This is a genomic window from Tepidiphilus margaritifer DSM 15129, assembly GCF_000425565.1.
In the GTDB taxonomy this organism is placed as follows: Bacteria; Pseudomonadota; Gammaproteobacteria; order Burkholderiales; family Rhodocyclaceae; genus Tepidiphilus; species Tepidiphilus margaritifer.
Genome location: NZ_AUDR01000013.1, coordinates 1 through 228018, shown reverse-complemented (window position 1 = coordinate 228018; position 228018 = coordinate 1). Strand labels below are relative to the sequence as shown.

General features: G+C 65.3%; 212 protein-coding genes, 2 pseudogenes and 2 riboswitches (1 of these 216 only partly in view). Of the genes and pseudogenes, 122 read left to right on the top strand and 92 right to left on the bottom strand.

The window, feature by feature from the left end:
- Positions 1–860, bottom strand: the 5' portion of a protein-coding gene (gene cfa, locus H607_RS0101850; RefSeq protein ID WP_028874023.1) for a cyclopropane fatty acyl phospholipid synthase. Its footprint begins 334 nt before the window's first position; the window shows 860 of its 1194 coding nt (coding positions 1–860); it begins with the start codon at positions 858–860; the stop codon falls past the left edge of the window.
- Between the two features lie 54 nt (positions 861–914).
- The gene (locus H607_RS0101845) at positions 915–2381 is read right to left on the bottom strand and encodes a catalase (RefSeq protein WP_028874022.1); all 1467 of its coding nucleotides are present in this window, start codon (positions 2379–2381) and stop codon (positions 915–917) included.
- A 290-nt stretch (positions 2382–2671) separates the two neighbouring features.
- Between H607_RS0101845 and H607_RS0101840 the strand changes: the two genes are divergently transcribed.
- Positions 2672–4561: a potassium transporter Kup gene (locus tag H607_RS0101840; RefSeq protein WP_028874021.1), complete on the top strand. Its 1890-nt coding sequence runs from the start codon at positions 2672–2674 to the stop codon at positions 4559–4561.
- Positions 4562–4624: 63 nt separating this feature from the next.
- Here the strand turns inward: H607_RS0101840 and ahpF are convergent, their stop codons facing one another.
- Together ahpF and ahpC are read right to left on the bottom strand one after the other, a co-directional pair.
- Positions 4625–6205, bottom strand: a complete 1581-nt coding sequence (gene ahpF, locus H607_RS0101835; protein ID WP_028874020.1) for an alkyl hydroperoxide reductase subunit F — start codon at positions 6203–6205, stop codon at positions 4625–4627.
- Between the two features lie 157 nt (positions 6206–6362).
- Complete coding sequence (gene ahpC, locus H607_RS0101830; RefSeq protein WP_028874019.1) at positions 6363–6926, bottom strand: alkyl hydroperoxide reductase subunit C; 564 nt, start codon at positions 6924–6926, stop codon at positions 6363–6365.
- A gap of 272 nt (positions 6927–7198) precedes the next feature.
- Between ahpC and H607_RS0101825 the strand changes: the two genes are divergently transcribed.
- Positions 7199–11095: a DUF3683 domain-containing protein gene (locus H607_RS0101825; RefSeq protein ID WP_028874018.1), complete on the top strand. Its 3897-nt coding sequence runs from the start codon at positions 7199–7201 to the stop codon at positions 11093–11095.
- 38 nt (positions 11096–11133) lie between these two features.
- Here H607_RS0101825 and H607_RS0101820 read toward each other — a convergent pair whose 3' ends face one another.
- Positions 11134–11622 carry a hypothetical protein gene (locus tag H607_RS0101820; RefSeq protein ID WP_169393583.1) on the bottom strand — a complete coding sequence of 163 codons (489 nt, stop codon included), beginning with the start codon at positions 11620–11622 and terminating at the stop codon, positions 11134–11136.
- A gap of 146 nt (positions 11623–11768) precedes the next feature.
- A complete protein-coding gene (gene pyrE, locus H607_RS0101815; protein WP_028874016.1) occupies positions 11769–12428 on the bottom strand; it encodes an orotate phosphoribosyltransferase in 660 nt (219 codons plus the stop codon).
- Positions 12429–12516: 88 nt separating this feature from the next.
- On the opposite strand from pyrE, the gene H607_RS0101810 reads away from it, so the two are divergent.
- Genes H607_RS0101810 through H607_RS0101800 form a run of 3 tightly spaced genes read left to right on the top strand, consistent with a single transcriptional unit; the run spans position 12517 to position 14229 of the window.
- Entirely contained in the window at positions 12517–13311 is a 795-nt protein-coding gene (locus H607_RS0101810; RefSeq protein WP_028874015.1) for an exodeoxyribonuclease III, read from the top strand.
- Between the two features lie 27 nt (positions 13312–13338).
- On the top strand, positions 13339–13896 hold the full coding sequence (locus H607_RS0101805) for a hypoxanthine-guanine phosphoribosyltransferase (RefSeq protein WP_028874014.1): 558 nt from the start codon (positions 13339–13341) through the stop codon (positions 13894–13896).
- 12 nt (positions 13897–13908) lie between these two features.
- Positions 13909–14229 (top strand): DUF1840 domain-containing protein, encoded by a 321-nt coding sequence (locus H607_RS0101800; protein WP_028874013.1) that lies wholly within the window; start codon positions 13909–13911, stop codon positions 14227–14229.
- Positions 14230–14277: 48 nt separating this feature from the next.
- On the opposite strand, the gene murB is transcribed toward H607_RS0101800, so the two are convergent.
- Entirely contained in the window at positions 14278–15321 is a 1044-nt protein-coding gene (murB, locus tag H607_RS0101795) for a UDP-N-acetylmuramate dehydrogenase (RefSeq protein ID WP_037989229.1), read from the bottom strand.
- Positions 15321–15758, bottom strand: coding sequence for a PACE efflux transporter (locus H607_RS0101790; RefSeq protein ID WP_211218433.1), 438 nt, complete (start codon positions 15756–15758; stop codon positions 15321–15323). The genes murB and H607_RS0101790 overlap by 1 nt, the downstream gene beginning before the upstream one ends.
- A 152-nt stretch (positions 15759–15910) precedes the next feature.
- On the opposite strand from H607_RS0101790, the gene H607_RS0101785 reads away from it, so the two are divergent.
- The 5 genes from H607_RS0101785 to H607_RS0101765 are packed head-to-tail and all read left to right on the top strand — an operon-like array spanning position 15911 to position 20515.
- Entirely contained in the window at positions 15911–16684 is a 774-nt protein-coding gene (locus H607_RS0101785; protein WP_028874010.1) for an ABC transporter ATP-binding protein, read from the top strand.
- Positions 16681–17415 carry an ABC transporter ATP-binding protein gene (locus tag H607_RS0101780; protein ID WP_051240557.1) on the top strand — a complete coding sequence of 245 codons (735 nt, stop codon included), beginning with the start codon at positions 16681–16683 and terminating at the stop codon, positions 17413–17415. The genes H607_RS0101785 and H607_RS0101780 overlap by 4 nt, the downstream gene beginning before the upstream one ends.
- 10 nt (positions 17416–17425) lie before the next feature.
- Positions 17426–18292, top strand: coding sequence for a branched-chain amino acid ABC transporter permease (locus tag H607_RS0101775; protein WP_037989226.1), 867 nt, complete (start codon positions 17426–17428; stop codon positions 18290–18292).
- 11 nt (positions 18293–18303) lie between these two features.
- Positions 18304–19266 carry a branched-chain amino acid ABC transporter permease gene (locus tag H607_RS0101770; RefSeq protein ID WP_028874007.1) on the top strand — a complete coding sequence of 321 codons (963 nt, stop codon included), beginning with the start codon at positions 18304–18306 and terminating at the stop codon, positions 19264–19266.
- Between the two features lie 43 nt (positions 19267–19309).
- On the top strand, positions 19310–20515 hold the full coding sequence (locus H607_RS0101765; protein ID WP_028874006.1) for an ABC transporter substrate-binding protein: 1206 nt from the start codon (positions 19310–19312) through the stop codon (positions 20513–20515).
- Here the strand turns inward: H607_RS0101765 and H607_RS0101760 are convergent, their stop codons facing one another.
- Positions 20516–22120: a peptide chain release factor 3 gene (locus H607_RS0101760; protein ID WP_028874005.1), complete on the bottom strand. Its 1605-nt coding sequence runs from the start codon at positions 22118–22120 to the stop codon at positions 20516–20518. It abuts the gene before it with no gap.
- A 50-nt stretch (positions 22121–22170) separates the two neighbouring features.
- On the opposite strand from H607_RS0101760, the gene H607_RS0101755 reads away from it, so the two are divergent.
- From H607_RS0101755 to H607_RS11255, 4 genes are all read left to right on the top strand, one after another.
- Complete coding sequence (locus H607_RS0101755) at positions 22171–23376, top strand: exo-beta-N-acetylmuramidase NamZ family protein (protein ID WP_028874004.1); 1206 nt, start codon at positions 22171–22173, stop codon at positions 23374–23376.
- 175 nt (positions 23377–23551) lie between these two features.
- Positions 23552–25507, top strand: a complete 1956-nt coding sequence (locus H607_RS0101750; protein ID WP_028874003.1) for a diguanylate cyclase — start codon at positions 23552–23554, stop codon at positions 25505–25507.
- Positions 25504–26472 (top strand): ABC transporter substrate-binding protein, encoded by a 969-nt coding sequence (locus H607_RS0101745; RefSeq protein WP_028874002.1) that lies wholly within the window; start codon positions 25504–25506, stop codon positions 26470–26472. The genes H607_RS0101750 and H607_RS0101745 overlap by 4 nt, the downstream gene beginning before the upstream one ends.
- Positions 26473–26486: 14 nt before the next feature.
- Entirely contained in the window at positions 26487–28949 is a 2463-nt protein-coding gene (locus H607_RS11255; RefSeq protein WP_051240556.1) for a putative bifunctional diguanylate cyclase/phosphodiesterase, read from the top strand.
- Here the strand turns inward: H607_RS11255 and H607_RS12825 are convergent.
- On the bottom strand, positions 28940–29596 hold the full coding sequence (locus H607_RS12825) for a hypothetical protein (RefSeq protein WP_051240555.1): 657 nt from the start codon (positions 29594–29596) through the stop codon (positions 28940–28942). The genes H607_RS11255 and H607_RS12825 overlap by 10 nt on opposite strands.
- 111 nt (positions 29597–29707) lie before the next feature.
- Between H607_RS12825 and H607_RS11245 the strand changes: the two genes are divergently transcribed.
- From H607_RS11245 to H607_RS11230, 5 genes are all read left to right on the top strand, one after another.
- Complete coding sequence (locus H607_RS11245) at positions 29708–30346, top strand: TetR/AcrR family transcriptional regulator (RefSeq protein ID WP_051240554.1); 639 nt, start codon at positions 29708–29710, stop codon at positions 30344–30346.
- Positions 30343–31473: an efflux RND transporter periplasmic adaptor subunit gene (locus H607_RS11240; RefSeq protein ID WP_037989223.1), complete on the top strand. Its 1131-nt coding sequence runs from the start codon at positions 30343–30345 to the stop codon at positions 31471–31473. Before H607_RS11245 ends, H607_RS11240 begins: the two co-directional genes overlap by 4 nt.
- A gap of 11 nt (positions 31474–31484) precedes the next feature.
- On the top strand, positions 31485–34607 hold the full coding sequence (locus H607_RS0101720; protein ID WP_028874001.1) for an efflux RND transporter permease subunit: 3123 nt from the start codon (positions 31485–31487) through the stop codon (positions 34605–34607).
- Positions 34600–36072 (top strand): efflux transporter outer membrane subunit, encoded by a 1473-nt coding sequence (locus tag H607_RS11235; RefSeq protein WP_083961868.1) that lies wholly within the window; start codon positions 34600–34602, stop codon positions 36070–36072. The genes H607_RS0101720 and H607_RS11235 overlap by 8 nt, the downstream gene beginning before the upstream one ends.
- A gap of 95 nt (positions 36073–36167) precedes the next feature.
- A complete protein-coding gene (locus H607_RS11230) occupies positions 36168–39260 on the top strand; it encodes an EAL domain-containing protein (protein ID WP_083961867.1) in 3093 nt (1030 codons plus the stop codon).
- 3 nt (positions 39261–39263) lie between these two features.
- Here H607_RS11230 and metH read toward each other — a convergent pair whose 3' ends face one another.
- The 6 genes from metH to H607_RS11225 form a co-directional block, all read right to left on the bottom strand.
- On the bottom strand, positions 39264–42941 hold the full coding sequence (gene metH / locus H607_RS0101705) for a methionine synthase (RefSeq protein WP_028874000.1): 3678 nt from the start codon (positions 42939–42941) through the stop codon (positions 39264–39266).
- Positions 42942–42994: 53 nt separating this feature from the next.
- Positions 42995–43061, bottom strand: a riboswitch (S-adenosyl-L-homocysteine riboswitch).
- 9 nt (positions 43062–43070) lie between these two features.
- The gene (hemW, locus tag H607_RS0101700) at positions 43071–44216 is read right to left on the bottom strand and encodes a radical SAM family heme chaperone HemW (protein WP_028873999.1); all 1146 of its coding nucleotides are present in this window, start codon (positions 44214–44216) and stop codon (positions 43071–43073) included.
- Positions 44213–44824, bottom strand: coding sequence for an RdgB/HAM1 family non-canonical purine NTP pyrophosphatase (gene rdgB, locus H607_RS0101695; RefSeq protein WP_028873998.1), 612 nt, complete (start codon positions 44822–44824; stop codon positions 44213–44215). The genes hemW and rdgB overlap by 4 nt, the downstream gene beginning before the upstream one ends.
- On the bottom strand, positions 44821–45534 hold the full coding sequence (gene rph, locus H607_RS0101690) for a ribonuclease PH (RefSeq protein ID WP_028873997.1): 714 nt from the start codon (positions 45532–45534) through the stop codon (positions 44821–44823). The genes rdgB and rph overlap by 4 nt, the downstream gene beginning before the upstream one ends.
- A 3-nt stretch (positions 45535–45537) precedes the next feature.
- Positions 45538–46455 carry a PP2C family protein-serine/threonine phosphatase gene (locus H607_RS0101685; protein ID WP_028873996.1) on the bottom strand — a complete coding sequence of 306 codons (918 nt, stop codon included), beginning with the start codon at positions 46453–46455 and terminating at the stop codon, positions 45538–45540.
- Complete coding sequence (locus H607_RS11225; RefSeq protein WP_083961865.1) at positions 46452–47396, bottom strand: serine/threonine protein kinase; 945 nt, start codon at positions 47394–47396, stop codon at positions 46452–46454. The genes H607_RS0101685 and H607_RS11225 overlap by 4 nt, the downstream gene beginning before the upstream one ends.
- 50 nt (positions 47397–47446) lie before the next feature.
- Between H607_RS11225 and H607_RS0101675 the strand changes: the two genes are divergently transcribed.
- The 8 genes from H607_RS0101675 (at position 47447) to H607_RS0101640 (ending at position 55085) form a co-directional block, all read left to right on the top strand.
- Complete coding sequence (locus H607_RS0101675) at positions 47447–48310, top strand: YicC/YloC family endoribonuclease (protein WP_028873995.1); 864 nt, start codon at positions 47447–47449, stop codon at positions 48308–48310.
- On the top strand, positions 48307–48933 hold the full coding sequence (gmk, locus tag H607_RS0101670) for a guanylate kinase (protein WP_028873994.1): 627 nt from the start codon (positions 48307–48309) through the stop codon (positions 48931–48933). Before H607_RS0101675 ends, gmk begins: the two co-directional genes overlap by 4 nt.
- Before the next feature lie 4 nt (positions 48934–48937).
- Positions 48938–49156, top strand: coding sequence for a DNA-directed RNA polymerase subunit omega (rpoZ, locus tag H607_RS0101665; protein ID WP_028873993.1), 219 nt, complete (start codon positions 48938–48940; stop codon positions 49154–49156).
- A 5-nt stretch (positions 49157–49161) separates the two neighbouring features.
- Positions 49162–51396: a RelA/SpoT family protein gene (locus H607_RS11220; RefSeq protein ID WP_051240551.1), complete on the top strand. Its 2235-nt coding sequence runs from the start codon at positions 49162–49164 to the stop codon at positions 51394–51396.
- Between the two features lie 83 nt (positions 51397–51479).
- Positions 51480–51932 (top strand): RNA polymerase-binding protein DksA, encoded by a 453-nt coding sequence (gene dksA, locus H607_RS0101655; RefSeq protein ID WP_028873992.1) that lies wholly within the window; start codon positions 51480–51482, stop codon positions 51930–51932.
- 42 nt (positions 51933–51974) lie between these two features.
- Positions 51975–53435 (top strand): cysteine--tRNA ligase, encoded by a 1461-nt coding sequence (cysS, locus tag H607_RS0101650; RefSeq protein WP_028873991.1) that lies wholly within the window; start codon positions 51975–51977, stop codon positions 53433–53435.
- 23 nt (positions 53436–53458) lie between these two features.
- A complete protein-coding gene (locus H607_RS0101645; protein ID WP_037989220.1) occupies positions 53459–53653 on the top strand; it encodes a DUF3460 family protein in 195 nt (64 codons plus the stop codon).
- A gap of 4 nt (positions 53654–53657) precedes the next feature.
- On the top strand, positions 53658–55085 hold the full coding sequence (locus tag H607_RS0101640; protein WP_051240550.1) for an exonuclease domain-containing protein: 1428 nt from the start codon (positions 53658–53660) through the stop codon (positions 55083–55085).
- 7 nt (positions 55086–55092) lie between these two features.
- On the opposite strand, the gene H607_RS0101635 is transcribed toward H607_RS0101640, so the two are convergent.
- The 4 genes from H607_RS0101635 to H607_RS0101620 are packed head-to-tail and all read right to left on the bottom strand — an operon-like array spanning position 55093 to position 58940.
- On the bottom strand, positions 55093–55995 hold the full coding sequence (locus H607_RS0101635) for an AEC family transporter (protein WP_028873988.1): 903 nt from the start codon (positions 55993–55995) through the stop codon (positions 55093–55095).
- 3 nt (positions 55996–55998) lie between these two features.
- Entirely contained in the window at positions 55999–57324 is a 1326-nt protein-coding gene (gene hslU, locus H607_RS0101630) for an ATP-dependent protease ATPase subunit HslU (protein WP_028873987.1), read from the bottom strand.
- Positions 57321–57857: an ATP-dependent protease subunit HslV gene (gene hslV / locus H607_RS0101625; RefSeq protein WP_028873986.1), complete on the bottom strand. Its 537-nt coding sequence runs from the start codon at positions 57855–57857 to the stop codon at positions 57321–57323. The genes hslU and hslV overlap by 4 nt, the downstream gene beginning before the upstream one ends.
- Positions 57858–57875: 18 nt before the next feature.
- Positions 57876–58940 (bottom strand): STAS domain-containing protein, encoded by a 1065-nt coding sequence (locus H607_RS0101620; protein ID WP_028873985.1) that lies wholly within the window; start codon positions 58938–58940, stop codon positions 57876–57878.
- A 78-nt stretch (positions 58941–59018) separates the two neighbouring features.
- Here H607_RS0101620 and ybgC point away from each other — a divergent pair, with 78 nt between their 5' ends.
- The 18 genes from ybgC to H607_RS0101535 all read left to right on the top strand — a co-directional run bounded on the left by ybgC (position 59019) and on the right by H607_RS0101535 (position 74120).
- A complete protein-coding gene (ybgC, locus tag H607_RS0101615; protein ID WP_051240549.1) occupies positions 59019–59459 on the top strand; it encodes a tol-pal system-associated acyl-CoA thioesterase in 441 nt (146 codons plus the stop codon).
- A 20-nt stretch (positions 59460–59479) separates the two neighbouring features.
- Positions 59480–60154, top strand: coding sequence for a protein TolQ (gene tolQ, locus H607_RS0101610; protein ID WP_028873983.1), 675 nt, complete (start codon positions 59480–59482; stop codon positions 60152–60154).
- A gap of 16 nt (positions 60155–60170) precedes the next feature.
- Positions 60171–60605 (top strand): ExbD/TolR family protein, encoded by a 435-nt coding sequence (locus H607_RS0101605; RefSeq protein WP_028873982.1) that lies wholly within the window; start codon positions 60171–60173, stop codon positions 60603–60605.
- Between the two features lie 8 nt (positions 60606–60613).
- A complete protein-coding gene (locus tag H607_RS0101600) occupies positions 60614–61585 on the top strand; it encodes an energy transducer TonB (RefSeq protein ID WP_037989218.1) in 972 nt (323 codons plus the stop codon).
- 74 nt (positions 61586–61659) lie between these two features.
- Positions 61660–62952 carry a Tol-Pal system beta propeller repeat protein TolB gene (tolB, locus tag H607_RS0101595; protein WP_083961888.1) on the top strand — a complete coding sequence of 431 codons (1293 nt, stop codon included), beginning with the start codon at positions 61660–61662 and terminating at the stop codon, positions 62950–62952.
- A 60-nt stretch (positions 62953–63012) separates the two neighbouring features.
- Positions 63013–63537 carry a peptidoglycan-associated lipoprotein Pal gene (gene pal, locus H607_RS0101590; RefSeq protein ID WP_028873979.1) on the top strand — a complete coding sequence of 175 codons (525 nt, stop codon included), beginning with the start codon at positions 63013–63015 and terminating at the stop codon, positions 63535–63537.
- A gap of 14 nt (positions 63538–63551) precedes the next feature.
- The gene (ybgF, locus tag H607_RS0101585) at positions 63552–64334 is read left to right on the top strand and encodes a tol-pal system protein YbgF (RefSeq protein WP_051240548.1); all 783 of its coding nucleotides are present in this window, start codon (positions 63552–63554) and stop codon (positions 64332–64334) included.
- Positions 64331–64981, top strand: coding sequence for a 7-carboxy-7-deazaguanine synthase QueE (queE, locus tag H607_RS0101580; protein WP_028873977.1), 651 nt, complete (start codon positions 64331–64333; stop codon positions 64979–64981). Before ybgF ends, queE begins: the two co-directional genes overlap by 4 nt.
- 40 nt (positions 64982–65021) lie before the next feature.
- Positions 65022–65708: a 7-cyano-7-deazaguanine synthase QueC gene (queC, locus tag H607_RS0101575; protein WP_028873976.1), complete on the top strand. Its 687-nt coding sequence runs from the start codon at positions 65022–65024 to the stop codon at positions 65706–65708.
- A 73-nt stretch (positions 65709–65781) separates the two neighbouring features.
- A complete protein-coding gene (locus H607_RS11215; RefSeq protein WP_037989216.1) occupies positions 65782–67857 on the top strand; it encodes a PAS-domain containing protein in 2076 nt (691 codons plus the stop codon).
- Complete coding sequence (locus tag H607_RS0101565; protein ID WP_028873975.1) at positions 67854–68567, top strand: response regulator transcription factor; 714 nt, start codon at positions 67854–67856, stop codon at positions 68565–68567. Before H607_RS11215 ends, H607_RS0101565 begins: the two co-directional genes overlap by 4 nt.
- A 35-nt stretch (positions 68568–68602) precedes the next feature.
- Positions 68603–69088 carry a VOC family protein gene (locus H607_RS0101560; protein ID WP_028873974.1) on the top strand — a complete coding sequence of 162 codons (486 nt, stop codon included), beginning with the start codon at positions 68603–68605 and terminating at the stop codon, positions 69086–69088.
- A gap of 82 nt (positions 69089–69170) precedes the next feature.
- Complete coding sequence (locus H607_RS0101555; RefSeq protein ID WP_157381255.1) at positions 69171–71027, top strand: hypothetical protein; 1857 nt, start codon at positions 69171–69173, stop codon at positions 71025–71027.
- A 295-nt stretch (positions 71028–71322) separates the two neighbouring features.
- On the top strand, positions 71323–71964 hold the full coding sequence (locus tag H607_RS13025) for a methyltransferase family protein (RefSeq protein ID WP_157381254.1): 642 nt from the start codon (positions 71323–71325) through the stop codon (positions 71962–71964).
- A gap of 208 nt (positions 71965–72172) precedes the next feature.
- Positions 72173–73378, top strand: a complete 1206-nt coding sequence (locus H607_RS11210) for a glycosyltransferase (RefSeq protein WP_083961862.1) — start codon at positions 72173–72175, stop codon at positions 73376–73378.
- A gap of 75 nt (positions 73379–73453) precedes the next feature.
- The gene (locus H607_RS13305; protein ID WP_157381253.1) at positions 73454–73627 is read left to right on the top strand and encodes a hypothetical protein; all 174 of its coding nucleotides are present in this window, start codon (positions 73454–73456) and stop codon (positions 73625–73627) included.
- 8 nt (positions 73628–73635) lie between these two features.
- Complete coding sequence (locus tag H607_RS0101540) at positions 73636–73908, top strand: hypothetical protein (RefSeq protein WP_051240547.1); 273 nt, start codon at positions 73636–73638, stop codon at positions 73906–73908.
- Positions 73905–74120: a DUF2283 domain-containing protein gene (locus H607_RS0101535; protein ID WP_028873971.1), complete on the top strand. Its 216-nt coding sequence runs from the start codon at positions 73905–73907 to the stop codon at positions 74118–74120. The genes H607_RS0101540 and H607_RS0101535 overlap by 4 nt, the downstream gene beginning before the upstream one ends.
- Positions 74121–74210: 90 nt before the next feature.
- Here H607_RS0101535 and H607_RS0101530 read toward each other — a convergent pair whose 3' ends face one another.
- The 10 genes from H607_RS0101530 to scpA form a co-directional block, all read right to left on the bottom strand.
- Positions 74211–74732 carry a GNAT family N-acetyltransferase gene (locus H607_RS0101530; RefSeq protein WP_083961861.1) on the bottom strand — a complete coding sequence of 174 codons (522 nt, stop codon included), beginning with the start codon at positions 74730–74732 and terminating at the stop codon, positions 74211–74213.
- Entirely contained in the window at positions 74704–75024 is a 321-nt protein-coding gene (locus H607_RS0101525) for a type II toxin-antitoxin system TacA family antitoxin (protein ID WP_083961860.1), read from the bottom strand. The genes H607_RS0101530 and H607_RS0101525 overlap by 29 nt, the downstream gene beginning before the upstream one ends.
- A 311-nt stretch (positions 75025–75335) precedes the next feature.
- The gene (locus H607_RS0101520) at positions 75336–75836 is read right to left on the bottom strand and encodes a GNAT family N-acetyltransferase (RefSeq protein ID WP_028873968.1); all 501 of its coding nucleotides are present in this window, start codon (positions 75834–75836) and stop codon (positions 75336–75338) included.
- Positions 75837–76112, bottom strand: a complete 276-nt coding sequence (locus H607_RS0101515) for a type II toxin-antitoxin system TacA family antitoxin (protein ID WP_028873967.1) — start codon at positions 76110–76112, stop codon at positions 75837–75839.
- Positions 76113–76276: 164 nt separating this feature from the next.
- Complete coding sequence (locus H607_RS0101510; protein ID WP_028873966.1) at positions 76277–76555, bottom strand: Txe/YoeB family addiction module toxin; 279 nt, start codon at positions 76553–76555, stop codon at positions 76277–76279.
- Positions 76539–76820 carry a type II toxin-antitoxin system Phd/YefM family antitoxin gene (locus tag H607_RS0101505; RefSeq protein WP_028873965.1) on the bottom strand — a complete coding sequence of 94 codons (282 nt, stop codon included), beginning with the start codon at positions 76818–76820 and terminating at the stop codon, positions 76539–76541. Before H607_RS0101505 ends, H607_RS0101510 begins: the two co-directional genes overlap by 17 nt.
- Before the next feature lie 162 nt (positions 76821–76982).
- A complete protein-coding gene (gene accC / locus H607_RS0101500) occupies positions 76983–78980 on the bottom strand; it encodes an acetyl-CoA carboxylase biotin carboxylase subunit (protein WP_028873964.1) in 1998 nt (665 codons plus the stop codon).
- Positions 78981–79023: 43 nt separating this feature from the next.
- Complete coding sequence (locus H607_RS0101495) at positions 79024–80556, bottom strand: acyl-CoA carboxylase subunit beta (RefSeq protein WP_028873963.1); 1533 nt, start codon at positions 80554–80556, stop codon at positions 79024–79026.
- Between the two features lie 9 nt (positions 80557–80565).
- Entirely contained in the window at positions 80566–81597 is a 1032-nt protein-coding gene (meaB, locus tag H607_RS0101490; protein WP_211218430.1) for a methylmalonyl Co-A mutase-associated GTPase MeaB, read from the bottom strand.
- Positions 81598–81600: 3 nt separating this feature from the next.
- Positions 81601–83766 (bottom strand): methylmalonyl-CoA mutase, encoded by a 2166-nt coding sequence (scpA, locus tag H607_RS0101485; RefSeq protein WP_028873961.1) that lies wholly within the window; start codon positions 83764–83766, stop codon positions 81601–81603.
- A gap of 139 nt (positions 83767–83905) precedes the next feature.
- Between scpA and H607_RS0101480 the strand changes: the two genes are divergently transcribed.
- The 4 genes from H607_RS0101480 to H607_RS0101465 all read left to right on the top strand — a co-directional run bounded on the left by H607_RS0101480 (position 83906) and on the right by H607_RS0101465 (position 86565).
- Positions 83906–84601 (top strand): GntR family transcriptional regulator, encoded by a 696-nt coding sequence (locus H607_RS0101480; protein ID WP_028873960.1) that lies wholly within the window; start codon positions 83906–83908, stop codon positions 84599–84601.
- A complete protein-coding gene (locus tag H607_RS0101475; protein WP_028873959.1) occupies positions 84598–85404 on the top strand; it encodes an enoyl-CoA hydratase/isomerase family protein in 807 nt (268 codons plus the stop codon). The genes H607_RS0101480 and H607_RS0101475 overlap by 4 nt, the downstream gene beginning before the upstream one ends.
- A gap of 85 nt (positions 85405–85489) precedes the next feature.
- A complete protein-coding gene (locus tag H607_RS0101470; RefSeq protein WP_028873958.1) occupies positions 85490–86032 on the top strand; it encodes a hypothetical protein in 543 nt (180 codons plus the stop codon).
- Positions 86033–86034: 2 nt separating this feature from the next.
- A complete protein-coding gene (locus H607_RS0101465) occupies positions 86035–86565 on the top strand; it encodes a FlgO family outer membrane protein (RefSeq protein ID WP_028873957.1) in 531 nt (176 codons plus the stop codon).
- Positions 86566–86629: 64 nt separating this feature from the next.
- On the opposite strand, the gene H607_RS0101460 is transcribed toward H607_RS0101465, so the two are convergent.
- The gene (locus tag H607_RS0101460; RefSeq protein WP_051240546.1) at positions 86630–88075 is read right to left on the bottom strand and encodes a cobyric acid synthase; all 1446 of its coding nucleotides are present in this window, start codon (positions 88073–88075) and stop codon (positions 86630–86632) included.
- 63 nt (positions 88076–88138) lie between these two features.
- Here H607_RS0101460 and H607_RS0101455 point away from each other — a divergent pair, with 63 nt between their 5' ends.
- The 13 genes from H607_RS0101455 to ilvA all read left to right on the top strand — a co-directional run bounded on the left by H607_RS0101455 (position 88139) and on the right by ilvA (position 99275).
- Entirely contained in the window at positions 88139–89056 is a 918-nt protein-coding gene (locus tag H607_RS0101455; protein WP_028873955.1) for a CobD/CbiB family cobalamin biosynthesis protein, read from the top strand.
- The gene (gene cobD, locus H607_RS0101450) at positions 89053–90063 is read left to right on the top strand and encodes a threonine-phosphate decarboxylase CobD (protein WP_028873954.1); all 1011 of its coding nucleotides are present in this window, start codon (positions 89053–89055) and stop codon (positions 90061–90063) included. The genes H607_RS0101455 and cobD overlap by 4 nt, the downstream gene beginning before the upstream one ends.
- On the top strand, positions 90057–91064 hold the full coding sequence (gene thiL / locus H607_RS11205; protein ID WP_425426863.1) for a thiamine-phosphate kinase: 1008 nt from the start codon (positions 90057–90059) through the stop codon (positions 91062–91064). The genes cobD and thiL overlap by 7 nt, the downstream gene beginning before the upstream one ends.
- The gene (locus H607_RS0101440; RefSeq protein WP_037989210.1) at positions 91061–91567 is read left to right on the top strand and encodes a phosphatidylglycerophosphatase A family protein; all 507 of its coding nucleotides are present in this window, start codon (positions 91061–91063) and stop codon (positions 91565–91567) included. Before thiL ends, H607_RS0101440 begins: the two co-directional genes overlap by 4 nt.
- Positions 91564–92067 carry a CinA family protein gene (locus tag H607_RS0101435; RefSeq protein WP_028873952.1) on the top strand — a complete coding sequence of 168 codons (504 nt, stop codon included), beginning with the start codon at positions 91564–91566 and terminating at the stop codon, positions 92065–92067. The genes H607_RS0101440 and H607_RS0101435 overlap by 4 nt, the downstream gene beginning before the upstream one ends.
- Before the next feature lie 64 nt (positions 92068–92131).
- Positions 92132–93199 (top strand): recombinase RecA, encoded by a 1068-nt coding sequence (recA, locus tag H607_RS0101430; protein WP_028873951.1) that lies wholly within the window; start codon positions 92132–92134, stop codon positions 93197–93199.
- A 15-nt stretch (positions 93200–93214) separates the two neighbouring features.
- Positions 93215–93691, top strand: coding sequence for a recombination regulator RecX (gene recX / locus H607_RS0101425; protein ID WP_028873950.1), 477 nt, complete (start codon positions 93215–93217; stop codon positions 93689–93691).
- A gap of 14 nt (positions 93692–93705) precedes the next feature.
- The gene (gene lptB, locus H607_RS0101420) at positions 93706–94428 is read left to right on the top strand and encodes an LPS export ABC transporter ATP-binding protein (protein ID WP_028873949.1); all 723 of its coding nucleotides are present in this window, start codon (positions 93706–93708) and stop codon (positions 94426–94428) included.
- 2 nt (positions 94429–94430) lie between these two features.
- Positions 94431–95936 carry an RNA polymerase factor sigma-54 gene (locus tag H607_RS0101415; protein ID WP_028873948.1) on the top strand — a complete coding sequence of 502 codons (1506 nt, stop codon included), beginning with the start codon at positions 94431–94433 and terminating at the stop codon, positions 95934–95936.
- Between the two features lie 21 nt (positions 95937–95957).
- Positions 95958–96281 (top strand): ribosome hibernation-promoting factor, HPF/YfiA family, encoded by a 324-nt coding sequence (hpf, locus tag H607_RS0101410; RefSeq protein ID WP_028873947.1) that lies wholly within the window; start codon positions 95958–95960, stop codon positions 96279–96281.
- Positions 96282–96330: 49 nt separating this feature from the next.
- Complete coding sequence (locus H607_RS0101405; protein ID WP_028873946.1) at positions 96331–96783, top strand: PTS sugar transporter subunit IIA; 453 nt, start codon at positions 96331–96333, stop codon at positions 96781–96783.
- A gap of 10 nt (positions 96784–96793) precedes the next feature.
- The gene (gene hprK / locus H607_RS11200; RefSeq protein WP_051240545.1) at positions 96794–97756 is read left to right on the top strand and encodes an HPr(Ser) kinase/phosphatase; all 963 of its coding nucleotides are present in this window, start codon (positions 96794–96796) and stop codon (positions 97754–97756) included.
- Entirely contained in the window at positions 97743–99275 is a 1533-nt protein-coding gene (gene ilvA, locus H607_RS0101395) for a threonine ammonia-lyase, biosynthetic (protein WP_037989208.1), read from the top strand. Before hprK ends, ilvA begins: the two co-directional genes overlap by 14 nt.
- Here ilvA and H607_RS0101390 read toward each other — a convergent pair.
- A complete protein-coding gene (locus H607_RS0101390; RefSeq protein WP_051240544.1) occupies positions 99248–99832 on the bottom strand; it encodes a 5-formyltetrahydrofolate cyclo-ligase in 585 nt (194 codons plus the stop codon). The two genes, ilvA and H607_RS0101390, sit on opposite strands and share 28 nt — an antisense overlap.
- 77 nt (positions 99833–99909) lie before the next feature.
- On the opposite strand from H607_RS0101390, the gene H607_RS0101385 reads away from it, so the two are divergent.
- From H607_RS0101385 to H607_RS0101370, 4 genes are all read left to right on the top strand, one after another.
- Complete coding sequence (locus H607_RS0101385; RefSeq protein WP_028873943.1) at positions 99910–101946, top strand: lytic transglycosylase domain-containing protein; 2037 nt, start codon at positions 99910–99912, stop codon at positions 101944–101946.
- Positions 101947–101968: 22 nt separating this feature from the next.
- Positions 101969–102940: a complex I NDUFA9 subunit family protein gene (locus tag H607_RS0101380; protein ID WP_028873942.1), complete on the top strand. Its 972-nt coding sequence runs from the start codon at positions 101969–101971 to the stop codon at positions 102938–102940.
- Entirely contained in the window at positions 102937–104199 is a 1263-nt protein-coding gene (locus H607_RS11195; RefSeq protein ID WP_051240543.1) for a multifunctional CCA addition/repair protein, read from the top strand. Before H607_RS0101380 ends, H607_RS11195 begins: the two co-directional genes overlap by 4 nt.
- 73 nt (positions 104200–104272) lie before the next feature.
- On the top strand, positions 104273–105070 hold the full coding sequence (locus H607_RS0101370) for an alpha/beta hydrolase (RefSeq protein ID WP_028873941.1): 798 nt from the start codon (positions 104273–104275) through the stop codon (positions 105068–105070).
- Positions 105071–105074: 4 nt separating this feature from the next.
- On the opposite strand, the gene H607_RS0101365 is transcribed toward H607_RS0101370, so the two are convergent.
- Positions 105075–106196, bottom strand: coding sequence for a class I SAM-dependent methyltransferase (locus tag H607_RS0101365; RefSeq protein WP_051240542.1), 1122 nt, complete (start codon positions 106194–106196; stop codon positions 105075–105077).
- A gap of 85 nt (positions 106197–106281) precedes the next feature.
- On the opposite strand from H607_RS0101365, the gene H607_RS0101360 reads away from it, so the two are divergent.
- The 6 genes from H607_RS0101360 (at position 106282) to H607_RS0101335 (ending at position 110533) form a co-directional block, all read left to right on the top strand.
- On the top strand, positions 106282–107037 hold the full coding sequence (locus H607_RS0101360; protein WP_028873939.1) for a pteridine reductase: 756 nt from the start codon (positions 106282–106284) through the stop codon (positions 107035–107037).
- 290 nt (positions 107038–107327) lie between these two features.
- Positions 107328–107852 carry an acyloxyacyl hydrolase gene (locus H607_RS11190; RefSeq protein ID WP_037989207.1) on the top strand — a complete coding sequence of 175 codons (525 nt, stop codon included), beginning with the start codon at positions 107328–107330 and terminating at the stop codon, positions 107850–107852.
- Positions 107853–107854: 2 nt separating this feature from the next.
- Positions 107855–108169, top strand: coding sequence for a (2Fe-2S) ferredoxin domain-containing protein (locus H607_RS0101350; protein ID WP_028873938.1), 315 nt, complete (start codon positions 107855–107857; stop codon positions 108167–108169).
- Positions 108170–108171: 2 nt separating this feature from the next.
- Positions 108172–108819, top strand: coding sequence for an alpha/beta hydrolase (locus H607_RS0101345; protein WP_028873937.1), 648 nt, complete (start codon positions 108172–108174; stop codon positions 108817–108819).
- Positions 108816–109748 (top strand): ATP-binding cassette domain-containing protein, encoded by a 933-nt coding sequence (locus H607_RS0101340; protein WP_028873936.1) that lies wholly within the window; start codon positions 108816–108818, stop codon positions 109746–109748. Before H607_RS0101345 ends, H607_RS0101340 begins: the two co-directional genes overlap by 4 nt.
- Positions 109745–110533 carry an ABC transporter permease gene (locus tag H607_RS0101335; protein WP_028873935.1) on the top strand — a complete coding sequence of 263 codons (789 nt, stop codon included), beginning with the start codon at positions 109745–109747 and terminating at the stop codon, positions 110531–110533. Before H607_RS0101340 ends, H607_RS0101335 begins: the two co-directional genes overlap by 4 nt.
- Positions 110534–110563: 30 nt before the next feature.
- Here the strand turns inward: H607_RS0101335 and icmF are convergent, their stop codons facing one another.
- The 4 genes from icmF to H607_RS0101315 form a co-directional block, all read right to left on the bottom strand.
- Positions 110564–113836, bottom strand: a complete 3273-nt coding sequence (gene icmF / locus H607_RS0101330) for a fused isobutyryl-CoA mutase/GTPase IcmF (protein ID WP_028873934.1) — start codon at positions 113834–113836, stop codon at positions 110564–110566.
- Positions 113837–114173: 337 nt separating this feature from the next.
- On the bottom strand, positions 114174–115382 hold the full coding sequence (locus tag H607_RS0101325; RefSeq protein WP_028873933.1) for a porin: 1209 nt from the start codon (positions 115380–115382) through the stop codon (positions 114174–114176).
- A 276-nt stretch (positions 115383–115658) separates the two neighbouring features.
- Positions 115659–116915 (bottom strand): porin, encoded by a 1257-nt coding sequence (locus H607_RS0101320; protein ID WP_028873932.1) that lies wholly within the window; start codon positions 116913–116915, stop codon positions 115659–115661.
- A 289-nt stretch (positions 116916–117204) separates the two neighbouring features.
- Positions 117205–118389 (bottom strand): porin, encoded by a 1185-nt coding sequence (locus tag H607_RS0101315; protein WP_028873931.1) that lies wholly within the window; start codon positions 118387–118389, stop codon positions 117205–117207.
- Between the two features lie 260 nt (positions 118390–118649).
- Between H607_RS0101315 and rpoH the strand changes: the two genes are divergently transcribed.
- The 4 genes from rpoH to recQ are packed head-to-tail and all read left to right on the top strand — an operon-like array spanning position 118650 to position 124291.
- Positions 118650–119549, top strand: coding sequence for an RNA polymerase sigma factor RpoH (rpoH, locus tag H607_RS0101310; RefSeq protein ID WP_028873930.1), 900 nt, complete (start codon positions 118650–118652; stop codon positions 119547–119549).
- A complete protein-coding gene (gene thiD, locus H607_RS0101305) occupies positions 119542–120393 on the top strand; it encodes a bifunctional hydroxymethylpyrimidine kinase/phosphomethylpyrimidine kinase (protein WP_051240581.1) in 852 nt (283 codons plus the stop codon). Before rpoH ends, thiD begins: the two co-directional genes overlap by 8 nt.
- A gap of 45 nt (positions 120394–120438) precedes the next feature.
- The gene (gene thiC / locus H607_RS0101300) at positions 120439–122355 is read left to right on the top strand and encodes a phosphomethylpyrimidine synthase ThiC (protein ID WP_028873928.1); all 1917 of its coding nucleotides are present in this window, start codon (positions 120439–120441) and stop codon (positions 122353–122355) included.
- A 10-nt stretch (positions 122356–122365) separates the two neighbouring features.
- Positions 122366–124291, top strand: a complete 1926-nt coding sequence (gene recQ, locus H607_RS11185) for a DNA helicase RecQ (protein ID WP_083961857.1) — start codon at positions 122366–122368, stop codon at positions 124289–124291.
- Between the two features lie 80 nt (positions 124292–124371).
- On the opposite strand, the gene H607_RS0101290 is transcribed toward recQ, so the two are convergent.
- The 4 genes from H607_RS0101290 to H607_RS0101275 all read right to left on the bottom strand — a co-directional run bounded on the left by H607_RS0101290 (position 124372) and on the right by H607_RS0101275 (position 127109).
- Positions 124372–124599, bottom strand: a complete 228-nt coding sequence (locus tag H607_RS0101290) for a type II toxin-antitoxin system HicA family toxin (RefSeq protein WP_028873927.1) — start codon at positions 124597–124599, stop codon at positions 124372–124374.
- Positions 124600–124602: 3 nt separating this feature from the next.
- Positions 124603–124812 carry a type II toxin-antitoxin system HicB family antitoxin gene (locus H607_RS0101285; protein ID WP_028873926.1) on the bottom strand — a complete coding sequence of 70 codons (210 nt, stop codon included), beginning with the start codon at positions 124810–124812 and terminating at the stop codon, positions 124603–124605.
- Between the two features lie 103 nt (positions 124813–124915).
- A complete protein-coding gene (locus tag H607_RS0101280) occupies positions 124916–125458 on the bottom strand; it encodes a DUF4124 domain-containing protein (protein WP_028873925.1) in 543 nt (180 codons plus the stop codon).
- A gap of 103 nt (positions 125459–125561) precedes the next feature.
- On the bottom strand, positions 125562–127109 hold the full coding sequence (locus tag H607_RS0101275) for a surface-adhesin E family protein (RefSeq protein ID WP_157381251.1): 1548 nt from the start codon (positions 127107–127109) through the stop codon (positions 125562–125564).
- Between the two features lie 149 nt (positions 127110–127258).
- Here H607_RS0101275 and H607_RS11180 point away from each other — a divergent pair, with 149 nt between their 5' ends.
- The 3 genes from H607_RS11180 to aroE are packed head-to-tail and all read left to right on the top strand — an operon-like array spanning position 127259 to position 130907.
- Positions 127259–129172, top strand: a complete 1914-nt coding sequence (locus tag H607_RS11180) for a ribonuclease catalytic domain-containing protein (protein WP_037989205.1) — start codon at positions 127259–127261, stop codon at positions 129170–129172.
- Entirely contained in the window at positions 129169–130071 is a 903-nt protein-coding gene (locus tag H607_RS0101265) for an energy transducer TonB (protein ID WP_088178685.1), read from the top strand. The genes H607_RS11180 and H607_RS0101265 overlap by 4 nt, the downstream gene beginning before the upstream one ends.
- A 2-nt stretch (positions 130072–130073) precedes the next feature.
- A complete protein-coding gene (gene aroE / locus H607_RS0101260; RefSeq protein ID WP_028873922.1) occupies positions 130074–130907 on the top strand; it encodes a shikimate dehydrogenase in 834 nt (277 codons plus the stop codon).
- Positions 130908–130910: 3 nt separating this feature from the next.
- Here aroE and hemL read toward each other — a convergent pair whose 3' ends face one another.
- Positions 130911–132191: a glutamate-1-semialdehyde 2,1-aminomutase gene (hemL, locus tag H607_RS0101255; protein WP_028873921.1), complete on the bottom strand. Its 1281-nt coding sequence runs from the start codon at positions 132189–132191 to the stop codon at positions 130911–130913.
- Positions 132188–132808: a thiamine phosphate synthase gene (thiE, locus tag H607_RS11175; protein ID WP_211218429.1), complete on the bottom strand. Its 621-nt coding sequence runs from the start codon at positions 132806–132808 to the stop codon at positions 132188–132190. The genes hemL and thiE overlap by 4 nt, the downstream gene beginning before the upstream one ends.
- 102 nt (positions 132809–132910) lie before the next feature.
- Here thiE and H607_RS0101245 point away from each other — a divergent pair, with 102 nt between their 5' ends.
- From H607_RS0101245 to H607_RS11150, 9 genes are all read left to right on the top strand, one after another.
- Complete coding sequence (locus H607_RS0101245; RefSeq protein ID WP_037989201.1) at positions 132911–133327, top strand: response regulator; 417 nt, start codon at positions 132911–132913, stop codon at positions 133325–133327.
- Positions 133328–133331: 4 nt separating this feature from the next.
- Positions 133332–133697, top strand: coding sequence for a response regulator (locus H607_RS0101240; protein WP_028873919.1), 366 nt, complete (start codon positions 133332–133334; stop codon positions 133695–133697).
- Between the two features lie 5 nt (positions 133698–133702).
- Positions 133703–134236, top strand: coding sequence for a chemotaxis protein CheW (locus H607_RS11170; protein ID WP_051240541.1), 534 nt, complete (start codon positions 133703–133705; stop codon positions 134234–134236).
- Between the two features lie 35 nt (positions 134237–134271).
- Positions 134272–135957: a methyl-accepting chemotaxis protein gene (locus H607_RS11165; protein WP_051240540.1), complete on the top strand. Its 1686-nt coding sequence runs from the start codon at positions 134272–134274 to the stop codon at positions 135955–135957.
- Positions 135958–135975: 18 nt separating this feature from the next.
- A complete protein-coding gene (locus H607_RS12820) occupies positions 135976–140925 on the top strand; it encodes a hybrid sensor histidine kinase/response regulator (protein ID WP_051240539.1) in 4950 nt (1649 codons plus the stop codon).
- 3 nt (positions 140926–140928) lie between these two features.
- Positions 140929–142752, top strand: coding sequence for an ABCB family ABC transporter ATP-binding protein/permease (locus tag H607_RS0101220; protein WP_028873918.1), 1824 nt, complete (start codon positions 140929–140931; stop codon positions 142750–142752).
- 127 nt (positions 142753–142879) lie between these two features.
- A complete protein-coding gene (locus H607_RS0101215; RefSeq protein WP_028873917.1) occupies positions 142880–143854 on the top strand; it encodes an asparaginase domain-containing protein in 975 nt (324 codons plus the stop codon).
- Positions 143851–144852: a glucokinase gene (locus tag H607_RS11155; RefSeq protein WP_037989200.1), complete on the top strand. Its 1002-nt coding sequence runs from the start codon at positions 143851–143853 to the stop codon at positions 144850–144852. Before H607_RS0101215 ends, H607_RS11155 begins: the two co-directional genes overlap by 4 nt.
- Positions 144849–146519, top strand: coding sequence for an ABC transporter ATP-binding protein/permease (locus H607_RS11150; RefSeq protein ID WP_051240538.1), 1671 nt, complete (start codon positions 144849–144851; stop codon positions 146517–146519). Before H607_RS11155 ends, H607_RS11150 begins: the two co-directional genes overlap by 4 nt.
- On the opposite strand, the gene H607_RS0101200 is transcribed toward H607_RS11150, so the two are convergent.
- Positions 146512–147603, bottom strand: coding sequence for a glycoside hydrolase family 5 protein (locus tag H607_RS0101200; protein ID WP_028873916.1), 1092 nt, complete (start codon positions 147601–147603; stop codon positions 146512–146514). The genes H607_RS11150 and H607_RS0101200 overlap by 8 nt on opposite strands.
- Positions 147604–147693: 90 nt before the next feature.
- Between H607_RS0101200 and H607_RS11145 the strand changes: the two genes are divergently transcribed.
- On the top strand, positions 147694–149103 hold the full coding sequence (locus H607_RS11145) for an alpha-amylase family glycosyl hydrolase (protein ID WP_037989278.1): 1410 nt from the start codon (positions 147694–147696) through the stop codon (positions 149101–149103).
- 9 nt (positions 149104–149112) lie between these two features.
- Positions 149113–149499 carry a DUF2721 domain-containing protein gene (locus tag H607_RS0101190; RefSeq protein ID WP_028873915.1) on the top strand — a complete coding sequence of 129 codons (387 nt, stop codon included), beginning with the start codon at positions 149113–149115 and terminating at the stop codon, positions 149497–149499.
- A 14-nt stretch (positions 149500–149513) separates the two neighbouring features.
- Here H607_RS0101190 and H607_RS0101185 read toward each other — a convergent pair whose 3' ends face one another.
- The 7 genes from H607_RS0101185 to H607_RS13670 form a co-directional block, all read right to left on the bottom strand.
- Complete coding sequence (locus H607_RS0101185; RefSeq protein WP_051240537.1) at positions 149514–150542, bottom strand: peptidoglycan-binding domain-containing protein; 1029 nt, start codon at positions 150540–150542, stop codon at positions 149514–149516.
- Positions 150543–150663: 121 nt separating this feature from the next.
- The gene (locus tag H607_RS0101180; RefSeq protein ID WP_028873913.1) at positions 150664–151260 is read right to left on the bottom strand and encodes a nitroreductase family protein; all 597 of its coding nucleotides are present in this window, start codon (positions 151258–151260) and stop codon (positions 150664–150666) included.
- Positions 151257–151877, bottom strand: coding sequence for a nucleotidyltransferase family protein (locus H607_RS0101175; RefSeq protein ID WP_028873912.1), 621 nt, complete (start codon positions 151875–151877; stop codon positions 151257–151259). The genes H607_RS0101180 and H607_RS0101175 overlap by 4 nt, the downstream gene beginning before the upstream one ends.
- Positions 151861–154044, bottom strand: coding sequence for a xanthine dehydrogenase family protein molybdopterin-binding subunit (locus H607_RS0101170; RefSeq protein ID WP_037989198.1), 2184 nt, complete (start codon positions 154042–154044; stop codon positions 151861–151863). Before H607_RS0101170 ends, H607_RS0101175 begins: the two co-directional genes overlap by 17 nt.
- Entirely contained in the window at positions 154044–154502 is a 459-nt protein-coding gene (locus tag H607_RS0101165) for a (2Fe-2S)-binding protein (protein WP_028873910.1), read from the bottom strand. Before H607_RS0101165 ends, H607_RS0101170 begins: the two co-directional genes overlap by 1 nt.
- 174 nt (positions 154503–154676) lie before the next feature.
- A complete protein-coding gene (locus H607_RS13675) occupies positions 154677–155096 on the bottom strand; it encodes a metallophosphoesterase family protein (protein WP_281168722.1) in 420 nt (139 codons plus the stop codon).
- Positions 155093–155365, bottom strand: a complete 273-nt coding sequence (locus H607_RS13670; RefSeq protein ID WP_051240533.1) for a metallophosphoesterase — start codon at positions 155363–155365, stop codon at positions 155093–155095. The genes H607_RS13675 and H607_RS13670 overlap by 4 nt, the downstream gene beginning before the upstream one ends.
- 145 nt (positions 155366–155510) lie before the next feature.
- Between H607_RS13670 and H607_RS0101155 the strand changes: the two genes are divergently transcribed.
- The 5 genes from H607_RS0101155 (at position 155511) to H607_RS0101135 (ending at position 158613) form a co-directional block, all read left to right on the top strand.
- A complete protein-coding gene (locus H607_RS0101155) occupies positions 155511–155963 on the top strand; it encodes a DUF1931 family protein (RefSeq protein ID WP_028873909.1) in 453 nt (150 codons plus the stop codon).
- Positions 155964–156088: 125 nt separating this feature from the next.
- A complete protein-coding gene (locus tag H607_RS0101150; protein WP_037989197.1) occupies positions 156089–157144 on the top strand; it encodes an NAD(P)-dependent alcohol dehydrogenase in 1056 nt (351 codons plus the stop codon).
- Between the two features lie 14 nt (positions 157145–157158).
- Positions 157159–157923 (top strand): SDR family NAD(P)-dependent oxidoreductase, encoded by a 765-nt coding sequence (locus tag H607_RS0101145; protein ID WP_028873907.1) that lies wholly within the window; start codon positions 157159–157161, stop codon positions 157921–157923.
- A 30-nt stretch (positions 157924–157953) separates the two neighbouring features.
- Positions 157954–158094 (top strand): hypothetical protein, encoded by a 141-nt coding sequence (locus tag H607_RS13295; protein WP_157381250.1) that lies wholly within the window; start codon positions 157954–157956, stop codon positions 158092–158094.
- 6 nt (positions 158095–158100) lie between these two features.
- On the top strand, positions 158101–158613 hold the full coding sequence (locus H607_RS0101135; RefSeq protein WP_028873906.1) for a flavodoxin family protein: 513 nt from the start codon (positions 158101–158103) through the stop codon (positions 158611–158613).
- A gap of 15 nt (positions 158614–158628) precedes the next feature.
- Here the strand turns inward: H607_RS0101135 and H607_RS0101130 are convergent, their stop codons facing one another.
- Together H607_RS0101130 and H607_RS0101125 are read right to left on the bottom strand one after the other, a co-directional pair.
- Entirely contained in the window at positions 158629–159003 is a 375-nt protein-coding gene (locus H607_RS0101130; protein ID WP_037989195.1) for a DUF4870 family protein, read from the bottom strand.
- Positions 159004–159232: 229 nt separating this feature from the next.
- On the bottom strand, positions 159233–160555 hold the full coding sequence (locus H607_RS0101125) for an Nramp family divalent metal transporter (protein WP_028873904.1): 1323 nt from the start codon (positions 160553–160555) through the stop codon (positions 159233–159235).
- Positions 160556–160569: 14 nt separating this feature from the next.
- Between H607_RS0101125 and H607_RS11135 the strand changes: the two genes are divergently transcribed.
- Complete coding sequence (locus tag H607_RS11135; RefSeq protein WP_211218428.1) at positions 160570–161721, top strand: PA0069 family radical SAM protein; 1152 nt, start codon at positions 160570–160572, stop codon at positions 161719–161721.
- Positions 161722–161761: 40 nt separating this feature from the next.
- Here H607_RS11135 and H607_RS11130 read toward each other — a convergent pair whose 3' ends face one another.
- Positions 161762–163687, bottom strand: coding sequence for a sulfatase-like hydrolase/transferase (locus H607_RS11130; RefSeq protein ID WP_037989273.1), 1926 nt, complete (start codon positions 163685–163687; stop codon positions 161762–161764).
- Between the two features lie 217 nt (positions 163688–163904).
- Here H607_RS11130 and rfaD point away from each other — a divergent pair, with 217 nt between their 5' ends.
- Genes rfaD through waaF form a run of 4 tightly spaced genes read left to right on the top strand, consistent with a single transcriptional unit; the run spans position 163905 to position 167985 of the window.
- Positions 163905–164876, top strand: coding sequence for an ADP-glyceromanno-heptose 6-epimerase (rfaD, locus tag H607_RS0101110; protein WP_028873903.1), 972 nt, complete (start codon positions 163905–163907; stop codon positions 164874–164876).
- Positions 164877–164891: 15 nt separating this feature from the next.
- On the top strand, positions 164892–165485 hold the full coding sequence (locus H607_RS0101105; RefSeq protein ID WP_037989193.1) for an SIS domain-containing protein: 594 nt from the start codon (positions 164892–164894) through the stop codon (positions 165483–165485).
- Entirely contained in the window at positions 165470–166936 is a 1467-nt protein-coding gene (hldE, locus tag H607_RS0101100; RefSeq protein WP_028873901.1) for a bifunctional D-glycero-beta-D-manno-heptose-7-phosphate kinase/D-glycero-beta-D-manno-heptose 1-phosphate adenylyltransferase HldE, read from the top strand. Before H607_RS0101105 ends, hldE begins: the two co-directional genes overlap by 16 nt.
- Positions 166933–167985: a lipopolysaccharide heptosyltransferase II gene (gene waaF, locus H607_RS0101095; protein WP_028873900.1), complete on the top strand. Its 1053-nt coding sequence runs from the start codon at positions 166933–166935 to the stop codon at positions 167983–167985. The genes hldE and waaF overlap by 4 nt, the downstream gene beginning before the upstream one ends.
- On the opposite strand, the gene H607_RS0101090 is transcribed toward waaF, so the two are convergent.
- The 9 genes from H607_RS0101090 to H607_RS0101050 form a co-directional block, all read right to left on the bottom strand.
- Positions 167979–168938 carry a glycosyltransferase family 2 protein gene (locus H607_RS0101090; RefSeq protein ID WP_028873899.1) on the bottom strand — a complete coding sequence of 320 codons (960 nt, stop codon included), beginning with the start codon at positions 168936–168938 and terminating at the stop codon, positions 167979–167981. The genes waaF and H607_RS0101090 overlap by 7 nt on opposite strands.
- Before the next feature lie 62 nt (positions 168939–169000).
- A complete protein-coding gene (locus H607_RS0101085) occupies positions 169001–170344 on the bottom strand; it encodes an O-antigen ligase family protein (protein ID WP_028873898.1) in 1344 nt (447 codons plus the stop codon).
- Entirely contained in the window at positions 170341–171093 is a 753-nt protein-coding gene (locus H607_RS0101080; RefSeq protein WP_157381249.1) for a glycosyltransferase family 2 protein, read from the bottom strand. The genes H607_RS0101085 and H607_RS0101080 overlap by 4 nt, the downstream gene beginning before the upstream one ends.
- Before the next feature lie 119 nt (positions 171094–171212).
- Positions 171213–172700 carry an ArnT family glycosyltransferase gene (locus H607_RS11125; RefSeq protein ID WP_051240526.1) on the bottom strand — a complete coding sequence of 496 codons (1488 nt, stop codon included), beginning with the start codon at positions 172698–172700 and terminating at the stop codon, positions 171213–171215.
- Entirely contained in the window at positions 172697–174433 is a 1737-nt protein-coding gene (locus tag H607_RS0101070) for a carbamoyltransferase family protein (protein WP_028873896.1), read from the bottom strand. Before H607_RS0101070 ends, H607_RS11125 begins: the two co-directional genes overlap by 4 nt.
- Positions 174430–175950: a lipopolysaccharide kinase InaA family protein gene (locus H607_RS0101065; RefSeq protein WP_051240524.1), complete on the bottom strand. Its 1521-nt coding sequence runs from the start codon at positions 175948–175950 to the stop codon at positions 174430–174432. Before H607_RS0101065 ends, H607_RS0101070 begins: the two co-directional genes overlap by 4 nt.
- The gene (locus H607_RS0101060) at positions 175926–177479 is read right to left on the bottom strand and encodes an ArnT family glycosyltransferase (protein ID WP_028873894.1); all 1554 of its coding nucleotides are present in this window, start codon (positions 177477–177479) and stop codon (positions 175926–175928) included. The genes H607_RS0101065 and H607_RS0101060 overlap by 25 nt, the downstream gene beginning before the upstream one ends.
- 17 nt (positions 177480–177496) lie before the next feature.
- The gene (gene rfaP, locus H607_RS0101055) at positions 177497–178405 is read right to left on the bottom strand and encodes a lipopolysaccharide core heptose(I) kinase RfaP (protein ID WP_211218427.1); all 909 of its coding nucleotides are present in this window, start codon (positions 178403–178405) and stop codon (positions 177497–177499) included.
- Positions 178392–179543, bottom strand: coding sequence for a glycosyltransferase family 4 protein (locus tag H607_RS0101050; protein WP_028873892.1), 1152 nt, complete (start codon positions 179541–179543; stop codon positions 178392–178394). The genes rfaP and H607_RS0101050 overlap by 14 nt, the downstream gene beginning before the upstream one ends.
- Before the next feature lie 58 nt (positions 179544–179601).
- On the opposite strand from H607_RS0101050, the gene waaC reads away from it, so the two are divergent.
- The 7 genes from waaC (at position 179602) to H607_RS0101015 (ending at position 185008) form a co-directional block, all read left to right on the top strand.
- On the top strand, positions 179602–180594 hold the full coding sequence (waaC, locus tag H607_RS0101045; RefSeq protein ID WP_028873891.1) for a lipopolysaccharide heptosyltransferase I: 993 nt from the start codon (positions 179602–179604) through the stop codon (positions 180592–180594).
- 70 nt (positions 180595–180664) lie between these two features.
- On the top strand, positions 180665–181108 hold the full coding sequence (locus H607_RS0101040; protein WP_028873890.1) for a hemerythrin domain-containing protein: 444 nt from the start codon (positions 180665–180667) through the stop codon (positions 181106–181108).
- Positions 181108–181398: a DUF2249 domain-containing protein gene (locus H607_RS0101035; RefSeq protein WP_051240522.1), complete on the top strand. Its 291-nt coding sequence runs from the start codon at positions 181108–181110 to the stop codon at positions 181396–181398. Before H607_RS0101040 ends, H607_RS0101035 begins: the two co-directional genes overlap by 1 nt.
- Positions 181395–182684 (top strand): hypothetical protein, encoded by a 1290-nt coding sequence (locus H607_RS11120; protein WP_051240521.1) that lies wholly within the window; start codon positions 181395–181397, stop codon positions 182682–182684. The genes H607_RS0101035 and H607_RS11120 overlap by 4 nt, the downstream gene beginning before the upstream one ends.
- 5 nt (positions 182685–182689) lie before the next feature.
- Positions 182690–183073, top strand: coding sequence for a SirB2 family protein (locus H607_RS0101025; RefSeq protein ID WP_028873888.1), 384 nt, complete (start codon positions 182690–182692; stop codon positions 183071–183073).
- Between the two features lie 84 nt (positions 183074–183157).
- Positions 183158–183589, top strand: a complete 432-nt coding sequence (locus H607_RS0101020; RefSeq protein ID WP_028873887.1) for a c-type cytochrome — start codon at positions 183158–183160, stop codon at positions 183587–183589.
- A 24-nt stretch (positions 183590–183613) separates the two neighbouring features.
- Complete coding sequence (locus H607_RS0101015; protein WP_028873886.1) at positions 183614–185008, top strand: cbb3-type cytochrome c oxidase subunit I; 1395 nt, start codon at positions 183614–183616, stop codon at positions 185006–185008.
- A gap of 56 nt (positions 185009–185064) precedes the next feature.
- Here H607_RS0101015 and H607_RS0101010 read toward each other — a convergent pair whose 3' ends face one another.
- Genes H607_RS0101010 through H607_RS0100975 form a run of 8 tightly spaced genes read right to left on the bottom strand, consistent with a single transcriptional unit; the run spans position 185065 to position 192923 of the window.
- A complete protein-coding gene (locus tag H607_RS0101010; protein WP_028873885.1) occupies positions 185065–186609 on the bottom strand; it encodes a nitrite reductase in 1545 nt (514 codons plus the stop codon).
- Entirely contained in the window at positions 186606–187745 is a 1140-nt protein-coding gene (nirJ, locus tag H607_RS0101005; RefSeq protein ID WP_028873884.1) for a heme d1 biosynthesis radical SAM protein NirJ, read from the bottom strand. The genes H607_RS0101010 and nirJ overlap by 4 nt, the downstream gene beginning before the upstream one ends.
- Positions 187746–187758: 13 nt before the next feature.
- The gene (gene ahbB, locus H607_RS0101000) at positions 187759–188268 is read right to left on the bottom strand and encodes a siroheme decarboxylase subunit beta (protein WP_028873883.1); all 510 of its coding nucleotides are present in this window, start codon (positions 188266–188268) and stop codon (positions 187759–187761) included.
- Entirely contained in the window at positions 188265–188732 is a 468-nt protein-coding gene (locus H607_RS0100995; protein WP_028873882.1) for an Lrp/AsnC family transcriptional regulator, read from the bottom strand. Before H607_RS0100995 ends, ahbB (H607_RS0101000) begins: the two co-directional genes overlap by 4 nt.
- Positions 188729–189700 (bottom strand): siroheme decarboxylase subunit beta, encoded by a 972-nt coding sequence (gene ahbB / locus H607_RS0100990; RefSeq protein ID WP_028873881.1) that lies wholly within the window; start codon positions 189698–189700, stop codon positions 188729–188731. Before ahbB (H607_RS0100990) ends, H607_RS0100995 begins: the two co-directional genes overlap by 4 nt.
- Positions 189701–189704: 4 nt before the next feature.
- The gene (locus tag H607_RS0100985) at positions 189705–190907 is read right to left on the bottom strand and encodes a cytochrome D1 domain-containing protein (protein ID WP_028873880.1); all 1203 of its coding nucleotides are present in this window, start codon (positions 190905–190907) and stop codon (positions 189705–189707) included.
- Positions 190844–191191, bottom strand: coding sequence for a c-type cytochrome (locus H607_RS0100980; protein WP_037989191.1), 348 nt, complete (start codon positions 191189–191191; stop codon positions 190844–190846). Before H607_RS0100980 ends, H607_RS0100985 begins: the two co-directional genes overlap by 64 nt.
- A 16-nt stretch (positions 191192–191207) precedes the next feature.
- A complete protein-coding gene (locus H607_RS0100975; protein WP_028873878.1) occupies positions 191208–192923 on the bottom strand; it encodes a nitrite reductase in 1716 nt (571 codons plus the stop codon).
- Between the two features lie 195 nt (positions 192924–193118).
- On the opposite strand from H607_RS0100975, the gene H607_RS0100965 reads away from it, so the two are divergent.
- From H607_RS0100965 to H607_RS0100950, 4 genes are all read left to right on the top strand, one after another.
- Positions 193119–194309 carry an NnrS family protein gene (locus H607_RS0100965; RefSeq protein WP_157381248.1) on the top strand — a complete coding sequence of 397 codons (1191 nt, stop codon included), beginning with the start codon at positions 193119–193121 and terminating at the stop codon, positions 194307–194309.
- Positions 194310–194404: 95 nt separating this feature from the next.
- A complete protein-coding gene (gene cobA, locus H607_RS0100960; protein WP_028873876.1) occupies positions 194405–195199 on the top strand; it encodes a uroporphyrinogen-III C-methyltransferase in 795 nt (264 codons plus the stop codon).
- Positions 195196–195975 carry a CbbQ/NirQ/NorQ/GpvN family protein gene (locus H607_RS0100955; protein ID WP_028873875.1) on the top strand — a complete coding sequence of 260 codons (780 nt, stop codon included), beginning with the start codon at positions 195196–195198 and terminating at the stop codon, positions 195973–195975. Before cobA ends, H607_RS0100955 begins: the two co-directional genes overlap by 4 nt.
- Before the next feature lie 2 nt (positions 195976–195977).
- Complete coding sequence (locus tag H607_RS0100950) at positions 195978–197795, top strand: nitric oxide reductase activation protein NorD (protein ID WP_028873874.1); 1818 nt, start codon at positions 195978–195980, stop codon at positions 197793–197795.
- A 12-nt stretch (positions 197796–197807) separates the two neighbouring features.
- On the opposite strand, the gene H607_RS0100945 is transcribed toward H607_RS0100950, so the two are convergent.
- Together H607_RS0100945 and H607_RS0100940 are read right to left on the bottom strand one after the other, a co-directional pair.
- Positions 197808–198506, bottom strand: coding sequence for a Crp/Fnr family transcriptional regulator (locus H607_RS0100945; protein ID WP_051240517.1), 699 nt, complete (start codon positions 198504–198506; stop codon positions 197808–197810).
- Between the two features lie 6 nt (positions 198507–198512).
- Positions 198513–199388, bottom strand: a complete 876-nt coding sequence (locus H607_RS0100940; protein ID WP_028873872.1) for a lysophospholipid acyltransferase family protein — start codon at positions 199386–199388, stop codon at positions 198513–198515.
- A 301-nt stretch (positions 199389–199689) separates the two neighbouring features.
- Here H607_RS0100940 and metK point away from each other — a divergent pair, with 301 nt between their 5' ends.
- The 6 genes from metK (at position 199690) to H607_RS0100910 (ending at position 206782) form a co-directional block, all read left to right on the top strand.
- Complete coding sequence (gene metK / locus H607_RS0100935) at positions 199690–200856, top strand: methionine adenosyltransferase (RefSeq protein WP_028873871.1); 1167 nt, start codon at positions 199690–199692, stop codon at positions 200854–200856.
- Between the two features lie 67 nt (positions 200857–200923).
- Positions 200924–200989, top strand: a riboswitch (S-adenosyl-L-homocysteine riboswitch).
- Between the two features lie 72 nt (positions 200990–201061).
- Positions 201062–202471 (top strand): adenosylhomocysteinase, encoded by a 1410-nt coding sequence (gene ahcY / locus H607_RS0100930; protein WP_028873870.1) that lies wholly within the window; start codon positions 201062–201064, stop codon positions 202469–202471.
- A 71-nt stretch (positions 202472–202542) separates the two neighbouring features.
- The gene (gene metF, locus H607_RS0100925; RefSeq protein ID WP_028873869.1) at positions 202543–203394 is read left to right on the top strand and encodes a methylenetetrahydrofolate reductase [NAD(P)H]; all 852 of its coding nucleotides are present in this window, start codon (positions 202543–202545) and stop codon (positions 203392–203394) included.
- Positions 203395–203569: 175 nt separating this feature from the next.
- A complete protein-coding gene (locus H607_RS0100920) occupies positions 203570–203818 on the top strand; it encodes a FitA-like ribbon-helix-helix domain-containing protein (protein WP_028873868.1) in 249 nt (82 codons plus the stop codon).
- Positions 203815–204243 (top strand): type II toxin-antitoxin system VapC family toxin, encoded by a 429-nt coding sequence (locus tag H607_RS0100915; RefSeq protein ID WP_028873867.1) that lies wholly within the window; start codon positions 203815–203817, stop codon positions 204241–204243. The genes H607_RS0100920 and H607_RS0100915 overlap by 4 nt, the downstream gene beginning before the upstream one ends.
- A gap of 94 nt (positions 204244–204337) precedes the next feature.
- Positions 204338–206782, top strand: a complete 2445-nt coding sequence (locus H607_RS0100910; protein ID WP_028873866.1) for a sensor domain-containing diguanylate cyclase — start codon at positions 204338–204340, stop codon at positions 206780–206782.
- Between the two features lie 25 nt (positions 206783–206807).
- Here the strand turns inward: H607_RS0100910 and H607_RS0100905 are convergent, their stop codons facing one another.
- The 3 genes from H607_RS0100905 to H607_RS0100895 all read right to left on the bottom strand — a co-directional run bounded on the left by H607_RS0100905 (position 206808) and on the right by H607_RS0100895 (position 210380).
- Positions 206808–208145, bottom strand: a complete 1338-nt coding sequence (locus tag H607_RS0100905) for an alanine/glycine:cation symporter family protein (RefSeq protein ID WP_028873865.1) — start codon at positions 208143–208145, stop codon at positions 206808–206810.
- A 59-nt stretch (positions 208146–208204) separates the two neighbouring features.
- On the bottom strand, positions 208205–209224 hold the full coding sequence (gene dmeF / locus H607_RS0100900) for a CDF family Co(II)/Ni(II) efflux transporter DmeF (protein ID WP_211218424.1): 1020 nt from the start codon (positions 209222–209224) through the stop codon (positions 208205–208207).
- 97 nt (positions 209225–209321) lie between these two features.
- Positions 209322–210380, bottom strand: coding sequence for an NAD(P)-dependent alcohol dehydrogenase (locus tag H607_RS0100895; RefSeq protein WP_037989189.1), 1059 nt, complete (start codon positions 210378–210380; stop codon positions 209322–209324).
- Positions 210381–210568: 188 nt separating this feature from the next.
- Between H607_RS0100895 and H607_RS0100890 the strand changes: the two genes are divergently transcribed.
- Positions 210569–212194: a methyl-accepting chemotaxis protein gene (locus H607_RS0100890; protein WP_037989188.1), complete on the top strand. Its 1626-nt coding sequence runs from the start codon at positions 210569–210571 to the stop codon at positions 212192–212194.
- Here H607_RS0100890 and H607_RS0100885 read toward each other — a convergent pair.
- From H607_RS0100885 to H607_RS0100855, 7 genes are all read right to left on the bottom strand, one after another.
- The gene (locus H607_RS0100885) at positions 212191–213258 is read right to left on the bottom strand and encodes a sulfate/molybdate ABC transporter ATP-binding protein (RefSeq protein ID WP_028873861.1); all 1068 of its coding nucleotides are present in this window, start codon (positions 213256–213258) and stop codon (positions 212191–212193) included. The two genes, H607_RS0100890 and H607_RS0100885, sit on opposite strands and share 4 nt — an antisense overlap.
- Complete coding sequence (gene cysW / locus H607_RS0100880; RefSeq protein ID WP_028873860.1) at positions 213255–214151, bottom strand: sulfate ABC transporter permease subunit CysW; 897 nt, start codon at positions 214149–214151, stop codon at positions 213255–213257. The genes H607_RS0100885 and cysW overlap by 4 nt, the downstream gene beginning before the upstream one ends.
- Position 214152: 1 nt before the next feature.
- Positions 214153–214986, bottom strand: a complete 834-nt coding sequence (cysT, locus tag H607_RS0100875) for a sulfate ABC transporter permease subunit CysT (protein ID WP_028873859.1) — start codon at positions 214984–214986, stop codon at positions 214153–214155.
- Complete coding sequence (locus H607_RS0100870; protein WP_028873858.1) at positions 214983–215984, bottom strand: sulfate ABC transporter substrate-binding protein; 1002 nt, start codon at positions 215982–215984, stop codon at positions 214983–214985. The genes cysT and H607_RS0100870 overlap by 4 nt, the downstream gene beginning before the upstream one ends.
- A 1172-nt stretch (positions 215985–217156) precedes the next feature.
- Complete coding sequence (locus H607_RS13290) at positions 217157–217885, bottom strand: hypothetical protein (protein ID WP_157381247.1); 729 nt, start codon at positions 217883–217885, stop codon at positions 217157–217159.
- Between the two features lie 21 nt (positions 217886–217906).
- Positions 217907–218815 (bottom strand): nucleotidyl transferase AbiEii/AbiGii toxin family protein, encoded by a 909-nt coding sequence (locus H607_RS0100860; protein ID WP_083961846.1) that lies wholly within the window; start codon positions 218813–218815, stop codon positions 217907–217909.
- A complete protein-coding gene (locus tag H607_RS0100855) occupies positions 218812–219411 on the bottom strand; it encodes a type IV toxin-antitoxin system AbiEi family antitoxin domain-containing protein (RefSeq protein ID WP_028873856.1) in 600 nt (199 codons plus the stop codon). Before H607_RS0100855 ends, H607_RS0100860 begins: the two co-directional genes overlap by 4 nt.
- A gap of 177 nt (positions 219412–219588) precedes the next feature.
- On the opposite strand from H607_RS0100855, the gene H607_RS13665 reads away from it, so the two are divergent.
- Positions 219589–219714 carry a hypothetical protein gene (locus H607_RS13665; RefSeq protein ID WP_281168717.1) on the top strand — a complete coding sequence of 42 codons (126 nt, stop codon included), beginning with the start codon at positions 219589–219591 and terminating at the stop codon, positions 219712–219714.
- Positions 219715–219717: 3 nt separating this feature from the next.
- Positions 219718–220038, top strand: a complete 321-nt coding sequence (locus H607_RS0100845; protein WP_028873855.1) for a helix-turn-helix domain-containing transcriptional regulator — start codon at positions 219718–219720, stop codon at positions 220036–220038.
- Between the two features lie 167 nt (positions 220039–220205).
- Here the strand turns inward: H607_RS0100845 and H607_RS13285 are convergent, their stop codons facing one another.
- The 6 genes from H607_RS13285 to H607_RS0100820 all read right to left on the bottom strand — a co-directional run bounded on the left by H607_RS13285 (position 220206) and on the right by H607_RS0100820 (position 225309).
- Positions 220206–220625: a hypothetical protein gene (locus H607_RS13285; protein WP_169393582.1), complete on the bottom strand. Its 420-nt coding sequence runs from the start codon at positions 220623–220625 to the stop codon at positions 220206–220208.
- A gap of 185 nt (positions 220626–220810) precedes the next feature.
- Positions 220811–221575 (bottom strand): ATP-binding cassette domain-containing protein, encoded by a 765-nt coding sequence (locus tag H607_RS11110; RefSeq protein ID WP_051240515.1) that lies wholly within the window; start codon positions 221573–221575, stop codon positions 220811–220813.
- A gap of 19 nt (positions 221576–221594) precedes the next feature.
- A complete protein-coding gene (ssuC, locus tag H607_RS0100835; protein ID WP_037989185.1) occupies positions 221595–222380 on the bottom strand; it encodes an aliphatic sulfonate ABC transporter permease SsuC in 786 nt (261 codons plus the stop codon).
- A 54-nt stretch (positions 222381–222434) separates the two neighbouring features.
- A complete protein-coding gene (locus H607_RS0100830; protein ID WP_037989183.1) occupies positions 222435–223310 on the bottom strand; it encodes a TauD/TfdA dioxygenase family protein in 876 nt (291 codons plus the stop codon).
- Positions 223311–223342: 32 nt separating this feature from the next.
- On the bottom strand, positions 223343–224299 hold the full coding sequence (locus tag H607_RS0100825; protein ID WP_028873852.1) for an aliphatic sulfonate ABC transporter substrate-binding protein: 957 nt from the start codon (positions 224297–224299) through the stop codon (positions 223343–223345).
- Positions 224300–224310: 11 nt separating this feature from the next.
- On the bottom strand, positions 224311–225309 hold the full coding sequence (locus tag H607_RS0100820; RefSeq protein ID WP_028873851.1) for a sulfate ABC transporter substrate-binding protein: 999 nt from the start codon (positions 225307–225309) through the stop codon (positions 224311–224313).
- A gap of 141 nt (positions 225310–225450) precedes the next feature.
- On the opposite strand from H607_RS0100820, the gene H607_RS13660 reads away from it, so the two are divergent.
- Together H607_RS13660 and H607_RS13730 are read left to right on the top strand one after the other, a co-directional pair.
- The gene (locus H607_RS13660; RefSeq protein WP_276607289.1) at positions 225451–225573 is read left to right on the top strand and encodes a hypothetical protein; all 123 of its coding nucleotides are present in this window, start codon (positions 225451–225453) and stop codon (positions 225571–225573) included.
- A pseudogene (locus tag H607_RS13730) lies at positions 225548–225721 on the top strand (type II toxin-antitoxin system YafQ family toxin); the annotation flags it as partial. The gene H607_RS13660 and the pseudogene H607_RS13730, both read left to right, overlap by 26 nt.
- Positions 225722–225798: 77 nt before the next feature.
- On the opposite strand, the gene H607_RS0100810 reads toward H607_RS13730, so the two are convergent.
- The 3 genes and pseudogenes from H607_RS0100810 to H607_RS0100800 form a co-directional block, all read right to left on the bottom strand.
- On the bottom strand, positions 225799–226071 hold the full coding sequence (locus H607_RS0100810; RefSeq protein WP_028873850.1) for a DUF2442 domain-containing protein: 273 nt from the start codon (positions 226069–226071) through the stop codon (positions 225799–225801).
- 34 nt (positions 226072–226105) lie between these two features.
- Positions 226106–226357 (bottom strand): annotated as a pseudogene (locus tag H607_RS0100805) (endonuclease V); the annotation flags it as partial.
- Between the two features lie 37 nt (positions 226358–226394).
- Positions 226395–227950, bottom strand: a protein-coding gene (locus H607_RS0100800) for an IS3 family transposase (protein ID WP_088178290.1) whose coding sequence is annotated in 2 segments (ribosomal slippage) — positions 226395–227518 and positions 227518–227950 — 1557 coding nt in all. Because the reading frame shifts where the segments join, the coding sequence is not laid out codon by codon here.
- Positions 227951–228018 lie beyond the last annotated feature (68 nt).

Genomic DNA, 228018 nt, shown 5'->3' with positions numbered 1-228018 from the left:
CGGCGGTTCTTGCCGATGGTGTGCAGCAGGAAGAGTCCGTCGTCGCGCAGGCTGCGGCGCACCATGGAAAAATACGCCTTGTAGTTGCGCACTCCCACGTGTTCGAACATCCCCACCGAGGCGATGCGGTCGAACCGCTCCTTGCCATCGACGTTGAACGTGCGGTAGTCCGCCAGGATGAAGCGCACCGGCAGACCGGCGCAGCGCTTCTGCCCCCAGGCGGCCTGGTCTTTGGAGATCGTCAGCCCCACGCACTCGACGCCATAGTGCTCGGCGGCATAGCGCATGAGACTGCCCCAGCCGCAGCCGACATCGAGCAGCCGCATGCCCGGCTCCAGCCCCAACTTGCGGCAGATGAGGTCGAGCTTGGCGACCTGCGCCTCTTCCAGCGTCTTGGCGTTGGCCCAATAGCCGCAGGAATAGGCCATGTACGGATCGAGCATCGCCTCGAAGAAGTCACTGCCCAGATCGTAGTGCACCTCGCCCACGTGCCAGGCGCGGCGCACGGATTGCAGGTTGATGAGCCGCGCCTTCAACGCGCGCCACACGAGCGAGGGATTCCTCACGCGATCATCGAGCCGGGCGCGCAGCACACGCGCGAAGAATTCGTCGAGTCGCTCGCATTCCCACCAGCCGTCCATGTAGGCTTCGCCCAGACCGAGGCTGCCTTCGGCGAGCACCCGCTCGAGCACTTTGGGGTGTTTGATCCGAAAATCCCACGGCCGATCGCCGTCCAGTTTCACGTCGGCCTCGTCGAGCCAGGACTGCACCAAGGCCCGTAGCCGGTCGTCGCTGCGTGCCTGTCCCCTCGCCGGCTTTGATCGTTCTTCGACGAAGCCTTGCTGTTGTAGTGTCGGCATACGCCCCTCCAGGATGGAACGAAAGGCGGAGCATTGTGGCCCCGCCTCATTTCATCATAGACGATCGAGCGCGCGCCGTACGCCCGCGGCGTAGGCCGGGTCGATCTGGGCAAAGAGCGCAAGCTGGCGCTCGACGATGAAATCCGGCACGCCTTTCATCGAGCGGGCGAGATTGCCGTAGAGCCGCTCCTTGTGTGCCTCGTCGAAGAGCGCCCATAGCGCGCGCGGCTGCGAGAAATCGTCGTTGCCGTCGCGATGGCTGTAACGGTCGATCATGCCGATGGCCGACAAGGGCGGCTCCTTGACTTCGGGTCGCTCGACCGGGCCGCCGAAGGAGTTGGGCTCATAGTAGGCGTCCGGGTTTTGCTGGAAATTGTCGAAGAAGCGCATCGACCCGTCCTTGTGGTAGTGATGCACCGGACAGCGTGGGCGATTGACCGGCAACGCCTCGTAGTGCGTCCCAAGGCGGTAGCGGTGGGCGTCCGCGTAGGAGAAGATGCGCGCCTGCAGCATCTTGTCAGGCGAAAACCCGATGCCCGGCACCACGTTCGAGGGCGAGAAGGCCGCCTGCTCGATCTCGGCAAAGTAGTTGTCCGGATTGCGATCGAGTTCCATCACGCCCACTTCGATGAGCGGAGCGTCGCGGTGCGGCCAGACCTTGGTGAGATCGAATGGGTTCCAACCGGTACGCTCGCTCCAGGCGTCGGCCTCTTTCTCGCTCATCACCTGCACGTACATCGTCCAGCGAGGGTATTGGCCGCGCTCGATCGCGCCGAAGAGGGCCTCCTGGTAGCTCTCGCGCGTCTTGCCGATGATGGCTTCGGCCTCTTCGTCGGTGAGCGTCTCGTGCCCCTGCTGCGTCTTGAAGTGAAACTTCACCCAGAAGCGCTCGCCGGCTTCGTTCCAGAAGCTGTAGGTGTGGCTGCCGTAGCCGTTCATGTGCATGGGCGAGCGCGGGATGCCCCGATCGGAAAAGAGGATGGTGAGCTGGTGCAGGCTCTCGGGCGAGAGCGACCAGAAGTCCCACATCGCCGTGGGCGAGCGCAGGTTGGTGCGCGGATGGCGCTTCTGCGTGTGGATGAAGTCGGGGAATTTGTAGGCGTCGCGGATGAAGAAGACCGGCGTATTGTTGCCCACGAGGTCCCAGTTGCCTTCCTCGGTATAGAACTTGAGGGCGAATCCGCGCACGTCACGCTCTGCATCGGCCGCGCCCATTTCGCCAGCCACCGTCGAGAATCGCGCGAGCATGGGGATTTTCGCCCCGATCTGGGAGAATACCTTGGCACGGGAATACTTGCGGATATCGCCGGTGATGGTGAGCGTGCCGAATGCCCCCCAGCCCTTGGCGTGCACCACGCGCTCGGGGATGCGCTCGCGGTTTTGGTGCGCGAGCTTCTCGAGCAGCACGTAGTCTTGCAGCAGCGTGGGGCCGCGCGGCCCGACGGTGAGTGAATTCTGGTTGTCGGCCACCGGCGCGCCGGCCGTGGTGGTGAGGTGATAGGGGCATTGCTTCTCGCTCATGGCGCTTTCTCCTTGCAGGGTCGAACGGCCGAACCACGCGGTCTGATGGTTTGAACACAGGCATACCACGGGCTGCGGAACCAGTGAAGGCCCGGCACCTTCGCGCCGCGCCATCGACTTCATCATAGAAGAAGAGCGCCCTGCGACCAATCGTTCCTGCCTATCGACGGGATCAGGGAAAATGCCAGAATCTCGCCGCTTCATTCCCAAAAACCCTGCCGATGACCTAAGATTGGCGAAAATCCACCGGCGTGCGGTAGCAAACGCCGCAAAAATGCAAGGAAGGAGCCATGGAACAACGACCGTCGAACGAAGTCCGCGGCAAGGAACTGGCGCTCTTGTGCCTGGGTGCGCTGGGGGTGGTCTATGGCGACATCGGCACGAGCCCGCTCTACGCGATGAAGGAAGTCTTCGCCGGCAATCACCCCATCGCCCTGGAGCGGGCCAACGTGCTCGGCAGCCTGTCGCTCTTCTTCTGGGCGCTGGTGATCATCGTGGCAGTAAAGTATGTTTCTTTCATCATGCGCGCCGACAACCGTGGCGAAGGCGGCATCATGGCCCTCATCGCCCTGGCGCTGCGCGACACGCGCCCCGGCAGCCGCTCGCAGGCCGTCGTACTCGGCGTCGGCATCCTCGGTGCCGCCATGTTCTACGGCGATGGCATGGTCACCCCGGCCATCTCGGTGCTTTCGGCCGTGGAGGGGCTACAGATCGCTGCTCCGGCACTGCACCACGTGGTGGTACCGATCGCATTGACGGTGCTCTTCTTGCTTTTCTACATGCAGCACCACGGCACGACGCTCGTCGGGCGGGCGTTTGGGCCGGTCATGTTCGTCTGGTTCGTGGTGCTGGCGCTCCTCGGTCTCAATCAGATCATCCATACACCGGAAGTGCTCGCGGCCCTGAGCCCCACCTATGCCATCTCCTTCCTCGTGCATCATCACGCGATGGCCCTGGTGGCGATGGGCAACGTCGTGCTGGCGATCACCGGCGCGGAGGCGCTCTACGCCGACATGGGGCACTTCGGACGCAAACCCATCCGGCGCAGCTGGTTCCTGCTGGTCTTGCCCGCTCTGGTGCTCAACTACTTCGGACAAGCGGCCCTGCTGTTGCGCAATCCGGCCGCAGCCCAGAATCCTTTCTATCTCATGGCTCCCGAATGGGCGCTCTACCCCATGCTGGGGCTGGCGACGCTCGCTACCGTCATCGCCTCCCAGTCCGTCATCTCGGGCGCCTTCTCCATCACCCGCCAGGCGATCCAGCTCGGTTTCCTGCCGCGCATGGAAGTACGCCACACCTCGGAACGAGAGCAAGGGCAGATCTACGTACCGGTGCTCAATTGGGCCCTGATGGCGGCGGTGATGCTGCTGGTGCTCGGATTCCGCTCCTCGAACAACCTCGCGGCGGCCTATGGGCTGGCGGTGACCGGCGACATGGTGATCACCTCGCTTCTGGCCACCGTGGTCGCCGCCCGCGTCTGGGGCTGGGGCTGGGCGCGCGCCGTGGCGCTCTTTGCCTGTTTCCTCGCGGTGGAATTGACCTTCCTTACCGCCAACGTCATGAAAATCCCCGACGGCGGCTGGTTCCCGCTGTGCGTGGGGTTGGTAGTCTTCGTGGTGATGCTCACCTGGAAACAGGGGCGGGAGTTGCTCATCGAGCGCCTCGAGGGCGGACGCATGAGCTTGGCGGGATTCATCGAGTCGCTGAAGGGTGGCATGCCGCTGCGCGTGCCGGGTACGGCGGTCTTCCTCAACGCCCACCCCGACCGGGTGCCACATGCGCTGCTGCACAACCTCATGCACAACAAGATCCTGCACGAGCGCGTGGTGGTGGCAAGCGTCCACTTCGAGGACGTCCCCTACGTGCCGCCCGCCGAGCGGCTCGAGGTGAACGCCCTGCCGGAAAATTTCTGGCAGGTGATCGTGCGCTACGGATTCATGGACGAGCCGGATTTTCCTGCTGCGCTCTCTGGCGCCGCCTCCCTGGGGCTGGAGTGCGAGCCGCTGGCGACCTCCTGGTTCTTGGGGCGCGAGTCGGTCATTCCCCGCCCCAGCCCCGAGATGCGCCTGTGGCGCAAACGGGTCTTCGTCGCCCTGCACCGCAACGCCGGCAGCGTCACCGCCTTCTTCAAGATTCCGCCCAACCGCGTCGTCGAGCTCGGCACGCAGGTGCTGCTGTAGACGAAAAAGCGAAAAAGCCTCCCGTCAAGCGACGGGAGGCGAACCGCGACGCGGAATCGTTCCTTACTGCGCCGGCGCGAGCCGGATCAGATAATCGAACGCCGACAGCGCCGCCTTGGCCCCCTCGCCCATGGCGATGATGATCTGCTTGTAGGGCACCGTGGTGCAGTCACCGGCCGCGAACACGCCCGGAGCGGACGTCGTACAGCGCGCGTCGATCTCGATCTCGCCGAAGCGGTTGCGCGCCACCGCACCCTCGAGCCAGTCGGTGTTGGGCACCAAACCGATCTGCACGAACACACCGGCCAGTTCCACCGTGTGCTCTTCGCCCGTGGCCCGATCGCGGTAGCGCAGGGCGTTCACCTTCGCCCCATCGCCAAGGATTTCCGTCGTCTGGGCATTGGTGACGATGGTCACGTTGGGCAGGCTCCTGAGTTTGCGTTGCAGCACGGCATCGGCGCGCAGCGACTCGCCAAACTCGATGAGGGTGACGTGCTCGACGATGCCGGCCAGATCGATCGCCGCTTCCACCCCCGAGTTTCCGCCGCCGATCACCGCCACTTTCTTGCCTTTGAAGAGCGGCCCGTCGCAGTGCGGGCAGTAGGCCACGCCCCGGCCGCGGTATTCCTGCTCGCCGGGCACGCCCAGCTCGCGCCAGCGCGCCCCCGTGGCGAGGATCACCGCCTTGGCGCTGAGTTCGGCACCGTTGGCGAGCGCCACCTTCGCCGTCTTGCCCGCCTCTGCCGGCACGTCGAGCCGCACCGCGCGCTGATGGTTCATGATGTCTACATCATAGGCTTTGACGTGCTCTTCGAGCCCCGCGACGAGTTTGGGCCCTTCGGTCTCTTTCACCGAGATGAAGTTCTCGATGGCGAGCGTGTCCATCACCTGCCCACCGAAGCGCTCGGCCACGATCCCGGTGCGCAGTCCCTTGCGCGCGGCGTAGATCGCCGCCGCCGCCCCCGCCGGACCGCCGCCGACGATGAGGATGTCGAATTCGCCCTTCTGCGCGAGGCGCGCCCGGTCGCGCGCTTCGGCCTGCGTGTCGACTTTGGCGAGGATCTCCGGCAGTTCCATCCGTCCCTGGCCGAAGAGCTCACCGTTGAGGTAGACGGTGGGCACGGCCATGATCTGCTTGGCCTCGACCTCGGCGGGAAAACTCGCCCCGTCGATCATCACCGCTTGTACGTTGGGGTTCAAAGCCGCCATGGTGTTGACCGACTGCACCACTTCGGGGCAGTTGTGGCACGACAGGGACACGTACACCTCGAAGTGCAGCGGCGCATCCAGGCTCTTGATCTGCTCGATCACGTCCGGCTCGACCTTGGGCGGATAACCGCTCACCTGCAGCAGCGCCAGGATGAGCGAGCCGAACTCATGCCCCAGGGGCAAACCGGCGAAATGCACCCGCGGCGCCTCCCCGGGGCGCGTCACCGCAAACGCCGGGCGACGCCCACCGGCGACTTCTTCACCCACCGCTTCGCGCACCGTCACCTTGCCGCCACCAGCCGCAACGATCTCTTGCACCAATTCGGCCAATTGCCGGGCGCGCTCGCTGTCGTCGAACGCCGTGACGAGCTCGATCGGCCCGGCCAAACGTTCGAGGTATTGCGCCAAAGCGCTCTTCGTTTCTTGATCCAACAATGCCATGACACACCCTCCTTCGTCGAAACTTTGGACGAAAAAAGCCCCCGCGGCCTCTTTCGACCGACGTCTCGTGCTTGGGGAAAGAAGCGCCGCGCGAGGCGGCGCCGAAATACCTGCCGGCCGGAACACCCCCGGCCGGTCTGCACCGGGAAAATCAGATCTTACCGACCAGATCGATCGAGGGTTTCAGGGTCTGAGCGCCTTCGTTCCACTTGGCCGGGCAGACTTCACCCGGATGCTCGGCCACATACTTGGCGGCTTTCACTTTGCGCAGCAGCTCGGAGGCGTTACGGCCGATGCTGTTGTCGTTGACCTCCATCCCCTTGATGACACCGTTGGGGTCGATGATGAAGGTGCCGCGCAGGGCCACGCCTTCTTCCTCGATCAGCACGTCGAAAGCGCGGGCGAGTTTGTGCGCCGGGTCGCCGAGCATGGGATAGCGCACTTTCTTGATGGCAGGAGAAGCCTCGGCCCACGCCTTGTGCGTGAAGTGGGTATCGGTCGATACCGAGTAGATTTCGCAATTGACCTTTTTGAACTCGTCGTACAGATCGGCGAGATCCTCGAGCTCGGTCGGACACACGAAGGTGAAGTCGGCCGGATAGAACACGAACACCGACCAATGACCGCGCAGATCGGCGTCGGTCACTTCAACGAATTTGCCGTCATGATAAGCCTGTGCTTTGAACGGAACGACTTGGGTGTTGATCAAGCTCATAGTGCTTCCTCCTGTCAGGGTAAAACGACTCACGCACCGGCCATTCGACCGGCGGCGGCCCGGCGGCCTTGCTGCCGTCGGTCACCACGCGAACCATTCTAGGTCAGGCTCCGGGCAAAATCCAATCGTCCCTGGCAAACGTCATCATATATAAAAGCTATCAAAAAAGGTGAAGGATTCAAAATCATCCCAATGACCCACACTCCCGTCGTGGGCGACGACCGTGAACACATGCGCTAGAATTGCCCCTCGAACCGTGCCCGGAGAGGATGATGGACCCGCGTCTGCGCGAAATCCCCTACAACTACACCTCCTTGTCCGACCGTGAGATCGTGATCCGGCTGCTGGGCGAGGAAGCCTGGGCGATCCTGGAGGCCCTGCGCGGTGAGCGCGTCACCGGCCGTTCGGCGCGCATGCTCTTCGAGATCCTCGGCGACATCTGGGTGGTGCAGCGCAATCCCTTCCTGCTCGACGATCTGCTCGCCAACCGCAAGCGGCGCCAGGCGCTGGTCGAGGCCCTGCGCCATCGGCTGGACGAAGTGGAGAAACGGCGCGTTGCCAATGCCGCCGCCGATACCGAGCGCGCCGCGCGCGTGGCGCGTCTGGTCGAGCTCACCGCCGCCGCGATCGACGCCTTCGAGCGCTCCTTCGTCGACACCGAACGGCTGCGCAAGGACGTGCTGCGCATCCTTTCGCGCCATACCCGGCGCGACAACATCCGTTTCGATGGACACGCGCGCGTCTCGCACGTCACCGACGCCACCGACTGGCGGGTCGAACTGCCCTTCGTGGTGCTCACCCCGGACACCGAAGAGGAAATCGCCCCCTTGGTGCGCGGCTGCATCGAACTCGGGCTCACCATCATCCCGCGCGGCGGCGGCACCGGTTACACGGGCGGCGCCGTGCCGCTCGATGCGCGCTCGGCCGTCATCAACACGGAAAAGCTCACCTCGCTCGGTCCGGTCGAAGAGGTGAATCTTCCCGGAAGAGAAGGGCCACTGCCCCAGCGCTATCCCACCATCCGCACCGGCGCGGGCGTCGTCACCCAGCGCGTGGCCGATGCCGCGACCGCCGCCGGGCGCGTCTTCGCCGTCGACCCCACCTCGGCCGAAGCCTGCTGCATCGGCGGCAACATCGCCATGAACGCCGGCGGCAAGAAGGCGGTGCTGTGGGGCACGGCGCTCGACAACCTCCTGTGGTGGAAAATGGTCACGCCCGACGGCAACTGGCTCGAAGTCGAGCGGCTCGAGCACAACCTCGGGAAAATCCATGAGCAGGAGACGGTCTACTTCCGCCTGCGCCGCTTCGACGGGCTCACCTACGCGCCCTTGGGCGAGGAGATCATCAGCGCGCCGGGCGCGACGATGCGCAAACCGGGCCTGGGCAAGGACGTCACCGACAAATACCTGCACGGCATTCCCGGCATCCAGAAGGAAGGCACCGACGGCCTCATCGTCGCCGCCCGCTGGGTGCTGCACAAGATGCCGCCGGTCACGCGCACCGTCTGCCTCGAATTCTTCGGTCAGGTGCGCGACGCGGTGCCGGCCATCGTCGAGATCACCGACTATTTCAAACCCGGCGGCGGAGGGCACGCGGCCGGGGTGCAACTGGCCGGTCTCGAGCACCTCGACGAGCGCTACGTCAAAGCCGTGGGCTATACCACCAAGGCCAAGCGTCGCGGTCGCCCCAAGATGGTGCTGGTGGGCGACATCGTCGGTCACGACGAAGAAGCGGTGATGCGCGCCGCCTCCGAAGTGGTGCGGATGTGCAACAAGCGCGACGCCGAAGGGTTCATCGCCGTCACCCCCGAGCAGCGCAAGCGCTTCTGGCTCGAGCGTTCCCGCACCGCGGCCATTTCCCGGCATACCAACGCCTTCAAGATCAACGAAGACGTCGTCATCCCCCTGCCCAAGATGGGTGAGTACTGCGACGCCGTCGAGCGCATCAACATCGAGCTGTCGCTGGACAACAAGCTTGCCCTGTGCGACCGGCTCGAATCCTTTCTGCGTGAACCCAAACTGCCGCTCGATCCGGGCGATGCCGACGTGCCGCCGGAGACGCTCATCGGCGAGAAGCGCGAACACGCGCTCGAGCTCGTCGACGCGGTACGCCGGCGCTGGCGCTGGCTGCGAGACCACCTCGACCTGCCGCTCGCCGAGGCCGAACGGCACTTCGCCGAATACGGCATCGAGGCGGGCGAGCTCACCAACCGGGCCGAAGCGCTCACGCTCTTCCACCGCCTGCAGGATTATTCCATACGCGTCTCCTGGAAGCGCGAGCTGCGTCCGGGGCTCATGCGCATTTTCGACGGCGACGTCTTCCGCCCCACGCGCGAGCGCATCCTCGAGCTCCACCAGCAGGTCAAACGCGGACGGCTCTTCGTGGCGCTGCACATGCACGCCGGCGACGGCAACGTGCACACCAACATCCCGGTCAATTCCGACGATTATGAAATGCTGCAGACCGCCAACCGTGTGGTCGACCGCATCATGGCGGTGGCGAAGTCGCTCGGCGGGGTCATCTCCGGCGAGCACGGCATCGGCATCACCAAGTTCGACTATCTCGACGAGGAGCAGCTGCGCCCCTTCTGGGATTACAAACGCCGCATCGACCCCAAAGGCGCGTTCAACCGCGGCAAACTCATGCCCGGCGGCAACCTCGCGCGCGCCTACACGCCCTCGTTCAACCTGCTCGGGCACGAATCGCTCATCATGGAGCAGACCGAGATCGGGGCGATCGCCGACGACATCAAGTCCTGCCTGCGCTGCGGCAAATGCAAGCCCGTGTGCTCGACACACGTGCCGCGCGCCAATCTCCTCTACAGCCCGCGCGACAAGATCCTCTCCACTTCGCAGCTGATCGAGGCGCTGCTCTACGAGGAGCAGACGCGCCGCGGCGTGTCGCTGGCCCACTGGGCCGAGTTCGAGGACATCGGCGATCACTGCACCGTCTGCCACAAGTGTGAGAAACCCTGCCCGGTCGACATCGACTTCGGCGACGTCTCCATCAAGATGCGGAACCTCCTGCGCAAGCAGGGGAAAAACTCCTTCAACCCGGGGACGAAAGCGGCGATGCTGCTGCTCACGGTCAAGGATCCGACCACGGTCAAACTGGTGCGCAAGACCATGGTCGAGTGGGGCTACAAGGCACAGCGCCTGGCACACCAGTGGGCCAAGCGCCTCGGGCTCATCCAGGAGCAGACGCGCCGCCCGCCGCTCACGGTGGGCAAGCCGCCGATCCGCGAGCAGGTGATCCACTTCGTGAACAAACCGATGCCGGGCAATCTTCCCAAACGCACGGCGCGGCAACTCCTCGACATCGAGGATCAGACGGTGATCCCCGTGATCCGCAACCCGCAGGTGCCGGCGAGCGACTCGGACGCCGTGTTCTACTTCCCCGGTTGTGGCTCCGAGCGGCTCTTCAGCCAGGTGGGGCTGGCCACCCAAGCCATGCTCTATCACGTCGGCGCCACCACGGTGCTGCCGCCGGGCTACCTCTGCTGCGGATACCCGCAAACGGCCGCCGGCAACGACGACAAGGGGCAGCGCATTACCACCGAGAACCGCGTGCTCTTCCACCGGGTGGCCAACACGCTCAACTACCTCGACATCAAGACGGTGGTCGTCTCCTGCGGCACCTGCATGGACCAGCTGCTCGGCTACCACTTCGAGCAAATCTTCCCCGGCTGCCGGCTGCTCGACATCCACGAATACCTAATGGAGAAAGGCATCCGGCTCGACGGCATTCCCGGCGTGCGCTACATGTACCACGAGCCCTGCCACACGCCGATGAAGCAATACGCGGGCATCGAGGTGACGAAAAAGCTGTTGGGCACGGAGGTCGCACTCAACGACCGTTGCTGCGGCGAATCGGGAACGCTCGCCGTCTCGCGGCCGGACGTGTCGACGCAAGTGCGTTTCCGCAAGCAGGAAGAACTGGAGAAGGACGCCGCGCGGCTTCGCGCCGACGCCGCGCCGGGCACACCGGTGAAGGTACTCACTTCCTGCCCCAGCTGCCTGCAGGGGCTGCACCGCTTCAGCAACGACGCAGGGGGGCTCGATGCCGACTACGTGGTGGTGGAACTCGCCAAGCACCTGCTCGGCCCCGATTGGCTCGAGCGCTACGTGGAGGCCGCCAACCGCGGCGGGATCGAGCGCGTGCTCCTGTGAGCTTCGGCGGCCCGTCCCACGGACGGGCCGCGCCGGGATCATCGTCCCTGCTGTCCCTGCTGCTGTGCGCGTAAGGCTTCTTCGAGCTCGCGGCGCTCGGCGGCGAGGCGCTCCGCCGCCGCGCGCCGCTCGTCCAAGAGGCGCTGCAGGGTGGGTGCGAGCGCGTCCGGATCCGCCCCTTCGGCGAGCAGGGCACGTATCTGGGCGATCTGCCGATCGTAGTCGGCCAGCTGCGCGTCGCGCCAGGCATCGAACGCCTGCAGCGTCGGGAAAGCCTGCAGCAAACGCTCCTGCTTGCGACGCACGCTCTGTTCCTGCGGCGAGAGCCCTCCGGCTTCGTTTGCCCCCTGACGCTGCGCCCGCTCGGCCGCCGGATCGATCACCTTGCGGATCATGCCGCTGTCGTCGACCAGCCAGTATTTGCGCCCATAGCATTCGGCGGGCAGAGGGTTGCCGCACACACGTCGGCCGTTGGCATCATCGCAGCATGCCACCCCCGTCTGACCGCCCGCCGTGGCCGCTGTCATGACCGCCGCCAGCGCCCCCATCAAGACTCCACACCAGATCCGCCGCCCCATCGCCTCCGGCCCTCACGGCTCGACCTGCATATGATATGCGATAAGGCCGATCGACGCTACGCCCACCTTGACATGGGCGTGCCGAAAGAGCTTTCTCATGCGCGGCGCGCCGCCTCGCCCTGCACGCCGTAGCGCTCACGATACGCCCGCACCGCCCGCAAGTGCTCGCGCAACCGCGGATCGTCGGCGAGCAGCGCGAGCAGATCTTCGAGCGTGGCCACGGCGATCACGGGGATGCCGAAGCGCCGGCTCACTTCCTGGGCTGCCGACTCGTCGCCCTCGCCGCGCTCCATGCGGTCGAGCGCGATCACGACGCCCGCCGGCTCCGCGCCGTGGGCCCGAATGAGCTCGATCGAGGCGCGCACCGAGGTCCCCGCCGAGATCACGTCATCGATGATGAGGATACGGCCGCGCAGCGGCGCACCGATGAGCCGCCCCCCTTCGCCGTGGTCCTTGGCTTCCTTGCGGTCGAAGGAGAAAGGCTTGTCGAGCCCCCGCTCGGCGAGCCGGATCGCCACCCCCGTCACCAAGGGGATACCCTTGTAAGCCGGCCCGAAGAGGCCGTCGAAGGCGATGCCGTGCGCGAGGATCGCTTCGACGTAGAAGCCGCACAGTGCGCGAAACGAGGCGCCGTCATCGAAGAGCCCCGAATTGAAGAAGTAGGGCGAATGGCGCCCTGCCTTGGTGACGAACTCGCCGAAGCGCAGCACCCCCTTCTCGCAGGCCAGGCGCAGGAATTCCCGGCTAAAATCCACGAAGATTCCCCTTTTCCCTAGATGTGACGGGCGGCAATGGTACGCGCCCACCCGCCACACCGCAAGCCATCCCGGAGACGTCATGACGCTGCGCATCCTCACGCTGAACCTCAACGGCATCCGTTCCGCCGCCGACAAAGGTTTCTTCCGCTGGCTACCGACGCAAGACGCCGACATCGTCGCCATACAGGAGCTCAAGGCGCAGGAACAAGACCTCAGCGAAGAGATGCGCGCTCCCGACGGCTACACCGGACACTTTCATTTCGCCGAGAAGAAGGGCTACGCCGGCGTCGGCCTCTACCTGCGCCAGCCCCCGCTCGAACTCGTCGCCGGCATCGGCGAGCCGGAGTTCGACGCCGAAGGGCGCTATCTCGAAGCCATCTATCCCGGCCTCTCGGTGGTCTCGCTCTATCTGCCCTCCGGCTCGGCCGGCCCGGAACGGCAGGCGTCCAAGTTCCGTTTCATGGACGCCTTCTTTCCCAAGTTGCGCGAACTGCGCCACTGCGGCCGCGAAGTCGTGATCTGCGGCGACTGGAACATCGCCCACACCGAGAAGGACCTCAAGAACTGGCGCAGCAACCAGAAACACTCCGGGTTTCTCCCCGAAGAGCGGGCCTGGCTCACGCGCGTGTTCGACGAACTGGGCTGGGTCGACGTCTATCGCCGCCTCTACCCCGAGGCCACCGAAGAAGGCTACACCTGGTGGTCCAACCGCGGTCGCGCGTGGGAAAAGAACGTCGGCTGGCGCATCGATTACCAGATCGCCACCCCCGGCATCGCCGCCGCTGCCCGCACCGCCCGGGTCTACAAAGACGAGCGATTCTCCGATCATGCCCCGCTCATCGTCGACTACGACTTCGCACTGGCGCAAAATCCGCGATAATTCTCCTTTTTTCTCACGGGACCCTCGATGAACCCCAACGTCGAAGCCATGCGCCGCGTGCTCGCCGAGGCCGAGTGCATCGCCGATTCCAGCCAAGTGCAGCGCGCCATCGATCGCGTCGCCGCCGAGATCACGGAAGTGCTCGCCGAACGCGACCCGCTCGTCTACGTGGTCATGAAAGGCGCCGTCGTCTTCGCTGGCCAGATCCTGCCGCGGCTGCGCTTTCCGCTGGAAGTCGCCTATCTGCACGCCACGCGCTACCACGACACCACTGCCGGCAGCCGGCTGGAGTGGCGGGTGGAACCCACCGCCCCCATCGAGGGACGCCCCGTGCTCGTGCTCGACGACATCCTCGACGAAGGCTATACGCTCGCCGCGGTGATGCAGCGGCTGCGCGACGAAGGCGCTGAGGACGTCTATCTCGCGGTGCTCTGCCACAAACTGCACGAACGCAAAGCCTATCCCGGCATGCGGGCCCACTTCACCGGCCTGGAAATCCCCGATCGTTACGTCTTCGGCTACGGCATGGACTATAAAGGGTACTGGCGCAACGCCGACGGCATCTACGCCGTGCGGGACTCGTAAGGAGGATTCATCATGCTCGTCACCTTCAAATCCGACGCCGACGCCGACATCGTCATGTACCGCAAGCACGCCGAACCCATCCTGCAGATGCTCGGCAAGGACGTCGAACGCGGCATCCTCACGCCCGAAGAGTTGCCGCAGGCCATCGCCAAGCTCGAAGCCGCGATCGAGGCCGACCGCCAGGCGCACCCGGGCCTGGACGAGACCGAGGAAGAAAAGGCCAAGGAAGAAGGCAAGGAGCCGCCGGTGGAATTCCATCGCCGCGCTTGGCCGCTGCTGCAGATGATGAAGCGCGCGCTCGCCGAGAAGAAACCGGTGGTCTGGGGCGTCTGAACCGCCCTGCACCGCCGGCCTCGCCGCCCAACCGGCGAAGGGGAGCGGCTACGTCAGCCGCTGCACCACCCCTTCGCGGCCTACGAGCACCGGTTCCACCTCCAGCCGCACGCCGAAGCGCTCGGCCACCGTCTCGCGCACGCGCCGCGCGAGCGCGAGGAAATCCGCCCCTGTCGCCCCGCCCGCGTTGCACAGTACCAGCGCCTGGCGCTCATGCACCATCGCCCCGCCTTCGCGTACCCCCTTGAGGCCGCAGCGCTCGATCATCCAGCCCGCGGCGAGCTTCACGCGCCCATCCGGCTGGGGATGGCGCGGCAGATCGGGATGGATCGCCGCCAGGCGTTCGGCCACTTCGGGCGAGACCAGCGGGTTTTTGAAGAAGCTGCCGACGTTACCCTGCACGCGGGGATCGGGGAGCTTGCGCGCCCGGATCTCGCGCACCGCCGCATATACATCGGCTGGTGAGACGCGCTGCGCTCGCCCGCCGAACCACCGCTGCAGATCGGGATACTCGAGCCGCGGCGGCTCGTCCCCCGCTAGGCGGAAAACCACGGCCGTGATCACCCGCGAGGATGCCTCCGCCGCCTTGAAGCGGCTCGTTCGGTAGCCGAATCCGCACTCGTTGCCAGAGAACCGCCACGTTTGCCCCGTGTCGCGATCCATCCCTTCGACCCAGGCAATGCGCTCGCTCACCTCCAGCCCATAGGCACCGACGTTTTGCACCGGCACGGCCCCCACGCTGCCGGGAATGGCCGCGAGGTTCTCCAAACCGCCCCAGCCTTGCGTCACGCACCAGCGTACAAACCCGTCCCACGGCTCTCCGGCGGCAGCGCGCACGAACCGTGCTCCGCCCTCCTCGCCCAGCAATTCACGTCCGCGGATGGCCAAGCGCACCACCCGGCCAGCGAAATCTTCGAGGAAGACGACGTTGCTGCCCCCGCCGAGCACGAGCTCCGGCATCGGCGCGGATTCGCGCCGTTCGAACCAGCGGGCGAGATCGGTTTCGTCTTCCAGCACGAGCAGTTCCTTCGCCCTGGCAGGCACCCCGAGGGTGGTCCAAGCCGAAAGGTCGGCCTCTACGAAGCACTGCATCACTGCTCCCCGGTCGGCCCGATGGGGAAGAGCCGGTCGTAACACCAGTTGAAGACGTAGGCATAGACGGTGTAGGCGAGCGCCAAGCCCAGGTCGGCGACGAGCGCCTCGAGCCACCCCATACCGGTCCAAGCGACGATCACCGGCAAGGTAAGGAACAAAAGTCCGCCCTCGAATCCGAGCGCATGGGCGACGCGCCACAGCGGCGGGCGCAGATCGGCACGGCGGTGCAGAAAACGCGCTTCCAGACGGTCGAACACGGTATTGTAGAGAGCATTCCACAGCGCGGCGATGAGCGCAAGGAGCGCCAGCAAACCCAGGGAATCGAGTACCGGTGCACCGCTCGCCCAGGAAAAAGGCGGCGTGATGAGCACCAACCCCCCCGCTTCGAACGCCAGCACCTGGCGCACCCGATCGCGCCAGGTGCGCAGGGCCACGCCGTCCTGCTTTGATTCAACTGCTTGGTTCCGTTCTTCCATCGGCGGCAATTGTACCGCTCCCCCCAGGTAAACCCTAGTTTGCAGGGGGAAGTTTTTCCGCTATCCTGCCCCGCCAAGATCGAGAAATCCTGGGAGAGGAAAGGGTGGCGATGCTCGAATTGGAAGGCATCGTGATGGCCTTCGGTGGCTTTCATGCCGTCGATGGCGTCACGCTCAGCGTCGAGAAAGGGCAAGTCCTCGGGCTCATCGGTCCCAATGGTGCCGGCAAGACGACGCTCTTCAACGTGATCGCCGGAGCCTATACGCCCACGGCCGGCACCATCCGCTTCCTGGGAGAAGACATCACCCGGCTGCGCACCGACGAGCGCTTCCACAAGGGGCTGGTGCGCACGTTCCAGATCCCACACGAATTCCATCGCTTGAGCGTGCTGGAAAATCTCATGGTGGTGCCGCCGCGCCAGCCGGGCGAGAACCTCTTCGCCAACTGGTTCGAATGGGGCAAGGTGCGCCGCGTCGAAGAGGAGGTGCGGCAAAAAGCGATCGAGGTTCTCGCCTTCCTCGAACTCACCCACGTGGCCAACGAGCGTGCCGGCCATCTCTCCGGAGGACAAAAGAAACTGCTGGAACTCGGGCGCACCATGATGACCGACGCCAAGCTGGTGCTGCTCGACGAACCGGCCGCGGGGGTGAATCGTACGCTGCTGCGCAAGCTCGAAGAAAAGATCCAGATCCTCAACCGGGAATGGGGTTACACCTTCATCCTCATCGAGCACGACATGGAGATGATCGCCAAACTCTGCCACCCCGTCGTCTGCATGGCCGAGGGCAAGGTGCTCACCCAAGGGGAGTTCCTCGACGTGCGCAACGACCCCCGCGTGCTCGAAGCCTATCTCGGTGAAACCGTGACGGAGGAACGCGCATGAACGCGACCGCGGCCCGGGATCGGCCCCAGCCCATCCTCATCATGCACCAAGTGCGCGGCGGCTATGGCGACGCCGACATCCTGCAGGGCGTTTCGCTCACGGTGATGCCGCAAGAGATCGTCGTCATCGTCGGCCCCAACGGAGCAGGCAAATCGACGGCGATGAAAGCGGTGTTCGGGCTGGTGCGCATCCGCAGCGGCGCCATCGTCTTCGAGGGTGAAGACATCACCGGCTGGAGCCCGGATCGCATCGTGCGCCGCGGCATCTCCTACGTGCCCCAGGTCGATAACGTCTTTCGCGAGATGACGGTACATGAGAACCTCGAAATGGGGGCCTTCCTCTCCAAGGGAGATCTGAGTGCCGCCTTCGATCGCATCTATGCCCTCTTCCCCGATCTGAAGGCCAAACGCCACGCGCTCGCCGGCGACCTCTCCGGCGGGCAGCGCCAGATGGTGGCCATGGGCCGCGCGCTCATGCTCGACCCCAAGCTCCTGCTGCTCGACGAACCCACTGCCGGACTCTCGCCCAAATACATGCAGCAGATCTTTCAAATCTGCCGCGACGTGCGCGACTTGGGTGTATCGATCCTGCTCGTGGAACAGCACGCCAAGCAGGCACTCGCTTTCTGTGATCGCGGCTACGTGCTCGCCACGGGGGCCAACCGTCATGAAGGCAGCGGCCGCGAACTCCTCGACGATCCCGAAATCGCCCAGATGTTCCTGGGCGGATGAAGAGCCGACCATGATCGAATTTTTCAATTTCTACGTCGTACCCGGCATCGTGACCGGCTCGGTCTATGCGCTCGGGGCGATCGGCATCACGCTCATCTTCGGCATTCTGCGCTTCGGTCACTTCGCCCACGGCGACCTCGCCACCACCGGCGCCTACCTCGCGCTGGGCGCGACGGCGCTGCTGGGGCTCACGCCCTGGGTGGCGCTGCCGGTGGCGATGATCCTCACGGCACTGCTCGCCTACGGCATCCACCGCCTCTTCTATCGCCATCTCGAATCCCGGCCCAAGATCCTGACCGTCATGGCCTCGCTCGGCATCGGCATGATGCTGCGCTCGATCGTGCAGGTGGTCTGGGGCGTGGATCCGCTCGCCTACGGCAGCGGTATCGCCCGGGCCCAATCCTTCGGGGGTCTGATGCTGCGGCCGCGCGAGATCGCCACGCTCGCCCTCACGCTCGCGCTGGTGGCGGCGCTCCTCGCTTTCCTGCGCTACAGCAAATGGGGCAAAGCGATGCGGGCCATGTCGGACAACCCCGACCTCGCGCGCCTGTGCGGTGTCAACAACGACCAGGTCACGCGGCTCACCTGGTTCATCGTCGGCACGCTCGCGGCCGCTTCCGGTTTCTGCCTGGGCATCAACACCGAACTCACGACCATGATGGGCTGGTCGGCGATGCTGTCGATGTTCGCCGCGGCGGTGCTCGGCGGCGTGGGGCGCGTCGAAGGCGCGGTGGTGGGCGGCCTGGTCATCGGCCTTGCCGAAGAGCTCTCGGTGCTCCTCGTGCCCAGCCCTTACAAATCGGCCACCGCCTTCGTCATCCTGCTCGCCATCCTCCTGCTACGGCCGCAGGGCATCTTCAAAGGCAAAGTGCTGTAAGGAGCGACACCATGGCCTCGATCGGTCTCATCAACTACGCCACCTTCATGGGCACCATGATCGGTATTTACGGCATCCTTGCCTTGGGTCTGAACGTGCAATGGGGCGTCACGGGGCTCTTCAACGCCGGCATCGCCGGATTTTTCGCCGTGGGCGCCTACCTCTCGGCGCTGCTCACCGCCCCCCCCTCGCCCGAGCGCATCATGGGCTGGGAACTGCCGGTGGCCTTCGGCTGGCTCGGCGCCATGGCCGGTGCCGCGCTCATCGCCTGGCCCATCGGGCGCATCTGCCTGCGTTTCCGTTCCGATTACCTGGCGATCGCCACCATCGGCGTGGCCGAGGTGATCCGCCTGGTACTGCGCACCGAGGAATCGCTCTCCGGCGGCGCCCGCGGCATCACCGGCGTTCCTCGTCCCTTCGGCGGATTCGAATACTCGCTGTCGCAGTTTGCCTACTTCGCCCTCGTAATCGCCGTGCTGCTTCTCGTTTATTGGGCGCTGGAGCGTCAGCTCGCCGCCCCCTGGGGACGGATGATGAAGGCGATTCGCGACAACGAGCAGGCCGCCGCCGCCATGGGCAAGGACATCGCCAAACGTCGGCTGGAAGCCTTCGTGCTCGGCGCAGCGGTCATGGGGCTCGCCGGCGCGCTCTACGTACATTTCATGCGCGCGATCACGCCGGAAGCCATCGACCCCATGATCTCCACCTTTCTCGTATGGATCATGCTGATCCTGGGCGGATCGGGCAACAACCGCGGGGCCATTCTCGGAGCCGTGATCGTCTGGCTCATCTGGTCGATGTCGGAATTCGTCACCGACCAGCTCCCCGCCGACGTCGCTACCCAAGCCAAGTACATCCGCGTCTTCCTCATCGGTCTCATGCTGCAGCTCATTCTGCGCTTTCGCCCCGAAGGGCTGCTGCCGGAGGAAAGCGGACAGCGTACCTCGTACCGCTCGCCGCCATCATCGCGTTAAACTACACTGCCTCACTACCCCTTCCCACCCAAGGAGACACACCATGAAGAAAAAAATCCTCGCCTCACTTGCCGCCCTCACCTTGGGCGGGATGCTCACGAACGTGCCCGTCATGGCGCAGAACGCCAAAGTCGCTTATCTCGTCGGCATCACCGGGCCAATCGCCGGTCTGGCACCCACCATGGTGCAATCGATGAAGTTCGCCGCCGAACAGGTCAATACCCAAGGCGGCATCGGCAAGGGGGGCAAAATCGACTATTCCGTCTATGACTCCGGCTGCAACCCACAACTCGCCACCGACGCAGCCACCAAGGCGGTCAATATCAACGGTGCGATCGGCATGGTGGGTCCCTCCTGCTCGGGCGAGGTGATCGCCGTGGCCAACTCCGTCACGGTGCCCGCCGGCGTGCTCCTCATCACCTCGTCGGGCACCTCGCCCAAGATCAGCACGCTGGACGACAAGGATCTCGTCTTCCGCACCGTTCCCTCTGACGATTACCAGGGCCGGGCGCTGGCGCGCACCCTCAAGGCGCACGGCACCGACAAGGTGGCTATGACTTACCTCAACAACGACTACGGCCTGGGACTCGCGGAAGCCTTCAGCGACGAGTTCAAGAAACTCGGCGGCACCATCACCGCCAGCCGCGCACACGAGGACAAGAAACCCTCCTATCGCTCGGATCTGGCCGAACTCGCCAAGGGCGGCGCCGATACCCTCGTCATTTTCGCCTACGGCAATTCCTCGGGGCTCACCATCGTTCGCCAGGCGATGGAAAATGGATTCTTCAAGAATTTCATCGGCGCCGACGGCATGCGTGACGAAAGCGTGATCAAGGCTCTGGGTGACGAGAATCTCAAAAACTATCTCGTCTCGGCCCCCGTCGGGGCGACCGGCGCCGGTTTCGAGAAGTTCAGCAAAGAATTCAAAGCTGCCGGCGGCGACCCAAACGGCACCTTTGCCGCCACGAGCTACGACGCTTCTTTCCTGATGGCGCTGGCGATCGAGAAAGCCGGCGGGGACAAGGCAAAGCTCTCCAAGGCACTGCGTGAAGTCGGCAGCGGCCAAGGCGAAGCCATCCTGCCCGGCGAATGGGCCAAGGCGAAACAGCTCATCGCCGAGGGCAAGCCGCTGCACTACCTCGGCGCCTCGGGCGACCTGCACTTCGACGAGCACGGCGACGTGGCGGGGAACTACGCGCTCTACAAGGTCAGCGGCAACGCCTTCGTCGAAGTCGAAAAAATCAAGTAATCAGGCGAATACCTGACGGTGCTCGCGCGTGGCGCGGAACTGCACCGTCGGGTACTTCTCCATCGTCACCTCGAGGTTGTAGCGCGACGAGGCGAGATACACCGGGTTGCCGTCGATGTCGCGCGCAAGGCGCATGGCTTGTTCCCGCTCGAAACGCGCGCGCGTGGCCTCGTCCGGATAGACCAGCCAGCGGGCGGTGTAGATCTCCGCCGGCTCGAAGATCGCCTCCACGCCGTATTCGCTGCGCAGCCGCTCGGCCACGATCTCGAACTGCAGCACCCCAACCGCCCCGAGCAGGAGCTGACCGCCCTCGAGCTCGAACACCTGGATCGCCCCTTCCTCGCCCAGTTCCTTCAAGCCCTTGTGCAGCTGCTTGGCCTTGAGCGGATCGCGCAGCCGCGCCATGCGGAAGAGCTCCGGCGCGAAGTAGGGAATGCCGGTGAAGCCGAGCTTCTCGCCCTCGGTGAGGGTGTCGCCGATCTGCAGCTGACCGTGGTTGTGGATGCCGATGATGTCTCCGGCGAACGCCTCTTCCTGGATCGCGCGCTCGTTGGCCATGAAGGTGATGGCGTTGGCAAGGCGCATCTCGCGCCCGGCGCGCACGTGCCAGGCTTTCATCCCGTTGCTGTAGCGACCGGAGCAGACGCGGAAGAAGGCGATGCGGTCGCGGTGCTTCGGATCCATGTTCGCCTGGATCTTGAACACGAAGCCGGAGAATTTCTCCTCATTGGGCAGGACCAGACGCACGCCGGCGTCGCGCGGCTGCGGCGGCGGCGCCCAGTCGATGAGCGCCTGCAGCACTTCCTGCACCCCGAAATTGTTGATCGCCGAGCCGAAGAAAACCGGCGTCTGTCGCCCGGCAAGGAATTCGCCCAGGGCGAAGGGTGAGAGCGCCTCGCGCGCGAGCGCCACCGCCTCGCGCATCGCCCCCACTTCGGCGGGAAAGCGCGCATCGAGCTCGGGATTGGCAAGCCCTGTGATCACCTCGGCCTCGACGCGCTTCTCCTCGCCTGGGCGAAACACGAGCGTACGGTCGTGCAGCAGGTGATACACCCCGCGAAAAGCCTTGCCGCTGCCGATGGGCCAGGTGATGGGGGCGCAGTCGATTTTGAGCACCGACTCGATCTCGTCGAGCAGCTCGAAGGGCTCGCGCACCTCGCGGTCCATCTTGTTGATGAAGGTGATGATGGGCGTGTCGCGCAGGCGGCACACTTCCAGCAGCTTGATCGTCTGCGCCTCCACCCCCTTGGCCGCGTCGATCACCATCACGGCGCAGTCGACCGCGGTGAGCACGCGGTAGGTATCCTCGGAGAAATCCTGGTGACCGGGGGTGTCGAGCAGGTTGATCACATGCCCGTCGTACTCGAACTGCATCACGGAGGAAGTCACCGAGATGCCGCGCTGTTTCTCCACCTCCATCCAGTCGGAGGTGGCGTGCCGCGCCGACTTGCGCGCCTTCACGGTACCGGCCAGTTGGATCGCCCCGCCAAAGAGGAGCAGCTTCTCGGTGAGGGTGGTCTTGCCCGCGTCCGGGTGCGCGATGATGCCGAAGGTACGCCGCCGTGCCACCTCCTGCGCCAGCCGTTCTGCCAATGCGTCGCCCATGTCCGTCTTTTCTGGGAAAATCGCTCATTTTAGCAGCAGGAACGTCCACCATGATCCGCTTCGGCCTCGACCGCCTCCTCGCAGAACCCGAACTGCGCCGCCCGCTCGCTGGTCGGCGGCTTGCGCTCCTGGCGCACCCGGCCTCCGTCACGCGCGAGCTGGTGCACGCCGCCGACGCCCTCGCGGCCCTGCCGGAGGTGCGGCTCACCGCGCTGTTTGGCCCGCAGCATGGCGCGCGCGGCGACAAGCAGGACAACATGGTCGAGTCGCCCGACGAGTTCGACGCACGCCTAGGCATCCCTGTCTTCAGCCTCTACGGTGCGGTGCGCCGCCCCACCCCGGCGATGATGGACACCTTCGACGTGCTGCTCGTCGACCTGCAGGACCTCGGCTGCCGCGTCTACACCTACCTCACCACGCTGCGCTACGTGCTGGAAGCGGCTGCGGCCCACGGCAAGAGCGTGTGGGTGCTCGACCGGCCCAATCCGCTCGGGCGCGGCATCGAAGGAGGGCTGCTGCAGCCAGGCTGGGAAAGTTTCGTCGGCGCCGGTAGCCTCCCCATGCGTCACGGTCTGACGCTGGGCGAGGCCGGCCGTTGGTTCATCACCACCTTGGGGCTCGACATGGATTACCATGTGGTGTCGCTCACCGGATGGGAACCGGACGCCGCCCCCGGCTACGGCTGGCCGCTGGGGCAGCGCACCTGGATCAACCCCAGTCCCAACGCCCCCACCCCCTGGATGGCGCGCTGCTATCCCGGCACCGTGCTCATCGAGGGCACGACACTCTCCGAAGGGCGCGGCACCACTCGTCCCCTGGAAGGATTTGGCGCCCCTTGGATCGACCCCTGGCGCTTGCTCGCAGAAATGGAATCGCTCGCCCCGCAGTGGCTGACAGGCTGCCGCCTGCGCCCCTTTTTCTTCGAACCGACTTTCCACAAGCACGCGGGCGAGCGCTGCGGCGGAATCATGATCCATGTCGAGGATCCGGCGCACTACGATCCCCGGCGTTTTCGCCCTTGGCGGCTGGTGGCGCTCGCGCTCAAGGCCCTGCGCCGGCTCCATCCGGATCGGCCCCTATGGCATGCCAACCCCTACGAGTATGAATACGAGCGCCTGGCGATCGATCTCATCGACGGCGGGCCGTTCCTGCGACAATGGGTCGAGGACGAAGCAGCCGCGCCAGCCGATCTCGACGCGATGATCGAGCCGGAAGAGCGCGCCTGGGCCGAGATTCGTGCCCCTTTCCTGCTCTGACGCCATCCGCCCTATGCTTCCCCTATAATGAGGGTAACGGTGCATCCCGCGCCCTGGCGAGCGGCCCATTCGTATGTGCGTTCTTTCTCTGATTCTTCGTCGTGCTGCCCCCGCCTGGCCGCGGTACGGCCGGCCCCCAGGCAGCACCAACGAGCTCACGCGGCTGGCGCGGTGCATGTACGTTTTTCTTCTTTTGCTCGCCCTCGTCGCTTCGGCACGTGCCGAGTATCACTTGGGGGTCTTCGGTCATCGTCCCGGCGAAATGCTGCAGCATCAATGGCAGCCGCTGGCCGACGAACTGTCGCAGGCGCTCGGCGAACCCGTCATTCTCGAGGTCCTCACGCCCGAGTCGCTCGATCGCGAAATTGCTGCCCGTCGTATCGATTTTCTCTTCACCAACCCATTGCATTATCTTCAGGAAAAACACCGGCACGCCTTTTCCGGCCCCATCGCCACCCTCATCACGGTCGAGCACGGCATCAAGACCTCGGCCATGGGCGGGGTCATCCTGGTACGCCGAGACGGTCCCATTCGCCGGCCCGAAGATCTCAAGGGTAAACGCATCCTCATTCTTGGGCGCAGCAGCCTTGGTGGCTACCTCGCCCAGGCAGGCTGGCTGCTCGAGCATGGCGTGCGCGTGCCCGACGACGTCACGCTCGTCCCCATGGGCAATCACGACACGGTCGTCCAAGCCCTGCTCGAAGGAAAAGGGGAGGCAGGATTCGTCCGCTCGGGACTCCTCGAGGCGCTCGTCCGCGAGGGACGGCTCTCCGCAGAAGACCAGGATCACCTCATGGTACTGGGCGAGTGGCACCCTGCCGGTTTCCCGTACAAGGTCACGACGTCCCTCTACCCCGAATGGGCGTTTGTCGTCCTCCCCCACGTTTCGCCCGAAATCGCCCGCAAAGTCGCGCTCGCCCTCTACCACCTCACCGACCGGCTCGAAGCAACACCCGATCCGCGTTTCGCAGCCGTGGGCATCGGCGGATTCACCGTCCCCGCCGACTATTCCGGAGTCGAGCGCCTCGCCCAACGGCTGCGCGTGCCGCCATTCGAACACGTGGAAGTGGAATTGCGCGACGTTCTACATCAGTATGCGCTGCCGCTGGTACTGCTCGCCCTCTCGGCCGTTCTGCTCGCCTTGCTCACGCTGCGCCTGTGGCATACGCGGCGCCAGCTCGAGCATCAACGTACCCGCCTCGCCTCGGCGCTCGCTGAGACCCAAACCATCCTCGAGACCGTGGATGAAGCCATCTACGGCACCGACGAACAGGGTCGTTGTATCTTCTTCAATCGCGCCGCCGCCGAACTGCTTGGCTTTGCGCCAGAAGAGGTGGTGGGTAAAGATCCGCACGAGCTCTTCCACGCCCGCCGCCCCGACGGTCAGCCCTATCCCGCCGAGCATTGTCCCCTGCACCGTGCCTTGGCGGCCGCGCAGAAAGTACGCCAGGACGATGTTTTCTGGCGACGCGATGGCCTGCCGGTGCCGGTGCACGTCTCGGCCTGTCCCCGGCTCGAGGATGGCCGGGTGGTAGGCGCCGTCGTTGCCTTCCATGACATCACCGATTCGGTGCGTCTCGTCGAGGAGCTGCGACGGCTCGCGGCCTACGACCCGCTCACGGGCCTGGCCAATCGCGGTCACTTGGAGCAACGTCTGCAAGAGGCCCAATCGGCGGTGCAGCGCAACAAACGCCCGGCGGCGCTCCTCATGTTCGATCTGGACCACTTCAAGAAGGTCAACGATACCTACGGGCATGCCGTGGGCGATCGCATGCTGCAAGCCTTCGCCCGCGTACTGCGCCACAACCTGCGCCCCACCGACTTCATCGCCCGCTATGGTGGCGAGGAGTTCATCGCCATCCTGCCGGATACCTCCCTCGATACCGCCGTCAAGGTAGCCGAGCGCGTACGGCAGGCCTGGGCCCACACCCAGCTGCCCATCGACGATCAAGGCAAAGTCGTCAGCGGTACGGTCTCAGTCGGCGTCGCGCCGCTCGACCCCGATGCCCCTCTCGACGAGAGCCTCGCACGGGTCGATGAGGCCATGTACCGTGCCAAGCGCGAAGGCAGAAACCAAGTCGCCCTGCCCCCGACGGGAAACAAACGACTCGAAGCGGGAGTCTGCTCGTGAGCTCGGCCTGCGACCACGCCCGACGCCGCTGGCTCGCCACCCTCGGCCTCGGCGTGCTCGCGGTCAATGGATTGAGTAGCTGCACGCCCGAGCCCCCCTTGCGTGTTTCCTACCATCTCTGGTCGGGCTATGAACCGCTGCGTCTCTATGTCGATGTCGCTCCCCGGGAAACGGCCGGCTTGCAGCTCATCGAAGTCCCCGATACCGAGGCGCAGCTACAGCTGCTGCGCCTGGGGCGAGTAGAGGCGGCCATGCTCACGCTCGATGAAGTTCTCCTCACCCGGGCACAGGGTATGGATCTGACGGTGATATGTATCCTCGACGTTTCGGCCGGTGCCGACCACATCATGGCACGAGGACCCTGCCGTGACGCCGCTGGATGGCGCGGCGCGCGAGTTGCGGTCGAACGCCTCGGTCCAGGCCGGGTTCTCCTGCAAGCCTGGTGCGAACATCTGGGGCTCGATCCCCAGGAGCTGCAGTCGATCCCCTACTCGCCACCGCATCAACTCGACCCCTGGATGCGGCACGAATTCGATCTGGCCGTGACCTACCAACCCTATGCCGAACGCCTGCGCCGTCTGGGAGCACTATCTTGTTTCGATTCTTCGGCATTACCGCCGATTCTGCTCGACGTCCTGGTGGTGCGCAGCGCCGTCCTCGACAGCCATGAAAAAGCCATCGAACGGCTCGTACGTGCCCACTTCCTCGGTCTCGAGTGGCTGCACGACAATGCGATCGACGCGCGGCATCGCATCGCCCGGCGTTTCGGCCTGACCCCCGAAGACGCGTTCACCCCCTTCGTCGGGCTCGTCTTTCCACCGCTTGCCGAGCAAAAAGATTGGCTCGAGCGCAGACTTTCCGCCTCTCTCACCACTCTCTCCGGCCTGCTGCAGCGCGCCGGTTTGCTCCTTGCCCCGGCCCCTGCGGTTCCGGCCTCGGGCCGATTCCTTCCCCGCGTACCGTAATCAGGACTCCAGCGATGCGCCGCCCGTTTCGCCTCTCTCTCGCCCTGCGCCTCGCTTCGCTCTTCTTGGCTTTGATCCTCGCCTTGCTGGGCGCCGAAGGTTGGCTCGGCTGGCGCAACGCGCGTGAACGGACGCTGGCCGACGCACAAGAACATTTACTGGGGAAGGCTGCCGCCCTCGTGCGCGCTGCCGAACACCATTGGGTCGAACAGCCCGATGAGGTGCGCGCCGACATCGAATTCCAGGCCGCTTCGCCCGGTCATCGCGCCACCCTGCTCACGGATGGACAAGGCCGTATCCTCGCCGCCCACCGGCAAGATTGGGAAGGGCTGACCTTGGCAGACGTTCTACCGGGACTTTCCTTGCCCCTTCCGCCCCCCACACTGGATGCCCTGCGCTGGTACACCCAGGGGGACGCCATGCTCCTGGCGATTCCGTGGATTTTCCCCGAAAAAGGAACCACGGCGACGGGGACGAGGCTTGGTTGGCTGATCCTATCCTACGATTTCCACACGCTCCTTGCCCAGCGCCTGACTGAGCACCGCCGTGCCCTCGCCTGGCACGCCGCCTTGCCGGTGGGCGTGATGCTCCTTCTTGGACTCTACATTCACTATCGCGGTGTCCGTCCGCTCGAAACCCTCACCCGAGCTCTGCGAGCGGCCTCCACCCCGAAGGGCTACCGCCCCCCCGAGCTGGGCAACGCCATCGCCGAAGTGCGCGCCCTGGGGGAAGCGATCGCCCAGGCCATGGCCTCGCTCGCCCGGCAGCAGGAGCGTTTGCGTCAGCTCGACGTCGCCATCGACGCCAGTCCCGCCCAGCTCGTCATCACCGATACCCAGCCCGCCATTGTCTACGTCAATCGCGCCTTCACCGAAGTCACCGGCTACCGCCCTGACGAAGTATTGGGCAAGAATCCGCGCATTCTCCAATCCGGCAAGACGCCGCGCGAAACCTACCTCGACCTGTGGACCCACCTCACGGCGGGCCGCCGCTGGAGCGGTGAGTTCATCAACCGGCGCAAGGATGGCAGCGAATACGTCGAATTTGCCACCATCGCTCCGGTGTTCGACGAAGAGGGGCACACCACGCACTACATCGCGGTCAAGCTCGACATCACCGAACAGCGTCGCATCACCGAACGCCTGTCGCACCTGCTCACCCATGACCCCCTTACGGGCCTGGCCAACCGCTCCCTGCTGCTCGAACGGATCGCGCTGCGGCTCGCCCAAGGGAAGAACGCGGGGCAAAATTTCGCCCTCATTCTCTTCGACATCGATGGTTTCCGTGAGATCAACGAACGCTGTGGCACCCGTGCCGGCGACGAGCTCCTCAAAGAGATTGGCTGCACGCTGGAGCGGACCCTTACGGCCAGCGACACGCTTGCCCGGCTCGAAGCCGACGAATTCGCCGTACTCACCGATGCCCAACCCAACGCTGCCGAAGCCGGAAACTTCGGCTGGCAGCTCGCCCGCACCATCGCCCATCTCCTGGAGAACGAAGTCCGGGCACGCCTCGCCGAGCGTCACCCCATCGAACGGCTGACCGCGGCCGCCGGTATCGCCGTGTTTCCGGACGAATTCGAGGAGGCCGAAGAAATCCTCGCGGCGGCAGCCTTGGCACTCCAGCAAGCCCGCATCGGCCGTCAGCCCGCAGCGGTGCGCGTCTATGAAAGCCTCAGTGCCGATCTGCTCGAGCGACGCTGCGCCATCGAACGAGGATTGCGCGAAGCGCTCGCGGGCCAAGGGTCGCATGTCCTCGAGCTCCACTATCAAGGGCAATTCGACTTCCGGCATCGTCCGCACGGAGCCGAAGCCTTGCTGCGTTTCACGCACGCCACCCTGGGGCGCATCTCTCCTCCGGAATGCATCGCCGTGGCCGAGCGCAGCGAACTCGTCTTCCTTCTGGGCTCGTGGATTCTGGGCACGGCGCTCACCGACGCCATAAATTGGCGGCGCAGCACGGGCTGGGACGGGACGCTCTCGGTGAACATTTCCCCTTTCGGCCTGCGCGATCCCCATTTCACGGAGCGCGTGCTCGAGCTCCTCCGGGCAAGTGGCCACCCGGGCGAGCGGCTCTTGCTCGAGATCACGGAAAGCACCGCCCTCGAGCGCCTCGAAGAAGTCGAGCGCATCATGCGCCGTCTGGCTGCTACCGGGATCCGCTGGTCGCTCGACGACTTCGGCACCGGTTTCTGCGGTCTGCACTACCTCGACCGCCTGCCCGTGGCCGAGATCAAGATCGACCCCTCGTTCGTGCAGCGCGCCCCGAGCGACGCCCGCGCGCGCCATCTCATCCACGCCATGGTCGAGGCTGCCACCGCCTTCTCCTGCCGAGTAGTCGCCGAGGGCGTGGAAGACGAGACCCAAGAGCGGGTACTCGCCGCTTGGCCCGATCTCCTGCTGCAGGGCTGGCATCTCGCCCGCCCCGAACCCGCGGAAGAATTCCTCCGCCGGCTCGGCTCATCCTCTCAGGGATAGCGCCGATTGCAGATGTCCACGCAGATGAGATAGACCTGCATGCAATCCACGGTGGTCTCGCCCACCTGCCCCCCTGCGGCCCGGCAATCGACCATCTGGTCGCCGCACACCTCGACGCAGCGGCTCCAATCGCGCTTGCTCCCTTCCGCGCTCTTGGCGAGCGACTCGACGATGCGCCGATAGCAGGCGGCCACCTCCACACGGCGCGGCTCCTCGGCCACGTAGCGCCAATCGCGGCGGCGCAGACCGTTGAGTGCCTTCTCGATGAGACCGATGTCGTCGGCCCGCACCCGGCCGTTGCGCACCAACCACTCCACCGCCTGGCAATCGAGCGAACGATCCTGCGCGACCGTACGGGGCGAGGGGGGCAAATAACCGGCCTGGATGCGAGCGCATTCATGGGCAAAGAGGAAGAGCCGAGCAGTGGGCCACAGATCGGGAAGCAACTGCGGGTTATGCACGATCACCGGCGTTCCATCGACGAGGCGCGTATCGAAGACGAGGCTGGACGTAGGATCCTCCTGAACCGCTACCGGCTGTCCTTTGGCGTCGGTGCAGCTACCGTATTCCTGGGCCGCTGCCCCCTGGCCCATCAGCGCGACCCACAAAAACGCCGCCGCCACCGCCCATCGCCGAATCGATTCCATCGTTTCCTCTCCATCATTTTGTTTCACTATAGCCACGATCGCCTCACCCCGCTTGTTCGCTACGGCGAAACAGATTAGACTAGACGGCCTAGTCTAACTCAAACCGACTTTGTGAGCGACGACACCCGACGAAAAATCCTCGAAGCGGCCAATGCCGTCTTCGCCGAACGTGGCTATCGTGCCTCGCTCGACGAGATTGCACGGCGCGCTGGCGTGGCCAAACAGACCGTATACCATTATTTCCCGAGCAAGGACGAGCTCTTCGCCCGCGCCGTCGAAACGATGGGGGAAGGGATTTTGGTCGCGCTCTACCCGCTCGAGGGCGAGACGCTGGCCGCTACCCTCACCCGCTTCGCCCGCACCTACCGCGAGCGGGTGCTCGCCGAACCCTGCATCGCTCTACACCGCCTGCTCGTGGCCGAAGCCCCGCGTTTTCCCGAGCTCGCCCGCACGGTTTATGAGGCCGGTGTCGGTGAAACCGTGCGCCATCTCGCCGCGCTGCTCGGCCGCGCCATGGACGAAGGGCAGCTGCGTCGCGACGATCCCCATTTTGCCGCCGAACTGTTGCTCAGCATGCTCACCGGTGCCGAGCGCACGCGCCGGCTCTATGAAGCTCAGCGTCCGGGCAGCAATGCGTCCGCTGCCCAGACCGCCGCGCACATCGTCTCCCTCTTTCTGCGCGCCTACCACCCCGAAGAACCGATAAAATCGGCGGTTTCACCGTCGTCCCCCAGGAGTACGACCCCATGAGAACCCCTTCCATTTTCCGATCGACGCTCCTTGCCGTTCTCGTCTTCGCCGCTGCCGCCTGCAGTCGCGACGGCGCCGATGCGGCCAAGAATCAAGCCGCCGCCCCCCCTCCGCCCGAAGTCGCGGTGATCGAAGCCCGCTACGGCAGCGCCGTGCTGCGCCGCGAACTCCCCGGCCGGCTCGAAGCCTACCGCACGGCCCAGGTGCGCGCCCGCGTCGAGGGCATCCTGGAAAAGCGCTTTTTCGAGGAAGGCAGCGACGTGAAGGAAGGGCAGCTGCTCTACCGCATCGAACCGCGCACCTACCAGCGCGCCTTTGAAGCCGCCAAAGCCGACGTCGCCACGGCCAAACTCCTGGTGGAACGCTACCGTCCGCTGGTGAAGATCAACGCCATCAGCCAGCAGGAGTTCGATTCGGCCGAAGCCGCTTGGAAGCAGGCCGAAGCGAAGCTCGCGCAGGCCGCGCTCGACCTGGAGAACACCCGCGTCCCGGCGCCGATTTCCGGGCGCATCGGCCGCTCGCTCGTCACCGAAGGTGCGCTGGTGGGCAAAGGCGAACCGACGCATCTGGCCACCATCGAGCAGATCGATCCGATCTACGTCAATTTCACCCAGCCCAGCGCCGAGCTGCTCGCCCTGCGTGAGGCGCTGCGCTCCGGGCAGTGGAAGGAGGCCGATCGCAGCAACGTCGAGATCGTGCTCGACAACGGCAAGACCTACCCCATCCCAGCCAAGCTCCTCTTCGAGGACGTCACCGTCGACCCCAACACTGGCGCCGTGCTGATGCGCGCACTCGCCAAGAACCCACAGCATGAACTGCTGCCGGGCATGTTCGTGCGCGTGCGCCTGCCGCAGATGCAGATGGACAAGGTCATCACCATCCCGCAGCGCGCGGTGCAGATCAACCCCCAAGGGCACTTCGTCATGGTGGTCGACGCCAACAACATGGTCGCACCCCGCGCGATCAAGGTGGGCGGCATGAGCGGCACCGACTGGGTCGTGCTCGAAGGCCTTCAGGAAGGCGACAAGGTGATCGTGGAAGGTCTGCTCAAGGTACGCCCCGGCGCTCCTGTCAAGCCCATTCCCTGGCAGCCGAAGGCCGCGCCCGCGCCGGCCGCCGCGAAGTGAGGGGCTGAACCATGTCCGTCAATTATTTCATCGACCGACCGGTCTTCTCCTGGGTCATCGCCCTGGTGATCCTGCTCGCCGGCAGTCTGGCGCTACGTTCATTGCCGATCGCCCAGTACCCGGAGGTAGCCGCACCGGCACTCGTCATCTCTGCCTCCTATCCCGGTGCCTCGGCCGACGTGATCGAGCAAACCGTCGTCACGCTCATCGAAGAGCAGATGAACGGCATCGAACACCTCATCTACATGGACTCCCAATCGGAGCTGGGGCAGGCCACGATCAACCTCACCTTCTGGCCGGGTACCGACCTCGACATCGCTTCGGTGGAGGCGCAGAACCGCATCAAGCAGATCGAGGCCCGGCTGCCGGACGACGTGCGCCGCCTGGGCTATAGCGTGAAGAAGGCGCGGCGCAACTATCTCATGTTCGTCTCGCTCTTCTCGCCGGACAATTCGCTCAACTACGTCGACCTCGCGAGCTTTGCCGCCGCCAACGTGCTCGATCCCGTCCTGCGCGTCCCGGGCGTGGGCGATGCCACACTCTTCGGCTCGGAATACTCCATGCGGCTGTGGGTGTCGCCGGCCAAGCTCGACAGCTACCACCTCACCACGGGCGACGTCGTCAATGCCGTCGCGGCCCAAAACGTGCTGCTGCCGGTGGGCGAAGTCAATGCGCCTCCTGCCATGCCCGGCATGGAATACGCCGCCACCATCGTCACGCGCGGCCGGCTGAAAACGCCGGAAGAGTTCGGTGAGATCGTGGTGCGTGCCCAGCCGGACGGCTCCATCGTCCGGGTGAAGGATGTCGCCCGCGTCGAACTCGGCGCCCAGGATTACAACATCTACTCTCGCCTCAACGGCCAGCCCAACGCCGCCATCGGCATCAAGCTCGCCCCGGGCTACAACGCGCTCGAGACGGCCCAACGGGTGCGGGCCCAAGTGGAGCAGCTCGCCAAGTACTTTCCGCCCGGGATCGACTGGACCGTCCCGTACGACACCACGCCGTTCATCAACGTCTCGATCAACGAAGTGGTACATACCCTCTTCGAAGCCGTGGTGCTCGTCTTCATCGTGATGTACCTCTTCCTCGGCAACCTGCGCGCCACCATCATCCCGACCATCGTCGTGCCGGTGTCGCTCGTGGGCGCCACGGTTGGACTGTGGATGCTGGGCTACTCCATCAACGTGCTCACGCTCTTTGCCATGGTGCTCGCGATCGGGATCGTGGTCGACGACGCCATCGTGGTGGTGGAAAACGTCGAGCGGGTCATGGCCGAGGACAAGCTCCCGCCACGCGAGGCGGCGCACAAGGCGATGTCCCAGATCGTGGGGGCCATCATCGGCATCACGCTGGTGCTCACCTCGGTCTTCATCCCCATGGCCTTCTTCCCGGGGTCGGTGGGCGTGATCTATCGCCAGTTCTCGGTCACGCTCGTGCTCTCCATGCTCTTCTCGGCCCTCATGGCGCTCACCCTCACCCCGGCGCTGTGCGCATCGATCCTCAAGCCGCACGCCGAAGGGCATGGCGAGCGGGGATTCTTCGGCTGGTTCAACCGGGGCTTTCTCGCCACCACCACCGGCTATGTCGCCACGGTGCGCCAGCTCCTCACCCGTCCCTGGCGCCTGATGATCCTCTATTTGATCATCATTGCCGCCACCGGCTGGCTCTTCACCAAGCTGCCCACCGGCTTCCTGCCCGACGAAGACCAAGGCTACTTCATCACCATGGTGCAGCTGCCGCCGGGCGCAACGCAAGAACGTACCCAAGAAATCGTCTCACAGGTCGAGAAGTACTACCTCTCGCAGCCCGAGGTGAAGAATACCATCGGCATCGTCGGTTTCTCTTTCTTCGGTCGCGGTCAGAACGCCGGCCTCGTCTTCACCCGGCTCAAGGACTGGAGCGAACGCAAGGCGCCCGAATCCGCCGCGCAGGCGCTCATCCTCAAGGCCAACCGCGCCTTCTTCCCTCTGAAAGAAGCGATCGTCTTCGCCATCAACCCGCCGGCCATCCCGGAGATGGCATCCATCGGCGGTTTCGACTTCCGGTTGCAGGACCGCGCCGGGCTCGGTCGCACCACGCTCTATGAGGTCAAGGACCAGGCTCTGCAGCTGGCGGCCCAGGACAAGCGGCTCTACAACGTGCGCATGGAAGGTATGCCGCCCGGGCCGCAACTGATGCTCGACATCGACCGTGACAAGGCCGAAACGCTGGGCGTCTCTTCCGCCGTGCTCAACCAGACGCTGCAGGCGATGTTCGGCGTGGCCTACATCAACGACTTCGAGCGCCAGGGGCGCATCCTGCGGGTGCAGATGCAGGCCGATCCGATGACGCGAATGACGCCCGAAGAGATGCTGCAGGTGCCGGTGCGCAACAACCAGGGCGGCATGGTCAAGCTCTCCGAGCTCGTCAAGACGCGCTGGCTCATCGGTCCGCCACGGCTCGACCACTACAACGGTCTCCCCTCGGTCAAGCTCACCGGCCTGCCGGCTCCTGGCGTGTCGAGCGGCGAGGCGATGCAAGCGATGGTCGAGATCGCCGAAAAGCTCCCGGTCGGCATTGGCTATGAATGGTCGACCACTTCGTTCGAAGAGAACCTCTCCGGCTCGCAGGCGCCGATGCTCTTCTCCATCTCGCTCATCGTCGTCTTCCTGTGCCTGGCGGCGCTCTACGAGAGCTGGTCGATCCCCTTCGCCGTGCTGCTGGTGGTTCCGCTGGGGGTGTTCGGCGCCTTGCTCGCGGTCCACCTGCGCGGGCTCGCCAACGACGTCTACTTCAAGGTCGGCCTGGTGGCCATCATCGGGCTCTCCGCGAAGAACGCCATCCTCATCATCGAGTTCGCCAAGGAACTGCAGGAAAGCGGCAAGAGCCTGCTGGAGGCTGCCTCCGAAGCGGCTCGGCTGCGCTTCCGTCCGATCCTCATGACCTCGATCGCCTTCATCGTCGGGGTGCTGCCGCTGGCCATCTCCACCGGCGCCGGCGCCCAGGGACGTCACGCCATCGGCACCGGCGTCATGGGCGGCATGATCAGCGCCACCGTGCTCGCCGTCTTCCTCGTCCCGATCTTTTTCGTGGTGGTGCGGCGCTTCTTCCCCGGCAAACCCGCTGCTGCCGCCCAGGAGTCCCAACATGCGTAAGCTTCGTTCCTCCCCGCTCGCGCTCGCGCTGCTTCTCGCCGCCGGCGGCTGCTCGATGATGCCCGACTATTTCCGGCCCGCGCCCCCCGTGAGCGACCAGTGGCCGGCTTCGGTCGACCCCCGCGGCGAACGCGACATCGCCGACATGCCCTGGCAGGAATACTTCCCCGACCCGCGCATGCAGGCGCTCATCGCCGCCGCGCTGGAGAACAACCGCGACCTGCGCGTGGCGGTAGCCCGCGTCGAAGAGGCACGCGCCCAGTACCGCATCCAGCGCGCCGACCGATTCCCCAACATCGGGGCGAGCGCCTCCGAGGCCGCCCAGCGGGTGCCGCACGACCTCTCATCCACAGGGCGGTCCATGGTGCAGCACCAATACGACGTCGGAGCGAATCTCCTCTCCTTCGAGCTCGACTTCTGGGGACGGGTGGCGAGCCTCACCGAAGCCGCCCGCCAGCAGTACCTCGCCACCGACGAAGCGCAGCGCGCCTTCCGCCTCTCGCTGATCTCGGACGTGGCCAACGCCTACCTCTCCCTCAAGGAGGCCGAAGAGAGCCTGATGCTCGCCAAAGAGACCCTGCGCACGCGTGCCGACATGCTCAATCTGGTCGGCGAGCGGCGCAACGTCGGCGTCGCTTCCGAACTCGACTACCTGCAGGCACGCGGCTCCTACGAGACCGCGCGTGTGGCCGTCGAGCAGCTCGACCAGCAGCGCGTGGCCGCCGAAAACTACCTGCGCCTGGTGATCGGTACCGACCGCAGCGACTGGCCTCAAGGGCGCAGCCTGCGCGAGCAGGACCTGATCGGCAATTTCGCCGTCAACGTCCCCTCCGAAGTCCTTCTGCGCCGCCCGGACGTGCGCGCCGCCGAGCGCCAGCTCATCGCCGCCAACGCCAACATCGGCGCGGCGCGCGCCGCTTTCTTCCCCCGCATCACCCTCACCGGCATGCTCGGCACCGCCAGTGCCGCCTTCAGTGGACTTTTCGATGCGGGCAGCGCCGCCTGGACCTTCCAGCCGATGCTCACCCAGCCGATTTTCGACGCGGGCCGCACCCAGGCGAACCTGGACTTGGCAGTGGTGCGCAAGAACATCGCCGTGGCGCAGTACGAGAGCACCATCCAGCAGGCCTTCCGCGAGGTGGCTGACCTCCTCTCGGCGCGCGAGCGCATCGCCCGCCAGCTCGACGCCCAAATGATGCTCGAACGCACCCAGCAGCAACGCCTCGCCCTTACCGAGGCGCGCTACCGCGAGGGCATCACGAGTTTCCTCGAAGTGCTCGACGCGCAGCGCGACGCCTACCAGGCCTCACAGGCGGTGATCTCCACCCGCCGGCAGCTGCTCTCGGCCGCGGCCCAACTCTACAAGGCGCTCGGCGGCAGCCGCGAATTCGAGGGTGAACCGATCGTGGCCGCCGCAAACGCTGCGGCTTCCCAGGAGACGAAACAGACCGCAACCGGCGAGTAACCTCCCCTCTCCGCATCTTTGAAGAGGGTGCTCGGGCACGCCGGCCCCCGTTCTCCCTAGCCTATAATGGAAAAAAGCATGGGGGAGAGGGGACGATGACCGGCCGCCGCCTGAGGCCATCCCGGGATGCGATGTGCTCGCGGCTGCGCCGCTGCCTCGTCCGATGCGTGATTCTGCCAGCGATGCTCTTCTCGCTGCGCCCGATCTGGGCGCAGCAGCTGCCAGACCCTCTGCGGCAACATGCCGTACCGGCGCTCCTCATCGCGCCAGACGATGGGCGCATCCTCGATGCGAACGAGGCCGCGATCGCCTTCTACGGCTATCCCGTCGAGCGGCTGCTCGGCGGCATGACGATCCAAGAGATCAACCAACTCTCGCCCGAGGAAGTGCAGCGCGAGATGGACGAGGCGCGCCGTCAGCGGCGCAATTTCTTCGTCTTTCCTCACCGTCTCGCCTCGGGACGGATCGTCGCCACCGAAGTCTACTCGAGTCCGGTACAGATCGACGGGCGCACCTATCTGCTCTCGCTGGTCCTGCCCGAGACACGGGCGAGTCTCCTGCAGACCGAACTGGAGCGCTACCAGAACCGGCTCGAGGAGCTCGTGGCCGAGCGCACGGAGGCGCTGCGCCGTACCGAGGCGGCGCGCCGCGAGATTCTCGGCGGCGCGGTGATCGGCCTGGGACTGCTGCTCGTGCTGCTCGGGGCGGCCTATCTGCGGCTGCGGCGCGCCCAGCATCGGACGCGGCAGCTGGCCGAGGAGCTCGAACTCGCCCTCGAGGGAGCGGGACTCGGCCGCATCCTGTGGGACGTGGAGCAGCGCATCGCCACCTTCTGCCCCCGGAGCCAGCGCATTCTCGGCCTACCCGGCGAGCGCCCGATCGACGTGCCGCTCGAAGAATGGGTGGCGATGATCCATCCCGAGGATCGGGAGCGAGTGCATAAGGCAGTCGTCGAACACATCAACCGCACACGTCCCAACGTGGACCTGCGCTACCGCATCCGTCACGCCGACGGCGGCTGGCGCTGGATCGAGACCTGGGCCCGCGCCGTCGACAGCGACGTGGAAAGCGCCCGGATCCGGCGTATCGCCGGGCTGGTGCGCGACGTCACCGATGCCGTGCAGCTGGAAGAATCCCAGCGCATCGCCGCCAGCGTCTTCCACGCCCTCGCCGAGGGCGTGGTGGTCACCGATACCGATCTCATGATCCTGGAAGTCAACGATGCTCTGCTGCGCATGACCGGTTTTTCACGCGAGGAAGTGATCGGCAAGCCGATCGCGCCGTGGCGCTCGAATCGGCACGACCAGGCTTTCTACGACGCGATGTGGGCCACGCTGCGGGCGAGCGGCAGCTGGCACGGCGAAGTGTGGAACCAGACCAAATCTGGTCAGCCGCTGCCGACGCTGCTTACCATCTCCACCGTGTACGACGAACGGCACCGACCGATCCGCTACGTCGCAGCGATGCAGGACATCACGGCGCTCAAGGCACAGCAGCAGATGCTCGAACGCCTGGCCTACCACGACGAACTCACGGGGCTACCCAATCGGGTGCTCCTCAACGACCGCCTGGCGCAGGCGCTCGCCGCCGCCCGGCGCCACGGTACCGCGGTGGCGGTAGCCTACCTCGACCTGGACGGTTTCAAGCCGATCAACGACCGCTGCGGCCACGACGTCGGCGATGACGTGTTGCGGCTCACTGCCCGACGCCTACAAGGGGCGCTGCGCGAGACCGACACGCTCGCGCGCATCGGCGGTGACGAGTTCGTCGCCGTGATCACCGATCTCCCTTCGGCCGAAGCCTGGGTGCCGATCGTGGAGCGCATGCTCTCTGTCACCCGCATGCCGATCAAGTACGGCGACGAACTGCTGCAGCTCACCACCAGCATCGGCGTCACCATCTACCCCGAAGACGACGCCGACCCCGAAGTGCTGCTGCGCCACGCCGATCTCGCCCTCTATCAGGCAAAGCAGGCCGGCAAAAATCGCTATTGCCGGTTCGACGCCAAACTCGACCGCGAGCAGCAGGCGCGTCGCTCCCTGAGCCAGGCGGTGATCGAGGGCATCGAACGGGAAGAATTGCGGCTCTATCTGCAGCCGCGCGTGGAGCTGGCGAGCGGACGCATCGAAGGCGCGGAAGCCCTGGTGCGCTGGCGGCATCCCACGCGAGGACTCCTCGCTCCCGGTGCATTCATCCCAGCGATCGAGAACGACGAGGCAATCGTGCGGCTTGGCAACTGGGTGCTCGAGCGGGCGTTGGCGCAGCTCACCGACTGGACGCGCCAAGGACGGCAATGGCTCGTCTCGGTCAACGTCGCGCCGCGCCAACTGCTCGATCCGACTTTCCCTCGTCAGCTCGAGGAACGGCTCAAACGCTATCCCGATGCCGCGCCGCAACGGCTGGAGCTGGAAATCGTCGAATCGAGCGCGCTCGACGCCGGCCTGGGCATCGAGCAGTTGATGATCCAATGCCGATCATTGGGGGTACGCCTGGCGATCGACGATTTCGGCAGCGGCTACTCTTCGCTCGCCTACCTCAAGCGCGTACCGGCCCATTCGATCAAGATCGACCAGACTTTCGTCATCCATCTGCTCGACGAGACCGACGACTATCGCATCGTCGAGGCCGTGCTCGAACTCGCCCGCACCTTCGACCTGCACTGTGTCGCCGAAGGGGTGGAAACGCTCGAGCACGGCGAATACCTCTTGCGACTCGGTGCCGACGTCGCCCAGGGCTATGGCATCGCCCACCCCATGCCGCAAGCCGACTTCACCAACTGGGCGCTACGCTGGCAGCAACCGCCGCAATGGGCGCGCTGGCGCGATACCTTGGCCAACCCCCTGTGCCGGCAGATGACGCGCTTCGAGCTGTGCCACCGCCACTGGTTCGCCCGACTCGAATACCACCTCCGCGACGGCATCGCGACACCACCCCCGCAGCTCGATCCGCACCGCTGCGACTTCGGCCGCTGGCTCGACGGTGAAGGACGGGAGATCCTGGGCACCCAGGCCGAATTCTCCGCCATCGTGCACACGCACGAAACGATGCACCGCGCGGCGCAAAAACTGGTCACTGCGGCGAACGCCGGCGCCCCATCCCTCGAATTGCGCGAGGAAGTCACCGCCCTGCAGCGCGAACTCATCGCTCGCCTGCAGACGCTCGCGCTCACCCTACCGTACCGCGGCTGACCTCTACAAAATGGGCGCGAGCCAGCGCCGCGCCTCCTCGGGCGCCATGCCGCGCCGCCGCGCCCAGTCGGCGAGTTGATCTTCCCCGATCTTGGGAATGGCGAAGTAGCGCGACTCGGGGTGGCTGAAGTAGAACCCGGCCACGCTCGCGGCCGGGCGCATGGCATAGTGCTCGGTGAGCGTCATGCCGGCACGCGCGGGCGCATCGAGCAGCGCGAACAAGTCGCCCTTCACCGTGTGATCGGGGCAGGCCGGATAGCCCGGCGCCGGGCGGATGCCGCGGTAGCGCTCGGCCACCAGCTCCTCGGGCGAGAGCCGCTCCTCGGGCGCGTAGCCCCAGTCTTCCCGCCGCACCCGCTCGTGCAACCACTCGGCGCAGGCTTCTGCCAGCCGGTCGGCGAGCGCCTTCAGCAAGATGGCGTGGTAGTCGTCGTGCGCCGCCTCGTACTCGGCCAGTTTCTCCTCGATGCCATGCCCCGCGGTCACGGCAAACGCCCCGATCCAGTCCGGCACCCCCGTCTCCTTCGGGGCGATGAAATCGGCCAGGCACAGGTTTGGCTGCCCCGGTGGGCGCTCATGCTGCTGCCGCAGACCGTTCCACACCATGGCGAGCGCATGGCGCGATTCGTCGGTGTAGATCTCGATGTCGTCACCCAGGCTCGCCGCCGGGAAGAGCCCCCACACCGCGCGCGCCTTCAGCCACCCTTCGCGCACGAGCACCTCCAGCAGGGCGCGCGCCTCGCCATAGACCTGGCGCGCCGTCTCGCCCACCACCGGGTCTTCCAGGATTTGCGGGAAACGCCCGGCCAGATCCCAGGTCTGGAAAAACGGCCCCCAGTCGATGTAGGGCACGAGTCGCCCGAGCGGCACCTCCTCGGCGAATACCCCCAAGCGGCGCGGGCGCGGCGGGGTGTAGGCCGTCCAGTCGGTGCGAAACGCGTTGGCACGCGCGGCCTCCAGCGGCAGCAGGGTGTAGCCGGTCTTGGCGGCATGGCGTTCGCGCACGCGCGCGTAGTCCTCCCGCACCTGGGCGACGTACGCCTCACGCTCGCCGGGCGAGAGCAGCGCCGAGACCACCCCCACCGCCCGCGAGGCATCGGGCACGTACACCACCGGCCCCTCGTAGTGCGGCGCGATCTTCACCGCCGTGTGGGTGCGACTCGTCGTCGCCCCGCCGATCAAGAGCGGCACCGTGAAGCCCTGCCGCTGCATCTCGGCGGCCACGTGCGCCATCTCCTCGAGCGAGGGAGTGATGAGGCCGGAGAGCCCGATCGCATCCGCCTTCAGTTCACGCGCCGCGGCGAGGATCTTCTCGCACGGCACCATCACGCCCAGGTCGTGCACCTCGTAGCCGTTGCAGGCGAGCACCACGCCCACGATGTTCTTGCCGATGTCGTGCACGTCCCCCTTCACCGTGGCGAGCACGAGGCGCCCTTTGGTATGCCCGCCCGTCTTCGCCTTCTCCGCCTCGATGTAGGGCAGCAGGTGCGCCACCGCCAGTTTCATCACCCGGGCGGACTTCACCACCTGCGGCAGGAACATCTTGCCCGCACCGAAGAGATCTCCCACCACGTTCATGCCGGCCATGAGCGGCCCTTCGATCACCGCGAGCGGCCCCTTGCCTTCGACGGCAAAGCGCGCGCGCAGCTCCTCGGTGTCCTCGACCACGTGCTCGGTGATGCCCTTGACGAGTGCATGCTCCAGACGCTTTTCCACCGGCCAGGAGCGCCATTCCTGCACTGCTTCCGCCTTGGCCTCGCCCGTCTGCAGGGTCTGGGCGTAGGCCACCAGCTCCTCGGCCGCCCCGGGGCGGCGGTTGAGCACCACGTCCTCCACGAGCTTGCGCAGCCGCGGCTCCAGCTCGTCGTAGATGCCCAGCTGCCCGGCATTGACGATGCCCATGGTGAGTCCGGCACGGATGGCGTGATAAAGGAAGACCGTGTGGATGGCTGCGCGCACGGTCTCGTTGCCGCGAAAGGAGAACGAGACGTTGGAGATGCCGCCGCTCGTCTTGGCGTGCGGCAGATGTCCGTGGATCCAGCGCACCGCCTCGATGAAATCGACGGCGTAGTTGTCGTGTTCGGGAATCCCCGTGGCGATGGCAAACACGTTGGGGTCGATCACGATGTCCTCGGGCGGAAACCCGTCGGCCACCAGCAGCCGATAGGCGCGCTCGGCGATCTCGATCTTGCGCGCGAAGGTATCCGCCTGACCGCGCTCATCGAAACACATCACCAGCACCGCCGCACCATAGCGCCGCGCGAGCCGCGCCTGCGCGAGGAACGTCGCCTCCCCTTCCTTGAGCGAGATCGAATTGACGATGCCCTTGCCCTGCAGGCATTTGAGCCCCGCCTCGATCACCTCCCACTTGGAAGAATCGACCATCACCGGCACGCGCGCGATATCCGGCTCCACCGCCACCAAGCGCAAAAAGCGCGTCATCGCCGCGACGGAATCGAGCATCGCCTCGTCCATGTTGACGTCGATCATCTGCGCACCAGATTCGACCTGCTGGCGCGCCACCGACAGCGCCTCGTCATACTTCTCTTCGAGGATGAGGCGGGCGAACTTCTTCGAGCCGGTCACGTTGGTGCGCTCGCCCACGTTCACGAAGAGCGAATCCGGCCCGATCTCGAAGAGATCGAGCCCCGCGAGCCGCATCACGGGCTTCGCCTGGGGCAGCGGGCGCGGCGCGCGACCGGCCACGGCCTGTGCGATCGCCGCGATGTGCGCCGGGGTCGTGCCGCAGCAGCCGCCCACCAGATTCACCCAACCCGCCTCGACCCAGGAGACGATCTCCGCGGCGAGCGCCTCGGGCGTCTCGTCGTAGCCGGTGGGCGAGAGGGGATTGGGCAGCCCCGCGTTGGGGTGGGCCGAGACGAAGGTGGTGCAGATGCGCGCGAGCGTCTCCACGTGCGGACGCAGCTCGCGCGCCCCCAGGGCGCAGTTGAGCCCGAAGGTGAGCGGACGCGCGTGCGCGAGCGAAGCCCAAAACGCCTCCGGCGTCTGCCCCGAGAGCGTGCGCCCGGCCGCATCGGTGATGGTGCCGGAGATCATCACCGGCCAGCGCCGGCCATGCTCTTCGAAGAGACGCTCAAGCGCAAAGACCGCCGCCTTGGCGTTCAAGGTATCGAACACCGTCTCGATGAGCAGCAGATCCGCCCCGCCCTCCACCAGCGCGCGCGCCGACTCCAGATAGTCGGCCGCGAGCGTGTCAAAGTCGATGGCGCGAAAACCGGGATCGTTCACGTCGGGGCTCAACGACAGCGTCTTCGAAGTCGGACCGATGACTCCGGCCACGAACCGGGGTTTGTCCGGCGTACTGTACTCGTCGGCGAGCGTCCGGGCGAGCCGCGCGGCCTCCCGGTTGATCTCGTAGGCGAGATGCGCCAGACCGTAGTCGGACTGCGACGTGCGCGTGGCGTTGAACGTGTTGGTCTCGATCACGTCCGCCCCGGCTTCCAGATAGGCACGGTGGATCTCCCCGATCACCTCGGGCCGCGTGAGCACCAGCAGATCGTTGTCGCCTTTGAGCTCCACCGGGTGATCCTGCAGCCGCTCGCCGCGAAAATCGGCCTCGGTGAGCCGATACTGCTGGATCATGGTACCCATGGCGCCATCGAGCACCAGCACGCGCTCGCGCAGCAGGCGCGTGAGTTCCTCGGTCCGGTCCGCTTGCATGCCTCTTCCCTCCACAAAAAGCAAGACGCCCGTGAAGCCTGGCGGCAGCCGGGGCCTCACGAGCGTCGTTGTTCTCTCCGAGCCTGGCGGCGCGACGCCGCTGCAACGCTCCTCGGAAAGCCTCGTATTCTACGGCAAGAATTCCTCGAGCAGGCTGTTGAGCAAACGCCAGCCGCGTTCGGTAGGGGCGATGCGCCAGGCGAGCGGTTCGACCAGACCTTGCGCTTCGAGCCGCGCCCAGCGCGGTGCGAGCGCCTCCAAGGGAAGACCCGTGCGCGCCGCGAACCACTCCCGCGGCACCCCCGCGCGCAGCCGCAGCGCGTTCATGAGGAACTCGAAGGGCAGCGCCTCGGGTGCCACCGCCGTCTCTTCCTGTACGAAGGGCGCGCGGGCGGAGAGATAGCGGCGCGGATGCTTGTGCTTCATGCGTCGCACGATACCCTCGGGCGTGCTGAGCTTGCCGTGCGCCCCCGGCCCCACGCCCAAGTAATCGCCGAAACTCCAGTAGTTGAGGTTGTGCCGGCAGGCTTCGCCTGGCAGGGCCCAGGCCGAGACCTCGTAATGAACGAAGCCTGCACGCGTAAGGCGATGTTCCACTGCCTCCTCGATCGCCATCATTTCCTCGTCGGCGGGCAAGATCGGGGGCGCAGCGGCAAAAGGGGTATTGGGCTCGATCGTGAGCTGATAGCAGGAAAGATGCGTCGCCCCGCCGGCGAGCGCCGCTTCCACGTCCGCGAGCGCCGCCGCCGGGCTCTGGCCGGGCAGGCCGATCATCAGATCGACGTTGACGCGCGCGAATGTGCGCACCGCCGCCGCGAGCGCGGCGTGCGCCTGGGCGCCGTCGTGGATGCGTCCCAGCCGGCGCAAAGCGGCATCGTCGAAACTCTGCACCCCCAGCGAGAGCCGGTTCACCCCTGCGGCGGCATAAGCCGCGAAGCGCTCCGCTTCGAAGGTGCCGGGATTGGCCTCCAGCGTGACCTCGGCGTTTGGCGCGAGCGGCAAGCACTGCCGGATCGCCTCGAGCAAGCGCGCGAGCGCCTCGGCCGAGAGCAGGCTCGGTGTGCCGCCGCCAAAGAAGACCGTCTCGATCGGCCGCCCGCCCGCCCGCCCGGCCTCGGCCTCGAGGTCGGCCTCCAGCGCCGCGAGGAATTCCGCCTCCGGCACCTCGCCCGCGAGCGGATGCGAATTGAAATCGCAGTAAGGGCACTTGCGCACGCACCAAGGCACGTGCACGTAAAGCGATAGCGGCACTCGCGCCGGATCGAGCGTGCTCAAGCGCCCTCCCGCGCGAGCCGCGCCCGCAGCCGGCGCAAAGCCCGGCCGCGGTGGCTCAGGCGATTCTTCTCCTCGGGGGCGAGCTCGGCCGCGGTCTTGCCCCATTCGGGCAGATAGAAGAGCGGATCGTAGCCGAAGCCGCCCTCCCCGCGCGGTGCCGTGAGGATCTCTCCCCACCAGCGTCCCTCGGCCACGAGCGGCAGAGGATCGTCCGCCGTGCGCAGAAAGACCACGCAGCTATAGAAAAACGCCCGCCGTGCCGCTCCTTCCAGGTCCTGCATCGCCGCGAGCAGCGCCGCGTTGTTGCGCGCATCCGACCGGGGCTCACCGGCGAAGCGCGCCGAGCGCACCCCGGGCGCCCCGCCGAGCGCCGGCACCGCCAGGCCCGAGTCGTCGGCGATCGCCGGCAGACCGGAGGCGGCCGCCGCATGCCGCGCCTTGGCGAGCGCATTCTCCAAAAAAGTGGGGTACGGTTCCTCGGCCTCCGGAATACCCAGCGCCCCTTGCGCCAGCACCTCCCAACCGAGCGGCGCGAGCAGCGCCTCGAGCTCGGCCGCCTTCTTCGCGTTGTTGCTCGCGAGCACCACCCGCCACTTGCCCGAACTCACGCCCGGCTCTCCCGCTGGACGGCGAGCAACTCGCCGATACCTTTCTCGGCGAGTGCAAGCATCGCCTCAAGCGCACTCCGGTCGAATGCCCCATGCTCGGCCGTGCCCTGCAATTCGACGAAACCGCCCGCGCCGGTCATCACCACGTTCATGTCGGTGTCGCAGGTGGAATCCTCGGCGTAATCGAGGTCGAGCAGTACCTCTCCTCCCACGAGCCCCACCGACACCGCTGCCACCTGGTCGCGCACGGGGGAAGCTGAGAGTACCCCTCGCGCCACCAGCGCATCGCACGCATCGGCAAGCGCCACCCAGGCCCCCGTGATCGCCGCCGTGCGCGTACCGCCGTCGGCCTGCAGCACATCGCAATCGAGCACGATCTGCCGCTCCCCGAGCGCCGCCAGATCCACCACCGCGCGCAGCGAACGCCCGATCAGGCGCTGGATCTCCAGCGTGCGCCCGCCTTGTTTCCCTTTGGCCGCCTCGCGCGGCGTGCGCGTATGCGTGGCCCGCGGTAGCATTCCGTATTCGGCCGTCACCCAGCCCTGCCCCGTCCCTTTGAGAAAAGGCGGCACGGATTCTTCCACGCTCGCGGTGCACAGCACCCGCGTGCGCCCAAACGACACCAGCACCGAGCCTTCGGCGTATTCCGTAAACCCCCGTTCGATGCGCACCGGACGCAGTTCGTCGGTGCGCCTGCCATCATGCCTCATGCCTCATCCCTTGAATTTCTGGATCGTCTCGTTGATCTCGCGGATCGCCCGTTCGATCTCCTCGTTGTCGAGGGGTTCCGCCGGGAAACTCGGCGGCTGCTGCGGCAGGGAAAAAGCCGTCGTCACCTGGTCGAGCGCCATGGTCTCGGTGGATACCGTATCCGGCGCCAAGGCAGGCTCGCCCTCCTCCCAGCGCATGGCAATGAGCGAGACGTTGTCCGAGCTGGGCCCCGCCTCCATTTCCGCCTGCTCCACCAACTCGGGCACCACCCTCATGAGCGGCCCGCGCGCGAGACGCTCGGCGATCTCCTCGTCGTCGAGCACCCCCCACAACCCGTCGGAACACAGGGCGATCACGTCCCCCGGCTGCAGCACCGTCCGGCGGCCGAAGTCGATGTGCGGCAAGGTTTCCCCGCCGAGCGAGCAATAGAGGCGGTTACGGCTCTCGTGCGTGCGCAATTGGGCTTCGCTGAGCACCCCTTGCTCGATCAGGAGCTGTGCGTGCGAATGGTCGATCGTGCGCGTGAGCACCTTGCCGCCACGGAGGTGATAGAGCCGAGAATCGCCCACGTGCGCCCACCAGGCATAGCCCCCTTCCTGCACGAGGCAGGTAACGACCGTCGCCCGGGGATTCCCCTCGATGTGATTCACCCGAGCGTATTCCAGGATGGCATAGTGCGCATTGATGATCGCCTGCGACAGGAAACTCAAGGGATCCTCGACGCGCGGCTTGGCCGATAACCGGAACGCCTGGATGAGACTCTGCAACGTGATCTGGGCCGCCACTTCGCCGGCTGCGTGCCCTCCCATGCCGTCGGAGAGCACCATGAGGAGCGCCTCGCGCGAATAGGCATACCCTACCCGATCCTCGTTCACCGGCCTTCCACCCACGCTCGTGGCCTGATGGATGGAGAATTTCATCGGTCGACTCCTTCAGGAAGAGACGGCATCAGCGAGCGATACTCGGTGGCGGCCACCAAGAACGGCACGTAGGCCGACAGCACCTTCTGCACCGCATAGGCACTCTGCGGTCGTTTCTCGGGATCGAGCTGCATCAGGTCGACGATGAGATCGATCAACTCCGGCGTATAGTGCTCCCGATAGGGTTCGATGCGCTGCGGCAGATCATCCTTCTCCTGCCGCGCCTCCGCCCGCGGCGGCGCTTGCCCGGTGACACAGGTATAGAGCGTGGCCCCGAAACTGTAGAGATCGGTCCACGGCCCAATGAGCTCACGCTTGCCGGTGAGTTGCTCGGGGGGCGCATACCCAGGAGTAAACATCGTACGCACCCATTCCTGGTCGGACGACAAGCTCTGGCGCGCCGAGCCGAAGTCGATCAACACCGGATCGCCGTTACGGCGCAGGTAGATGTTGGCCGGCTTCAAGTCGAGGTGCAGCAGCTTGTGCGTATGCACCTCGCGCAACCCCGAGAGCACCCGCAATCCCATCGCCCGGATGAAACTCTCGCGCAGCCCACCCTTTTTCTGGCGGATGTACTGCAAGAGCGTGCGCCCCTCCTCGTACTGCATCACCATGTAGACGGTCTGGTTCGCGCGAAAAAAGTTGAGCACCCGGATCACGTTGGGGTGGTTGATGCGCGCGAGCGACCGCCCCTCTTCGAAAAAGCACTTCAGCCCGAAGAGAAAAGCCCGCTCACAATCGGGCAGGATCTCCGGCTCGATCTCACCCTCTTCCCGTCGCGCCAGGGTATGCGGCAGATACTCCTTGATCGCCACCGTCTTCCCCTCGCGATCGCGCGCGCGATAGACGAAGGAAAACCCCCCTTTGGCGAGCAGATCGACGATGCGGTAGCCCTCCACGAGCCACCCCTCGGGCAACGGAGCGTTTTGTTGTGTCGACATGGTCTGACCGGGTATGATAAACCGCCTCGGACGAAGCGTGGAATGACTCAATGATACACAGTATGACGGGGTTTGCCAGTGCGCAAGCCCAAATCGGCCCCCGGCTCGTGCGCCTCGAACTGCGCAGCGTCAACGGCCGATTCCTCGATCTCTATTTCCGCCTCCCCGAAGACTGGCGATCCTTCGAGCCGCTGCTGCGCGAACGCCTGCAAAAAACGCTCGGTCGCGGCAAGGTCGAATGCCGGCTCGACGTACAAAGCGCGCCCGTGCAAGCGGCGCTCACGCTCGATTCCACCGCCCTGCAGGCGCTCGCCCTCACCCAGACCGAGATCCATCGCTTCCTCCCCGAAGCGGCCTCCCTCACGGCGGGCGAGATCCTGCGCTGGCCCGGTGTGGTGCGCGAACCCGAGCTCGACCCCGAGGAAACGCAGCGGCGCCTGCTTGAGCTGCTCGAGACAGCGCTCGCCGAACTCCTTGCGCACCGCGCCCGCGAGGGCGAGGCGCTCGCCGCCGCCATCCGTGAACGGGCCACGGCCATCGCCGAGCTCGTCGAGCGCGCCCGCGCGCTCGCCCCCGAAGCCGTCGAAGCGCAACGGCAAAAGCTCCTCGATGCCCTCGCCGCCCTGGGCCAGACGCCCGATCCCCAGCGCGTGGAGCAGGAAGTCGCCCTCGTCGCCCAGCGCCTCGACGTCGCCGAAGAGCTCGACCGCCTCTCCTCCCACCTCCAAGAGCTCGAACGCACGCTCGCCCGCGGCGGCCCCGTCGGCAAACGGCTCGACTTCCTGCTGCAGGAATTCAACCGCGAAGCCAACACCCTCGCCTCCAAGGCTGGCAGCCTGGCGCTGTCGCGCCTCGCGCTCGAGATGAAAGTGCTCATCGAACAAATCCGCGAACAAGTGCAGAACCTCGAATGAACGAGCAGCCCCTCGGCACCCTCTACATCGTCACCGCCCCCTCCGGTGCCGGCAAGACCACCCTCGTGCATGCCGTGCTCGAACGCGAGCCGGGGCTTGCGCTCTCCGTCTCCTACACCACCCGTCCGCCCCGCCCGGGCGAAATCGACGGGCGCGACTACCGTTTCGTCGGCAAAGAAGAATTCCTGCGCCTGCGCGATGGCGGCGAACTTCTCGAATGGGCCGAAGTCCATGGAAATTACTATGGCACCTCTCGCACGTGGATCGAAGCCCAACTGCAGCAAGACCGCGACGTGCTGCTGGAAATCGATTGGCAAGGCGCACGGCAGGTGCGCCGGATCTTCCCGCAGGCCGTGAGTGTCTTCATCCTGCCGCCTTCGATCGACACGCTGGAGGCCCGGCTGCGCCATCGCGGCACCGACAGCGAAGCCACCATCGCCCGGCGTCTGGCCGCGGCCCGCGAAGAGATGCGCCATGTCGAAGAATTCGACTACGTTATAATCAACGATCGGCTCGAGCGCGCCATCGACGAGCTCACCGCCGTCGTGCGCGCCGCGCGCCTGCGGCTGCCGGTGCAAAAGCGCCGCCACGCCGCCTATTTCGCCCAACTCCTACAGGAATGACCCCATGGCCCGCATCACCGTCGAAGACTGCCTCAAAAACATCCCCAACCGCTTCGAGATGACGCTTGCCGCCGCCGCCCGCGCGCGCCAGCTCGCCATCGGCGCCGAACCGCTCGTTCCGCTCGATCGCGGACGCGAACGCGATAAACCCACCGTCATCGCACTGCGCGAGATCGCCGCGGGCAAAGTCGGCCGCGACATCCTCGACCGCGCCCAGAGCTAAGCCCCATGCCCGCCGCCGAGACCCTCTGCCCTCCCCTCGCAGCCTCCTCGGCGGAAGCACCTTTCGTCCACGTCGAGCTCCCCGAGAGCTACGGCGCCCTGCGCGACAAGCTCCTCGGCTACCTTCCCCCGGAGGAGGTCGAGCGCATCGACGACGCCGCCCGCTTCGCCGCCTGGTCGCACCAAGGCCAGAAGCGGGCGAGCGGCGAACCCTACATCACCCACCCCATCGCCGTCGCCTCCATCGTCGCCGACTGGAAGCTCGACGCCGCCGCCATCGCCGCCGCGCTCCTGCACGACGTGATGGAAGACGCGCACATTCGCAAGAGCGAACTCGCGCACCGCTTTGGCCCGGTGGCGGCCGAGCTCGTCGACGGCCTCACCAAGATCGAACGGCTCGAGAGCCAAAGCCTCGAAGACAACCAGGCGGAAAACTTCCGCAAGATGCTGCTCGCCATGGCGCGCGACCTACGCGTCATCCTCATCAAGTTGGCCGACCGCACGCACAACATGCGCACGCTGGGTGCCGTCGCCCCGGCCAAGCGCCGCCGCATCGCGCAGGAAACCCTCGAGATCTACGCCCCCATCGCCAACCGGCTCGGGCTCAACACCCTCTTTCGCGAACTCCAAGACCTCGCCTTCCAGCACCGCCACCCTTGGCGCCATGCCGTGCTCGCGCACGCCGTCGAAGCCGCGCTCGGGGCGCGTGACGAACTCCTCGACAAGATCCGTACCCTCATCGAACGCCAGCTCATCGTCTGGGGTGTGGAAGCCCACATCAGCAGTCGGCGCAAACATCTCTACTCCATCTACCAGAAGATGCGCACCAAGCACCTGCGCTTCGAGCAGGTGCTCGACCTCTTCGGCTTTCGCATCGTCGTGCCCGACGAAAAAAGCTGCTACCTCGCCATCGGCGCGCTGCACGCCGCCTTCAAGCCGGTGCCCGGCAAGTTCAAGGATTATCTCGCGCTCCCCAAACCCAACGGCTACCAGTCGCTGCACACCACCGTCATCGGCCCGCAGGGCATTCCCGTCGAAATCCAGGTGCGCACCCAGATGCAGCATCGACTCGCCGAAGACGGCGTGGCCGCCCACTGGATCTACAAAGACGCCGGCGAGCGCGTCGACGCCTTCGAGCGCCAGACCCACGCCTGGCTGCAATCGCTCGTGCAGCTGCAATCGAACGACCCCGAAGCACGCGACTTCCTCGAAAGCTTCAAGATCGATCTCTACCCCGACGAAGTTTTCGTCTTCTCCCCTCGCGGCGAGATCTTCGCCCTGCCGCGCGGCGCCACCCCCGTCGACTTCGCCTACGCCATCCACACCGACGTCGGTCACCGCTGCATTGCCTGCCGCATCAACGGCGAACTCATGCCGCTGCGCACCGAGCTCGCCAACGGTGACCGGGTCGAAATCATCACCTCCTCCTACCCCAGCCCCAACCCCGCCTGGCTCAACTACGTGCGCACCGCCAAGGCCCGCGCCGAGATCCGTCACTTCCTGCGCCACCAGAAAAACGAACAGGCCATCTCGCTCGGCGAGCGCATGCTCGACCAGGCCCTGCGCCCGCGCGGCCTCACGCTGGGGCAGATCAGCGTCTTCGCCTGGGATCGCCTCTTGCGCCAGCACACCGGCCGCAGCAAAAAGCAACTCCTCGAAGACATCGGCCTAGGGCACCTCAACCCGGCGCAGATCGCCGAAGAGCTCACCCACGCGCAAGACCTCGAATCCGGCCGCCCCGGCGTGCTCAAACCGCGCGCCGCCGGCCCCGTCCTCATCCGCGGCGACGAAGGCCAGGCCGTCGTCTTCGCCCGCTGCTGCCACCCGCTGCCCGGCGACCCCATCGTCGGCCTCCTCAGCAAGGGGCACGGGCTGGAAATCCACCGCCACGACTGCCCCCGGCTGCGCCGCCAGGGCGGCGAACGGCGCTGGATCGACGTCGACTGGGATCCCGACCGCCCCGAAACCACCCGCTTCGAAGTGGGCCTGCGCGTGCTCGCCCGCGACGCCGTCGGCATGCTCGCGCGCATCACCGCCGCCATCGCCTCCGAGCACGGACACATCCTCGCCGTGCAGATGGAAGCCCACCAGGGACTGTATCTCGCCATCTCCTTCACCCTGCAAGTCGCCGACCGCATCCACCTCGCCCGCATCATGCGGGCGATCCGTCGCGTGCCCGAAGTCGTGCGCCTGCAACGCGGCTTCGACGCCCAAGGAAGCATCCCCCGAGCCGAACCCTGAACCGCGCCACCCTTCCCAAGCAGCGCCAAGCCCATTACAATCGCGCACGCCCGATTCGACCCGAGGCACACCGGAGAGGAACGATGAATACGACCAACATGACGCAAGAAACCCTCGAAGACGACGACATCCCCACGGTGGAGGAGCTGCTGGCCATGCCCGAAGAGGAATACATGTCGCCGCGCCAGCTCAAGTTTTTCAAGCATCTCCTGCTCGAAGAAAAGCGCAAGCTGCTGGAAAAAGCCGCCGAGACCACGCAATCCCTCCAGCAGGAGAACGAGGTCACGCCCGACTGGACCGACCGCGCCACCATCGAGGAAGAGCAGGCGCTCGAGCTGCGCGTGCGCGACCGCGAACGCAAGCTCATGAAGAAGATCGACGAGGCGCTCGAACGCATCGAGAAAGGCACCTACGGCTGGTGCGAAGAAACCGGCGAACCGATCGGCATCAGACGCCTGCTCGCCCGCCCCACCGCCACCCTCTGTCTCGAAGCGCAGGAACGGCACGAGCGCCTGGAAAAACTGCAAGGCGGCTGAGCCACCGCCCCCTTTCGTTTCCGACCACCGCCGGAGAGACCGTTGGAGCTATTCCTGCACGACACGCTCACGCAAGACAAGCGCCGTTTCGAGCCGCTCGACCCCGCTCGGGTGACGATGTACGTCTGCGGCCCCACGGTCTATAACTACATCCACATCGGCAACGCCCGGCCGGTGGTCGTCTTCGACACCCTCTTCCGCCTGCTGCGGCTCTTCTACCCCCAGGTCGTCTACGCCCGCAACATCACCGACATCGACGACAAGATCAACGCCGCGGCCCAAGCCGAAGGCGTGCCCATCCGGGAACTGGCCGAACGCTACGCGCGTGCCTTCCACGAAGACATCGCCCGGCTCAACGCGCTGCCGCCCACCGTCGAGCCCTACGCCACCGACCACATCCCCCAGATCATCGCCCTCATCGAGCGGCTCATCGCGCGGGGCCACGCCTACGTCGCCGAAGGGCACGTGCTCTTCCACGTCCCGTCCGACCCCCACTACGGCATCCTCTCCAAACGCAAGCGCGAGGAACTCATCGCCGGCGCGCGCATCGAACCCGCCCCCTACAAGCGCGACCCAGCCGACTTCGTGCTGTGGAAACCCTCCCCGCCCGAACTCCCCGGCTGGGACAGCCCCTGGGGCCGCGGCCGCCCCGGCTGGCACATCGAATGCACCGCCATGATCGAGACCCACCTGGGCGAGACCATCGACATCCACGGCGGCGGGCAGGACCTCATCTTCCCCCACCATGAAAACGAGATCGCCCAGGGCACCTGCGCCCACGGCGGGCACATCTACGCCCGCTACTGGGTGCACAACGGCTACCTCACGATCCACGGCGAGAAGATGTCCAAGTCTTTGGGCAACTTCCGCACCGTGCGCGAACTCCTCGCGCACACTCCCGGCGAAGTCTTGCGCTATGCGCTCCTCTCCGGCCACTACCGCAAACCGCTCGACTTCACCCCCGAGCTGCTGGAACAATCGCTGCACGCGCTCGACCGGCTCTACACCACCCTCGCGCTCACCGAATCCGTTCCCTCCGCCCCGATCGACCCCCAGGCCGCGGCCGAGCGCCTGGAGCTCTCCCCCGAGCGGCGCGCCGCGCTCACCCCTGATGCGCTGCCGCACGGGCTCGGCGCCGCGCCCGAGTTCGTCGCCGCGCTCGCCGACGACCTCAACACCCCCCAGGCGCTGGCGCTTTTGCACGAAACCGCCGCGCTGCTGCGCAAAGCCCCGACCCCCGAGCGCAAGCGGGAATTCCTCGCCGCCGCCGAGCTCCTGGGGCTACTCACCGACACGCCGCAGTCCTGGCGTCGGCGCCTGCCTGCCCAAGGGGAAGAAACGCTCAGCGAAGAACGCATCGAAGCACTGATCGCCGAGCGCGCCGCCGCCCGCCGCGCCCGCGACTTCGCCCGGGCCGATGCCATCCGCGACGAGCTCAAGCGCGCCGGCATCCAGATCGAAGACACCGCGAGCGGCACCACCTGGCGCCGTGCGCTTTCATAGCGCGTTCTACGAGGAGAACCCCCATGTACGAATCCGAACACACCAAGTTCATCCGCGACTGGCTCGCCAAGCACCCCGAACAGCTCGAAGAGCGCCGCAAGGGCCGGGCGCTGTGGTGGGACAAACCGCAGGATCCCGAACTCACGGAACAATTCCGCCGCGCCGAGGTTCCAACGTATCCGTACTACTACGACGCCGACTCCGCCCATCACGCCTGAACTCATGCCCGAAGACGTCGCGACCGCCACCCCGCTTGCCGAGCGCTACGTCCTCCTCGACCTGGAAACCACCGGCGCGCACCTCGAGCGCGACCGCATCACCGAGATCGCGCTGCTGCGCTTCGAGGGCGGCCGTCTCGTCGAGCGCTGGCAAAGCCTCGTGCGCCCCGACGTCCCCATCCCGCCCCTCATCGAGCGACTCGTGGGCATCACCAACGCCATGGTCGCCGACGCGCCCCCCTTCGAGGTGCTCGCCCCCGAGCTCCTGCCGCGGCTCGCCGACGCCGTGCTCGTCGCCCACAACGCCCGCTTCGACTACGGATTCCTGCGCCAAGCCTTCCGCCGCTGTGGGCTCGCCTTCGAATCCCCGGTGCTGTGCACCGTCAAGCTCTCGCGCGCCCTCTACCCGCAATACCACAAACACGGTCTCGATAGCCTGATCGAGCGCCACGGCCTCAGCTGCAGCGCCCGCCACCGCGCCATGGGCGACGCCGAAGTGCTCGCCCAATTCCTCGACCTCGTGCAGCGCGAATTTCCTCCGGAAACCTTGCTCCTTGCCAAACGCAAGGCCATGCAATGGCCCAGCCGCCCGCCGGGGCTCGCCGATGGCGTGCTCGAATCCCTGCCGGACGTGCCCGGCGTCTACCTCATGTACGGGGAAAACGACCTGCCGCTCTACCTCGGCAAGAGCAAACGCCTGCGCAGCCGCGTGCTCGACCACTTCTCCCAGGCGCAGCACCACGGCACGGAAGCCGAGATCGCCCGCCAGATCCGCCGCCTCGACTGGCTCGAGACCGCCGGCGAGCTCGAAGCGCTACTGCTCGAATCCGAGCTCGTCAAACAGCTCAAACCCCTCTACAACCGGCAGCTGCGCGAACGCGGCGCCTGGGCGATCGAGCTGCTCCCCGAACCCAAGCCGCGCGGCCCCGTGGTCGGCTACCGCAGCCTTGCCGGCACCGATCCGGCCGACTGGCTCGGCCGTGCCCATGGCCTTTTTCCCGACCGCAAGCACGCCGAAAAAGCCCTGCGCCAGATCGCCCGCACCCACGCTCTCTGCCCCCAGCGCCTGGGGCTGGAACCCCTGCGCCGCGGCCCTTGCCTCGCCCATCAACTGAAGCAATGTCTCGGCGCCTGCGCCGGCAAGGAACCGCCCGAAGTGCACGACGCGCGCCTGCGCGCTGCGCTCGCCACCCTCCCACCGGCCCCCTGGCCTTATGCCGGCCCGGTACGGCTCTCCGAACACGACCCCGAGCGCGAGCGCCGCATGACCCTCATCGCCGACCGCTGGTGCTTGCTCGCGCGCTTCGACCACGACCCCACCCTTGAAGAACTTACCGCCGCGCTCGAGCGCCCACGCCGGTTCGACGCCGACCTCTACCGCATCCTGGCGCACGCCTTCGCCACCACGGCCCCGCATCCACTGATCGTGTAAAGCAAGCTCAAAGCACCGCCGCCAGCGCCAGCGGCAGAAACACCACCGAGGCGAGGTTGCCCACCAGCACGATGGAAGCGACTTTGTCCGGTTCCTGCCCGTAGCGTTCGGCGAAGAGATAATTGAGCACCGCCGGCGGCAGCGCACCGAAGATCACGAGCAGGGCCGCTTCGAGCGGCTCGAGGCGCCAGGCACCCCCGATCACTCGGTAGAGACCGATCATCGCCGCGGCGAGCGTCATGCCCGCGAGGGGGCGGGCCACGGCGATGATCGCGCCCAAGCGCCAGGCGCGGATGGGCGTCTCGGCCAGACGCACGCCGAGCCCGAAGAGCATGAGCGGAATGGAGATGTCGCCCAGCATCTTGATGGTGGTGAGCAGCGGCGGCCAGACCGTCCAGCCAGCCGCGCCTACGGCGAGCCCGGCGACGGCGGCGAGCACCGTGGGCACGCGCCAGAGGTGGATGAGGCGGGCACGGCGATCGAGCAGCCATACGCCCAGGCTGAAGTGCAGGAGGTTGCTGACGATGAAGAGCACGACCATCGGCGGCAGGGCCGCTTCGCCGAAGGCGAGCACCGCGAGCGGCAGACCGAGGTTGCCGCTGTTGTTGAACATCATCGGCGGCGCGAGCGTGCGCGGATCCTCCCCCAGACGATGCGCGAGCCACCAGCCGAACGCTCCCGAGCCGAGCACGAGCACCGCGGCGGCGAGCACGAGCGGCAGGTAGGCGACGACATCGACGTGCCGGCCGGCGAGCGCGGCGAAGACGAGCGCCGGCGTGAAGACGTCCATGTTGAGCCGATTCGCCCCCGAGAGCTCGGGACGATGGCGCTTGCCGACGACGTAGCCCAGCGCCACCAAGGCGAAGAGTGGAAAGAGGATCTCGACGATGCGTTGTGCGAGCACGGCCATGACTCAAAGCACGTAGCGTGCCAGATCCTCGTCGCCGGCCAGATCGGCCAGCCGCCCATCGACGTAGGCCGCATCGATCACCACGCGCGGCAGCGGCTCGCCGCCGGCGCGGAAGGAGACTTCTTCGAGGAGTTTTTCCATCACGGTGTACAGGCGCCGCGCGCCGATGTTCTCGACGCGCTCGTTTACCGCCCAGGCGATCTCGGCGAGCCGCCGCACGCCGTCGGGGGCGAATTCGAGTTCCACCCCGTCGGTGGCCAACAGCGCCCGGTACTGCTCCACCAGGCTTGCTTCCGTCTCGGTGAGGATGCGCACGAAGTCGTCTACCGTGAGGCTGTCGAGCTCGACCCGAATGGGAAAGCGGCCTTGCAGCTCGGGAATGAGATCGCTCGGCTTGCTCAGGTGGAACGCGCCCGAGGCGATGAAGAGGATGTGGTCGGTGCGCACCATGCCGTACTTGGTGGCCACGGTGGTGCCTTCCACCAGCGGCAGCAGGTCGCGCTGCACCCCCTGGCGCGAGACGTCGGCGCCGGCCGTCTCCTGACGCGCGGCGATCTTGTCGATCTCGTCGAGAAAGACGATGCCGTTCTGCTCCACCGCCTGCAGCGCCTCCTGCTTGAGCTCCTCGTCATCGACGAGTTTGGCCGCCTCTTCCTCGGTGAGCACCTCCATCGCCTCGCGCACCCGCATCTTGCGCGTGCGCCGCTTGCCGCTACCCAACGACTGGAACAGCCCCTGCAGCTGCTGCGTGAGCTCTTCCATGCCTGGCGGGCCGAAGATCTCGGCGCGCACGGCGGGCGAGACGACCTCGATCTCGATCTCTTTCTCGTCGAGCTGGCCTTCGCGTAGCATTTTGCGGAATTTCTGCCGCGTGGCGCTCTCGGCCGGCACCGGCTCCTCGCCGAAGGAACGCGCCGGCGGCAGCAACACATCGAGAATGCGATCCTCGGCCGCGTCGCGCGCCCGGTCGCGCACCCGGCGCATGGCCCGTTCCTTGGCCTCTTTCATGGCGATCTCGGCCAGATCGCGGATGATGGTGTCGACGTCGCGCCCCACGTAGCCGACCTCGGTGAATTTCGTCGCCTCGATCTTGATGAAAGGCGCATTGGCAAGCCGCGCGAGCCGCCGCGCGATCTCGGTCTTGCCCACGCCGGTGGGGCCGATCATGAGGATGTTCTTGGGCGTGATCTCGTGGCGCAGGGGCTCGGGCACCTGGGCGCGGCGCCAGCGGTTCCGCAGCGCCACGGCCACGGCGCGCTTGGCCTCGTGCTGACCGACGATGTATTTGTCGAGTTCCGAGACGATCTCGCGGCAGGTGAGCGGCGTCATTCCAGCACCTCGATGACGTGGTTTTGATTGGTATAAATGCACAGATCGCCGGCGATGCGCAAGGATTCGGCGACGATTTCTCGCGGCGGCAGCTGGGTGTGACGCAATAGCGCCTGAGCTGCGGCCTGGGCATAGGCCCCGCCCGAACCGATGGCGACGACTCCCTCTTCGGGCTCCAGGACGTCGCCGTTGCCGGTGAGGATGAGGGAATGCTCGCGGTCGGCCACGGCGAGCATGGCCTCCAGCCGGCGCAGCATGCGGTCGGTGCGCCAATCCTTGGCGAGCTCGACCGCGGCGCGCAGCAGGTGGCCCTGATGCTTCTCGAGCTTGGCCTCGAAACGCTCGAAGAGTGTGAAGGCATCGGCCGTGGCCCCGGCAAACCCTGCGAGAATTTTGCCGTGATAGAGCGTGCGCACTTTACGCGCCGTGGCCTTGACGACCACGTTGCCTAGGGTCACCTGGCCGTCGCCGCCCAGCGCCACCGCGCTACCGCGGCGCACCGACAGGATCGTGGTGCCGTGATAGGATTCCATGTAACTCCTTTGCTTCTTTCAATAAATTTTTGTTTGGATCGTGGCGACCTGCCCCATGCTGAGCACCTCGAAGAGGGCATTCACCACTTGGCTGACGTTACGCAGGATCACCTGCTTGCCCTGCCCTTTGAGGGCTGCGAAGGCGTTGTAGAGCATACCGGCGGCGACGAAATCGACTCGGCGCAGCGCTTCGCAGTCGATAGAGATTACCTCGTGATCGCGGGCGAAAGCCAGGATTTCCTGGACGACTTCGCCGATGGTACGCTCGTCGAGGTCTCCTTCCAGTATCAAATCTTCGCGTGCCGGCTCGCTCTCTCGTGCCACTTTCCCTTCAGACGCAGTCGTCTCACAGCCGACACGCTCCGGCTCGGACATCCATACCGGGGGGATCGCCTCGAAGGTCTCGGCAAAAGAGAGCACCAGCGCCTCGGCCTGCTCTCCTTGACCGGCAGCGGTGCGCCAAACGATTTCCAACTCCCACAGCGCTCGGTCGTCCGCTTCAGCGGCCCGCGCCCGTTCGATCGCACCCAAAGCAAGGTCGAGGCGGCGCCACTGAAACCGCACCCCTTTGTCGATGAGTTTCTTGAGCAGGGCGAGAAAGAGCGCCGCTCCGCCCGGTTCGACCACTCTTAAGCGCGAGGCATCGAGGCGCAGAGCGCCACTGACCTTGGCCAACCGCAGCGCCTTGTCCTGTAGCGCAGACATCGCTGCGACATCGAGCCGCTCCGGCAGCAGCAACAGAGGAGGGCCCGCCTTCGCCTGCTCGTGTGCGGGGGCGAGCGCCGGCGGGGAACATCCGAAACGCAGCGCATAGGCGAGCGCCGCCTCCTCGAAGCGCCTTCGATCGCCGCGCGCACGCAGCATGTCGAACAATACCCACCAAGCCTCTTTCGGCGCGGCGTTGTCGGCAAGGAATTGATCGAGCGTGGCGATGGCCGTCTCTTCGTCGCCCCGAGCCCAGTACATGGCCGCTTCTTGCACCGGGTCTCGCCCCAGGAAGAGATCCTCGACGGCGAGCGCCGTGGCCGCCAATGCATCCTCCTCGAAAGCGAACGGATCCTCGGGCTCGTGCTCCTGTTCCATCACCACACTCCCCATCGTATGGGTGTTTGCCAGTCTACCCCAAATCCCGACGTCTCGACGACTCGAACTCGGGAACGGATGCGCTATAATGGCCCCGCCATGGACGCCACCGCCCCTGCCGAGCCTCACGCGATCGAGCTCCGCGTCTATTACGAGGACACCGATTGCGCCGGTCTCGTCTATTATGCCAATTATCTTCGCTTTTGCGAGCGTGGTCGCACCGAGCTGCTGCGCGGTCTGGGTTTTGCGCAAAGCGTGTTGATGCAGGAATACGGCGTGGGGTTCGTCGTCCATCGGCTGCAGGCGCATTACCGGCATCCGGCGCGGCTCGACGACCTGCTGCGGCTGGAGACACGTGTCCTCGCCCTCACCCGCACCACCGTCGTCTTTGCCCAACGCCTGCTGCGCGGCGATCTGGCGATTTTCGACGCCGAAGTCACCGTGGCCTGCGTCGATCTGCAGCGCGGGCGCCCCGTCGCCCTCCCCGCTGCCGTGCGTGCACGGCTCTCCCTTTCCTGACCCCCTTCCTTTCGCCGACCATGAACGTCACCTCCGATTTGTCGTTTACCCATTTGGTCCTGCAGGCGAGCGTGCCGGTCCAGCTCATCATGCTGATCCTGGCGCTCCTGTCGGTCATGTCGTGGTACTGGATCTTCCGCAAGATCTTCCAAATCCGCGACGCGCGCCGGCGCACCGACGCCTTCGAGGCGAGCTTCTGGCAGGGCAGCGACCTGGAAACGCTCGCCCGGCTCACCGAGTCGCGCCTGCAGCACGCCGGCCCCATGGAGCTCGTCTTCCTCGCCGCCTGGCGTGAATTCCTGCGCCAACGCAGCCGCTCTCTCGACCCGACGGCCGCGCTCGAGAGTGTGCGCCGCGCCATGCGCGCCGCCTACCAGCGCGAAATGGACGAACTGGAAGCGCATCTGGCCTTTCTTGCGTCCACCGGGTCGGTGGCGCCCTACATCGGCTTGCTCGGTACCGTCTGGGGGATCATGAACTCCTTCCGCGGCCTGGCGAACATGACCTCGGCCACGCTGTCGCACGTCGCTCCCGGCATTGCCGAGGCGCTCATCGCCACGGCGATCGGCCTGTTCGCCGCCATTCCCGCGGCCGTGGCCTACAACCACTTCACCCACGACATCGAGCGCCTGTCGGTGCGTATCGAGACCTTCATGGAAGAGCTGACGAACCTGCTGCAACGGCAGCTGCGCTGATGCCGGAGGCATCCCCATGGCCAAACGCAAGTTGATGAACCAGATGAACGTCGTGCCCTACATCGACGTGATGCTGGTACTCCTGGTGATCTTCATGGTCACCGCCCCCATGATCCAATTGGGCAACGTCGAGCTGCCCACGGTGGGCAATCTGCCTTCGCCGCCGTCGGAAGCGGCGATCGTGATCGTGCATGCCGATGGCAGTCTCGCGCTCAAGTCCAACCCCGCCGCACCCGAGAAGAACGTCGATGCGCTCACGCTGCTGCGCGAGCTGCAGGCGCTCAAGGCGAAAGATCCGAACCTCGCCGTGGTCGTGGCCGGTGACCGGCGTGCCACCTACGAAAAGATCATGGACACGCTCGATCGCCTGCGCAACGAAGGCTACACCCGCATCAGCCTGCAGACGAGCAGTACGCGCAAATCTCCGGCGGGTGGCGCCACCGCGCCCTGAGGCTTCCGATGGCAGAACCTCTCCTCCGCTCGCCCGTGCGTCCGCCACGCCGTCCCGAGCGTGGCAAGCTGCTCGCCGCGGTGCTCGCGGTGGGCATGCACGTGCTGCTCCTTGCCTTCATTGCCTTTTCGGTGCAATGGAAGGTCGGCGAACCCTCGCCCTTGCTCGTCGACCTCGTGGCCGCGCCCCAAGCCGCCCACACGCAGCTCGCCAAAAATCCGGAGCCGGCGCCCGGCCCGCAGCCGGCGCCCAAGCCCGAGCCCAAACCGGAACCCACTCCACCCAAACCCGAACCCCGGCCGGAACCCCCCAAACTGCAGCCGGAACCGAAACCCGAACCCAAACCGGAACCGCCCAAACCAGCGCCTCCGCCCAAGCCCGAGCCGCCCAAAGCCGAGCCCAAACCCTCCGCGCCGGAGAAACCCGACATCGCGCTCAAGGAAGAGATGAAAAAACCTGAACCCAAGAAAGAACCGCCCAAGGAAGAGCCGAAGAAAGAACCGCCCAAACCGGAAAAAGAGCCCCCCAAACCTGAGCCGAAAAAACCCGAGCCGAAGAAGGAGCCGCTGCCCCTGGACGATTTCACCAAGCTCGCCGAAGCACGCCTGCGGCAACAGACCACCACCCCCGCCTCGCCGGCAAAGACGCCGAGCAGCGCTTCTGCCCCTGCGGCCGGCGGCGCGCCCAGCGGCCCATCCGAGCAGGCCCGCGCCACCTACATCGACCAGATCCGCGCCAAGGTCCGCGGCAACATCGTCGTCCCCCCCGGCGTACAAGGGAACCCGGAAGCGGTATTCATCGTCGACCAACTGCCGACAGGTGAGGTAGTCAATGTGCGCCTCGTCCAATCCTCCGGAAATCCGGCGCTCGACGCCGCGCTCGAGCGCGCGATCCGGCGCTCCAGTCCTCTGCCTTTGCCCGAAGACAAACGGCTCTTCGAGCGCACCCTCACCCTCAAGCTTCGACCCCTCGCGCAATGAGTTACCGAATGCGTTGCCATCAAAGGAATTTTGTGCAAAACTTCAGGTTTTCCACCACCAGCAGCGTGATCACGATGCACGGCCTCGCCCATCGAGCCTTCCATCGGTTTCTTCCCTTCATGGTGGCGCTCGCCGCCTTGGCTGCGCTTCCCGTGCGAGCCCAGCTCACCGTCGAGATCACCGGCGCCGGTGGTCGCCTCATCCCCGTGGCCATTCCCTACCTGGCCGGTGAAGAAGCGCTGCCCACGCCCATCTCCCAAATCGTGAGCCAAGATCTCGCCAAGAGCGGCATCTTCCAGCTAGTCGACGTCGGGCTCATGAGGCTGCCCGAGGATCAGATCCCCGATTACGCCAATCTCGCCTCGCGCGGCGCCGATGCCGTGCTCGCCGGCACCGCCACGGCGATCGGGACCGGTCAATACGAAGTCCGGGTACGCGTGTTCGACACGCGGCGCCAGGCCGACCTCGGCGGCATCCTCTACCGCTTCACGCCCTCGCAAACCCGGGCCACCGCGCACCGCATCGCCGATTTCGTCTATGAAAAGCTCACCGGCGTGCCCGGTTATTTCGCCTCGCGGCTCGCCTATGTCGTGAAGCAAGGTAGCCGCTACGAATTGCGCATCAGCGAGGCCGACGGCAGCAACTCCGTGCCGGCGCTCATCTCGCAGGAGCCGATCATTTCGCCGGCTTGGAGCCCGGACGGCACCAAGGTCGCCTACGTCTCGTTCGAGGCGAAGAAACCGGTGGTCTATGTCCATGAGCTCGCCACTGGTCAGCGTCGTGTCGTGGCAAACTTCAAAGGCTCGAACTCGGCACCGGCTTTCTCCCCCGATGGGCAGAGTATCGCCCTTGCGCTCACGCGCGACGGCATCTCCCAGATATACCTCGTCCCGGTCTCCGGCGGCGCGCCGGTACGCCTGTCACGCAGCAACGCCATCGACACCGAACCGGTCTTCTCGCCCGACGGTCGCTATATTTACTTCACGTCCGACCGCGGCGGCTCGCCCCAAATCTATCGCATGCCGGCGAGCGGCGGTGCAGCCGAGCGCGTCACCTTCGAAGGGGAATACAACGTCAGCCCCGACATTTCGCCCGACGGCAAGCTCCTCGCCTTCGTCACGCGCAACCAGGGTCGTTATCAGGTGGCCCTGCTCGACCTGCAAACGCGCCAGCAGATCATCCTTTCCGATTCCACGCGCGACGAATCGCCTTCGTTCGCGCCCAACGGACGCATGATCGTCTATGCTTCAGAATCCGGCGGACGAGGGACCCTCTTCGCCGTCTCGACCGATGGCAAAGTTCGTCTTCGCCTCTCGGCCGAGGGAGCCGACGTACGGGAGCCGGCCTGGGGGCCGCTGCCGCGCTGAGGCCGATGTGTGCTCATCTCCATCCCACCCACTTTGCACAGGAACATGAACCAAATGAACATGAAGAAACTCATCACCCCTGCCGTCCTCTGCCTCGGACTCATCCTCTCCGCCTGTTCCTCCACCGGCTCGGTCGAGGAAGGGGCGGGCAAGGTCGAAGACCGCAACGCCGGCGCCGTGAAAACGGTCACCCCGCCGAGCTCTCGCAGCCAGGCGCTCGCCGCGCTGCATGACCCCAATAGCCCGCTGTCCAAACGCAGCATCTACTTCGACTTCGACAGCTACGTCGTCAAACCCGAGTTCCAATCGCTGGTGCAGGCCCATGGCCGATTCCTCGCGCAGAATCCCGACCTCAAGGTCCTGATTCAGGGTAATGCCGACGAACGCGGCAGCCGCGAATACAACCTGGCGCTCGGCCAGAAACGGGCCGAGGCGGTCAAGAATGCCCTCATGACCTTCGGTGCGCGTGAAGACCAGGTGGAAGCCGTGAGCCTGGGCAAGGAAAAACCCGTCTGCACCGAGAAAACCGAGGAATGCTACGCGAAGAACCGTCGCGCCGACATCCTCTATTCGGGTGAGTTCTAACGGAGTCCCGTGCGATGCCCAAGCCCTTTTCCTGGCGTATGGGGGTACTGCTCGCCGCGGCCGTGCTGAGCCGACCGGCTTTCGCCCTCTTTGCCGACGACGAGGCGCGCCAGGGCGTCGCCGATCTGCGCCTGCAGGTGCAAACGCTCAGCGAGCGCGTCGATACGATGGCGCGCTCGCAGCTCACCCAGAGTAACGATCTGGAGCGACTGCAGGAAGACGTGCGCCGGCTCACGGGGCGCATCGAGGAGTTGCAATACAAGCTGGACCAGCTCGAGAAGCGGCAGAAAGATTTCTACCTCGATCTCGACGCCCGGCTCAATGCCTTGAGTAGCGGCGGTGCCGCTGCCTCCGCGCCAGCGCAAGGAGCGACCGCTCCGGCGGCCACCCCGCCAGCTACACCCACCGCTTCCGCAACCGCGCCTGCCGGCAATGCCAAGGCCGAGTTCGAGGCGGCGCTCGCCAAGCTGCAGGCGCGAGATCCGAAGAACGCGCTGGCGGCTTTCGAGACCTTCCTGCGTCAATATCCCAACGACGCCCAAGTACCTGCGGCGCATTTCTGGGCGGGCACGGCGGCGCTGCAACTCAAACAGTACGAGACGGCGCGGCGCCATTTCGCCCGCGTGGTCTACGATACACCCAAACACGAGCTCGCCCCCGATGCCATGCTCGGGCTGGCCAATGCCCTGCAAGGCATGGGCGACGAGGTCGGCGCTACCGACATGCTCAAACGCTTGGTCGAGCGCTATCCCAATACCCCGGCGGGTCAGGTTGCCCGCCAACGCCTGGGGCGATGAAGGCACCGGAGTCGCTGCGGGTCAGCGAGATCTTTGCCTCCTTGCAAGGGGAATCGACGACGGTGGGCGTGCCCACCGTCTTCGTCCGGCTCACCGGCTGCCCCTTGCGCTGCCACTGGTGCGACACGGCCTACGCCTTTCGCGGCGGCGAACGCCTCGCGCTCGACGAAATTCTCGCCCGGGCCGCGGCTTTCGGTCTGTCCGAGGTCTGCGTCACCGGCGGGGAGCCGCTGGCACAACCGGCCTGCCGCGAACTGCTCACCCTGTTGGCCGATGCCGGTTATCGCGTCTCGCTCGAGACGAGCGGAGCGCTCTCCATCGCGGGGCTCGACCCTCGCGTGCGCTGCGTGATGGACCTCAAGGCGCCGGGCTCGGGCGAAGTCGACAAGAACTTGTGGGACAACCTCGACCACTTGCGCGCGCACGACGAGGTGAAGTTCGTGCTCGCCGACCGCGCCGACTACGAGTGGGCCAAGGACATTCTGGAGCGACACGATCTCGCCCGCCGCGCCACGGTGCTCTTCTCGCCGGTGGCCGGATCGCTGCCGCCCTCGACGCTGGCCGAATGGATCGTGGCCGACCGTCTGCCCGTGCGCTTCCAGCTGCAACTGCACAAGATCCTGTGGGGCGACGCACGCGGCAAGTGAAGCGCCGTCGCGTCCCCCTCTTTGCACAAGGATTCCCGCGATGAAGGATGTCTCCTCTCGAAACGCCGTAGTACTGCTCTCCGGCGGGCTCGATTCGAGCACCGTGCTTGCGATCGCCCGCGCCGAAGGATTTCGTCCCTATGCCCTGTCGGTGGCCTACGGCCAACGGCACGATGCGGAACTCGCGGCCGCGGCGCGCGTGGCCCGGGCGCTGGGCGCCGTCGAACATCGCATCGCGAGGGTGGATCTGGGCGTTTTTGGCGGCTCGGCGCTCACGGACGAGGCGATCGCCGTACCGGAGGTCCCCACCGAGGGCATTCCCGTCACTTATGTGCCGGCGCGCAACACGGTACTCTTGTCGGTGGCGCTCGCCTGGGCCGAGGTCCTCGGGGCTTACGATCTATTCATCGGAGTCAATGCCGTCGATTATTCCGGCTACCCCGACTGCCGGCCGGAATTCATCGCCGCTTTCGAAGCATTGGCCAACGTCGCGACCAAGGCCGGAGTCGAAGGGGCGCGTTTTCGGGTCCACGCGCCGCTCATGCACCTGTCGAAGGCCGAGATCATTCGCCGCGGGCTGGAACTGGGGGTGGATTATTCCCTCACCGTTTCCTGCTACCAGGCGGACGAAATGGGGCGGGCCTGCGGTCGCTGCGATGCCTGCCGACTGCGAGCCCAAGGGTTCGCCGCGGCCGGCGTTCCCGATCCCACCCGCTACCGCCGGTAGCCACTCGGCGCTTGGCAAAAACGCAGCGATCGGCGTAGGATTACCCCCAACACGCACCACGGTTTTGCGCGCGATGCCCCGTACCCCCGCCCCGCCGGAACTGCCTACCTCTTCGAGCCTTGTCGGCCCCGGCGATCGGCGCCGGCTCGACCTGCTGCTCGCCGGTCTCGACCTGCTCGACCAGGCGATCGCCGTGTTCGATGCCACGCCCAGACTCGTGGCTTGGAATCGGGCCATGCAGCGTCTGCTCGATTTCCCCGAAAACCTCGTCCATGAAGGCACGCCCTTCGAAACCTTCGCCCGTTTCAACGCCGAACGCGGCGAATACGGCGAGGGCGACATCGAGCGTCTGGTCGCCGAACGGGTGATGGCCGCGCGCGCCTTCCAGCCGCACTACTTCGAACGCGAACGCCCCAACGGCCGCATCCTGGCAGTGCGCGGCGTGCCCATCCCCAACCTTGGATTCGTGTCGCTGTGGACCGACATCACCGAGCAGCGCCGCTACGAGCGGCTGATCGAGGAGCAGAACCAGACCCTGGAAGCCCGGGTGGCCGAGCGCACTGCGGCGCTCGCGCAGGCGAACGAAGAACTGCGCGCGGCCCAACGTGAGCTCGACCAGACCGCCGAAGCCCTGCGCCGCTCCGAAGCTCGGCTGCGGCTCATCCTCGACTCGATCCCGGCGATGGTGGCCTATCTGGACGCCGACGAACGCTACCGTTTCGCCAACCGGGTCTATGCCAGATGGTTCGGCCTCGAACAGGAGGAAATCGTCGGGCGCACCGTGGCCGAGATCACCGGCCCTGACACCTATGCCCAGATCGCGGCCCACCTGGAGCGCGCCCATGCCGGTGAGACCGTCAGCTACGAATACGCCCGCCACGATGCCCAGGGCCGTCCGGTCCATGCCCGCAGCACCGTCGTACCGGAGCATGACGAGCACAGCGCGGTCGTGGGGTTCTTCGTCCTCTCGATCGACATCACCGAACAGAAGGCGCATCAGAACGCCCTCATCCAGGCGCAGAAAATGGAGGCGATCGGTCAGCTCACGGGAGGGCTGGCGCACGACTTCAATAACCTCCTCACCACCCTCATCGGCAATCTCGAAGGGCTCAAACGCTATCTCGGCGACTCCAGCGCCGTGCGCGAATACCTGGAACCCGCGCTCGCAGCGAGTAACCGAGGCGTGGCGCTCATCCGCCGCCTGCTCACCTTCGCGCGCTCGCAACCCCTCGCGCCGCAGGCGGTCGAAGTCCGCGAGCTGGTACGCTCCATGAGCGTGATCCTCGAGCGTACCCTGGGGGAGACCATCGCCATCGTGCTCGATCTGCCCGACACCCCGCTCCACGCCTACGCCGACGCGCACCAGCTCGAAAATGCCCTCCTCAATCTCGCCCTGAATGCGCGCGATGCCATGGCCGAGCGCGGCGGCACCCTCACGATTCGCGTCCGCCCGTGGCACCGCGGCGAAGAATCGACCTCGGACCTCCCGCTGGGCGACTATGTCCGCTTCGACGTCAGCGACACGGGATGTGGCATGAATCAGGAGCAACTCTCCCGCGTCTTCGAGCCGTTCTATACCACCAAACCCTTTGGCCGCGGCAGTGGATTAGGGCTGGCGATGGTCTATGGTTTCGTGCGCCAGTCGGGCGGTGACATCCAAGTACGCAGCGAACCAGGCCGCGGCACGACCTTCTCCTTTGCCCTGCCCTTGGCACCGGCAGCGGCCGACGTTCGAGGGGCAAACCCGGAGGAAGAGGCCGAGGCGCCGCCCTCTCCCCCCCGCATGGTGTTGCTGGTGGAAGACGAACTGCCGGTGCGCCACGTCCTGCGCCAACAGCTCATGGCGCTGGGACACACCGTGCTGGAAGCGGCCAACGCGCACGAAGCGTTGGAGCTGCTCGAGCACGTCGAGGAAATCGAACTCCTCGTCACCGATGCCGTCATGCCGGGCGAGCTCGACGGCCGCAGCCTCATCGCCCGCGCCCGCGCGCTACGGCCGGCACTGCCTACCGTGCTGGTCACGGGCTATGCCCACGACGAGGGTCCGCCGGTGGACGGCTACCTCGTCCTGCCCAAACCCTGCACCCAGGCCCAACTTTCCCGGGCGCTCGTCGCCGCCCAGCGCCTTGCCGCAGAAATGCCCCGATGAACGCTCCCGACGCCCATCTGCTCATCGTCGAAGACGACCCCGACGTCGCCCGTCTCATCTGCCGCAGCCTGAGCGAGTTCGGCTTTGCCTGCGACGTGGCCGCGAGCGGCCGGGCCGCGCTGGAGGCCGTGCGCACCCGCACGCCGGAATTGGCCATCGTCGACCTGGGGCTGCCGGACATGGACGGCCTCGCCCTGATCGCCGAGATGCAGCGCCTGCACCCTTGCGCCGTGCTGATCCTCACCGGCCGCGCAGGCGTGGCCGACCGCGTGCTGGGACTGGAACTAGGGGCGGACGACTATCTCGTCAAACCCTTCGAGCCGCGTGAGCTGGTGGCCCGCGTGCGCTCCATTTTGCGCCGCTACCAGAAGACCGCTACCCCGGCCACCGAGGAAGAACGAGGAGCGGCGTATTTTGCCGGCTGGCGCTACGATCCGGCAAGCCACACCCTCACCGATCTGCAAGGAGGCAGCACGAGGCTCTCCACCGCCGAGGCGCAGCTGCTGATGCTCTTCCTTGCCCACCCCAACCGCATTCTCTCGCGCGAACGTCTCGTGGGAAATCGACCCGTCGAATCGTACGATCGCAGCATCGACGTGCGCATCTCCCGGCTACGGCGCAAACTGCGCGACGATCCGCACGACCCGCGTCTCATCAAGACGGTCTATGGCGCAGGCTACCTCTTCGCCGCCCCCGTGCGCTGGGAGTAAAATCCCCGCCCATCCTTTCCTCGAGAGTTTCCGTCATGAACGATTCCCCCCGACCGTTCCGCATCCTCGGTATTCAGCAAATCGCCCTCGGCGCGCTCGACAAGACCCGCCTCGCCCGCCTGTGGGTCGAGCTCTTCGGCCTGCCGGTGACCGGCACCTTTCGCTCCGAGCGCGAAAACGTGGATGAAGACATCGTCGCCCTGGGTGCAGGCCCCTTCAAGGTCGAGGTCGACCTGATGCAGCCGCTCGATCCGGAGAAGAAACCGGCGGTGCACGCCACCCCGCTCAACCACGTCGGGCTGTGGGTCGACGACCTGCCCAAGGCGGTCGAGTGGCTCTCGGCGCATGGCGTGCGCTTCGCCCCCGGCGGCATTCGCCGTGGCGCGGCCGGCTACGACATCTGCTTCATCCACCCCAAGGGCAACGACGAATTCCCCGTGAGCGGCGAAGGCGTGCTCATCGAGCTCGTCCAGGCTCCGCCGGAAGTGATCGAAGCGTACGCGACGATCGCCGCCGCCTGAAACCGCATTTGTCAGGATGCCGACAGCCACGAGGAGATAGCCTGCAAGGTCGAACGTGCTTTCTTCCTCGCGGAGGTAAATCATGGCAAACACGCCTTCCCGTTCCACGAAAACAACGCTTACCGTAGGCACAGGGCAATCGGTCACCTTGTCTGCTGCCAATACGGTCGTGCAGGGTGACGGGGTAGCCAACGAAACCGTCGTGGTGCAAAACAACGCTTGGAACGACACAATCTCTGGCGTCGATACGATCAATCTTCCAGGGAAGGTCACCGACTACCTCGTCGGTCAGCTCGGTAACAAGGACGTCATCAGCTCTGTATCCCATCGGGTGTCGCTCACCGATACGCCCGATCAGGGGAGTGGAACCAAGGTGCACTTCGAAGACGGCAGTCAGGTAAGCTTTTTACCCGACGGGACGGTACATTACGACAATGTCGTTCTGCCTGCACGAACTCCCTTCGTGGTCCCCAACTCCAGTATCACGATCCAGTCCGGGGGCAAAGACAACATCATCATGCAGCCCAATCAACACGACGTGACGATCAAGGGACTCGACAGCAATAGCACGCTCGACCTGAGAGGAGCGCTCGTCGAGAACGTCACGTTCACCTTTTCCGGACCCACGGTGAGCATCAAGCAGGGCACGACGACGCTTGCCACGATCGATGATTCTGCGCTTGCTCAAGCTTCGATTCCTTTGTACTTCAAAAATGGCTCAGGGACGCTGTCGATCTCGGCATCCGGTGACCAGTTCCAGTTGAAAAACCTCCAGATGCCCAGCAACGAGACCTACACCCTGCCCAATTCCGGCGTCACGGTGATAGGCAATGCGAGTGACACCGTGGTGCTCTCATCCGTGGATACCAATGAGAAAATCATCGGTGCAGGGAAAGTCGTGCTTCCGGGCGCGGCAACCGACTATCGCTTTGAAAAGAGTTTCGAGTCGGTCATCGTGCAGGATGCAAGCGGCAACACCGTGGCGACACTCTCGGGCATCCGCCAGGAAACGCTCTCTTTTGCCGACGGCAGCAGTCACACTCTGACATTCTCCGGCGGGAAATACCTGATCGACGGCAATGTGATCCCCTCGGGCAGCTTTGTCCCCTTGGGCACGACCGGCACCTCGGCAGGGAGCACCGCGCCGGGGACCTCTTCCGCAAGCACGGCGACATCGGGCGGCACCGGAACCTTTCATTTTACGATTGCCACCGACAATAGCCTGGGCAGTTACACCCAAGCCGTCGAAACCGACCTCACCAAGGCGCTCAACGACATCGGCAAATACCTCAATGCCCAAGGCAGTCTCGATCTCTTCCTCACCGGCAAACCCCTGAACGGGACGGTTCTCGCGCAAGCCCAAGGAGTGACGGTGAGCACGCCGAGTTCGCTACTTGCCGCCGAGCACAACGCCACTCAATCGACCATTTTCCAGATCGAGAGTCAAACCGGAAGCGACCCCAACGGAGCCTCTCCCGATGCCACGGTGACGATCAACACGAGCCTTTTGTCGCGCATGAATCTCGACCCGAACCACGCGCCGGCAGCGAACCAGTACGACCTCACTACCGTGCTCGAGCACGAACTCTTGCATGCGATGGGATTTGCGGGTTATCTCGGTACTTCCAGTAGCGCTACGCTCGCCACGGCGTTTGACGAGCAAGTGCAATTCATCAATGGCGCACCGTACTTCGTCGGAAAAAATTCCGAAGCGGTTTATGGTGGTCCTGTTCCTCTGGCACCTGCGAGCGCTGGCCCCGGTTCGGCGTACTACCACGTCAATGTGCCCAATGACCTGATGGATACATCGCTCGCGCCCGGTCTAGTGCGAACCATTTCGACACTCGACGTGGCCATGCTCAAAGATCTTGACATACCGGAAGTCACGACGGTCGGCGTGCCGGGCACCGCGCTTCACGCGGAGGCAGCGTTGGCTTGAGATCGCAAGATGATCTCTCGAACCCGCGAACCAGGTGTTCCCGCTGACCGACACCACAGCATCGGTGTCCAAGCAATCTCAACGAAGGTGCCTGAGCCCGCCAATTGCAGCCGTTTTCCCGTCCCTGCGGATTTCAAAATATGCGGATCAATCCCCTGCAAACGCCTCCCCTACAACGTATTCATCGTGAACGACCATTTCGGACCATCCACGACATGGCCATTCATGATATTACCCTTGGATGTTGATTAAAATTCCCGGAAGTCAAGGCACATTCTTTTTTCGGAGAGTTCCTATGCCACTAAGAGAAGATTTTGCAAGTACCGGCAACTGGCTGTTTCGACGGAGAAGCTATTTGCCGATTATAGTAATTGGCATATTTTTGTTTTCAATGAAAGATTATGAGTACTTGGGCCATAGTGAGCGTCTGGATCACATATGGGAGGCAATATGCCTCGCCGTCAGTTTTTTTGGATTAGGTATCCGCATATTCACCATCGGACATACCCCAAAAGGAACATCGGGAAGAAATACAAAAAGGCAAATTGCGGAAACTCTGAACACAACGGGCGCCTATTCTGTCGTCAGGAATCCTTTGTATTTGGGAAATTTCTTCATGGGTTTGGGTATTGCCCTGTTCGCACACCTTTGGTGGCTAACGTTGATTTATATATTGGTATTTTGGCTATACTACGAGAGAATAATTTTTGCAGAGGAAGAATATCTGAGAAACAAGTTCGGACAGGCTTATCTTGAGTGGGCAAACGAGACACCCGCCTTTATTCCGAGATTCGACAAATATAAAAAAGCAGATTTACCATTTTCTCTCAAAAATGTGCTCCGGCGTGAATACAACGGTTTTTTTTGCGCTTGTATTTCTCATGGCCATATTGGAAGTAACTGGAGACATCCGTTACCAGGGCGAGTTCGATGTTGATGCAGGTTGGTTGCTGTTGGCAACCACCAGCTTGGTACTGTGGGTCGTGCTACGATCACTGAAAAAGTATACGAATATTCTCAACGTGGAAGGCAGGTAGGTAAAAAGGGACACCTATTTTTACCCCTAGGTCACCCTCCAGCGCACGGATCTAGCGCGTGTGCACGCGCGCCTCGTTCCTCAAACCCGGACGGCTACGGATCGTCGCATGAAACTGCTCTTCATCCACCAGAATTTCCCCGGCCAGTTCAAGCACCTCGCCCCGGCGCTCGCTCGGCAGGGGCACGAGGTGGTGGCGATGACGATGCAGCAAGTGCCCGTGCGCCAATGGCAAGGGGTGCAGCTCGTTCCCTATGGCGTGACGCGCGGTACTACGCCGGGCGTGCACCCGTGGGTGTCGGACTTCGAGACCAAGGTGATCCGGGGCGAGGCGTGTTTCCGCGCCGCCTTGCAGCTGAAAGCCCAGGGCTTTACGCCCGACGTGATCATCGCCCACCCCGGTTGGGGCGAGAGCCTCTTTCTCAAGGACGTTTGGCCGCAAGCCAAACTGGGGCTCTATTGCGAGTTCTACTACCATCCCCAAGGCGCCGACGTCGGCTTCGATCCCGAGTTTCCCGCCACCGACCCGGGCGAAGTCTGCCGCATCCGGTTGAAGAACCTCAACAACCTCATGCACTTCGAGGTGGCCGATGCCGGCATCAGCCCCACGCATTGGCAGGCGAGCACCTTTCCGCCGCGCTTTCGCGACAAGATCACCGTGGTGCACGACGGCATCGACACCTGCACCCTCGTGCCCAACCCGCAGGTGCGCCTGACGGTCAACGGTGAGCTCACCCTGACCCGCAGCGACGAAGTCATCACCTTCGTCAATCGCAATCTCGAACCCTATCGCGGCTACCACGTCTTCATGCGGGCGCTGCCTGCCATCCTGCGCCGCCGCCCCAAGGCGCGAGTCTTCCTCGTGGGTGGCAACGACGTGAGCTACGGCGCCCGGCCCGACCCGGCGCGTTATGGCGGCAGGCGCACCTGGCGCGAGATCTTCTTCGAAGAAGTGCGTCCGCAGCTGCCCGATGCCGACTGGGCGCGGGTGCATTTCCTCGGCAACATCCCCTATCCCCAGTTCGTGGCGCTCTTGCAGCTCTCTTCCGTCCATGTCTATCTCACCTACCCCTTCGTGCTCTCTTGGAGCCTGCTGGAAGCGATGAGCGTGGGCTGCGCGATCGTAGCGGGAATGAACAAAGGGACACCCAGTGCGCCGGGACGAAGCCGGCAGAAGATTGGAGGCAGAGCCCGGCAGCGGCTTCTGAAGGCTTGGCTACCCTGCCCTGCCCTGCCCACGAGCCATCTTCTACGGGCCTGTGAGTGCTTGCCGACAGCAAACCCGCTCGCGCAGACGCGTTCGCGGCTACAATGACCCTTGGGCGCATGGCGCCGATGATGACGCAAGCAAGGGAACCATGCTGCACAGACTGAGGCATTTTTTGAAGGCATGGCCGGCGCGCTCGCGCTGTTTGGCGAGCCGCCCGCATACCGCTACCCCCGTCGCGGCGGCTTTGCGCAGGACGCGGCAAAACTGCGCGGCGACTTTGCCGCCGTCGGAACCGATTTGCGCGAGACGCTCGAACGTGACGCACAAAAGTACGACCGCCCGCGCCAGGCATAGCAACCGATATGTCCGATGAATCCCTGCCAGGCCGCAGCCTCGCCTCTTGGCCTCTCACGCCCTATTTCCGCGATACGGTTCTCGTCAAGCGGCCCTACCTGCAGCTCGAATGGTGCATTTTGACGATCCGCGAGCCGCTGCGCCGCGAGGTTCAGCCGGAAGATGGCCGCATTCGCCAGTGGCGCTGGATCGAGGAACTCGGACGTTACCTGCGGGTCGTCACCTTGCCCGATGGCGAAACGATCCACAATGCCTTTCCCGACCGGAGGTTCAAGCCATGAAACTGGATTACGACGAAACGACCGATTCCCTCTACATCCACCTCAGTGAGCGCCCGGCGGCCGATTCCGAAGAGGTCGCCGACGGAATCGTGCTCGATTTCGACGAGCACGGCACGGTGGTAGGCATCGACATCCAGCACGCCAGCCAGAAAGCCGATTTTGCCGCCTTGAGGCTGCACAAGGTTCCCATCGCGGCGGTCGAGACGGTTTGAACGCAATCTTGACGCATTCATCCCCCTTGCCTACACTGCCTGCATGAGCCCTGCCGGAGCCACCCCATGACCCGCCCCAGCCCGGGAAAGTTAGCGCTTACGCAGCAGTTCCTGAATCTCAGGCAGCGGCATGAACAGCAAGAGTCCATTTTCCGGCGCCTGACGGAACCCAAAGCTTTTGTAATAACCGGCAGCCTTATCGTCCTTGGCATCCACGATGAGGCCCGTGCAGCCCGACAACTCCGCCACGCGTAGGACCCTTGTCATCGCATCGACCACCAGAACCTGCCCCAGACCCTGGCCCTGAAAACGGCTATCGACGGCCAGACGGGCCAGACGAACCACAGGCAGTTGATGGGTGGGCAGCTTGTATTTTTTGACGACATCAGGCGGTAACGCACCGACATCGACGTTCGCATTGGTCAGTGCGTAGTAGCCGAAAAACACGCCATCCCTTTCCCCGCAGAATGTGCGGGTAATGTTCCTTTTCTCGTGCTGAGAGGCGGTCTCGGCGAGATATCTATTCAGCGCGGGCGTGCCGCAATCGAACTGCGAACGTGCATCAAGAAGATCCCTCGGCAACTTAGAGAGCGGGTGAATCTTCGTTGTCATCAATGAGCTCACGGTATTGGGCCAGCGCTTTCTTCAATTTGGCGTTCGGCGAACACGGCTTGGCCAGTTGTTCCAGAAACCACTCGGAGTCCCGTTCGGAGAGGACGATGTTCTTCATTTCATGACGATCGATGAATTCCTGAGCATGCTGATGCACCACCTGAACGATGTACGCGTTCACGGGGACGCCCGTCAGTTCAGCAGCTCGCTGAATCGTTTTCTGTACGTTCAAAGGAACCCTGGCCGTGATCCGGCCCTTCTCTGATTGATTCGCACTCATGCGGCGTGGCATAGTCAGTACCTCCGAGAGGTATTAAATATAAGGGGCTTGCGCCCTAGTATGGAAGAGAAGAGTGATCAAACCTCGATCATTTCCCAGGTAACTTTCGTCCCAGCGAGGTCTGCTCGCGGGTGATGATGTTCAAATGGGTAAAACGGGTGAGCATCAAAATCAAGGCATAGGATTTCGCCCTTGACGGACTATCCGGAATTGTACGTCGGTGACAGTATAGCACCATGTGTGTTTTTTGACACCAAGCAAAGCAAAAAAGCAAAAAGGTACACCCTCTTATTTACTGGATCGTCACCGACCCTGGTGACGACTCAGGCGAACCCCGCAAAGTGTGCTCGGGGCAGCATCCAGCGGCCGGGCTGACCGGGAAGTTCAATGAATCCGAAGTGCTGGTAGAACGCAGCCGCTTTGGGCGACTTGGCGTCGACGACGAGGGCAGCCACCGCGAGGGTTTTGCTGGCGGCCGCAACGCGCTTGCACGCATCGGCCAGCAGGATCGAACCGAGTCCCTGTCCCTGAAACTGCCGGGCCACGGCCAAACGGCCGAGTAAGGCCACAGGCACGGGGTAGCGAGGTAGTTTTTTACGCCACTTCTCGGGCAGCGTCTCAGCGGCGATGCTGGCGGCACTGAGCGTGTAGAAACCGGCAACCACCTGGGGTTGCTCGGCCGGGCTCGCCACAAAAACCCGTGCCACGCCACGCTTGATGTCCTGACTGGCGTAGCGCTGCAGGTAGTCGTCGAGCGCTTTCTCACCACACGCGAAATCAGCCGTCCGTGCGTCGCCGTCGAGCGCGCGAATGCAATAGGCCATTTACTTCACGTGCTCGGCGTGACGGGCGAATGCACGCTGCAGTGCCGCGTTGGCTTGGGGCTGCGTATCCAACGCATCGAGAAACGCAGCGAAATCATCCTGAGACAAGGTGATGCTTTCGTGCGCCTGCACGACCGACTTGGCTTGCTCGATCGCGTTCCTGAGCACGAACTCGGACACGCTCATATGCGCATACGCAGCCGCTTTGTCGAGCAAGCGACGCATTTCCTGATCGCAGCGGATGTGCAGCCGGGTGTTTTTGGCAAGGGTTGTCATGCTTGACTCCTGATGGCAGTCAAACTTGAATTGTACGCCATTTGTGCGCACAATTCAATTCACACACAAAGAGACATCCATTTACCCACAGAAGGGCGCCTCGCCTTTGCAATACACCGACGTGGTGATCGAGCGTTTCCGACACAACCGCTCCGACAGCTTGGCTAGTAGTGGTAGCGGCCTTGCAAAAACTCGATCCGATCCGCTTTCACCAAGTAGACGCAACGGTGTTCCTGCGTGATCCGGCGTGACCAGACATCCGGGCCCAGATACTTCAACGGTTCGGGATTGCCAATGCCCTTGAATGGGTCGCGCAGGATGGCCTTGACCAGCTCCAGGAGGCGCTTGGCAGTGCGGCGTTCTGTTTCCACCCAGTAACTCAAGTCCTCCAGGAACTCGGGCTGAAACACCGCGACGCGCTTGAGCTCAGTCTTCGAGACCATAGAGTTTCTCGAGGGCATCGACCGCAGTGGGTGCGACCTCACCGGCCCGAGCACGGGCCAGGGCAGCCAGCAGACGTTCCGCATTCTTTGGCGAGCGCAGCAGATGCGCTGTCTCCATCAGGCTTTGCAGTTCATCGGCGGCAATCATTGCAACGGCCCCCCCCGAGCGGCGACGCACCACGACGACTTCACGGTCATCGACCGCACGATCCATCAGCGTCTTGAGTTGCTTGCGGGCCTGGCTGTAGGTGGTTTCGATGGTCATGGCGATCTCCGTTAGTTGGACAGCTATATTGTACAACCATGACATGACAACGGAGCATCCACTTCCGCCCGTTCCCGCTCACTGCCGTAGCGCGCTGATTTTGTATAGGAAAAAGCCGGCCCCGAGAGGCCGGCTCTTCCTCTACATCCTGGCGAAGGAAGATCACTCGAATTCGAGGATCACTTCGTCCACCGCCAGGCTGGCGCCCGGTTTGGCGACGATTTTCTTCACCTTGCCGTCCTGTTCGGCGCGCAGGATGTTCTCCATCTTCATCGCCTCGATCACGGCGAGTTTCTCCCCGGCCTTGACTTCCTGCCCTTCGGCGACCGCGACCTCGCGCAGCAGACCCGGCATGGGCGAGAGGAGGAACTTGGACATGTCCGGCGGCGACTTGAGCGGCATCAAGGGCCAGAGGGCGGCGATGTGGGCCGGCAGGACGCGGGCGCGCAGCTCGGCGCCGTGGTGGCGCAGCACGTAGAGGATGCCCTCGCGTTCGAGCTGCACCGTCATCGGCGCATCGCCGATGCGCACCTGCAGCACGATCTCGCCCAGACGCCAACGCGGATCGAAGTCGATCTGCAGCACCCGATCGCCCGAGCGCACCACGAAGCGCACGTCGGAGAGCGCCTCGACCGTGGCCGGGGTGGAGCCGTGCGCGTCGATCACGTGGTAGCTCGGCGTGGGCGCGTAACGGCGGCCGTTCATCTGACCCGAGAGGCGGGCGTTGCGCAGCCGCCACTTGTGCTCGACCGCCGCGAGGATGAGGCGCAGCATCAAGGGGTCTTCGTGCGGCACCATCTCCGGCGTGAAGCCGTGGGGGAATTCCTCGGCGATGAAGCCGGTGGTGAGCCGCCCTTCGCGGAAGCGCGGATGCTGCATGAGCGCCGCCTGGAAGGGAATGTTGGAGTGGATGCCGCGGATGACGAAGGCGTCGAGCGCCTCCTGCATCCGTTCGATCGCCTCCAGCCGGTCGCGCCCGTGCACGATGAGCTTGGCGATCATCGAGTCGTAGTACATCGAGATTTCACCGCCTTCATAGACGCCGGTGTCGACGCGCACCTGGCCCGGCACTTCGGCGGGCGGACGGAACTTCACCAAACGCCCGGTGGAGGGCAGGAAGCCGCGGAAGGGATCCTCGGCGTTGATGCGGCATTCCATCGCCCAGCCGTCGATGCGCAGCTCGGATTGCGACAGCGGCAGTTTCTCGCCGGCGGCGATGCGGATCATCCACTCGACCAGATCGAGCCCGGTGATCATCTCGGTGACCGGGTGCTCGACCTGCAAGCGGGTGTTCATCTCGAGGAAGTAGAAGGACTTGTCCTTGCCGACGACGAATTCCACCGTGCCGGCGGACTGGTATTGGACCGCACGCGCGAGCGCCACCGCCTGCTCGCCCATGGCGCGGCGGGTGTCGGGGTCGATGAAGGGGCTGGGCGCCTCTTCCACGACTTTCTGGTGACGGCGTTGCACCGAGCATTCGCGCTCGAAGAGATAGACGTAGTTGCCCCAGGCGTCGCCGAAGACCTGGATCTCGATGTGGCGCGGCTCCTCGACGAATTTCTCGATGAAGACACGATCGTCGCCGAAGGCGTTGCGCGCCTCGTTGCGGCAGGATTCGAAGCCTTCGCGGCACTGGGCGTCGTCGTAGGCCACGCGCAGCCCCTTGCCGCCCCCGCCGGCCGAAGCCTTGATCATGACGGGATAGCCGATGTCGCGGGCGATGCGCACGGCCTCCTCGGCCGATTCGATCGGTTCGTTGTAGCCGGGAATGGTATTGACCCCGGCCTGCATGGCGAGCTTTTTCGAGGCGATCTTGTCGCCCATCGCGGCGATCGCCGCGTGTTTCGGACCGATGAAGACGATGCCTTCTTCTTCGAGCCGACGGGCGAATTCCTCGTTTTCGGAGAGAAAGCCATAACCGGGGTGGACCGCCTCGGCGCCGGTCTGTTTGCACGCGGCGATGATTTTGTCCATCGCCAGATAGGATTCCTTGGAGGGCGCCGGGCCGATGCATACCGCCTCGTCGGCGAGCTGCACGTGCAGCGCGCGCCGGTCGGCCTCGGAATAGACCGCCACGGTGGCGATCCCCATCTTGCGCGCGGTCTTGATCACCCGGCAGGCGATTTCACCCCGGTTGGCGATCAGAATCTTTTTGAACATGGTGGTGTTTTCCCTCATTGCGATGAACCGTTGGCCTGCCGTCTCACAGCGGGATGTTGCCGTGCTTGCGCCAGGGGTTTTCGAGTTTCTTGTCCTCGAGCATGGCCAGCGAGCGGCAGATGCGCTTGCGCGTGGCGTGCGGCATGATGACGTCGTCGATGTAACCGCGCCGCGCCGCCACGAAGGGGTTGGCGAATTTCTCGCGGTATTCCGCTTCGCGGGCCGCGATCTTCTCGGGGTCGTTCTTCTCGTCGCGGAAGATGATCTCGACCGCGCCCTTCGGCCCCATGACCGCGATCTCGGCGGTGGGCCAGGCGAAGTTGACGTCGCCGCGCAGGTGCTTGGAGGCCATCACGTCGTAGGCACCGCCATAGGCTTTGCGGGTGATGACGGTGATCTTGGGCACCGTGGCTTCGGCATAGGCATAGAGGAGCTTGGCGCCGTGCTTGATGATGCCGCCGTATTCCTGGGCCGTACCGGGGAGAAAACCGGGCACGTCGACGAAAGTGACGATGGGGATGTTGAAGGCATCGCAGAAGCGCACGAATCGCGCCGCCTTGATCGAGGATTTGATGTCGAGGCAGCCAGCGAGCACCATGGGCTGGTTGGCCACGAAGCCGACGGTACGGCCCTCCATACGTCCGAAGCCGACGACGATGTTCTTGGCGTAGTCGGGCTGGACCTCGAAGAAGTCGCCCTCGTCGACCACCTTGAGGATGAGCTCCTTGATGTCGTAGGGCTGGTTGGGGTTGTCGGGCACGAGGGTGTCGAGCGAGGGTTCCATGCGCTCGGCCACGTCGCTGGTGGGGCGCACCGGCGGTTTCTCGCGGTTGTTGAGCGGCAGGAAGTCGAAGAAGCGGCGCAGCTGCAAAAGCGCCTCGATGTCGTTCTCGAAGGCCGCATCGGCCACGCCCGAGCGTGTGGTGTGGGTGATCGCCCCGCCGAGCTCCTCGGCTGTGACCTCTTCGTGCGTGACGGTCTTGACCACGTCCGGGCCGGTGACGAACATGTAGGAGGTGTCCTTCACCATGAAGATGAAGTCGGTCATCGCCGGCGAATAGACCGCACCGCCCGCGCACGGCCCCATGATCATGGAGATCTGCGGGATCACGCCGGAGGCGAGCACGTTTCTCTGGAACACGTCTGCATAGCCGCCGAGCGAGGCCACCCCTTCCTGGATGCGCGCCCCGCCCGAGTCGTTCAGGCCGATCACGGGGGCGCCGACCTTCATCGCCTGGTCCATGATCTTGCAGATTTTCTCGGCGTGCGCTTCCGACAGCGACCCGCCGAAGACGGTGAAATCCTGGCTGAAGACGAAGACGAGCCGGCCGTTGATGGTGCCATAGCCGGTCACCACGCCGTCACCGGGGATGTGTTCTTTCTCCATCCCGAAGTCGGTGCAGCGGTGCTCCTTGAACATGTCCCACTCTTCGAAGCTGCCCTCGTCGAGCAGTACCTCGATGCGCTCGCGCGCGGTGAGCTTGCCCTTGGCGTGCTGGGCGGCGATACGCCGCTCGCCGCCGCCCAGCCGGGCGCGGGCGCGTTGCTCTTCCAATCGACGGATGATGTCCTGCATGGTTTATCCTCACTGACTGATGGTCTGGCTCGCATCGAGCAGGCGCCGCGCCGCGACCACCGGCGCGAGCCGCCCGCTCTCCACGTCCCGTTCGATCGCCGGCAGCATCGTGCGCACGGCGGGGTGTTGACGGAAACGGCGCTTGAGTTCGGCGTCGATCCGTTCCCACATCCAGGCGAGCGCCTGACGGCGGCGTTTTTCGGCAAGTGCTCCGTTTTGCTGCAGCGTGTCGCGAAAGGCGAGCACCGTCTCCCAGAATCGATCGAGCCCCTCGCGCTTGAGTGCCGAGACGAGCAGCACCGGCACGCGCCAGTCGGGATGCGCCGGGCGCAGCATGTGCAATGCCGTCTCGAGCTGGGCCTTGGCCCGCATCGCCGCGGCGGGGTCGGCATCGGCCTTGTTGATGACGATGAGGTCGGCGAGCTCCATGATTCCTTTCTTGATGCCCTGGAGATCGTCGCCGGCGTTGGGCAGCTGCAGCAGGACGAACATGTCGGTCATGTTGGCGACCGCCGTCTCCGATTGCCCCACGCCCACGGTTTCGACGATGACGACGTCGAACCCCGCCGCCTCGCACACCAGCATCGTCTCGCGCGTCTTCTCGGCCACGCCCCCGAGGCTGCCCGCCGAAGGGCTGGGGCGGATGAAGGCGCGCGGATCGCGACTCAGGCGCTCCATGCGCGTCTTGTCGCCCAGGATGGAGCCGCCCGAGAGGCTGGAGGAAGGATCGACGGCGAGCACGGCGACGCGATGCCCGCGCTCGATGAGATAAAGGCCGAGCGCCTCGATGAAGGTCGACTTGCCTACTCCCGGCACGCCGGAGATCCCCAGGCGCAGCGCCCCGCCCGTGTGCGGCAGCAGCGCCTGCAGCACGGCCTCGGCCCGACGCTGATGATCGGGCCGGCTCGATTCGATGAGGGTGATCGCCTTGGCGAGCGGCCGTAGCTGGCGCGCGAGCACGCCTTCGACGAGGGTGCGATCCTCCTCGCCGAGTTCGGGCTGCCCGTCAAAACGCTCCGGCACCGATTCCTGCGGCGACACGACTCACCCTCGGCCACGGGCAGCACGGATCGCCGCGAGTACCTGGCGCGCCGCCTCGGGGATCGGCGTGCCCGGCCCGAAGATGCCCTTGGCGCCGGCCGCATAGAGGAAATCGTAATCCTGCGACGGAATGACCCCGCCGACGAAGACGATGATGTCCTCGGCCCCCAGGCGCCTGAGCTCGTCGATGAGCGCGGGCACCAAGGTCTTGTGGCCGGCGGCGAGCGTCGACACTCCTACGGCGTGGACGTCATTTTCCACCGCGTGGCGCGCCGCCTCTTCGGGCGTCTGGAACATGGGACCGATGTCGATGTCGAACCCGAGATCGGCAAAAGCGGAGGCGACCACCTTGGCCCCCCGGTCATGCCCGTCCTGGCCGAGCTTGGCGATCATGATGCGCGGGCGACGGCCCTCTTCCTCGATGAAGCGCTCGATCTCGTCCTTGAGCATCCGCCACTCCTCGCGCCCCTCCACGACGGCGCCGTAGACGCCAGTGACCGTCTGCGGATTGGCCTGATAGCGGCCCCAGACTTTTTCCAGGGCATCGGACACTTCCCCCACGGTGGCGCGGGCGCGCACCGCCTCGATCGCGAGCGCGAGGAGATTCCCTTCCCCGGTCTGGGCACAGCGGGTGAGCGCCTCGAGCGCCTGCTGCACTTTCACGGGATCGCGCTCAGCGCGCAGCTTCTCAAGCCGCCGGATCTGATTCTCGCGCACGGCGCGGTTGTCGATCTCCAGCACCTCGATGGGGTGGTCTTCTTTCTCCAGACGGTACTTGTTCACGCCCACGATCACGTCGAGCCCGGCGTCGATGCGCGCCTGCTTCTCGGCGGCGCACTCCTCGATCTTCATCTTCGCCCAGCCGGATTCGACCGCCTTGGTCATGCCGCCCATCGTCTCGACTTCCTCGATGATGGACCAGGCTTTGTCGATCATCTCCTGTGTGAGCGTCTCCATCATGTAGGAGCCGGCCCAAGGGTCGATGACGTTGGTGATGTGGGTCTCTTCCTGCAAGATGAGCTGCGTGTTACGGGCGATGCGGGCTGAGAACTCGGTGGGCAGCGCGATCGCCTCGTCGAGCGCGTTGGTGTGCAGCGACTGCGTGCCGCCGAAGACCGCGGCCATGGCCTCGATCGTGGTACGGATGATGTTGTTGTAGGGATCCTGAGCGGTGAGCGACCAGCCGGAAGTCTGGCAGTGGGTGCGCAGCATCATCGAGCGCGGGTTCTTGGCGCCGAACTCCTTCATGATGCGCCACCACAGGTAGCGCGCCGCGCGCAGCTTGGCGATCTCGAGGTAGAAGTTCATGCCGATGGCGAAGAAAAACGACAACCGCCCGGCGAACTTGTCGATGTCCAGGCCCCGCTTCATGGCAGTGCGCACGTATTCCATGCCGTCGGCCAGGGTGAAAGCGAGCTCGAGCGCCTGCGTCGCCCCCGCCTCCTGGATGTGGTAGCCCGAGATCGAGATGGAGTTGAACTTGGGCATGTGCTCGGCCGTGTAGGCGATGATGTCGGCGACGATGCGCATCGACGGCTCGGGCGGGTAGATATAGGTGTTGCGCACCATGAATTCTTTGAGGATGTCGTTCTGGATCGTGCCCGAGAGCTGATCCTGCCGCACCCCTTGCTCCTCGGCGGCCACGACGTAACCGGCGAGCACCGGCAGCACCGCTCCGTTCATGGTCATCGACACCGAGACCTTGTCGAGCGGGATGCCGTCGAAGAGGATCTTCATGTCCTCGACCGAGTCGATCGCCACGCCCGCCTTGCCGACGTCGCCGATCACGCGCGGGTTGTCGGAATCGTAGCCGCGGTGCGTGGCCAGGTCGAAGGCCACCGAGATGCCCTGCCCGCCGCCGGCGAGCGTCTTCTTGTAGAAAGCGTTGGATTCCTCGGCGGTGGAAAAGCCCGCGTACTGGCGGATGGTCCAGGGCTTGACCGTGTACATCGTCGGCTGCGGCCCGCGGATGAAGGGCTCGAACCCGGGCAAGGTGTCGGCGTGCGGCAGACGGTCGAGGTCGGCGCGCACGTAGAGCGGATGCACGACGATGCCTTCGGGGGTGTGCCAGTCGAGCCGGCTCAGGTCGCCGTCGGGCGCCTGCTTGGCCGCGGCTTTTTTCCAGGCTTCGAGATCGGGTTTGGGATAAGCGGGTGCGGAGTCGGACATGGAGACATCCTTCGACGACGATGGAAGCGTGACATCCGCGCCGTCGAAACGCGGCACCGATCGGCAGGCGGCGCGGGAACCGGAAACGACAAATATAATATGTAATCCATAATTATGGAAGACCTGGAGCCCGACCGATATGGCTTCGCAACGCATCGCCCCCAACGCCCTCTACCAGGAAGTGGCGCAGCGGCTGCGCCAGCGCATCTTCGCCCATGATTTGCCGCCGGGGCGACCCATCGACGAACTGCGTCTGGCGGCCGAATACGGCATTTCGCGCACGCCCCTGCGCGAGGCCCTGAAGGTGCTTGCCGCCGAGGGGTTGGTGACCCTCATCCCGCGGCGCGGCGCCTTCGTCAGCCAGATTTCCGCCGAGGATCTGGATGCGATCTTCGACGTGCTCGCCGTGCTCGAAGGACACGCCGCGCGCCGGGCCGCCGAGCGCATGGACGAAGCAGCCACCGAAGAGCTGCGGCGCTTACACCAGCGCCTGGAGGACGCGGCGCGCGCCGGGGCGATCGACGCCTTCTTCGAGGCGAACCAGGCTTTCCATGCGGAAGTCCTGCGGCTTGCCGCCAACCCCTTCCTCTCGGGCACGATCCAGGATCTGCGCCAGAAGATCCGGCTCAGCCGTCACCATTCCCTCTACGACGAAGGGCGGCTGGAACGCAGCCTGCAGGAGCACCGCGAGCTGCTCGCCGCTCTGCTCGGCGGGGAGACTGCGGCCGCCGAGCGGTGCATGCGCGAGCACCTGCGCTCCGGGCGCGAGGCGATCGCGCACGTACAGCGCAGCACCCTTCCCGATCCTTTTTCCCAAGGGGAACATTGCTCATGAGCGGAACCCTGCACACCCACCCCCATCCCGAGGTTTCCTGCCTCGTCGTCACGCTCGAAAATCCGGGAAAACGCAATGCGCTCGATGCCGCCCTGTGGCAGGCGCTGGGCGATCTCTTTCTCGAACTCGCCGCCGAGGGTCTTCCCTGGCGCAGCGTCATCCTCACCGGCGCGGATGGAGCTTTCGCCGCCGGCGGTGATCTGGAAGAGTTCCCCTGCGTGCGCGCAGACATCGCCTCGGCGCTGGACTACCACGAAGGCAAGGTTGGGCGGGCGCTGCGCGCCATCGCCGAGTGCCCTTTGCCGGTAATCGCGGCGATCGAAGGTCCCTGCATCGGCGGCGGGCTGGAGATCGCGGCGATGTGCGACCTGCGCGTGGCCGGACGCAGCGCCCGCTTCGGTGCGCCCATCGCCCGCCTCGGCTTTTGGATGTACCCCGGTGAGCTCGCGCTGCTGCGCGAGCGCCTCCCGGAAGGGCTGCTCGCGCAGATGCTGCTCGAAGGGGCCGTGCTCGATGCCGAACGCCTGTGGCGGCTCGGCGTATTGCATCACCTCGTCGAGGATGGCCATGCGCTCGAAGAGGCGCTCGCGGTGGCGCGACGCATCGCCGCCGGAGCGCCGCGGGTAGCCAGGATGCACAAGCTCTGGTTGGCTCGCCTGCGTCACCGCACGCCTTTGTCGGAAGAAGAAAAACGCGCTGGGCTGGCATTCCTCGACGATCCCGACTACCGCGAAGGGCTTGCCGCCTTCCTGGAGAAACGGGCACCGTGTTTCGGACGCCACGCTCGGGGCGAAGAGGTATGAATTTTCGGTGAGCATTGATTGCGTTCGCATTCGCTTCACGCTAAGATCATGGAATCGCCCTTGGCATCCTCAGGAGATAGCAACCATGCGCTTCGCTCCCCTGCCCATCGCCGCCGCGCTGGGCGCCGTCCTGCTCGGCGGCTGCACCAACCCCGGCGCACCGCTTCCCACCGACTTCGCCCAGGAACCACAGCAAAAAATCCAGGCAGTACGCCAGTGGCAAACGGTGGCCACGAGCCTGGCCGAGCGGCTGAGCGTCATGATGATTCGCGACAACAGCTGCACGCCGCAAGCCACCCTGTGTGATGTCATCTACGTTCATCCGGCCGCCAATGCGTCCACGTTCGACGCGGCCTTCCGCGACGCCTTCGTGAGCTACCTCGTCGGCCGTGGCTGGAACGTCGCCCAGCAGGGGCCGGCCGACATCGAGATCGACCTCGACAGTCGCTACGCGAAGCTCGCCACCGCCCCCGACGTCGAAGTGATGGTCACGGCCTCGGCACGGCGCGGTGACCGCTATCTCGCCCGCATCTCCGACGTCTATTATGTCACCAGCCCCGAACTCTACGCCAAGCTGGCCTCCACCCCCCCGTACGATCCCACCCGGCTGACGGTGAAAGGAGACTGATCATGCGGCGCCCGCTCACCACCCTGACGCTTGCCTGTGCGCTCGCCCTGTCGGCCTGCGCCACCGAGACCCTCCCGCCACCGCCCAAGGCCGATCCCGCCGTGGTCGTCAACAAAGCCTACGAAACGGCCGATGCGCTCATCGATCAGCTGCCGCCCGAGCTGCGCGCCGGCCCAGTGCTCTTCGCCACCTTCGTCGACGTCGACGCGCTCGATCGCTCCACCACCTTGGGGCGCACGCTCACCGAACAGGTCGCCAACCGCTTCGTGCAGCGCGGCTTCGTCGTCACCGAGCTCAAGCTGCGCACGGCCGTCTTCGTCAAGCGCGACACGGGCGAGCTGATGCTTGCACGCGAAGTCGACCAGATCGCCCGCGAACACGACGCCCGCATCGTCGTGGCCGGCACCTATTCCCCGGCCAAGGAAGCCGTCTATCTGAGCGCCAAGGCGATCGACCCTGCCACCGGCCAGGTACTCGCGGCCAAGGACACCATCGTTCCGATGGACAACAACGTCAAGAGCCTCTTGCGCTGAAAAAGCGCACACGGAGCTAAAGGCGCCGCCTGCGGGCGGCGTTTTCGCGTCCACTCCTGGACGATCAGGACAACCCCAGCATCCGCCGCCAGTCGCAGTGCGCCTCGATCGCCGCGGCCAAGCGCTCGATCGCCGCTTCGCGCCGTTGCACCGCATCCTCGGTGGAGAGCGCCGCCCCGGCCCAGTGTGCGAGCGCGGCGAAGGCGGGGGCTGAGTCGAAGAGTCCGTGCCAGTAAGTGCCGAGGATCTGCCCGTCTTCCGCGAGCGCCCCGTCGGGCACGCCGTCCTCGCCGATCACGACAGGATGCGCGAGCGCTGGCCCTTCGCTCACGCCGAGGTGAATCTCGTAGCCTTCGACCTCCGCACCGCCCAGTGTGGCAGCAAGCCGCCCGCGACAGTGGCGCAGCACCTTCCGGGAATCGAGCCGCGTGCGCAAGGAGAGCAACCCCAGGCCGGGCCGACCGCCCGGCGCACCTTCCAGCCCCAGGGGGTCGTCGAGCCACTCACCCAACATCTGAAACCCTCCGCACAGGCCGATGAGCTTGCCGCCGTAGCGCAGATGTCGGCGCAGCAGCGCCGGGCCGCCGTGGGATTCGAACCAAGCCAGATCCGCCTGCACCGCCTTGGAGCCGGGCAACACCACCAGGTCGGCTCCGGGCCAGGGACCGCCGTGCCACCAGTGGAAGTCGACCTCGGGGTGCAGGCGCCAGGCGTCGAGGTCGGTGTGATTGCTCACGCGCGGCCAGGCGATCGCCACCACCCGCAGCCTCGCCCGCGCGGTGCGCTCCACCGGCGCGAGGCCGTCCTCGGCCTCCAACGCGAGCTTCCCCAGATGCGGCAGCACCCCGAAGACCGGTTTGCCGGTACGCTCCTCCAGCCACTGCAGGCCCGGCGCAAGGAGCGAGAGGTCCCCGCGAAAGCGGTTGATGACGAAACCGCGCATGCGCGCACGCTCGCTCGGCGAGAGACATTCGAGCGTGCCGATGATCTGGGCGAAGACGCCCCCGCGGTCGATGTCGGCCACCAGCGCCACCGGGATGTCGACCGCTTCGGCGAACCCCATGTTGGCGATGTCGCGCGCGCGCAGATTCACCTCCGCCGGACTGCCCGCACCCTCGACGAGGATCCACTCGAATTCCTCTTGCAGGCGCGCCCAGGATTCGAGCACCGCCCGTAGCGCCACCGGCTTGTAGGCGTGATAATCCCGCGCCGACAGGGTATGCACCGCCCGCCCGTGGATCACGACCTGGGCGCCGATATCGGTGGTGGGTTTGAGCAAGACCGGGTTGAAATCCACCCGGGGTTCGAGTCCGGCGGCGAACGCCTGCAGCGCCTGGGCGCGCCCGATCTCGCCCCCGTCGGCCGTCACGGCGGCGTTGTTGGCCATGTTCTGCGGCTTGAACGGGGCCACACGCACGCCGGCACGCGCGAGCAGGCGGCACAATCCTGCCACCAGCGTGCTCTTGCCGGCATCCGACGTGGTCCCCTGGATCATCAATGCGCGCGCCATGCCCGTCCCCGCGACCGGAAAACCCCCGATTATAATGGGCGACTTCGCCCCTTTCCCGCCGTCATGTCCATACTCCTGCCCACCGTGCTCGCCCTCGCGCTCGATCGCCTCTTCGGCGAGCCGCCGCGCTGGCACCCCCTCGTCGGCTTCGGTCGCTGGGCCGGTGCCCTGGAACGCCTCGTGCGCCAGCACCTCGGCGAGGGCGTGGGCGCAGGAATGCTCGCCTGGGCGCTGGCGGTGCTGCCTTGGGTGGGGCTCGTCGCCGCTTTGGGGCGAGTGCATCCGTTCGTCGAAGACGCGCTCGCGGTCGGCTGCCTGGCGCTCGCCCTCGGAGCACGCAGCCTGCGCGAGCACCTCGAACCGGTGCGCGACGCGCTCGCCGCAGCAGATCTGCCCACCGCCCGGGCGCGGGTAGCCTTCCTCGTGAGCCGGGACACGGCAGCGATGACGGGCGAAGAGGTGGCGCGCGCTGCCACGGAATCGGCGCTGGAAAACGGCCACGACGCCGTGCTCGCCCCGCTGGTGTGGTTCGCGCTGCTCGGCGCGCCCGGCGTGGTGCTGCATCGCCTGGCCAACACGCTCGATGCCATGTGGGGCTATCGCACGCCACGCTACGAGCGTTTCGGCAAGTGCGCCGCCCGTATCGACGACGCGCTCGGCTGGCCGAGCGCACGGGTCACGGCGCTCCTCTATGCCCTGGGCGGACGCACGGCGGCGGCGTTGCGGTGCTGGCGTCGCCAAGCTCCGCAGTGGGAGAGCCCCAACGCCGGCCCGGTGATGGCGAGCGGCGCCGGCGCGCTGGGCGTCACCCTGGGCGGCGAAGCCTCCTATGGCGGAACGCGGCACGAGCGCCCCCTGCTCGGCGAAGGTCCCGCGCCGAGCGCGGCCAGCGTGGCCGCCGCCATGGAACTCGTCGAACGCGCCGTCTGGGGCTGGTTGCTCCTGCTCGCGCTCCTCGCCTTGGTGGGGGGTGCGCGGTGAGCCGACCGGTACACGGCGGGCGCCTGCGCGAGGCAGCGCGTCGCCACGGTCTGCCGCCCGAGTGCTGGCTCGACCTCTCCACCGGCATCAGCCCCTGGTCCTACCCCCTGCCGCCGGTCCCAGAGGAAGTCTGGCGGCGTCTACCGGAAGAGGATGACGGGCTCGATGAACTCGTGCATGCCGTCTTCGGTCGCCCCGCCCTGGCGGTACCCGGCACCCAAGCGGCCATTTCCCGCCTGCCGGCCCTCTTGCCCGACGTGCGCCGCGTGCTGGTGCCGCATCCCGCGTACGGCGAGCATGCCCATGCCTGGCGCACCCACGCCGTCTTGCGCTGCGCCCCCGCCACCGACGCGATCGACGCGCGGCTCGACGAAGTCGACGCGCTGGTGCTCGTCCATCCGAACAACCCCACTGGCGCGCGCTTTCCCGCCCAGAAGCTGCACGCATGGCATCGGCGGCTCGCCGGGCGCGGCGGCTGGCTGATCGTGGACGAAGCCTTCCTCGAACCGGGCGAAGCGGGCAGCCTCGTGACCGAGACCGGGTCGCCCGGCCTCGTCGTCTTGCGTTCGCTGGGCAAATTCTGGGGGCTCGCGGGTCTGCGCTTCGGCCTGGTCTTCGCCCCCGAACCGCTGCGCGCGCAGCTCTCCGCCTTGCTCGACCCGTGGGCGGTGAGCCATCCGGCACGCTGGGCGGCCCGGCTCGCGCTCGCCGATTCCGCCTGGCAGGAACGGCAGCGCGCGCGTCTTGCCGCCGCCTCGCTTGCCCTGGCGACGATGCTGGAAGAATCCGGTCTCCGGGTGAGCGGCCGCACCTCGCTCTTCGTCTGGGTCGAGACACCGGGGGCACCGACGCTCGCCGCCGCCCTCGAGCGCCACGGCATCCTCGTGCGCCGTTTCGACGACCCGCCGGGGTTGCGCTTTGGACTGCCCGCCGACGCGGCCCAGTCAGAGCGGCTGCGGGCGGCGCTCCTCGAAGCGATCGCCGAGACTCCAAGGATTTCATCATGAACGAATTCTCCCTGATCGAGCAGTTCTTCGCCGATCTCGCCGCGCACGAACCCACCCCGTCCTGGCTGCGGCTGGGCATCGGCGACGACGCGGCGCTGCTCGTCGAGGAAAGCGGCCGGGAAACGGCGATCACCTGCGACACCCTCATCGAGGGGCGGCACTTCCTGGCCGGAACCGATCCGGAGGCGCTCGGCTGGAAGGCGCTGGCGGTGAACCTCTCCGATCTGGCGGCCATGGGCGCCGTCCCCACGGGGTTCCTGCTCGCGCTCACCCTGCCCGAGGCCGATGAATCCTGGCTCACGGCCTTCGCCCGCGGGCTCTTCGCCTGCGCCCGGCGGCACGGCGCCCGGCTCATCGGCGGAGACACCACCCGCGGCCCGCGTGCGCTCACGATCACGGCGCTCGGGCGGGTGCCGGCAGGCGAGGCGATATTGCGCAGCGGCGCACGCGCGGGCGACGACGTCTGGGTGAGCGGACAACCCGGACGCGCTGCCCTGGGGCTCGCCGTGCGATTCGGGGAACTCTCGCCGAACCTGCCCGGCGCCGGTGAATGGCTCGCCGCGCTCGATCGTCCCGAACCGCGCCTTGCCTTGGGACGCCGCCTGCGGCGACTCGCGCACGCGATGCTCGACGTCTCCGACGGATTGCTCGGCGACCTCCGGCATCTCCTCGAACGCTCGGCACCGCCCCCCCTCACGGCCGAGATCGAGGTGGCCAGACTGCCCCTCGCCCCTCTCGTCGCCGGCGGCGCGCCGCCCGAGCGGGCGCGGGCCGCCTTGCTCACCGGTGGCGACGACTACGAACTCCTCTTCACCGCCGCGCCGGAATCCCGGCAACGACTTGCCCAACTCGCCGGGGAACTGAACCTGCCGCTTTCCCGCATCGGGCGGCTCGTGCCGGCCACGACACATCCCATCGTGCTCATCAAGCCCGACGGACGGCGTACCCTGCCCGCAGTTTTGGGCTATGATCATTTCCGCCCATGCCAGGAGCACCGATGACTTCCGCCGCCAAGCGTCCGCCTTCTCCCTCCTTCCTTCTGGCCCATCCGGCGCATTTCATTGCGCTCGGATTCGGGGCGGGGCTCTCCCCCTGGGCGCCGGGCACGGTCGGTTCGCTCCTTGCCTGGGCGCTCTATCCGTTGCTGCGCGCCCCGGTCTCCGAGGGGCTTTTCCTACTGCTGCTCGCCTCTTTCTTCCTCGCCGGCGTCATCGCCTGTGAGCGTACGGCCAAGGCGCTGGGCACCGAGGATCCCGGCGCCGTCGTCTGGGACGAGATGATCGCCGTCTGGCTCGTGCTCTTCTTCTGCCCGCCGGGGCTTGCCTGGCAGGCGGCGGGCGTGGCGCTCTTTCGCCTGTTCGACATCGCCAAACCCGAACCCATCGCCACCCTGGAGCGACGGTTTCACGGCGGCCTCGGCATCATGATCGACGACCTGGCCGCCGCCGGCTACGTGCTGCTCGTGCTCGCCGTGGCGGTGCACTTCCTGGGAGCGCAGGCATGATCCGACCCGAAGACCCCCTGGGGCGCCTCGCCCGTGACCTGGGCGTGCTGCTCGCCGCCCGCGGCTGGATGCTCGCCACCGCCGAATCCTGTACCGGCGGAGCCGTCGCCGAGGCGATCACGGCGATCGCCGGCAGCTCCGGCTGGTTCGAACGCGGTTTCGTCACCTACTCCAACGCCGCCAAAATCGAACTGCTCGGCGTCGCGCCTCTCACCCTCGAGCGCCATGGGGCCGTGTCGGAAGCCGTGGCGCGCGAAATGGCGCTCGGCGCACTCGCGCACAGCCAGGCTGAGCTGGCCTTGTCCATTACCGGCATCGCCGGGCCCGACGGCGGCACCCCGGAGAAACCCGTGGGCACCGTCTGTTTCGGCTGGGCCTGGGGCCGGACCCGGCCGCGGGTACGCAGCGAGCGGCGCCACTTCGCCGGAGACCGCATCGCCGTGCGCGCCCAGGCCGTGCGCACGGCACTCGCCGGTACCATCGCCCTGTGCCGCCCCTGAACCATCCTGTGCCATAATCGGTCAAACCATCTTTATATTTGCCAGGCCAGCCAAGGAATTTTCGATGGACGACAACAAACTCAAGGCGCTGCAGGCGGCGCTCGCGCAGATCGACAAGCAGTTCGGCAAAGGCTCGGTGATGCGCATGGGCGACGCGCAGGTGGTGCGCGATATTCAAACCGTCTCCACCGGCTCGCTCGGACTGGACATCGCACTGGGCATCGGCGGGCTGCCGCGCGGTCGGGTGGTGGAGATCTACGGCCCCGAATCCTCGGGCAAGACCACCCTCACGCTGCACGTCATCGCCGAAATGCAGAAACTCGGCGGGGTAGCCGCTTTCATCGATGCCGAACACGCCCTAGACGTGCAGTATGCGAAGAAATTGGGCGTCGATATCGACGATCTCCTCGTGTCGCAGCCCGACACCGGCGAGCAGGCGCTCGAGATCGCCGACATGCTGGTGCGCTCGGGCGGGGTCGACATCGTGGTGATCGACTCGGTGGCCGCACTCACCCCCAAAGCCGAAATCGAGGGGGAAATGGGCGACTCGCTCCCCGGCCTGCAAGCGCGCCTCATGAGCCAGGCGCTGCGCAAGCTCACCGCCAGCATCAACAAGACCAACACGCTCGTCATCTTCATCAACCAGATCCGTATGAAGATCGGCGTCATGTTCGGCAATCCGGAAACCACCACCGGCGGCAACGCGCTCAAGTTCTACTCCTCGGTGCGGCTCGACATCCGCAAGACCGGCACGATCAAGAAAGGCGACGAGGTCGTCGGCTCCGAGACCCGCGTCAAGGTCGTCAAGAACAAGGTCGCCCCGCCCTTTCGCGAAGCGATGTTCGACATTCTCTACGGCGAGGGCATCTCGCGCGAAGGCGAGATCATCGACCTGGGCGTGGAGCACAAGCTCATCGACAAGTCCGGTTCTTGGTACGCCTACGAGGGCGAGAAAATCGGTCAGGGCAAGGACAACGCGCGCGAATTCCTGCGTCAACGCCCCGAGCTCGCGCGGCGCATCGAGAATCAGATCCGGGCCAAGGTAGGGCTGCCGCCCCTGCCCGAGATCGCTTCCGCTGCGCCCAGCGCCGCCCCGAGCGAAGCCGCCCTCGCCGCTCCGGCGGCCGAATAAGCCTTCGTCATGGCAATGAGCGAGCCGAGCGTGTGGCAAAGGGCGCTGCGGCTGCTCGCGCGCCGCGAACACAGCCGCGCCGAGCTCGCGCGCAAGCTCGCTCCCCATGGCACGCCCGAGGAAATCGAAGAGACGCTCGCCCGCCTCGAGCGTACGGGGCTCCTTTCGGACGAGCGCTGCGCCCGCGCCTTCGTCGCCGCCCGGGCCGAGCGCAGCGGCCGGCGCCTGCTGGAGATGCGGCTGCGCGAGCGCGGGTTGGACGACGCCCTCATCGACGAAGTCCTCGACGCGCTGGAAGCCGAATCGAGCGAAGTCGAGCGCGCCTCCGCCCTGTGGCGCAAACGCTTCGGCACGCCGCCCGCCGACGCCAAGGAATGGGCCCGGCAGGCACGATTTCTCGCCGGCCGCGGATTCTCCCCGTCCCTCGTCACCCGGCTGCTGCGCGACCCGCCCGAAGACTTCACCGAACCTTTCCCTGACACTGAACACTGAACCCTGAGTCCCCCATGTCGCTGCTGCACGTCGAACGCCTGCGCAAAACCTACGGCAAACGCACCGTCGTCGCCTCGGTCGATCTCACCGTCGAAGCCGGCGAGATCGTGGGGCTGCTCGGCCCCAACGGTGCCGGCAAGACCACCTGTTTCTACATGATCGTCGGGCTCGTGCGCGCCGACGAGGGCAAGATCGAACTCGACGGTCAGGACGTCACCCACGATCCCATCCACCGTCGCGCCCGGCATGGCCTCTCTTACCTGCCGCAGGAAGCGAGCATCTTCCGCCGCCTGTCGGTGCGGGAAAACGTGCGTGCCGTACTCGAACTGCGGGGGCTGCCCAAAGAGGAGATTCGGCAGAAAGAAGACGAACTGCTCGCCGAACTCGGCATCGCGCATCTGGCCGATCAGCCCTCGGTGTCGCTCTCCGGCGGCGAACGGCGCCGCCTCGAAATCGCCCGGGCACTCGCCACCGACCCAAAGATCATCCTGCTCGACGAGCCCTTCGCCGGCGTCGATCCCATCGCCGTGATCGAGATCCAGCGCATCGTGCGGTTCCTGCAAGAGCGCGGCATCAGCGTGCTCATCACCGACCACAACGTGCGTGAAACGCTCGGCATCTGCAACCGCGCCTCCATCCTTGCCGATGGCCGGGTCATCGCCTCGGGCCGCCCCGAGGAGATCATCGACGATCCGCACGTGCGCCGCGTCTACCTCGGCGAACACTTCCGCCTGTAGCCATGAGCCTCGAGCCCCGCCTGCACCTTCGTACCAGCACCACGCTCGCCCTCTCGCCGCAGATGGCGCAGGCGCTCAAGCTCCTGACCTTGTCGGCCGTCGAACTGCGGCAGACCATCGAAGAAGCCCTTCAGGCCAATCCCCTCCTCGAAGTGACCGAGGCCGACGAAGAATCCCCCGAAGAAACGCTTGCCGTCGCAGCCGACTCGGGCGACGAGGCCGACGACTGGCAGGCGCAACTCCTCGAGCGTCCGAGCGCGGACTTGCCCGGCGAAGCGCACAGCGATGCCGACGACGCCCCCCAAACCACGCCCGAAGAGCACTCGGACACCCACGACGCCGAATCCTTCGACGACGAGCTCCTGTGGCAGGATGCCCGCCCCGCCCGCGACGACGAGGAGGCGCCCGATTTCACCGAGTGGCACGCCGCCGCCACCGATCTGCACCACTACCTGCACGAACAGGCCGCGCTCACGCCGCTCGCCGAACGCGACCGGGCCCTCGTCGCCTTCATGATCGAAGCCCTCGACGACGACGGTTACCTGCATCAAGCTCTCGACGAGCTGCTCGCCACCATCCCGCCCGAACTCGAAGTCGGCCGTGAAGACCTCGAGATCGCCCTCAAGCTCATCCAAAGTTTCGATCCCCCCGGAGTCGGTGCGCGCGACCTCGGCGAATGCCTGCGGCTGCAACTGCGCGAACGCCCCGACACGCCGGCGCGGCGCCTGGCCGAACGGCTGGTGAGCGAAGCGCTCGAACCGCTCGCCCGCAAAGACTACGCCGCCCTCAAGCGCCAATACGCCTGCGACGACGCCTTGCTGCGCGAGGCGCTCGCCCTCATCGCTACGCTCGACCCCCACCCGGGCAGCCGCCTCGGCGGCGAACCACCCCCCTACGTCATCCCCGACGTCATCGTGCGACGGCGCGACGGCCGCTGGCAAGCTGAGCTCAACCCGGCCGTCGCCCCCCGGCTCACTCTCAACCAACGCTACGCCCAGATCCTCGGCGAGCGACGCCACGGCACCGAAGCCCTGCGCGAGCGACTCGCCGAAGCGAAAAACCTCATCCGCCAGCTCGAACAGCGCGGCCGCACCATCCTGCGCGTCGCCCAGGAGATCGTCGAGCGCCAGCAAGATTTCTTCGAACACGGCGAAGCCGCCATGAAGCCGCTCACGCTGCGCACGCTCGCCGAAGCGCTCAACCTGCACGAATCCACCGTCTCCCGCGTCACGCAGGGCAAATACCTCCAATGCCCGCGCGGCGTCTTCGAATTCCGCCATTTCTTCGGCAGCGGCATCGTCGGAGAAGACGGCGAAATCGCCTCGGCCACCGCAATCCGGGCCAAGCTGCGCGAGCTGATCGAGCGCGAAGATCGCAAGAAACCGCTGTCCGATGTCCGTCTCGCCGAGCTCCTCGCGGCCGATGGCATCCCCATTGCCCGGCGAACCGTGGCAAAATACCGTGAGCAACTGCAAATCCCGCCGGCGAGCCGGCGCAAAGTCTTGTAATCACCACCACAGGAGTGTGCGATGAACCTCAACATCACCGGCCATCACGTCGAAGTCACCCCCGCCCTGCAAAGCTATGTCGAAGAAAAAGTGGGGCGCGTGCTGCGGCACTTCGACCATGCCACCTCGGCGCAGGTCATCCTGCGCGTCGAGCGCAACACCCACAAGGCCGAAGTCACCGTACACGTCAAGGGCAAGGACTTCTTCGCCGAAGCCACCGATCCGGCCGACCTCTACGCCGCGATCGACTTCATGGTCGACAAGCTCGACCGTCAGGTGCGCAAACACAAGGAAATCGTCACCGACTATCACCAGCCGGCCACTCCGGCCGCCCAAGGCGAGTGAGCGCCCCGCGGGGCGGCCTGCGCGCCGCCCCGGCGCCATCGACCCGGCCATGAACCATATCGCCAATCTCCTCGACGTCGAGCACATCGCCCTCGACCTCCCTGCTCCCGACAAGCATCAGGCCCTGGCGGCCGCAGCCCGGCTCTTCGCGCGCGACGGGCTCGACCCGGTCAAGGTACAGGCGGCGCTCGCCGAGCGTGAGCAGCTGGGCTCGACCGGCATCGGCGAGGGCGTAGCCATCCCCCACGGCCGCCTCAAGGGTCTGGCCTCTCCCCGAGGCGCCTTCGTGCGGCTGGCCGAACCCGTCCCCTTCGATGCCTGCGACGGCCGCCCCGTGCGGCTCGTGTTCGTGCTCCTCGTACCCGAACAGGCCACCGAAGAACACCTGCAGATCCTCTCCGAACTCGCCGAGCGCTTCAGCGATCCGGCCGTGCGCCAGGCACTCACGACCGTTTCCGACCCGGAATCCGCCTTGGGGCTGCTCACCGGCACCGACGGCTGACCCCCGCGAGATGAGAGAAACCACGCTGCGCGCCGTCATCGAGGCGATCGCACCCGAACTCCACCTCGAGCACGTCACCGGTTCGCTCGAGCGCAAGCTCGCCGTGCTCGACGAGCGCCTTTGGCCGGCCGACCTCGTCGGTCACCTCAATCTCATCCACCCCGGGCGGGTGCAGATCGTCGGCGCCGCCGAAATGGCCTGGGCCCGCCGTCTGGGGCAAAAGCGCATCGCCCATCACCTGGGTGAAATCTTCGCCGCCAAACCCCCGGCCCTCATCGTCGCCGACGGCTGCACGCCCCCGCCCATCCTCGAAGCCCTGTGCCGCGCGCACGATGTAGCGCTCTTCACCACCGACCGCCCTTCGGCCGAAGTCATCGACCGCCTGCGCCACCACCTCTCGCGCGTGCTCGCCGAGCGCGAGACGCGCCACGGCGTGCTCATGGACGTACTCGGCCTCGGCGTCTTCATCACCGGGGATCCCGGCACGGGGAAATCCGAGCTCGCGCTCGAACTCATCTCCCGTGGCCACGGGCTGGTGGCCGACGACATGGTCGAATTCGCCCGCCTCACCCCCACCGTGCTCGAAGGCCGCTGTCCTCCGCTGCTGCAGAATTACCTCGAAGTGCGGGGTCTAGGTCTGCTCGACATCCGCACCATTTTCGGCGAAACCGCCCTGCGCCGGCGCATGCGGCTTCGCCTCATCGTCCACTTGCGCCGGCTACTGCCGGGCGAACCGCCGCCGCCGCGCCTGGAGATGGAGCAGGTCACCGAAGAAATCCTCGGCGTGCCCATCCCCAAGGCCACGCTGCCGGTGGCCGCCGGGCGCAATCTCGCCGTGCTGCTCGAAGCCGCCGTGCGTGCCACCATCCTGCGGCTGCGCGGCATCGACTCCACCCGCGACTTCATCGACCGTCACAATGCGCTGCTGGCCCAGCAGAGCTCAACCGAAGCCGACTCTCATGGAAACCTCTGACTCTTCCTGCGATTACCTCGAACGCATCCTAACCGCCCAAGTCTACGACGTCGCCGTCGAAACCCCGCTCGACCCCGCGCCCGTCCTCTCGCGACGCCTCGGCAACCGCGTCCTCATCAAACGCGAGGATCTGCAACCCGTCTTCAGTTTCAAGCTGCGCGGCGCCTACAACAAGATCGCCAAGCTCCCGCCGGAAGCGCTCGCGCGCGGCGTCATCTGCGCCTCGGCCGGCAACCACGCCCAAGGCGTGGCGCTCGCCGCCAAGAAACTCGGTACGCGCGCCGTCATCGTCATGCCCACCACCACGCCGCTCATCAAGATCGAGGCCGTGCGCAGCCGTGGCGCCGAAGTCGTGCTCTATGGCGAATCCTTCTCGGATGCCTACGCCTATGCCCGCACCCTCGAAGAAGAGGAAGGGCTCGTCTTCATCCATCCCTTCGACGATCCCGACGTCATCGCCGGGCAGGGCACCATCGCCATGGAGATCCTGCGTCAGCATCCCAAGCCGATCGACGCCGTCTTCTGCGCCGTGGGCGGCGGAGGGCTGATCGCCGGCATCGCCGTCTATCTCAAGCGCCTGCGCCCCGACATCCGCGTCATCGGCGTCGAAGCCGAAGGCTCGGACGCCATGACCCGGTCGCTCGCCCGGGGCGAACCGGTCGAACTCGAACAAGTCGGGCTCTTCGCCGACGGCACCGCCGTCAAACGCGTGGGCGACGAGACCTTCCGCCTGTGCCAGCGCCACGTCGACGACATGATCGTGGTGAGCAACGACGAGATCTGCGCCGCCATCAAGGATGTCTTCGAAGACACCCGCACCATTCTGGAGCCGGCCGGGGCCCAGGCACTCGCCGGTCTCAAGGCCTACGCCCAGAAAATGGGGCTCAAGGACAAGACGCTGGTCGCCATCGCCTCCGGCGCCAACATGAACTTCGAGCGCCTGCGCTTCGTCGCCGAGCGCGCCGAGCTCGGCGAGCGGCGCGAAGCCGTGCTCGCCGTTACCATTCCCGAGCGCCCCGGCGCGTTTCGCCGATTCATCGCGCTGCTGGGCAAGCGCAACGTCACCGAATTCAACTACCGCTACGCCGATCCCGAGGAAGCGCACATCTTCGTCGGTGTCGGCATCCACGACCGCAGCGAAGTCGAGAAACTCATCGCCCAACTGCAGGCGGAAGGGCTACCGGCGATCGATCTCACCGACGACGAACTCGCCAAATCCCACGTCCGCTACATGGTCGGCGGGCGTGCGCCCAACGTGTGCAACGAACGGCTCTTTCGCTTCATCTTCCCCGAACGCCCCGGGGCGCTCGCCAACTTCCTCGGCCAGTTGCGCTCGGACTGGAACATCAGCCTCTTCCACTACCGCAACCACGGCGCCGACTTCGGACGTGTGCTCGTCGGCATGCAGGTTCCGCCCGAAGAAAACGAGGAATTCGCCCAATTCCTCACCAAGCTCGGCTACGAATACGTCGAGGAAACGAACAACCCCGCCTACACCCTCTTTCTCTCCGCCGGCTGAAACCTTCCCTCCTCGGTCACGATCCAGTCCATCGGCAGGTCGTGCGCCTCGGGGCGGGTGTCGGGCAGGCGCGCGCATTCATACCCCACCCCGATCGCCGTCACGGGGCGCCCGGCCGCACGATACGCTGCAAGCGTGCGGTCGTAGAACCCACCGCCATAGCCGATGCGATAACCCGCTGCATCGAACGCCACCAGCGGCACCAGCAACACCGCCGGCCACAGGGTCTCCTCGCCCGCCGGTACCGGCAACCCGAAGACGTCGCGCGTCATGGGCGAGTCCGGCCTCCACGGCCGAAAGATGAGCGGCGCCGCTTTTTGCAGGGCCACCGGCAAGGCCACGCCGATTCCGTGCCGTGTTGCCCAGGCCGATAGCGGCGTGAGTAAATCCGGCTCCGAACGCACCGCCCAGTACCCGCCGATCCCCTCCGACACCGGCAAGGACGCAAGGATCTCCTCCACCCCTTGCCAGATCGCCTCGTCCCATCGCCGGCGCACTTCGGGCGCGATCGCCGCCCGTCGCGCCAAGGCCCACTGCCGCATCTGCCCCCGATCCATTCCCCTCTTCCGATGCCCGATACACAATGGGTTACAATAAACGAAACGCACCTTCTCCGCCAACGACCCGATCCGCCATGCCCTTCCGGCTCTCCCTGTTGCGTACCGTCTTGCTCGCCTGCGCCCTGCTACCGGCGGCGGCCTCCGTGTCTGCCGCCGATGCCCACCGGGCGAAACCCAATGCCAAGGCCGTACAAGCCAAGGCCGGCAAGCCCACCCCCAAACCCATCGCCGCGCGCAGCATCGACGCACTCGACCGTGCCCGCGAAGCCTATGCGCGCGGCGACCTCGCCACCCTGCAGATGCTGCTACCGCAAGTGGCCGACCATCCGTTGGGCGACTACGTGCTCCTGTGGTCGCTCATCCAGCGCCTCGGCCGTTCGACCGAAACGGTGTTGCCGCAAGAAATCGACGCCTTCCTCTCGCGCCACGGCGACGACGCCCTGGGCGAGCGTCTGCGCCGCGAGCTGCTGCGCACCGCCGTGCGCGACGGCCGCTGGAGCGAAGCGCTGCGCTACTATCGCGCCCTCGCCAAGCCCGACCGCGAAGCCCAATGCTGGGGCACGCTCGCCTGGATCCAGGATCAACCCCAATCCGGCGTGCCCACCAACGACGTGCTGCGCCTGCTGGTTTCCACCCCCCGTCCGGGCACCGAATGCCTGCCGCTCTTCGCCACGGCCGCCTTTCAGGGCCGGCTCGACCGGCAAACCCTGCGTCAGCGTCTCTACGCCTCCCTGGCCCAGAGCGGCCTTGCCGCAGCACAAGACTGGCGCGAACTCGCCGGCATGAGCGACGACGAATGGCGCGAAGTGGAACTCGCCACCCGCTCCCCCGCCGCGATCCTCGCCCAGCCCGCGGCCTCGCCCACGGCGCTCGCCGCCGCCCTCATCGCGCTCGAAAAAGAAGACCCCCAATCCGCCCACGAACGCCTCACCGCCCTCGGCAATCGCCTCGAACCCGAAGCGCGCGACATCGTCCGCTGGTCGCTCGTGCTCTACGCCGCCAAGCAACGCCTGCCGCAGGCCAACGCCTGGGCCGACGAAATCACCCTCTCGCCGCTCTGGATCGAACCGGCGCGCTGGGCCGTGCGTGCGGCGCTCGCCGCCCAGGACTGGGTCAAGGTCTGGCAACGCATCGAGGCGCTGCCGCCGGGTGAGCGCGAGCGCAACGAATGGCGCTACTGGCAAGGCTACGCGCTCAAACAGCTCGGCAAGGACGAACTCGCCGAAGCCGTCTTCCGCAAGCTCGAGCGCGGCGACGACTACTACGCCATGCTCGCCGCCCGGGCGCTCGGCCATCCCTGGCGCCTGCCGCCCCAATCCCCGCCGCCGTCGCAGCGCGACGTGCTCGCCATCGAACGCCACCCCGTGCTGGTGCGCATCCTGGCGCTAGCCGAGCGCAACTGGCTCACCGAAGCCAACCGCGAGATCGACGCCTGGAGTCGCAAACTCCCTGCCGCGCAGATGCGCGCCGCAGCGCTGGCGCTCTCGGATGCCGGCCATCTCGATCTGGCGATCCGGCTCGCCGAAGGATCCAACGACGACGGATTCCTCGTCGCCCGCTATCCCCTCGCCTACCGCGAGCTCGTCGAACGCTACGCTGCCGCGCAGAACATCGACCCTGCGTGGGTCTGGGGTCTGATGCGTCAGGAAAGCCGCTTTCGCGCCGACGCCCGCTCGAGCAGCGGCGCGCTCGGTCTCATGCAGATCATGCCGGCCACCGGCAAATGGCTCGCCGGCAAGCTCGGCATCCCGCGCTTCGACGTCGCCCGCCTGCGAGACCCCGACACCAACGTGATGCTGGGCGTCACTTATATGCGCATGGTCACCGAACAGCTCGACGGCCACCCCGTGCTCGCCACCGGCGCCTACAATGCCGGCCCCGGCCGCATGGGACGCCTGCGGCCGCAACAGGCGCTCGAGACCGAGATCTACATCGAAAACCTGCCGATCGACGAGACGCGCGACTACATCAAGAAAGTGCTCGCCAACACCGTCGTCTATTCGGCTATCCTGAATGGGGGGAGAGGAAAGGACATCACCGACTTCCTCCTTCCGCTGCCCGGACTGGGCAACGCCGCCGGCGCGCCCGCGCCGGTGCTGGACAACGGATGATGCTCGACCAGGAGAAACGACCATGACCACTGCGACCGAACGCACCGCCCTCGTCCTCGGCGGAACCGGATTCGTCGGCAGCCACCTGCTCGACCGGCTCGTCACCGAAGGCTGGCGCGTCGTCGTGCCCACGCGCCGCCTGCAGAATGCGCGTGACCTCAAGCTGCTACCCACGGTCGAAATCATCGAAGCCGACGTGCACGACCCGAAAACGCTCGAACGCCTGTGCGCCGGCAAGCGCCTGGTGGTCAACCTCGTCGGCACCCTGCACTCGCGCCCCGGACGTCCTTATGGCCCCGAGTTTGCCCGCGCCCACGTCGAACTGCCGCAAAAACTCGCCGAAGCCTGCCAGTCGCAGGACGTACACCGCCTCATCCACCTGAGCGCCCTGGGCGCCGCGCCCGACGCCCCTTCGCAATACCTGCGCTCCAAGGCGGACGGCGAAGCGCGTATCCGCGCCGCCGGTGACGGGCTCGATTGGACCATCCTGCGCCCCTCGGCCATCTTCGGCCCCGGCGACTCCTTCCTCAACCGCTTCGCCGCACTCGCCCGACTCTTCCCCATCCTGCCGATCGGCGCGGCACAGGCCAAGCTGCAGCCGGTCTATGTGGGCGACGTCGTCGAGGTCATCCTGCGCGCGGCCGCCACCGCCAAGGCCGTGGGGCAGACCTACGAGCTCGCCGGCCCCACCGTCTATACGCTCGCCGAGATCGTCGCCTACGCCGCTCGCACGAGCGGCCATCCGCGCCGCGTGGTGGCGCTCCCGCCGCGACTCGCCCGCGTGCAGGCGTGGCTGCTCGAACACCTCCTGCCCAACCCGCCGCTCACGCGCGACATGCTCGACTCGCTCTCGATCGACAGCGTGGCCCACGGCGAACCCTTGCCCTTCGGACTCGAACCCACGCCGATGGAAGCGATCGGGCCGGCTTACCTCGCCAACGACACCTTCCGCAGCCGCTACGTCCGCTGGCGCATGCGAATGCAACACGGATGAAAATCTACTGCGTCGGCGGAGCCGTACGCGACGAACTCCTCGGCCGGCCCGTGAGCGACCGCGACTGGGTCGTAGTCGGCGCCACCCCCCAGGAAATGCTCGAGCGCGGCTTCCTGCCCGTGGGCAAGGATTTCCCCGTCTTCCTGCACCCCGAGACGAAAGAGGAATACGCGCTCGCGCGCACCGAGCGCAAGACGGGGCGCGGCTACCACGGCTTCGCCTTCCACACCAGCCCCGAAGTCACCCTCGAAGAAGACCTCGCGCGCCGCGACCTCACCATCAACGCCATGGCCCGCGACGAAACGGGGCGCCTCATCGACCCCTACGGCGGACTCGAGGATCTGCGCCGCAAGGTGCTGCGCCACGTCAGCCCGGCGTTTGCCGAAGACCCGGTGCGCATCCTGCGCGTGGCGCGCTTCAGCGCCCGCTTGCCCGAATTCACCCTGGCCCCCGAGACGCTCGCGCTGATGCGGCGCATGGTGGAGGAAGGCGAGGTCGATCACCTCGTGCCCGAACGGGTCTGGCAGGAACTCGCCCGCGGCCTCATGGAGGCGCGTCCCGATCGCATGATCGAGGTGCTGCGGGAATGCGGGGCGCTCGCGCGCCTGCTGCCCGAAGTCGATGCCCTCTTCGGCGTGCCGCAGCCGCCGAAATACCACCCCGAGATCGACACAGGCATCCACGTGCTCGCCGCCTTGCGCGTGGCCGCGGAACGCACGCTCTCGCTGCCCGCCCGCTTCGCCGTGCTGCTGCACGACGTCGGCAAAGGGCGCACGCCGCCGGAACTCTGGCCGCACCACTACGGCCACGAAGTCCGCGGCGCGGCCCTCGTTCCCTCGATTTGCGCCCGGCTGCGCACACCCGTCGAGTGCCGGGAACTCGCCGTACTCACCGCGCGCGAGCACGGGCTCATCCACCGCGGACCGCGCCTTCGCCCCGCCACCCGCGTGCGCGTGCTCGAGCGCTGCGACGCCCTGCGCCGCCCCGAACGCTTCCTCCACCTGCTCGAAGCCTGCGCCTGCGATGCCCTCGGCCGTCCCGGACTGGATATGGACTACGAACCGGTCGAGCAGCTCTGGCGCGATACCCTGGACGCGGCCAGAAGCGTCGATGCCGGCGCGATCGCCCGCGCCTGCACCGAGCGCAGCCAGATCCCGGCAAGGTTGCACGAGGCGCGCGTCGCCGCCGTCAAGGCGCGCGAACGAAGCAAGGAAAACGGCTCCGTCGCCTTATCTTCGCCCGCCACGAAGGACGCCTGAGCCCGTAGTATCATGAGCGGCTCTGGCATGCCGATGCCGGGGAAAACCCGAAGCCTTCTCCACCGAGTTCCCGATGACCGATTGCCTCGAACTGCTGCACGAAGCCCCCACTCACCCGCTCGACGCTCCGCCGCTCCTCTTCCTGCACGGCGCCTACGTCGGCGCCTGGTGCTGGCAGGAGCACTTCCTGCCCTGGTTCGCCGCCCAAGGCTACGACGCCTGGGCGCTGTCGCTGCGCGGCCACGGCGGCTCACGCACCGATCGCCCGCGCGACACGCTCTCCATCGACGACTACGTCGACGACGTGCTGCGAGCCCAGGAACGACTGCCTGCCGAGCCCATCCTCATCGGCCACTCCATGGGCGGTTTCGTCGCCCAGAAAGCGCTCGAGCGTCACCCTTTCCCTGCGCTCGTACTGCTGTGTTCGGTGCCGCCCACGGGGCTTGCCGGATCGCTCCTGCACATGTTGGTGAGCTCGCCCTTGGCGCTGCTCGAGATGAACCTCTTCATGACCGGCAAGCGCAAACCCCACCGCAGCCTGGTCGAGGCCCTCTTCCACCATCTGCCACCGGAGCCCGATCTCGCCCGTTATCTGGCCGCGAGCGGACCGGAATCGCTGCGGGCCATCTGGGACATGATGGGGTTTTCGCGCATCGATCGAACCAGGCAGCATCCTGCCCCGGTCCATGTCTTCGGCGCCGAACACGACAAGATCATCCCGCCCGACCAGGTAGAGACCACGGCGCGTTTCTACGACACCACCGCCCGCATCCTGCCCGATTTCGGCCACACCCTCATGCTGGAGCCGGGCTGGGAACGCGCCGCGCAGGCCATCGCCCAGGTGCTACAGCCGGCCGCCCAAGCCGCCTGAGCCCTCACTCCCACGCGGGCGGCTCGATCCCCCGCCCCAGCGCGATCACCTTGAAGAGCTCTCCCATCTCGTGCGGCATGATGAGCCGCTGCAAGGCGCGCGCCGCCTTGAGGTACGCGAGGCTTCCCGGCTCGGCGCGTTCCTCCAGCCGCTGCAGGATACCGTTGGCCAGCAAAAATCCCGCCTGGTTCATGAAGGCCAGCGTTTCCAGCCCCTCGGCCTCGGCTGCCTCGGCCACCGTGGTGAAATCGACGAAACTGGTGATGTCCATCGCCCCCGGCAGCCATAGTGGATCCTCCACCACCCGGTGGCGGAAATAGCACTGCAGCGTGCCGCGCCAGCGCCACGGCACGTAATACGTCTGCCGCGGATAGCCGTAGTCGATCAAGAGCAGCATCCCCGCCTGCAGCGCACGGGCGAGAGTCCCCACCCAGGCGCGTGCCACCGGGTGGGCTTCCGTCAGGTACTCCCGCCCTTCCAAATGGGGCAACTCGATCCCCTCCAGCCCGGCGAGCGCCGCCGGCGTCGGCGGGCGATCCTCCCAGGCGAGCGCCCCGTCGCGCACCGTCACGCCGCGCTCGAACACCTCCCCTTCGGCCGTACCCACCAGATGCACCGGCAACACATCGAGCACTTCGTTGGCGAGCAGCACCCCGCGAAAGGAGTCGGGCACGGCCTCGAGCCAGACCACGCGTTCGGCGAGCTCCCCCGCCTGCGCCGCGATCGTCTCCTGCTGGCGAGCCCGCAGCGACCCCGACACTTCCAGGATGGCGTAACGCTCGGGCAGCGTCCCGAGCTCGGCGAGCCGGCGCAGCACGTCGGCTGCGAGCAAACCGGTGCCCGCCCCGGCTTCGAGCACGATGCCCCCCGTCTGCCGCAACACCGGCGCGATCGCATCGGCGAGCGTCGCCCCGAAGAGCGGCGTGATCTCCGGTGCGGTGATGAAATCCCCCGCCGGGCCGAACTTCGTCGCCCCACCGCTGTAATAGCCCAGATCCGGCTCGTAGAGCGCCCAGCGCATGTAATCGGCGAACGGCACCCAGCCGCCGGCCTCCCTGATGCGCGCCACGATGCGCGCGCGCAAGGTCTCACTCGCCGCCACCACCTCCGGTTCGGGTGCCGGCACCCCCCTCGTCGTCCGTTCCCGTTCGAACACTGAAACCCCCCGTTTCACGCTACCATAGTCCGATCTTTGCCCGTCGGACGAAGCCATGACCTCCTCGCCCTCCGAGCACCGCCCCGTCGTCCTCGTCACCGGCGCCGCCCGGCGCATCGGTGCGGCCATCGCCCGCCATCTGCACGCACACGGCTGGAACGTCGCGCTGCATTATCGCACCTCGGCCACGGCCGCCGAGCGGCTCGCCACGGAGCTTACCGCCGAACGCCCCGGCAGCGCCGCCGCCTTCACCGCCGAGCTCGCCGACCCGGCGGCTGCCTCCTTGCTCGTCGCCGCCGTACTCGAGCGCTTCGGTCGGCTCGACGCGCTGGTCAACAACGCCTCCAGCTTCTATCCTACCCCGCTTCCCGACGTCACCCCCGGGCAGTGGGAAGACCTGCTCGGCACCAACGCCCGCGCCCCCTTCTTCCTCACCCAGGCCGCCGCGCCCGAACTCGCGCGCCGGCGCGGTGCCGTGGTCAATGTCGTCGACATCCACGCCGAGCGGCCGCTACCGCGCTACCCCGTCTACACCGCCGCCAAGGCGGCGCTCGCCGGACTCACCCGGGCGCTCGCCGTCGAACTCGCCCCGGCGGTGCGCGTCAATGGCATCGCCCCCGGCGCCATCCTGTGGCCGGAAGACGATCAATACCCGCCCGCCGAGCGCGAGCGCATCCTTGCCCAGATCCCGCTGCAGCGCCTGGGAGAACCCGGCGACATCGCCCGCGCCGTGCGCTTCCTTCTGGAAGACGCCCCCTACGTCACCGGCCAGATCCTCGCCGTCGACGGCGGACGCAGCCTCGCCCTCTAGGAGACGCTGAAGAAATGAGCGAGCGGGATGAAACGCAAGGCGGAAGGTAGCGCAGCGACCGAGACATATCGAGTAGATAGGCGAGGGATCGAGCACCGCGCAACGCAGCAATTCGCCCGCGCAGCGAATCATTCGGCGTTTCCCTGACGCGGACGGACTATACTGAACTCTATCCGACTTCGTCGCCTTGCTGCTCGCCGAACCCGACGCCCGCGAACTCGCCCGTGGATACGGCCCGGAGCGTTTCGGCGTATGATTTCGTACCATAACGACCACCTTGGGAGCACCCGATGAAACGCCTCGTCCCGGCGCTCGTTGCCGCCTGCCTGAGCCTGCCCGTCCTCGCGCAGGACAAGAATGCGATGACTGCTTTCTACGGTCACGAAAGCGACATCGACCGCTATGGCCTCTCCTACCGATTCAAACCCTTCTGGAGTGACGTCTGGGGTGGCTGGCATGCCTCACTCTCTCCGGAAGTCGAAGCCTCTTATCTCCACTACACCGGCAATCGGCGTCATACCAATGACAATACGGGGGAACTCGGAGCCTTGGTCCGCTTTCGCTTCGAACGCGGCCTCGGCGCCGTTCGTCCTTACCTCGATCTCGGCCTGGGCGGCGCCGGCCTCACCGACACCCACCTCGGTGACAAGGATCTGGGCAGCGCCTTCCAGTTCACCGAACACGTCGGCTTCGGCCTGGCGATCGACCAGACCTGGTCCATCGGCTACCGCTACACGCACTACTCCAACGCCGGCATCGCCAGCAACAACGACGGGCTCGACCTACACAACGTCGTGCTCGAAGTAAAATTCTGACGATGACCTACTACCGCCACCACGTCTTCTTCTGCTGCAACCAGCGCCCGGCGGGCGAGGCCTGCTGCGAAGACCATGGCGCGAGCGCCCTGCTCGCGCACGCCAAGGCCCGCATCGAGGCGCTGGGCATGAAGGGCAAGGGCGGCATCCGCATCAACAAGGCCGGCTGCCTCGGACGCTGCGACGAAGGGCCGGTGCTGGTCGTCTACCCCGAAGGCGTGTGGTACACCTACCTCGACGAGGCCGACATCGACGAGATCATCGACGAGCATCTCGTCGGTGGCCGCCCCGTCGAGCGCTTGCGACTGCCCGATTGACCATGACCCGCATCCGCATCGAGACCCTGCTCGTCCCCGGCCCGGCCGGCACGATCGAAGTGCTCGCCGACCTGCCCGCCGCGCCACGCGGCGTGGCGCTCGTGTGCCATCCCCACCCGCTCTTCGGCGGAGCCAACACCAACAAGGTCACCTACACCCTCGCGCGCGCCTACGCCGAACTCGGCTACGCCGCACTGCGGCCCAACTTTCGCGGCGTCGGGCAAAGCGCCGGCCGGCACGACCACGGCGAAGGCGAAACGGAAGACATGCTGGCGCTGCTGGCTTGGGCGCGCGGGCGTTGGGGCGAGGGCGAACTTGCGCTCGCGGGCTTTTCTTTCGGTGCCTACGTGCAGACCCGCGTCGTCGGACGGCTACCCGACCCGCCGCGCCACCTCACGCTCGTGGGTCTGCCGCATGGCCTCGCGCTGGGCAGCGGCAAGCAGTACGACACCCCCACGCTTCCCGAGGCGTTGCCCGCGCTGCTGATCCACGGCGAGCACGACGACATCGCCCCGCTCGCGCGCGTCCTCGACTGGGCCCGCCCACAGACGCGGCCCGTCGTCGTCATCCCCGGGGCGGACCACTTCTTCCACGGCAAGCTCGCCCTCATCAAGATGCTGGTCCAGCGCGACCACGCCGCCGGCCGATGAGCCACGAGCAGGCGCTGCTGGAAGTCACCGCGCTCACCAAACGCTACGGCGAGCAGACCGTGGTCGACGGCCTCTCGCTCACCCTGCCGGCCGGCCGTTGCCTGACGCTGCTCGGCCCCAACGGGGCCGGCAAGACCACGACGCTGCGCTGCCTGCTGGGATTCACCGCCTTCGATTCGGGCGAAATCCGACTCGCGGGCCTACCGGTACCCGAACGCGCCCGCGAAGCCCGTGCGAGCGTGGGCGTGGTTCCCCAGGCCGACAACCTCGACCCCGATTTCACCTGCACCGAGAACCTCCTCGTCTACGCCCGCTACTTCGGCCTGAGCCGGCGCGAAGCCAGAGCCCGCGTTCCCGAGCTCCTCTCCTTTGCCGGCCTGGCGCACAAGGCCGACACGCTCGTGCCCGACCTCTCCGGCGGAATGAAACGACGGCTCACCCTGGCGCGCGCCCTCATCCACCGCCCCCGGCTCCTGGTGCTCGACGAACCCACCACCGGGCTCGATCCCCAGGCGCGCCACCTCATCTGGGAACGCCTGCGCCAGCTCCTGCGCGAAGGCATCGCCATCTTGCTCACCACGCACTTCATGGAAGAGGCGGAGCGGCTCGCCGACGACATCGTCATCATGGATCGGGGCCGCAAGATCGCCGAAGGCACACCGCACGAGCTCATCGCCCGCGAGATCGAACCGAACGTGGTCGAGCTCTACGCCGGCCGCGACGAGGCGGCGTTCGCGGCGCTCGTCACTCGCCTGCGGCCGCTCTTCAGCCGCATGGAGCGCAGCGGCGAGACCGTCTTCGGCTACTGCCACGACCCGGCCCCCGTACTCGCCGCCCTCGAAGGCAACCCGCAGCGCTATCTGCTGCGTCCCGCCAACCTCGAAGACGTCTTCCTGAAACTCACCGGCCGGGAGCAGCGCGAAGAATGAGTCACCCCCGCGTCCCCGCCGAACGCCCGAACCTCGTGCGCGCCTTCACCGTGTGGCGGCGCAACGCGCTCGCCTGGCGCAAGTTCGCCATCTCCTCGCTGCTGGGCAACCTCATCGACCCCATGATCATGCTCTTCGGCCTGGGCACGGGGTTGGGCACGCTCATCACGAACGTGGAAGGCAAAGCCTACCTCGTCTTCCTCGTGCCGGGGATGATCACCTTCACCACCATGAATTCGGCTTCCTTCGAAGCGCTCTATTCCGCGTTTGCCCGCATGCAGATCCAGAAGACCTGGGAGGCCATCCTCAACACCCCCCTCTCGCTCGAAGACATCCTACTCGGGGAGCTGCTGTGGGCGGCAAGCAAATCCTGGATGGCAGGTGCCGCCATCGTGCTCGTGACCACGCTCGCGGGCTACTGCAGCGCCCGCATGCTCTGGGCGCTGCTGCCGGTGATCTTCCTCGTCGGCATCACCTTCGCCGCGCTGGGCCTCATCATGACGGCGCTCGCCCGCACCTACGATTTCTTCATGTACTGGTTCACGCTCTTCATCACCCCAATGGGGCTGCTCTCGGGTGTGTTCTTTCCCCTGTCGACCCTGCCCGAGCTGATCCGCACGCTCGCGCTGGCCCTACCGCTCGCGCAGGCCATCTCGCTGGTGCGCCCGCTCGCCGAAGGGCATGCCCCCGAGCATGCCCTGGCGTCCGTTCTCTATCTGACGATCCTCAGCGCGGCCGCCTTCACCCTGGCGCTGCGCCTCTTCCGTCGCCGTCTCCTGGGCTGATCTCCGCCCAAGCCCGACGGCGACGGCGGCTCACATGCTGCGCCGGTACTGCCCGCCCACCTCGTAGAGCGCCTGCGACAGCTGCCCCAGCGAGCAGTAGCGCACCGCATCCATCAGCACCTCGAAGACGTTGCCGCCGGCCATGGCCGTCTCCTTGACCTTGGCGAGCCACTTCGGCGCCTCCTCGCGGTTGCGCTCGTGGAATTCCCGCAGGCGGCGCAGTTGGCTTTGCTTTTCTTCCTCGGTCGAGCGCGCGAGCTCGAGCTTCTCGGGGATGACGTCGCCCTTCGGATTGCGGAAGGTATTGACGCCGATGATGGGCAGGCTGCCGTCGTGTTTCTTCTGCTCGTAATAGAGCGACTCTTCCTGGATCTTGCTGCGCTGATAGCCCGTCTCCATCGCCCCGAGCACGCCGCCGCGTTCGGCCAGACGCTCGAACTCGCGCAGCACCTCCTCTTCCACCAGGTCGGTGAGCTCCTCGATGATGAAACTGCCCTGGTTCGGGTTCTCGTTCTTCGCCAACCCCCACTCGCGGTTGATGATGAGCTGGATCGCCATCGCCCGGCGCACCGACTCCTCCGTGGGCGTGGTGATCGCCTCGTCGTAGGCGTTGGTGTGCAGGCTGTTGCAGTTGTCGTAGATGGCGATGAGCGCCTGCAAGGTGGTGCGGATGTCGTTGAAGTCCATCTCCTGTGCGTGCAGCGAGCGGCCGGAGGTCTGGATGTGGTACTTCAGTTTCTGGCTGCGCTCGTTGGCCCCGTAGCGATGCTTCATGGCGATCGCCCAGATGCGCCGCGCCACGCGCCCGATCACCGAATACTCCGGATCCATGCCATTGCTGAAGAAGAAGGAGAGGTTGGGCGCGAAGTCGTCGATGTGCATGCCGCGCGCCAGATACGACTCGACGTAGGTGAAGCCGTTGGCGAGCGTGAAGGCGAGCTGGGTGATCGGGTTCGCCCCCGCCTCGGCGATGTGATAGCCCGAGATCGACACCGAATAGAAGTTGCGCACGTCGTGATGAACGAAGTACTCCTGGATGTCGCCCATCAGTTTCAGGGCGAATTCCGTGGAGAAGATGCACGTGTTCTGACCTTGATCCTCCTTGAGGATGTCGGCCTGCACCGTGCCGCGCACCGTGGAGAGCACCCACTCCTTGATCTTCTCGGCCTCCTCCTCGGTGGGTTCGCGCCCGTTCTGCTCGCGGAACTTGTCGAGCTGCTGGTCGATGGCGGTGTTGAAGAACATCGCCAGGATCATCGGCGCGGGCCCGTTGATGGTCATCGACACGGAGGTGTTGGGCGCGCACAGATCGAATCCCGAATAGAGCACTTTCATGTCGTCGAGCGTGGCCACCGACACGCCCGAGTTGCCGATCTTGCCGTAGATGTCGGGCCGCTCGTCCGGATCGCAGCCGTAGAGAGTGACCGAATCGAAGGCGGTGGAGAGCCGCGCCGCCGGCATCCCCTCGGTGAGTTTGCGGAAACGCCGGTTGGTGCGGAAGGGATCACCCTCCCCGGCGAACATGCGCGTCGGATCCTCGTTCTCGCGCTTGAAAGCGAACACTCCGCCGGTATAAGGGAAAGAACCGGGAACGTTCTCCTTCATGAGGAATTTGAGCACCTCGCCTTCGTCTTCGAAGGCAGGCAGCGCCACCTTGCGGATCTTGTTGCCCGAGAGCGACTCGTGATAGAGCCTGGTGCGGATCTCCTTGTCGCGGATCTTCACCACGTACTCGTCCTGGGCGTAGAGCTCACGCAGCGTCGGCCATTGGTCGAGCAGTTTCTTGGCGTGCGGCGTGAGTTCCCCGTCCTTCCAGGCGATGAGCTCGTCGAAGTGCTCGGCCGGCTTGCCGCAGCGCTCGAAGAGCGCCTTGGCGATGCGCAGGGACTGACGCTCGCGCGCGATCCTGGCCTGCGCCTGCACGTGGCGATGGTAGTCGCGCACCGTCTGCGCGATCTCGGCCAGATAACGGGCACGCTCGGCCGGGATGATGGCCCGCCCCTTGCTGGACGCGCGCACCGACACCAGCGGCAGCTTGCCCGGGATCTTCGCGTTCAACCCCTGCGCCACCAGCCGCGGCAGCATGGCCTGGTAGAGCGCGGTGACGCCGTCGTCGTTGAAACGCGAGGCCATGGTGCCGAAGACGGGCATCTCTTCCGGGGCCAGATGGAAGAGCTCGCGGTTGCGCTGATACTGCTTGCGCACGTCGCGCAGCGCATCCTCCGCCCCCTTGCGGTCGAACTTGTTGATCGCCACGAAATCGGCGAAATCGAGCATGTCGATCTTCTCGAGCTGGCTCGCGGCGCCAAACTCCGGCGTCATCACGTAGAGCGAGGTATCCACGTACGGCACGATGGCCGCGTCCCCCTGGCCGATGCCGGAAGTCTCGACGATGACGAGATCGTAGCCGGTGAGCTTGCAGGCGGCGATCACCTCCTTGAGCGAGCGCGATACCTCGCTGCCGGTATCCCGCGTGGCGAGCGAGCGCATGTAGATGTTCTCGTGCTCGATCGAATTCATGCGGATGCGATCGCCCAGCAACGCCCCGCCGGTGCGCTTGCGCGAGGGGTCGATCGAGATGACGGCGATCTTCAGCCGATCCTCCTGGTCCAGCCGGAAGCGGCGCACCAGCTCGTCGGTGAGCGAGCTCTTGCCCGCCCCGCCGGTGCCGGTGATGCCGAGCGTGGGCACGCGCAGCGAAGCGGCCGCCTCCAGCAACCCCCGGCGGATGGAATCGGGATAGGCGTCGTTCTCCAGCGCCGTGATCACGCGCGCGAGCGTGCGCCAGTCGCCCTGCCCCAAACGCTCGAGGATCGCCTCGAGCGTCGCCGGCGCCTCATGGCTGAGGTCGAAGTCGGCGCGCTGCACCACGTCGTTGATCATGCCCTGCAACCCCAAGCGGGCGCCATCTTCAGGCGAATAGATGCGCTCGACCCCGTAGGCCTCGAGCTCGCGGATCTCGGGCGGCACGATCACCCCGCCGCCGCCGCCGAACACCTTGATCTTCTCGCCGCCGTTCGCGCGCAGCAGATCGACCATGTACTTGAAGAACTCGACGTGTCCGCCCTGGTAGCTCGTCACGGCGATGCCCTGCACGTCCTCCTGCAGCGCCGCGCGCACGATCTCACCCGCCGAGCGGTTGTGCCCGAGGTGGATCACCTCGCAGCCCGTCGCCTGCAGGATGCGGCGCATGATGTTGATCGAGGCGTCGTGCCCGTCGAAGAGCGCCGCCGCGGTGACGAAGCGCACCTTGTTCTTCGGTTTGTATGGGGCGATTTTCTGCTGGATGTGCGGATCGCTCATGGAATGTCCCTCCTCGTCCGATGCGGTTTCTCGAACGGGAATGTAGCGCGAAGATGACGTTGACGTCAACGTCAACCAACGAACGGTCGCTACCGAAAGGAGTTTCCGCCGCATCCGACGGTCCGATGTACATGAAATCCCGCTTTTGCTGCAGCACGTCGAAAGCCCCGTATCCCCAAAACTTCCCTCGCTCGCGGGCGCGATCGCGCAGCTAGACACTCGAGGAACGCGGCATGCATCACGAAAAACAGCCTACCAAGCAGCCACAATTCATTCAGTATGACCAAAAAGAAAGGGGGTCACCCCCCTTTCTCGTCGTTTCCGATGAATCGTCCGCTCAGAAATGGTGGTTCAAGCCCACGTAGAGGAGATCGGAATTGTCGACTTTCTTGGTTCCATCATGACCATTCATGTCATTACCCAAGAGCGAGGCTTGATTCCAGGTGAGGTCATCGTAATCGATGTGCGTATAGGCGACGTAGGCGGTCGTACGCTTCGAGAGGGAATACGTATACGCCGCAGCGAAGGATTTGGGCTTGGTGCTGTGATCGCCCATCACGTAGTTGTCGCTGTCGAGTTTGAGCTGACCGTAGGACAAGCTGAAGTTTCCGCCGCCGATCGGAACGATCACACCGACTTGCCACAGATCGACGTCGAGACCATTCAGGCCAAGGACGTCTTTACCCTTCTGGTAGGAACCGGCTAGGGTCGCCATGCCAAAATTGTACGACGCGCCGACCAGCCATTCTTTTTGATTTTTGTCGAACTTACCATACGTGGGATCACTATTGGCCCAGTTTCCTGAAGCAGGATCAGTAATTCCGTTGTCCTTGCCAAACTTTATTTCCTGGTAAATCGCGCCAACTTTGAGGGGGCCATTGTCGTATTTGAGCGACAGGCCGTATTTGTCGTCGTCCGAATAGTCCACCCGTCCAACGTTGATTCCATGGACGGTCAAATTGCGGCCCGAATCACTCTCACGGTTACCCGCCGAGTAGATCGCACTGAAGCTGACGGCGTTGAACTCGCCATTGTAGGCGACGGCATTGTTCCACCGCGCCGGGGCGTTGGGCGTGATCGTAAGGTTACCGAGCAGCGACAGCCAGCTCTGCACGCTGGGCGTCATCGATTGGAGGGCATCGTAGGCGTCGATGAAGTAACCCGGCGCGTATTGCCGACCGAGGGCGACCTGCCCGAAAGAACCCTTCAGACCGACATAGGATTGGCGGGTGAAGACATTGCTGCCACTGTTGGCGGAATCGGCCCCCGTCATGCAGCAGGACTTGCCCGTGTCGATGTTGAACCCTTCTTCGAGGACGAACACTGCCTTCAGGCCGTTGCCGAGCGACTCTTCGCCACGAAAACCGAGGCGGCTGCCGTCGATGCCGCCATCGTCGACGCCGGCGACGTCGTCCCCCATCCATTTACCGTACTTCACGAAGGCATCGGCCACGCCATAGAGCTGGATGGAGGATTGCGCCAGGGCTGGGACGGAAAAGAGGCCGGAAACCGCCAGGGCGATCAGCCCCTTGTGTGTTTTCTTCATGAAACGCTCCTTCCTTGCGATTGGGTTGGGACAGGCTGCGGAACTCCTCTCCGCCGAGTGCTCGCCTTCTCATGGGCGAAATTAATGGCGGCATTATCCTGAAACCCGTGATGCAAGGCAAGAAGAAGCAGCGAATGGCCCTGCACGGCAGGAAACGACTGTCGCGTCGACGCAACCATTCGAAAAACAACGACTGCAAAAACAGAAAAGGGGAGAGGACTCGCGCCCTTCCCCTTTTCCTTACGATGAACCTCTTCGCGTTACGTCACGAGCTCATCAGAACTTGTGATTCAAACCGACGAAGAAGAGCTTGGTCTTGTCGATCGTTTCACCATTAGAGCCAAGCGTCGTATCATGACCATCTGCCCTATACCCCAGCACATTGGCCTGCGCCCAGTTCAGATCGTCGTAATCGACATAGGCGAAGCCGAGATAGCCCGTCGTACGCTTGGAGAATCCATGCGTATAGGCCACGGTGAAGGCCTTGGGTTTCTGATCGCTACCGTCGCCAAGGATATCTGTGAAGGTGTTCCCATCGTCAATTTTGGCTTGAGCGTAGGCGACATGGATGTTACCCACGCCCACCGGCACGATCACGCCGACTTGCCACAGCTTGATGTCAAGCCCATCAAAGCCTTCGACCGATTTAGCTTGCTGATACGAGCCCGCCAAGGTAGCCATGCCGAAGTTGTACGACGCCCCAATCAACCATTCATGCTGGGTTTTGTCAGCATATTTATAGACTGCACCCACGGTCCTGTAAGAATCTAGACCGTGATCCTTGCCATACTTGACGGCCTGGTACATCGCACCGACTTTCAGAGGACCATTGTCGTACTTGAGCGATAGACCATACTTATCGTCATCGTTATAATTAACGCGTCCGGAATCCAGCACTGTCACCTGACCAGTCACAGGATCCTTCACAGAGTTGAATGTTGTATATTTACCCGAATCGCTCTCACGGTTACCTGCGGAGTAGATGGCGCTGAGGCTCACCGACTGGAAGGTGCCGGTATAGGTAACGGCGTTGTTCCAACGGGCCCAGCCACTGTTGGAAATGCTCATGTGCGCGAAGGAGGAAAGCAGGCCCATCGGGCTCACGCCAGGGGCGTTCAGCAGCGCGTCGTACTCGGCGGTGTAGTAGCCGGGGGCGTATTGACGGCCGAGGGCGACCTGGCCGAAATTGCCTTTCAGGCCGACGTAGGCTTGGCGCGTGAAGGTCTGGTCGCCTTTGTTGAGCGGATCATTAGCATCGGCAGACGACATCCCTTGCGATTTGCCCGTGTCGATGTTGATCCCTTGCTCCAGCACGAACACCGCTTTCAGGCCGCTGCCGAGGTCTTCCTCACCGCGGAAGCCGATCCGGCTGCCGGCCAGACCGCCGGAGTCGACACCCATCGTGTCTTCGCCCATGAACTTGCCGCCTTTGAAGTAGGCGTCGGCCACGCCGTAGATCTGGATGTTCGACTGGGCAAACACCGGCGCGGAGACGAGGCCCGCCACCGCCAGTGCGATCAGTTTCTTTTGCATCGTGGTTCTCCTCTCTTGCAAGAAGGAAGTCCGTCTTCGGGCGGAGAATACCGCCCACCAAAAGCATCGCAGTATCGAGCGAAGCTTGATGATATTGTGGCCGCGACGGAGAGCGATGGCAAGGAAGGCTTGGTTCGAGGCGGGAGTTTGAGGGGATTTTTGTTGCGGAGATGCAACAACCATCGACGGTGCGCTTCCCTAAGCGCAAAAGCACCCCGCCTTCCCCTCGGGCGAGGCGCAGAAAAGGATACCGTCGCCGCCGCGGAGGTACGCGGCAGCGACGACGTGCTCAGAACTTGTGCTGCATCCCTACGAAGACGATGCTGGTATTGTCAGCCTTCTCAGTATCACTGTGACCACTCGGAGCAGTCATCAAAACCTGCTTCTTATACTCTATGTCATCATAATCAATCCACTCGTACCCCGCATAGACCGTGGTCCGCTTGGAGAGCTCCTGGGTGTAGGCGAGCGTAAATGACTTAGGCTTGAAGCTGGAGTAATCTGTCGGTCCCTTGACGGGATCTTTATATGTAAAGCCATCCACTTTGGACTGGCCATACGCGAAGCGGATCTTGCCGGGACCGACTGGAACGATGGCGCCGACCTGCCAGACATCGACATCCAAGTCCTTGTACCCCTTGACGTCGTAGCCCTTCTGATAGCTCCCGAGAAGGGTCAGCACTCCAAAATCATAGGAGGCGCCAACCAGAAATTCGTTTTGCGTTTTATCTTTACCTCGAGGATTTTCAGCACATACCCCAGGGGCAGTGCAGACAGACTTGAACTTGACCCCCTGATAGATGGCACCGAGCTTCAGAGGTCCATTGTCATACTTGAGCGACACGCCATACTTGTCATCGTCGGAATAATCGGCTTTTTTGTTAGTACCCACATATTTCCCCGTATCGGACTCCTGGTTGCCCGCCGAGTAGATGGCGGCCAGGCTCACCGATTCGAAGGTGCCGTTGTAGGCGACAGAGTTGTTCCAGCGCGCCGCACTAGTAGGAGCAATGCTCAGCGCACCAAGCCCGCTGAGTGCCGACCATACCCCGATCGAACCGCCGGCGAGAGGATCATAGGGATCGGCGAAGTACCCCGGGGCGTATTGCCGGCCCAAGGAGATTTGGCCGAAGGAGCCTTTGAGGCCGACGTAGGCTTGACGCGTGAACACTTCGCTGCCGCCGTTGGCGTCTGAATCCCCTTTGCTCATATAAAGCGATTTACCGGTGCTGATGTCGAACCCCTCCTCGAGAAGGAACACGGCTTTCAGACCGTTGCCGAGGTCTTCCTGACCACGAAAGCCGAGCCGGCTGCCCAGCAGACCGCCGTCGCCGATGCCCATGGTGTCGTCCCCCTTGAGCTTGCCGTATTGCATGTAGGCATCGGCAATGCCGTAGATCTGGACGTTGGATTGCGCGAACACCGGCGCCGCGAGGCTGCCGAGTACGGCCAGTGCAAGTAGTTTCTTTTGCATTTCTGGTCTCCCTTCGATTCCGTAAACAGGAGGCACGGAAACTCCCCTCCATCGATCACCGCGTTCTTCGAAGACGCGGGTAACGGATTTTCACATAAGTTTTGTTACTTCAACAATTGGCAATACTGAAAACAACAAAATTGATGAAAGCTGTTGTAGGCGCGCGACAAAGAAGCACACAGGGAACCGCTGCCGCCTGTTGGCACTCTCATGCCTTGAGTGCTAAAGTCATCGAGTTCGACGAATCGTGGAGGAGCGCAATGACGAGGAACGCGGTCGTACCGCTGGGATACGCCCCGGGCTTGCCGAGCCCCGTCTCGAGCCTGGAGCAGTACGTTCGGGCGGTGCGCAGCATTCCGCCGCTCTCCGCCGAGGAAGAAAAGGAATTGGCGCGCCGTTGGCGGCTGGAGCGCGATCTGGAGGCGGCGCGGCGCCTGGTGCTGGCGCACTTGCGCTACGTGGTGGCAATCGCCCGGCAGTATTTCGGCTACGGTCTGCCTGAGGCCGACCTCATCCAGGAGGGCAACGTGGGGCTGATGAAGGCGGTGCGCCGCTTCGACGAGACCCGCGGCGTGCGGCTCGTCACCTTCGCGGTGCACTGGATCAAGGCGGAGATCCACGAATTCATCGTGCGCAACTGGCGTCTGGTGAAGATCGCCACCACCAAGGCGCAGCGCAAGCTCTTCTTCAACCTGCGCCGCCTGAAAGGCTCGAGCAACGCGCTGCAGCCGGCCGAGGCGCGGGCGATCGCCGACGAGCTGGGGGTGAAGCCCGAAGAGGTGCTGGAGATGGAGGCGCGCTTTGCCGGGGCGGAGGTGCCGCTGGAAGCGCCCACGGGGGAAAGCGAGGAAGATGCGCTGCCCGCGCCGATCGCCTATCTGCCCGATCCGGGGGCGACGCCCGAGGAGGCGGTGCTGGAAGCCGAGGCGCACTGGCTCGCCGACGAGGGGTTGCGCGCAGCGCTCTCCAAGCTCGATGCGCGCAGTGCCGACATCGTGCGCCGGCGCTGGCTGGCCGAGGAGCCGGAGACGCTGCAGGCGCTGGCGGCGGAGTACGGCGTCTCGGCCGAGCGTATCCGCCAGATCGAGGCAGCGGCGATCAAGAAACTGCGCGCCTGGCTCACGCAGGCTGCAGGTGCGGGGGTGCCTGCCCATGCCTGAGGCCGTGCCCAACGTGCTCTCGATCGCCGGCATCGACCCTTCCGGCGGCGCTGGCCTTTACGCCGATCTCAAGACCTTCGCGGCGCTACGCTCCTATGGCTGCGGCGTGGTGGCGGCGCTCACGGCGCAGAACACCCAGCGCGTGAGCGCGGTGCACGTGCCGCCGGTGGAGTTCCTGCGCGCGCAGCTCGACACGATCTTTGCCGACGTGGCGATCGCCGCCACCAAGACGGGGATGCTCGCGACCGCCGCGGTGATCGAGACGACGGCCGAGCGGCTCGCCCACTGGCGGGCGCAGGGGCAGTGCCCCATTTTGGTGGTCGACCCCGTGATGGTGGCGAAGAGCGGGGATACCCTGCTCGATCGCCAGGCGGTGGGCGCGCTCGTGGAGGCGCTGCTGCCGCTCGCCACCGTGATCACGCCCAACCTGCCGGAAGCGGCCGTGCTGCTGGGACGCACGGCGCCGGAGAGCCGGCGCGAAATGATCCGTGCGGCCGAGGCGCTGCGCGCGCTCCTGCCCTCCGACGGCGGGCACTGGGTGCTGCTCAAAGGCGGGCATCTGCCGGGGAGCGAACTGGTGGATCTGCTCTTCGATGGCGAGCATCTGCACGAATTCGTCGCCCCCAAGGCGATGACGAAGAACACGCATGGCACCGGGTGCACCTACGCCGCGGCGATCGCGGCGCTCGCCGCCCGCGCCGGTTCGCCGCTCACCGACGCGGCGATGCGCGAGGTGGTCTCCGGGGCGCATCGCTATCTCCAAGAGGCGATCGCGGCAAGTGGCACGCTCGCCGTCGGCCTCGGACACGGGCCGCTGCATCACTTCCACGCGCTCTGGCTATAATGGGCCGACGGGCATGTCGCCCGGCCCCCTACAGAGAGCGCGCCGATGAACGCCAGAGACCATTTTTTCGCCGCGAGCGCGCGCGTCGACGCCGCCGCGGTCCAGCCTTTCCCCAATTCACGCAAGATCTACGTGCAGGGCTCGCGCCCCGACCTGCGCGTGCCCCTACGCGAGATCCGGCAGGCGGACACGCCGGCCTCCTTCGGCGCCGAGCCCAACCCGCCGATCTACGTCTATGATACTTCCGGCCCCTACACCGATCCCGATGCGCACGTCGACATCCGCCAAGGTCTGCCGCCGCTGCGCCGGGCCTGGATCGAGGAACGCGGGGATACCGAAGTGCTGCCCGGGCCGACGAGTGCGCACGCGCGGGCGCGTCTGGAGGATCCCGCCACTGCCGCGCTGCGCTTTCCGGGCCTTGCGCGCACGCCGCGACGCGCCAAGCCCGGCGCCAACGTAACGCAGCTGCACTACGCCCGCCGCGGCCTCATCACGCCCGAGATGGAATTCATCGCCATCCGCGAGAACCAAAACCGCCGGGCGTATCTCGAGGCGCTGGCGCGAAGCGGCCCGCGCGGCGAGCGTCTCGCGCAGATCCTCGCGCGCCAGCATCCGGGGCAGCGCTTCGGGGCGCACATCCCCGAGGAGATCACGCCGGAGTTCGTGCGCGCGGAAGTGGCCGCCGGCCGGGCGATCATTCCGGCCAACATCAATCACCCCGAATCCGAGCCGATGATCATCGGGCGCAACTTCCTCGTGAAAGTGAATGCCAACATCGGCAATTCGGCGCTCGCCTCCGACATCCAGGAGGAAGTCGACAAGATGACTTGGGCGATCCGCTGGGGAGCCGACACGGTGATGGATCTCTCCACCGGCCGCCACATCCACGAGACGCGCGAGTGGATCATCCGCAACAGCCCCGTTCCGATCGGCACGGTGCCCATCTACCAGGCGCTGGAGAAAGTCGACGGCAAGGCCGAGGAGCTCACCTGGGAGCTTTTTCGCGACACGCTCATCGAGCAGGCCGAACAGGGGGTGGATTACTTCACCATCCACGCCGGCGTGCGGCTCGCCCACATCCCGCTCACCGCCCAGCGCCTCACGGGGATCGTCTCGCGCGGGGGTTCGATCCTGGCGAAATGGTGCCTGGCGCATCACCGGGAGAATTTCCTCTATACGCACTTCGAGGAGATCTGCGAGATCCTGAAAGCCTACGACGTGGCCTTTTCGCTGGGCGACGGGCTGCGCCCCGGTTCGATCTACGATGCGAACGACGAGGCGCAGCTGGCGGAGCTGAAGACGCTGGGAGAACTCACCCGCATCGCCTGGAAACACGACGTGCAGGTGATGATCGAGGGGCCGGGGCACGTGCCGATGCAGCTCATCCGGGAGAACATGGAGAAAGAGCTCGAATGGTGCGACGAGGCGCCGTTCTACACGCTCGGGCCGCTCACCACCGACATTGCTCCGGGGTACGATCACATCACCAGCGCCATCGGCGCGGCGCAGATCGGCTGGTACGGCACGGCGATGCTGTGCTACGTTACGCCCAAGGAGCACTTGGGGCTGCCGAACAAGACCGACGTGAAGGAAGGCATCGTCACCTACAAGCTCGCGGCGCACGCAGCCGATCTGGCCAAGGGGCATCCGGGGGCGCAGATCCGCGACAATGCGCTCTCCAAGGCACGCTTCGAGTTCCGCTGGCAGGACCAGTTCAACCTCTCGCTCGACCCGGACAAGGCGCGCGAATTCCACGACGAGACGCTGCCCAAGGAATCGGCCAAGGTGGCGCATTTCTGCTCGATGTGCGGGCCGAAATTCTGCTCGATGAAGATCACGCAGGAAGTTCGCCTCTACGCCGAGGAGAAGGCGCTCTCCGAAGAGGCGGCGCTCGCCGCGGGACTGGAGGAAAAGGCCGACGAATTCGTGCGCAGCGGGGCCGAGCTCTACCGTCCCGAATAGCGTCGAGACGATGAGCGCGTCCGTAGCGGAATCGGAAGACGCGGCGCTCGCCGCGCGCATGCGGGCGCTGCTCGCTCGTATCTTCGGGCATGCGCGTTTTCGCGGACCGCAGGCCGAGATCGTAGCGCACGTGGCGCGCGGCGGCGACGCGCTGGTGTTGATGCCCACGGGCGGCGGGAAATCGCTGTGTTACCAGCTGCCGGCGCTGCTGCGCGAAGGCGTGGGGGTGGTGATCTCGCCCCTCATCGCGCTGATGGAGGATCAAGTAGCGGCGCTGCGGGAGAACGGCGTGGCCGCGGCGGCGCTGCACTCGGGCATCGCCCCGGAAGAAGCCGAGTCGATCGAGCGGGCGACCCGCGAGGGGCGGGTGAAGCTCCTCTATTGCGCGCCGGAGCGGCTGCAGACGCGGCGTTTCCTCGAGCTATTGGATGCGCTCGCCGCCCAAGGGGCGATCGCGCTCTTTGCCATCGACGAAGCCCACTGCGTGTGGCAATGGGGGCACGACTTCCGCCCCGACTACCTGCACCTGGCGATGCTGCCGGCGCGCTACCCCCGGGTGCCGCGCATCGCGCTCACCGCCACGGCCGACGCGGCGGCCCGCGAGGAGATCGCCGCGCGCTTGGCGTTGCACGAGGCGCGCCGCTTCGTCACCAGTTTCGATCGCCCCAACCTCTTCTACGCCGCCGAGCGCAAGCGCGGCGACGGGCGGGCGCAGCTCCTCGCCTTCCTGCGGCGGCAGCCGGAGGGCGGCGGCATCGTCTATTGCCTGTCGCGCGGCAAGACGGAGAAACTCGCCCGCTGGCTGAACGAGCGGGGCATCCCGGCGTTGCCCTACCACGCCGGGCTCACGCACGAGGTGCGCGAGCGCCACCAGCGGCGCTTCCTCGCCGAGGACGGCCTGGTGATGACGGCGACCATCGCCTTCGGCATGGGCATCGACAAGCCGGACGTGCGCTTCGTCGCCCACCTGGATCTGCCGCGCTCGCTCGAAGGCTATTACCAGGAGACGGGACGCGCCGGCCGCGACGGCGAAGCGGCGCAGGCGTATCTCCTGTGGAGCGGCGAGGATGCGGTGTGGCATCGGCACATGATCGAGACCTCCGACATGCTGCCGGAGCAAAAGGAGATGGCGCACCGGCGGCTGGACACGCTGGTGGACATGGTTGCGGGCACCGGCTGCCGGCGGCAGGCGATCCTCGCCTATTTCGGCGAGACCATCGGCCCCTGCGGGCGCTGCGACCGGTGCCTCGCGCCGGTGCGGCCGTGGGAGGCGACGGACGCGGCGCGCAAGGCACTCTCCACCGTCTATCGCACCGGCCAGCACTACGGCGCGGCGCACCTCATCGACGTGCTGCGCGGTCACGCCACCGAGGCGGTGGTGCGCCGTGGACACGACCGGGTGAGCACCTACGGCCTGGGGGTCGATCTGCCCGTGGAAACCTGGCAGGCGGTGTTCGACGAGCTGCTGCTGCGCGGCCGGCTCTCGATCGACTTCGAGCGGCATCGCGCCCTGGTGCTCACGCCACGCGCCAAGCCCCTGCTGCGCGGGGAGGAGCCGTTCCTTCTCGCCTTGCCCCGCGCGACGCCCAAGGGCCCGGCCCGGGGCGCGACCACGGCTACGGTGCCGGCAAGCGACGCCCTCTCGCCGGCCGAGCAGACGCGTTTCGAGCGTCTGCGGCGCTGGCGCCTGCAGCAGGCCCAGGCCGAAGGCGTGCCGGCCTACGTGATCTTCCACGACAAGACCCTGCGCGAACTCGCGCGCCGCGCCCCGGCGACGCTCGCCGAACTCGCCGACATCGAAGGGATCGGCGCACGCAAACGGGAGCGCTGGGGCGAGGAATTGCTCGCGCTGCTGGCCGCGGCGAGCAACCAATCCGCAGCGCTGGCGATACTCGACAAGGCGGCCGACCAGCCGCCGCTTCCCTCCGATCTGTAGCGTTTCTCGAGACTGCGACGTGCAATCGCTCGATCGTGACAAGAACGGCGTACCGTGCGAGGCGCGGCGCGGAAAACGACTCATCGTCGGTATTCCAGGAACGCCTCGAGCGTCAATCCGACGTCACGCGCAATTTGACGCAGCAGCAAGGGCGAGATATCCATCCCCGGGTGGTACGGCACGGTCGTGCAGCGACCGTCAGGATGCCGAAACTGCTTGTGCGAACCACGCTGACGCACTTCGACGAATCCAAGCGCGGTCAAAATGGAAATGACCTCGCGCGGCTTGAGAACGGGCAAGTTTCCCATGGCTCATGCAACGGCAACCTGATGGACGCCGACGAACTCGTATTCCATCTTCGGCTCGCCGTCTTCGAGCAGCATGGCAATGACTTCGGCAAGATTGCGGTGCAGCTCATCCAGCGTTCTGCCTTGCGCATGTGCGCCAGGAAAACCTGGGACATAACCCACGAAGAGGCCAGTCTGAGGGCAGCGTTCGATGACGGCGCTATAGACTTTCATCACGCACCTCGTTCGGTTACCGGTAGGGCACTTAGATTACCATGGGAAAAGGGGCGCCGCTGCGATCGATGTGCATGGGGCGCTCCCCCATCGGCGGGGTGCGTCAACGCCCCGGCGGCTGCAGCAAGCGGGTGCGTTCGCGCTCCAGGCGCGCGGCGCGGCGCTCGAGAAACTCCATCTCCTTCACCTGCCGCCGCTCCACCCCCTCGCGCTCGCGCACACGGGCTTTTTCGTAGGCCGCGCGCTGCGCCGGTTTCAGGTCGGCGGGAGGCTCCCGCACCGCCAGCGCCATGCGCTCGTCGGCGTGGCGTGCGCGCAAGGCATCGCGCTCGCGGGCGAGATCGCGCAGTTCGCTTTCGATCTGGGCGAGCCGCTGCTGGCGCAAGGCGAACGCCTGGGGCGATTCGACGACCGCCTCGCGCGTTTTTTTCGTTGCCGCCGGCGGAGCCGAGGGCGACGGACGAAGCGTCACCGCTGCGGCGTCGGGGCCGCAGGGGTTCGCCTCGAAGCGGATGCTGCCGTCAGGGGAGGTGCAACGATAGACGAGCGTCTCGCCCGCCGTCACTGCAGGCGCGGCGAGCAGGGCTGCATGCAGCAGCACGGCGCGGAGACGAAAAGCCCGGCAACGGAAAAACGCGTTCGGCATGGACGGACGCCTCCACCTGAATATCGAGGCAGTATATCCGGAATCGCTGCCCCGCTCAAAGCCGCCGACCCGCTGCTACAGCCTTCCGCCTCGTGGGGGCGGCTCAGCGCACGACGCTGAACAGGGGCCGGTCATGGCGCGGCTGTAGCGGGCGGCTGGTGCGCGGCCCTTGTGTGAGCGGGGCGATCTCGGCGGGGATGGCCTCGAGCGGTTCGCGAAAGACGATCCAGCGCACGTCTTCCCGGCACGGCGGCCAAGGCTCGGAGCCTTCGTAGGTGAAATAAGAGGCGTCGACCGGTTCGAGGCTGCGCAGGTCGAGCGGCAATTCGCGCGGCGCGGCGCTTCCCTGCTCCGCCCAGTCCGCCAGCGCGGCGAGCAGCGGATGGGTGCGCTCGGCGGCGACCACGCGCAGGGCCACGAAGAGCCGGGAGCCGTCTTCCGCCCGATGCTGCAGAACCACTTCTCCCAAAGCGACGCGCATCCCGAGCCGGTGCGCCCCGGGGTGATGCCAGCTGATCCGCTCCAGCCGATACCATGTTCCCTGCCACCCCAGGCGCTGTTCCCGCGTCGGCTCGAGCAGCAAGCCTGCTTTGTCCTGCTCGAGAACGACCCGACCGGGTTGGTAGCGGAAGAAAGGCGGCGGAAGATCGGCCGGCGTGGCACCTTCGAGCGCGATGGGGGATTGACGCTTGCCGTCGTGGCACAGACGCCAGTCGGGCGAGAGGAGGTGCCACTGGGAGGGACCGGCAGGGCCGTCGGCGTAGGTCCATTCGCCCGGCGGAGGGCGTCTGGCCGCGCGTCGTTTCTTCTGGCTCGAAGGAATCTTGCCCGAAGGAGCGGCGCGATGAGCGAGGATCGGCTTGCGCTCCGCGGGAGCCACGGCAGAGGCGGCCACCGGGGGTTGGGAACCGGCCACAGGCGCAGGAACACTCCCGGAGCGTCCCGCCGTTGGTGCTTGCGCAGACGCGGCCGCTGGCGAGGGCGCGCGGGGGGGCTGGAGCGCCAAGGCGGAGATCGGCGGCGAGCCATCGGGTCGATTCACCGGCGGTTTGACCGGGGGTTGCTGCGCCGGGACGGGAAGCTTGGCCACTTCGGGCGGCAAGGCGGAAGGGTCGACGAGATCCACGCCCAAGGGCAAGGGTTTTTCCGCTGACGACGAAGCCGTTTTGGCCGCGGCGCCCTCCATCGCGCTCTGTGCCGATCCCAGGGCTTCCTGGGCGATACGGCTCAGTTCTTCCGGCGTGGGGGGGCGGCAGACCACCAGCCACAAGCGCTCGTCGACCGAACCGGGGGCAATGGGGGTCGTCTCGGGCTTGGGGATCGTCTCCTCCGAGAGCGGCAGGTCGTTCGCGTCGAGATACACCCGCTTGACCGTCGTATAAGTTCGGCGCTGGCAGTCGAAGCGGTTGAGCGCCTTGACCGAAGTGTAGCCGCGGCGCTTGGCCTCGTCGGCGTTGAACACGACGCGTCCCCATACCACCTTGATGCCCCCTTCGGCCGGAATGAGGGTTGCGGGATCGATCTGCACCAGACGATCGCGATCGCGCGCCACCGTCTGCCACTCGGCCAAGACGGCAGAGCTGAGCGTGCCCAGCACCAGCAGCGCCAGAAGACGCCGCCAGCGCCCTTTCATTGATTTCATCGCGTCCATGATGCGCCGTTTCCTTTGTCCAGCCGCCAAAGCCCTGAGATGTATTATCGTCCGCCGGTCAGAAAACTTGAGGTACCGGCGCGTGTCTTTTCCGTCATGCTGCCGATTTCGGGTAAACTGCCAGCGATCGAGCCCTCCGACATAGTTCCATGTTCGTCCTTTTCGAAGAGTCCGGCGCATTCAAGGCCGGCACGCTCCTCTCGGAGCAGGAAACCACGCTGCACGTCGAGCTCCCCTCCGGCCGCCGCCTGAAAATCAAACGCAACGCCGCGCTCCTCACGTTTCGCGAGCCCGAGCCGCAGGCGCTGCTCGACGAAGCCCAGCGCCAGGCCGAAGCGCTCGATGTCGACTTCCTGTGGGAAGTGTGCGGCGAGGAAGAGTTCTCCTATCTCGACTTTGCGCGGGAATACCATGGCGCCGAGCCCTCCGCGGTCGAAGCGGCGGCACTGCTGCTGCGTCTGCACGCCTCACCGATCCACTTCCACCGCAAAGGCAAAGGGCGATTTCAGAAAGCGCCGGCCGAGATCCTGCAAGCAGCGCTCGCCGGCCTGGAGAAGAAGCGCAAGCGCCAGGAGGCGATCGAGCGCATGCGTGACGAGTTGGTGGCCGGTCGTCTGCCCGACGAAATCGCCGCAGCCCTGCCGCAACTCCTCTACCGCCCCGATCGCAACCGTCCGGAAACCCAGGCGCTGGAAGCCGCGAGCGTCGCCTTGCGCTGTTCGACGGCGCAGTTGCTGCTGTCGGTCGGCGCGATCTCCTCGACGCACGATTATCATTTCGGCCGATTCCTCTTCGAAGTCTTCCCCGACGGGCTGGAATTCCCCGCACACCCCGAACCTGTCGTCCCCGACGATCTGCCGATAGCCGAAGTACGGGCTTTCTCGATCGACGACGTCTCGACCACCGAGATCGACGACGCCTTTTCCGTCACGCCGCGTCCCGGCGGAGGTTGGCGCATCGGCGTGCATATCGCCGCGCCGGCTTTGGGGCTTGCTCCCGGCGATGCGATTGATGCCATCGCCCGCGCCCGCATGTCCACCGTGTACATGCCGGGCCGCAAGATCACCATGCTGCCGCCCGACGTGGTCGAGCGCTTCACCCTGGCCGAAGGACACGTGCCGCCCGCCCTCTCCCTGTATCTCGACGTCGATGCCTCGCTCGCCATCCAGGGCATGGAGACGCGGCTCGAACGCGTGCCGATCGCGGCCAACCTTCGCCTGCACGCCCTGGAGCCGTTCTTCAACGAAGAAACGCTGCAAGAAGCCCTGCCCGAGGATTTACCCTGGCGCGATGAGCTCAAACTGCTGTGGGAGCTGGCCACCGTGCTCGAAGCGGGGCGCGGCAAGGCTTCGGTCACGCAGAACCAGGTCGATTACCTCTTTCACGTCGATTGGGAACGGGTCACGGAGGACGGCCCTGGCTGGGTCAGCATCACCCCGCGCCCGCGCGGTGCGCCAATCGACAAACTGGTGAGCGAATTCGCCATCCTCACGAACCAGACCTGGGGCAAGCGTCTGGCGGAGCACGGGCTGCCGGGCATCTATCGCACCCAGCCTGCGGGCGGCAAGGTGCGCATGGCGCTGGAAGCGGAGAGCCATGAAGGTTTGGGGGTGGATTGTTACGCCTGGTCGAGCTCACCCCTGCGCCGCTACGTCGATCTGGTCAACCAGATGCAGCTGCTGGCCACGGTGCGCGGCACGCCGGCCCCTTTCCCCGAACGGGGCCAGGATCTGCTCGGCATCGTGCGCCAGTTCGAGGCAGCCTACGCCACCTACCAGGAATTCCAGCGCCACATGGAGCGCTACTGGTGCCTGCGATGGCTGCGCCAGCACCGGGTGGAGCGACTCACCGCCACCGTGTTGCGTGACGATCTCGTGCGCTGCGAACGGCTCCCGCTCGTCGCCAAAGTCCCCTCCCTGCCGCCCACCGACGTTGGTCAGCGCGTGGAAGTGGAAGTCGAGCGCATCGACCTGGTCGAAATGGAACTCCGGCTGCGATTCATCCGTCTTTTATCAAAAGAAGCAACCGCCGACCCGGCCGCCGACCTCATTCTGGAGTCATGAATACGATCTTTCCCTTCTCTTTCGCCGTGCGCGATGCCGTGGCCCGGGCGTGGCAGCAAAGTCGGCATTCCCCCTTGGCATGGGCGCTTTTCTTCTCCCTCGCCCTGCATACGCTGTTGCTCTCCCTTGGTTTTGCCCCTCCCGAAGCCCGCCTTGCCGCGAAAAAGGACGAAGGCCTGGAAATCGTTCTGGTCAACGCCCACAGCCGTTCGACCCCAGACGATGCGAAGGCGCTGGCCCAAGCCTCGCTCGCCGGGGGCGGCAACGAGAAAACGGCGGCCGTGCCGACCACGGCCCAGCCCCCCCTCGAGCGCGATCATCCCAGCGACAGTCCACTCGAAGCCCATGCCCGCCATCAGGAAACGGCCAGTACCACCAAACGGAAACTGGTTCGTCCCGCCCCGGAAAAAACGATCGCCTCTTCTCCCGAGCCCACCCCCGCCGCCACGCCGGCACCGAGCGGTCTCGATCTGCTCGATCAAACGGCGAGCGTGGCCCGCCTGCATGCGGCGCTCGACGACACCGAACGCGCCGTGGCCGGGCAACCCCGCAAGCGATTCTTCGGCGCCAACGTCAAGGAATACCGCTTCGCGCGCTACATCGAAGACTGGCGGTTGAAGGTCGAGCGCATCGGCACCCTCAATTATCCCGAGCAGGCCCGGGGCAGGCTCTACGGAAGCCTGCTCATGTCGGTGTCGATCCGCGCAGATGGCGAGGTGATCGACGCGCACATCGAGCGCTCTTCCGGCCAGCCGGTGCTCGACGAGGCGGCGCTGCGCATCGTCCGGCTCGGTTCCCCTTATGCCCCCTTCCCGCCGGAGATCCGCGCCGATACCGACGTGATCGTCATCAAGCGCACCTGGACCTTCACCCGCGAATCGCGCCTGCAAGGGAACTGAACATGACCGATCGTTATGCCGTTTTCGGCCATCCCGTGGCGCACAGCAAATCTCCCTTCATCCATCACGCTTTTGCCGAACAAACGGGGCAAGGCTTGCGCTACGAGGCGATCGACCCCGGCGCCGAGGGTTTCGCCACGGCCGCGCGGCGATTCTTTGCCGAGGGCGGAAAAGGCGCCAACGTGACGCTACCCTTCAAGGAAGGGGCGCTGACGCTCGCCGACGAGGCGCTGCCACGCGCGCGCGAGGCAGGAGCCGCCAACACGCTCATCGCGCGCGAGGGGCGACTTCTGGCCGACAACACCGACGGGGTGGGCTTGGTACGCGACCTGACCCGGCGCCACGGCGTGCCGCTCGCCGGAGCCGAAGTGCTCCTCCTGGGCGCGGGCGGGGCTGCGCGGGGGGTGCTGGGGCCGCTGCTGCGCGAACGACCGCAGCGGTTGGTGCTCGCCAACCGCACCCCCGCCCGTGCCGAGGCACTCGCCGAGGCGTTCGCGGCACTCGCCGCCGAAACGGGCGTGAGATTGGAAGTACATACGTGGGAAACGCTACGCCTACCGTTCACCGTGGTCATCAACGCCACGAGCGCGAGCCTCGCCGGAGAACTGCCGCCGCTTCCGCTGGAACTCTTCGCCGCGCGGCCCTTCGTCTATGACATGATGTACGGCGCCGCCCCCACCCCGTTCCTGCGCGAGGCGGCGCGCCACGGTGCGCGCACCGCCGATGGACTGGGGATGCTGGTGGAGCAAGCCGCCGAGAGCTTCTTCCTCTGGCGCGGTGTGCGCCCGGACGCGCAGGCGGTGTATGACCGCCTGCGCGCCGCGCTCACGGGCTGAGGATCAAAGGGCAGAGAATGCCCGACGCGCCGCCTCCACCGTGGCGTCGATGTCGGCCTCGGTGTGCGCGGCCGACACGAACCCTGCCTCGAAGGCGGAGGGCGCGAAGTGATGCCCTGCCGCCAGCATGGCGTGGAAGAAGCGCTTGAAACGCTCGGCATCGCAAGCCATCACTTCGGCGTAGGAACCCGGCACTTTGGGCGCGAAATAGAGGCCGAACATGCCGCCGAGCGAATCGGCCGCGAAGGGCACGCCCGCCTCTTCGGCCGCACGCTGCAACCCCGACACCAAACGCGCGGTGAGCGCTTCGAGCCGCTCGTAGAAACCCGGCTGCGCGACGAGTTCGAGCGAAGCAAGCCCGGCGGCCACCGCCACGGGCGAACCGGAGAGCGTGCCCGCCTGGTACACCGCGCCGAGCGGAGCGACGCATTCCATGATCTCGCGCCGTCCGCCGAAGGCGGCCACCGGCATGCCTCCGCCGATCACCTTGCCCAGCGTCGTGAGGTCGGGCCGGATGCCGGTGCGCCCCTGCATCCCCTGCAGCCCCACGCGGAACCCCGTCATCACCTCGTCGAAGATGAGCACCGCGCCGTGGCGGTCGCACAGCGCGCGCAAGCCTTCGAGAAACCCGGGACACGGCTTGACGAGGTTCATGTTACCGGCAGCCGGCTCCACGATGACCGCGGCGATCTCGTCGCCGCACTCGGCAAAGGCCGCCTCCACCGCGGCAAGTTCGTTGTAGGGCAGCACCAGGGTGTCGCGCGCTGCCCCTTCGGGCACCCCGGCCGAGCTGGGATGCCCGAAGGTGAGGGCGCCGGAGCCCGCCTTGACGAGCAGCGCGTCGGCGTGCCCGTGGTAACACCCTTCGAACTTGACGATGCGCGAGCGCCCCGTGTAGCCGCGCGCCAGCCGAATGGCGCTCATCGTAGCCTCGGTACCGGAGCTCACCAGCCGCACCATTTCGAGCGAAGGCAGAAGCGCCGTGAGCCGCTCGGCCATCTCCACTTCCAGCGCCGTGGGGGCACCGAAGGAGAGGCCGTCGGCGGCCGCCCGCTGCACCGCCTCGACGATCTTCGGATGGGCGTGCCCGGCGATCGCCGGCCCCCAGGCGCCGATGTAATCTATATAGCGCGTCCCGTTTTCGTCCCAGAGATAGGCGCCTTGCGCGCGGCGAATGAAGCGCGGCGTGCCGCCCACCGAGCGAAACGCCCGCACCGGTGAATTCACCCCGCCCGGAATCACTCGCCGGGCCCTTTCGAACCACGCTTCGTTGCGATCCGTCATCGTTTCTTCCCTTCCGTGCCGAAAACGCGATTGTGCCACGTCGCCCAGGCGAGCGCCCGCTCGACCGGATCGGGCGCTGCGAAGAGATCCGAGATCACGGCGAGCCAATCCGCGCCGGCCGCGACGAGCTCGTCGGCACGCTCGAGGGTGATGCCGCCGATCACGGCGATGGGCACCGCCAGCTCGGCACGGGCGCGGCGCAGCAATTCGAGCGAAGCGCGTTGCGCCTGGGGTTTGGTCGGGGAAGGATACATCGCGCCAAAGGCGACGTAGCTCGCCCCTTCTGCGATCACCGCCCTCGCACGCTCGAGATCCGCGTAGCAGCTCGCCCCGATGAGCGCGCCGGGTCCGAGCCGCTCGCGCGCCCGCTCGATCGAACCGTCTTCACGCCCCAGATGGACGCCCGCCTCGAACCGGGCGGCGAGATCGACGTCATCGTTTACGACGAGCGCCGCCCCGGCGGCCCGCACCAGCGGCGCGATGCGCTCGAGCTGGCGGGCCCGGTTGGCACGATCGAGCGCCTTGTTGCGATACTGCACCAACGCCGGCCTGGCAAGCAGCGCCGTGCGCAGCGCCGCGAGCAGGACGTCATCGTCGAACGCGTCGGGCGTGATCAAATACAGGCCGCGTCCGGGCAACCGAGAAAAACGCGTTTGCATCAGATCATGGTATCATGGACCATCGCCGACAGGGCATGATTGCCGAGAACGGGGATCCACGTGAACACCGAACGCAAACCACGCATCCTGGTGGTCGACGACAGCAATACCATCCGCCGCAGCGCGGAGATCTTCCTCGGTCAGGCAGGCTATGAGGTCGTGCTGGCCGAAGACGGTTTTTCCGCACTCGCCAAGGTCGTCGATTTCATGCCGGACATCATCTTCATCGACGTGATGATGCCCCGCCTCGACGGTTACCAGACCTGCGCCCTCATCAAGCAGAATCCCAAATTCCGCCACATCCCCGTGATCATGCTCACCTCGAAAGACGGCGTCTTCGACCGGGCGCGCGGACAGCTCGTGGGCTCCGATGAATACCTCACCAAGCCCTTCACCAAGAATGAGCTGCTCGAGGCCATCGCCCGGCACTGGCCGCCCAAGACCGAGGTGCCCACTCCGGTGCAGCAAGGAGATTGAGCCCATGCCCATCCGCCGCATCCTCGTCGTCGACGATTCCCCCACCGAGCGGCTCGCACTCACCGAGCTTCTCGCCCACGAAGGTTATCAAGTGCTCACCGCCGAGAACGGCGAGCAAGCCCTTACGATCGCGCGTACCGAACTTCCCGACCTCGTACTGATGGACGTCGTCATGCCCGGCATGAACGGTTACCAGGCCACGCGCCAGCTGCATCGCGACGCGACCACGCGCCACATCCCGGTCATCATCTGTACCACCAAGGGACAGGAAGCCGACCGCGCATGGGGTCTGCGGCAAGGCGCGGTGGCCTACCTCGTCAAGCCCATCGACGAAGCAGCACTGCTTGCCACCATCCGCAGTATGGAATGACGCCCATGGCCCGACGGACTTCGTTGCGCGAATTCCAAGAGCAGCTTGCCCAGCGGCTCGCTCTGGCTTCTGCCGCCCGCGCCGAACACTGGCTCATACTGCCGGCACCTGATCATCGGCTGCTGCTGCCGCTCACCGACGCCTCGGCCATCGCCAACGAATTCGCCCTCGTCCCCGTGCCACGCGCCCCCATGTGCTATCGGGGACTAGCCAACGTACGGGGTAATCTCATCGGCGTGATCGACCTCTCCTGGCTAGAGAATCGCACCCTCACCCCCATGGGCAAGCGCGCCCAACTTCTGGTGTTGGCCACCCGCCTCGTCGAAAATACGGCGCTCTTGATTCCCGAGGCGGTCGGCCTGCGGCCCCTCGAGGCCTTCACGCCCATGGAGTACCCGCTGTCCCGTCCCTGGCACGAGCGTGCCTATCGTGCCCCCGATGACGACCGGCCTTGCATCCTGATCAACGCAGCCCGGCTCATCACCGATCCGCTTTTTTATGGCATCGATTCCGGCGCATCTTTCGTCGGTTCGAGCTAACCCGAAGACCGTATCCGAGCAACGAGGATCCCACCATGGCGTTTCGTCTGTTTTCCTCCCGCACATCTACTGACGCCGCCGACGCCGCTCCGAATCCCAGCCCGAAAGGAGGAGGAACGCTGCGGCGACGCATCCTGCTCCTCTCGTCCCTGCTGATCGTGCTGATCCTGGGGCTCGTCGGTTTGGCCGTCTCGGCCAATCATACCGAATCGGCCACGCGCGAACGCCTCGCCGTGGCCGATCAGACGCGGGACGCCTTACAAAATCTGGGACGAAGCCTCCCCTGGGTGCTCCAAACCGATGACGAAACCCGCAAGTCGCTCGAGGGCCGGCGCCGCCAGGTCGAGGAGGCGCTGCGCGCGTTGTCGGGTCTGGCCGCAGAAGATACGCGTTTTGCCGAGCACATCGAGTCGCTCCAAAAAAGCTGGAACGAACTGCGCACCGAACTGCAGAAGCTCTCCGAAATTCCCCAGGGCGAGTCTCCCGACGTCGCTGCTGCCATTCGCCCCCTCAACCAACGACTCGAACGCCTACTTGGCGAAGCGAACACACTGCACCAAACCGTGCAACAAGTCGGTGCGGACGCACTCTCGATCCACTCTCAGGCCATGATCGCCATAGCCATCGTGCTCATCCTCGTCTTTCTCGCCCTGGGCAAAACCTATCTCGACGACGCCCGCGCCCGGGAGATCGAGGCCGAAAGCCAGCGCCAACGGCTCGAAGAGGAAAATGCCCGCACACAGCAGGCCATCATGCAGTTGCTCAACGAGATCTCGGACCTGGCCGACGGTGACCTCACCATCCGCGCCACCGTCACCGAAGACATCACCGGGGCGATCGCCGACTCGGTAAACTACGCCATCGAAGAGCTCGGCTCGCTCGTGCGCCGCATCAACGACACGGCCGAACGCATCACCGACTCCACCGAAGAGGCGCGCCGCATCTCCAGCGAGCTGCTCGAGGCAGCCCAAACGCAAACCGGGAAGATTGAAGAGGCCGACAACATCGTCCAAGACATGGCCCACGCCCTGCACGAGACGGCTGCTTCCGCCGAAGGCGCTGCTGCTTCGGCTGGCCGCTCACTGGAAGCCTCGGCCAAAGGAGCGCAGGCGGTGAATGAAACCATCCAGGGCATGAACCGCATCCGCGATCAGATCCAGGAAACCGCCAAACGCATCAAGCGGCTGGGTGAATCCTCGCAGGAGATCGGCGAAATCGTGGAACTCATCTCCGACATCACCGACCAGACCAACGTGCTCGCGCTCAACGCCGCCATCCAGGCTGCCGCCGCGGGCGAGGCCGGACGCGGCTTCACCGTCGTGGCCGAAGAAGTGCAACGCCTGGCCGAGCGCTCGGCCGAGGCCACCAAACAGATCGCCGCCATCGTCAAGACCATCCAGGCCGATACACAGGACGCAGTGGGCTCGATGGAGGCCGCCACGCGCGAGGTCGTCGCCGGTACGGCGCTATCCGACTCGGCCGGCGCTGCGCTCGAGGAAATCTCGCAAGTCGCCAAGGAAACCGCCACCCGCATCACCGAGATCGCTCACGGCATCCAGTCCCAGGCCGAACGCGGCGCCCAGGTCTCCGCCCTCATGCGGGAAATCCTCGCCATCACGCAGCAGACCCGGGAAGGGACGGAACGCACCGTTCACTCCATCGAATCGCTGGCCGAACTCGCCGCCGACCTGCGCGGTTCGGTTGCCGGTTTCCGCGTCTGATCGCCCGAGACGAAGGCCATGGTGCATCGCCCAGCTCCCGAGCCCCTATCCTGGATCGCCCCCGAAGTCGAACGCGTCCTCGCGGGGGCACGCTTGGCCTGTGAGCGCTCCTGTACGCACTACGACCCTGAAGCGCTCCGACAAGCGGTGTCTGCGTTGCATGAGACCCGTGGCGCGCTCGTCGTCGCAGGACTCGAAGGCTTTGCCCTGTACGTCGACCTGCTCGGGCGCGCGCTGGAGAAAGTTTCCGCCCGGCCCGATCCCGACCCGGACGCCTTGCAGCGACTGTATCGCGCCGCCGTCACCGCGGAAAACTACTTCCTAGAGCTCATCCACTCCGGCAAAGACCAGCCCTTGCGGCTACGCCGGCACTACCTCGAACTCGCGGCGCTCGCCGGAGAACCCGCTGCTGCGGAGAGCGATCTCTTCCAGTTCGAAGTCTCGATCCAGCCTCAGCCGCAGCCCGTCGTCTCGGACGAAGGCCGCATCCGTGCCGCCTTGCTGCGCCGCTTCGAAAAGGGTTTGGTCGGCTGGCTGAAACCGGTCGACGAACGCGAGGCCCTCGCGGCCCTCACGCCCATACGCGAGGCGCTCGCCGGATTCCTCAAGCTGGATGCCGGCCGACCGCTGGAGCCGCTGTGGCTGGCCGCCCTTGCCTACGCCGACGCACTGCGCGAGGGTCGTTTGCCTCGCGATGAAGTCTCCAAACGCATCCTGCACGATTTGCATCGTACGATGCGCCACGCTGGCGAATTCCCCCAGCCCCCCCAACGGCTCTTGCAAGCGCTCACCTATCCCGTCGCCCAGCTCGAACCCCATAGCCGGGCGCAGCAGTTGCTGCACGAACACTGGCGGCTCGCCGAAGCGCTGGAAGACCAAGACCTTCCTCTGGCCGAGATCCCTTTCCGTGCTCAGCTCGACACCCTGGCAGAGAGGATCGACCGGCTGATCGAGCACTGGGAGCGGCTCACTCAGGTGTCTGGCTCTCCTCTCGGGACATTCAACCAAGAGCTCGACGCTCTGCGCCGGCTCGCCCACCCCCTAGGACGAGCCAGTATCGATCAGGCCATCGAAGCGCTGGCTACACTCGTCCTGTGGATGGAAGAGCAACCCAACGAATCCCTCGCTGCTCAGGCCCAGTTGGAGCTCGCCCGCACGCTCCTCGTCCTTTCCGCTTACTGCCGCTCCGCCCATTGGGACGAACGCACCGAGCATCGCCTCCAAACTCAGATCGAGCGCTTGCGCGCTTTCGTCGAGGGTCGTCCTCTCCCCGAAATCGAGGCCCAAGCCACCGAAGCCGATAGCCGCAGCATTGGCAAAGAACTCTCGCGCCTTCTGGCCGAAGCCGAAACCCTGCTCGACCGCTACTATCGCGATCCGACCGAGCTCCTCGACAAAGCCCACGTCAATCGCCTCCTCGCGGAGGCACGCGCCACTTTACTGCTCATCGGTGCCGATGAAGAGGCCAAGGCACTCGCCCAGCTGCCCCCGTTGGTCGAACGCCTGGCCGAACACGGCAGCCTTGAAGACACCGAGCAGCATCAGCTCGTCGAGACGCTTGCCTATCTCCATACCCGAGCCGAAGCCTTGGCGCGCGGTGAATCCCTCGAGGAATCCACGGCATCCGTTCCCCAGGCCACCGCCGTTCCCTTGCAAGAACTCTTCGCCGAGGAGGCAGGAACGCTAGGTACCGACTTGTTGTTCGAGGAAGAAACGCCCCCCCAAGAATCGCCGGCACTCACCCAGGAACCAACGCCGTCCTCCCTTTTCGAGCAACAGGCCCAACCCATTCCTGCACCGCCTGGCGAAGCACAAAAAGAAACGGCAGTCGAGAGCGAATTGCTCGACATCTTCCTCGAAGAGGCGCGTGAAGTCCTCGCCACCTTGCAACGTCGCCTTCCCGAGCTCCGGGAACGACCGGACGATATCGACGCACTCACGGAAGTGCGTCGCAGCATCCACACGCTCAAGGGCAGTGGCCGCATGGTCGGCCTGACCGAGCTCGGCGAATGCGCTTGGGCACTGGAGCAGACCCTCAACGCTTGGCTACAGCGCCAATGGCCAGCCACGCCGGTACTGCTGCAGCTACTCCGGCAGGCACATCACCTTTTCGCCGACTGGGTGGAGGCGATTGCCGCCGGCCGACTCGAAGCCCCAGAAGCGGTCCCCGCGCTCGTAGCCGAAGCCGAACGCTTGCGCACCCTCGAGAGCCCAGACGCCCCCCTTGCGGCCGAAACCGTGCCCCCGGCCGAACCTCCCAAGCACGTCTTCGGAGATCGCAGCATCTCGCGCGCCGTGTTCGACGCCTTCCGCCAGGAAGCGCGCGAACGGCTCGCGGCCCTGCGCCGCTACCTCGACGAGGAACCGGCCCAGACGCCCGATGAGCCCCTCGTACGACATGTCCACACGCTGGCCGGCATCTCGGCCACCGCCAAAGTCTTCGAGATGCACGAGCTGGGTCGGGCGCTCGAGCTCGCGCTCGAACGGCTCGCCAAAATGCAGCGAGCCCCCGACGAGCAAGAGCGCGACATCCTGCGCAGGGCCGCCGAACGACTCGCTGCCGCGCTCGAGCGCGTCGAAGCCGGCCAACTGCCCGAGCCGCCCCACGACCTCTTGCCCGCCATCGAAGCCGTCGGCACCGTTCCCCAGGCGGCGGCACCTCCACCCCAACCCGCCGCCCCCGAAGTCGAGGCGGAAACCGCCCCCCCCACGGTGTCGCCGGAAACGGTCCGAGCAGCGCCTCCTGCGGAAGAAGTCGCCCAGGAAATCGACCAGCAACTCCTGCCGGTCTTCCTCGACGAGGGCGAAACGCTCTTCGAGAGCCTCTTCGAGCAGCTCAATCGTTGGGACGAGACGAGCGACGAGCAAAACGTCGCAGCCATCGCACGCACCCTGCACACCCTCAAAGGCAGCGCCCGCATGGCCGGAGCGCTGGAGCTCGGCGAACACATCCACCGCCTGGAACAAGAACTCAAGGAAGCCGGGCCCGTGGCTCGCGAGGTCGCTCGCAGCGGCATCGAAGCCGCCTATGCACTCTTCCGCCGCCTTGCCACGCCGCATGCGCCGGCACCGGAGGAAATGCCCTCACCCGCCGTCCCGAGCGCCGAACCGTTACCTTCCCCTGCGCCCCGCGAAGCGCTCGAGTCCCCCCACGTCACCTTACGCGTCCAGGCCAGTACCATCGACCGGTTGGTCAACGACACCGGCGAGATCGGCATCTTGCGCGCCCGTGCCGAACAGGATCTCCACGCCCTACGCACCGCCGTGCTCGAGCTCACCGACGACGTCATCCGTCTGCGCTCCCATCTTCGCGAGCTCGAGATCCAGGCCGAGACGCAGATGCAGACGCGCATCCACACGGCCGACGCGGCACACGCCGAGTTCGATCCGCTCGAGCTCGATCGCTACACGCGTCTGCAGGAACTCACGCGCCTGCTCGCCGAAGGAATCGCCGACGTCGCCACCATCCAACAAAGCGCCCTCTCGCACCTCGACCATGCCGAATTCGCCCTCAACCAGCAAGCGCGGCTCACCCGCGAGGTACAGCGCGAACTGATGCAGGTTCGTTCGGCGCCAGTCGCCAGCGTCGCCGCGCGCCTACACCGGGTCGTGCGCCAGACGGCCAAGGAGTTGGGCAAACGCGTCAACCTGGACATCGAGGGGGGGCAGATCGCCCTCGACCGGGCGCTCCTCGAGCGCATGGTGCCGTTGCTCGAGCATCTCCTGCGCAACGCCGTTGCCCACGGCATCGAGTCCCCCGAGGAACGGCGAGCCGCCGGCAAAGCCGAATTCGGCCAAATCACGCTGGCCGTACGCAATCTCGGCAGCGAAATCGAACTCTTGGTACAAGACGACGGCCGCGGCCTCGATTACGCCGCCATCCTCGAGCGTGCCCGCGCCGCCGGGCTGCTTTCCCCCGACGCTCGACCCGACGAGGCAAGCCTCGCACGGCTCGTCTTCCTGCCCGGATTCTCCACCGCCAGCGAGCTCAGCCAGATCGCCGGCCGCGGCGTGGGGCTGGACGTCGTCCACAGCGAAATCCAGGCTTTGGGTGGTCGCATCGACCTCGTGAGCGCCCCCGCCCACGGCACCACTTTCCGCATCCTGCTCCCCGTCACCCTGGCGATCACGCAGGCACTGCTCGTGCGTGCCCTCGAGCGCCGCTGGGCGATTCCAGCCAACCTGATCGTTCAAACCGAGCACCTCCCCGCCGAGGCGCTCCGCGCCGCGCAGCAGATGGGGCATGTCATTTGGCAAGAAAAAACCTATCCGTTGCGCTATCTCCCTCATCTCCTCGATCGTCCGAATCAGGTCGAGCCCCTGGAGCGACGTAACTGGGTGGTATTGCTCGCCTCCGGCGAAGAGCGACTCGCACTGCACATTGATGAGCTCGCCGGTAGTCAAGAAGTCATCGCCAAACCAGCAGGGCCGCATCTCAAGCGCATCGCCGGCATGCTCGGGGCGACGCTGCTCGCCGATGGGGAAATCACGCTCATCCTCAACCCCGTGGCACTCGCACGTACCCCCACCCAAGCGACCGTGGCCGAGGCTTCGGATCAATCGAACGGCATTTTCCAAGCAAAACCCTTGGTCCTCGTGGTCGACGACTCGCTCACCGTGCGGCGCATCACCGGGCGGCTCCTCGAACGGGCAGGTTACGAGGTCGTCCTCGCCAAAGATGGCATGGATGCGCTGGAGAAGCTCGCCTCCCTGGAGCACTTGCCCGTGGCGATCCTCTCCGACATCGAGATGCCGCGCATGGACGGCTTCGAGCTGTTGCGCCAGATCCGGGCCGACGCGCGCACGCGCGACCTCCCGGTCGTGCTCATCACCTCTCGGCTCGCCGAGAAGCACCAGACGCACGCGATGGCGCTGGGGGCCAACGCCTATCTCGGCAAGCCCTACGACGAAGACGAGCTCCTGCGTCTGCTGCGCCGCTACCGCGAGGCCGCGGCCCAGCCGACCTGAACGATGCGGGCGCATTCGTCCCTGCCGCCACCGGCCGAGGGCGCGACTCGCCCTTTGCACCTGCGTGAGACGATCGCACGGCTGTGGCCTTACCTCTGGCGTTATCGCTGGCGGGTGCTCGGCGCCTTCGCCGCGCTGATCGCGGCGAAATTCGCCAACGTCGCCGTGCCGCTCCTCTTCAAGGAGCTGGTCGATTTCCTGTCGCTGCCGCCGCAAGCGCCGCGCTGGGCCTTGCCGCCGCTCGCCCTCGTCTTCGCCTACGGGCTCGCGCGTTTCGGCACCTCGTTGTTCACCGAACTGCGCGAGCTCCTCTTCGCGCGGGTCACCCAAGCCGCGGTGCGCGCGCTGTCGCTCGAAGTCTTCTCCCACCTGCACGCCCTGTCGCTGCGCTTTCACCTCGAACGGCAGACCGGGGCGCTCACCCGCGATCTCGAGCGCGGCACGCGCGCCATCGGCAGCCTCATCAATTTCACCCTCTACTCCATCGCCCCGACGCTGGTGGAGATCACGCTCGTGCTCGCCATCCTCTTCGCGCGCTACGAACCGGCCTTCGGCGCGATCACGCTCGCCACGCTCATCACCTACGTCGTCTTCACCATCGTCGTCACCAACTGGCGCACCGTGCAGCGCCGCCGGCTCAACAAGATCGACGCACAGACCCACAGCCGCGCCGTCGATGCGCTGCTCAACTACGAGACGGTGAAGTACTTCGCCAACGAAGCCTATGAACGGCGCCGCTACGACCAGGATCTCGAACGCTGGCAGGAAACCGCAATCCGCAACCAGCTCTCGCTCTCCGGGCTCAATCTCGGCCAGGCGGCCATCATCACCGCCGGAGTGGTCGCCATGATGGGGCTCGCCACGGCGCGCGTGCAGTCCGGGGCGATGACCCTGGGTGACATCGTGCTCGTCAACGCCTTCCTGCTGCAGCTCTACCTGCCGCTCAACTTTCTCGGCGTGGTCTACCGCGAGCTGCGCCAGGCGCTGGTCGACCTGGAACGCCTTTTCGCCCTACTCGACGAAAAAGAGGAAGTGCGCGACGCCCCCGACGCGATCGAGCTCCCCGACGGACCGCTGGACGTGCGTTTCGAACGGGTCTCTTTTCACTACGATCCCAACCGCCCCATCCTGCACGACGTCGATTTCACCCTGCCCGCCGGGCGTACCGTCGCCGTCGTCGGTTCTTCCGGCGCCGGCAAATCCACGCTGGTGCGGCTCCTTTTTCGTTTCTACGACGTCACCGGCGGGGCGGTACGCGTGGGCGGCATCGACGTGCGCCACCTGAAGCAGGAGAGCCTGCGCCGTGCCGTGGGCATCGTGCCGCAAGAGACGGTGCTCTTCCACGACACGCTGGGCTACAACATCCGCTACGGCCGGCCCGAGGCGAGCGACGAGGAAGTCTGGGCCGCGATCCGCGCCGCCCGGCTCGACGAGCTCGTCGCCCGTCTGCCCGAGGGTCTGGAGACTCGGGTGGGCGAGCGCGGACTCAAGCTCTCCGGCGGCGAGAAGCAGCGCGTGGCGATCGCCCGCGTGCTGCTGAAAAACCCCCGCATCCTGGTGCTGGACGAAGCCACGTCCTCGCTCGATTCAGCCACCGAGCGCGCCATCCAGGAACAGCTCGAACGCATCGCCCAAGGGCGCACGACGCTGGTGATCGCGCACCGTCTGTCCACCGTGATGCACGCCGACGAGATCCTGGTGCTCGAAGAAGGGCGCATCGTCGAGCGCGGGCGGCATGCCGAGCTGCTCGCGCGGAGAGGACGCTACGCCGAGCTGTGGCGCCACCAGCAGCGCGCAAAGGACGCACTCCAGTCGACCCCGGGGTGAACCGCGCTCCGTTCGTGGCGGTTTCGCTGCGAAAACCATGCGTCCTACAGGAATGAGGCGCTGCAAAGCCGTCGCGCCATGGGAACGAACTGTTAAACTTCCACGACAGCATTTCAGTGCACTCCCCATGGCCGCACCTCCTCGCCCGCGTCTGCTTTGGCTCGCCACCGGCGGCACCGTCGCCGCCGCCGGCCGGGGCATCGCGTACCGCGCCGGAGCGCTCTCGCCCGAAACCTTGCTCGAATCGCTCCCCGAAGCAGCTCGGTACGCCGAAATCGAGTGCGCCTCGCCCTACGCCATCGATTCCAAAGACGCCACGCCGCAGCATTGGCTGAGGCTGCACACGGCGATCACGGAAGCGCTCGCGCGTCCCCAATTCGCCGGCCTCGTCGTCTCCCACGGCACCGACACCTTGGAAGAAACAGCCACGCTGCTCGCGCTCACCCTCGCACCGACCAAGCCCGTGGTACTCACCGGGGCCATGCGCCCGCCCGCCGAGGCAGGAGCCGACGGGTCGCGCAACCTCCTGCACGCGATCCGCCTCGCCGCCGATGCGGACACCCCGCCGGGCGTCTTCCTCGTCTTTGGCGAAGAGGTCTTCCCCGCGTTGGGGCTGCGCAAGGCGCACACGCTCGCGCTCCAGCCGTTTGCCGCCGAACCGCGGGGCGCGCTCGGTACGACCTTCCCCTGGCTGTTGCCGCCGATCGAGGAGCGCCCTTCGCCGCTGCCCTTGCCCCGCCCTTGGCCGACGGTCGTCCTCCTTTCGGCCACGGCGCTCGATGCGCCCGAGGCTTTGAGGCAGGCCCAAGAAACAGGGGCCGCCGCGGTGTTGCTGTTGCCCGGCCACGGCAGCGTGCCCGAACGCTGGGAAGCGGCGATCGCCGATGCGACCGCGTCCGGGCTCCTGGTGGTACGCGCGAGCCGCTGTGGCCAGGGGCCGGTGCTCCCGCACCCCGTCGACGAGCGCCTGGGCACCTTCCCCGCCGGCATTCTCTCCGCGCCCGCCGCCCGCGTGGCCGCCGCCCTCGTGGCCCCTTTTCCCCGCGAAGAATGGCAAACCCTGTGGCGCGCGCGCTTTTTGCCCTACGGAGCCGAGACATGACTCCTACGGCCGCACCACTTTTTCTCGCCGCCGACGTCGGCGGTACGCGCGCCCGTTTCCTCCTCGCGCGTTGGCGTGGGTCCGGCGGGGATTCGCCTTGGGAACCGCTGTCCCAGCGCGTGTTCGCGGACGACGACTTTCCCCATTTCGACGCAGCCCTCGAGGCTTTCCTCGCCGAATGTCCCCCGGGCGCCGAACCGAAACTCGCCGTGATCGCGCTCGCCGGCCCCGTGACCGGACGGCGGGCGAGGCTGACCAATCGTCCGTGGACGATCGACGCCGATGCCCTGAGCGCCCGCTACGACTGGCCGCGGGTCGAATTGATGAACGACTTCGCCGCCCAAGCATACGGCCTCGCCACCGCCCCACCCGAGACGCTGCACGTCCTGCAAAAAGGAGAACACCGACCGGGGCTTGCCGCCGTGCTCGGCCCCGGCACGGGACTGGGCATGGGATTCTTCCTGCGCGAGGGCGAGACCTTGGGCGTTTTCCCCAGCGAAGGCGGACACGCCGATTGCGGGGGATTCGACCCTCCTTTCCTCACCGCCTGGAGCGCCTGGCTCGCCCGCGAAGGGCGCATCGCCTCCTGGGAGAGCCTGCTCTGCGGTCCCGGTCTGGTGCGGCTTGCCGCCTTTTTTGCTGCCGAACGCGGCCAAAACGCGCCCTGGCCGGATGCCCCAGCCCTCGTCGCCTCAGCAGGGAAAGGGGACCCCCTCGCCGAAACGGCGGTGCATACCTTCGTGCGCGCGCTGGGCGCCTGCGCCGGCGATCTCGCCCTCATCGGCTGGACTCTGGATGGGGTCTACCTCGTCGGCGCACTCGCCGCGGCCATGCGCCCCTGGCTGGATGCGCCGGCCTTCCGCGCCGCCTTCGCCGCCAAGGAACGTCATGCCGGGGTACTCGCCACGCTGCCGATCCTGCTCGCGGAGGACCCATTGCTGGGTCTGAAGGGCGCGGCCGCTTTCGCCTGCCGCCTGCTCGTCGAAGGCCAAGCATGAGCACACCGGCCACTCCCGTTCCGCTGTTGCCTTTCCTCCTGCTGGGGCTGCGCTACTACCGTCGACCGCGGGCCTGGGGTGGTGCCTTGGTACTCGTGGTCCTCACCCTTGCCCAAGTCGGCCTGGCGCTATGGACCAACCACTGGCAACGGGCGCTCTTCGATGCGCTGGAAAACCGCAACCTCGTCGAACTGCCCGCGCTCATCACCACCTTCCTCACCATTCTCCTTCTGAGCGTGGCCGTCACGGGTGTCCACCTCCTCGTCAAACGCGGCTGGCAACTCGGCTGGCGGCGCTTTCTCACCGAGCAGCTGCTCGAGAGCTGGCTCAGCCGGGGACACCATCACCGACTGCGTCACCTGCCCGGCGCCCACGACAATCCCGACGCCCGCATCGCCGAAGACGTGCGCATCGCCACGGAAGTGGCCGTCGAACTCTTCCATTCCCTGCTCTACTCACTCGCCTCCATCGTGCTCTTCGTCGACGTGCTGTGGGTGGTCGGCGCCGAACCGCACGCCTCGCCCCCGGGCACCATGGTCTGGCTTGCGCTTGCCTATGCCGGCATCGGCACGATCACCGGGGTGCTGCTGGGCCGGCCGCTCACCCGGGCCACCGACCAGCATCAGTCGCGCGAAGCCGACTTCCGCTACGGACTGTCGCACATCCGCGACAAGTCGGAAGCGATCGCGCTCGCCCAAGGCGAAGCCTCCGAGCGCCGCCTGACGCGCGAGCGGTTCGACGCGCTCGCGCGTACCTGGTGGAAACAGTCCCTCGGTTACCTCGGGCTCGTCTCATTTTCCACCGCCTATGGAACGCTCCTGCCGGTCTTCCCCATTCTCGTGCTCGCACCGCACTACATCGCCGGCACGCTCACGCTCGGCATGCTGATGCAGGCGGCCCAAGCCTTCGAGCGGCTCACCAATGCGCTCTCCTGGCCCATCCACAGCATGGGCGACATCGCCCGCTGCCGCGCCTCGATCGAACGCGCCGCGGCGCTCCATCACGATCTCTCCGAGCTCGAAACGATCGAACGGCTGTGCCTGCCGGGGCAGGTCTGTCGCAGCGTCGGTCCTCCGGGGCAGCTGGTGATCGAGCGGCTCACTTTGACCCTGCCCAATGGTCACCCGGTACTGGAAAATTTCTCGCTCACGCTACGCCGCGGCGAAACCGTGCAGCTCGTGGGCGACCCCAATGCCGGCATCGCGCTCCTGAAAGCGCTCGCTGGTGTTTGGTCCTGGGGACAGGGCAACATCGTGTTGCCCGATGGGGAGACGCTTTCCTTCGTACCACAGCGCCCCTTCCTGCCCGAAGGGCCGCTCATCGCCGCCCTCACCTATCCGCGAGATCCCGCGGAAGTCGAGCGGGAGATCGTCGTCGACATCTTGCAGGCCGTGGGGGCGGAGTCACTCGTCGAGCGGCTCGACGAGCGCGACGACTGGAACCGCACCCTGACCGCGCCGGTCCAGCAGCGGCTCGCGCTCGCCCGCACCCTGCTCGAACGGCCCGCGTGGGTGTTCTACGAAGCCCCGGCCGACGCCCTGCCCGCACCGGGCAAATTCGACCCGGTGGCGCTGCTGCGCGAGCGCCTACCCGACGCGACGCTGGCGATCTTCTGGCCGCATCACCAGCCCTATCCCGGCGTACAGCGCGTCGTTGTCCTCAATTGAAACGCGCCGGCAGCCAGCCTCGCGCCACCGCCTCGCGCAGACACCACGCCGGCGTCGTCTCGGTCTTGTAATTCCAGAAGAACCAGCCGCGATAGCGCTCGAAGGTGAGGAGTTGCGCCGCCGCGTAGCCGCGCAGCGCCACCTCTTGCTGAAAGGCGTCCAAACCCTCGAGCGGGTGTGTCGTCGGCCCGTCGGCCCACAGCGACACCTCCTGCAGCTTGAGCCCGAGGCTCCATTCGCCGCACACCGTAGGCAGCCCCAGCTCGCGCCCGATGGCATCGGCCTCCGCGCGGAGGTCGACCACGGTCTTGCGCAGGTGCTCGTAGATATCCGCCTCCAGATCCTCGGGCGTGAAGCACTGGTAGCGGTGCACGTCGAACCAGACGTTCTCGTACGGCGGCGCATTCATGAATCCGAGATATTCGTGCCAATCGCGAAAACCGTCGTGGAACATCACGCCGACCGTGGGCGGACAGTGCGCCCGGATCGCCGCATAGGCGCGCTCGTAGTAGCGCTTCAATATATCCGTGGGCACGTCCCAGCGCGGCTCATTCAATACTTCGAAAGCGAAGAGCGCCGGCTCGGCGCGATAGCGCTCGGCCAGGCGCCCCAAGAGTTCGACCGAATGGTCGATGTATTCTGCTTTGGTGTGCCAGTCGCACACGTTGAGTATTCCGCCGTTGTCGAAGCCGTTCTGGCAGCCGGCGGCCGCGTGCAGGTCGAGCACCACTTTGAGTCCGAATTCTGCCGCCCAGCGCAGCGCCCGGTCGAGCACCTCGATGCCGCCGGTGACGAAAGGCTCGCGCCGCGCCCCATAGACCGGATGGTAGGGATAGGGCGGCCCCAGCACCCAATGCCCGAACGGGATGCGCACCGCGTTCAAGCCCCGTTCGGCGATCCAGGCGAAATCCTCCCGCGTGATCCAACGCGCCCAGTGCGCCCGCAGCCGCGGGGTAGCTTCCTCCCCCAGTGCCACGCACCAGGTCGTCTCGTCGGTGGCGTCCACCCCCTCGAAAAGGCTGGGCACCATCCATTTCTCGAGCACCAGCCACGACCCCAGATTCACCCCCCGCAAGCGTTCCATCGCCCTCTCCCCGACTGCATCGTGGAGTCATTATAGGCAGCCACGGGCATCTGCTACACTGGGATCATTGCTTTTTCCGAGCCGAGCATCATGTCGCCCCGTTTCCGCCCCTGGCAGGAATGCGTCGTCTATACCGTCTGGCCCCGCAGTTTCGCCGATGGCAACGGCGACGGCATCGGCGATCTCCCCGGGCTCACCGAACGGCTCGACGAGCTGCGCTGGCTCGGCGTCGATGCGATCTGGCTCGCCCCCATCCACCCCTCGCCCAACGCCGACTACGGCTACGACGTGAGCGACTATCTGGACGTGCACCCGGACTTCGGCACGATGGCCGACTTCCGCATCCTGCGCGACGAGCTGCATCGCCGCGGCATGCGCCTGCTGCTCGACCTGGTGATCAATCACACGAGCGTGCGCCACCCCTGGTTTCTCGCCTCGCGCGCAAGCCGCACCTCAGCCAAACGCGACTGGTACTATTGGCGTGCGCGGCCCAACGACTGGGAGAGCATCTTCGGCGGCCCCGCCTGGACATGGGACGAGGCCACGGGTGAGTATTACCTGCACCTCTTCTTTCCCGAGCAGCCCGATCTCGACTGGAGCAAGCCGGCGGTACGCCAGGCGCTCGCCGAGATCGCCCGGTTTTGGCTCGACGAGGGAGTAGACGGCTTTCGCTTCGACGCACTCACCGTGCTCAAAAAGGACGAAGGGCTGCCCGACGTTGCGCCCGGCGAACCGGGCGGACCACGGCCTGCCTGGTCGCACTTTCTCGCCCGCCCCGGACTGCTCGACTGGGTACGCGACTTCACCGAGCGCGCCGGCATCACCCGGGATCACCTCACCCTGGGCGAAGCGAACGGCATCGCCGCCACGCAGGCGCCCGACTGGGTGGGCGAACCCCAAGGGCCGCTGTCGGCGCTGCTGCACTTCGAGCTGTGGCACATCGACACGACCGACGCGCGAGGCCGCCCCGGGCTCGATACCCGGGCCTTTTCCGACACGGCGCTCGCCTGGTACCGGGCGCTCGCCCCGCACGGAGCATTGCCGGCGCTCTACCTGGAAAACCACGACCTGCCGCGCATCGTCTCGCGCTGGGCCCCACCCGAGCGCCGCGCCCAAGCCGCCAAAGCCTTTGCCGCCGCCACCTACCTGCAGCGGGGGCTCGCCGTACTCTATCAAGGGCAGGAGCTGGGGCTGCCGAATGCGCGCTTCGATCGACTCTCCGACCTACGCGATCCCCTGAGCCTGCGCCGGATCGCCGCCCTGCGCGCCCAAGGTCAACCCGAGGCGGAGATCCTCGCCGAAATGAACCGCAGCGCCCGCGACCTTTCGCGCACCCCCATTCCCTGGGACGCGCGCCAGCCGCAGGCGGGATTCTCGCGCGCCGACCCTTGGCAACCGATGGACCCGGCCCACGTACCGCTCGCCTGGTGTCAGCAGCGCGAAGACGAGGGCTCGGTGCTCAATTTCTACCGCGAGATACTGGCGCGCCGGCGAAGGTAAAATTGGATCATGGACCTGACCACGCCCGCACTCCTCTTCCCGGCGATCTCACTCGTGCTGCTCGCCTATGGCAACCGTTTCCTGGCGCTCGCCCAGATCATCCGGCAACTCCACGCCTCGCCCGATCGCAAGGCCGAAGTCATCCGTCGCCAGATTCCGGGCCTGAAACGACGAATCATGCTCATAAAATACATGCAGGGATTCGGCGTGCTGGGATTTCTGCTCTGTGCCTTATCGATGTGCGCACTCTTCGTGCACGAGACCCTGCTCGGCAAGATCCTCTTCGGCATGAGCCTCGCCGCGCTGGTGCTCTCCCTACTGCTGTCGCTCGCGGAAGTGTTGATCTCCACCAACGCCCTGTCGGTCGTGGTGGAGGATCTGGAAAAAGACTGCTGAGGAGGAATGCGGATTTACTTCGCCAGTTCGGCGCTGGTAGCCTCGTCGAGCCGACCCGTGACCGGCAAGCCACGATCACGCTGGAACGCCTCGAGCGCCTGGCGCGTTTTCTCGCCCATCTTGCCGTCGGCCGCCCCTTCGAGGTATCCCAAGCGGATCAGCTTTTGCTGCGCCGTCTTCAGCGACACTTTCTGACCCTGATAGCCGCCGGTCTGGCTGGCTCCCTCGACCCCAAGCCGGCCGCCGGTACCCATCTGCCGGTCACCCATGCTCTGGGGCGCGTAGTTGCGCGCTGCCCGTACCAGCTGGTTGTAGGCATCCATGAACGCTCCGGCGATCACCTTTCCTTGGGGCGTGTTGGTATAGCCCCCCAGACCACCGCCCACCCCGCCGCCGGCGAGCAATCCACCCAGGGCAAAATCGGTGTTCGAGGCCGACCCTTCGGCCGCTGCCACCTGGACCCCCGAACGATTGTCGGTGAGCATGAGCAAGGTAGACGCCTCGTTGGTCTTGATGCTGCCGGCGACCGCGGCGGCCACGCCGACCCAGCCGCCCATGCCGCCGCCCACGCCACCCGTCCCTTTTTGGCTGAAGATCACCTCCGGCGTGATGGTGTAGTCGGCACTCACCATTTGCCCCTTGCCGAAATTGCTGCCGGCGCGCAGCTCACCCGACTGCATCAGCTCGCGTTCCTGTTTCATGTTGTTCATCGCGCGGCCGCGATCGACCACAATGAAACAGTTCGACTGCTGGATCAGCAGGCGCAATACCGGCACCGTCGACGTCAGTTTGTATTCATTGGTCAAATACCGGTACCAATCGGCCTGCTGGTCCTCGACGATGGCCACCGTCCCGAATGGCCGGTCACAACGCTCGAGCTGGGCATTGGCGTTGTCGCTGTTCGCTCCGCCGGCCGAACCGGTCGCAACCGTCTTCGCCGAAGAACTGCCCATGTTCACCGGCATGTTTTCGCAGGCCGTCAGGCCGAGCGTGGCAAGGGCGAGCACACCTGCGCCCACCGTGATCTTCGTGAGATGATTCATGACTCCCTCGCGTGTCTGATGGAACCCGACCGTCCTGCGCCGATGGCATCGGCACCCCAGGACGGCCGCACGATTATATAGTACGGAGGGAAGTCCTGAAGGAGGAGAAAATGGTATCGCTTTACAGCGGCTTACCCCATGCAGCGGCAAAGCACAACTCGGTGAGTGGCCTGCGCTCGCGCGGCGCGCGTTCCTTCTCGGCGAGTTCCCCGTCGAGCACGTCCGGCTCGGCCGGATGTCCCACGGCGATGAGCGAAATCACTTTGTAGCGATCCGGTACGCCGGCCACGGTACGCAACGCCTGGGCGTCGAATCCGGCCATGGGGTGCGACATCAACCCCAGGGCCACGGCTTGCAGGCAGAGATTCTCGGCCGCGGCGCCGCAATCATATTCAGCCCAGGCGTTGGGTTCGCCGTTATAGGAGAAGAGGGGATCGGCGCACACCAGCACGAGGAGCGAGGCGCGCTTCACCCATGCCTGGTTGAACGGCCACAAGGTGGCAAAAGCCTTGCCCCACCCCTGAGGATCCTGGGTACGGTGCCACACGACGAAACGCCAAGGCTGATCGCCATAGCACGACGGCGCCCAACGGGCCGCCTCCAGCAACGAAAGCACCTGCTCGCGCGTCACGGCTTTGGCCTCGTCGAACGCGCGACCGCTCCAACGCTCGGCGATCAGAGGATGGATCGGCACTTCGGTCACGGCGGGTTTCTTCATGATGTACTCCTGGAAAAAATGAGGTCCTGCGGGGTATCGACGTCGGCAAAAATGCCTTCATCGTCGATCGCGACACGAACGACGTGCTCGGCATCGCGTTGGAAGAAAAGACGGGCCCCCACGTCACCCGTCGAATCCATCAGTTCTTGCCGATAACGGTCAGAAAAACCGACGGGATGCCCCCGTCGAGCGGCACGATACGCTGCCGCGAGCGCGGCACCGGACATGAGCGCGTCGCGCACCCCAGCGATCGCGGTGGTTGGTACCCAGGGCATGTCGGCCAGCCCGACGACCCAACCGCGAGCCTCGGCGGTCGCGGCGACGCCCGCGGCGAGGCTATGCCCCATCCCCTCGTCGGCACGCAGGCATTCGACGCACTGCACGCGATCCGCGAACGCATCGACCAAGACACGCCGCACTTCGCCGTCGTCCGGCCGCAGCACCACCGCAACCTTGGCGAAGACCGCGAACCAAGGTCGCAGCGCGTGGACGATGAGCGGCTGGACCTGCCCCTCATTTTCGAGCAGCACCAGCCGCTTGTCCGCCCCGAAACGCCGCGCCCGGCCGGCCGCCAGCACCAGGGCGGCGATTTCTCTCGATTCAAGCAAAGGTTTCACGCGCCAAGGGCAATCGCCGCACGCGTTTCCCCGTCAGGACGAAAAGTGCATTGGCTACCGCCGGCGCGATGGGCGGCGTGCCCGGTTCGCCCACGCCGCTCGGCGGTGCTTCGCTCGGCACGAGGTGCACTTCCACCTGGGGCATCTCGGAATGGCGCAGAATGGGATAATCATGGAAGTTCGACTGCACCGGCCGACCTCCCTCGAGCGTGATCTCGCCGTGCAGCGCGGCAGCCAGTCCATAGACGATCCCACCTTCGATCTGCTGCACCACCCCGTCGGGATTGATCACCCGGCCGCAGTCGACCGCCGCCACCACGCGATGTACCCGCACCTGGCCGTTTTCCAGCGAAACCTCGGCCACTTCGGCCACGACGCTACCGAAGGATTCATGCACCGCCACGCCGAAGGCATGACCCGGCGCAGGTTTCACCTTGCCCCATCCCGCTTTCTGCGCCGCCAACTGCAGCACGGCATGATGGCGCGAAGTACGCGGCAGCAAGCTCAGACGGAATTTCACCGGATCCTGGCGCGCGAGGTGAGCCAACTCGTCGATCATCGTCTCGACGACGAAGGCCGTGTGCGAATGCCCCACCGAGCGCCACCACTGCACCGGCACAGGGTTCTTGGGGCTATGCAATTCCACCTGAACGTTCGGGATCAGGTAAGGAATCGTCGCCGCCCCTTCGACCGAGGCGGCATCGACCCCGTCCTTGATCATCACTGCCGCCATCGGCGTGCCTTCCATGATGGACTGACCGACGATCGTATGTTTCCACGCCACGGGTTTGCCGCCCTTGCCGATCGCCGCTTCGATCACATCGACCCACATCGGGCGGTAGTAACCACCGCGCAGGTCGTCTTCACGCGTCCAGATCACCTGCACCGGCCTGCCGACCGCCTTGGCGACCTGCACCGCCTCGGTGACGAAATCGGCATGAGGGTTCGCCCGTCGACCGAAGCCGCCGCCGAGATAAGTGGTGTGAATCTCGATCGCCTCGGGCGGTAATCCCGACACCGCAGCAGCCGCCATGCGATCGAGCGTCTGCGACTGCGTACCGGTCCAGATGGTGCAATGATCGGGGCGCAGGTCGACGGTGACGTTGAGCGGCTCCATCGGCGCGTGGGCCAGATACGGCACTTCGTACTCGGCATGCACCGTCTTCACCGCCGCCTTGAAACCAGACACCACGTCTCCGTCCCGCCGCGCCACCGCGCCTGGGGTGCGAGCGAGCGCGAAATACGATTCCCGCAGCTTCGCCGTCGAGAGCGCTGCCCCCTCGCCTTCGTCCCACTCGATCTGCAACAAGTCGCGCGCCGTTTTTGCCGGCCAGAAACCGCTGGCCGCCACCGCCACGCCGGTCGGGACTTCATAGACGCCGACCACGCCGGGGACTTTCAGCGCCTCAGTGGCATCGAACTGCTTGAGCTTGCCGCCGAACACAGGGCATCGCGCCACCAGTACCGTCAGCATGTCGGGCAGGCGCACGTCGATGCCGAAAACCGCCTTACCGGTGATCTTCTCCGGCGTGTCGAGGCGTTTGAGTGACTTACCGATCCATTTGAAATCTTTCGGATCCTTCAACGGCACTTCACTCGGCAAAGGCAGTTTGCCCGCCTCTTCCGCGACCTCCCCGTAACTCAGGGACGTGCTGCCGGCGGGATGGAAGATGCGCCCATTCTCGGCCTTGCAGGCAGTGGCCGGTACCCCCCAACGCCGGGCTGCCGCCTCGATCAAGAGAAGACGCGCGCTCGCCCCGACGCGCCGCAGCTGCTCCCAAGAGGACGCGACGCTAGTGCTCCCGCCCGTGAGCTGCAAGCCGAACTGGGTATGGTTATAGACCGCCGCCACCGGCGCCGGCTCGATGCGGATGCGCGCCCAAGGCGCATCGAGCTCCTCGTTGATCAGCATCGGCAGCGAGGTATAGACCCCTTGGCCCATCTCGGATTTGTTCACGATGAGCGTGACGGAGTCGTCCGGGGCAATGCGGATGAAGGCATTCGGCGGATAGACCTTCGCCGCCCCAGCCACCGCTTCCTCGACCGCCCAGGCGCGCCCTCCCTTCTCGGGCAGACGAAAACCGATCACCAATCCGCCGCCGAGCACGGCCAGGTCACGCAGGAATTTACGTCGCGCCGGACGCTGGAGTTCATTGAGCGAAAACATCACGCACCCCCTGCCGCGGCCTCGAGAATCGCCTTGCGGATCCGGTTATACGTACCGCAACGGCAGAGAATGCCGTCCATCGCGGCAACGATCTGCGCCTCGCTCGGACGCGGATGCTCGGCAAGCAGAGCCGCGGCCGCCATGATCTGTCCCGACTGGCAATAGCCGCACTGGGGCACGTCGACCTCTTGCCAGGCCTTCTGGATGGCGCGGCCGACCGGCGTCTCGCCCACCCCTTCGATGGTGGTGACGCGCTTGCCGCTCACCATCGACACCGGCGTGAGACAGGAACGAATCGCTCGCCCGTCGAGATGCACCGTGCACGCACCGCATTGGGCGATGCCGCAGCCGTATTTGGTCCCCCTGAGCTGCAGCTGGTCGCGCAGCACCCACAATAAGGGCGTACCCGGGTCGACCTCGACCGTGGTCGGCCGACCGTTGAGCGTAAATGCAATCATAGAGTCTCTCCTTGGGCAGAGAAGCCGGGCGTCGCCCCCCCAACAGGACTGCGCTGCTGCGCACTGAAACGGCCTTCCTTCCCGGCGGCACGACAAAACCCATCATAGAACGGGTCCGTCGCCGCGACAACCATGCCAAAAGGAAGGTTTATGGACCCAAGGAGAGATCGGATCTCAGCGCACGTTGCCCGCTTCGATCTTGCGGCTGCGCAAGTCGACGATACTGAAATCCCCCTCCGACAACCGTCCTGGAGCGACCACCAGGCTCGTACCTACTTCGGCATGGTGCCGATGGGGCGCATCGACCACCACCAGACTCGGGGCAAAGGTATTGATCAGCGTGGTGAGCGCCTGCGACCCCTTCTCCCAATCCCTGTGCGCCGGAGGAGTGGCAAAGAGGAAGATTTTCTCGTAGTCCTTCAATTCGTCGAGAACTTTCAAGACATACTCGACCGCCCATTCGGGATAATAAAGGCGCTCGCGCTCTTCACGCCCTCCCATCTGGCCGATCTCACCGCCCATGCCCAGCACTGCCACGTGACCCGGCGCGAAGGCGAGCGTCCCATGGACCCCATGCAGCATCGGAAAAGTCAGCTCGAGGTTGTAGGCTTCTCGCAGATAATCGTCAGCGGCGCATCGTGAGCGCCCGGGACGAAGAACGTCGGCACACGCATCGCTCCGAGCTTGCCGAATACTTCGCGATAGGCATCGGCACGATGAACCCCTCCCGCGGCCACCAGATCACCGACGATCATGACCGCATCGACGTCGAGCTCACCGACCATCTCCACCAGCCGTCCCAAAGGGTCGAGCTGACCCGCAATGTGGCTCGTCGCCAATACCCGCCTCGTGTGTTTACGCATGGTCTTCCTCCTTTCTTCTATCCACAATGACATCCGTTCGTCGTTATAGGGAAGGGCGCAGAATTTTGCAAGGCTTGCTTTTCGTCACCATAGTTCCTATAACAGAGTCAGCAATCAGTCGAAATGCTTACCCAAGGAGGCACGAATGAGCGACATCATGGCAGTTTCCCGCTTCGAACGGCTCTTCCGGCGCGCGGCCGGGCTCGACGTCGACAAGAACGACCTGCGCCGGCTGACTGAATTTCTCGACCAGAAACTCTACGATCTGTTGCTCGTCAGCCAGGCGGCGGCCAAATCCAACGCTCGAGACGTCATTCGCCCTTGGGATCTTCCTTTGACGAAAGGCCTCCAGGAAAGCATGCATGCCTTCCGCGAACTCGACGAAGAGCTCGAACTCGCGCCCATCTTGGAGCAGCTCGCCAAGCTGCCCCACCTCGACCTCGAATACGACGAAGAAGTCCGTGCCATGCTGCCGCAGATCGTCGGTGGCTTGACGGTGGCTCTGGCCAAGACCTTCCGTACGATCGATCCCAACGTGAAAAACCCCGACACGACGCACTGGGATCGTGCGATCGAGATCTTCAACCGTCTGCTGTAGTCGCAGATCCTTTCCGGGCGGAGCACCGATCAAGAACCTCTGCCTCCGCCCAACCGCGTACCCTTGGACGATGGTCTATAGTGAATGATCGCCTGCGATTTTTCTCTCGTTCCGAGGAGCGACTCATGAGCATTCCCGCCAAAGCCTATGCCGCTTTCGACCCGCATTCCCCGCTCGTTCCCTGGGAAATCGCCCGCCGCGAGCCGGGGCCCTACGACGTACAGATCCAGATCCTCTACTGCGGCGTGTGCCACTCCGACCTGCACCAGGCGCGCAACGAGTGGAAGAACACGATCTATCCCTGCGTGCCCGGGCACGAGATCGTCGGGCGCGTGGTCGCCGTGGGGGAAAAGGTCACCCGCTTCAAGGTCGGCGATCTCGCCGGCGTCGGCTGCATGGTCGACAGCTGCGGCCATTGCGACGCCTGTGCGAGTGGCGAGGAGCAATACTGCCGTGAAGGGTTCGTCGGCACGTACAACGGCCGAGGTCCCGGTAGCGAAAACACCTACGGTGGCTACTCCCAAGTCATCGTGGTGAAAGAATCCTTCGTGCTGCACATCAAGCATGCGGAAAAGGACCTCGCCGCGGTGGCGCCGCTGCTATGCGCTGGCATCACCACCTATTCACCGCTGCGCCATTGGCAGGTCGGCCCGGGCAAACGGGTAGGCATTGTCGGCCTGGGCGGGCTCGGGCACATGGCCGTCAAACTCGCCCACGCCATGGGCGCGCACGTGGTGCTCTTCACCACCTCGCCCGGCAAGACGGCCGACGCCAAGCGGCTCGGCGCCGACGAAGTCTGCATTTCCAAGGATCCCGAGCAAATGGCCCGCTACCGCGAGCAGCTCGACTTCATCCTCGACACGGTGGCCGCTCCGCACCGGCTCGACGACTACCTGCAGCTCCTGAAACGCGACGGTACGCTCACCCTCGTGGGCGCCCCTTCCGAGCCGCACCCTTCGCCCGAAGTCTTCAATCTGCTCTTCCGGCGCCGCAGCCTCGCCGGATCGCTCATCGGCGGCATCCGCGAGACGCAGGAGATGCTCGACTTCTGCGCCGAGCACGGCATCGTCTCGGACATCGAGCTCATCCCCATCGACTACATCAACACCGCCTACGAGCGCATGCTGAAGAGCGACGTGAAGTACCGTTTCGTCATCGACATCGCCGCTTCGCTGAAATGATGGAGGAACGGTCCATGAAACGACTGGAAAATCACGTCGCACTCGTCACCGGCGGCGGGCGAGGCATCGGCAAGGCCATCGCCACCCGACTCCACCAGGAAGGCGCAAAAGTAGCCATCTGCGGCACCACGCCCGAGGTGCTGGAATCGGCTGCGCATGAGATCGGCCCCGACGTGCTCGCACTCGTCTGCGACGTCTCGCAGGCCGAGCAAGTCGCGGAAACGGTTCGGCACATTCGCGAGCGCTTCGGGAAAGTCGACATCCTGGTCAACAACGCGGCCGTGATGCTGCGCCACGTCGGCCTGGAACGGGCCGCCCGCCCCTTCACCGAACTGGAAGAAGAAGTCTGGGACCGGGTGATGGCGGTCAACGTCAAAGGCCAGTGGCTGTGCGCCCGCGCCGTCTTTCCCGACATGCAGGCACAGCATTGGGGACGCATCATCAACATCGCCTCGGATACCGTCTTCATGGGTCGCGGCAACGGTGCGCAATACATCACTTCCAAGGCCGCCGTGATCGGGCTCACGCGCGCGCTTGCCTGTGAAGTCGGTCGCCACGGCATCACGGTCAACGCCATCTCGCCGGGTCTGACGCAGAGCGAGACGATCCGCGAACACGGTTTCGAGGCCATGGCCAAGCAGCTCGCCGAACAGTCGGCCATCCCGCGGCTCGAGGTTCCCGAAGACCTGGTCGGCACCGCCGCCTGGCTCGCTTCCGACGACGCGGCCTTCGTCACCGGCCAGACGATCTGCGTCGACGGCGGGTTGGTGTTGCACTGAGCAAGTATGCACCGACCCAGGAGCCCTCTCATGACGACCAACACACCCACCGTCCTCGTCACCCTCGACCCCGCCGTGCGGGAAACCGTCGAAGCGCGACTCGGCGGGCTCGCCCGCGCCCTCGAGGACAAGCCGGTGCACGGCCTCGTCGACCGTCGCGACTATCTCTGAATCGCCATGACACGCCTCGCGGCCCGCATGCTGATCGTCTGGCACTCGCGCACCGGCGCCGCCCGACAGATAGCCGATGCCGCCCACGAAGGCGCGCTCGCGGCGCTACGCGAACTCGAAGCCCTCGAGCACATCTCAGTCGACGTGCGTCGGGCCACGGACGCCACACTCGAAGACGTACTCGAGGCAGATGCCTACTGCTTCTGCGCCCCGGAGAATCTCGCCACCCTCTCCGGCGAGATGAAGGAATTCTTCGATCGTTGCTACTACGGCGCGCTCGATCGCGTCAATGGACGTCCCTATCTCGCCCTGATCGCCGCCGGCAGCGACGGCACCGGCGCCGTGCGTCAGATCGAACGCATCTGTACCGGCTGGCGCCTGCGGCCGCTCGCCCCCGCCCACGTCGTGCTCACCCACGCCCAGACGCCGGAGCAAATCCTCGCTCCCAAGACGCTGCCCGAGCATGAACGCGAACACTGTCGCACCCTCGGCGCGACCATGGCGGCATGGCTGGCATGATCCGGCGAAGAACGCTCACACCGCGCTGGCAGCGGCATACATGGGCTTGCCGTCGCTGAGGTAGATCCAGCCTTTCACGATCCGGTAGATCACCCAGATGCCGGAAACGATGAACACGATCATACCCACCGCCATGAACGAAGTGAGCGCCCCTATGACGAACCACAGCAGGCTGTACCAGAACGTGCGGCGCTGCCACAGGAAGTGCGACTCGACCCAAGTTCCGCGCACATCAGGGTATTTCACGTAGTTGACGATGATTCCCACCAGATAGGTGACCCCCAGGATCAAGGAGACCGCGTAGAGCGCATAGACGATGGTGGCCCACTTTTTCGCCTCGCGGAGCCTGGATTCCTCTTCCGAAGACGAAGTTGCTTCGACGATTTCCATGAATTTCTCCTCTTCGAGCAAAACGACAGAATGATAAAGGAAATGGTTTATCGTAGTGCACCAAGCCCCAAGGCGTCCCCAGCCATCTTGGGCCTGGAGCCGGTGCCGCCGCCAAAGCATCGACCCGTCGGCCTTGGCGCGCCTTCCCGCCGAGCAAATCGACCAAGCCTGACTCTGTCCCTCCTGCGCCTCCGGTGACCCTCTTCGGGATAGCGATTCCGCCTCTTGATCACCCCTGCCCGAAGAGCCCCGCCACCAACCACAGATTGGCCGCGGCGATGAGCGCGAAAAGCGCCCAGGCGACGACTTTGAGGGCCATGCCGTTGGCGAAGGGCCCCATCAAGCGCCACTCGCTCGTGAAGCGGATCAGCGGCCAGATGGCAAAAGGCAGCTGAAAACTCAACACCACCTGGCTCGCCACGAGCAGCGTTCCCACCCCTGCCTCTCCCAGCCACAACACGCCGGCAAGCGCCGGCACCAGAGCGAGCAGCCGCGTGATGAGCCGACGCTGCCAGCAAGGGATCTTCAGCTCGAGAAACCCTTCCAACAGAATTTGACCGGCGATGGTGCCGGTAAAAGTCGAACTCTGGCCGGAAGCCAAAAGCGCGATGCCAAAGAGGAGCGAAGCGAGCGTGGTGCCCACCACCGGATCGAGCAGATGGTACGCATCCTGGATCTCCGTCACCTCCTGATGCCCCGTGGCGTGAAACGCCGCCGCAGCGAGCGTGAGAATGGCGGCATTGACCACGAAAGCGAGCGACAGGGATCCGACCGTGTCGAAGGTGGCGAACCGCAGGGCGTCACGCCGAGCCTCGGTGCTCTCGACGATGCGCCGCGTCTGCACCACGGAGGAATGAAGGTACAGGTTGTGTGGCATCACGGTCGCCCCGAGGATGCCGATCGCCAGATAGAGCATGCCTGGCTCGGCGAGCGTCTCCTGCCGCGGCAACAGGCCGTGCACGATCCCCTGCCAGTCCGGTCCCAGCAGGACGAGCTGCACCGCGAAACACGAGCCGATGGTCGCGATCAGACCGAGGACGATGGCCTCGACTTGGCGAAAACCGTGCCCCTTGAGACCAAGCACGATCAACATATCGAACGCGGTGATGACAATGCCGGCCACGAGTGACACGCCGAAGAGCAGATGCAAGGCGAGCGCCGACCCGAGTACTTCGGCCACGTCACAGGCGATGATGGCGAGCTCGGCGAGTGCCCACAGCACGAAATTGACGCGCGGCCCATAATGCCGGCGACAGGCGCGCGCCAGATCGATCCTGCCGATGAGGCCGAGCTTGACGCTGAGGTATTGCAGCACCATGGCCGCCACACTCGAAAAGAGCACCACCCACAAGAGGGCATAGCCATACTTGGAACCCGCCTCGATGTCGGTGGCCCAGTTGCCCGGATCCATGTAGCCCACCGACACGAGCAGCCCGGGGCCGAGAAAGCGCAGCAAGCGCTGCCACCAAGGAGCGGTGGGCGACACGAACACGCTACCGCGGACCTCGGACGGACAAAAAGGAGCGGTAGCGACTTTGGGAAGACGGAACATGGCGCGAAGCGTCGATGAAGAGGGAGCTATACTACCCGAAAGCTTGGGCCAAGCCCTGCGTGTGCACCCACCGAAACACGACGATCATGCCCGCCTCTTCCCGTGACAAGCCCCCCTCCCGTGGCTCCCCCCTTCCCCTGGGCCACCGCTATGCCTGCCTTGAGCGCGAGCCTTTCGACGACGGCTGGGCGCAAGAAAAAGGGGCGCCCACGGCCCCGCCGACCGAAGTGCGCTGGGAAGAAGCCCACAGTGCCCTCGCCACCAACCGTTCGCCCGACATCGGGTTCGACCGCTCGCTGAACCCCTACCGCGGCTGCGAGCACGGCTGCGCCTATTGCTACGCCCGGCCGATGCATGCCTGGCTGGACCTCTCGCCGGGGCTGGACTTCGAGCGCATCATCATCGCCCGGCGCCATCTCGCCGAACGGCTGCGCGACGAACTCAACCGGCCGAGCTATCGACCTGCGCCGATCGCGCTGGGCACTGCCACCGATGCCTGGCAGCCGGTGGAACGCAAACTGGGGCTCACGCGCGCCGTGCTGGAAGTACTCGCCGAGGCGCGCCATCCCTGGTCGGCCGTGACCAAGGGCAGCGGCATCCTGCGCGATCTCGACCTTATCGCCCCCATGGCTGCTTCAGGGCTGTGTGAAGTCTACGTGACGCTGACCACGCTCGACGCCGAACTCGCCCGCCGGCTGGAACCCCGGGCGGCGAGCCCGCGGCGCCGGCTGGAAGTGATCGCAGCGCTCGCACGAGCCGGCGTGCCGGTGGGCGTGAGCCTCGCCCCCCAGATTCCTTTCCTTACCGAAGACATGGAGGCGGTGCTCGCCGCCGCGGCCGAAGCCGGAGCGACGAGCGCCTTCATGAGCATCTTGCGCCTACCGCACGAACTGGAGGCGATTTTCGACGATTGGCTGCAACGGCACGTGCCCGAACGGCGCGAACGCATCCTCGCGCGACTGCGCGAATTGCACGGTGGCAAGCTCGATGGCCCGTTCGGCGAGCGTTTCCGCGGCCGTGGCCCCTGGGCCGCCCTACTCGCCCAGCGCTTCACGATTGCCCGCCGCCGCGCCGGCCTCGAGCGACCGCTCCCCCCGCTCGTCACCCACCTCTTTCGCCCGCCGGCGAAGCGCGCCGGCGAGCCGGTGCAGCAGGCGCTATTTTGATCGGGTGCGCTCCCGCATGACCCGGCCAGCCCCCCGACACTCACGGCTCATGCCGGCTTTTCTGTTTGAACCGGCCCAACTCCTGCATCAAGCGCACCAATTGCGGCTGCTTGCTCTGGAACAATTCCTGGGCACGCTGCGGCGTGAGCTTTTCGTCATGGGGGCCGCTGATCCGTTTACCCAAGGGGCCCAAGTCTTCCGACAAGGTAATTTTGACATCGGCATCCTTGTATCCCACGCGCGACCAATCGCTGAGCACGACATGATCACGCTGCCTGCCGGAAAAGAGGTCGTAACCGGAAGAATAGTCTTCGGGTGGATTCTTTACGCCCAAAAGCGGCATGAGCGTGGGAACCACGTCCAGATGGCTGCTCAACACGTCGTGCACGGCGGGTGTGCGACCCGGAATCCACAAAATCAGCGGGGTGCGCGTCTGCGGATCGGAAAACGTCGAGTTGTGCCCCCAGTAGCCGTTTTCCATGAACTCCTCGCCGTGGTCCCCCAGCATCACCACGATGGTGTTCTCCAGCAGACCGTGCGTTTCGAGATACTCGAGGATCCGAGCGAATTGGCTGTCCAGGTGATGCACGGCGTTGAGGTAACGGTTCTTGATGGGGACGATGTCTTTTTGCAGCTCGTCGCGGTCGATCGTGGCGTAGTTGATGTCGTCCCGATAGGGAGTGCGGATCACGCTCTCCGGCGGAAAATAGTAGCGCGCATGGGGCGATTCGAAGAACATCCACACGAAGAAAGGCCGGGCGGGGTCGCGCGTATCGATGAAGTGCAGCAGATCGGAGACGTTTTGCCGGTCTTTTTCCCAGCCAGCCAAAGGCGCATCGATTTCATGCAGCTGCTCTCGCGGCACCTTGCTGAACACGGTCTGGTCGAATTCTGGATAACTGAATTTGGCGCTCGTGTACAAGGACATCTGATAGCCCTGCTGCTGGAGCACGTCGATGATGGGTGCGCCCTCGTGCCCTTTCAGGAAAGCGTCCCAATAGGTACCCGGCAACCCCGTCATCATGGTGAAGATGCCGATTCGGGTGCCGTTGCCGCCGCTGTAATGATGCGTGAACACCTGTGCCTTTTGGGCGAAAGCCCAGGTCACCGGCATGATTTCAGGATCCAGGGTATCGGCCCGCCAGGATTCGGACACCAGCCATACGATGTTGTAGGGCTTCTCCGGCTTGGTGACTTCGAGTGGCTTGGCTGGATATTGCAGCCCTCCCCCCTGCTGTTTGAGAGCCTTTTCCGGCGAAGCCACTTCGAAACCGAGTTTTTTGAACAACGTACGCGCCGAAGTACCGACGTAAAACGGTACCCCCTCGGTGAGTTCGAGCATCTCGGGCTTGTTGCCCACCGCACTCGTATAGGCATAGACGGAATGATCACCCAATATCGAGAACAGGAGCAGCACGGTCAGCGGCCGTCCTAGGCGCCGCAAACCCGTCGGCAACGAGGCAAAGCGCCGCGCGCCGAAGCTGAGTGCGATGAAGATCGCGGCATGCCCCAGGAAGAACGCCAGAGCGATCAACACGAAGCCGATCGTCGACGAAGCGCTGCCGCCCAAGGATTCGATGCCGCCCGGCGTTATCAGCAGATTGATGACGAAGCCGTTGATGAACATCCCATAGAGCGCATGGAGCTTGGCGTTGGCGTAAAAAAAGAGGGTGGTCAGCGCCCCGGTCAGGACCGCCGTCATATTCGGCGCCCAAACGGCACCCCCCGGCAGCCGAAGCCGACGCCACAGCGAAGGACGAGCGACGAGCCAAGTCAACAACAAGGCTGGCAGGAGGTAGAGAGCGTTATAGCTGACGAAGGCATTGACGAGGAACAAGAGGCTGCCGTACCCGCTCGCGGCGGCAGCGGCAAAATCGACATTGGCGGCGTTGATCCACAACAGGACCAGGTAAACCAGTCCGAAATAGGCGAACCGTACGTTCCGCCCGTGAGTCTGTTCGTTCAAGAAAAACTGCTCCCTCGTTTCATGAAAAAACTCATGCACCACACCGGCTCCGCCGCCTAGCCGGAAACGTCTGATCGGCCAAAACGCGTCGGCACGGGCGAATTCGACCGGGCCATCACCGCCGAGTTCTCGTACTCATGCTGCGGCGCCATCTTATCCGATTGCCCGACAAAACTGCTATACTAAAATTTTCAAATGTTTTCCCGGTACCCACCTCATGATCGTCATCACCGGCGGCGCCGGCATGATCGGCAGCATCGTCGCCTGGCAGCTCAACCGTCAGGGACGCGACGATCTGCTCCTCGTCGATAGGCCGACCCACCCCGAGCAATGGCAGAATCTCTGCCATCGCACCTATGTCGATTACCTGGACAAAGACGAGCTCATGCCCTGGCTCGAGCGTCATGGGGCGCAGGTCGAAACCATCATCCACATGGGGGCCATCAGCGACACCACCGAGCGCGACTGGAACCGCCTCCTCGAAGCCAATCTGCGCTATTCGCAGCGGCTGTGGCAGTTTTGTGCCCAGCAGGGGGTGACGCTCCTCTACGCCAGCTCGGCAGCCACCTACGGCAACGGCGAGCGTGGCTACAGCGATGCCAGCATCGATGGTTTGCGTCCGCTCAACGCCTACGGTTACTCCAAGCACCTGTTCGACCAATGGGCGCTGCGCCAGGCCGCGGCCGGACATGCCCCGCCGCGCTGGGCCGGGTTCAAGTTTTTCAACGTCTATGGGCCCAATGAATACCACAAGGGGCGCATGGCCAGCGTCGCCTACCATGCGTTCACCCAGTTCCGCGCCGGCGGCACGGTGCGCTTGTTCAAGAGCGATCGCCCCGACGTGGCCGACGGAATGCAACTGCGCGATTTCGTCTATGTCAAAGACGTTGCCGAAGTGATGGCGTGGTTTCTCGCCGCCCCGCGCCCTTCGGCCATCTACAATGTCGGCACCGGTCAGGCCCGTTCCTTCCTCGATCTGGCAACGGCCGTAATGGAAAGCTGCGGCGCGCGTCCCCACATCACCTGGATCGACATGCCGGACGATCTCAAAGGCAAATACCAGTACTACACGCAGGCGGACATCGGCAAACTGCGCGCGGCCGGCTACGACAAACCCTTCCGCACGCTGGAAGAGGGCATCCGCGATTACGTGCAGAATTACCTCCTGCAGCCCGACCCCTATTGCTGAGACCTCGGGAACCGAATGATTCCGGAACAGGCCATACGGCAAGCGCTGAGCGCACATCGAGCAGCCACCGAACAGCTGCATGAGCAGATGCCGCTCCTCATCGAGATGGGCATGCGGCTGCGGAACTGCCTCCTTGCCGGCGGCAAGATCCTGCTGCTGGGCAACGGCGGCAGCGCGGCCGACTGCCAGCACATCGCAGCCGAGATCGTCGGCCGCTACAAGCGCGAGCGCCGCGGCCTGCCCGCCATCGCCCTCACCACCGACACGTCCATCCTCACCGCCGTGGGCAACGACTACGGCTTCGAGCGCATCTTCTCGCGTCAGGTGGAAGCGCTGTGCACCCCGAAAGACGTGGTGATCGGCCTCTCCACCTCCGGCAACAGCCCCAACGTATTGGCCGCCATCCACACTGCACGGGAAATCGGCGCCTACACCCTGGGCCTGACCGGCGCCAACGGGGGCAAGCTGGCCCAAACCTGCGACCTGTGCCTGATCGTCGCCAGCAACGACACGCCCCGCATCCAGGAGGCCCACATCCTGGTCGGTCACATGCTCTGTGACCTCATCGACGCCGAAACCCTCGATTCCACACCATGCAGCAACGGCTGATCGAGGCGCTCCGTCAGGGTTTTCCCGCCGACGCCTGGGCCCTGGTGATCGGCGACCTCATGCTGGACCGCTATCTCTGGGGCAAGGTCGAACGCATCTCGCCGGAAGCGCCGGTGCCGGTGGTGTTGCTGGAAAAGGAATCGAGCCGCCCCGGCGGAGCAGCCAACGTGGCGGCCAACCTCGCCGGCCTGGGCCTGCCCTGCCGCCTGCTGGGCACCGTCGGCGACGACGCGCCCGGACGCGAGCTCGTCGCAGCCATCGCCAGTCAAGGCGTCGGCACCGAGGCGCTCTTCACCTCGTCTTCGCGCCCCACCACCACCAAGACCCGCATCCTTGGCGGCCACCAGCAGATGCTGCGGCTCGATCGCGAAGCCACGGCCGCCCCCGACGCTGGCGAGCAAGAGGCCCTGAGCCGCCTGCTGCGCGAGATGATGGAACGGAAACCGGCCGTCGTCGTCCTCTCCGATTATGCCAAAGGCGTCCTGACCCCCGAGCTTTGCCGGCTCGCCATCGACCTCGCCGCCCAGGCGGACATCCCCGTACTGGTCGACCCCAAGGGGCGCGACTACGGCAAATACCGCGGCGCGACCGCCCTCACGCCCAACCGGCGGGAAACCGCCGAAGCCTGCGGCGTCTCCGGCCAGGATCTCGACGAGCTCCTGCAGGCCGCGCAGGCGCTGCGCCGCGCCCTCGATCTGCGCTTCCTCGCCGTCACCCGCAGCGAGGAAGGGATCACCCTCCTCGAAGAAACGCGCATGCTCCATCTTCCCGCCATGGCCCGTCAGGTGTTCGACGTCTCCGGTGCCGGCGACACCGTCATCGCCACGCTGGCCGCCGGGATGGTGGCGGGCCTCGAGCCGGCCGAAGCGCTGCATCTGGCCAACCTCGCCGCGGGGATCGTGGTCGGCAAGGTGGGTACCGTGCCCATCACCCGCGAGGAACTGCTGGCCGAACTCGCGGTCGAGGAAGTCCGCGAGCAGGCGGACAAGATCTGCGACCTGCCGCACCTCCTGGCACGCGTCCGGCAATGGCGCGCCAACGGCGAGCGCATCGTGTTTACCAACGGCTGCTTCGACCTCCTCCACGCCGGCCACGTCGTCTATCTGGAACAGGCGGCCAAATTGGGGGATCGCCTGGTCGTCGGGCTCAATACCGACCGCTCGGTACGTGCCCTCAAGGGTCCGAATCGGCCGGTCATCCACGAGCAGGATCGCGCCCGGGTACTGGCCGCCCTGGAAGCGGTCGACGCCGTCGTCCTGTTCGACGAAGACACGCCGCTCTCCTTGATCGAAGCCATCCGCCCGGACGTTCTGGTCAAGGGCAGCGACTATACCGAAGACCAGGTGGTGGGCGGCAAGGAAGTCAAGTCCTGGGGCGGTCGCGTCGCGCTCATCGACGTCGTGCCGGGACGCAGCACCAGCAACATCCTCCGCAAGCTCGGCAGCGCATGACGAATCAGCAAATCCTGGTCATCGGCCCATCCTGGATCGGCGACATGATCCTGGCGCAGAGCCTCTTCAAGCTGCTCGAGCAGCAGGACGCCGGCTGCGCGATCGACGTGGCCGCGCCTTCCTGGACTCTGCCGCTGCTCGAGCGCATGCCGGAAGTGCGCGAGGCCATCCCTCTGCCGTTTCGCCATGGCAAGCTCGACCTATGGCAGCGCATCCGCATCGGGCGGGCGCTGCGCCCCAAGGGCTATCAGCAAGCCATTCTGCTCACCAATTCCTTCAAGTCCGCCATCCTGCCCTTCGCTGCCGGCATCCCCCGGCGTACCGGTTTTCGCGGCGAAATGCGCTACGGCCTCATCAACGACCTGCGCCCCCTCGATCCGGTTCGGCTGCCCATGACCGTGCAGCGCTTCGTCGCGCTCGGCCTGCCACCCGACGCCCCGCTACCCGAGCCGCTGCCGCGCCCTGCCCTCATCGCCTCGCCCGCCGGCGCCGTGGAGGTATTGCGCCGCCTGGGACGCGAGCTGCCCGATAGACCCGTCCTCGGTCTGTGCCCCGGCGCGGAATACGGCCCGGCCAAGCGCTGGCCGGAGGAACACTACGCCGCCGTGGCCCGCTGGGCGCTGGAGCAAGGCTATGAAGTGTGGCTCTTCGGCTCGAACAAGGACGCCGCGATCACGCAAGCCATCGACCGCCTGAGCGGTAACCGCTGCCTCGATCTGGGCGGGAAGACGCAATTGGGCGAAGCCATCGACCTCATGTCCTTGTGCTCGGCCGTGGTGAGCAATGATTCGGGCCTCATGCACGTGGCGGCCGCGCTCGACCGCCCCCTGGTCGCCCTCTACGGTTCCTCCGACCCGCACCACACCCCCCCCATGAGCGAGCGGGCCTCCATCATCCATCTGGGTTTGCCCTGCAGCCCCTGCTTTGCGCGCGAATGTCCTCTCGGGCACCTCGCGTGCCTGAGGGACATCGCTCCGGCGCGGGTCATCGAGCGACTGGTAACTGGCATGGCGACACATGCCCCATCTCTGGCACCCCCTACTCAGTAACCATCCGTCTCACGATAAACCTGCACGTGGCGCCCTCGCAACCCCGCGACGAGCCCTCCTGCCTTGGCGAAATGCCTAAGGCCGTGGTACCAACTGCGCTTGAACTTGCGATAGCCACCCAACAGCATCAACGGCGAGACGACCACGCGCAGCGTTCCCTCCACTCCATGGCGCACGATCTCCTTGACGGCGCGGCGTGCAGTTTTTTGGGCTCCGAACAGTTTGGACTCGATGTAGATACGATTTGCGCTCGAGCGATATTGGCGCTTCAGACGCCACCGGATCGTCAATCGGTTCGGCACGACGGCTTCCGACACTACGGCGTCGCTGAGATAGACGATGCGCCCGCCCTGGTGAACCAATCGCATGAAAAAGTCGGTATCGCTCCCCCCCGTCAAAGCCATGTTCGTATCGAATTGCAGCGCACCACCCTCAGGGCCGAGGATACTGGTGCGGAACATGACGTTGCTCGTAGCGGCACGCTTGAGCAAAGCACCGTGTTTGGTGTCGGCAAATCCCTTGTTTGCCAACCAATCCTGGTATCCTGGCGGAAAAACATAGCGGACGGGGCCAGTGTAGGCTTCCGCATCGTACCGAGTCACTCCACGTGCATAGGCCATCAGCCAGCCCTGATCGGCTTCCTCGTCATCGTCGATGAACGCGATCAAGTCCGCATGGACAGACAAAGCATAGCGGCACACGGCGTTCCTGGCATGAGGGATGCCACGTCGCGGCTCGATGAAGTAATGGATTGGATACTTCGGCTCGGGAAACGCGCTGCTTATCGTCTCCGACAAATCGGATTCGGCGTCGTTATCGACGACCACGATCTCGACTTTCCACCGAGACGGACACTCTTGCGCCAGCACCGAGGCAAGACAGCGGCGCAGCATCTCGGGGCGCCGAAACGTGCAAACGCCAACGACGACATGCCGACTCTCGCTCGACTCCATCGATCACTCTCCAAACCATCCCGAATCACTCGATGAGCGGGCGCCTTACCAGCCGCTTCCGCTCATCCTATCGCCTCGTCGGCCCGCCGTGGTGCCGTTGGACGCTGCAGATAAAAAGCATACATGAATCCAAACATCACGCTATTCAAATAAAAACCCGTCTTGTAGTTGATATACGATTCAAAAAAATTAACGATGCCCCAGAAAACGATGAAAGCCCATGAAAAAAAGAATACATCCCGCGGCATCGCCCCTTCCTGCCAGGCCACATACACACTTCTGCCGATCAAACCCACGATGGAGAGCATTCCGACCAGACCAACGATTCCGGTTGCCACCAGAGCCTCGATATAAGAATTGTGCAAGTGGCCGAACCACTCCTTGAAAATGGGCGTGAAACGCTCGTCGGCATCAATCAAATTTTCAGCCGAAAAAACTCCCCAGCCGAACATGGGCCTTTCGGCGATCCAATCACGGGCAGCCCGCCACATCGCAATACGAGCCCCGCTACTCGTCAGCTGGATTTGCTCGTCAAAATTCGCTGCCCCGCGAATGGTCTCCACCTGGATCGTCTCCTGCGCGAGGCGCGCCGCAAGCCGATCCCGAACTTTTAATGCATCGAGAATCACCACCGAAAGCGCGATCATCAGGAGCACCAATATGACATGGTTGCGGTTGCGCAACCATGTCATTATCGTTTTTGCCCCGCCGGTCATCATGGCGATAAGGAGCGACGCAGACAATGCCACGAGAAGCGCCAGCCATACCGCACGCACCTGGGTTGCGATCACCCCCCACATCATGAGCAGCAAAAGAAGAACTATCCCACCGATCGCGACAAACCGTAGAGAAACGGGACATGAGCGGTATATCCTGATGCCGAAAAACAGCGTGCAGAGCAACCCCGCGCCAAAAAAGATCCCCGCATGCTCCGCGTTGCGAAACCCAAAATCGACACGCTCGCCATGCCAGGAAAGTATCCACTGCTGAGAGGGAGTATGCCATATAAGGAATGCCAACAACCCGACGAGCGCACCGGTGAGCAAGAGAAACGGACTTATTCGCCTCCACGCGACCGTTCCATAAGCGAGGACGAGAAAAAACGAGAAAAAATAGATATAGTTGCTAGGAAAACGTCCGTGAAATAGACGTTCGGGCACGGTCAAATATTGCCAAAAGTATTCCCCAATCAACCCCACTGAAAAAATCATGCAAAAAACGATGAGCACGTCTCTCCTCATCTCCTGGCGTCGGACGAGTAGAATCAAAGACATCAACAACAGGATTCGCACGAGGACCTTCACCCCACCACCTGTCGCCAACCAGAGCGCCGGAAAAACGAGCGCCAAGAGACAGAAAAACGCCTCGATCGATGCAAAGCGGAAAATTTCCACGGCAGATTTCATGAATAATCCTGTTCCATCCAGGGGCAACCGAAAACAGAAATCATATTTTCTATTTGATCGTCGTTTCGATGCCTATTCTTCTTCCACAAGCTAATGGATTGGCTTCCACGCCATGGACAAGGAAGATGTTTCGTTCCAGAATGACGGACGAGCCGTCCATTGAGCCGCACCATCCAATAAAGCCAAACATCGTCCGCATCGGGACATAGCCGCATGAACCGCTCACGATCACAGACGGCAGGATGAAAACATCCCGGCGGATACAAGACCCCGCCGATGCCCGTGGCGAAATTCGCCGGGCTGACGGTTCCATCCACCACCGCCAGCATCCATTCCCGGTAGGGACGAATCGCGCTTCCCTCGTAGCGGATTCGGTGCAGTCGATGGGCGATGATATCCTGAGGATGCCGTCGCGAGGCGGCCACCAGTTCGGCAAGCCAGTCCGGCCAGTAATAGACATCGTCGTCCGCGGTAACGATGATCGCATCAGGAAACGATTCGAGCGTCGGAATGATCTTCTTGTACGATTTGATGTCCTCGCAATATCTTATCTCCACACCATAGACCTGGAGATCGAGCACGTTCCTCGGCAGGAGATCGGCATCCGAATGCGCAATCCATAGAATCAAGCGCGTCGGCCTCAGGCGCTGCAGCAAGAGACTTTTCAAAGTGAGGTGCAGCGTCGCAAAACGAGGAGGATACGACGTCAGAGATACGATCAGATCGGGTTTTCCCTCATGCGTCGTCACGCCCAAGAACCGCCTGGTCCGCCATTCGAGCATTAGACGAAACCGGTTCCACCAGGGCATGCAGCGTTTGAGAAATTTCTCTTTCTTCCTGCGTATCCATCTATTCTGCCTCATGCTTCTCACCCCATATCACCATGAGGCCGATGGGCGTCGAACTTTACATCGTCGCGCCATTCCCCGCTGGCCGTGCCCACGCAAGCCGATCCGAAACCAAAAACGATCAGCGCCTTACCCCTTTTCAGATACGGCGAGAAGGTACGGAGGCGGCAATCCGCGAGCGGCGCGATCTTCTCGCCGTCGGCGCTCTCGGCCAAGAGCATCATGTCGGAATGGTGCGCCCGCAGCTCTTGCAAGCGCGTGTCGTCGAGCAGAGGAATGTCCCGTTTCGCATAATAGATCAGGCGTTCGTCGAGGCTGTGGTAGGCATAGAGCGGGAAAGGAGGGGCGGTGTGCAGCCATTGGGTGAACTGCGGAAAAACCGCGATGCGGTAATCGTAGATCCTGGATTCGACGAGGCCGAAATAGAGCGCATAAAGCGCCGGCAGGGCGATTCCCAGCACCAGCACCATGCGGCGCAGTCTCGCGCCGCCCGCCTCGAGGAGCTCGGCGAGGCGCTTGCCCAGCAAAAGCGCCAAAAGCGGATAGATCGGCAGCAGATATTTTGCGTGCTTGTTGCTGAAGAGTGAATAGAGCAGGAAGGGGATCGCGACGGCGAGGAGCAAGGCCTTGCAGTCGCGATCGCGCCACCATCGCCGTACGGTCGTGATCGGTCGAATCAGCAACAAGAGGGATGCCGGGAAGAAATCCCCTATTATCCATATAGCATAATCATAAAACGGGTCCGAGGTGGATTCCTGGATTTTGTCGACCATGTCGACCTGTATGATGGACGTCCACACGTCCCAGCCCAGTCGCCAAGTCACCACTGCGTACCAGGAAAGCCCTACCAGCAAAAAAATGAGCCACCCCAGTGGATCATAAAGGGCCTGCCAATGACGCGTGCCGCGCGATGACAGGGCCAAGGCGAAGAGCGGCAGCGTGACGAAGAGCAAGACCAGCGGCCCCTTGGTGAGCATGGCCAGACCCAAAAGTCCATAGCTCAGCCACAACCAGGCGCGTCCCCCCTCACCCTGAACGTAGCGCAAGGCGGCGATCAAGGAGGCGACGCACAAAGTGGTGAGCAGCATCTCGATTTCCGCGCGCCGGGCGAAAACGGCGAAACCGGCGTTGGCGATGAGGATCTGGGTCGCGAACAAGGCCGGCCACGATCCGAACACCCGCCGCGCATAGCGGTAGCAGACCCACACGCACAGGCTCGCCGCGAGCGCCGAGGGCAGGCGCACTGCCCATTCGTTGGCCGCACCGAAGAGCCAAGCGCAGGCCGCTGCCAACCAGTAGAGCAAAGGAGGCTTGGCGAGATAGAGCTCACCGTTGAGCCGGGGCAGCAGCCAGTCGCCACTGCGGAACATGCCCTCGGCCGGAACGGCGCGACGCGCCTCGTTGAAGGACAGGAGTGCGATGTCGCCCAATCCCCAGTAGAACGCCAGCGCGCCGAGGAAGAAGGTGACAAAGAGCAGTCGCCGGTAGAGGGCGTCATCCGCGATCACGATCCTCCCTCCTTGGTCACCAGGACATCCTCCATGATGAGATACTGGAGATCGGAACCGAAGAACATGTCGAGCGCATCGCTCGGGCTGCACACCATGGGTTCGCCGCGACGATTGAGCGAGGTGTTGAGCACCACGCCGTTGCCGGTGAGCTTTTCCAGCTCCAGCATCAGGTCGTAGTAGCGCGGGTTGTGTTCGCGCCGCAGCACCTGGGCGCGCGCGGTCCCGTCCTCGTGCACCACTTCCGGCACCCGTTGCCTCCATTCGGGGGCCACCTCGAAGGTGATGGTCATGAAGGGGGCGGGATGGTGGGTTTGCAGCATCTGGGGGGCGACGGTGTCGAGCATGCTGGGGCAGAACGGTCGCCAGCGTTCGCGGAACTTGATCTGGGCGTTGATGCGGTCGGCGATGCCGGGCACGCTCGGACAGCCGAGGATGGAGCGAGCGCCTAGGGCGCGCGGGCCGAACTCCATGCGCCCCTGGAACCAGGCCACCGGATGGCCGTCGGCAAGCAGCCGTGCGATCCGCACGGGCACGTCGTCGATCTTCTGCCATCGCGGGCGCGCTGGATGCTTGGCGCAAGCGGCGATGATTTCTTCGTTGGTGTATGCCGGTCCGAGATAGACGTGTTCCATCTTTTCCACCGGCACACCGCGCTGCATGCTGACGTAGGCGGCGGCACCCACGGCGGTGCCGGCGTCTCCCGCGGCCGGCTGCACGAAGAGCTCTTCGACTTCGGGCCGGGCGACGATCTTCTGGTTGAGCTTGACGTTGAGCGCCCCGCCGCCGGCGAAGGCGATCCGACCGGTTTCCCGGATGATGTCTCCGAGATAATAGTCCATCATTTCGAGCGCCAGTCGCTCGAAGAGCGCCTGGATACTTGCGGCGTAATGGATGTAGGGTTCGTCGACGTCGTCGCCCTCCCGCCGCGGCCCCAGCCATTCGATCAGCTTGGGCGAAAAGTAGTAACCCTTGCCTTTTTCCTTGTAGCGGCGCAGGCCAACGACGTTGACGTAGTCGGTATTGACCACCAGCTCGCCGTTCTCGAAACGCGCCAGACGCGAGAAATCGTAGCGGGTGGGGTCGCCGTAGGGCGCCATGCCCATCACCTTGTATTCGCCGTCGAGCATCTCGAAACCGAGGTATTCGGTCAGCGCCCCATAGAGGCCCGCCAGGGAATCGGGGTCGTAGAATTCCTTGATCTTGTGGATGACGCCGTTTTCACCGTACCCGAAGAAAGTGGTTGCGTATTCCCCCTTGCCGTCGATGCACAGGATCGCCGTCTTGTCGCGAAAGCCGGAGCAGTAGTAGGCACTGGCGGCATGGGCCAGGTGGTGTTCCACCGGGATGATTTCGGTCTTTTTCGGGTCGAAACCGAGCTGCTGCAGGCACCATTCGATGCGTTTCCGGTAGCGCCAGAAACGGCGATTGCCGGCAAAGATCGCATCCAGCGCCCGATCGGGCGCGTACCAATAACGCCGGGCATAATGCCAGCGCGCCGGACTGCCGAAGAGCGGGATCGGGGCATAAGGGATGGCCACGGCGTCCACTTCGTGCGGTCGAATGCCGGCCAATTGCAGGCAGAATTTCGCCGATTCATAAGGCATCCGGTTCTTGGCGTGCTTGTCGCGCACGAAACGCTCTTCTTCGGCCGCGGCGACCAGCTTGCCGTCGATATACAGCGCAGCCGAGGGGTCATGCCCCAAGGCGCCCGACAATCCCAGGATTTTCATGTGGTGCTCTCTCGTTCTTCGATGATTTCGATTCCGGCCTGTTTCAGGACGGTATCCGGTCCATAGACTCGCCGCAAGGCCGATTCGAGCATCGCGCGGATCCGCGGTTCGCCTTGCCAATTTTGCAGGAAACGGCGCAGATCCCGGGCGTGGCGCCTACGGTACCATGCTCCACGTGCGTGGCGGTATTGGCGCAAGGCATCCAGATCCAGCAGCCACGGTTGCCGGTCGACGATCTTGAGATTGTCGGCCTTGAGATCGCCGTGCTCGATGCCCAGCAGGTACAGCTTGTGCAAGAGTTGGGCCAGGCGTAGGGCGAGGTCGCGCCGCAGTTCTTCGCTGACCGAGGGATCGGCGAAACATTCGGCGACATCGGGACCGTCCACCCATTCGGCGAAGAAATAGGTCTGTCGCCGTACCGGACCAAAGCGGCGCTCCACGAGGGCCAAAGGGCGCGCCGTGGCGATGCCGTACATGCGCAGCAGATGGGCATTGCACCAGGAACGGGCGGCACGGGAACGGCGCAGGGCGATCTTCAGGCCATGCCAAAAGTTTTTGACGTTGTAGCGCTTGATCACGACGCGGCGCGCGCCGGTGGTCACGACACCGACGGTGCAGGTATTGCCCGTCTTGAGACGGCGGCTGGCCGGACTCTCCAGCCAGTCATCGGGGCGCTCGAGGAGCTCGTGCAGCCCGGGATCCTCTTCAGGGCGAGCCACGGCCAGGAAACGATTCCAGCGCCTTTCCACCCGCACGTCGGTACAGCTGCGCAGGACTTTGCTCATGGCGTACTCTTGCGCCACTTCATGGCGATGCTGCCAGACGGCCCTGACGAGACGGCGCAGCATCCGGGCATCGGTCTTCCAGCCACGCACTTTGGCGTAAACCTGCAGCAGATGGGGCAGGTGGACCTCGTCCTCGACGTCGAACTTGGAGAGCAGTTGCGCCAGATTGCGCAGCGCGCGGCGAGGACCGAGCGGCGAGCGCCCTGCCCGGATGCCGTCGCCATCCAGCGTGTGGATGCGATCCCCCTCGATGAGGAAATTCTTGAGATAGAGATCGCTCTGATGCAATCCCGCCTCGTGATGTCTCGCCACCACCACCACCAATGCCTCCATCAGGCGCAGGCGAGCCTGAGCATCGCCGCCAAGCGAGGCCAGATGCTCCTCGGCATTACGGGCACCCTCGATGGCCTCGAAGAGGAGCACCCATCCCGCGCCCTCGGGCAGTTGCGCCTCATGGAGCAGCGCCGGCGTGACGATGCCCCGTTCCTGTAGCCAGCGTACACCACGGCGATCGCGCTTGGCATGACGCGCGGCGTGCGGGCCGACGAAGATCTTGGCGTAGACCGCCCGTTCCTGCCAGCGAGCCCGGCACACGAGGCGGGCACCCGGTACCCGCCGGACGACGTGCTCGCAGACCAGCTGCGTGCCATCGTCCAGGAGCAAGGAGAACGGTCCCTCCTCGTCGAACCGGATTGCCGGCGTCAAAGTCACGGTTTGCGTCGCAGCCTGCATAGATCGAGTTCGTCGACCGAGGCCACGATGTCGACCTCGACGCCTTCGAGCGCCGGTGGTTGCTCGGTAATCAGCCAGATCTCGCCCTGTTTCTCGAGTAAAGCGGGAAGATCTTTCGTCGCCACCAACGGAATCACACGGCCCGCATAGAAGGAGAGCGCACCGTCACCCTCCCCGCCTTTGATCGATCGGTCCTGATAGAGCGGCACCGACGGATCGGGAAGCTGCATGGCCAAGGTCTTGGCGGCGGTCTTGCGCGGTTCCTTGGACAAATTGGCCTCGCCGTAGAGATAGAGTGCCGCGCTCGCCACGGCCACCAGCAGCACGGGGAAAGCAGGCGCATGGGCTTTCAGCAGGCGGTGCAGCACCAGGGGCAATGCCAGTAGCGCCAGGCAGGGCAAGAACGCCAATGCCGCATTCCCGTTCTTGAAGACGAGGTACCCCATGGCCGCGATCGCCGCCGTGCAGAACAGCCAGAACAAGATCCGGTTGCAGCGGGCGAACCCGCCACCGGCTTCGGTCACATAATGGCCAAGGATCAAGGAAAGCGGCGGTGCGAAGAGAAGCGCGTACTGCATCTGCTTGTTGACGGTGAGCATCAGCAGAACGAACACCACCGCCAGCCACAGCCAGGCGAAACGGATCACCGGTGGCAGGCTCCCCAAGCCCCGTTGCCGATAGGCCCACCAGCCGGCCGGCAGCAGCAGGATCCCCCATGGGGCGAAGAATTCGAAGAAATGCTGCGGATACCACCACAGCGGCTTGGCATGGGTACCGCTAACGAAGGTCTCATCGACCTCCCGACCGACGAAATGACTGATGGCATCGGGTAGCGTCGCCAGCAACCAGGCATACCAGCCAAACGCGACGATCAAGAGGGCTGCCAACCCCGGCAGATTGAAGCAGCTTTGCAGGAAATGGCGCACTCCGCCGCTGCGCCGCTGCAGCACTGACCACGAGAACAGGGTGAGGAGCGGAACGGCGAGCGCCGCCGGCCCCTTGCTGAGAAAACCGAGCCCCAAGAGCAGACCGAAGAGCAGCCGGCGGAGGGTATCGCCGCCGCGTTCGAGCAGGTCGTAGCCCACGAAGCAGGCGGCGGCGATGAAAAAGAGCAGGATCGGGTCTGCCTCGCCGCTGCGAAAGTAGCGCAGGCCGATGAAACTGATCACCAGGACCAGGGCGGCATTGGTCGATGCCCGTTCCCCCAGGCGAGACGCACCCCAGAACGTGAAGAGAAAGGCCGACAGCAGCCCGAACAGCACCGCCGGTAGGCGCGTGGCGATCTCGTTCACGCCAAACAATCGGTAGCTCGCCGCGGTGAGCCAGTAGGGCAGCGGCGGCTTTTGCAAGCGCAGTTCCCCGTTGTAGCGCGGCACCAGCCAGTCGCCACTTGCCACCATCTCGCGCGCGGTCTCGGCGATTCGCACCTCCTGGATCTTGTACAACGGCCGCTCGCCGAGCCCGATGAGCAAGGCCGACAGCAGCAGTGCCACCATCACGAGCAGGGAGGAATAGGATGTCTTCATCATGGTTTCTCTTCTTCTGGTCAATGCTTGATCTCATCGAATGGCGTCGTCGGCCAGCGCCCGTGGAACTTGTGGTAGAGCCGGCGCGCCCGGCGATCCACCTGCCGCCAGAACGAGCGCTCGCCAACGAGGGTACGGCGCAGGCTGCCGCGATAGAGGCGAATGAAGCGCAGACAGTCGCGACGGCTGAGACCGATGTCCAGGGCAGAAAAATACAAGGCGGCAAGGTCTTTCATCCGATCGCGCCGGGAAGTGGCGCGACGCAAACCGACACGATGCAGATCCATGAGATAGATCAGGATTTCCCCCTGTCGCAGGCGCTCCCCATCGAGGCAGAAATGACAGAGATAGAAGTCGCGGTGATTGAGCCCATGTTCGTGCAGCGTGCGGGCGATGCGCGCGACTTCGGCGAGAATCGCCCGTTTGTGTGTCAAGGGCGGCGGAGCATGCAGCCAATCACGGCAATGATCTTCGAGCGAGACGATGTCCCCCAGGTCGCGCGTCATCACGAAAGAGCGCCGCCGGGCGGGGTTCCATCCACGGCTGGCATAGGCCACACCGGGCGTGGTGGGTATGCCCAGGGCTTGGAGCTGCCGGATGGCGCGCCACTCGACGGCAGCATCCACCACGGGCCATTTGCCCGAGAGGAGATTTTTGAAGATCTCGCGCCACCCCACCCCCAAATGCTGCTTGACGAAATAGGATTCGCCCCCCAGGCGTACCCTCAGGGTACGACGGCCCGGGACGTCGCGAAACACCTCACCCTGCAGCGCCATGACCTGTTCGAACGGATCGCCGGGCGGCAAGAGAGAAAGGATCTCGGCAGGCAGATGATCGGGCGGCCGTCCCGCCAGGCGTGGCGACGTGGGTACGGCGTCTCTGGCTCCGTCTGCGGCACGCTGCGCCCGCATGGATTCAGTCTCGACCACGGCCTTTCCTCTTTTCCCTGGCGATCTCCTCCAGCAGCTCCGCCTCCAGCGTAGGAGAACGGCGCGCGGCGATCTCCGCGGTGTAGCGCCTGCCGGCCTCACCCCATTGCGCGCGATCCTGGGGCGAAGTCAGCATGCGCGCCAAAGCCGCATTCATCTTGCCTTGATCGAAAGGCGATGGCAGTACCAAACCGGCGCCAGCCGCCGCAACGTGCTCGGCGTAGCCGCAAACGTCGGTGACGAGCACGGGCAGGCCGGCGGTCATGGCCTCGATGAGCACGAGCCCCGCGAGCTCGGAACGCGCGACATGGACGAGAAGATCGGAGCCCATCATCAAGCGGGGAACGTCCGTGCGGCCAGAGGTGATGATCAGATGATCTTCCACCTCCAGACGCCTGGCGAGCGCCATTATGGCGTTCGGTCGATCCGTCCCCACGGCGAGCAGCCAGAGGGAGGAACGCAAAGGCCGCGGCAGGGAAGCCAAGGCGCGGATGGCCCGGTCGAACCCCTTGAGTCTGAACACCGAACCTACCATCAAAGCGACAGTGGCCGAGTCAGGCAGCCCGAATTCGGCGCGCAATGCATTTCGCGCCTCGCTCCGGTCGATGTCGGCAAAAGCGCCGAGGGGGATATTGGGAGGAATCGGGTGAAAACGCTCATCGGGCGTGTGATACCAGCGCTGGTAAATTCTTTTTTCACGTTCTGACAGCAAAAAGATGTGGCAAGAACTGTCGCGACCCATGACCGCCTTTTCGCTTGCGGCGAAAAACCGGTAGCGACCAGACCAGCGGTAGAACCAGCCGCGCTCACGATGGGCCCGTTCCACAAAACAAGGATCGACGGTGTAATAGACATCCAGGCCCGGCATGCGGTTGAAGCCGACCACCAGATCGGGCTCATCCTCGCTCAGGCGCGCGGCGATGGCGTCGATCAAATGTTGATAACGCTGATGGTTGAACCAGCCGGAGGCCGGCAGACAGGTCACTTCGATACCGTCTCCCGGCAGATCACCACGCCACTGGCCCGTGTAGATCCGGACTTCATGCCCCCGTGCCGCGCAATCGCGGGCGATGCGCAGCATGTCGCGCTGTGCTCCGCCGTAAGGGAAATACTTGAAGATCACGAAGGCAAACTTCATCGGAGACCGTCATCGCCGCCGTACGGCCAAAGTTTTCATTGTATGCGAAAATTCCCCCATGCCACGCCTGCTGCTCATCAAGACTTCGTCCCTGGGCGATGTCGTCCATAATCTCCCCATCCTCGCCGATATCCGCGCCCACTACCCCGACATGCGGTTCGACTGGGTGGTGGAAGAAAGTTTCGTCGACATCCCCGCCTTGCATCCTGCAGTAGACCAGGTCTTGCCCGTGGCGATCCGCCGCTGGCGCCACGATCTCTTCTGCGTCGCCACCTGGCGCGAGATCGCCGCGACTCGCCGGCAACTCAGGGCGTCCCGCTACGACCTCGTGCTCGACAGCCAGGGATTGCTCAAGAGCGCGCTGATCGCCCTCCAGGCACGGGGCGAAAAACACGGCTACGATAGCCGCTCCATCCGCGAGCCGCTGGCCTCCCTCTTCTATACCCACCGACACACCGTCTCGCGCGCGCTGCACGCCGTGACGCGCAACCGGCTGCTGGCGGCGGCCGCACTCGGCTATCCCCCGCCATCGACGGCCCCCGACTACGGCATCCGCGCCCCCCGGCAGCCCTTGCCGCTCGAGCTGCCGGCAGGCTACGTCGTCGCCCTGCACGCCAGCAGCCGCGACTCCAAGCTGTGGCCGCAGGCGCACTGGGTCGAACTCGGGCGCACGCTCGCTGCAGCCGGAATGCCGCTCGTCCTGCCTTGGGGCAACGCGCGGGAACGGGAGCGCGCCCAGGCGATTGCCGTGCAGGTGCCGCACGCCCTCGTTCTGCCGCGGCTGCGCCTCGCCCAGCTCGCCACCCTGCTCTCCGGCGCCTGGGCCGTAGTGGGCGTGGATACGGGATTGGTCCATCTCGCCGCCGCGCTCGACGCCCCCACCGTTGCGCTCTATACCGATACCGATCCCCAACGCACCGGCGTCTTGCCGGGACGCGCGCATTCGGCGATCAATTTGGGCGGCGTCGGTCAGGTTCCTGCACCCGCCGCCGTCCTAGAAGCGCTGGATCGTCTCACACAACGCTCGGCCAATTCCCCCCGCTCCTCTTGACCCGCATCAAGGCACCGGGTGCAGTGCCCCGCTACAGTGCGTGCCAGGAACCCCGACGCGGAGACACGCCATGAGCACGATCACCACGCGATTCACCCACGATCATCGCCGCAGTGATGAAGGATTCGCGGCGCTGGAAGCGGCACTGCTCACCGGCTCCGTGGATGCGGCGCTCGGCGCCTGGGAAACGCTGCAAGCCGAACTGCAACACCACTTCCTCATCGAGGAAGAAGCGCTCTTTCCCGCCTTCGAGGCTGCCACAGGCATGAACGGCGGTCCCACCGAGGTGATGCGGCTCGAGCACGCGCAGATACGCGAGCTCTTCGCGCCGCTCGCATCCGCCCTCGAGGCAAAAGAGACGGAGGCGGCGCGCGATCTCCTCGAGACGCTGCTCGTGATGCTGCAACAACACAATATGAAGGAAGAGAACGTGCTCTACCCCATGTGCGATCAAGTACTGGGTGCCGGGCAGCAAGAAGCACTCGTCCAACGGCTGGCCGCGAACTCGCCCTGATGGACCCCACTGCATTCCACCGCGCCCCCGAAGGTTACGCTCCGGAAGACGTGCTGCTCTTCGACGCACGGGAGCTGCTGCCGCCCGATCCTTTCGTGCGCACGCTCGAGTTGCTCGAGCGGCTGGAATCCGGGCGCTGGGTGCGCTTGCTGCTCTATCGCGTCCCTTGGCCGCTGTTCGAGGCGATCGAACCGGAGGGTTGGGCGCATCGGGAGTATGTCCACGACGACGGCACGGTCGAGATCCATCTCTTCCGCCCCGTGGACGGCATGGGAACGAATGCGCGATGAAAGCTCTGCCCCTGGACGTCAAATCCTCGCCGCCTTATACGGTGCCGCTGCGCTGGTTCGCGCTCGCGCCCCCCATGCTCGCGCTCGCTGGCCTGTTGCTTTTCTTCGAAGGACCCACCGCCGTACTCAGCCGCTGGACACCGGCCGCGCTCGCACTCACACACGTCACGGCACTCGGTTTCATGGGCAGCGTGATGCTGGGGGCGTCGGTGCAGGTACTACCGGTGCTCGCCGGCGCCGTCTGGCCGCCGGTGATGTTTCGCTGGCACGCGTTGCCTGCCCTCTGGGGCGCAGGCGTGTCGTTGCTCGTCGCCTCCTTTCTCTGGCCGAACCGAACCTTGACGGTAGCGGCCGCCATCCTGCTTGCCGGCACGCTCGCCGTTTTCCTCTCCCTCGCCTTTCTCGCCCTAGCGTCTGCCCGCAATCCCGCCGGCGGAGATCTGCGCCGGGCACTGGTCGGGTTCTCGCTCACGGCGCTGCTGGGGCTGGGCTTGCTCGCGCAGCGCGAAGGAATCTGGCTGGCGGATCATTTCGCCTGGGTGAGCTGGCACGTGGTGAGCGCCTGGAGCGTGTGGGGATTGGGACTGGTGGCGGCGATCGCCTACGCGGTGGTGCCAATGTTCCAGCTCACCCCTCCTTATCCAGAAAAATTCCGTGCACGCTGGGGGCGGTTGCTGTGGCTGCTGCCGTTCTCCGTCGCCGCCGCAATGGGATGGGGTGCACGGGCGGCCGAAGCGGTGGCCGTGCTCGGGGCCCTGATCCTCGTGCCGCCGTTCGCGGTGCAGACGCTGCAGCTGCAAGCGCGCAGCAAGCGCCCGCGGCATGACGCCACCTGGAAACTGTGGCGGGTCGCCATGGGCTCGGCCCTGGTCGCACCGCTGCTGGCGCTCCTTGCGGCGGGCGACGTCCTCTCGCCCTGGTGGGTCGGCGTGACCGTCTTCTGGGGTGGATTCGCCGCGGTGATCTGCGGCATGTGGGTGAAGATCCTGCCTTTCCTCACGTGGTTGCATCTGCAGCAACGCCCCGGTCGTCAGGGATTCCCCCCGACGATGCTGCGCATCACGCCCGAAGTACAGGCTGATCGGCTCTGGCAGGGCCATGGAATCACCACCGTGCTGCTCCTCGCCGGGTTGCTCTTGCCCGAACCGCTCATACGCCTGGCAGGGCTGGCAGTGCTCGCCTGCGCAGTGCAAATGGGATACATCCTCTGGCTCGCGGTACGCACCTACCGCCATTGGCCGCAGACGGTGCCGCCGCAGACCGAAGCGAATCCCTCGCCGCGGTGAGCGCCATGGACTACGCCACCCTCAAGCTCTTGCACCTCACCTTCGTCGGTCTGAGCTTGACCGGATTCCTCGTCCGATACTTCCTCACGGGGTATCGCCCCACGCTCCTGCGGCGACCTCTGCTGCGCATCCTACCGCACGTCAACGACACGCTGCTCTTCGCCGCCGGCATCGGTCTTGCCGTCCTTCGGCGCCTCTCGCCCTTCGCCGTTCCCTGGTTCGGCGCAAAGCTCCTCTGGTTGCTCGTCTATATCGTCGCCGGTTCGATCGCCCTCGGGCGTGGTCATACCCCACGCGGGCGACGAATCGCTCTCGTCCTCGCCCTTTGCGCCTTTGCCCAGATCGTAGGCTGTGCGCTGCGAAAGTCGCCCTGGGGGTGGTTCGGCTGAAGGGGCCGCGCTACTTGATGCGAATCAATGCGTCGCGGCCCGCCCTTCCCTATCCTGGGGCCGCCGTATCCCCAGGAGAGAAACATGGCGTCATTCTTCAGCACGAGCGCCGCTCGCAACATGTTCTATGGCGGTACGCTCTTTTCCGTCCTCTTGTTCCTCGGTGTGACGCTGCACACCGAGAGCGTGCTGCCGCAGCGCGATCAGCGCGCACAGATCGTGGCCAATCCGGCCATCGCCGCCGGCAAGCGCATCTGGGAGGAGAACAACTGCATCGGGTGCCATACGCTGCTCGGCGAAGGCGCCTATTTCGCCCCTGAACTGGGCAACGTCTATAAACGGCGCGGACCGGAATTCATCAAAGCCTGGATCCAGAGCCAACCCACCGGCGCGCCCGGTCGCCGCCAGATGCCGCAGTTCCATCTCAGCGAACGGCAGCTCGACGACCTGGTCGAGTTCCTGCGCTATGTCTCCGAGATCGACACGGCCGGCTGGCCCCCCAACATCGAAGGATGACCGGTTCCCCCAGGAGAATTTCCCATGAAATACGCTTCTCAAGCGGTCGCGAAACCCTATTTCGTCGCCGCACTCACCCTCTTCGTCGCCCAGATACTATTCGGTCTCATCATGGGCCTACAATACGTGATCGGCGACTTCCTCTTTCCCCACATCCCCTTCAACGTGGCGCGAATGGTGCACACCAACGCGCTGATCGTCTGGCTGCTGATGGGGTTCATGGGTGCGGCTTACTACCTCGTGCCGGAAGAAGCCGAACGTGAATTGCATTCGCCGCGACTCGCACTCGTCACCTTCTGGATCTTTCTCGTCGCGGCCGGATTGACGGTGATCGGTTATCTTGCCGTCCCTTATGCAACGCTCGCCAAGCTCACCGGCAACGAGCTGCTGCCGACGATGGGACGCGAATTCCTCGAGCAGCCGACCATCACCAAGATTGGCATCGTGCTCGTGGCCCTGTCGCTGCTCTACAACTTGTCGCTGACGTACCTCAACGGTCGTAAGACGGCGATCACCTCGGTGCTGCTTTTCGGGTTATGGGGACTGGCGCTGATGTTCCTTTTCGCCTTCGTCAATCCGATCAACGTGGTCCGTGACAAATTCTACTGGTGGTGGGTAGTGCACCTGTGGGTCGAAGGGGTATGGGAGCTGGTGCTGGGCGCCATCCTCGCCTTCGTGCTCGTCAAGATCACCGGCGTCGACCGCGAGGTGATCGACAAATGGCTCTACGTGATCGTAACGCTGACCTTGGTGAGCGGACTGATCGGTACGGGACACCATTACTATTGGATCGGTCTGCCGGAATACTGGCAGTGGCTCGGTTCGCTTTTTTCCGCGCTGGAACCGTTGCCGTTCTTCGCGATGGTGCTCTTCGCCTTCAACATGGTCAATCGCCGCCGGCGCGATCACCCCAACCGGGCAGCGACGCTATGGGCGCTCGGCACCAGCGTCATGGCATTCCTCGGCGCGGGGGTCTGGGGATTCCTGCACACGCTCGCGCCGGTGAATTACTACACCCACGGCACGCAGCTCACCGCCTCGCACGGACACATGGCCTTCTACGGCGCCTACGTGATGGTGGTGCTGACGATCCTCTCCTACGCCTGGCCGCAGCTGCACGGACGCACCGCTCAGGGCAACCGCTCGCAGGTGCTGGAGATGTGGGGATTCTGGCTGATGACGGTGTCGATGGTGTTCATCACCCTCTTTCTCACCGCCGCCGGCCTGCTGCAGGTCTGGCTGCAGCGCATGGGTGATACGCCGCAGCCCTTCATGGCGGCGCAGGAGAAAATCGCGCTCTTCTATTGGTTGCGGGAAGGCACGGGCGTGGTGTTCCTGGTCGGGCTTTTGACCTATCTGGCGAGTTTCTTCATCGGCGTAAAGGGCAGCCCCGCTTATGGTGAGGCAGCGCGTTCTTGAGCCGGACGACAAAGGGCGGGGGCTTGTCTCTCCGCTCTTTCTTTCCTCCGAACGTTTCAGTGGCTGGTACCGCCGGAACGTTCCAACTTGTTCGCGACGTTGTACTTGCCGATGGGCTTGTTCATGGGGATGCGGCGCACGAGCTGCAGCGTCTGCGTATCGATCACCCATAGGGCGCCATCGGGAGTCGGCTCCATGACGCTCGCGAGCGCATGGCGGCCGTCGCGCGTAAATTCGACGTGCGCGAAAGTTTTCCCGGGTTCGGGACGTAGCGTCGCGACGATCTGCAGCGTTTCTTTGTCGAAAACCTGCAAACCGTCACGGCAATCTTTCGTCATCATGCTATCGACGAAGGCATAGCGGCTGTTCTCGTGGGTGCGCACGAAGAATCCCTGCCCACACAAGTGCACCTCGGCGACGATATGCCAGTCGCCCAGATCGATCACCGACAACACGGGACGCTGGAGGTTGGTCGAGGCCATGAGGGTTCGTCCCTGTCGTTCGAAGATCACGCCAGAGCCTAGATGCGGCATGCCGTCGAGGGCGAGTTCGGCCACCGGGCGACCGATGTCGAGGTCGATCACCTGGGCGCGGCCCTCGCGCGACGCTCCGAGCACACGGCGGTAAGAGGGATCGAAGAAGAAATCGTCGAGCACCAAATCCAGGTCGACGCGGCGCGGATGCAAAAAACCAGGATGAGCGAGTGCCTCGGCCATGCGAAAATCGTGCACCAGGCCATCATAGATTGGAGCGGCGTGCTCGTCGTAGCTCACTTCCCACAATTGCGGGATGTCCTTGAGTGCGACGACGAAACTACGGCGAGGGGCTGCGTCATAGACGGCCGAGACACGCGACTCGGTCTTGCCGTCGCGGCTCGCCGCCGTGAGAATCTTCACCGGTTCGAGATCGGCGTCGAGAATGACTAGGGTATGAGGGAGGTAATTGGCCACGGCCACGAAGCGCCCGTCCGCCGAGACTGCGAGGTTGCGTGCGTTGATGCCGACCCGAACCTGGGCCACGCGTTCGAGCGCCCACAGGTCGAATTTCTCCACCCAGCCGTCGCGCGAGGCGGTGTAGACGAAGCGTCCGTCCGGCGAGAATTTCGGCCCGCCATGTACGGCGAAATGCGTTGGCAGGCGGGCGAGCACGGTGAAGCGATCGCCGTCAAGCACGCTCAAGTGATGATCCCCTTGCTCGACCACGACGAAGAGATTGCGCGGGTCGGCCTCATGGATCGGCCTCGCGAGCAGACGCGGCGGTTGCGCCTCGCGACTGGCACGGATGTGGGCTTCGTCCCACTGGGGTGGCTCGATCCCGGGACGCAGCAACCAAGCGGCGAGCGCGGCGAAGTCCTCCTCGGCGAGCGTGCCGGCAAAAGAGGGCATTTGCGTGGCGGGGCGGCCATCGCGGATCACTGCTGCGATTTGCGGTGCCCGCAGACGCTCCAAGCTCTCGGGCAGCAACGCTGGCCCCAATTGCCCCCAGCGATCGGGGCCATGACAGCTCGCGCAATGCCGGGCGTAGAGAACGGCGGGTTCCTCGGCTCGGGCGAAGGAGGTGACACCGAGCGCGGCGACGAGACAGGCAAGGAAGGGTTTCACGTGGCGATCTCCTCGTCGTAGAGGTAGCAACCAGGATCTTCCCCCCAGGGAGATCCTGCACCAATCTTGGCACGCACGCGCGAGCTGCCATTGCATAGAGCGAGGAAGCGGCAGCGGGCGCAGCGCCCCTCGAGCCGACGGGGATGTTCGCGCAGTCGTGCCAGCAGCACGTCGTCCGGATCGGACCAGATGGCCGAGAACGGGCGCTCGCGCACGTCGCCGAGCCGCAGGTGCCACCACATCGTGTCCGGATGCACCTTACCGAGATTGTCGATGTTGGCCACATTGACGCCGCTCGCGTTGCCACCCCATTGCTGCAGCTTGGCCTCGATGTGCGCCGCCCGCTCGGGGAAACGACGTCGCACCCACAGCAGAAAGAAGGCGCCGTCGGCATCCTGGTTGCCGGTGGTGTATTCGCGCCTCGTTCCCTCCTGCCGCTCCTGCAGGCAACGCTCGAAGAGCGTTTCCATCGCCCAACGGGCGGTCTGCACCGCCGCGTCCTGTTCCCGGTTCTTGCGGCCACGGCCGGCGTAGTTCAGGTGCGAGAGATAGAATCGCGGCACCCCCTCGGCGCGTACCCAATCGAGCAGTGGCAAGAGATCACTGGCGTTGCCTTCGGTGAGCGTAAAACGCACTCCCACCTTGAGACCGCGCGCCACGGCGCCACGCACGGCCCGGGCGCTGGCGGCGAACGCCCCGACGTGGCGGCGAAATCGATCATGTGTGGCCTCCAGTCCGTCGAGACTGATGCCCACATAGTCGAACTCGGCCGTGGCGATGCGATCGAGCATCGCCTCGTCGATGAGCGTACCGTTGGTCGACAGCGCCACGTACATCCCCTGCGCTTTGGCGTACGCAGCCAGGGTAAAGAGATCAGGGCGCAGCAGGGGTTCGCCGCCGGAAAGGATCAACGCCGGCACACGAAAGCGCGCCAGGTCGTCGATCACGGCGAGCGCCTCGGCGGTGGTGAGCTCGCCGGCGAAGTCGGCGTCGGCCGATAGGGAATAGCAGTGCTCACAAGCGAGGTTGCAGCGCCGGATCAGGTTCCAGATCACCACCGGTCCCGGCGGACGGCGCCGTGGCCCGACGGGCGTGGGCGAAAAGAGTTCTTCGACGAAGGCGCTCAGGCGAAACACGGTCCTGCTCCTTTCAGAAATGCAGCCGCACACCCGTCTTTTTCAGGATACGGCTGGAGAACAACACCTCGTGAGCACGCACGGCCTCCGGAAAGCGCGCGGCGAGCAGGGCCGCGGCAGAGGCGACCGCCCGCTCCACTTCGACGCGCTCGCGTGCGTGGAACATGGCGAACAAGTTGTAGTGCCACAGCGGCAGGGCACGTGGTCGACGATAGCAATGGCTCACTTCGCCCTGCTCGGCGAGCCAGCGTCCGATGTCATCGACGTATTCATCATCCACGTCCCACACGCTCATGCCGTTGGCGACGTAGCCCAGCGCATAGTGGTTGGGGGCGGCGGCGATGCGACGGATCACGCCGGTCGAACGCAGCCGCGCGAGCCGCTCGAAGACTTCTTCCGGCATCCAGCCCAGGCGCTCGGCGAGGGCGTGGTACGGTCGCACTTCGAGCGGCAATCCGCCCTCGACGGCGAGCATCAAACGACGATCCCGCTCGTCGGGCACGAAGGGCACCTCGCCGTTCATGGACGCAACCTCAAGCGCATGAAATATTCGCGCTCCTTGGGGAAGAGCCACACCGGCAGAGAGACGGCATCCTCGATCGCCCGCGCCGTCTCGGCGATCCCCTCAGGGCGCGTGGCCGCGAGCACGAACCACATATTGAGCGCATGTTCGCGACGGTAATTGTGCGCCACCTGGGGAAAGGCCCCGACGAGGGCCGCCACCTCCTCGAAGCGTTCCTCGGGCACCGCCATGGCCGCGAGGCAGAATGCACCGCCTAGGCGCTCGACCTGGAAGAAGGGTCCGAAACGCGTCACGATCCCCTCGGCGAGATAGCGCCGCAGCCGCTGCAGCACATCCTCTTCGCTCACGCCGAGCCGTTCGGCCAGATCGGCGAAAGGTAGCTCACACAGCGGCAGGTCGTCCTGCAGCGCCCACAGCAACCGCCGGTCGAGATCGTCGAGTGTCGCCGGCGCTCTTTCCCTCATCGTTCCCGTCCCGTGTAATCCGCCCCAGTCTGTTTGTATTCTTTCGTACTGAAAAGCATCCGATGCGGCCAGCGATCGAGTCCGAGTTTCTGTCCCAAACGATGACGCTCGCGCGACACCGTGTCGCGATCGCGTCCATGGATCATCACATAGAGGTTGTAAGGCCAGTATGGCGGTGCACGGAAGCGTTCGTAGCACAAGGTCACCGCCGGCTCACAGGCGAGCCGTTCACCCACCGCACGCACCTCGTCATCGGGCACGTCCCACACGCACATGGCATTGTCCCGATAGCCGAGCCGGCGGTGCCGTAGCACCGCCCCGATGCGGCGCACCACCCTCGTGCCGATCCACTGCTCGAGCTGGGCGATCACCGCCGTCTCCGACCAACCGATCGCCTCGCCCACGGCGGCATAGGGACGCGGTACCAGCGGCAAACCTGCCGAGAGCTCACGTACCAAGGGTTCCATCTCGGCTGGAAGACTCGCCTGCGGTAGCACCTCCATGGTGGTCGGCGTGCATCGCCCTTCGCCGGACAGATCGAACCCGAGATCGATGAAGAATTCGGCCCGCAACGGCAAGGCGATCACCGGCACGCCCAGCGCCCTCTCGATTGCCACGAGCACCGCGCGGCCCCGCGCTTCGGAAGGAGACGTGAGCACGAACCACAGATTCCATTCGTCCTCGCGGGCGTAGTTGTGGTTGACCTCGGAAAAGACGCTCACGCATTCGGCGACCGCGTCGAGCTTGTCGGGCGGCACACGCGCCGCCGCGAGCGTGCTCCATCCAAGGCGCCGCGGTGCCCATACCGGCCCTAGCCGCGCCATCCATCCTGCCGTCCGGGCCATAGCAAAGGATTCGATCACTTCCGTCTCCGTTCGCTCCTCCTGCGCGGCGATCCCTGCGAAAGGGGACGGCACGAGCGGGAAACCCCGTTGCCAGCGATTGACGAAAGAAAGCAATGCATCCATCGGATCACATCCCAAAACGCGTGGCGCGATAGGTGAAGAAGATGCCGCTCGGGCTGCGAGCCATGAAACGGCTGCGCTCACGATGCGTCAGCGCATCGTAGACCACGACGCGGTCGTCGTCGCGGCACGACACCCACACCTGATCTCCTTTTGGCGTGAATTCCATGTGTAGTACCGCCTGCTCCGGTTCGAGCGTATCCCGTACCGTCAGCGTCTCGGCATCGATCACCTGCACGCGGCCGTTGTCGGGGAGCGCGAAGTTCACCCAGATCTCTCGCCCGTCGGGGCGGGCCATGACGAAGACGGGCTGCCCTGCTACTGCCACGCGACCGAGCTCGCGCCAGTCGCGCCGATCGACGACCAATACTTCATGCCGCCCAATCGCCGGCAGGAAGAGACGCTCCCCGGCCTGCGCCCAACCCCGCAGATGTGGCATCTTATAGACAGGCAGAGGGGCCTCGCCCCGGCCATATCCGTCGATGATACGACGCACCCCGACCTCGGGATGCCAGGAATCCCACAGCGCCACGCCATCCTCACCGAAGAGCCCGGCAAGGTAGAAACGCCCGTCCGGCGTCACCAGTCCGTCGTAGGGCTGGCGACCGGCGGGGGCGCACTCCGTACGCGGGGCATCGGGCACGGAGAAGTCGCTCACACAAATCTCGCCGGCATCGAAGAGCGCATAGGCGAAACGCTGCCCGGGCAGATCGGCGAGCCCTACCACTTTCGCGGCCTTGCCGTCCGGCCCCGCTTTGGCCGGTACTTCGGCCACCCGATGTAGATCGTCGGCGTCGAACGCCACGATGCCGCCAGGCTCGTAGTTCTGGGCCACCACGAGACGTCCGTCCTGCGAAATCGCTCCACCGATGGAATTTCCTGCCTGCTGCACCCGCGCGACGATGCCCGGTCGCAGCAGATCGAGCTTGGTGAGCGCCCCATCGCGCCCGAAGACGTAGGCGAAGCGCTGATCGCGCGAGAAAACCACCGAAGCGTGCGACAGATCCCCCAATCCTTCGACACGGGCGAGCACCTCGGGCTTGGAGTACGCCACGATAAGCACGCTGCCGCTCGCCCGCTCGATCACCACTCCCAAATCGCCCGTGCCGCGCTCCTGCGCCGCGACCAACCCCACTCCGCTGGCGCTCAGCGCGAAGACGAGCCAACGGGCAATGGAGGAAATCCTTGCTGTAAGCGTTCGACGATCCATGCGATTTCCTCCGTACTGAGTAAGCTGGCAAACGGCGGCATCGGCGTGCCGGGACGGCCATGAGCGATCACTGCCGCCAAGGTTTCTCCCCCTTTGCCGGCAAGCGCCTCCGCCGTGAGCGCTGGCCCCAGCCCACCCTGCAAGCTCAGGCCGTGGCAGGCGCCGCAGTCCTGCCGCACCAAGCGCACGAGCGCTGCCTGACGTTCCGCCCCCGGTTCGGCGTGGACCGCGGCGGCCAAGACCAAGCCCCAAGCCACGCCGAATGTCCCATGCCACCGCCGCATCCTCTCACCCTTCGCTTCAATAGACGTCATGCTGTGTGTTATAGACGTTGAAGTGCCCCGTCGGCGTGATCAACCGTGGATCCTTGATCACTGCTTTCGGCTGCAGCGTCTTGTCATCGACGATGACCAGAGCCGACTGCTTGTCCTTTGCCGACCACACGGCGAACCACACTTCGCTGCCGTCCTTGTTGAACTCCGGCTGCACCACGCGCTTGGCGCCGTCATCAGCGATCCCCGCCCATTCGGCGATCGGCAGTACTTTGAATCCTTTGTCCAAAGCATCGATGTCGAACACCGCTACCGATTGTGAGATCTTCGCGTCGGGGTTGAGCGGCGTATCCACGTAGAGGTGCTTGGACTTCGGGTGCGTCTTGATGAAGAGGCTCCCTCCTCCCTGCCCTGGCAGCGATTGCACCACTTTCCAAGCGTACTGCGGATGCTTTTGCGGGTCGGTACCGATGAGCGCGATCGAGTCGTCGCCCAAATGCCCCGTCGCCCACACCGGACCGTACTTCGGATGGACAAAGTTTGTGCCGCGCCCCGGGTGCGGAATCTTGCCGACATCGATGAGCGCCGCGCGCTTGCCTTCCTTGGCATCGATTACCGCCACCTTGTTCGACTGGTTCGCCGCCACCAGGAAATAGCGCTTCGAGGCGTCCCAGCCGCCGTCGTGCAGGAAGCGCGCCATCTCGATCTCGGTGATCTTCAAGTTGTGGAGATCAGTGTAGTCGACGAGGTGCGTCTTGCCCGTCTCCTTGATGTTCACGACGAATTCCGGCCGGAAGTGGCTCGCCACGATGGAAGCCACCCGTGGCTCGGGGTGGTATTCCTGCGTGTCGACCGTCATACCCCGCGTAGCGACGATCTTGAGCGGTTCGAGCGTGTCCGCATCCATGATGACGTATTGCGGTGGCCAATAGGAACCGGCGATGGCATATTTGTCCTCATAGCCCTTGTACTTGGAGGTCTCGACCGAGCGCGCTTCCAAGCCGACGCGGATCTCAGCCACGTTATCCGGTTTCTCCATCCACAAGTCGATGAGGTTGATCTTGGCGTCGCGCCCGATCACGTAGAGATAGCGCCCAGAAGCCGACAGACGGGAGATATGAACCGCATAACCTGTCGGTATTATGGTAATGATCTGTTTTGTATCCCCGTCGATCAGCGCCACCTGACCAGCATCGCGCAACGTCACCGAGAAGAGGTTGTCGAGGTTGTAGGCGTTCATTTTCTTCTTCGGCCGCGCTTCGGGTGGCACGAGCACATTCCAGGTCGCCTTCATCTCCGGCATGCCATATTCGGGCGGCTGCGGCGGCGTCTGCTGCACGTAGCGTGCCATGAGGTCGACTTCTTCGTCGGTAAGTTCGCCCGAGGTCCCCCAGTTCGGCATCCCCGCCGGCGAGCCATATTTGATGAACACTTTCAGATACTCGCTGCCTTTCTCCAAGGTGATGTCGGGGGTGAGCGGCTTGCCCGTGGCTCCCTTGCGTAGCACGCCATGACAGCCGGCGCAACGTTCGAAATAGATCTTGCGCCCTTTCTCGAATTCCGCCTTCGTCATCGGCGGCGCCTTGGGATTGATGTCCTGATACATCTCCACCTCGGCCAAGGGTGAGCCGCCAGCCTGATAGCGGATCTCCTCCTCCGTCACTGGTTTTTCCTGAGCCCAGGCCATGCCGATGGCCAAGGGCAACGCCGCCAACGTCCCCCACGTTTTTCTGCCCCGTCCCATGATCGATCCTCCCCGCCGATGAAAAAGATTGCGACGATTTCACTCTAGAGGCGATGCGAGGCAATTTCCTTGACGCAAGTCAATTCGACGAGAATGGTCTTCGCCGCCCCCATCTTGACTGCGATCAAGGACGAGCTTCCTTTCTGCGGAACACAATGGAGCAACTTACGAAAACCGTGTCCGCGGAGCATTTCCATGCCCACCATCTCACTACAAGAACCGCACCCATCCACCCCTAACCGCCCGAGCCTCGCCACCTGGTTGGCAATGGCTTTCCGCCCCTTTTATCTGCTCGGCGCTCTGCTCACCGTGCTCGCCGTACCCTACTGGGCGATCACGCTGCGTGGCGTCCCCGCCCTGCCGGGGGTGTGGTGGCACGCGCACGAGATGGTCTGGGGCTTTGGTGCAGCGATCGTCGTCGGCTTTCTGCACACGGCCGTGGCGAGTTGGACGGGACAGCCGCCGCTGCGCGGCGCCCGCCTGGGCCTGCTCGTGCTGCTGTGGCTCGTGGCCCGGTTCGGCTGGTTCCTCGGCGAGCGGGCCTTTCCTGTCGCTGCAGGGGCAGCGATCGCTTTTCTGCTCCTTGCCGCTTTCTGGCTCGCCCGTTCGGTGCTCGTTGCGCGCAATCGGCGCAATTACGTCGTGCCGCTGCTGTTGCTGCTGTTCGCAGGCTTCGAGGCGGGTTTTTTCTGCACGGTGCAAGGAAAGCTCGCCGGCGAGCCCCTCGCCTGGCTCGATGCCGGCGCCCTGTGGCTCGCCGGGATGATCTTCTTCCTCGGCATGCGGGTCATCGCCTTTTTCACCAGCCGGGCACTTGGTTTGCCCCAAGTCCCCAATCCGGCTTGGGTTCAGGTCGGTACCGTGGCCGGCGGTTTCGCGTTGGCCCTCGCCGTGGCCCTCGAAGCGCCTGCCCCGCTCATCGCTGCACTCGCCGTGGCCGTGGCCTTCATTGCCCTGCGCCAGAGTGGGCGATGGTTGCATTGGGCGATCTGGACCAATCCCATGGTGTGGATCCTGCACCTCGGTTTCGCCCTGACGGCAACGGGGGTGCTCGCCTATGGGATCGCCGCCTTCGCTCCCGCTTGGCGCAGTGCCGCGCTGCATCTGCTCACGGTAGGCGGCATCGGCTCCATGACACTGGGCATGATGACGCGCACGGCGCTCGGTCACACGGGCGGTCATCCCAACCGCACCCCTCGGGGCCTGCGCTCCGCCTTTCTCGTGTTGCTCGCCGCGGCGCTCCTGCGAGAATTCGCCGCATTCCCATCCGTTGGTCGTGGCACGCTGCACGCCAGTGCCTTTGCGTTTGCGCTCGCGTACCTCATCTACCTATGGCGCTTCGCTCCCCGCCTCGTCCGCCCGCGTCCGGACGGGCGCCCCGGTTGAACACTCGGCTCTTTCGATCTTCCCGAGCGGTATGAATGGACGGACCGAACCGTGGTACAAACCGCAACCAGGAACAAACCGCAAAGGATGAGACGATGGAGCGGCAAGCGATCGTGCAGAAAGTCTATCTGGTAGGCGCCGGCCCCGGCGACCCGGAACTGCTCACCGTGCGGGCGCTGCGCCTGCTGCAGGCCGCCGAGGTGCTCGTCTACGACAACCTGGTGAGCCCGGCCGTGCTCGAGTGCGTCCGCCCCGAGGCGCGGCGCGTCTTCGTCGGCAAGCGCGCCGGCCGGCATACGCTCCCCCAGGAGGAGATCAACGCGCTTCTCGTCGAACTCGGGCAGACCGGCGCAGTGGTCGTGCGGCTCAAGGGGGGCGACCCCTACATTTTCGGGCGCGGCGGGGAAGAAGCCGAAGCGCTCGCCGCAGCCGGCATCCCTTTCGAGGTCGTGCCCGGCATCACGGCGGCCTGCGGCATGGCCGCGAGCCAGGGCATTCCCCTCACGCACCGCGACCACGCCCAATCCTGCCTCTTCGTCACCGGGCATCTCAAGGACGGCGCCCTGCTGCTCGACTGGGAAGCGCTCGCCCGGCCGCGCCAGACGGTGGTCTTCTACATGGGGGTGAGCACCCTGCCCACGATCTGCCGCGAACTCGTCGCCCACGGCCTGCCGGCCGACACGCCCGCGGCCGTGGTGCGCAACGCGACGCTGCCCGATGCCGAACGCCTCAGCGGCACGCTGGCGAGCCTGCCCGCGCTCGCGGCCGCCGCCGAACTCGCCCCGCCGGCGCTACTGGTGGTGGGCGACGTGGTAGGGCTCGCCGAGCGGCTCGCGCCCCGAGCGGCGGCCCTTGCTGAATCCACTGTCACATCGAAAGCCACGCCATGACGCTTCCCGCCTATGAACCGGCCAGCGACGAGGTCGAACTCTTCGAACACGCCTGGCGCAACCGCCTGCCCGTGCTCATCAAAGGCCCCACAGGGGTGGGCAAGACCCGCTTCGTCACCCACATGGCGGCGCGCCTTGGCCTACCGCTCTTCTCCGTGGCCTGCCACGACGATCTGACCGCCGCCGACCTCGTTGGACGCCATCTCGTGCAAAACGGACAGACCGTGTGGCAGGACGGGCCGCTCACGCGCGCCGTGCGCGAGGGCGGCATCTGCTATCTCGACGAGATCGTCGAGGCGCGCAAGGACGTCACCGTCGTCATCCATCCGCTCGCCGACCACCGCCGCACACTGCCGCTCGAGCGCACGGGCGAGCTGCTGGCCGCACCGCCCGAATTCATGCTGGTCGTCTCCTACAATCCCGGCTACCAGAATTTCCTCAAAGGGCTCAAACCCTCCACCCGGCAACGTTTCGTGGCGCTGCGTTTCGGCTTTCCCGACGAGGCGCGCGAAATCCGCATCCTGCAGCGAGAAACGGGGTGCGACGCCTTACTCGCGCGGCGTCTCGTCGCCCTGGGTAACGCCATCCGCCGGCTCGACGGGGTCGATCTCGAAGAAGTGGCCTCGACGCGGCTCCTCGTTTATGCCGCCCTGCTGATCCGCGGCGGCCTGCCGGTGCTCGCCGCCTGCCGCGCGGCGCTCGTCGAGGCGCTGTCCGACGATGCCGAGGTCACCGCCGGGCTAGAAGAGCTGGTGCGCACCGTGCTCGGCGAATAGCCATGGAGACCTGGGCCGGAGCGCTGTGGGATCGCTGGGTGCGGCACCTCGCCGAAGCGCACCACCCCCATGCCGAAATCCGCCTCGAATCCTTACGGCGCCCCCTGTCGGTATTCTTCCGCGGCGTGGGCGGCGAGGCCGGACGCAGATTCGCCGTGGCCGAACGCCGTATCCACGAAGGGCGGCGTACGTGGCGCGAACGGCTCGCCGGAACCGGCCGTCTTACCGAACTTCCCCATCTCACCGCCGACGAACTGCGCCTTCCCGCCGCGATCGCCCATTTTCCCAAACGCCCCCTCAACCGCGACCTCTATTTCTGGCTCGCCCTGCTCGCCGCCCATTTCGTCCCCAACGGCGAACCGTGGTGGCTCGCCAACCAGCGCGCCACCGCCGTGGCGCTCGCCCGCTACCCTGCGTGGCAGGAACGCTATGATCGCCTCGTCGCAGCAAGCCTCGCGCTTCGCCCCCTACCGCACCAGCTGCCCCCGGTCGACGCTGCCGTGGAAGAAGCGATCCGCGCCGCCCTGCGCGCTCCCGGCAGCGTGCGCACCTTTCCGGCTTCACCGCGCCCGCCGCGGCCGGTGATGCTGTGGCTGATGCCTCAGGAGACCGATGCCGCGGCGGCTCGGCGCCGTCCCCCGCCTACCGCCAAGGACGGGGCTTCCTCTTCGGCCGCGGCCCCGATCCAGACCGAGGCGACGGAAGACCCTGGCTCGCAGCACGGCATGCTGCTCGCGTTTCGCGCCGAGAGCCTGCTGTGCTGGGCGGAATACGTGCGCGTCGACCGCTCGCTCGAAGACGCCGAGGGGGACGAAGCCGGACGTGCCGCCGCCCAGCTCGAACGGCTGGCGCTCGCCGAGGACTCCGACCCCGTCGCCTCCCGCGTGCGCATGGACCTGGAACGCCCGCCCGCCGCAGACGCCGATGAAAGGCTGAGGGAGGGAATCCTGCTGCCCGAATGGGATTATCGCCGCGGCCAGTACCGCCCCGATCACTGCCGCATCGATCTGCCCCGTGACGAGGCGATGCCCGCCCCTTTGCCCGGACAGCTTCGCCCGCTCACGCAACGACTGCGCGCCGAACTCGAACGCATCCGCAGCGAGCGCCGGCCCCAGGCGGGTCAGCCCGAGGGCGACGCGCTCGACCTCGACGACTGGGTCCGTCGCCACGCCGAACTGCGCTCCGGCTGCCCCGTCTCGGCGCAACCGCGCTATATCGACACCCCGCGCACGGCGCGCGATCTCTCCTGCCTGCTGCTCGCCGACGTGTCGCTGTCTACCGACGCGCACGCCGATGATGCGCACCGCGTCATCGATGTGATCCGCGACGCGCTGCTCGTGTTCACCGAGGCGATCGAAGCGGCGGGCGACGCCCTTGCCGTGGCCGCCTTTTCCTCGCTCGGCCACGCACACGTGCGTTACCATCGACTCAAAGATTTCGGCGAGCGCAACGGGCCGGCCGTGCGCGGTCGCATCCTCGCGCTACGCCCCGGCGACTACACCCGCCTCGGCGCAGCCATCCGCCACGCCGCCGACCGGCTCGCCGCCACGGCTTCGCGGCAAAAACTGCTGCTCGTGCTCACCGACGGCAAACCGCACGACATCGACCACTACGACGGCCGCTACGGCATCGAAGACACACGGCGCGCCCTCTTCGAATGCCGCCGGCGCGGTATCCGCCCCTTCTGCGTCGCGATCGACCGCGAAGCCGCCGATGTTCTGCCCTACCTCTTCGGCCATGATGGCCACGTCGTCGTGCAACGCCTCGGCGAACTCGCCGCCCGCCTGCCGCGGCTCTACGCCGAGCTCACCCGGCCGTGAAACCGCTCGCATTCAGCGCCGCTCTTCCCTCCCCCCATAATCCCTCAACCGCCCCACGTCCGGCACCACCACCCTACGCCCTTCGGATCGCAACACTCCCTGCTGCGCGAGCTCGTGGAAAACGCGCGACAGCGTCTCCGGCGTCAGGTTGAGGCGCGAGGCGATCACGTAGCGCGGCAGTGGCAGCTCGATCGTTGCCTCCCCGCGCTCGTGCTCGCAGGATTGCAGCAGATAGCCGATCACCCGCTGGGCCGCCGTCTGCAACGAATACGCCTCGATATCGCGCACCATGACGCGCAACCGCATCGCCATGCCGGCGAGCATGCGACGGCAAAAGTCCGGCCGACGCTCCAGCAATTCATCCACCGCCTCCTTGGGCACGAAGACGAGCTCGGCCTCGCCGAGCGCCGCCGTCGACACCGGATACGGTTGGTCGAGAAACATCACCGCCTCGCCGAAGGTCCCGCCCGGCCCGACGGTGTCGACGATCTTCTCCGCCCCCGAAGGAGAATCGAGAAACAGTTTGATGCGCCCGCGCTCCACCAGGTAAAAACCGCGCGCCGGCTCGCCGCGCAAGAACAGCACCTCGTCGCGCGTGAGCTGCACCGGCCGGCAACGCCGCGCCAGCGCTTCCAACTCCTCCTCGTCCAGCAAGGCGAACAATGCCACCCGTCGCAGCCGGTTCGCGAGATGCTGCGTCTCGTCCATCATCCCCCCTCAATACAGCCGCGGCTCCCCCGGAGGCCGCGTCTTGAAGCGCCGGTGCACCCAATGGTACTGCGCCGGCATGCGACGGATCTCGCCTTCGAGCCAGCGGTTCATGCGTGCCGCGTCGGCTACTTCGTCTTCGGAAGGGAAATCCGCCCAGGGTTCGCCGAAGCGCGTCACGTAGCCCTTTCCATCGGGCAGCATCTCGGTGACGCAGGGCACCACCGCCGCGCCGGTGAGCCGCGCCAGGCGCGACAGACCCGTGATCGTGGCCGCCGGCACACCGAAGAACGGCACGAAGACGGACTCCTTGCGCCCGTAATCCAGGTCGGGCAGGTAATAGAGCGGCCGACCGGCGCGCAAAGCGCGCACCACCGGTCGGATACCGTCCTGGCGCGCCACCTGCAGCTGATCGCCGAAGCGGGAACGCCCCCAGTTGAGCCATCGATCGGCCACCGGGTCCCTTTTGGGGCGCGAATAGACGTAGACCCCGTCGTACTCCATCGCCACGCGCGTGCCGCCCATGTCCAGCCCAAGAAAGTGGGGCACGAGCAGGATCACCGGTCGTCCCTGGGCGCGCACGCCATCCGGATGCTCCTTGCCCTCGAGCCGCACCAGCCGCCGGATGCGCTCGGCCGGGGCAAACCAGGAAATCCCCCGCTCCAGGATGCTGCGCCCCAGCAGGCGGAAGTGCTCGCGCAGCACGGCACGCCGCTCGGCCTCCGTCCATTCGGAAAAGCACAGCCGCAGATTCACCTCGGCCACGTGGCGCCGCGAGCGCGCCAGATGAAAGAGCAGCGCCCCGAAACCGCGGCCGAGCGCCGCCAGCAGCGGCAGCGGCAGCCAATGCAACACCCACAGCAAGGCAACCAGCAGACGGGACATTTCCTCATTACCTTGAAGAAGATTTATAATTATCGCTCATCCGCCGAGTTAATCCGACAACTTGCGGGGCGGAGAGCTTGTGAAGAAATCGTCGCGAGCGGGTCGAGTGCGAGGCGCACGGAGCGCAGCGACGAGACATATCGCGAAGATAGGCGAGGAGCGAGCACCGCGCAACGACGCAATCGGGCCGCGCAGCAGATCGATTCACAAGCTCGGACAAGAAATACCGCTAAAGCGTCGCCCGCTCCCCTGATCCCCAGAGCCGGCACGCCGCCTCACGGGGATCGAAGGGAGCGATTGCATGGCCAAGGAATACCTCTTCACCTCCGAATCCGTCTCGGAAGGGCACCCGGACAAGGTCGCCGACCAGATCTCCGACGGCGTGCTCGACGTCATCCTCGGCGAAGACCCCCACGGGCGCGTCGCCTGCGAGACCCTCGTCTCCACCGGGCTCGTGGTCATCTCCGGCGAGATCACCACCAAGGCACACCCCAACTACCGCGAGATCGCGCAGGACGTCATCCGCCGCATCGGCTACGATGATTCCGACATCGGCTTCGACTACAAGTCCTGCGCCATCCTCACCGCCATCAACCGCCAATCGCCCGACATCGCCCAGGGCGTGGGCAAGGCTTTCGACGATCCGCTCGACCAAGGCGCCGGCGACCAGGGCCTCATGTTCGGCTACGCCTGCACGGAAACCCCGGTGCTCATGCCGCTGCCCATCTACTACGCCCACCGCCTCATGCAGCGCCAGGCCGAAGTGCGCAAGGATGGCAGGCTTCCCTGGCTGCGGCCCGACGCCAAGTCGCAAGTCACGGTACGCTACGTCGACGGCAAGCCCACCCAGGTGGAGACGGTCGTCCTCTCCACCCAGCACCACCCCGACATCACCTACGACGAGATCCGCGAGGCGGTGATCGAGGAGATCATCCACCCCATCATTCCGCCGCAGCTGCGCGCCCCCGACATCAAATACCTCATCAACCCCACCGGGCGCTTCGTCGTCGGCGGGCCGCACGGCGACTGCGGCCTCACTGGGCGCAAGATCATCGTCGACACCTATGGCGGTGCGGCGCACCACGGCGGCGGCGCGTTCAGCGGCAAGGATCCTTCCAAGGTCGACCGCTCGGCGGCCTACGCCGCGCGCTACGTGGCGAAGAACATCGTGGCCGCGGGTCTGGCGGATCGCTGCGAAGTGCAGATCGCCTACGCCATCGGCGTGGCCCGTCCCGTGAGCCTCATGGTCGAGACTTTCGGCACGGGCAAGATCCCCGACGAGAAAATCGAGACGCTGGTGCGCCAGCACTTCGACCTGCGTCCGCGCGGCATCATCCAGATGCTCGATCTGCTACGCCCCATCTATTCCAAGACCGCCGTGTATGGTCACTTCGGCCGCGAGGAACCCGAATTCACCTGGGAGATGCTCGACAAGGCCGAAGCGCTGCGCTCCGACGCCGGGCTGTAACGCCCACCCCGCGGGCGGCCGGACCTCCGGCCGCCCTTGGTGCTACGCCCTTTTGCTATAATCCCCGCCAACCGAGGAGCGCTGCAACCCGCACGGGCCAGGCTCGGTTCAGATCCAACGGCGCTCACCCGTCTTCTCCGGCCGGACGGAAGACGCAGGTGAGCTGCGCATCCGCTCGGCCTCGTTCCCGAATAGGAGCATTTCGATGAACCAGGCCGCATCCATTTCCGAGTACGTCGTCGCCGATCTTTCGCTGGCCGAATGGGGCCGCAAGGAGATCCGCATCGCCGAGAGCGAGATGCCCGCGCTCATGGCGCTGCGCCGCGAATACGCCGAGCAAAAACCGCTCACGGGCGCCCGTATCGCCGGCAGCCTGCACATGACCATCCAAACCGCCGTGCTCATCGAGACGCTGGTGGCGCTGGGCGCTCAGGTGCGCTGGGCCTCGTGCAACATCTTCTCCACCCAGGATCACGCCGCCGCGGCCATCGCCGCCGAAGGCATCCCCGTCTTCGCCAAGAAAGGCGAGACGCTGGAAGAATACTGGGACTACACCCACCGCATCTTCGAGTGGCCCGACGGCGGCCATTCCAACATGATCCTCGACGACGGGGGCGACGCCACGCTCCTGCTGCACCTGGGCGCCAAGGCCGAGCGCGACCCGAGCGTGCTCGACCACCCCACGACCCTCGAAGAAAAGGTGCTCTTCGCCCGGGTGCGCGCGCAGCTCGAGCGCGACCCCACCTGGTATTCGCGGCGCATCGCGGCGATCCGCGGCGTCACCGAAGAGACCACCACCGGCGTGCATCGCCTCTACCAGATGCAGGAGCGCGGCGAACTGCGCTTTCCGGCGATCAACGTCAACGACTCGGTCACCAAGTCCAAGTTCGACAACCTCTACGGCTGCCGCGAATCGCTCCTCGACGGCATCAAGCGCGCCACCGACGTGATGATCGCCGGCAAGATCGCCGTCGTCTGCGGCTACGGCGACGTGGGCAAGGGCTCGGCCCAGGCGCTGCGGGCGCTGCGCGCCGAAGTGTGGGTCACCGAGATCGACCCCATCTGCGCCCTGCAGGCGGCGATGGAAGGCTACCGTGTGGTGACCATGGAAGAAGCCTGCGACAAGGCCGACATTTTCGTCACCGCCACCGGCAACTACCACGTCATCACCCACGAGCACATGCGCCGCATGAAAGACCAGGCGATCGTGTGCAACATCGGCCACTTCGACAACGAGATCGACGTCGATTCGCTGCGCCACTACCGCTGGGAGAACATCAAGCCGCAGGTCGACCACGTCATCTTCCCCGACGGCAAGCGCATCATCCTGCTCGCCGAAGGGCGGCTGGTAAACCTCGGCTGCGCCACCGGGCACCCCAGTTTCGTGATGAGCTCGTCGTTTGCCAACCAGGTGCTCGCGCAGATCGAACTCTACACGCACCCCGAGCGCTACCCCGTGGGCGTCTATCGACTGCCCAAACAGCTCGACGAGAAAGTCGCCCGGCTGCAGCTCACCCGCCTCAACGTCCAGCTCACCCGGCTCACGCCCGAGCAGGCGGCCTACATCGGCGTGCCCCTCGACGGGCCCTACAAGGCCGAACACTACCGCTACTGAGCCTGTAGACGCCGACCGTCGCGTGCGACGGCGGCGCCCCCTGATCCCACCACTCTCCCCAGGAGCGACCGATGCCGCCGCTCGAGATCTCCGTCGAATTCTTCCCCCCACAAACGCCCGAAGGGGAGGCCAAGCTCGAGGAGGCGCGCCGGCGCCTCACGCAACGCCTGCGCCCGGCCTACTATTCCGTCACCTACGGCGCCGGCGGCTCCACCCGCGAGCGCACCTTCGCTGTGGTCGAGCGGCTGCACCGCGCCGGGCTCGACGTCGCCCCCCACCTCTCCTGCATCGGCGCCACCCGCGCCCAGATCCGCGAGATCCTGCAACAGTACCAGGCGCTCGGCGTGCGCCGCCTCGTGGCGCTCAGGGGTGATCTCCCCTCCGGCGTGCGCGACCCCGGCGAGCTGCGCTACGCGAGCGAGCTCGTCGACTTCATCCGCGCCGAAACGGGCGATCACTTCTGGATCGCCGTCGCCGCCTACCCCGAATATCACCCGCAGGCAGCAAGCGCCCTGGCCGACCTCGACGCGTTTGCCCGCAAGATGCGCGCCGGCGCCGACTGCGCCCTCACGCAGTACTTCTACAACCCCGACGCTTACGCCCACTTCGTCGAGGAAGCCGGAAAACGCGGCGTCACCGCCCCCATCGTGCCCGGCATCATGCCGATCACCAGTTTCGCGCGGCTCGCGCGATTTTCGGATGCCTGCGGCGCCGAGATCCCGCGCTGGATCCGCAAGAAGATGGAAGCCTACGGCGACGATGCCGAATCGGTGCGCGCCTTCGGGCTCGAAGTAGTCGTGCGCCTGTGCGAGCGCCTGCTCCAGCTCGGCGCCCCGGGGCTGCATTTCTACACCATGAACCAGGCCGAGCCGACGCTGGCGATTGCCGAGGCGCTGGGCTTGACAGCACACCGCAGCAGGTGATCGCTGCGGCGCAGCCCCCGAAGCCGGCGCATCGCCCGGCGCTTCCACGGCCTCGCAAGGACGATCTCCCGATCACGTCGCGCAGGGCAGCGCCGCGCCCCAAGCTGCGAACCTTCTTGCCGTCTGGCCGGTCGATGCTTACACTAAAAGCATGATGCATGTAGCGGAGCCTTCCATGTCGAGCTTGACGATCTCCCAGATCGACGAAACCCTAGAGTCGGCCTTGAAACGGCGTGCCGCGCAAGACGGCGTTTCGGTGGAAGAGGAAGCCCGGCGTCTGCTGCGTCGCGCCGTGCTGGAAGAGGAAACGCCAGGGCTTGGCCAGCGCATTGCTCAGCGCTTCCACGACCTCGGAGTGGACGGTCTCCCCATCCCCCCCCGCACGGCCCCGCGACCGCCTCCCTTCCAAGACGAGACGGCATGATCCTGCTCGATACCAATGTCCTGTCCGAACTCATGCGCCCCACCCCGGCGCCGCAGGTGCTCGCCTGGCTCGATCGCCAAGTGCCCTCCCAGGTCTACCTCTGTGCCACCGTCCGTGCCGAAATCGAACTGGGCATCGCCCTTTTGCCAGACGGCCGGAAGCGCCAAGCACTCTACAGCGTTGCGCAGAGCATGTTCCGAGAAAATTTTGCCGATCGCTGCCTTCCCTTCGATGAGTCCGCCGCCATTCGCTATGCGGAAATCGTGGCAGTGCGCCTGCGCACTGGACGTCCGATCAGCGTAGAAGATGCCCAGATCGCGGCGACCGCCCTCAGTTGCGACCTGACGCTCGCAAGCCGCAACGTACGCGATTTTTCTGGCATTCCGGGTCTGCGCCTCGTCGATCCATGGGCGATGACACCTTGAGGTCAATGGTCTTTAAGCCCGCCATACGCCAACCGAAATACGCCGTTCGCCCCTTATAATTCAAATTCAAACGGCTTTCTTACCGTGAGCCCCCATGCACACTGCCCTCGCTCTGCTCGCCGGCCCCCTCTTCGAGCACTCGCCCCACGCCATCCTCATCGCCGATACGAACGGCGTGGTGCGCGACGTCAATGCCGAATTCACCCGGCTCACCGGCTACGCACGCGAGGAAATCGTGGGCAAGACGCCGCGCCTGCTCAAGTCCGGCCAGATGCCCCTCGAGTTCTACCGCACGCTCTGGCAAACGGTGCTCTCCGGGCAGCGCTGGCGCCACGACATCCTCAACCGCCGCAAGGACGGTTCGCTCTACTGGGCCGACGAGATCATCCAGCCGATCACGCTCGACGGGGAAACGGTGCTGGTCTCTTTTCAGCGGGACGTCACCGAGCTGCGGCGAACCCGGGAGGCGCTGGACGAAGAACGCGCCCGCCTGGACGGTTTTCTGCGCGCGAGCCCCGCCGTGCTCTACGCAGTTCCGGCCACCGGCACCACTCAACCCCTCTTCGTCAGCGAGAACGTCAAGGACCTCTTGGGCAACCTACCGGTAGAACCGTGTTCCGATCCGCACTGGTGGCTGGAGCGTATCCACCCCGAGGATCGCGACGCGGTGCAGCGCACGCTCGACTTCCGCCGCTGGCCCGGCGATACCCTCTTGCGCCGCTACCGTCTGCGCCATGCCGACGGCCACTATGTCTGGGTGGAAGACAAGGTCACCCTGGTACGCGACGGACAAGGTCGGCCCCAGTTTCTCAGCGGAGCACTCCTCGACGTCAGCCGCGAAGCCGAGCAAAGGGCGCTGCTCGACAAGCTCGCCCGCCACCTGCCCGGCGTCATCTACATCTTCAAACGTACACCGGACGATCACATGTCCTTCCCCTACGCGAGCGAAGGCATGCGCCGCATCTGCGGCATCGACCCGGAAGCGGTGCGCGAAGACGCCACGCCCTTCTTTGCCTCGGTGCACCCCGAAGACCAGGCGGCGATGAGGGAAACCTCCGACCATTCCGTGGCCACGCTCGAACCCTGGCGGCTCCTCTACCGGCACGTGCACCCCGACGGGCGCATCGTCTGGGCCGAGGGCGAAGCCACCCCCGAACGCCAGCCCGACGGATCCACCCTGTGGTACGGCTTCATCGCCGACGTCACCGCGCGCGTCGAGGCCGAGCGCAAGCTGCGCGAGCAGGCAGTCCTCTACCACACCGTGCTCGATAACCTCCAGGAAATCTGCTACGTGGCCGAAGTCACCCCCGAGGGGTTCCGCTTCCGCGCCGGTAACGCCAAGCTCTACGAGCTCTTCGGCTTCCCGCCCGAGCGCTGGATCGGCGCCAGCCCCCGCGACCTCTTTCCGCCGCAGACCGCCGAACACATGGAAAAAAATCTCCGGCGTTGCCTGGAGGAAGGACGCACCCTGCGCACAGAGACCGCAATGGCCACCGCCCACGGCTGGCGCGAGTTCTCGGCCTCCATCACCCCCCTGTTCGACGAAAACGGCCGGGCACGCTACCTCGTCGGCCTGGTGATGGACGTCACCGAGTACAAGCACGCCATCCGCTCGGCCCAGGAAGCCTCGACGCTCGCCGCCGAGCGGGCGCAGACCCTGAAGACGCTGCTCGATTCCGTCGGCGAAGGCATTTTCGGCATCGACACGGACGGTGCGATCGTCTTCTGGAACCCCGCGGCAGAGCGCATCCTCGGCTACCGCGCCAGCGAAGTCCTCGGGCTCGACGCCCATCAGACGATCCACGGTCAGCACCCCGACGGCACGCCCCATCCGCGCCAGGAATGCCCCGTGCTCCGTGCCATGCTGGAAAACAAAATCATCGCACGGAAGGAAAGCTACTTCCACCACCGTGATGGGCACCTGATCCCCGTGCTGCTCACCGCCACGCCCGTGCCAGGAAGCGGCGCCGTGGTCGTCTTCACCGACATCACGCAGATCAAGGCCATGCAGGAAGAGCTTCGGCACCAGGCCGAGACCGATCCGCTTACGGGCTTGGCCAATCGCCGCCGGTTCTTCACCGCCCTGCTGCTTGCCGGCGAACGCGTGGCCCGCAAAGGGGACCGTTGCGCCGTCCTGATGCTCGATCTCGATCACTTCAAAGCGGTGAACGACCGCTACGGGCACGCCGTAGGCGATGCCGTGCTGCGCTCCTTTGCCGAGATCCTGCGCGATTCGCTGCGCAGCTCCGATCTCGCCGGCCGCGTCGGCGGCGAAGAATTCGCCGTGCTCCTGCCGCACACCGATCTTGCCGGCGCGCTTCTGCTCGCCGAGCGCATCCGCCACGCCGTGGCCTCCTACTGCCGCGTGCCCCAACACCCCGAACTGCGCATGACGGTAAGCATCGGCGCCAGCGAACTGCTGCCCGAAAACCCCTCCCCCGAAGTCGCCCTCGCGCGCGCCGACGCCGCGCTCTATCGCGCAAAGCAAGAGGGGCGAAACCGGGTGGTGGCCGCCTGTGCGACCTCGCAGCCCGATTGACCCGGCCCTCGCTCACTCTGATCGCTCAAGACGGCCCACCCTTCCGGCCAAAATAGCGCTCCGTCTCCACCTTCACCACCCGGGCGAGCAGCAGCAAGGCCACCAGGTTGGGCACCGCCATCAGGCCATTGGCCACGTCCGAGAAATTCCACACGAGCTCCAGCTTCACCGTGGCTCCCACCAGGATCACCGCCACGAACACCGTGCGGTAGATGCGGATCGCCTTGTGCCCGAAGAGGAACTCGAACGCTTTCTCGCCATAGTAGCTCCAGCCGATCACCGTGGAATAGGCAAAGAGCACGGTGGCGATGATCACCACCCAGGCGCCGGCGCTGCCGAGGTTGTGCGCGAAACTGCGCATCGTCAGATCCGCCGGCGAAACCCCTTCGAGCCAGTGCGGCGCCGTCAGGATCACCAGCGCGGTCATGGTGCATACCACCAGGGTGTCGATGAAGGTCTGAGTCATCGACACCAGGGCCTGTTTCACCGGATCGTCGGTCTTGGCTGCCGCCGCGGCGATCGGCGCCGACCCCAGCCCTGATTCGTTGGAGAACACGCCGCGCGCCAGGCCATAGCGCATCGCCGCCGCCACCGTTGCCCCGGCAAAACCGCCAGCAGCCGAGTAGGGGGTAAAGGCGTGGTAGAAGATCGACCCGAGCGCCGGCAACAGTCGGTCCCATTGCAGCACGAGTACGACGATCGCCGCCAGGCAGTAGAAGAAAATCATGAAAGGCACGAGCCAGGCGGTGAAGCGCCCGATACTCTTCACTCCGCCGAGGATCACCAAGGCGGTGAGAAAGAGCATGACGCCCCCCGAAACCCAGGTCGGAACGCCCGCGGCGGAAGCAAGCAGTTGCGACACCGCATTGACCTGCGTCATGTTGCCGATGCCAAAGGAGGCGATCACGGTAAAGATGGCGAAGAGCACGCCGAGCCAGCGCATCCCCAGGCCGTTGGTGAGGTAGTACATCGGTCCGCCCTTGTAGCCGAGCGCGCCCGGTTCGCGGTATTTCACCGCCAGCACGGCCTCGGCATATTTGGTGGCCATACCGACTAGTCCCGTCACCCACATCCAGAACACCGCCCCCGGCCCGCCCAAGGTAATGGCGGTGGCCACCCCGACGATGTTGCCGATACCCACGGTGGCCGCAAGCGCCGTGGTGAGCGCGGCGAAATGGCTGATGTCTCCCGCGGCGCTCGGCTCCTTGTGGAAAATCAGCCGAAAAGCATGCCCCAACGCGCGGAACTGCACGCCCCGCAGCACGATGGTGAGATACAGGCCAGTGCCCACCAGCAGCACCAGCATCGGCACGCCCCAGACGAAGTTGGCCAAGGTGGAGAGCAATTGATTCAAGGTGTCCATGGCGCCTCCTTTTTCTCGTTATCATCAAAAAACGAATTTATGTATCACGGAAATTTATTTTAGTCGATCGAGGGTCGAGTACGATCCGGGGCGCGATTGACCTCGATCGTCAGGTGGCTCAAGGCCGACAGGTCCTTGAGCCGTTCCTTGTACTGCCGGGCGCTCTCCGGCTGGGGGGAATCCAGCGTGACGATGCAGGCGTAGGTCTGCGGCCCCAGACGCCACACGTGCAGGTCGGTGACACGGGTGAGGCCGTCACGCTGCAGACGCTCGACGATTTCGTGCTCGAGCGCCCCGAAATCCTCCGCGTCGAGCAGGGAACGCATGGCCGTGCGCGCGAGCCCCGCGCTCCAGTAGAGGATCACGGCGGCGCCGACCAGGCCGATCAAGGGATCGAACCACGCCCATCCTCCCCACTTCCCGGCGGCCAAGGCAGCGATCGCCAGCACCGACGTGAATGCATCGGCCAGCACGTGCAGAAAGGCGCCGCGGTAGTTCGGATCCACCGCCTCCTGCCCACGCCCCTCCGGCTCCGTCATGCCATGAGGATCATCGTGTCCGTGCGCCGCTTCAGGCTCATGCCCGTGATCATGATCGTGGTCGTGGTCGTGCCCCCCTCCCAGAATCACGGCGCTCGCCAGGTTGACGACGAGCCCAATCACCGCCACCAGCACCGCCTCGTCGTAGGCGATCCGCTGCGGCGAGAGCAGCCGAGCGACCGATTCCCACACCAGAGCCAGGGCGACGAGCGCGAGCAGCAGCGCGCTGGTATAGCCGCCGAGCGCGCTCACCTTGCCCGTGCCGAAGGTAAAGCGCGGGTTGGCGGCATGCCGTTCGGCGTAGTAATAGGCGAACACCGCCACCCCCAGCGCCGCCACGTGCGAGCCCATGTGCCAGCCGTCGGCGGTGAGCGCCATCGAACCGGTGAGATAGCCGAAGGCGATCTCGAAGACCATGGTCACGAAGGTGAGCGCGACCACCCAGGCGGTGCGGCGCATGCGCTGCCGGGCATGGGGATCGACGTCGAAGGGATGCTGCCAGGGCGCGAGCGGTGGGGTCGAAGACATGGTCGAAGCCATGAAAAAGGTCCGATGCCAGAACGATTCTCATTCTAGCACCGGACCCGCGCGAGCACGGCACGCGCCAAACTCCGGCGCGGCCGACCCCCGGTCAGGATTACGGCTTGATCGCCACCTTCAGCACGCCGTCGCGCTGATTGGCGAAGAGATCGTACGCGGCCACGATGTCGTCGAGCTTATAGTGGTGCGTCACGAGTGGGGTGAGATCGACGCGGCGGCTGGCGACCACTTCCAGCAGGCGCCGCATGCGCTCCTTGCCGCCGGGGCACAGGGTGGTGACGATCTTGTGGTTACCCAGCCCGGCGGCGAAGGCATCGAGCGGCAGTTCGAGTTTGCCGGAATACACGCCCAGGCTCGAGAGCGTGCCGCCCGGCTTGAGCGCGCGCAGGCAGGATTCGAACGTGCGCTGGGTGCCCAGCGCCTCGATGGCCACGTCCACGCCGCGCCCGTTGGTGATCTCCATGATCTTCTGTACCGGATCGACCTGCTTGAAGTCGATGACGATGTCGGCCCCGAGCCGACGGGCGATCTCGGCGCGCTCCGGCACCGTTTCCACGGCGATGATCTTGGTGGCGCCCTTGAGCTTCGCTCCCGCAGTGGCGCACAGGCCGATGGGCCCCTGGGCGAAGACGACGACGATGTCGCCGATGCGCACTTCGCCGCTCTCGGCCCCCGAAAACCCCGTGCTCATGATGTCGGGGCACATCAGCACTTCTTCGTCGGTGAGGCCATCGGGAACGGGAGTGAGGTTTGCCTGGGCGTTGGGGATGCGCACGTACTCGGCCTGGCAGCCGTCGATGGTGTTGCCCAGTTGCCAGCCGCCCATGACCTTGCCGCCGCACTGGCTGGAGACGCCGTCGAGGCAACTGTTGCACTGCCCACAGGGCGTGATCGCCCCGGCGATGACGCGCTGGCCGACTTCGAAGCCGGTGACGGCGCTGCCGAGCTTCTCGATGATGCCCACCGGTTCATGACCGATGATGAGGCCGGGCCGCACGGGGTATTCCCCCTTGAGGATGTGCACGTCGGTGCCGCAGATCGTCGTGGTGGTGACGCGCAGCAGCGCATCGGTGGGCCCGATCTCGGGAATCGGGCGCTCCTGCAGCTCGATGCGCCCCGGCGCGACGAACACGGCGGCTTTCATGGTCTTCTTCATAGAGTTCTCCTTGCACGACGGTGAAGCGGCACCATGCGGCCTCACACTTCCATCAGCATAGCACCGTCGTGGTGTCAGGATCATGAAAACGCGGATTTGCCAGAAAAAACCACGTCATTTTTCGCATCGATCCGCCTCGCCCTGCCCTAAAATGTTCAGCAACCATCCTTCCGAGCCGAGGTCCAATCATGTCTCTCAGCGTAAAGAGCAAGCTCATCACCTCGTTCTGCGCCGTGGCGGCGATGATCGCCGTCGTGATCACCGTCACTTCTTACAATCTGTCGCTCATGGCGGAGGCCGTCGAGGAAGTCGACCGCTCGCACGGGGTCATTACTGCCCTCACCCGCATGCGCGAGGCGCTCATCAACATGGAGACCGGCGTACGCGGTTTCGCCCTCTCGGGCAAGGAGAGTTTTCTCGAGCCGGTCCAGATCGGCGAACAGGAATTCCAGAAGGCATTCCAGGAAGCTTTGGCAAACACCCAAACTCCGCAGCGCCGCGCGGCGATCGAACGGCTGGCAGCCATGGGCAAGGAGTGGCAGCAGCAAGGGCTCACGCCGCTGATCGCCCTGCGGCAAGAAATCAATGCCGGCAGGGCCTCGTTTGCCGAGATGGAAGCGCTCGTGCGCAGCGAGCGCGGCAAGCAAAAAATGGACGAGATCCGCACCTTCGCCGCGCAGATCATGGACGAACGCCGTCATCTCCTCGAGCAGAGACTCGAGGAATTAAAGCAGGCATCAAGCCAAACCAACATCGCCCTGTACAGCAGCGGCGCGGTGGCCTTCGCCCTGGCGATCACGCTCGCCCTGGCGCTCGCGCGCAGCATCGGAGGGCGCATCGCCATCGCGCTGCAGGCGGCCGAGGCCACCGCTGCCGGGGATCTCACCACGCCGGTGCGCGTCGAGGGTAGCGACGAGATCGGCCGGATGCTACAGGCGGTGGCCACGATGCAGCAATCGCTGCGCGAGATGCTGGGAGAGATCCGGCGCAACACCGATCACCTCTCCGAGGCCGCCACGACGCTTGCCACCGTCGCCGGCGACGTGGAGCGCGCCGTCAATGAACAGAACGACGCCTCCTCCACCATGGCCGCAGCGGTGGAAGAGCTCACGGTGAGCATCGGCGAGGTGGCGAAGAACGCCGAGGAAGCGAGCAGCGTGGCCCGCGAATCGGGTGCCATCGCCAAGGAAGGTGGCGAGGTGATGCAGCGTACGGTCGAGAGTATCAAGAAGATCGCCGATCGCGTCACCGAAGCGGCCAAGGACATCGGCCAGCTGGAGAAACACTCCGCCGAGATCACCTCCATCGTCAACGTGATCGAGACGATCGCCGAGCAGACGAACCTGCTTGCCTTGAACGCCGCCATCGAAGCGGCGCGTGCCGGCGAATACGGCCGTGGCTTCGCGGTGGTGGCCGACGAAGTACGCAAGCTCGCCGAGCGCACCACCATTTCGACGCAAGAAATCACGGAGATGATCGCCCACATCCAGCAGGGCACGAAGCAGGCCGTGACGGCGATGGAGACCAGCGTGGCCGAGGTCGAACAGGGGGTGCAGCTCGCCAACGCCGCGGGCGAATCGATCGAGCGCATCGCCGAGGGCTCGGGGCGCGTCATCGACTACGCCAGCCACATCTCCGACGCGCTCAAGGAACAGTCGGTAGCCAGCAACCAGGTGGCCCGCAACGTCGAGACCATCGTGCAGATGGCCGACAAGAACCATCAGACGGTCAACCGCGCCACCGCCGCCGCGAAACTCATCGAAGACGCGATGCAGACGCTGCGCCAGGCGGTAGGCCGGTTCAAGATCGGCTAGGGTTCAGCGCGTACGGCGAACACCCGCAGCCGGGCCGGCACGAGCCGCACCGGCTGGCCGGGGGAAAGCGCCAAGGCAGCGCAGCGCTCGCGCGGCAGTTCGACCTCGAAGCGCTGCGCGGGCTCGCCCTCCCCGTCCAGTTCCACCCGGGCGCTTGCCCCGAAGGCAAGGATTCGGGCCACGCGCGCCGGCACGCCCTGCCCCGACTCGGCCGGAACGATGTCGAGCTCGAAAGGCCGGGCGAAGGCGACCACTTCCTCACCGGCGGGAAGCGGTGCCTCGTGCGGCAGCAGCGACTCGCCCACCCGCAGCCCCGTTGCTTCCAGCCGCCCCTCGAAGCGGTTGACCGAACCGAGGAAGTCGTAGACGAAGGGCGTGGCGGGATGGTGATAGACCGCCTCCGGCGTTCCCACCTGTTCGACGCGGCCGCGATGCATCAGCACCACGCGGTCGGCCACCTCCAGCGCCTCTTCCTGGTCGTGGGTGACGAAAATCGAGGTGACGTGCAGCTCGTCGTGCAGTCGGCGCAGCCAGCGGCGCAGCTCCTTGCGCACCTTGGCATCCAGCGCCCCGAACGGCTCGTCGAGCAGCAGCACCTTGGGTTCGACCGCCAGCGCCCGGGCGAGCGCGATGCGCTGGCGCTGCCCGCCGGAGAGCTGCGAGGGGAAGCGATCGGCGATCCAGTCGAGTTGCACCAGCTCGAGCAGCGCCATCACGCGGCGGCGGATCTCGGCCTCGCTCGGACGCTCGCGCCGCGGTTTCATGCGCAGGCCAAACGCCACGTTGTCGAACACGCTCATGTGGCGAAAGAGCGCATAGTGCTGGAAGACGAAACCGACGTGACGCTCGCGCACGTGGGTGTCGGAGGCGTCCTCGCCATCGAAGAGCACCTGCCCCGAGTCCGGCTGCTCCAAGCCGGCGATCACGCGCAGGAGCGTGGTCTTGCCGCAGCCCGAAGGGCCCAGCAACGCCACGAGCTCGCCGTCGGGGAAGGCGAGCGAGACGTCGTCGAGCGCAGTAAAGGCGCCAAAGCGCTTGCAGATGTGTCGAACTTCGATGCTCATGTGCGGCTCCCACGGCGCAGGGCGGCAAAATCGCCGCGACGCTCGATGGCGTGCTTGACGACCAGGGTCACCAGGGCGAGCAGCGCCAGGAGCGAGGCGACGGCGAACGCCGCCGAGAACTGGTATTCGTTGTAGAGAATCTCGACGTGCAGCGGCAGGGTGGTGGTCTGGCCGCGGATGTGTCCGGAGACGACGCTCACCGCGCCGAATTCGCCCATGGCGCGCGCGTTGGTGAGGATCACGCCGTAGAGCAGGCCCCATTTGACGTTGGGCAGGGTCACGTGCCAGAACGTGCGCCAGCCGCTCGCGCCCAGCACCACCGCCGCCTCTTCCTCCTCCCGCCCCTGCGCCTGCATGAGCGGCACGAGCTCGCGCGCCACGAAGGGAAAAGTGACGAAGACGGTGGCGAGCACGATGCCGGGCACGGCGAAGAGGATCTTCACCTCGTGCGCGGCGAGCCAGGCGCCGAACCAGCCGGAACCGCCGAAGAGCAGCACCAGCCCCAGACCCGCCACCACCGGTGAGACCGAGAAAGGAAGATCGATCAGAGTGAGCAGCAGTGCCTTGCCGCGGAAGGAAAATTTCGCGATCGCCCAGGCAGCCGCCACCCCGAAGACGAGGTTGAGCGGCACGGCGATGGCGGCGGCCAGCAGCGTCAGCTTCAACGCCGCGAGCGCGTCGGGCTCGGCGAGTGCGGCCAGATACACCGCCCAGCCCTTGCGCAGCGCCTCGACGAAAACGGCTAGGAGCGGCAGCAGCAGGAAGAGGCCGAAGAAGGCGAGCGCGAGCGCGATCAGGGCGCGGCGCACCCACACGGGCTCGGCGGTGACCGGCCGCGAAGCGGCGCGGCGAGCGGGGATTTGGCTGAGGGGCAGCGCGGCAGCGGCGTCCATTTCATTGCTCCTTGCCGCCGCGACGGGCGGCCCAGGCTTGCAAGGCGTTGATGACGAGCAACAGGGCGAAAGAGGCGGCCAGCATCACCGTGGCGATGGCGGTGGCCCCGGCCTCGTCGTACTGTTCGAGCCGGCCGATGATGAGCAGCGGCGCGATCTCCGAGACGAAAGGGATGTTCCCGGCGATGAAGATCACCGAACCGTACTCCCCCACGGCGCGGGCGAAGGCGAGCGCAAACCCGGTGACGGCGGCCGGCAGCACGTGCGGCAGGATCACGTGGCGGAACACCTGCCAGCGGCTCGCCCCCAGGCTCGCGGCCGCCTCCTCGAATTCCGGCTCGAACTCCTCCAGCACCGGCTGCACCGTGCGCACCACGAAAGGGATGCCGATGAAGACGAGCGCCACGAGGATGCCCAGCGGCGTGAAGGCGACCTTGAGGCCGAGCGCGGCGAGCCACCCCCCCAGCCAGCCATTGGGCGCGTAGAGCGCGGTGAGCGCGATGCCGGCCACCGCCGTGGGCAGCGCGAACGGCAGGTCGATGAGAGCGTCGACCAGGCGCTTGCCGGGAAAGGAATAACGCACCAGCACCCAGGCGAGCAACAAGCCGAAGACGGCGTCGATCGCCGCCGCCGCGAGCGCCGCGCCGAAAGAGAGGCGGTAAGCGGCGAGCACCCGCGGGTTGCTCACCACGCCCACGAATTCGCCCCAGCCCAGCTCCAGCGTCTTGCCGAACACCGCCGCCACCGGCAACAACACGATGAGCGAGAGGTAGAGGAGCGTATAGCCCAGCGTGAGGCGGAAACCCGGCAGCACGCCCGTTTGCGCAGCCATCATTTCTGCCCGAGAATCTGGTCGAGCACGCCGCCATCGGCGAAGTGCGTGCGCTGCACCGACGCCCAGCCGCCGAAGACTTCTTCGACCGTAAACGTGCGCACCTCAGGGAAACGCGCCGCGTGGCGTTGACGCACCTGGGGGTCACTGGGGCGGAAGTAGTGCTTGGCCATCACCTCCTGCGCCGGCTCACTGAAGAGGAACTGCAGATAGGCGCGCGCCACCTCCGCCGTGCCGCGTTTGGCCACCACCGGCTCCACCACCGCCACCGGCGCCGGCGCCTCGATGGAGAGGGACGGATAGACGATCTGGAACTCCTTGCCGCCCAGCTCCTGCGCGATCAGGATCGCCTCGTTCTCGAAGGTGACGAGCACGTCGCCCACCCCGCGCTGGGTAAACGTGGTGGTCGCCCCGCGCCCGCCGCCGTCGAGCACCGGCACGTTGCGAAAGAGCGTGGCGACGAAGGCGCGCGCCCCCTCGTCCGAGCCCGTCTTCTGCCGGGCGTAGCCCCAGGCCGCGAGATAGGTATAGCGGCCGTTGCCCGTCACCTTGGGATTGGGCACGATCACCTGCACCCCCTCGCGCACGAGATCGTCCCAATCGCGGATGGCCTTGGGATTGCCCCGGCGCACGAGGAAGACCATGGTGCTGGTGTAAGGCGCCGCCCCGTGCGGAAAGCGCGAGCGCCAGTCGGGCGCGACGAACCCGCGCTCGGCCAGGAGCTCGAGGTCGGACGCCTGGTTCATGGTCACCACGTCCGCCTCCAGCCCCGCGGCCACGGCAAGCGCCTGCTTGGACGAGCCACCATGCGACTGGCGGATCGTCACCGCCTCCCCCTTGCTCGCCTGCCACGAAGCAGCGAAGAGCGGGTTGATCTCTTTATAGAGCTCGCGCGAGACGTCGTAAGAGACATTGAGCAGACTCGTCTCGGCCCGCGCCGGACTGGCCGCGACGAGGGTCAGCAAGGCCGCCAAAGCGGCAAGAAAACGCCAGGAACGCATCGTCCATCCTCCGGTGAGATGAAGAGGATGGTAGCGAAGGGGTATAGGCGGTTCAACGGGGCGGGGGTTGGTAGGTTATGGCGAGGGGGAATAAGGAGGCGAGGGGGTGAGGTTGATCAGGGGGGCATGATGGGATCGTCGGGGACGTGACAGGTATGACGCCAAGTCGCAGGGGTCGTGGTGGCGTTCTTGTGCAGTCGTCCCCTCAGGACTTTTGCCTCTTGAGCGATTCGATCGACTCGCGCATCGTCTCACGACCCAAGAATAATGCACGACGTTCAATGCAATCGTCCGGGACTGGACACTTATTTCAGAAAGCTGTGGTAGTACGCTTGCACCGTTCGCGTGCGACTTCTTCGGCTGAACGCCCCGTATTTGGTGGGCTCTTTAGGATTGGATAAGACCCAATTTCTTTGAAATAAGCAATCCCTCTTTGGACACATGCCTCGACCTGTGAATCATTAGCGCTCTTGCTGCAACCAGCAAGGATGAGCAATACGCCCAAACAAACAATAACTTGAACCGTACGCATCGTGACTTTCTCCTTCGAACGTACAAGCTAAGGGATTGCAGATTTTTTCGAAAACTCATTCCTAAAACTTACCGAATGCCGGTTTATCCCTTAAAAATAAATGGATTAAACATACAAAAAAACAGACAAAAACAGGACAAAGCACTCAAGATGATACATCCAGAGTTTAACTGACAACAAATAGGAACATCAATCACCACTCATTTTACAGGAAATTTACGATGAAGAAACTTCGATCAACCCCCACCGGGAAACTCGCGATGAAACCGGCTCTTCATGACACTCAGCACTGAATTCCCCCCGAATTCCCCTCGTTCTGGCCTCTCGTTGCGGCCTCGTGCTCCGGTTTTTTCCTGCCTCTGGCCGCTGCGGTGGGTAGGTCTCACCAGGGAATAGGTACTTCAACATCACGATGCACACCATCGTCTTGATCGGGCAGGTTGGCCTCCCTCTTTTTGATGAGTGATTTTTGAGGGGTGCGATCTCCTCCACTCGCTTCGCCTACGCTGCGAAGTCGATTACCGCCTCCATTTCCTGCTGATGATCGCCGAGCCGCTCAAGCTTGGCGCGATGTTCCCCAGCGGCAAAGAGATCGGGCTGAATCGCAGTGCGGCGCGTCATGGTTCGGGCTCCTCACAAATCAGGGCAAGGGAATTTTTTCAGAGGCGAAGGAGATGGAAGGAAGTTTTTTTGAGATGCCCTTTGGTCTTACCTTGTCCTTGCAGAATCCGTCCATAAATGTCTCCGTAACTTCCGGGTGTTTGCCAAGTCTCGCTTCTTGGGGAAACCATGAAAATTCTCCCAAGGCTGGATGGACAGTAAGGGTGACTCCTTCACGAACTAACTTCAGATGTTCAAAGACCCACGAATGGCCCTCAACAATGTCCCAAACCTCTACGCTAGCAACATTCCCGGAAACGGTTCCGCGCAGCAAAAGAAAATTAAATGGTGCTTTAGCACAGACTTTTGATGAGGCAATCATCCCGCTAATCTTTCCGCCCTTTGCCTGAAGAGTAATCTTTAGATCAATACCTTCACTTAGCCGCATGTCGGACATATCAACAATTCCCTCAGGGAAAGTGGACCAATCACCAGCCCATGCAACATCATCCTTTAGCCAAGCCATGTATTGATCCCAAGTTTTCTCGAGCTCACCTGGAATCTTGCGCATGTTCTGAAGCAGCGTTGGACCCTGCAGCCCCAGAGTAAACGCGGCAGAACCGACTGCAACTACTACTACCCACATACGCTTATACCAAACGACATTTTGTTGTGCAGGCTGATTATGTAACTGTTTGTTTGAATTTATTTTTCGTCTCGACATAAAAGGGGTGGACGCCTCGCGTACCTGTGATTCAATATGAATCATATCATGTAGCAGCGTAAGGTTTCACGCAGCAGGCTGCCAGCTCTCACGATTCCAGGTGCTACCGAATCCTTGCCCGCAGGCCAAAGCGCTGAGCGGAGGCATCAGAAAGTCACGCAGATCGGCGACGACCTGTTCCAGCGTCGGCGCTTCGAGCCGGTTCTTTTTCAGGAAACCTTGCCACTGCATCTGCTTTTGCACATCGGTGGCGAAGGCCTCCGTCAGGCCGAAGGGCACATCCGTCGGGATGTCGGTGTCTCGGCGTGACAGCGTCGCGCCGATGGCCTCGCGCAGCACTTCCCCTTCAAAATCGCTGTGCCTGGCCAGCACCCACAGATCGAAGTAATCCTTCATCCGGCTGTTGGCCACGCCGAGAGAGATCAAGGCTTCGAGCTTTTCCGCGACGACGGTGTAGCGGGGATAGACCCGGAGTTTGGGTGCCGGAAACTCGTCGAACATCACCGGATACTCCACGGCCTCAGGTCCTGGCGTGACCGCATCGCCGTAGCCCACATCGACTTGGACCGGGCAGTGCGCACCATCGATCCATCCCAGCAACGTCACACGGATGCCAGCGTAATTGGCCTCCTTGCGGATTTCTTCAGCCCGGATGCTCTGGGCATCGAAACGGATACCGTCATCGACATCCAGCTCGCACAACTCTGAGAAGACCTTGATCAGGTAAGGCTCTTCCGCGAGGCCGAATCCGAGCAGGTCCATATCGCGCGTCGGCCGCAACGGCACATCGAACCAGAGGTCAAACAGCAGTGCGCCCTTGAGCAGGAAATGGTCCGCGTGCGTCGAGATGCTCAAGCGGTACAGCAGTCGCTCCAGCGCATAGCGGGTGAGTACCAGTGTGAAGTCCCGCTTTTCAGCGCGGGCCTTGTTGAGCAGTTTGGCGCGCACCGAGGCAGCCACATTGCGTCCGTTCACGTCAGCGCCTCCAGATAGGGGCGCATCACATTGGCCACTCGGCAGATCTGGGCGCAGTGCCACAGGTCATCCATCTTCACGCGCTTGGCGTTCCAGGCTTCGCGCAAGGCTTCGAGCGCGACGTCCAGACCGATCTTGTTGCGGTACTTGAAGCAGTCGGCCACCGTCTTGGCCACGCTCGTCACCTGCACGGTGACGCCCTCGACCCGGTGCTCTTCCACCCCTTCAGTCAGCGCCTCGCCACTGAAACGAACGATGCGCAGCGGCGGGTAGTCCATCTTGGGGGCTCGCGCCTTGTTGGGAATCGCTACCCATACCTCGAACGGTGACTGCGTGGTCAGGCCATGAAACTGCAGTGCCGACAACAGGCACACCACGACATTCGGGTATTTGCTGGCCACCGCGGCCAGGGTGACGTGTTCGGACACCAGTCGATCCGGCAGCGCGTAGATGCCGCGGCACAGCCGGGTCAGCTTGCCCTGGCGGACCAGCGTGCTGAGTGTCATCCGAGAAAAGCCGCACGCCTCTACGTCGCGGGAGCGCAGCAGTCCTTGGCGGCGAGCCAGTTCGAGAATGAAAGTGTGGGCGTTGTCCATAAAAATATTATTTCATAATGTCGGTAATTGTCAATTTTTACCGACGTTTTGAAAAATCCGGACCTGACCCCCTCATTTCTTGGCTTCACGCACCTCTGCGGCAAACGTCCCTCCAGTGGTAACCATTGCCACAATTGACGAGAAAGGGGACTTATATGTTACTATTTCAAAGACGGCTTGAAGCTCATTGTCCTGCTCGGCGGCGGTAGCAAGAAGCGACAACAGAAAGACATCGATGAGGCGCTGGCCTTGTGGGAGGACTACAAGCGCCGCAAGGCACTCCAGCCGAAAAAAGGAGCGTGAACCATGGCACTGACCCGTGATTTCAAAGAAACCGTGGCAGCCCGCGTGCAGAGCGACCCGGCTTTTGCCCAAGCGCTGCTCGACGAGGCGATCACCCTGTTCATCAATGGCGAACCCGAGACCGCCAAACTCATCCTGCGTGATCTGGTCAATGCGACGATCGGTTTCGAATCTCTGGCCGAAGAGATTCACAAGCCGGCCAAGAGCCTGCATCGGATGCTATCGGCCTCGGGCAATCCCACCACGAGCAACCTCTCGGCGATCTTCGCCGCCATCAAGCGCGCGCTGAATGTGGAAGTCCACACCCGCATCGTCATGGCATGAGACTGCTTTGCCTGTCAAGAGCGCCCCTGCGACCCAGCGCACCATCCAAGGTTCGAACCTACTGGTGCTCTTCGATGAACCGTGCCAAGCACGTGACATCGAGCATAAAATGACATTTTCATAAAAACTTTCATAAACACACCGCGTAATCTTACGGGACCCGACACCTAGGGGGTTCGCTCAGCACGGCGACAAAACTCCGGCCAAAGCAGCACAAATAGACAGACGAGGCAACAGCCGGTGAGAACCAAGCCCTGAGCAAGAGCGATAGGCGTGAAGCTGAAGCCGGACAAAATGCGACCGACATTGTTGCCCACGATGGTGCCAAAAAGCCAAGTGGGGAACAGGAGAAGAACGGCGCATACGCGGCGGCAGACCTTCAAAAAACGTGGGTAGCGCGGAGGAACAATGGCTGGAAGCCAAAGCGGGATAGCCAAAGCCACACCGGCAACAAACCAAAAAACAAGGATGCTGTTCGACAATTGTTCAGGTTCCGCAGCCCGCGAAACCCCAGCGCCAGAGAGCGCGAAGAACCCTCCGCAAAGGGTTGCGCTCATGAGCAAGACCGCACGCGAAAGCAGTGGCATGAAAATCACCTAACGTTTAAGTTCGGGCCGCGGCCCATCAGGGCCGTTGCGTCTGCAACGAATGGTTAGGTGTCAGATCCAGGACGCCTGCGCTGATTCATGGCTTGGCAGATAGTAATCGTCCTGAAAACGACACCCCACATCTCCAGCGTTTTTTCATCATCATAACCACGTCCGACAAAAAATCAATCTCCCATAACCCTTTTCAATATCACCCGCTGCAGCTCCGCAAATCGCACCTCCGTGCGGTCGCGCGGGCGGGGGATTTCGATGGGCAGATCGAGTGCAACGCTCCCCTCGTCGAGCAGGATGACCCGGTTGGCCAGGGCGACGGCCTCGGAGACGTCGTGGGTGACGAGGACGGCGGTAAATCCCTCTTCCTGCCACAAACGCTCGAGGAGGGCGTGCATCTCCAGGCGCGTGAAGGCGTCCAGCGCGCCGAAGGGTTCGTCGAGGAGCAGCAGTCGCGGGCGGTGAACGAGCGCCCGGGCGAGGGCGACGCGCTGGCGCTGGCCGCCGGAGAGGCGACCGGGCCATTCGTTGGCGCGCTCGGCAAGGCCGACGTGTTCAAGTGCCTCGAGGGCCGTGCGTCGTGCCGCGGTGCGTCCGCCGCCCAGGCCGAGGGCGACGTTGTCGGCGACGCGTTTCCACGGCAGCAGACGGGCGTCCTGAAACATGAGCCGGATGGCGTTGCGGTGATATGCGGGCGGAACGCCGTCGAAGCGCAGGGTGCCGCCGTCGGGGCGTTCCAGGCCGGCGAGCAGGCGCAGGAAGGTGCTCTTGCCGCAGCCGCTGCGACCGACGATGGCGACGAACTGGCCGGGGGAGATGTGCAGATCGAGATGGGAGAGCACGCGGCGTGGGCCGTAGTGTTTTTCCACGGCGTCGAGCCGCAGGCCGAGCCCTTGGACGGAAGCGATTTCGATTTCGCGAGGATGCCGTGCGTTCATGCGGGCGTTCTCCTGGGAATCAATGGGGGGCATTGGCGGGACGCCAAGGCAGGAGGATGCGTTCCAGGCCGCGCGCGCCAAGGTCGGCGAGTTTGCCGAGAAGGGCGTAGAGAAGGATGGCGAGCACCACGACGTCGGTACGCATGAATTCGCGTGCGTTCATGGCGAGGTAGCCGATGCCGTCGTTGGCGGCGATGGTCTCGGCGACGATGAGGGTCAGCCACATCCAGCCCAGCGCGAAGCGCACGCCCACGAGCAGGGAGGGCAAGGCACCGGGCAGCATCACATGACGAAAGAGTGTCCAACCGCGCAGGCCATAGGATCGGCCCATCTCCACGAGAGTGGGATCGACGCCGCGAATGCCGTGAAAGGTGTTGAGGTAGATGGGGAAGAATACGCCCAGGGCGACGAGAAAGAGTTTGGCGCCTTCGTCGATGCCAAACCACAAGATCACCAGGGGAATGAGGGCGAGGTGCGGCACGTTGCGGATCATCTGTACGGAGGTGTCGAGCAGGCGCTCGCAGCCACGAACACCGCCGCATAGCAGCCCCAGCAACAGTCCGATGCCGCCGCCGATGAGGAATCCGGCCACGGCGCGCCGACTGCTGGCCAGGAGATGCTGAAAGAGGGTGCCGTCCGCGAGCAGGGCCCAGCCGGCAGCCGCCACCGCGGCGGGCGAAGGAGCCACCCGCGTGGAGATCCAGCCGGAGGAGGCAGCCATCTGCCAGCAACCGAGCAGCAGCAGGGGCAGCATCCAGGGGACGGCACGTTCGGCCAGCAGGGTACGCACGGGGTTCGCACTCATGGGAGCTTCTCCTCTCAGATTCCCCGGCCACGCGGCCGGGGAAGGATGGCGGGGTCAGAAAGCACGGTCTTCGCCGAAGGTGATGCGGTGCATCAGGCGGTGGTGACTGCCGTAGTCCTTGGCGGCGTAGTGCTGGGTGGCGCGGTTGTCCCAAATGGCCACGGTATGCCGTTCCCAGCGCAGCCGGGCCTGGAATTCCGGGCGCTCGAAGCGGCGGAAAAGAAATCCGAGCAGTTCGTCGCTCTCCTGCCGCGACAGGCCGAGGATGCGGTCGGTGAAATTGGGATTGACGTAGACAAGTTTCTTACCGGTAATGGGATGGGTTTGCACCACGGGGTGCACCACGGGCAGGTGTTCGGCGCGGGCCTTGCGGTAGAGCGCCTCACCGTCGGGTTGGGAGAGGAAGAAGCTCGGCCAGCCGCTGTGCTCGAAGCTGTGCACCGCGCGCAGCGTTTCCAGTTCGGCTTGCAGGCCCGGGGAGAGGGATTCGTAGACCTTGGTGGCGCTGGTCCAGAGGGTATCCCCGCCGGCAGGGGGAATGACTTTGGCGTAGAGCACGGTGCCGGTGGGCGGATTGGACGAGAAGGTGATGTCCGTATGCCACTGGTCGGTACGATAGACGTGACCGCCGGGCTTGGCCTCGATCACCTCGATCGAGGCGATGCGCTCGTGGCGCGGAAAGAAGGCTTTGGCCTTGTCGGGGTCACCAAAGATGCGGGCGACTTCCGTCTGCTGCTCGGGGGTGAGTGCCTGGTCACGGAAGAAGAGGACTTCGTATTCGGCCAGCGCCCGGCGCAACTCGTCGCGGGTGATCTCGTCCTGGATAGCGTCGGCGAGCTGCAGGTCGTGGACGATCGCGCCGATGTTGGGCGTATAGGGTTCGAGCGCGAGTCGGGTATAGGAAGGAACGAAGCTCTGCGGTTTGGACATGATGTACTCCGAGTGGTGGTGAGAAAAAAGGATCAGCCGGCCCAGACGACGTCGCGCACGCTCACCGGCCGGGGCAGCAGCCCCAAGGCGCGGAAGGCGTCAGCGATACGTTGCTGGTTCTGCACGACGGATTCGGAGAGCGGCCATTCGAGGCCAAAGGCATAATTCTGGAATGCCCGCTGGACGATTTCGGTGGAAAGTCCCAGCTGTGGCGCGGCGATGCGGGCGGATTCGTCGACGTGTACCCCGATCCAGCGGCACTCTTCCTGCAAGGCTCCGAGCACTTGGCGCAGCAGATCCGGGGCGTTTTCGGTGAAGGCGCGGGTGGCGATCATGAAATTGTGATTGGCCGCCGCGCCCGTGGCATCGGCCAGCCGCCGGGCGCCGATCTGCACTTCAGCCGCGCTGGCGAAGGGTTCCCAAATCACCCAGGCATCGACGGCACCGCGCTCGAAGGCGGAACGGGCATCGGCCGGGGGAAGGAAGACGGTCTTCACGTCACGGTAAGACAGCCCGGCGTTCTCCAGCAGGCGCAGCAAGAGGTAGTGGACGTTGGACCCCTTGTTGAGCACCACCCGCTTGCCGGCGAGTTGGGCCACCGTGCGCAGAGGGGAATCCTGCGGCACGAGCAACGCTTCCGCGCGGGGGGAAGGAGGATGGTTGGCGACGTAACGCAACTCGGCTCCTGCGGCCTGCGAGAACACGGGGGGCGTCTCGCCCACCCCGCCAAGATCGATGCTGCCGACAGCAAGGGCCTCCAGCATCTGCGGTCCGGCGGGGAATTCGATCCAGCGAACGCCCACACCGCGCTGCGCCAGAGCACGATCGAGCGTGCCGCGGGCACGCATCACGGCAAGAACGCCGCCCTTTTGCCACCCCAGGCGCAATTCGCCCGGGGTCTGTGCTCGAACGAAGCGCGTTGGCCCCAGGGCGAGCGCGGCCGAGACGAAGAGCGTTTTCAGGACAGTACGGCGGGAAACGGGATTCATGTTCGCTCTCCTCACTTCGCCACGATGCGGTCGAACACGCCGCCGTCAGCGAAATGCTCCTGCTGCACTTTTTGCCAACCGCCGAAATCCTCGATCGTCAGCAGTTCGAGCTTGGGAAAACGGGCGAGGTCGGCCGGGTCGGCGTATTGGGGATAGACAGGGCGGTAGTAGTGCTTGGCCGCGAGGCGCTGGCCCTCCGGGGAATAGAGGTATTCGAGGTAGGCGCGGGCGATCTCGGCGGTGCCACGTCGCGCGACGACGCTGTCGACTACCGCCACCGGCGGCTCGGCGAGCACGGACACCGACGGAACGACGATCTCGAAGGCATCCGGCCCGGATTCCTGCAGGGCAAGGAAGGCTTCGTTTTCCCAGGCAAGCAGCACGTCGCCCAGGCCACGCTGGACGAAGGTGTTGGTGGCGCCGCGGGCGCCGGCGTCGAGCACGGCCACGCGGCGATAGAGTTCGCGCAAATAGTCGGTGGCCTTGCGCTCATCGCCGGGCCAGCGCTTGTGCGCCCAGGCGAGCGCCGCGAGGTAGTTCCAGCGCGCCCCGCCGGAAGTCTTGGGGTTGGGCGTGATGACGGAGACGTCACCTTTGACGAGATCGTCCCAGTCGCGGATGGCCTTGGGATTGCCCTTGCGCACGAGGAAGACGATGGTCGAAGTGTAGGGGGCGCTGCGCTGCGGCAGGCGCTGCTGCCAGTCGGGGGCGAGCTTGCCCGCCTGGGCAATGGCATCGATGTCGTAACCCAGCGCCAGGGTGACGACGTCGGCCTCCAGCCCATGGATCACCGCCAGCGCCTGCTTGCCCGAGCCGCCGTGCGACTGGCGAACCGTCACCGTCTCCCCGGTGCGCTCTTTCCAGTGGCGCGCGAAGGCGGCATTATAGGCTTGGTAGAACTCCCGTGTGGGATCGTACGAGACGTTGAGCAGCGACACGTCGGCACGCGCGCTGCCCAGCGCCAAGGCCGCCGCGGCGGCGAGAAAGAGCGAACGAGGTGTGAAACGCATGGCGATCTCCCGACTGATGATGACCCCATGGTAACGAGGCAACATAGTCGGTAGAAGCACATTTTTTGCAGTTTTATATAATCTAAAAGAATTTATCAGTCACAACAGAGAACGGGAGCAATAAGTCCCCTGGAACTGAAAGTGCCCAACACAGCCACACGCGAAGCGATGGCCGAAGCCCGGGCGATACGACAGACCCGGCGAGCCCGTTTTTCCTCCGCCGAGGTGCTCTTCGACGACCTCGAAGAAACCGCCTACCAGTAAGCGGACCAGGCCACCGCGAGCGGCCGACTATACGCGCGCGTTTCGCCAGGATCGGGAGCGACTGAGCCGATCAAGGCGCTATGATCTGCGTCGGCTCAAAGAGGTGATGCTGTTGCTCATTGCCAACGATGGCCCGCTCGGCGCCGAGTGAAAACGGCGCGGACTGAAAGTCAGCGCCCAGAGGCACCCACCTATCGTCGCCAGAGACTTGTTCGCAATCCCTATTTATGCTTTTTCGATAAACTCGTTCGCTCTCGAGACCAGAGGAAAATTCTCCGGATGGCGAATGGACTCGATGGACAGATCGATATCGAGTTTCGGCCAATAGAGGTGATTGGGGCTTGGCCTTTCCACGTCGCAGATTTGCTCGACGCTCGCCTTTTTGAACCAAGGAAAATTCGCGAAGGGAAGCATCAATTCTTCTTCGTCGAGGAGCAACCAAAAGCCATTTTTGGAAATATGTGTCACTTCAACGGTCGAAGTGCTTGTGCCAGGCATCGATGATCTCCTGCAAATGACGTTCCACGACCCGTTATCTCATTCCCCGCTTCCGGACAGTCCCCGAAGCGAGCGCGTGGGCGGCGCGGGCGGTCTCCGGCAGGCGGTAGCGCGTGGTGCAGGCCATCACCCAGTCTACGGCGCGCTCGAGGCTCACGCGATGGCCGATGGAGACGTAGACCGGATGCACGCCCACGCGGGTACGCAGCACGGCGCCGATGATTTCGCTGCCGTCGCGCAGCGGCACCCAGGCGCCGCGCCGTTGCGGCACCGGTTCGTGCCTGCCGGAACAAGTCAAGATAGTTGTCGCCTGATTCATGCAATCACCTGCCTTCTATTTCAGCTTGGGTAGAGTCCCGAACGACGCTGTCCCGTTCCGGGTTGAGCGTGACGGCCCCGATCGGTGTCCAGTCCCGTGTCTGCCCGGACCAGCGTGCCGGGTGACGTTCGCGGGCTTGCAGATAGGTCTGGTGCCGTGCCGCCAGGATCGCGTGGTCTTCCCCTGCATGTCGCTGGGCGGGGGTGACGTAGCGCAGGCCGCTGTGGCGATGCTCGACGTTGTACCAGTGCACGAAGTGCTGTCCCCACTGGCGGGCTTCGTCCAGGCTGGCGAAGCCGCGCGCCGGGAATTCGGGGCGGTACTTCGCCGTTTTGAAGAGCGATTCGACGAAGGCGTTGTCGTCGGACACCCTGGGGCGAGAGTATGAGGGCTTGATCCCCAGCCAGTGCAGCATCGCCAACACCGTGGTGGCCTTGAGCGTGCTGCCGTTGTCGCCGTGCAGCACGGGTTTTTCCGGCAGGGCGTGGAGGCCTTCGGCCAACGCGGTGCGCTTGAGCAGGCTCACCGCGTGTTCTGCCTCATCGGTGGCATGAATCTCCCAGCCGACGATCTTGCGGCTGTACAGATCCATGATCAGATACAGGTAGAACCACTGCCCCTTCACGTGGGTGGGCAGGTAGGTCATGTCCCAGCACCACACTTGTCCGGGGGCGCTGGCTACGTGCGTCGTCGGCGCTCGCGTGCGCTGCGGCGCACGGCTGCGCCCACGGTGACGGGTTTGTCCGTGGGCACGCAGCACGCGCTGAAAGCTCGATTCGCTGGCAAGATAGACGCCCTCGTCGGCCAGCGTGGGGACGATGCGCGCCGGGGGTTGGTCGGCGAAACGGGGCTCGTTGGCCAACGCCTGGATCCTCGCCCGTTCTTCGTCGCTGAGCGCATGCGCCGGCTGCGCACGCTTTGCCAGGGGCCTGCGGTCCCCCTGGCGCAGTCCTTCCTGCGCTTTCCAGCGCTGCAGGGTGCGCAGCGTCATGCCTGCGACCTCGCAGGCCGGGCGTAGGCGCGCGCCGGCTGCGTGTGCCTCATCGATGTGTCGGACCAGTGTTTGGCGATCTTCCAGGCCGATCATGCGTCCTCGTCCTTGGGGAAGATCGCTTCGAGCTTTTTTGATAGCACCAGCAACGCTGCCGCTTCGGCCAGCGCCTTTTCCTTGCGGCGCAGGTCGCGCTCGAGTTCCTTGATGCGACCCCGCTCGGCCTTCTTCTCCCGCAGAGCCTGCCGTGCGACTTCCTCGGGCTCATCGAGCGCCTGCAGGGCGGCGGTGCGCCATTGCTCGAGCGTCTGGGGATACACGCCATGCTCGCGGCACCAGGCCCCTTTGCTCGCCTCGTCCATCGCGGCGGTCGAGAGCACCGCTTCGAATCGGGCCCCCGCACTCCAGCCCCGCTCGCCAACGGGCTGGGAGAGCGCCTCGGCTCGCCAGCGCGCTAGCGTCGCAGCTGAAATGCTCAGCTCTCGCGCCAGCGTCTGCACCGCGACACTTTCTGGCGGCAACAGCCGTGCAACCGCCCTGTCCTTGAAGGACTGTCCGTATCTGGCCACTTCGTTCTTCCTTTGTCGCCCTCTGGTTTCAGGATCTATCGAGACGACAACTATTCTGACACAGAGGG

What these genes read in the sequence shown, in the direction of transcription:
- H607_RS0101845 (WP_028874022.1), bottom strand. Translation starts at nt 2,381, where the DNA reads ATGAGCGAGAAGCAATGCCCCTATCACCTCACCACCACGGCCGGCGCG.
- H607_RS0101840 (WP_028874021.1), top strand. Translation starts at nt 2,672, where the DNA reads ATGGAACAACGACCGTCGAACGAAGTCCGCGGCAAGGAACTGGCGCTC.
- ahpC (WP_028874019.1), bottom strand. Translation starts at nt 6,926, where the DNA reads ATGAGCTTGATCAACACCCAAGTCGTTCCGTTCAAAGCACAGGCTTAT.
- H607_RS0101825 (WP_028874018.1), top strand. Translation starts at nt 7,199, where the DNA reads ATGGACCCGCGTCTGCGCGAAATCCCCTACAACTACACCTCCTTGTCC.
- H607_RS0101820 (WP_169393583.1), bottom strand. Translation starts at nt 11,622, where the DNA reads ATGACAGCGGCCACGGCGGGCGGTCAGACGGGGGTGGCATGCTGCGAT.
- H607_RS0101805 (WP_028874014.1), top strand. Translation starts at nt 13,339, where the DNA reads ATGAACCCCAACGTCGAAGCCATGCGCCGCGTGCTCGCCGAGGCCGAG.
- H607_RS0101800 (WP_028874013.1), top strand. Translation starts at nt 13,909, where the DNA reads ATGCTCGTCACCTTCAAATCCGACGCCGACGCCGACATCGTCATGTAC.
- murB (WP_037989229.1), bottom strand. Translation starts at nt 15,321, where the DNA reads ATGCAGTGCTTCGTAGAGGCCGACCTTTCGGCTTGGACCACCCTCGGG.
- H607_RS0101785 (WP_028874010.1), top strand. Translation starts at nt 15,911, where the DNA reads ATGCTCGAATTGGAAGGCATCGTGATGGCCTTCGGTGGCTTTCATGCC.
- H607_RS0101780 (WP_051240557.1), top strand. Translation starts at nt 16,681, where the DNA reads ATGAACGCGACCGCGGCCCGGGATCGGCCCCAGCCCATCCTCATCATG.
- H607_RS0101775 (WP_037989226.1), top strand. Translation starts at nt 17,426, where the DNA reads ATGATCGAATTTTTCAATTTCTACGTCGTACCCGGCATCGTGACCGGC.
- H607_RS0101770 (WP_028874007.1), top strand. Translation starts at nt 18,304, where the DNA reads ATGGCCTCGATCGGTCTCATCAACTACGCCACCTTCATGGGCACCATG.
- H607_RS0101765 (WP_028874006.1), top strand. Translation starts at nt 19,310, where the DNA reads ATGAAGAAAAAAATCCTCGCCTCACTTGCCGCCCTCACCTTGGGCGGG.
- H607_RS0101760 (WP_028874005.1), bottom strand. Translation starts at nt 22,120, where the DNA reads ATGGGCGACGCATTGGCAGAACGGCTGGCGCAGGAGGTGGCACGGCGG.
- H607_RS0101755 (WP_028874004.1), top strand. Translation starts at nt 22,171, where the DNA reads ATGATCCGCTTCGGCCTCGACCGCCTCCTCGCAGAACCCGAACTGCGC.
- H607_RS0101750 (WP_028874003.1), top strand. Translation starts at nt 23,552, where the DNA reads ATGTACGTTTTTCTTCTTTTGCTCGCCCTCGTCGCTTCGGCACGTGCC.
- H607_RS11255 (WP_051240556.1), top strand. Translation starts at nt 26,487, where the DNA reads ATGCGCCGCCCGTTTCGCCTCTCTCTCGCCCTGCGCCTCGCTTCGCTC.
- H607_RS12825 (WP_051240555.1), bottom strand. Translation starts at nt 29,596, where the DNA reads ATGGAATCGATTCGGCGATGGGCGGTGGCGGCGGCGTTTTTGTGGGTC.
- H607_RS11240 (WP_037989223.1), top strand. Translation starts at nt 30,343, where the DNA reads ATGAGAACCCCTTCCATTTTCCGATCGACGCTCCTTGCCGTTCTCGTC.
- H607_RS0101720 (WP_028874001.1), top strand. Translation starts at nt 31,485, where the DNA reads ATGTCCGTCAATTATTTCATCGACCGACCGGTCTTCTCCTGGGTCATC.
- H607_RS11235 (WP_083961868.1), top strand. Translation starts at nt 34,600, where the DNA reads ATGCGTAAGCTTCGTTCCTCCCCGCTCGCGCTCGCGCTGCTTCTCGCC.
- H607_RS11230 (WP_083961867.1), top strand. Translation starts at nt 36,168, where the DNA reads ATGACCGGCCGCCGCCTGAGGCCATCCCGGGATGCGATGTGCTCGCGG.
- metH (WP_028874000.1), bottom strand. Translation starts at nt 42,941, where the DNA reads ATGCAAGCGGACCGGACCGAGGAACTCACGCGCCTGCTGCGCGAGCGC.
- rph (WP_028873997.1), bottom strand. Translation starts at nt 45,534, where the DNA reads ATGAGGCATGATGGCAGGCGCACCGACGAACTGCGTCCGGTGCGCATC.
- H607_RS0101685 (WP_028873996.1), bottom strand. Translation starts at nt 46,455, where the DNA reads ATGAAATTCTCCATCCATCAGGCCACGAGCGTGGGTGGAAGGCCGGTG.
- H607_RS11225 (WP_083961865.1), bottom strand. Translation starts at nt 47,396, where the DNA reads ATGTCGACACAACAAAACGCTCCGTTGCCCGAGGGGTGGCTCGTGGAG.
- H607_RS0101675 (WP_028873995.1), top strand. Translation starts at nt 47,447, where the DNA reads ATGATACACAGTATGACGGGGTTTGCCAGTGCGCAAGCCCAAATCGGC.
- gmk (WP_028873994.1), top strand. Translation starts at nt 48,307, where the DNA reads ATGAACGAGCAGCCCCTCGGCACCCTCTACATCGTCACCGCCCCCTCC.
- rpoZ (WP_028873993.1), top strand. Translation starts at nt 48,938, where the DNA reads ATGGCCCGCATCACCGTCGAAGACTGCCTCAAAAACATCCCCAACCGC.
- H607_RS11220 (WP_051240551.1), top strand. Translation starts at nt 49,162, where the DNA reads ATGCCCGCCGCCGAGACCCTCTGCCCTCCCCTCGCAGCCTCCTCGGCG.
- dksA (WP_028873992.1), top strand. Translation starts at nt 51,480, where the DNA reads ATGAATACGACCAACATGACGCAAGAAACCCTCGAAGACGACGACATC.
- H607_RS0101645 (WP_037989220.1), top strand. Translation starts at nt 53,459, where the DNA reads ATGTACGAATCCGAACACACCAAGTTCATCCGCGACTGGCTCGCCAAG.
- H607_RS0101640 (WP_051240550.1), top strand. Translation starts at nt 53,658, where the DNA reads ATGCCCGAAGACGTCGCGACCGCCACCCCGCTTGCCGAGCGCTACGTC.
- H607_RS0101635 (WP_028873988.1), bottom strand. Translation starts at nt 55,995, where the DNA reads ATGGCCGTGCTCGCACAACGCATCGTCGAGATCCTCTTTCCACTCTTC.
- hslU (WP_028873987.1), bottom strand. Translation starts at nt 57,324, where the DNA reads ATGACGCCGCTCACCTGCCGCGAGATCGTCTCGGAACTCGACAAATAC.
- hslV (WP_028873986.1), bottom strand. Translation starts at nt 57,857, where the DNA reads ATGGAATCCTATCACGGCACCACGATCCTGTCGGTGCGCCGCGGTAGC.
- H607_RS0101620 (WP_028873985.1), bottom strand. Translation starts at nt 58,940, where the DNA reads ATGGAACAGGAGCACGAGCCCGAGGATCCGTTCGCTTTCGAGGAGGAT.
- ybgC (WP_051240549.1), top strand. Translation starts at nt 59,019, where the DNA reads ATGCGCTATAATGGCCCCGCCATGGACGCCACCGCCCCTGCCGAGCCT.
- tolQ (WP_028873983.1), top strand. Translation starts at nt 59,480, where the DNA reads ATGAACGTCACCTCCGATTTGTCGTTTACCCATTTGGTCCTGCAGGCG.
- H607_RS0101605 (WP_028873982.1), top strand. Translation starts at nt 60,171, where the DNA reads ATGGCCAAACGCAAGTTGATGAACCAGATGAACGTCGTGCCCTACATC.
- H607_RS0101600 (WP_037989218.1), top strand. Translation starts at nt 60,614, where the DNA reads ATGGCAGAACCTCTCCTCCGCTCGCCCGTGCGTCCGCCACGCCGTCCC.
- tolB (WP_083961888.1), top strand. Translation starts at nt 61,660, where the DNA reads ATGCACGGCCTCGCCCATCGAGCCTTCCATCGGTTTCTTCCCTTCATG.
- pal (WP_028873979.1), top strand. Translation starts at nt 63,013, where the DNA reads ATGAAGAAACTCATCACCCCTGCCGTCCTCTGCCTCGGACTCATCCTC.
- ybgF (WP_051240548.1), top strand. Translation starts at nt 63,552, where the DNA reads ATGCCCAAGCCCTTTTCCTGGCGTATGGGGGTACTGCTCGCCGCGGCC.
- queE (WP_028873977.1), top strand. Translation starts at nt 64,331, where the DNA reads ATGAAGGCACCGGAGTCGCTGCGGGTCAGCGAGATCTTTGCCTCCTTG.
- queC (WP_028873976.1), top strand. Translation starts at nt 65,022, where the DNA reads ATGAAGGATGTCTCCTCTCGAAACGCCGTAGTACTGCTCTCCGGCGGG.
- H607_RS11215 (WP_037989216.1), top strand. Translation starts at nt 65,782, where the DNA reads ATGCCCCGTACCCCCGCCCCGCCGGAACTGCCTACCTCTTCGAGCCTT.
- H607_RS0101565 (WP_028873975.1), top strand. Translation starts at nt 67,854, where the DNA reads ATGAACGCTCCCGACGCCCATCTGCTCATCGTCGAAGACGACCCCGAC.
- H607_RS0101560 (WP_028873974.1), top strand. Translation starts at nt 68,603, where the DNA reads ATGAACGATTCCCCCCGACCGTTCCGCATCCTCGGTATTCAGCAAATC.
- H607_RS0101555 (WP_157381255.1), top strand. Translation starts at nt 69,171, where the DNA reads ATGGCAAACACGCCTTCCCGTTCCACGAAAACAACGCTTACCGTAGGC.
- H607_RS13025 (WP_157381254.1), top strand. Translation starts at nt 71,323, where the DNA reads ATGCCACTAAGAGAAGATTTTGCAAGTACCGGCAACTGGCTGTTTCGA.
- H607_RS11210 (WP_083961862.1), top strand. Translation starts at nt 72,173, where the DNA reads ATGAAACTGCTCTTCATCCACCAGAATTTCCCCGGCCAGTTCAAGCAC.
- H607_RS13305 (WP_157381253.1), top strand. Translation starts at nt 73,454, where the DNA reads ATGGCCGGCGCGCTCGCGCTGTTTGGCGAGCCGCCCGCATACCGCTAC.
- H607_RS0101540 (WP_051240547.1), top strand. Translation starts at nt 73,636, where the DNA reads ATGTCCGATGAATCCCTGCCAGGCCGCAGCCTCGCCTCTTGGCCTCTC.
- H607_RS0101535 (WP_028873971.1), top strand. Translation starts at nt 73,905, where the DNA reads ATGAAACTGGATTACGACGAAACGACCGATTCCCTCTACATCCACCTC.
- H607_RS0101530 (WP_083961861.1), bottom strand. Translation starts at nt 74,732, where the DNA reads ATGACAACGAAGATTCACCCGCTCTCTAAGTTGCCGAGGGATCTTCTT.
- H607_RS0101525 (WP_083961860.1), bottom strand. Translation starts at nt 75,024, where the DNA reads ATGCCACGCCGCATGAGTGCGAATCAATCAGAGAAGGGCCGGATCACG.
- H607_RS0101520 (WP_028873968.1), bottom strand. Translation starts at nt 75,836, where the DNA reads ATGGCCTATTGCATTCGCGCGCTCGACGGCGACGCACGGACGGCTGAT.
- H607_RS0101515 (WP_028873967.1), bottom strand. Translation starts at nt 76,112, where the DNA reads ATGACAACCCTTGCCAAAAACACCCGGCTGCACATCCGCTGCGATCAG.
- H607_RS0101510 (WP_028873966.1), bottom strand. Translation starts at nt 76,555, where the DNA reads ATGGTCTCGAAGACTGAGCTCAAGCGCGTCGCGGTGTTTCAGCCCGAG.
- H607_RS0101505 (WP_028873965.1), bottom strand. Translation starts at nt 76,820, where the DNA reads ATGACCATCGAAACCACCTACAGCCAGGCCCGCAAGCAACTCAAGACG.
- accC (WP_028873964.1), bottom strand. Translation starts at nt 78,980, where the DNA reads ATGTTCAAAAAGATTCTGATCGCCAACCGGGGTGAAATCGCCTGCCGG.
- H607_RS0101495 (WP_028873963.1), bottom strand. Translation starts at nt 80,556, where the DNA reads ATGCAGGACATCATCCGTCGATTGGAAGAGCAACGCGCCCGCGCCCGG.
- scpA (WP_028873961.1), bottom strand. Translation starts at nt 83,766, where the DNA reads ATGTCCGACTCCGCACCCGCTTATCCCAAACCCGATCTCGAAGCCTGG.
- H607_RS0101480 (WP_028873960.1), top strand. Translation starts at nt 83,906, where the DNA reads ATGGCTTCGCAACGCATCGCCCCCAACGCCCTCTACCAGGAAGTGGCG.
- H607_RS0101475 (WP_028873959.1), top strand. Translation starts at nt 84,598, where the DNA reads ATGAGCGGAACCCTGCACACCCACCCCCATCCCGAGGTTTCCTGCCTC.
- H607_RS0101470 (WP_028873958.1), top strand. Translation starts at nt 85,490, where the DNA reads ATGCGCTTCGCTCCCCTGCCCATCGCCGCCGCGCTGGGCGCCGTCCTG.
- H607_RS0101465 (WP_028873957.1), top strand. Translation starts at nt 86,035, where the DNA reads ATGCGGCGCCCGCTCACCACCCTGACGCTTGCCTGTGCGCTCGCCCTG.
- H607_RS0101460 (WP_051240546.1), bottom strand. Translation starts at nt 88,075, where the DNA reads ATGGCGCGCGCATTGATGATCCAGGGGACCACGTCGGATGCCGGCAAG.
- H607_RS0101455 (WP_028873955.1), top strand. Translation starts at nt 88,139, where the DNA reads ATGTCCATACTCCTGCCCACCGTGCTCGCCCTCGCGCTCGATCGCCTC.
- H607_RS0101440 (WP_037989210.1), top strand. Translation starts at nt 91,061, where the DNA reads ATGACTTCCGCCGCCAAGCGTCCGCCTTCTCCCTCCTTCCTTCTGGCC.
- H607_RS0101435 (WP_028873952.1), top strand. Translation starts at nt 91,564, where the DNA reads ATGATCCGACCCGAAGACCCCCTGGGGCGCCTCGCCCGTGACCTGGGC.
- recA (WP_028873951.1), top strand. Translation starts at nt 92,132, where the DNA reads ATGGACGACAACAAACTCAAGGCGCTGCAGGCGGCGCTCGCGCAGATC.
- recX (WP_028873950.1), top strand. Translation starts at nt 93,215, where the DNA reads ATGAGCGAGCCGAGCGTGTGGCAAAGGGCGCTGCGGCTGCTCGCGCGC.
- lptB (WP_028873949.1), top strand. Translation starts at nt 93,706, where the DNA reads ATGTCGCTGCTGCACGTCGAACGCCTGCGCAAAACCTACGGCAAACGC.
- H607_RS0101415 (WP_028873948.1), top strand. Translation starts at nt 94,431, where the DNA reads ATGAGCCTCGAGCCCCGCCTGCACCTTCGTACCAGCACCACGCTCGCC.
- hpf (WP_028873947.1), top strand. Translation starts at nt 95,958, where the DNA reads ATGAACCTCAACATCACCGGCCATCACGTCGAAGTCACCCCCGCCCTG.
- H607_RS0101405 (WP_028873946.1), top strand. Translation starts at nt 96,331, where the DNA reads ATGAACCATATCGCCAATCTCCTCGACGTCGAGCACATCGCCCTCGAC.
- hprK (WP_051240545.1), top strand. Translation starts at nt 96,794, where the DNA reads ATGAGAGAAACCACGCTGCGCGCCGTCATCGAGGCGATCGCACCCGAA.
- ilvA (WP_037989208.1), top strand. Translation starts at nt 97,743, where the DNA reads ATGGAAACCTCTGACTCTTCCTGCGATTACCTCGAACGCATCCTAACC.
- H607_RS0101390 (WP_051240544.1), bottom strand. Translation starts at nt 99,832, where the DNA reads ATGGATCGGGGGCAGATGCGGCAGTGGGCCTTGGCGCGACGGGCGGCG.
- H607_RS0101385 (WP_028873943.1), top strand. Translation starts at nt 99,910, where the DNA reads ATGCCCTTCCGGCTCTCCCTGTTGCGTACCGTCTTGCTCGCCTGCGCC.
- H607_RS0101380 (WP_028873942.1), top strand. Translation starts at nt 101,969, where the DNA reads ATGACCACTGCGACCGAACGCACCGCCCTCGTCCTCGGCGGAACCGGA.
- H607_RS11195 (WP_051240543.1), top strand. Translation starts at nt 102,937, where the DNA reads ATGAAAATCTACTGCGTCGGCGGAGCCGTACGCGACGAACTCCTCGGC.
- H607_RS0101370 (WP_028873941.1), top strand. Translation starts at nt 104,273, where the DNA reads ATGACCGATTGCCTCGAACTGCTGCACGAAGCCCCCACTCACCCGCTC.
- H607_RS0101360 (WP_028873939.1), top strand. Translation starts at nt 106,282, where the DNA reads ATGACCTCCTCGCCCTCCGAGCACCGCCCCGTCGTCCTCGTCACCGGC.
- H607_RS11190 (WP_037989207.1), top strand. Translation starts at nt 107,328, where the DNA reads ATGAAACGCCTCGTCCCGGCGCTCGTTGCCGCCTGCCTGAGCCTGCCC.
- H607_RS0101350 (WP_028873938.1), top strand. Translation starts at nt 107,855, where the DNA reads ATGACCTACTACCGCCACCACGTCTTCTTCTGCTGCAACCAGCGCCCG.
- H607_RS0101345 (WP_028873937.1), top strand. Translation starts at nt 108,172, where the DNA reads ATGACCCGCATCCGCATCGAGACCCTGCTCGTCCCCGGCCCGGCCGGC.
- H607_RS0101340 (WP_028873936.1), top strand. Translation starts at nt 108,816, where the DNA reads ATGAGCCACGAGCAGGCGCTGCTGGAAGTCACCGCGCTCACCAAACGC.
- H607_RS0101335 (WP_028873935.1), top strand. Translation starts at nt 109,745, where the DNA reads ATGAGTCACCCCCGCGTCCCCGCCGAACGCCCGAACCTCGTGCGCGCC.
- icmF (WP_028873934.1), bottom strand. Translation starts at nt 113,836, where the DNA reads ATGAGCGATCCGCACATCCAGCAGAAAATCGCCCCATACAAACCGAAG.
- H607_RS0101325 (WP_028873933.1), bottom strand. Translation starts at nt 115,382, where the DNA reads ATGAAGAAAACACACAAGGGGCTGATCGCCCTGGCGGTTTCCGGCCTC.
- H607_RS0101320 (WP_028873932.1), bottom strand. Translation starts at nt 116,915, where the DNA reads ATGCAAAAGAAACTGATCGCACTGGCGGTGGCGGGCCTCGTCTCCGCG.
- H607_RS0101315 (WP_028873931.1), bottom strand. Translation starts at nt 118,389, where the DNA reads ATGCAAAAGAAACTACTTGCACTGGCCGTACTCGGCAGCCTCGCGGCG.
- rpoH (WP_028873930.1), top strand. Translation starts at nt 118,650, where the DNA reads ATGACGAGGAACGCGGTCGTACCGCTGGGATACGCCCCGGGCTTGCCG.
- thiD (WP_051240581.1), top strand. Translation starts at nt 119,542, where the DNA reads ATGCCTGAGGCCGTGCCCAACGTGCTCTCGATCGCCGGCATCGACCCT.
- thiC (WP_028873928.1), top strand. Translation starts at nt 120,439, where the DNA reads ATGAACGCCAGAGACCATTTTTTCGCCGCGAGCGCGCGCGTCGACGCC.
- recQ (WP_083961857.1), top strand. Translation starts at nt 122,366, where the DNA reads ATGAGCGCGTCCGTAGCGGAATCGGAAGACGCGGCGCTCGCCGCGCGC.
- H607_RS0101290 (WP_028873927.1), bottom strand. Translation starts at nt 124,599, where the DNA reads ATGGGAAACTTGCCCGTTCTCAAGCCGCGCGAGGTCATTTCCATTTTG.
- H607_RS0101285 (WP_028873926.1), bottom strand. Translation starts at nt 124,812, where the DNA reads ATGAAAGTCTATAGCGCCGTCATCGAACGCTGCCCTCAGACTGGCCTC.
- H607_RS0101280 (WP_028873925.1), bottom strand. Translation starts at nt 125,458, where the DNA reads ATGCCGAACGCGTTTTTCCGTTGCCGGGCTTTTCGTCTCCGCGCCGTG.
- H607_RS0101275 (WP_157381251.1), bottom strand. Translation starts at nt 127,109, where the DNA reads ATGGACGCGATGAAATCAATGAAAGGGCGCTGGCGGCGTCTTCTGGCG.
- H607_RS11180 (WP_037989205.1), top strand. Translation starts at nt 127,259, where the DNA reads ATGTTCGTCCTTTTCGAAGAGTCCGGCGCATTCAAGGCCGGCACGCTC.
- H607_RS0101265 (WP_088178685.1), top strand. Translation starts at nt 129,169, where the DNA reads ATGAATACGATCTTTCCCTTCTCTTTCGCCGTGCGCGATGCCGTGGCC.
- aroE (WP_028873922.1), top strand. Translation starts at nt 130,074, where the DNA reads ATGACCGATCGTTATGCCGTTTTCGGCCATCCCGTGGCGCACAGCAAA.
- hemL (WP_028873921.1), bottom strand. Translation starts at nt 132,191, where the DNA reads ATGACGGATCGCAACGAAGCGTGGTTCGAAAGGGCCCGGCGAGTGATT.
- H607_RS0101240 (WP_028873919.1), top strand. Translation starts at nt 133,332, where the DNA reads ATGCCCATCCGCCGCATCCTCGTCGTCGACGATTCCCCCACCGAGCGG.
- H607_RS11170 (WP_051240541.1), top strand. Translation starts at nt 133,703, where the DNA reads ATGGCCCGACGGACTTCGTTGCGCGAATTCCAAGAGCAGCTTGCCCAG.
- H607_RS11165 (WP_051240540.1), top strand. Translation starts at nt 134,272, where the DNA reads ATGGCGTTTCGTCTGTTTTCCTCCCGCACATCTACTGACGCCGCCGAC.
- H607_RS12820 (WP_051240539.1), top strand. Translation starts at nt 135,976, where the DNA reads ATGGTGCATCGCCCAGCTCCCGAGCCCCTATCCTGGATCGCCCCCGAA.
- H607_RS0101220 (WP_028873918.1), top strand. Translation starts at nt 140,929, where the DNA reads ATGCGGGCGCATTCGTCCCTGCCGCCACCGGCCGAGGGCGCGACTCGC.
- H607_RS0101215 (WP_028873917.1), top strand. Translation starts at nt 142,880, where the DNA reads ATGGCCGCACCTCCTCGCCCGCGTCTGCTTTGGCTCGCCACCGGCGGC.
- H607_RS11155 (WP_037989200.1), top strand. Translation starts at nt 143,851, where the DNA reads ATGACTCCTACGGCCGCACCACTTTTTCTCGCCGCCGACGTCGGCGGT.
- H607_RS11150 (WP_051240538.1), top strand. Translation starts at nt 144,849, where the DNA reads ATGAGCACACCGGCCACTCCCGTTCCGCTGTTGCCTTTCCTCCTGCTG.
- H607_RS0101200 (WP_028873916.1), bottom strand. Translation starts at nt 147,603, where the DNA reads ATGGAACGCTTGCGGGGGGTGAATCTGGGGTCGTGGCTGGTGCTCGAG.
- H607_RS11145 (WP_037989278.1), top strand. Translation starts at nt 147,694, where the DNA reads ATGTCGCCCCGTTTCCGCCCCTGGCAGGAATGCGTCGTCTATACCGTC.
- H607_RS0101190 (WP_028873915.1), top strand. Translation starts at nt 149,113, where the DNA reads ATGGACCTGACCACGCCCGCACTCCTCTTCCCGGCGATCTCACTCGTG.
- H607_RS0101185 (WP_051240537.1), bottom strand. Translation starts at nt 150,542, where the DNA reads ATGAATCATCTCACGAAGATCACGGTGGGCGCAGGTGTGCTCGCCCTT.
- H607_RS0101180 (WP_028873913.1), bottom strand. Translation starts at nt 151,260, where the DNA reads ATGAAGAAACCCGCCGTGACCGAAGTGCCGATCCATCCTCTGATCGCC.
- H607_RS0101170 (WP_037989198.1), bottom strand. Translation starts at nt 154,044, where the DNA reads ATGTTTTCGCTCAATGAACTCCAGCGTCCGGCGCGACGTAAATTCCTG.
- H607_RS0101165 (WP_028873910.1), bottom strand. Translation starts at nt 154,502, where the DNA reads ATGATTGCATTTACGCTCAACGGTCGGCCGACCACGGTCGAGGTCGAC.
- H607_RS13670 (WP_051240533.1), bottom strand. Translation starts at nt 155,365, where the DNA reads ATGCGTAAACACACGAGGCGGGTATTGGCGACGAGCCACATTGCGGGT.
- H607_RS0101155 (WP_028873909.1), top strand. Translation starts at nt 155,511, where the DNA reads ATGAGCGACATCATGGCAGTTTCCCGCTTCGAACGGCTCTTCCGGCGC.
- H607_RS0101150 (WP_037989197.1), top strand. Translation starts at nt 156,089, where the DNA reads ATGAGCATTCCCGCCAAAGCCTATGCCGCTTTCGACCCGCATTCCCCG.
- H607_RS0101145 (WP_028873907.1), top strand. Translation starts at nt 157,159, where the DNA reads ATGAAACGACTGGAAAATCACGTCGCACTCGTCACCGGCGGCGGGCGA.
- H607_RS13295 (WP_157381250.1), top strand. Translation starts at nt 157,954, where the DNA reads ATGACGACCAACACACCCACCGTCCTCGTCACCCTCGACCCCGCCGTG.
- H607_RS0101135 (WP_028873906.1), top strand. Translation starts at nt 158,101, where the DNA reads ATGACACGCCTCGCGGCCCGCATGCTGATCGTCTGGCACTCGCGCACC.
- H607_RS0101130 (WP_037989195.1), bottom strand. Translation starts at nt 159,003, where the DNA reads ATGGAAATCGTCGAAGCAACTTCGTCTTCGGAAGAGGAATCCAGGCTC.
- H607_RS0101125 (WP_028873904.1), bottom strand. Translation starts at nt 160,555, where the DNA reads ATGTTCCGTCTTCCCAAAGTCGCTACCGCTCCTTTTTGTCCGTCCGAG.
- H607_RS11135 (WP_211218428.1), top strand. Translation starts at nt 160,570, where the DNA reads ATGAAGAGGGAGCTATACTACCCGAAAGCTTGGGCCAAGCCCTGCGTG.
- rfaD (WP_028873903.1), top strand. Translation starts at nt 163,905, where the DNA reads ATGATCGTCATCACCGGCGGCGCCGGCATGATCGGCAGCATCGTCGCC.
- H607_RS0101105 (WP_037989193.1), top strand. Translation starts at nt 164,892, where the DNA reads ATGATTCCGGAACAGGCCATACGGCAAGCGCTGAGCGCACATCGAGCA.
- hldE (WP_028873901.1), top strand. Translation starts at nt 165,470, where the DNA reads ATGCAGCAACGGCTGATCGAGGCGCTCCGTCAGGGTTTTCCCGCCGAC.
- waaF (WP_028873900.1), top strand. Translation starts at nt 166,933, where the DNA reads ATGACGAATCAGCAAATCCTGGTCATCGGCCCATCCTGGATCGGCGAC.
- H607_RS0101090 (WP_028873899.1), bottom strand. Translation starts at nt 168,938, where the DNA reads ATGGAGTCGAGCGAGAGTCGGCATGTCGTCGTTGGCGTTTGCACGTTT.
- H607_RS0101085 (WP_028873898.1), bottom strand. Translation starts at nt 170,344, where the DNA reads ATGAAATCTGCCGTGGAAATTTTCCGCTTTGCATCGATCGAGGCGTTT.
- H607_RS0101070 (WP_028873896.1), bottom strand. Translation starts at nt 174,433, where the DNA reads ATGAAAATCCTGGGATTGTCGGGCGCCTTGGGGCATGACCCCTCGGCT.
- H607_RS0101065 (WP_051240524.1), bottom strand. Translation starts at nt 175,950, where the DNA reads ATGCAGGCTGCGACGCAAACCGTGACTTTGACGCCGGCAATCCGGTTC.
- H607_RS0101060 (WP_028873894.1), bottom strand. Translation starts at nt 177,479, where the DNA reads ATGATGAAGACATCCTATTCCTCCCTGCTCGTGATGGTGGCACTGCTG.
- H607_RS0101050 (WP_028873892.1), bottom strand. Translation starts at nt 179,543, where the DNA reads ATGAAGTTTGCCTTCGTGATCTTCAAGTATTTCCCTTACGGCGGAGCA.
- waaC (WP_028873891.1), top strand. Translation starts at nt 179,602, where the DNA reads ATGCCACGCCTGCTGCTCATCAAGACTTCGTCCCTGGGCGATGTCGTC.
- H607_RS0101040 (WP_028873890.1), top strand. Translation starts at nt 180,665, where the DNA reads ATGAGCACGATCACCACGCGATTCACCCACGATCATCGCCGCAGTGAT.
- H607_RS0101035 (WP_051240522.1), top strand. Translation starts at nt 181,108, where the DNA reads ATGGACCCCACTGCATTCCACCGCGCCCCCGAAGGTTACGCTCCGGAA.
- H607_RS11120 (WP_051240521.1), top strand. Translation starts at nt 181,395, where the DNA reads ATGAAAGCTCTGCCCCTGGACGTCAAATCCTCGCCGCCTTATACGGTG.
- H607_RS0101025 (WP_028873888.1), top strand. Translation starts at nt 182,690, where the DNA reads ATGGACTACGCCACCCTCAAGCTCTTGCACCTCACCTTCGTCGGTCTG.
- H607_RS0101020 (WP_028873887.1), top strand. Translation starts at nt 183,158, where the DNA reads ATGGCGTCATTCTTCAGCACGAGCGCCGCTCGCAACATGTTCTATGGC.
- H607_RS0101015 (WP_028873886.1), top strand. Translation starts at nt 183,614, where the DNA reads ATGAAATACGCTTCTCAAGCGGTCGCGAAACCCTATTTCGTCGCCGCA.
- ahbB (WP_028873883.1), bottom strand. Translation starts at nt 188,268, where the DNA reads ATGAACGGCGAGGTGCCCTTCGTGCCCGACGAGCGGGATCGTCGTTTG.
- H607_RS0100995 (WP_028873882.1), bottom strand. Translation starts at nt 188,732, where the DNA reads ATGAGGGAAAGAGCGCCGGCGACACTCGACGATCTCGACCGGCGGTTG.
- ahbB (WP_028873881.1), bottom strand. Translation starts at nt 189,700, where the DNA reads ATGGATGCATTGCTTTCTTTCGTCAATCGCTGGCAACGGGGTTTCCCG.
- H607_RS0100985 (WP_028873880.1), bottom strand. Translation starts at nt 190,907, where the DNA reads ATGGATCGTCGAACGCTTACAGCAAGGATTTCCTCCATTGCCCGTTGG.
- H607_RS0100980 (WP_037989191.1), bottom strand. Translation starts at nt 191,191, where the DNA reads ATGCGGCGGTGGCATGGGACATTCGGCGTGGCTTGGGGCTTGGTCTTG.
- H607_RS0100975 (WP_028873878.1), bottom strand. Translation starts at nt 192,923, where the DNA reads ATGGGACGGGGCAGAAAAACGTGGGGGACGTTGGCGGCGTTGCCCTTG.
- H607_RS0100965 (WP_157381248.1), top strand. Translation starts at nt 193,119, where the DNA reads ATGCCCACCATCTCACTACAAGAACCGCACCCATCCACCCCTAACCGC.
- cobA (WP_028873876.1), top strand. Translation starts at nt 194,405, where the DNA reads ATGGAGCGGCAAGCGATCGTGCAGAAAGTCTATCTGGTAGGCGCCGGC.
- H607_RS0100955 (WP_028873875.1), top strand. Translation starts at nt 195,196, where the DNA reads ATGACGCTTCCCGCCTATGAACCGGCCAGCGACGAGGTCGAACTCTTC.
- H607_RS0100950 (WP_028873874.1), top strand. Translation starts at nt 195,978, where the DNA reads ATGGAGACCTGGGCCGGAGCGCTGTGGGATCGCTGGGTGCGGCACCTC.
- H607_RS0100945 (WP_051240517.1), bottom strand. Translation starts at nt 198,506, where the DNA reads ATGATGGACGAGACGCAGCATCTCGCGAACCGGCTGCGACGGGTGGCA.
- H607_RS0100940 (WP_028873872.1), bottom strand. Translation starts at nt 199,388, where the DNA reads ATGTCCCGTCTGCTGGTTGCCTTGCTGTGGGTGTTGCATTGGCTGCCG.
- metK (WP_028873871.1), top strand. Translation starts at nt 199,690, where the DNA reads ATGGCCAAGGAATACCTCTTCACCTCCGAATCCGTCTCGGAAGGGCAC.
- ahcY (WP_028873870.1), top strand. Translation starts at nt 201,062, where the DNA reads ATGAACCAGGCCGCATCCATTTCCGAGTACGTCGTCGCCGATCTTTCG.
- metF (WP_028873869.1), top strand. Translation starts at nt 202,543, where the DNA reads ATGCCGCCGCTCGAGATCTCCGTCGAATTCTTCCCCCCACAAACGCCC.
- H607_RS0100920 (WP_028873868.1), top strand. Translation starts at nt 203,570, where the DNA reads ATGTCGAGCTTGACGATCTCCCAGATCGACGAAACCCTAGAGTCGGCC.
- H607_RS0100915 (WP_028873867.1), top strand. Translation starts at nt 203,815, where the DNA reads ATGATCCTGCTCGATACCAATGTCCTGTCCGAACTCATGCGCCCCACC.
- H607_RS0100910 (WP_028873866.1), top strand. Translation starts at nt 204,338, where the DNA reads ATGCACACTGCCCTCGCTCTGCTCGCCGGCCCCCTCTTCGAGCACTCG.
- H607_RS0100905 (WP_028873865.1), bottom strand. Translation starts at nt 208,145, where the DNA reads ATGGACACCTTGAATCAATTGCTCTCCACCTTGGCCAACTTCGTCTGG.
- dmeF (WP_211218424.1), bottom strand. Translation starts at nt 209,224, where the DNA reads ATGGCTTCGACCATGTCTTCGACCCCACCGCTCGCGCCCTGGCAGCAT.
- H607_RS0100895 (WP_037989189.1), bottom strand. Translation starts at nt 210,380, where the DNA reads ATGAAGAAGACCATGAAAGCCGCCGTGTTCGTCGCGCCGGGGCGCATC.
- H607_RS0100890 (WP_037989188.1), top strand. Translation starts at nt 210,569, where the DNA reads ATGTCTCTCAGCGTAAAGAGCAAGCTCATCACCTCGTTCTGCGCCGTG.
- H607_RS0100885 (WP_028873861.1), bottom strand. Translation starts at nt 213,258, where the DNA reads ATGAGCATCGAAGTTCGACACATCTGCAAGCGCTTTGGCGCCTTTACT.
- cysW (WP_028873860.1), bottom strand. Translation starts at nt 214,151, where the DNA reads ATGGACGCCGCTGCCGCGCTGCCCCTCAGCCAAATCCCCGCTCGCCGC.
- cysT (WP_028873859.1), bottom strand. Translation starts at nt 214,986, where the DNA reads ATGATGGCTGCGCAAACGGGCGTGCTGCCGGGTTTCCGCCTCACGCTG.
- H607_RS0100870 (WP_028873858.1), bottom strand. Translation starts at nt 215,984, where the DNA reads ATGCGTTCCTGGCGTTTTCTTGCCGCTTTGGCGGCCTTGCTGACCCTC.
- H607_RS13290 (WP_157381247.1), bottom strand. Translation starts at nt 217,885, where the DNA reads ATGATTCATATTGAATCACAGGTACGCGAGGCGTCCACCCCTTTTATG.
- H607_RS0100855 (WP_028873856.1), bottom strand. Translation starts at nt 219,411, where the DNA reads ATGGACAACGCCCACACTTTCATTCTCGAACTGGCTCGCCGCCAAGGA.
- H607_RS0100845 (WP_028873855.1), top strand. Translation starts at nt 219,718, where the DNA reads ATGGCACTGACCCGTGATTTCAAAGAAACCGTGGCAGCCCGCGTGCAG.
- H607_RS13285 (WP_169393582.1), bottom strand. Translation starts at nt 220,625, where the DNA reads ATGCCACTGCTTTCGCGTGCGGTCTTGCTCATGAGCGCAACCCTTTGC.
- H607_RS11110 (WP_051240515.1), bottom strand. Translation starts at nt 221,575, where the DNA reads ATGAACGCACGGCATCCTCGCGAAATCGAAATCGCTTCCGTCCAAGGG.
- ssuC (WP_037989185.1), bottom strand. Translation starts at nt 222,380, where the DNA reads ATGAGTGCGAACCCCGTGCGTACCCTGCTGGCCGAACGTGCCGTCCCC.
- H607_RS0100830 (WP_037989183.1), bottom strand. Translation starts at nt 223,310, where the DNA reads ATGTCCAAACCGCAGAGCTTCGTTCCTTCCTATACCCGACTCGCGCTC.
- H607_RS0100825 (WP_028873852.1), bottom strand. Translation starts at nt 224,299, where the DNA reads ATGAATCCCGTTTCCCGCCGTACTGTCCTGAAAACGCTCTTCGTCTCG.
- H607_RS0100820 (WP_028873851.1), bottom strand. Translation starts at nt 225,309, where the DNA reads ATGCGTTTCACACCTCGTTCGCTCTTTCTCGCCGCCGCGGCGGCCTTG.
- H607_RS0100810 (WP_028873850.1), bottom strand. Translation starts at nt 226,071, where the DNA reads ATGCCTGGCACAAGCACTTCGACCGTTGAAGTGACACATATTTCCAAA.